Source organism: Yersinia fenwicki (genome assembly GCF_043099325.1).
Classification (GTDB): Bacteria; Pseudomonadota; Gammaproteobacteria; order Enterobacterales; family Enterobacteriaceae; genus Yersinia.
This window is the reverse complement of the sequence record NZ_CP170755.1, coordinates 1960545-2189302: the sequence shown is the minus strand read 5'-3', so window position 1 is coordinate 2189302 and position 228758 is coordinate 1960545. Positions and strand designations below refer to the sequence as shown.

The following is a 228758-nucleotide window of genomic DNA, read 5'->3' as shown; positions in this document are numbered from 1 at the left end:
CATGGACTGGGGCCTCATGGTATACCGGCAAATTGATTGAACAGCGTATGGGCGAATTGGTTAATAACGCCAATGAGCAGATCAGAACCTTGCTGCCGAAAGCCGGTGTGAAGTTCGCTTATAAAGATTACCAACGTGGCCTTTTCAGCAGCCAGGTTCGCTATGTGTTGCAAGCCGATAGCAGCGTTGCGGGTGAAAAAGCCTTGAAAGATGGCGATGAGGTTGCCTTCATCGAGACTATTGATCACGGTCCTTTCCCATTAGCGCAGTTGAAAAAATTCAATCTGATCCCAAGCATGGCGTCGGTACATACTGAACTTGCTAATACCCCAGCATTGAAAAAACTGTTTGAAGTCACTAAAGGCCAATCACCGTTTACTGCGGATTCACGCATTTCATACAGCGGTGATACCTCCTCTGCCATTACATTCATTCCTATTGATTATCAGCAGAACACCACCAGCATGAAATTCTCTGGTGCAAAAATTGATGCTGATGTCTCCCGCGACCTGCGTGATGTGAAAATGAGTGGCTCGAGTGATAGCCTGATTTTCGCCAGCAAAAATCAGTGGGATCAAGTTGAGAAATTTAGTCTGCAAGGTTTGGTTATTAAAAGTGATACCAATATCGGCAAATTTGATCTCAGCATTGGCTCCCAACTCCTGGGGATCAAGCAAATTGGCCTCAGCATTGATGGTAAAGATACCGCGACATTAGTGGGCTTTAACCTGAATACGCAATTGGGCGAAACCGATAAAGACTTGAACGGCAAGCTGACTTACACCCTGGACGCATTAAAAATTCAGGATAATGACTTCGGCTCCGGTAAATTAGCCTTCGCTTTCGACAAACTTGACGGTCAAAGCTTGAAGCAGTTTACCAATGCCTATAATCAGCAAGTGCTGAAAGCCGTTCAGGCGGGTGAAAACCTCGATCCCGTTGCTTATCAAGAGCAAATGACCGAGATACTGATTGCTAACCTTCCGGCTTTACTGAAAGGTAACCCAACCATAAGCATTGCACCACTGAGCTGGAAAAATGCCAAAGGCGAAAGTACCTTCACTCTGAATATCGCACTGACTGATCCTGCACAAACCAAAGCCGGCAGTGAGCCGATGCTGGCGCAATCAGTGAAAAAAGTCGACGCAACATTGACCATCCCAATGGCTATGGCAACGGAGCTGACAACCCAGGCCGCTCGACTGCAAGGCTATAATCCAGAAGAAGCACAAAAACTGGCGCAGCAGCAAGTCCAAGGTATTGCGGCCATGGGTCAGATGTTTAAACTGACTACCACTAAAGATGATGTGATTAGCAGCAGCTTCCACTTTGCTGATAATCAAGTCGATTTGAATGGTCAGAAGATGTCATTGCAAGAATTCGTTGGCCTGTTTGGCATGTTCGGTGGTGTACCTGCAGAAGAAGGTACCGGTACTGAATCTGAAGATGCGCCCGTCGCACCAGCAGCACCAGCACCAGCAGCACCAGCACCAGCACCAGCACCAGCACAATAAATATAAGATGTTTAAATCATAAGAAACGGGGCCTGATGGCTCCGTTTTTTTATTCAAAGAGGTCTAGATTATGGAAGATAAACCAACATTAGGGCCAGATCCTCAGTGTAAGCACCCGATGACGGGGTTTCCTCAAGTATGCTTTATCAAAAACACCACACAGAATCCGAATATTATTATTGGTGATTATACCTACTATGACGATCCGCAAGATTCTGAAAACTTTGAACGTAACGTACTTTATCACTACCCCTTTATTGGCGATAAACTGATTATCGGCAAATTCTGTGCATTAGCTCATGGTGTGAAGTTCATTATGAATGGTGCCAACCACAAAATTTCTGGGTTATCGACTTATCCATTCAATATTTTTGGTAACGGCTGGGAAAGAGTCGCGCCGTCCAGGGAGGAGCTACCTTATAAAGGCGATACTCATATCGGAAACGATGTGTGGATTGGCTATGACGTATTGATTATGCCGGGTGTCACCATTGGCAATGGGGCGATTATTTCATCACGCTCAGTGGTCACGCGCGATGTCCCAGCTTATAGTGTGGTCGGCGGTAATCCTGCAACACTGATTAAAAATCGCTTTTCAGCCGAGGTTATCTGCAAGCTACAAACCATTGCCTGGTGGGATTGGCCAATAGACGCGATCACTCGCAATCTACACTTGATTACTGCCGGTGATATTGAGGCATTAGCACGAGCAGCCAGCAAAATTGATCACGCCTAATCAGGCTGATCCTCGGCGGATCAACACCGGCGGTAATATGACGCTTTGTAGTTGTAAATCTACCCCGGCCATACGCTGAAGTAACCGCTGCCCGGCACTGTAGCCAATCTCCCGGGCAGAACTGGTGATAAAGGTCAATGGTGGCTCAGTAAGCTCTGCTGCTGGCACATCACCAAAACCGATTAACGCAACCTGCTGATCCAGGTAAGTATCTACCCCCGCACTGCCAATCGTCCTGCCCGTGCGTAAAATACCAAAATAGGCGCCTAATGCGATGGACGCCTGATGACAGACAATAGCGCTGACATTCGGGTGATGCCGCAACAGCTCTTCTGCTGCATCTGCCGCAGCTTGTTGCTGACCATCACATTCGACCACCCATTCCGAACGAAACGGTAGCCCATATTGCACTAAAGTGGCACAAAAGCCCCCGAGCCGTTCAGCTCGCGTCAGCGAGTGTGAATGTCCACCAAGATAGGCAATTTGCCGATGGCCACGACTAATCAGAAACTCGGTTGCCATTTTAGCGGCTTGCATATTATCAGGACGCACCACATCGACGCCGTCCAGCACATTGGAACGGGCAGCACAAATCAGTGGAATATCATGCTCAGCAGCCTTTTCTCGTAGCCCCATTTCCCGCTTGGCTCCGCCGCCCAACACCAAGCCATCGACACCTTGATCGATAAGCGTGTCGAAACAACGCAATAATCCTTTGCCGTCTCGGCCACTTTGCGTCAAGAACAACAATTTGCCTTCAGCCTCAATGGCCTCACTTAAGCCGGCCGTCATTTCCGCATAAAAAGGATCGCTAATATCACGCACAATCAAGCCAATGACACCTGACTCCCCGCCACGTAACTGTGCCGCCTGGCGATTACGTACATAACCTAATTGTTCTATTGCCTGATTGACCCGATCTGCTGTCGCCAGAGAGATACGCCCTTTGCCACTGATCGCTAACGAAACTGTCGCCACAGAGACGCCAGCAAATTTAGCGACATCAGTGATTGTCGTTTTTTTAATTGTCATGCCAAAAAATAAGCCAAGTTAAACGTTTAATCCATGATGACCCAGTATACCCAAATATTTGGAGTTACAGGTAGGCGGCCAGCAAGCGAATCCCGATGTGCTTACATAAGTAAGTGATTCGGATGAGTGCACGCAGCTAACAACCCTGCGGCTTCAAATGTGAGGGTATACAAAAGTAGGATCAGTAATTGTGACTTATCACTCATATTATCTGGGTTAAACGTTTTATCTTATTTTACCTCCAGACAGGGAGGCGAAATAGTCGCCATTGTCCATCAATCGTTTAACATCAGGTGTATCAGTCCAGGAGTCACTATGTCAGCGGCAAAAAAACAAAAAATTACGCTGTGGGAGTTTTTCCAGAGTTTAGGGAAAACCTTCATGCTACCGGTCGCCTTGCTCTCCTTCTGCGGGATCATGCTGGGTATCGGCAGTTCGCTTAGCAGTAAAGATGTCATCACCTTATTACCCTTTATTGGTCATCCGGCCTTCCAGCTATTGTTTACCTGGATGAGTAAGATTGGCTCATTTGCCTTTAGCTTCTTACCGATCATGTTCGCCATCGCGATCCCCCTGGGTATGGCGCGTGAAAATAAAGGCGTAGCAGCATTCTCCGGTTTCGTTGGTTTCGCCGTACTGAATCTGGCAACTAATTTTTACCTGACCACCAGCGGCGTGTTACCGACAACTGACCCCCTGGTGCTGAAAACACATAACATTCAGAATATATTAGGCATCCAGTCTATCGATACCGGTATTTTGGGTGCGGTGATTGTCGGGATCATTGTTTATTTACTACATGAACGCTTCAATACCATTCGCTTACCTGATGCATTAGCCTTCTTTGGTGGTACCCGTTTCGTGCCGATTGTCACTACCGTGGTACTCGGGTTAGTCGGTTTGTTGATCCCGCTGATCTGGCCTTGGTTTGCGGCGGGCATCAATGGCTTAGGCCGTTTGATTAATGGCGCAGGTCTGTTCGGGCCGATGATTTTCGGTAGCGGCGAGCGCTTATTACTGCCATTCGGCCTGCATCATATCTTAGTGGCATTAATCCGCTTCACCGAAGCTGGCGGCACTATGGATGTGTGCGGTCATAGTGTTAGCGGCGCTTTAACTATTTTCCAGGCGCAATTATCTTGCCCTACTACCACCGGTTTCTCTGAAAGTGCCACTCGCTTCCTGTCGCAAGGTAAAATGCCCGCGTTCCTCGGCGGCCTGCCAGGTGCAGCGCTGGCAATGTATCATTGTGCTAAGCCAGAAAATCGCCATAAAATTAAAGGGTTGTTGATTTCAGGTGTCGTTGCTTGTGTTATCGGCGGCACCACTGAACCCATTGAATTCCTGTTCCTGTTTGTTGCCCCGTTCCTGTATTTGATCCATGCTATCCTGACGGGGTTGGGCTTTACTGTGATGGCGTTATTAGGTGTGACCATCGGGAATACTGACGGTAATATCATTGATTTCGTGGTATTTGGTATCCTTCATGGCACCGCGACCAAATGGTACTGGGTGCCTGTCGTTGCTGGAATCTGGTTTGTGGCTTACTACTGTATTTTCCGTTTTGCTATTCAGCACTTCAATATCAAAACGCCGGGTCGTGAGAATGAAACTACCGCCAGCAGCAATGCAGAAAAAGTAGCCAGTGGCGCTGTTAGCGGTAAATCCGGCTATAACTCGCCTGCTATCTTGGCTGCTCTGGGAGGTGCCGATAATATCGTCTCATTGGATAACTGTATTACGCGCTTACGCATGTCGGTTAAAGATATGAATTTAGTGGATAAAGAGGCATTGAAAGCCAATCGTGCCATTGGTGTCATTCAACTCAATGACCATAACCTTCAAGTTGTTATCGGCCCGCAAGTGCAATCAGTGAAAGATGAATTAGACTCACTGATAGGGAACGGTCAATTAGCCATGTCATAAGATGGTAGTTCGCTAAATACCGTTGCCTGGATATGATTTACATAGAAACTCTACCCAAAGCCATTGGAGTCGCAGGTAGGCAGCCAGTAAACTCATCCCGATGAGCTTACACAAGTAAGTGATTCGGGTGAGTGCGCGCAGCTAACAACCCTGCGGTTTCAAGGACGAAGGGGAGACTTGATAAGCGAGATGCTGATGTTTGATTTTTCCACCCCCGTCGATCGTCACGGAACCTGGTGTACCCAGTGGGACTATATTGCTGACCGCTTTGGTGCCGCGGATTTGCTACCATTCACTATCTCGGATATGGATTTCCCCACCGCTCCGGTTATTTTGCAAGCACTCAATCAGCGCATCGGACACGGTGTGTTGGGGTACAGTCGCTGGCAACATGAAGATTTTCTCGGCGCAATCCGCCACTGGTATCAGCAGCGTTTTCATTGTCATATTGATACATCAATGGCGGTCTATGGCCCGTCGGTCATCTATATGGTGGCCCAACTGATTCGCTGCTGGTCTGCACCCGGTGATTTCGTCGTCACCCACACCCCCGCTTATGATGCTTTTTACAAAGTAATCCTCGGCAATCAGCGCCAATTACTCAGCTGCCCGCTGCATAAAGTCGATAACCAGTGGCAGTGCGATATGGCACATCTGGAAGCATTACTGGCGCGCCCACAAACCAAAATATTGTTACTGTGCAGTCCGCATAATCCAACCGGTAAGGTCTGGACAGCCGAAGAACTGGCCCAAATGGCCGAGTTATGTGAGCGTCATCAGGTCAAGGTCATCAGTGATGAAATTCATATGGACATGACGTGGGACAATCATATGCATACTCCGTGGAGTCAGGTGGGTCAAACATCCTGGGCCTTACTGACCTCGGGTTCCAAGACATTTAATATTCCGGCCCTTACGGGTGCTTACGGTTTTATCAGTGATACTGAAACGCGTGAAACCTATAGCCAAATGTTAAAGGGCCGTGATGGCCTCTCTTCTCCAGCGGTTTTAGCCATCGTCGCGCACATTGCGGCCTACCGCCAGGCTGAACCCTGGTTGGACGAATTACGCAGTTATCTGCAAGCCAATCTGGCTTATGTGGCTCAGCGGTTGAATGAAGCATTTCCCACCTTAAACTGGCAACCGCCGCAGGCAACGTATTTGGCGTGGATAGATTTGCGTCCGCTGAATATTGACGATAATCAATTGCAGAACGTGCTGATCGAGCAACAGAAAGTCGCCATTATGCCTGGCTTCACTTATGGTGAAGAAGGCCGAGGCTTCCTACGCCTTAATGTGGGTTGCTCGCGCAGTAAAGTTGAAGCCGGGATAGATAAGCTCATTAATGGTATCCGGTTTTTACAACGGGAATAGCGCGTTTATGTCGGTTATAACTGGTTGTTAATCTGGCGAATAAATATAAAAATGTGGCTTCCCAGTGGAATCACCACATTCATTTATTTATAGGAAACAAGGATTTGTGCCTAGAATAACAACAATGGATTTTATAACTGCGCGTTATGGCGAATTCATTTTCATCGACTGGATTTTTCAATCGACGATCATGATTTTATTATGATTTTCTCTGAAGCTGTTATGTTAGCAGGCGGAGGAACCTCAAGTTTTTCTAACGAAGATGTAGGATTTATAATTCCTGAAAATACATATGAAATAAAATTTGATCGGGTAGAGAATTTTCATAATGACAGTTACTTCGAATTACCGACAACACAATACAGCAAGCTTAACTATAAAAGTTTAATGCGACTGGGTAGTGCTTTAAATATAGTGATAATGAATCATTATCACAGTTTTAAACCTAAGCTTTATTTATCCATAGCTGTAAATACCAGATTAAAACTACTGTATGACCGTTTATTATTAACCCATCGTGGGCTTAGCATTCTCATTGAAATCAAAAAGAATATTGGTGAAGGAGGAAGAGGATATGCAATCAAAACACCTCGATTTTATGATACTGCAGCGTAAAAAAGAAGGAATGAAACGCGCCAAAGCTGCGTTTGTAGCAGCGGAGAAAAATGGAACATTACAAGTGTTGAAACCGGCTCTCTCTCCACAGTAATACGATTTACAGGCACCTTTTGAAGAATAAAAGATGCCAAAATGAGACTCTTATCACTTTTTTATGTAACGCGGTGGATATTTTCATTGGTTTGTTTTTATAATGTTCTGCACTTATCCATAATAATCCAGTGAGTGCACACATGATCGATCCCCGCCTCCCCTTGACTGACATTCATCGCCACCTTGACGGTAATATTCGTGCGCAAACTATTTTGGATCTGGGACGTCAGTTCAATCTGTCGCTGCCTGCTGATGAGTTAGAGGCTCTGCGCCCACATGTTCAAATCACTAAGACTGAACCTGATTTAGTTAGCTTTCTACAAAAGCTGGATTGGGGCGTCGCGGTTTTAGGCTCTTTGGAAGCCTGCCGCCGTGTAGCTTATGAGAACGTGGAAGATGCCGCTAATGCAGGCTTACATTATGCCGAGTTGCGTTTCTCTCCATTCTATATGGCGATGAAACATCAGTTACCCGTCGCGGGTGTGGTAGAAGCCGTCATTGATGGTATTCAATCTGGTTGTCGTGATTTTGATATTGATATTCGTCTCATCGGTATTCTTAGCCGCACTTTTGGTGAGCAAGCCTGTCTGCAAGAACTGGATGGTTTGCTGGCACATCGGGATGCTATTACTGCGCTGGATTTGGCGGGTGATGAACTGGGTTTCCCTGGTGAGCTATTCCGCAGTCATTTTAACCGCGCCCGTGATGCCGGTTTGCGGATTACCGTCCATGCCGGTGAAGCTGCTGGCCCTGAGAGTATCTGGCAGGCTATTCGCGAGTTAGGGGCCGAGCGTATCGGTCACGGTGTTAAAGCCGTAGAAGATACCAAACTGATGGATTATTTGGCAGAGCATAATATTGGTATTGAATCCTGTCTGACATCCAATATCCAAACCAGCACCGTGTCATCACTGGCTACTCACCCATTAGCCACCTTCTTGCGCCATGGCGTATTAGCCTCTATCAATACTGATGACCCTGCAGTTCAAGGAATTGAAATTGCTAATGAGTATCATATTGCAGCACCAGCAGCGGGCCTGACACCACAAGAAATTCGCCAGGCGCAAGAAAATGGCCTGACAATGGCATTTATCAGTGAGCAAGAAAAGCAGATATTGCGCGACAAAATTCACAACTAAACAGCAGGATATCAAAACAGCGCGTATCACTAAAAAGCTCTACGCGCTTCGAGTCACTAACAAAGCCAAATGAAGGGGAAACGTGCCGTTGGGGTCGTAGTGGCGTGAGCCACCGGAGCGCCCCAAGGTACGGTCGCCCCTTCGATAACTGGAGTTGGCCAGTTACAATGTCTCGTGTGTTTTCGCAGTGAGCATTTCCGCATTCTCTCTGGCGACCCGTTTGGCGTATCGCTGTGCCAATACCGCACAAACCATTAATTGAACCTGATGGAATATCATCAGCGGCAATACCATAACCCCCACTACCGAGGCAGGAAACAATACGTTAGCCATTGGGATTCCATTAGCCAGACTTTTCTTCGAACCGCAGAACACAATGGTAATTTCATCGGCAGTATTGAAGCCCAACCAACGGGCAGCCAACGTATTGACGACCAGCACTAATGTCAGCAAGACCATTGAACAAACCAATATTGCCAGCAGCGACCAGCCGTCAATTTGATGCCAAATCCCCTGCACTACCGCCTCACTGAAGGCCACATAAACCACCAACAGAATCGATGACCGGTCAGTAATATTGACCAGTTTCTTATGACGCTCAACCCATTTGGCAATCAGTGGACGTGATAAGTGACCGACAATAAATGGCACCATCAATTGCATGACGATCGAACCGATAGCATGCAAAGTATCAGTGTCGCCCCCCTGTGTTTGCATTAACATGCCCACCAGAATCGGTGATAAAAACACACCGAGAATACTGGATGCCGAGGCGCTACATATGGCAGCGGCAACATTACCCCCGGCCACCGAGGTATAGGCGATAGCGGATTGCACCGTCGCTGGCAATGCACATAGATACAAAAAACCCAGATACAGCGTTGGCGTCAACACCCCGGGAACTAACACATTCATACCCAATCCCAGTAGCGGGAACAGAGCAAACGTACTGAGGAATACCACCAAATGCAGTTTCCAATGCCCCATGCCGGAGACTATCGCTGCTCGCGACAGTTTGGCACCATGCATAAAGAACAATAATGCGATAGCTGCCGTCGTCAGGTGCTCAAACCATACTTTAACCTCCCCCTCACAAGGGAAGATCGAGGCAATAATGACGACCAGTATGAGTACCAATAAGAACTTATCTATTCGTAAGCGTTGTAACCAAGACATGCAAAAGTATTCCTTCAATATACCCTTCGCTCTGGAAGCTGCGGGGGTGTTAGCTACGCTTACTCACCCGAATCACTTACTGATGTAAGCTCATCGGGATTTGTTCGCTTGCTGCCTACCCGCAACTCCAATAGCTTTGGGTATAGTTTAAAAAAAACGCAGAGGTCTAACTCAATTTGCCGTGACAACTGGCAGCGTTTTTTTCTGTTGATCGGAGGCAATGCCCAACTCGATCAACTCCATCACCGTAATCGCTTCAGATGCTGGCACCGGATTAGCTGCCGTACCCAAAATGGCTTCACGGATCCCAGCATAGTAAGCCGGATAATTACCCGGTAATGTCAGCAAAGGTTTCTCGGTTAGCACACCGTCATGTGACAGTGTCACGACACCATCGCGCATGTCATAGCCCCAGTCAGCCTGCGGTAAACGCTCACCCGCTTTCAGTCGGTCTTCCTGTGGGTCTAAACCAAATTTAATGTAACTGCCTTGCATGCCGTGAACGATATAACGCGCAGTTTCTGCTGCGGCCAAAACGGTGCCATGCAATACCACACGTTGTTCCGGATAGCTGAGAATGGCATGGAAATAGTCAACCGACTGCGCCCCTGGACGTAGCATTGCCAAATCCACATTCAAGCTGTCTGGCAAACCAAATAGTTGCAGCGCTTGATCCAGTAAATGTGGCCCCAGATCGTACCAAATACCGCTACCAGCACCGCCTTGCTCCCGCCAGCGCTGACGGATTTCAGGGCGATAACGGTCAAAGTGAGATTCAAAATAGACGATTTTCCCCAGCGAACCTTCCGCCAGTAGTGTTTTTAATGTCAGAAAATCACTGTCCCAGCGGCGATTGTGGAATACAGATAATAGTAGCCCGGCTTCGTCAGCTTGTTTCTTCAGATCTCGCGCTTGTGACAGTGTCACGGTAAACGGTTTGTCGACCACCACATGTTTGCCCGCTGCCAGAGCCCGTTGGGCCAAAGGGAAATGGGTGTCATTAGGGGTTGGAATAACGATGAGTTTAATTGAAGGGTCATCAAATAAGGCTTGCGGGTCAGAAACGACAGTCATTGACGGCCAATCTGCATGAACTTTACTGGCATCACTACTAGAAACCCCTGCCAGTTCCAGCCCAGGCGTCCCCATTATCAGGGGAGCATGGAATGTTTTACTGGCGTAGCCATAACCCAGTAAACCCACTTTTATTTTTTCAGCCATCGCATATTTCCTCTTGCCCGGTATCACTCGATACAATCGATTTGACACTATGATGATTCCCGCGACAAGAGGTAATTTTTTGCTTCATGAGACAAACGGCATTAAACCCGCACGATGCCATCGGTATTCGCGCGCCATTCGGGATGGCGTAAACTGCGTTGTGGATAATTGGTTTCAATGCTGCGACGCCTAAAATCACTGGGACTAACCCCTACGCGCTTGCGGAATACTCGGGAAAAATAAAGTTGGTCGTCGTACCCCACCACCCGACCAATGGTCGCGATCGGTTCTTGCGTAGTTTGCAGTAATAATTTAGCGCGGATTACCCGTTGGTCTTCGCGCCAGCGCAAGATATTAATCCCCACTTGCTCACGAAACAGGTGCGCCAACCGTGACGGTGATAAACAGACATGGCGGGCAACTTCATCAATGCGCAACTCACCCGCCAAATTGCCGGTGATAAATTGGCATGCTTCAATCACCCGTGGGTCCATAATACGTTGCGGGCTGAGAGGATCTTCTTCCATTGAACGCAGCAACAGTCGCTCCAGCAAATTCATTCCTAGCTCTTCACCAAACCGCCGCCCAGATTTTTGCGTCTGTTCTATATTGGCAAACAGGCGATCGAATTCCAGCAACAAGTTATTGTTGGGTAAGGATAAACGCCCTACTTCATGGGTTTTACTGTGCCACTCCAACCAATCTGCCCAATAGGCCCGAGGACGGAAATAGACCCAGCGGTGATACCAGCAATCACTGTTAGGTGAGCGACCATAATAATGTGCCGCTTTAGGGGGAAAGAGCAGCAAATCTCCGGGATTACTGTAAAAGGTGTTTTCACCATCAAAAATCTTGCCCTGACCCTTAATGGTCAGATTCAAGATATAACCTTTCATGCCGCCGGGCCGATCGATAAAGAAATCGAGTGGCCCATCAGCCAGAATCGGGGTTAATCCAGCCACCAGATAAGCGTTAAAAGTGTAGCCTGGCAGCAAGGGATTGGGTTGCGGTTCCTGAACCATTCGATGGTACATTGAGTCTCCTTGGCGTCATTTCCTAATTGGTATTCACCTATACCCAAAATAATTCGAATTGCAGGAAGGCGGCCAGCGAGTGAATCCCGATGAGCTTACTCAAGTAAGTGATTCGGGTGATAGAGTGCAGCCAACGCACATGCAGTTTGAAGTATGACGGGTATAATTCGAGTTTATCGGGCAGATTTCAAACTGCCCGATAGTGATAACAGAATTGTGAGCCACGGTGGATTTTTATGGACTTTCCTGTCATCCGCTCGCTTATACCGTCCGTTTAGCTAGCTGTTTGTAACGGTCGAAGATAACCGCTGCCAGCAGGATCAAACCGCGCACTACGTATTGTGAGAACGGAGAAATATTCAGTAGGTTCATGGCATTTTCCACTGTCCCCAGAATCAAGATACCGGCGATAACATAGGAAATTTTACCAATCCCGCCTTTGAGAGACACCCCACCCAGCACACAAGCGGAGATGACTATCAACTCATAACCAATCGAGGTCATAGGCTGACCACTGGTCATGCGTGAAGCCAAGATGATCCCCGCAGCGGCAGATACCAGACCAGACAACACAAAGATAATGATTTTGGTACGTACCACCGGAACCCCGGCCAAACGAGCGGCATCTTCATTACCCCCGATCGCCAGTGTATTGCGACCAAATGTGGTTTTATTCAACAAGAAGCCAAACAATGCCAGGCAAGCAATTGTGATCCAAATCGGCGCGGGCAACCCTAACCAATTGGTATAGCCAAGTGCAAAGAAACGCTCATCTTCGATACCCACCGCTTTACCATCAGAAATGATGTAAGCCAGACCACGGACAATCTGCATGGTTGCCAAAGTGGTTATCAGGGCGTTTATCTTCAGCCGGGCAATGACAAAACCATTGATCAAACCGCACAATGCGCCCAGTAACAAACCTGCCCCCACCCCCAGCCATAAGCTTTCGGTCATATTGATGACTACCGCGGTGGTGACCCCCGCACAAGCAATAACTGATGCGACAGATAAGTCAAAATCACCGGATGCCAAACAAAACAGCATGCCGCACGCCACCATCCCGGACATTGAGATAGCCAGCCCCAACCCTTTCATATTGATAAAGGATCCGAAATTAGGCACAAATATGACACAGCCAATAAACACCACGGCGAATACCACCAGCATGCCGTAGCTATCCCAAATGCGAGATAGCCCCAGCCCCCTTTTCGCGGGAGCCTCTTGCGGTGGCTGCGACTGAGGGGATGCGGGAGGGGTCTTTTTATCTGAGCTCAAAGTCACGCTGGACATAGATGTATTCATTATAATCTCCTTCACAATCAGGCAACCGCTGGTGCGGTATCCGTCGCAATATTCGGGGTACGTAGCATCGCCAAACTGAGCGCTTGCTCTTCAGTGGCATCATCGTGATTTAACTCACCGGAGATGGCTCCTTCGCGCATCACCACAATTCTGTCTGCCAGCCCAAGAACCTCTGGCAAATCACTCGACGCAAACAGCACGGCAATGCCCTGTTTCGCCAGTTCATAAATCACGTTATAGATTTCATGCTTGGCCCCGACGTCAATACCGCGGGTTGGCTCATCCAGTAGGATCACTTTCATGTCCTCAGATAACCAGCGGCCCAAAATGGCTTTTTGCTGATTTCCTCCGGAGAGGTTCATAATCAACTGCTGAGGGCCTGGGGTTTTGATATTCAAGGACTGAATGCGTAATGCGGCGTTCTCTTGTTCCCAGCGATTGTTAATCAGGCAGCCAGCGGTCAGTGTTTTGCGGCGGGCACTGATATTGATATTGTCCTGCACCGAATGCACAGGAATGATACCGTCGGCTTTGCGATCTTCCGGGCAGAGCATGACGCCAGCAGTAATGGCATCAATCGGTGAGCGAATAGTAAGCAGTTTGCCATCCAGTAACACCTGACCACTGGTCAGCTTGGTGCCACCAAATAGCCCTTTAAGTAATTCGCTTCGTCCGGCACCGACCAGCCCAAACAAGCCGACAATCTCACCTTGATGTACGGTCAAGCTAATGGGAGATTTTACGCCAATGGCTTTGACGTTTTGTAATGTCAGGCGCTCAGGGCCAATGTCACGCGGCAGATAGCCATAAATATCGCCCAGATTGCGCCCGACCATGGCTTGTACCAGTGAATCATTATTCACCTGCGCCATATCATCAAAAGTACGCACGTAGCGGCCATCTTTGAACACAGTAATGGCATCACTCAGCGCAAAGATTTCTTCCATACGGTGAGAGACATACAATATGACGCGTCCTTCAGCACGTAACTCACGTATCACCCGGAACAGTTGCTCGATTTCCCGCGCAGAAAGCGAGCTGGTCGGCTCATCAAACGCAATGATTTTGGCATTACGCGCCAGTGCCTTGGCAATTTCCACCATCTGCCATTGGCCGATGGAGAGGTATTTGAGTGGCGTATCGGGGTCAATATCCAGCCCCAAATGCGCGAGTTGTAAGCTGGATTCATAACGCAGCAATTTACGATCAACCATGCCCATCTTGGTAGGCAATTGGCCCAAATAGATATTTTCTGCCACAGTCATTTCCGGAACCAAATGCAGTTCCTGATAAATGATTGCCACTCCCGCATCAAGCGCTTCGGTGGTATTGGTAAAATTAACGGCTTTCCCTTTAATGTGAATCTCACCCTGAGTCGGGGTGTAATTGCCGCTGAGAATTTTTAGCAGGGTCGATTTGCCCGCGCCATTCTCCCCCATCAGGGCATGGATTTGCCCGGCCTGACAGGTAAAACTGATATCATCCAGCGCTTGCACACCGGGGAAACTTTTTCCGATGCCACAAAAAGCCAGATACGGTGACTGTTCGGCTTCCAGCTCGGCTTGTAACGCAGAATGGAGTGCTGACATGATGGTTTCCTTATAAAGTTTGGGTTGCACCGGGGCCAAATATCAAATGAACCCGGTGCGCCATAGCGTGTAGTGGAATTACATCAAGCCTTTCTTCTCTAACTCAGTTTTGAAGTTATCGCGGGTGATCAGTACCACATCAGTCACTTCAGTAAATTTCGCTGGCTCAACATCTTTGGTGACCCAGTCATGCAGCATCTGAATGCTCTTATAACCGTGAATATCCGGGCTTGGTAACAGAGAACCGTAGAAGCCAGTCGCCTGACCTTTGGACAGTTCGCTAACTGCATCAACCCCATTGATACCAATACCTATTACATTCGGAGCCTTAAAGCCCTGACCTTCAGTGGCACGCACCCCCCCCAATACGGTGTTGTCGTTCATGCCGACAATCAGCCAGTTTTTCACTTCAGGATGCTGTACTAACATTGAGTTAGCGGCATCGAATGCCCCTGGAATATCATTGGATTTGGTGGGAACTTTGTAGATCTGTTTTTCCGGGAAGCCCGCAGCTTTCAGTGCGTCCATTGAACCAGAAGTGCGACGGCGCGCGGTATCCAACTCATCAGAAGTGATCGCCATTACGGCAGTTTCTCCTGGCTGCCAGCCCCGTTTATTCATCTCTTTCCACAGTTCCTGCCCTTGGCGCTCACCAATTTTGGTGGCCGCCATCATCACCAATGGCACGCTCTCCATTGGTTTACCTTTGGCATTGACGAACTGATCGTCAACCGCGATCACTTTCAGGTTATAACTCCGAGCCTTAGCTTCAATGGCGGGCCCTAGTTTCGGATCTGGGGTACAGATAACGAAACCCTTCGCACCACTGGCGGCGAGGCTGTCGATGGCATTTAGGGTTTTTTCACCATCGGGCACAGCAATTTTTATCACTTCAAAACCTAAATCTTTGCCCGCTTTATCGGCAAACTTCCACTCGGTCTGGAACCAAGGTTCTTCAGGCTGCTTAACTAAAAATCCTAATTTCATGCTCTCGGCAATAGCTGAATGTGATATAACTGCCGCTAACCCAACCACTGCTAGCGCTTTAGTTAATTTATGCATAGTGTTCTCCGGACTTTTTTTGTAGGAAGAGATGTTTTTTGTTTATTTAATCGACATCAACAACAATCAATCGTTTTTCAGTGGAAACGTTATCAATCGTATTTTGCAACGCTAATAAGCTTTAATCCTTTATTAAAAGCGTTCTAACCTCATCATATCCGCTAAGACGGGAACAGTTTTAACGTTAATTACGTGTCAGAATGTAGAGCGCTATCACATCCAGGGATTACAGTTTATTTATCCATGTATTCAGCAAATTTAACCTATTTATAACTTTTGACTGGCATCACAAAAACGCTATAGGAAGCAGAAAAGTGCATACTTCCAGCTATTGACTCCTCACCTTTTACTGTCACTCACTCCTATCTTTGTTAGCAATTAATAGGATTAGTCATTAATAAGTAATTGCCCATATACCCTAAATAATTCGAGTTGCAAGAGGGCGGCCAGCGAGTGAGTCCCGATGAGCTTACATCGGTAAGTGATTCGGGTGACAAATCGGTCAGGAACCGATTTGAACGCTGCTTGCAGCGGCCTCGTAGAGGCGAGGCCCATGGACGGGCCGAGTAATGAAAGCAGCCAACGCACATGCAGCTTGAAGTATGACGGGTATAAATCCTTGTTTTCAGTAATGAGTCAGGAGCAACCACCATGACAGGCGACGTTATATCGGCAGACCGCCCTTTTTTGACAAAAGAGGCTATCTCGCTCGGGTTGGATTTTGGCAGCGATTCCGTTCGGGTATTGGCGGTGAATTGTCAGAATGGCACCGAGATAGATACTGAAGTTGTTTACTACCCTCGCTGGCAGAAAGGCCTCTACAGCCACGCCGCGCAAAACCAGTTCCGCCACCATCCCCTCGACTATATCGAAGCCATGGAACAGGCTATTCGCCAAGTCGTTAGCCGCCTGTCAGTAGAACAACGCCAACACATTATTGGCATCGGCGTTGATACCACCGGTTCCACCCCCGCACCGATTGATGAACAAGGTCAGGTATTGGCGTTACGTCCTGATTTTGCTGAAAACCCTAATGCGATGTTCGTACTATGGAAAGATCACACCGCCATAGAAGAAGCTGAAGAAATCAACCGGCTATGTCGCAGTGGCGAATTTGAGGATTATTCGCGCTATATCGGTGGGGTTTACTCTTCTGAATGGTTTTGGGCGAAAATTCTGCATGTCACGCGCGCCGATAAAGCGGTTCGAGATGCGGCGGTATCATGGATTGAGCTATGCGATTGGGTTCCCGCGCTACTTTCAGGCACCACTGCCCCTCAAGATGTTCAGCGAGGTCGGTGCGCTGCGGGGCATAAAAGCTTATGGCATCCATCGTGGGGAGGATTACCACCGCGTGAATTCCTGGCCGCATTGGATAACAGTTTAGTTAACCACCTCGATTACCCGATGTTCACTGATACCTATACCGCTGAACGCCCGGTCGGTCTGATTACCGCTGAATGGGCGGAGCGTTTAGGGCTGCCTGCGACGGTGGTTATTTCAGGTGGTGCATTCGATTGTCATATGGGTGCTGTCGGTGCCGGTGCTCAACCTTATACCTTGGTTAAAGTTATCGGTACCTCTACATGCGATATTTTGATTGCCGATAAAAAGCTCGTCGGTGAGCGAGCTATCGCCGGGATTTGTGGACAAGTAGAAGGCAGTGTTGTTCCCGGCTGGATTGGTATGGAAGCGGGCCAGTCAGCATTCGGTGACATGTATGCCTGGTTCAGCCGTTTATTGAGCTGGCCACTGCATCAAGCTGCACTGGCACAACCAGAATTACAACCACAGTTAAAACAGATTGAATCTACCCTGCTGGCTTCCCTGACGGCTGAATGGGCTAAAAACCCCTCGCTTGATAATCTGCCTGTGGTATTGGATTGGTTTAATGGCCGCCGTACCCCGAATGCCAATCAGCGGCTAAAAGGCGTTATCACTGACCTCAATCTGGGAACTGATGCTCCCACGCTATTTGGCGGGTTTATCGCTGCCACCGCATTTGGTGCCCGCGCGATTATGGAATGCTTCGAACAGCAAGACATTCCGGTAGAGAACGTGCTGGCATTGGGCGGTATTGCACGCAAATCACCGGTTATCATGCAGGTTTGTGCTGATGTCATGAATCGACCAATCCAAATTGTGGCATCCGATCAATGTTGCGCTTTGGGCGCGGCGATTTTTGCCGCGGTTGCCGCCGGTGTGTTTGCAGATGTACCGACAGCACAACAACATATGGCGTGTAAGATTGAACGCACCCTGACACCCAATTCAGTACAAGTTGCCCGCTATCAACAGCTTTATCAACGCTATCAACAGTGGTGTCTATCCGCTGAGCCACACTACGCACCGGTAACCGAAGCGTGATTAACCGGCTGATTTATCACTTTATGCTGTATAAAAATTGATTAAATGGAGTATACGATGGACATATTCAAGCAATCAGAAGTGTGGTTTGTGATAGGCAGTCAAAACCTGTATGGCCCTAAAACCCTGCAACAAGTTATGGATAATGCCCATCATGTCGTCAGTAGCCTCAATAGTGAAGCGGGCTTGCCGGTCAAACTGGTGCTTAAACCGTTGGTGACCACACCAGATGAAATTACCGCATTGTGTCGTGAGGCCAACTACGATAACGCCTGTATTGGTGTCATGACCTGGCTGCATACCTTCTCACCAGCCAAAATGTGGATTGGTGGGCTAAGTATTCTGAATAAACCGTTGCTGCAATTCCATACTCAGTTTAATGCTCAGATCCCATGGGAAACCATGGATATGGACTTTATGAACTTGAACCAAACTGCCCATGGTGGCCGTGAGTTTGGTTTTATCGGCGCACGTATGCGTCAGCAACACAGTGTTATCACCGGCCATTGGCAAGATAAAGAAGCTCATCAGCGGATTGGGCAGTGGATGCGCGTTGCTGCAGCCAAACAGGAAAGTCAACAACTCAAAGTTGCCCGTTTCGGCGATAATATGCGCGAAGTGGCAGTGACCGAAGGGGATAAAGTTGCAGCACAAATCCAGTTTGGTTACTCGGTTAATGCCTATGGTATCGGTGATTTGGTGACCGTAGTGGATGCGGTCAGCAAAGGTGAGATTGATGCCTTGGTTGAAGAATATGAAGCCACTTACCGACTGACAGATGCCGTGAAACTGAATGGCAATAAGCGCGAAAATCTACTGGATGCCGCGCGTATTGAATTGGGTATGAAGCGTTTTCTGGAACAAGGTGGTTTTAAGGCTTTCACCACTAACTTTGAAAATCTATATGGATTAAAACAGTTACCGGGCTTGGCGGTTCAACGCCTAATGCAACAAGGTTACGGATTTGGTGGCGAAGGTGATTGGAAAACCGCTGCATTATTACGCATTCTGAAAGTCATGGGTACCGGCCTAAAAGGCGGCACCTCCTTTATGGAGGATTACACCTATAACTTCCAGCCAGGTAATGATCTGGTGGTGGGTTCCCATATGCTGGAAGTGTGCCCATCTATCGCCAAAGAAGAAAAACCACTGTTGGACGTGCAGCATTTAGGTATTGGCGGCAAAGCCGATCCCGCCCGGTTGATCTTCTCGACTCCGGCAGGCCCGGCACTAAATGCTAGCTTAATCGATATGGGTAATCGCTTCCGTTTGTTAGTCAATGTGGTTGATACCGTCGAGCAACCACATCCGTTACCAAAACTACCGGTAGCGCGCGCTATTTGGCAAGCTCAGCCTTCACTGGCAACCGCCGCCGAGGCATGGATTATCGCGGGTGGTGCGCACCATACCGTGTTCTCACAAGCTATTGGTGTGGATGAGTTGCGTTTGTATGCTGAAATGCACGGTATTGAATTCCTGCTTATCGATAACGACACCACATTGCCAGCATTCAAAAATGAAATTCGCTGGAATGAAGTCTATTACCACCTGAATCGCTGAGTAAGGTATATAGATAAAGGGGCTTAACCGCCCCTTTAGGTTAATGACAAAACTACGATGGTTCAGTGAGTGAAGGGTTTACCGCACCTAGGGGCACTCCGACGGCTTATGCCGTTACGACCCCAACGGCACGATTCCCCTTCAATTGACATTGTTAGTAGCGTGTAATCCCTTGATTATTTACTCTGTCTGTAATCGCCACAAACGTGCATAGGTGCCGGATTTATCCAACAGCTCTTGATGGTTACCCTGCTCTAATACTTGCCCCTCTTTTAACACCAAAATGCGATGACACCGGCGCAATGTGTTTAAACGATGTGCAATGCATATTACCGTGCGATTACGCGTAATTTCCGGTAACTGGCGCATAATCGCCGCCTCAGATTCATAATCCAGTGCACTGGTCGCTTCATCAAGAATCAGTATTTTGGGATCCGCCATCAGTGCTCTCGCCAATGCAACTCGCTGCCGCTGCCCACCCGATAACAAACTACCGCGTTCGCCAACTGGCGTTTGATAACCCTGCGCTAGTGCTACAATAAAGTCATGTGCACCGGCTAATCGGGCAATAGACTCAACATGAGCATCCTCAGCATGTGGCCGACACTGGCATATGTTGTCACGTATCGAACCAGAAAATAGTACGCTCTCCTGCAACACCACACTCATCTGACAGCGTAATGTCGCGGCATCCGTAATAGCCAAATCCTGTCCATCGACCAGAATTTGACCATGTTGTGGCGTATATAATCGTTGGAGTAGCTTGGTTAATGTAGACTTTCCACAGCCTGATGGACCGGTAATACCAACAAACTCACCACCAGCAATATCTAAATTAAGGTTTTGTATCACTTCAGCGGTATCGGGTCGATAACGGAAACGTACCTGTTTAAAAGCCAGCCCCCCAGGGCTATTCGAACTCGATAACACCCCAGCGCTACCCGGTTCGGTGGGATAATCCAAAATGGTACCAATGCGTTTTAGCGCCACCTGCGTATGCTGAAAATCTTGCCAGACTTGCGCCAAACGCAAGATAGGCTGGGTGACATAACCTGAAAATAATGTAAACGCAATAAACTCGCCGGGGCTAAGCTCTCCGTCCAATACCAACGCGACACCAACCCACAATAAAATCGCCGAAGTCACTTTATTAATTAAACTGATCCCTTGCTCAGCAATATTGGCAGCTCTGGCACAAGCAAATGAGGCGCGGACATAATTTGCCAATGAATGCCGCCAACTCCGATTAAACTGGTTTTCGGTGGCCGATGTCTTGATTGTTTCTAATCCACTAATAGCTTCGGTGAGAAATGCCGTATTCTGTGCACTGGTTTCATATTGGCGCTCCACCCGCTTGCGTAACACTCCGCCCACTGCCCACCAAAACAGCAGGTAACAAACAAGGGAGAACAAGACTATCCATGTCAGCGGCTGACTATAGCAAAACATCACTGCAATAAAGGTGCTGACAAAAACCAAATCCAGCAGCATAGTTAAAGCAGAACCGGTTAGAAAGCTGCGAATTTGCTCCATTTCTCGCACTTTAGCGATGGTTTGTCCGGTTTGCTGTGAAGCGAAGTAACTCAGTGGTAACCCCATTAAATGGCGATAAAGCCCGGTATTAAGTTCGGCCCCCACTCGGCTGGATAGATGTGAAAATAACCACCCACGTAAAAAGGTATAACAAGGTTCCACTATCGCGAGCGCAATCATGGCAATTCCCAGCACCATTAGGCTGCCTATCCCTCGGCTCACCAGGACTTTGTCGATAACTGTTTCAAATAGCATCGGCGTCACCAGTAAAATCCCTTGTAATAGCAATGAAACCAAAATGATATTACGCAGCTGATGGCGATATTTGGCGATGACCGGAATAAACCAGCTAAAGCCGAAGGGCATTTTCTGCTGCTCATGCAGCTCAGCTTTTGCCAATAATATGGCCTCGCCACACCACAAGCTGGCGAGCTCCTGCCGGCTTATCTGTTTTTGTAGATGTTGTTGCTGACTATCGGCATAGCAATAAATGCTCGCCTCTTGTTCATTAAGGGCCAACAACACGAACCACTGAGCATCACAACTGAATAGAAGCGGTAGCGTCAAATTGTCCAACCGCGAAATCGGACAGTTCACCGCCCTGGCCCGCAAGCCAATCCAATTCGCACAGCGGCATAGAGCAATATTATCAATATCTTGAGGCGCTAACCCGATCTTGTGTGCCAAGTGTGAAGATTCGACAGCCAAATCAAAACATGCAGCGGCACGGGCCAGTGCCTCTAACGGTTGATTAACCTGAGTTGTGGTTGAATTCATCATTATCAACGCTCCCTCATGGCTTCGGATTGGTACTGCTGCAACGGGCTGAGTAAGTAATCGATAACGCGGCGACGACCTGTCTTAATCTCTGCGCTGACAGACATACCTGCCGATAAACGCACCGGTTTCCCCTCGACGGTCAGTGTGTCGCTGTCGAGTCGAATGCGTGCCGGAAACACCAAGCCTTGCTGTTGATCTTCCATAGCATCGCGGGAAATATGTTTAACTTCACCAGAGAGAGTACCGAATCTTGTGTAGGGGAAACTGTCTATTTTGACTTCCACCGCCTGGCCCGGAAGTACAAAACCGATATCTTTATTGAGGATCATCACATCCAGTTCTAGCTGATGACTTTCCGGAACCAAGACCATAAGCGGTTGAGCGCTGGTGACGACACCGCCAAGAGTATGTACGGTAGATTGCTGTATCACACCGGCAACTGGTGCACGTAAGGTTTGTTGCCGCTGTTTTTCCATTAACTTAACCAACTCTTGCTTTAATTGGTTGATGACTTCGTGAGCCTTATTCAACTGCTCCTGATAACTTCGTTTCTTCTCGGCTAAATAGTGCAATCGGACTTGTGCCAGATTGTGCATTTTAGCGCGCAGAACAGTTTGCTCACTCTCTAGACGATTGGCCTCCGTGCTCGCATTTAGCCACTCCCGTTCTTGTATCAATACCTCAGCTTCAGCAATTGCCTCAGATTTCACCAGAGTTTGTAGTGCCTGCAATCTTTGACGAATATTTTTCATCAAAGCCTTGTGGTGAGTAATATTGATACTTCCGGCCTGAATATAAGCCTGATTAATGGCTCGCTCGCTGTCTTGGCGTGCCAGCTCAGCTTTAACTTCATCATATTCTTTCGCCAACAGGGATTTAGCTGTCATGACTAAATTATCAGGACTATTGTCGGGATAGATGAAATGCGCCAGAGGATCATCAGTGAGCAGCGCCGACATTCGCGCGGCCTCCAGCGAACGATGCATTAATTGTTGGTTTATATTATTAACTTCTGCATCAACGCCAATCGGGTTGAGTTCTAACAGCACCTGACCGGCAACGACCCTGTCACCATCATGAACATTGATGGCTACCACAACACCCGGCTCAAATGACTGAATAATTTTGGAATGTTCAGCAACAATCACTTTCCCATTGGCTGATGCATGAATATCTAGCCTTCCCGCAATCGACCAAACTAATACCAATAGCAATGTCAGTGTCAAAAACCAGGCCGTACAGCGTGCCAACGGTGCTACCGGACGCTCTACGATATCCAGATAGGCTGGAAGAAAGTCATATTCGTCTCGGGTTCGTTTCGCCGCGTGATGGCGTTGCCAGCGTTTTTTTACACCGTCGAAAATGGCTGATTTTACTCCAAATTGCATCAGCTTCATTTTGACTCCTTATGGCTAAAATCGGCTTGCTGTTGCCAAAGTTGGGCATAGATACCGTTCTGCGCCAACAGTTGGTCATGATTTGCCAGTTCAGCCACACAGCCTTGCTTTATGACAGCAATACGATGACAGCGCCGCACCGTCGAAAGGCGGTGAGCAATGGTAATGACTGTGCGATCGGCAATAATGCGGGCCATATTTTTCTGAACTTCAGCCTGCGACTCATCATCCAGAGCACTGGTCGCCTCATCAAAAATCAGTACACGGGGATTGGCCAATAGAGTACGGGCAATCGCAATACGCTGACGTTGTCCACCAGAAAGGGATGCCCCACCTTCAGACAGCACGGTGTCATACCCTTGCGGCAAGGCCAGAATAAAAGCGTTTGCGCCAGCCAGACAGGCCGCATCAACCACGTCACTCAGTGAGGCGGTTGGCCGAGAATAAGCAATATTTTCACGAACGGTGCGGTTAAACAGGTAGTTCTCCTGCATGACCACACCGACCTGACGACGCAGGCATTCAGGAGAGAAATGATTTATCGAGTATCCATCAATATTAATAACGCCCTGTTCAGCGATATAAAGACGCTGTAATAGTCGCGCGACCGTACTTTTACCTGAACCTGACGGGCCGACCAACCCGATATGCTCTCCCGCACGCAGTGATAATGAGAAATGACGTAATACAGGATCAAGATCGGGGCGATAACGGAAAACCACATTCTCCAGGGTGATATCACCGTTTATTGGGCGACTAGACGGTGCGGCACCCGTGGCTTGCTCGACCGGCAAACTTAAAATATCGGATATCAGCATCAATCCAACTTTCGCCCTTATACTCTGCTGCCATAAATCAACCAACTTACTCATTGGCATTAATGCTTGTACCGCCAGCATATTAAACGCGATTAACTGCCCGATACTCAGTTGCACAGACATGACTTGATATGCCCCAATAACAATCACTAGCGCACTGGCCAATTTTTGCAGTAACTGAGCACACTGGCTGCTGAAGTTTTGCAGTTTTTGCACCTGAAAATTAGCTTGGGCGTAGTCCCGTGTATGCGTTTCCCAACGCTGTTGCATTTGGGGTTCTAAGGCCAGGCTTTTAACGGTTTCAACCCCAGAGACAGTTTCGGTTAAAAATGCACCATTCTGAGCAGCACAACTGCACAACACTTCGACTTTCTTTTGTAAGGGACGGGTAGTTAATGCCGCTAGTAACAGATACAGCGGCAGCGTAGCCAAGATAATTAATGTCAGGAGCGGCGAAATACACCACATGACGATAAATAAGATGAAGGTAAAAACAACATCCACACATAAGGTCAGCGCCGTTCCGGTAATAAACTCACGAATATTATCCAATTCACAGACTCGCGCAACAATATTCCCCACATGGCGTTGCTTAAAATAACTTAGCGGTAATTTGATTAAGTGATTAAATAGTTTGCCGCCTAATAAAATATCCACACGAGTTGTGGTGTGACTAAAAACATATTCTCGCAAAAACCTCAATACAACCTCATAGACTCCCACCACCAATAATACAATAATTAATACATCAAGAGTCGTAAGTGCATTATGCACCAGGACCTTATCCATAATAACCTGAAAGAAAAGTGGGGATATCAATGCCAGAAACTGTAATAGCATTGATAACACCAGAACTTGGATCAAGGGATTGCGATGGCGTAATAAAACGGGGATAAACCACCGAATATCAAATCGTGAGTGGCTACAATAGAATACTACCCCACTCCATATTTCACTAAGCAATTGATAGCTAATTATTTGTGGCTTATTACTATCAGAGTATTGCAACAATGCCTCATTGTCATTTAATCGCGCCAATAAGATAAATCGGCCTTCTACATCACGAAATGCCAGCGGCAACTGCTTAGGTTTTATTTTATTTAATGTTTTTTTTTTACTTTAAAACGGGTCGATGTCGAACGTGATAACTGTGATAAATATTGTTGCAATGAGGCGAGCGTCCCCCTGGTCGAAAGATCAATAGCCGCATTTTTACCCAATTCCTCTACTGACTCCGCATTAACTCCGGCTAAACGAAGTAATCGTGCAGCACAGACTAAAGAAGAATGAATATGATTTCCCATAAATTAAACTACCTATAATTTTACCGTCAAAAACAATTAATTGCTTATGAAGCCATAGAATATAACCATTGGATTGTAGGGTCTCTTTTGTATACCGTACTTATAAAGTAAGAATTTAAAATTAAATCAATCTTAAAATGTCTTTAATTTCATTTAAAAAAATAAAATTCACAAAATATAAAAAGTTGAAATCGCAATATGGGTGTTATGGGTTAATCCGCGAACACCATCGCGCTATCAGCAACGGTCGTCTCACATTTATTGATTTGCATCGCCAATTTCTTAGCGCTTTGTGTGATAATTTCGCCGTGATTTATAGCCATCGTGATTGGCCGCCGCAGTTTTATCATCACTAACAGGAACTTTTGCACCATGACACCGACACTGTCTTCATCTGCCGATGCTCTCCCTTCGCTATCAAATATGAGTTCTGAAACAAATTTGCGCCCCATTCAGCAAATTGCACAACAATTAGGCCTGAGCACAGATGATTTAATCCCCTATGGGCACCATATGGCGAAAGTTGATATCCGTGCATTACGGTCCGGAGGCCCACAAGGTAAACTGATTCTGGTTTCCAGCATTACTCCGACGCCGTTAGGAGAAGGTAAAACTGTCACGACTATTGGTTTAAGTCAGGGAATCAACTGCTTAGGCTATCGCGGGGTGGCTTGCATTCGTCAACCGAGCCTAGGGCCAGTCTTTGGTGTTAAAGGGGGCGCAGCAGGTGGTGGTGCGGCGCAAGTGTTACCCATGGAGAAATTGAACCTGCATCTGACCGGTGATATCCATGCTATTAGCGCGGCACATAATCTGGCCGCGGCTGCGCTGGATGCACGCTTGTATCATGAACAGCGCTTGGGCTCGGCTTTTAGTCAACAAACCGGAATGCCACTGCTTAATATTGATGCTCAACAGATCCTATGGCCACGAGTGGTTGACCATAATGATCGGGCGCTGCGCCATATTCAGGTCGCAGTTGGCGGCGGCACTCACGGTGTTGAGCGGTACGACCATGTGGAAATTACCGCGGCATCAGAACTTATGGCCATTCTGGCGTTGTCAGAAAGCTTGCACGACATGCGCCAACGCATTGGCCGGATAATTTTGGCTCGCAGCACTAGCGGTCAAGCTATTACGGCTGATGATTTGGGGGTGGCAGGTGCCATGACGGCGCTAATGAAAGAGACCATCCACCCAACACTGATGCAAACCAGTGAACAGACACCAGTGCTTATCCACGCTGGGCCATTTGCCAACATTGCCCACGGGAATTCTTCAGTGCTGGCTGACCGTCTGGGATTGCAGTTAGCAGACTATGTGGTGACGGAAGCCGGCTTCGGTTCTGATATGGGTATGGAGAAGTTCTTTAATATCAAGTCTCGACAATCTGGTATTGCGCCATCCTGTGTGGTTCTGGTCGCCACATTACGTAGCCTGAAAGCCAATAGTGGTGTTTTTGATATCAAACCGGGCCAACCTCTACCTGCTGAAATTCTCGATACCAATATTCCTTTATTAAGCCAAGGTTGCGCCAATCTAAAATGGCATATTAATCATGCCAAAAGCTATGGCTTACCGGTGGTGGTGGCCGTCAATTGCTTCCCTGACGACAGCCCGGAAGAGCTGGCCTTTTTAGCCGACTATGCGCTATCTGCTGGCGCAGTTGCCTGTGAAATCAGTGAGGCTTTTGCCAAAGGTGGTGCGGGCACCACCGCCTTGGCTCAGCGCGTTATCGATGCTTGCGCTCATGCATCTCCCCCGGTACTGGCGTACCCTGACGATGCCTCATTGGAGCAGAAAATAGAGATTTTGGCGCAGCGCTATGGCGCCCGTGAAGTCACGTTCACCCCACAAGCACGTCAGCAGCTTGACTTCATCACTGAGGCCGGTTTTGGTCATTTACCGCTGTGTATCGCCAAAACACCGTTGTCCATCAGCGCAGATGCCAGCTTAAAGAATGTTCCACGTGACTTCGTGTTGCCTGTCACCGCCTGTGCGGTGTCAGCCGGTGCCGGATTTGTGCGCATTTATGCTGGGGATATTATGACCATGCCGGGCCTGGGAACACAGCCTGCGTATTATCATATTGATATAGATGACGAAGGGTGTATTCGCGGGTTAAGCTAGTGTGATGTAGAGAAGGGTTAACTGCATAATGGGTTATCCCTTTTGATGAATATATAAAAGGCGCACTATGTCTCAACCTAAGGAATATCAACGTATTGGCGGCTGGTTATTGGCCCCGCTGGCTTATTTGATTGTGACATTGCTCAGTGCCAGCTTAATGTTAGCACTCTATGCTATGGCAATTTTTACGCCAGAATCCAGAGAATATCTGGTGACCAACTCGCAGGCATTTACTTTGCAATGGTATTTCTCTGTGGTCACCACGCTCTTAATGTGGATTTATACCTTATGGGTCATCTGGCTGTTCTGTAGCCGCTCACAGCGTTTTCCTAAATGGTTTATTCTCTGGCTATTACTTACTGTATTATTGGCATTAAAAGCGTTTGCTTTCTCACCCATCAGTGATGATATCGCCTTACGTACCTTGGGTTGGCCCCTGCTGGCAGCGGCTGTTTTTGTGCCTTACATGAAACGTTCGCAGCGAGTGAAACATACTTTTATTGAGTATTAAGTCCATTGCACCCTTTTCCTCCTAAAATAGTGGGAAAAGAGTAATAACCCTGCACTTCATCTGTTGTCCTTAGGCCGCCAATTTTAGATAATAGGCGGCTTTACTTTTTTAGACTCTGCAATGACTTTCTAGGCTCCGTAATGACTTTTAGGTTCCACAATGACTGAATACCTGCTGCTGTTTGTCGGCACTGTTTTGGTAAACAACTTCGTTCTGGTCAAATTTCTTGGCCTGTGCCCTTTCATGGGTGTGTCCAAAAAACTGGAAACCGCCATTGGCATGGGGCTGGCAACTACTTTCGTACTGACATTGGCCTCGGTTTGCGCCTGGATGGTCAACAGCTTTATTTTGCTGCCACTTGGGTTGGTCTATTTACGGACACTGGCCTTTATTTTAGTTATCGCGGTGGTGGTGCAATTTACTGAGTTGGTGGTGCGCAAAACCAGCCCGGCACTTTATCGCTTGCTGGGGATCTTTTTGCCGCTCATCACTACAAACTGTGCGGTATTAGGTGTGGCCTTACTTAATGTCAATCAATCACACAATTTTATGCAATCGGCAGTCTATGGCTTCAGCGCCGCAGCCGGTTTCTCTTTAGTCATGGTGTTGTTTGCGGCTATCCGTGAGCGGCTAGCTGTTGCTGACGTTCCCGCTCCCTTCCGCGGCTCGTCCATTGCCCTGATAACTGCGGGGCTGATGTCATTGGCCTTTATGGGCTTTACCGGATTGGTGAAGTTCTAATGATGTCGTTATGGATTGCCATTGGTGCATTAAGTACATTGGCGCTGATTTCCGGCGCAGTGCTGGGTTTTGCTGCCCGCCGTTTCCAGGTTGATCAAGACCCGGTTGTCGAGCAAGTTGATGCTATTTTACCGCAAAGCCAATGTGGCCAATGTGGCTATCCCGGCTGCCGTCCGTATGCTGAAGCGGTATCAGCGGGGGGCGAGAAAATAAACAAATGCGCTCCCGGTGGCGAGCAAGTGATGCTCAAGCTGGCCGAGTTGCTGGCCGTAGAACCACAACCGCTAGAGGGTGACGAAGCCGCCACCCACCCACAGCGCAAAGTGGCTTTTATTGATGAAGCAAACTGTATTGGTTGCACCAAATGTATTCAGGCCTGTCCGGTTGATGCCATTGTTGGCGCGACACGTGCAATGCATACGGTTTTGCCAGACCTCTGCACTGGTTGTGATCTTTGTGTCTCGCCATGCCCGACAGACTGTATTGAGATGATCCCGGTTGCTACCACCACCGCCAACTGGAAGTGGGATTTAAGCATCATCCCAGTTAAAAACCTTCCAAGCCAATTAGCTGCCTCGCAGATGATTCCGGTGAAAATGATAGATGTGGAGCAACATGTTTAAGCTGTTTACTGTCCGCAAACACGACAACATCTGGGATTTCGATGGGGGTATCCATCTGCCAGAAATGAAGTTGCAATCAAGTCGGGTTCCGATGCGTATCGCAACTTTGCCGGAACAATTAATCGTTCCTTTGCAACAACATCTGGGGCCAGAAGGCGAACTGCGCGTCCGCACCGGTGAGCGGGTGTTAAAGGGTCAACCGCTGACTGTTGGCCGTGGCCGTACGGTGCCGGTACATGCGCCGACCTCCGGTGTGATCACGGCAATTGTGCCGCATACTACTGCCCATCCCTCAGGTCTGGCAGAGTTGTGCGTGCACATCACTCCCGATGGTGAAGACCGCTGGCGCGAGCAACAGCCGTGGGCCGATTACTCGTTACACGATAAAACCGCACTGCTGGAGAGGATCCATCAGGCAGGTATCGCTGGTTTAGGCGGCGCGGGGTTCCCTACCGCTAGCAAATTACAGGGCGGCTTGAACAGTGTAACCACTCTCATTATTAACGCTGCCGAGTGCGAGCCTTATATCACTGCCGATGATCGCCTGATGCAAGAACATGCCTCAGAAGTGGTCTTGGGGACACAGATTTTAATCTACTTGTTGCAACCGCAACAGGTACTGATTGGTATTGAAGATAATAAACCTGAAGCTATCGCTGCCCTAAAACAGGCATTACGCGGTCAGGATAAAATACAGCTGCGAGTAATACCTACTAAGTATCCGTCAGGTGGGGCCAAACAACTCACTAAGATCCTGACAGGTAAAGAAGTGCCCTTCGGTAAACACTCATCATCCATTGGCGTGTTAATGCAAAACGTCGGTACTGTAGTAGCCATCAAGCGGGCGATTATTGACGACGAGCCATTAATCGAACGCGTAGTGACACTCACCGGCGATGCATTAACAAAACCAGGTAATTTCTGGGCAAGAATTGGCACGCCCGTCCTGCATTTGTTGAAACTGGCCGGTTTTACGCCGCAAAACCAACCAATGGTAATTATGGGCGGCCCATTAATGGGCTTTACCCTACCCAGCCTGGATGTGCCGATTGTTAAGATCAGTAACTGTATATTGGCTCCCACGGAAGCCGAAATGGGGCTATCTGAGCCTGAACAGTCGTGCATTCGCTGCGGTTTGTGTGTAGATGCCTGTCCAGCGGGCTTATTACCTCAGCAACTCTATTGGTTTAGTCGCGGCGAAGAACATGAGAAAGCACGCAATCATAATTTATTTGATTGTATTGAATGCGGTGCCTGCGCCTATGTTTGCCCAAGTAATATTCCTTTGGTGCAATATTATCGCCAGGAAAAGGCCGAAATACGTACCCTTGATCAAGAAGCTGAACGTGCAGCACAAGCGAAAGCGCGTTTTGAAGCTAAGCAAAAACGCCTAGAGCGGGAAAAAATCGCACGTGAATTGCGCCATAAACAAGCTGCCGTCAAGCTGACAGATGTAGACCAACAGACGGTTGAAGCTGCTGTCGGTCGTTTAGCTCGTGAATCTAATAATGCAAATTCAACTATCAGTGTGACCCTCGGGCAAACACCCGACAACAGTGCCGCTATTGCTGCTCGTGAGGCTCGTAAAGAACAAGCTCGAGCACGTCAGGCAGAGAAAAAGCTTGCTGTCGCCGAAGCAGAAACTGATGCTATTGATCCACGTCAGGCCGCGGTTGCTGCTGCCATTGCCCGCGTGAAAGCTAAAAAGGCTGCACAAGCTCAACTTGAATCAGAACCGGCGAAAAGCGAGAGTGAAACGCCAGAGGAAGATCCGCGCAAAGCTGCCGTAGCCGCAGCCATTGCCCGTGTGAAAGCTAAAAAGGCTGCGCAAGCTCAACTTGAATCAGAACCGGCGAAAAGCGAGAGTGAAGCGCCAGAGGAAGATCCGCGCAAAGCTGCCGTAGCCGCAGCCATTGCCCGTGTGAAAGCTAAAAAGGCTGCGCAAAGCACATCAGCCGTTAATCCTGACTAGGTAAGAACTGACACGTTTTTTGCCGTCACAGTTGAGTGTCAGTTCACGGACATGAGGTAAGTGTAAGCAGCGGTAATATCACGTAATTTAGACTCGGCGTGGCAACTATCGACCTCAATGACTTCCATTTCAATACCACCACCGAACTCATCACGCAGCTTAGGCAACACTTCATTAAACAAATATATTGAAAACTTGATGCATTCTTTAGCATTGCCTTGATGGGAAATCGCCAGAAACTCACCCTTGGGAATTGAGATACTGTCTATCTCACGATTCCATTGAACTTCATGCCGTTTTTCTTTATCAATCGCCGTCGAATAATACATACTTCTCTGCCCTTGTTGATCCTTATTGGCAGAAAACAGGGAATATATCCGCTGGCAAGAGAAGTTAACTTCCTTAAAAAAATCGAGCATAATTTCATCTTTCATTGCCATGCAAGAGGAATGCTGCCCGCTGCAATGATTATGTTCATCAAAATTCAGCTGCCGGGTAAACCCGACCAGCTCTTGCGCGGGTAAAGATACCCGTTTGATTTCTGGCGTGTAATTTTCATAGAAGTTAAAACGCGGCAGCATCCCCTGCACATCCCACTGCGCCATCTGACGAAAACTATTGGGCGTGACACCAAAGCGTTTCTTAAAGGTACGAGTGAAGGTCTGTTGTGAGTCGAAGCCCAACTCATCAGAAATCTCAATGATTGGCCGACGCGAAATGCGCAGAGCAACAGCCGCACGCGTCAGTACGCGTCCACGTATATAGGACGCTAATTGTAACCCCACAATACTTTTAAATTTTCGTTGCAGATGCCATTTTGAATATCCGGAAATTTTTGCCACATCATCCAAAGTGGGACGTTTCTCTAAATTAATTTCAATCCATTCAATTAATTCATCTATAAACAATATGTCTTCGTTTATCATTTCATTGTTCTTTAAATATATAATTACATTGCATACTACATTAATCTATCATTATGCCAACGCTTTTCTCAACTCTAATTTTTAACGTTAATAAATCGTTAACTTACAATTAATTACAAATAAACCACTCAGAATAATCGCTATTATAATCGTACTATCAAGCCGCTCTTTTAAGTACTGCCGCCTAATTATCGCCACCAGTAAAACTGTATTTCTTTCTATTTGCCTATTACCATTAGGATATAAATTGCAAGTTAAACTTGAAGATTAGCGCTGTTTATTTAACACTCCTATTTACTTAATAGCATGCAGATGATGGTTAATAACCCTATGATTCAGACGTATTACACTTTGTCTGAATAGGGTAGAATGCTGCACCAATATTATCCCCCTGACGGCTGAGTGTATTGACGCCCGCAAGCATCGACTTGCCCGCGCAACGCCTGCGTTTGAGAATCCTGATAAGTGTTTGACATATGGTTGTAATTTCATGAAATTCAGGCCTGTAACATCGCCCCAGAACAAAGGGTTGCAGATAGCCAGTTCCCCTTTTACGCATAATCAACGTAGCACCCGCAGTATTATGCTGCTGGTTATTTTAGCCTGCATTCCGGGGATTATCGCCCAGACCTGGTTCTTTGGGTATGGCAGCTTGATCCAAGTTGCACTGGCTATAATTACCGCCGTGCTAGCCGAAGCCGCTGTCTTGCATTTACGTAAACAGCCGGTACTGGCACGATTACAGGATAACTCCGCCCTGCTCACTGGCTTATTGTTAGGTATCAGTCTGCCGCCACTTGCTCCATGGTGGATGATTGTTCTGGGCACTGCATTTGCCATTATTATTGCCAAACAACTATACGGCGGTTTAGGCCAGAATCCGTTTAATCCTGCAATGGTCGGCTATGTTGTTCTGCTGATTTCATTCCCAGTACAAATGACCAGTTGGCTTCCTCCTCTGCCATTACAGGGAACGCCGGTTGGATTCTATGACAGCTTATTAACCATTTTCACCGGATTCACCCAAAATGGCGCCGATATTCACCAACTGCAGATTGGCTATGACGGGATAAGTCAGGCCACACCTCTCGATAGTTTTAAAACCTCACTGCGCTCCCAACCCGTGGAACAGATTCTGCAACAACCGATTTTTACCGGGGGACTGGCGGGTATTGGTTGGCAATGGATTAACCTTGGTTTCCTGGCAGGCGGCCTGTTGCTGCTATGGCGTAAAGCCATTCACTGGCATATTCCGGTGAGTTTTCTGTTGGCGTTGGCAAGTTGTGCTGCTCTCAGTTGGATGATTGCGCCACACAGTTTCGCGCCCCCCATGTTGCATCTGTTTTCCGGTGCCACCATGCTGGGTGCGTTCTTTATTGCAACCGATCCGGTCAGCGCTTCGACAACACCTCGTGGTCGGCTGATTTTCGGTGCATTGATTGGCATTTTGGTGTGGCTGATTCGCGTTTGCGGCGGTTATCCCGATGGGGTAGCATTTGCGGTGCTGCTGGCCAACATCTGTGTTCCACTGATTGATCACTACACTCAACCTCGCGTTTATGGTCACCAGCGTGGGCAGAAATAAGGAGCCGTTATGCTCAACACTATGAAGCGTCACGGCATCACTCTGGCATTATTTGCCGCAGGTGCCACAGGGCTGACAGCAGTGGTTAATTCGTTAACCGAATCTACAATCGCCCATCAGGCTGCACTACAACAGAAAGCCTTGTTGGATCAGGTCGTTCCAGCAGAAAATTATGACAATGACATGCAAGCTGAGTGTTACGTTGTCACTGATTCAATGCTCGGCAATATGGCCCCTCACCGCCTTTATCTGGCACGCAAAGAGGGCCAACCCGTCGCTGCCGCCATCGAAACTACCGCGCCAGATGGCTATTCCGGCGCTATCCAATTATTGGTTGGAGCAGACTTTGCCGGTAACGTATGGGGTAGTCGGGTGATTGAACATCACGAAACCCCCGGCCTCGGTGATAAAATTGATATTCGTATATCTGACTGGATCAATCATTTCAGCGGTCGACATGTTGAAGGTGAGCAAGATAAGCGCTGGGCGGTGAAAAAAGACGGCGGTGACTTTGATCAGTTTACCGGCGCGACCATCACGCCAAGAGCAGTAGTTCGTGCGGTGAAAAATACGGCGCTATTTTTAGAAACTCTGCCGGCAAGACTCGATAGCTTGCCCGTCTGTGGAGAAAATCAATGAGTGAAGCAAGAGACTTATTAGCCCAAGGGCTATGGAAAAATAACTCGGCATTAGTGCAACTGCTGGGCCTGTGCCCGCTGTTAGCCGTTTCATCTACGGCAACTAATGCGCTAGGCTTGGGTCTAGCCACCACACTGGTATTGGTGTGCACCAACACCGCAGTATCGGCGCTGCGGCGCTGGGTACCTAATGAAATCCGCATCCCTATTTATGTGATGATCATTGCTTCAGTGGTCAGTACTGTGCAAATGCTGATTAACGCCTATGCATTTGGCTTATATCAGTCTCTTGGGATATTTATCCCGCTGATTGTTACCAACTGCATTGTCATTGGTCGGGCAGAAGCATACGCCGCCAGGAACCCTGTGGGTTTATCGGCTCTGGATGGCTTAGCTATGGGGCTGGGAGCAACATGCGCATTATTTGTCTTGGGCTCACTGCGTGAAATTTTGGGTAATGGTACTCTGTTTGATGGTGCCGATATGTTACTTGGTGGCTGGGCAAAAGTACTGCGCATTGAAGTCTTGCATCTGGACAGCCCTTTCCTATTAGCCATGTTGCCACCGGGCGCGTTTATCGGCCTGGGTTTGCTGCTAGCCGGGAAATATGTCATTGATGAGAAAATGAAAGCGCGCAAAGCCGCAACCTTGGCTACTGCACCGCAACTTCAGGATGGGGTGGCAGAGAAAGCCTTATGAATCAAGAGAAACGTGTCGCTATTTTGACCCGCCTGCGGGATAACGATCCACACCCAACGACAGAGTTGGTCTACAGCACGCCCTTTGAGTTGTTGATTTCGGTGCTTTTGTCGGCACAGGCAACCGATGTCAGTGTCAATAAAGCGACTGCTAAGCTCTATCCCGTGGCTAATACTCCACAGGCCATATTGGATCTGGGTGTTGATAACCTCAAGTCATACATCAAAACTATCGGTTTGTTTAACACCAAAGCTGAGAACGTGATTAAAACCTGCCGGATGTTGTTGGAAAAACATCACGGCGAAGTACCAGAAGATCGTGCAGCACTGGAAGCGCTACCGGGTGTTGGCCGTAAGACCGCCAATGTGGTGCTGAATACCGCTTTTGGTTGGCCGACGATTGCCGTTGATACGCATATATTTCGTGTATGTAATCGCACAGGGTTCGCCCCTGGCAGCAATGTTGATCAGGTTGAAGCCAAGTTACTCAAAGTGGTTCCCGCTGAGTTTAAACTGGACTGCCACCATTGGCTGATTTTACATGGCCGCTACACCTGTGTTGCCCGCAAACCTCGCTGCGGTTCGTGCATTATTGAAGATTTGTGTGAATTTAAAGAAAAAGTTTATCCCGAACATTAATGATTGAATCTGAATGAATCACATCGCAGGCGTGTTAGTGATCACCAGCGAAATGTCTAACGCAGCTAATCGTTTCTTGCAAGGAACTGCAATATTGTTCTGTTATCTTTCCTATAAATTATTATAGGAGCAGCATTTAATGACGATAGCCAAAATTAGTTCGGGACTACAACAGAGAATCTCTCTTTATCAAAAATCGGCACAAAACGGTCATGATAAACAGAAAATGGGTATTGAGGGATTCTCCCAAAAATTTGTCAGGATTACTCAATCACCTGTAGAACGTAAATTATCTCGCTTGCAGGGACAACACTCCCCAGTTGAGAAACATTCCTCAATCTCCTCACATATTCCAGTGTCTCAGAATATAGTGTTAAAACAGCAGAATACTTCAAATAAACCGACAGGTTCCCTGGCTAATATATCGCCTAAAGATCTGATCCAGGAACTGAAAGAAAAACTGAGCGCGGTTAAAAATAATACCGGTAATGTGACCCATGGCGGCCCCCATAAGGGGCTATCTGTTATTCAGCAGGAGATAGTTCAGGCGAAAGAAAAAGACAGACTTGAGGAGCCTAACCGAGTAGCAGCGGAAGCAAAAGCGGATGCCAGAATTGCCAAGGCGCTAGCAAATGAGTTGGCACAGCAGGCGGGAAATAAAACCAACGCTCAGACTGAGCCGGCTCAAGTTAAACTTCAATTTGATGCAAACGGCATTCCGACTTCCGCGCCTCCTATGCCAGCGCCTTCATTTTTGACGCCATCGCGGAGTATTGAATTGAAGCCGCAGGATAAAAGCAAGCAGCAGACTGGTACTTCGACGGATAAACTTGTTAAAGACTTGATCCAGGAACTGACAGCAAAACTTGCCAAGGCTCCAAATCAGAGCGGTGATGTCACCAATGTCAGTCCCCAAAAGCAGCTATCTGCTGTTCAACAGGAGATAGCTCGGGCGAGAGCAGAATACAAAATTGAGGAACCTAACCGAGTAGCAGCGGAAGCGAAAGCGGATGCCAGAATTGCCGAGGCGCTAGCAAATGAGTTAGCGCAGCAGGCGGGATATAAAACCCCTACTGAGGCTGAACAGTGTAAAGTTGATCTCAAATTTGATGCGAACGGCGTTCCGACTTCCACGCCCCCTCTTCCATCATTTTAAAACCCGCTTTGGTGACGTTGGAAGTGTGAAAAATTATGTGTCATTCCAGTAAATTACGTTCAAAAGGGAATGACGCACCGCCAAACTCTTCTATTTCGGCAAAGCACAGAGCGCACGCCATCGAGGTCAGGTAATACAGTTTGTTCCACATCATTCCAATTTAAGGCATGATTATGAATTCCATCCAATAATGATTTAATGTCTTTCGGTTCAAGACCAGGGACATCTATTTTTTATTCCCAAGATAAGCCTCCACTTCATCTTGCCTGGTTGGTAAAGAAAGCCCCTTTCTGATGTGTGCTCCCCGGTGATAAAATCAATAATAACTTTAGGTAACTCATTAAGTTATATTGTACTTTCAGCACTAGCCAGATTATTTCCAATAGCCAACTGTGTTTGTGTCATTTTATTATTCTCATCAAGATGATGATGGATGTAGCCCGGTAAAGGTAGGAAAAGAGCTGCCTTAATATATCTCAGCCATGCCGCTAAACATGACTAATGTTATTGCTTTTATTTAATGGTTATTTTTCATTATTTATATTGCTACTCATATTTAACGCATTAAGGTTCCGGCCATTAAAAAATAGCGAAACTAAGTCAGTTGGCCATTATTTAAACCAGATAAAAATCAACCTCAAGCAGGTGAATGATATTATTTCATCAATACAAGATACAGCCATTAACTCACCAGATGTATATCAACGGATTTGATCCGCAGTACGTGGGTGATAAACCTGCTCTATGCCGCGATTGCGGTATTCGATTAGACGCTAGTGCCCCGCCCCACTAGACTTGTGACAAAACAGAATCAAACAGTTAATCATTTTATTACCTGTTTGAAACATAAAAAACACCTGCGGCGTATGATATGAAATTTAAATCAGCCATAAAACCCTACACCGGCGCTGCTGGTGGCTGGGGATCCCTTGAAGCCACCACGCGCTTTGTGTTGGACAGCAAGCAAGCATTAAAGAATATTCGCAACTTGTTGCGCGTCAACCAAGTCAAAGGTTTTGACTGCCCGGGCTGCGCCTGGGGAGATGACAACCACAGCACTTTCAGTTTTTGTGAAAATGGGGCCAAAGCGGTGAGTTGGGAAGCCACTCGCAAGGCGGTGGAGCCGGAGTTTTTTACGGTACACAGCCTGACCACCCTGCGCCAACAGAGTGATTACTTTCTTGAATATCAAGGGAGGATCACCCATCCCATGCGCTATAACCCCGAGACTGACCGTTATCAACCTATCAGTTGGGAAAGTGCTCTTGAGTTAATCGCCAAGCATATTAATGGGTTGGATAACCCAAATCAGTTGGAGCTATATACTTCAGGCCGAGCCAGTAATGAAGCCTCCTATCTTTATCAGCTTTTCGGCCGCATGTTGGGAACAAATAATTTCCCGGATTGTTCAAATATGTGCCATGAAGCCAGTGGTACCGGCCTGAAACAGAGTATTGGGGTCGGTAAAGGTACCATTCGTATGCAGGATTTCGAGCTGGCTGATGCTATTTTTATCTTCGGGCAGAACCCAGGCACCAACCATCCGAGAATGTTACACAGCTTACGTCATGCCAAAGATCGCGGCGCACGGATTGTCAGCTTCAATACCTTGCGTGAACGCGGGCTGGAACGCTTTGCTGACCCACAAAACCCGATTGAAATGTTGACGCCTAAATCATCCCCCATCAGCTCTGCCTATTTTCAACCCAATCTTGGCGGTGATATGGCAGCCGTTCGCGGTATGGTGAAAGCTTTGCTGGAAACTCATCGCCAGCAACTGGCACAAGGGCTACCCGGTTTATTGGATGAAACGTTTATTGCAGCACACACTCAAGGAATAGATGAATATCTGGCGGCGGTTGATAATACGTCATGGTCGCAGATTACCCAGCAATCAGGCTTAACCGAGGCGCAAATACGCCATGCAGCAGATATTTATCAGCATGCAGAGCGCGTTATCCTGACATGGGCAATGGGCATCACGCAGCATAAACATTCAGTGATAACAGTTAGGGAGCTGACTAACCTGCAACTGTTATTTGGCCAGTTAGGCAAGCCTGGGGCGGGTTTATGCCCGGTTCGAGGTCACAGTAATGTGCAAGGTAACCGCACTATGGGGATTGATGAGAAACCCTCTGCAGCCATGTTAACGCGCTTAGGCAAGCATTTTGGTTTTACCCCACCTCAAACCGCCGGACATAATACCGTGGAAGCGCTTGAAGCCATGCTGCGCGGCGAAGTCAGAGTATTGATTGCCCTGGGTGGCAATCTGGCAGCAGCAGCTCCTGACACCGAGCGTACCGCGCAAGCACTGCGCCGCTGTGATCTGACAGTGCACATCAGCACCAAACTCAATCGTAGCCATCTGATAACCGGTGCTGATGCCTTGATTCTTCCGACACTGGGCCGTACTGAACGTGATATGCAAGCTACTGGCTCACAATTTATTACCGTTGAAGATTCATTTAGCATGGTACATGCCTCTGAAGGTGTGGGAAAACCGCTGGCAGAGACTCAACACTCAGAAACAGCCATTGTTTGCGGAATCGCCAATGCTGTTTTTGCTCAGCAGCCTGCTGAGGGGAAAGCGCTGGATTGGTTGGCATTGGCCGATGATTACAACTTGATTCGTGACCATATTGGCGCAACCACTCCAGGTTTTGATGACTTTAACGCCCGCTGCGAGCAGCCCGGTGGTTTTTATCTGGGCAGTGCTGCTGCCGAAATGCAATTTGCCACCCCCAGTGGAAAAGCCGAGTTTTGTGCATCAATGCTCCCTGATAGCTTATTTCCGCAGATTGCCGGTGAGCAGGCTCCTTTTGTGCTGCAAACGTTACGTTCACACGACCAATATAACACCACTATTTATGGCCTCGATGACCGCTATCGCGGGGTGTATGGTCAACGGGAAGTGCTGTTTATTAACCCGCAAGATTTGGCTGAACTGGCATTAAAAGAGGGTGATTTAGTTGAAATTGAAACGCTGTGGAATGATGGAGTTACGCGAAAAGTCAGTGGTTTCAAGCTGGTGAGCTACGATATTCCTCGCGGAAATCTGGCTGCTTATTACCCTGAAACTAACCCTCTGGTACCGTTGTCCAGCTTTGGTGATGAAACCCACACGCCAACCTCAAAATCCGTGCCGGTGACGGTGCGGCGCTGGCAGCAACCGCAAACCTTGCGCATTGCTTGAATACCGTCATGAAACTGGCCCTGATTCGTCGGGGCCAATTATTATGGAGCACGGCTGACAAAAGGCACCAGACATACCCCTGCTTTTAATAGGGAATTCCTCTGCAAAATGATATGCCGCTTGCCCGATGGGGCTGATTCGCGTAAAACTGTCAGCCGGATTAATCCCACTCACTACACCATTCACTGGACGATATGTTTCAAGATAACCCGCTGCTGGCGCAGCTAAAACAGCAACTTCACACTCAGACGCCACGCGTCGAAGGCGTGGTTAAAGGTACTGAGAAAGGCTTTGGCTTTCTTGAGGTAGACGGGCAGAAAAGTTACTTTATTCCGCCGCCACAGATGAAAAAAGTCATGCATGGCGATCGTATTATTGCCACTCTTCACACCGATAAAGATCGTGAAATTGCTGAGCCGGAAACCCTGGTTGAGCCATTTTTATCCCGCTTTGTTGGCCGTGTGCAACGAAAAGATGACCGCCTGTCTATTGTTCCTGACCATCCTCTGCTGCGTGATGCCATTCAATGTCGTCCAGTGCGTGAACTGACTCACGATTTCCAGACCGGTGATTGGGCAGTGGCCGAGATGCGCCGCCATCCATTAAAAGGCGATCGTGGCTTTAATGCCGATCTGACTGCTTTTATTACTGATGGTGAAGATCACTTTGTCCCCTGGTGGGTCACCTTGGCGCGCCATAATCTGGAACGTGAAGCGCCCGTAATGGTTGAATCTGCTCTGCATGATGCCAATCTGCAACGTGAAGATTTGACTGCGCTTAATTTTGTCACTATCGACAGCGCCAGCACGGAAGATATGGACGATGCTTTGCATGTGCAAGACAATGGTGACGGCTCGCTGTTGTTGACCATTGCTATTGCCGATCCTACTGCTTATGTTGATGAAAACAGTGAGTTGGACTTAATTGCCCGTAAACGTGCATTTACCAACTATCTGCCGGGCTTTAACATCCCGATGCTGCCACGTGACCTATCCGATAATCTTTGCTCACTGCGACCGAATGAACGCCGCCCGGTATTGGTGTGCCGCGTCACTATCGCTGCTGATGGCACGCTCGGTGATGACATTCACTTCTCAGCCGCTTGGGTTGAGTCGAAAGCCAAACTGGTTTATGACGAAGTTTCTGATTGGTTAGAAGGCAGTGGTAATTGGCAGCCACAAAATACTGATATCGCTGAACAAATCACATTATTAAAACGTGTTTGCGAAGCGCGCAGCCATTGGCGTGAAACACATGCATTGGTGTTTAAAGACCGGCCTGACTACCGCTTCTTGTTGGGCGAAAAAGGCGAAGTGCTGGATATCATTGTTGAACACCGCCGCATTGCTAACCGTATTGTGGAAGAGTGCATGATTGCCGCCAACGTCTGTGCGGCTATTGCGCTGCGTGATAATCTTGGTTTTGGCATATATAACGTGCATACCGGTTTTGATCCCGCACTGGTTGAGCAAGCCGCTAATGTGTTGCAGGCCAATGGGGTGGAAGCCGATCCGCAAGCGCTGCTGACCTTACCTGGTTTCTGTGAATTGCGCCGTCATCTTGATGCCTTACCGACCCAGTTCCTCGACAGCCGCATCCGCCGTTTCCAGACATTCGCTGAAATCAGCACGGTTCCCGGCCCCCACTTTGGTTTAGGGCTTGAAGCATACGCCACCTGGACCTCGCCAATTCGTAAATACGGCGATATGGTCAACCATCGTCTGCTGAAAGCTATTATTACGGGTCAGCAAGCGGAAAAACCACAGGACGAGATCACGGTTCAATTGGCCGAACGCCGCCGTTTGAATCGCATGGCTGAACGTGATGTCGGTGATTGGTTGTATGCCCGTTACCTACAACCGATGGCAGGCACAGATACGCGCTTCCCTGCGGAAATTATTGATGTCACTCGCGGCGGCCTACGGGTGCGCTTACTGGATAATGGCGCCGTCGCCTTTATTCCCGCGCCCTTTATTCATGCGGTGCGTGATGAAATGGTGTGCAGCCAGGAAACCGGCACCATACAAATCAAAGGCGAAACGGTTTACAGCCAGAGCGACAAAATTGAAGTGCGCATTGCCGAAGTACGGATGGAAACGCGCAACGTTGTGGCGCGCCCCGTGGTTTGATGTTTAGAATCAATACATTAATTAATTATAACCTAAATAATTCGAGTTGCAGGAAGGCGGCAACAGAATGAACCCAAGGAGTTGAGATAACTCGATGACTTGGGTAAGTGATGGCAACCAACACACATGCAGCTTGAAATATGACGGGAAAAGCCGTGGTGATGTACATCATTACGGCTTTTTTATGTTCGCTATTATCCGCTCAGGCATTCTCACTTCGTACTCGTACTGCCGGGTAGTCATCACAATATGTAAGAAAATGATTCTAATGGTGAGCAAAAAACATTTACCTCATCACAGTTCTCACTTTCGCTACTTTTCTTTCACATTAAAGCTCCTATGTTAACTAACGGTTGCATCTTTTTTCCCAAACGGGTGCTGATTACCGTTAAATTTTCCCCATAACAAGGAGTCGTTACCCATGAAAAACGTCAAGACTGTCGTCATCTGGCTGACCGTCGCGTTAATAGGTGCATTCGCGTTTGCCATGCTGGCATTGAGCCGAGGCGAACATGTCAATGCCATCTGGCTGGTGATTGCATCGGTAGCCTGTTACAGCATCGCCTACCGCTTTTATAGTCTGTTTATTGCCAAGAATGTCTTCGAGCTGGATGACCGCCGTTTAACCCCGGCAGAGCGACGTAATGATGGTCTGGATTATGTTCCGACCAATAAATGGGTACTGTTCGGCCACCACTTTGCGGCTATTGCCGGCGCCGGGCCGCTAGTTGGGCCTATTTTGGCCGCCCAAATGGGCTTCTTACCCGGTACTATCTGGATTTTGGTCGGTGTAATGATGGCAGGTGCGGTACAGGACTTCCTTATCCTGTTCATCTCAACCCGCCGTGATGGCCGTTCATTAGGGGAAATGGCAAAGCAAGAATTAGGGGCTTTTGCGGGCATTATCACCATGTTGGGTGCCTTAGGGGTGATGATCATCATCTTGTCTGCACTGGCATTAGTCGTGGTTAAAGCACTGGCCGACAGCCCGTGGGGCCTGTTTACCATTGCTGCTACTATCCCGATCGCACTATTTATGGGCGTGTACATGCGCTTCCTGCGCCCAGGCAAAATCGCCGAAGTATCACTAATTGGTTTTGTATTAATGATGGCGGCAATTATTTACGGCGGGAATATTGCCGCACACCCTTACTGGGGGCCATTCTTTACCTTGCACGGTACCACTTTAACCTGGGTGTTGGTCATTTATGGTTTTATCGCCTCCGTTCTGCCGGTATGGCTGCTGTTGGCACCACGTGACTATTTATCGACCTTCCTTAAAATTGGCGTCATTATCGGTTTGGCGATTGGTATTGTGTTTGCCATGCCAGAAATGAAAATGCCTGCCGTGTCGCGCTTTATTGATGGCAGCGGGCCGGTCTTCTCCGGGAGCTTGTTCCCATTCCTGTTTATCACTATCGCTTGTGGTGCTATTTCGGGCTTCCATGCGCTGGTCGCCAGTGGTACCACGCCGAAATTGGTGGAACGCGAAAGCCATACCCGCTTTATCGGATACGGTGCGATGCTGATGGAGTCATTTGTCGCCATTATGGCGCTGATTTGTGCATCGGTTATCGATCCGGGCGTTTACTTTGCCATGAACTCACCGGCGGCACTGATTGGCACCACGGTAGAAAGTGCCGCTCTGGCCATCAATAGCTGGGGATTTGTCGTCACACCTGAAACCCTCACCATGATCGCTAAAGATGTCGGCGAAAACTCGATCTTATCGCGCGCCGGTGGTGCACCAACCTTCGCGGTTGGGATGGCGCATATTATCAGCGAAGTCTTTAATAGCCGCAATATGATGGCGTTCTGGTATCACTTTGCCATTCTGTTTGAAGCGATGTTTATTTTGACAGCTGTTGATGCCGGTACCCGTGCTTGCCGCTTTATGGTGCAGGATTTGGTCGGTGTGGTGGTGCCAAGTTTGGCGAATAACCGTTCATGGTTTGGCAACTTATCCGGCACTACCGTTGCCGTCGCCTGTTGGGGCTTCTTTGTCTATCAAGGGGTAGTCGACCCGCTGGGTGGCATTAATACCTTATGGCCTCTATTCGGTATCGGTAACCAGATGCTGGCATCAATGGCGCTGATTTTAGGGACTGTGGTCCTGTTTAAAATGAAGAAGCAGCGCTATGCTTGGGTAACCATCCTGCCAACAATCTGGCTATTTATTACCTCAATGACGGCAGGCTGGCAGAAAATTTTCCACGAAAAACCGAGCATTGGTTTCCTGGCTCAGGCGAAGAAATTCTCGGCGGGTGTCGAGCAAGGGGTATTGATTGCCCCAGCCAAGAGTATTAAGGATATGGAAACCATTGTGTTTAACAACCAGATCAATGCCGCTTTGTGTGCCTTCTTTATGCTGGTGGCAGTGACCATGTTGATTTCATCTTTCTTCGTGATTCGGCGCGCACTGAAATCCAGCAAACCGACTACGCATGAGACAGAAATTGTATTCCGTGAGGAGACTGTTCGTGGCTAATGCAGGTATCCCATTACGCAGGCAACAAAGCCATCTGTTGCACCGGCCATGTCCATCAGGCCCACGTCAGATTACGCGCTGCATACCGCTGGTTCCCGTCGTCGCTCACCCGACCACGTTATGGGCTTGGGTTCGTTTGATTGCGCACCGAGTGGCTCAGAGTTTCCGGCTGATGGTGGGAGTGCAGGATTATGGCAATTATGTGAATCATATGCGCCGTCATCACCCCGCTACGCCGCCGATGACCGAACGTGAGTTCCATCGTTATTGTCTGGAGGCTCGCTTCCCCAGCAAAGGGGGCAAGTTGGGGAAATGCCCTTGCTAGGATAAAATCAGCCCCTTGACCAAGTGATTCGCGGGGAAATGTGCCGAATGGGTCGTAGCAGCGTAAGCTGCCGGAGCGCCCATAGGTGCAGTCGCCCCGCCAGCCACCGAGCGATAAATAGCTTTGTCAGCAACACAAAATTTCATTATATGACTTGCCATTAAGTGACACCGTCACGCCCGTTTAATGTCTAAGCGGGCGTTTTTTTATGATTTCATGTATGAATGAAACTCTAGCTTAAGATTGCTGAGCCAAATGCGCCCTGCCAGTCATGCTCAAACTGTTCTACTGCCGCTTTAACCGCTGGGGTGCTGATAAACTGCTCTGCAACATCCACAGGAATCGTCACGGACTGACAACCCGCCAGTAGGCAATCCAGTACCTGACGAGGTGTCCGGAAACTGGCTGCCAACACTTTAGCGCCCGGTGCATGTAAGGTCAGCAATTGCTGTAATTCGCGTACCATCGCGATGCCATCACCCCCCTGCGCATCAAGCCGGTTGACATAAGGAGCGACATACTCAGCTCCGGCTAATACCGACAATAGCCCTTGCCCGGCACCGTACACCGCAGTACCCAATGTCGGGATTGACATAGTTTTCAATTTCTTAATTGCAGCTAAACCTTCAGCAGTTGCTGGCACTTTGATAACTAAACCGGGAACCCGCTGGGACAGTAATACGGCCTCTGACACCATTAGTTCACTGTCGCTGGCCAACACTTGGGCGAAAAGTTTACCGGTTCCCCCCAAAGCATCGCGCAGCGCAGGAAGCACTTCCCAAATGGGTTTGCCCGCTTTTGCCAGAATACTGGGATTGGTCGTCACTCCCTGCAAAGTCAGAACACGTGCCAGTCGTTTAACTGCGGCCACATCTGCAGTATCGAGATAAAGCTCCATAACAACCTCCGGTTTGAATGAGTGAAACAGCCAGGCTGATTAAACATATAACCAGCAAAGCAAAAGAATTATTAGCCGCAATCATAGATCAACCCTTAATCAATAACGTGACCTTGATCAAATCCATTTCATTCGAAAGTAAATTATACTTCAAACGAAAGTTTATTACTCTGGCAGACTGATCATGAACCAAAGACAACAAACGATTTTGCAAAGAGTAAATGACAACAAACGAGTCAGTGTCAGCGAATTAGCCCAAGTAACCCATGTATCAGAAGTCACTATTCGGCAAGATCTCAATCTGCTGGAAAAACGGGGTTTACTCAAGCGCGTGCATGGCTTTGCTGTCGCCCTTGAAAGTGATGATATTGATGTTCGCATGATGCGCCATTTTTCCGTGAAGCAAAAACTGGCTAATCATGCCGCCTCGCTGGTCAACGACGGTGAGACAATATTTATTGAAAGTGGCAGCAGTAACGCTCTCCTGGCCCATCAACTGGCAAAACGCCCCGGCATCACATTAGTGACAGTGAGCGGCTATATTGCACGACAATTAAAAGACTCAGCTTGTGAAGTTATTCTATTGGGCGGGATTTATCAGAAGAAAAGTGACAGTATGGTTGGCCCACTGACACTACTGTGCTTACGTCATGTGAATTTCAGTAAGGCATTTATCGGTATCGACGGTTACCAGATGGGTACCGGATTTACTGGGCGTGACGTGCTGCGGGCCGAGGTTATTAATAGCGTATTAGCCAAAGGTGCAGAAAACATCATACTGGCGGATGCATCAAAATTTGGTCAGGTGCATCAAAATCTGTTGACCCCGATATCTACCGTCAACAGAGTCATCACGGATAATCGCCTACCCACAGCTTACCGACAGCAGTTGATGACTCAGGGAATTCAGGTCGACATCCTAAGCGAATAAAACACATATACTCTAAATAATTCGAGTTGCAGGAAGGCGGCAACAGAATGAACCCAAGGAGTTGAGATAACTCAATCACTTGGGTAAGTGATGGCAGCCAACGCACATGCAGCTTGAAGTATGACGAGTTAACGGAGCAGCAATGGCAGAAATCACTTTCACCCGCGAACAAACTCAGCGCATGACATACAAGCTTCAACGTTATTTGGAACAAGAGCACAATATTGAGTTAGAAGATTTTGACGCCGAATTCTTACTGCAATTTATCAGTCGAGAATTGGGTGCACATTTTTACAATCAGGGTATCAATGATGCAATCGCACAAGTCGAAGCAAAAATACTGGATATTAGCGACTCGATATTATGGTTGGAAAAACCCGTGCAAGACTAAACACGGGCGGCGGCTAAACGCAGTTTTTATTGCCCATAATAGGCATTTTTCCCGTGCTTGCGCAGGTAGTGTTTATCCAGCAATTGGGGCTGCATATCCTGCAGTTGCGGGTTTAACTGGCGTGAGAAGATCCCCATATAAGCCAGCTCTTCTAGCACAACTGCATTGTGTACCGCATTATCAGCATCGGTTCCCCAGGCAAATGGCCCGTGTGAATTCACCAGAACGGCGGGCACATCTTCGGGTTTAATACCTCTATCAACGAATGTCTCGACAATGACATTACCTGTCTCCCATTCATAACGGCCAGCAATCTCTTCTGGTGTCATCAGGCGGGTACAGGGGATTGCGCCATAGAAATAATCCGCATGCGTGGTGCCCCAAGCAGGTAAATCTAAACCAGCCTGCGCCCATATAGTGGCGTGGCGTGAATGCGTATGTACGATACCGCCGATTTGAGGGAAATTAAGGTAAAGCACCCGATGTGTGTCGGTGTCCGATGAAGGCTTCTTGCTGCCCTCCACCACTTTGCCGGTTTCCAACTCCACGACCACCATATCATCCACCGTCATCACGTCATACTCAACGCCAGAAGGCTTAATCACCAAGAGGCCTTTTTGACGATCGACAGCACTGACATTTCCCCAGGTGAAAGTGACCAGATTATGGCGTGGCAGTGCCAGATTAGCAGCAAGCACCTGCTGCTTCAGTTCGTTGAGCATTATAGTATCCTGAATAACTGAATTTGTTTCATTTTCAGCGCCACAGGGGGGAACAGGTATGGGAGAAATAGCTATAAACTGCGTGCGGATTGGCTGGAAAGTGAAGTCTGAGAGATGGGCTGCCCATGTAATCTGATTTTGTTGAGTACAGACAATGAGTTAATTGTGCCAGTGGCTTCAGATAATCCTTAATTAAACCTTTAACCGAGTTAAATTAGGACTATTTACCTACTAAATGAATTACAGGCGTTTATACTTAATTCTATTGATGAAGAAACGCGTTCTCAATATTAATTCCAAATTCAAATCAAAATAGCGTTTTTATTCTAAGTACAAATGGAATGTGCTGACGCTTAATATTAATATAATACCTATACTGATTAAGGTAAGTTTAATTCAGTATGGATTTGTACTAAGCCAACGTGAGGATAATAATTATGATGATCAATAAGAAATTTGCGACTGCCGCATTGGCACTAACGCTGGCCCTATCACTATCTGCATGTTCCAACATGTCCAAACGTGACCGTAATACCGCAATTGGTGCTGGTGCTGGTGCAGTAGGTGGTGCCGTATTGACAGGCAGTACCTTAGGGACGCTAGGCGGTGCTGCTGTTGGTGGGGTTATTGGCCATCAGGTCGGCAAATAAACTTATCCTTCGTTCTTGAAACTGTAGCGTTGTTGGCGGCTCTCATGCACCCGAATTACTGACATAAGTCAGCTCATCGGGATTTATTCGTTTGCCGCCTAGCTACAGTCTCAATTGCTTTGGATATTTTGTTTTATTCTTGAAACCTTAGCGATAACAAAGTTGACTGACGGGGAAATGTGCCGAATGGGTCGTAGCAGCGTAAGCTGCTGGAGCGCCCATCGGGGCAGTCACCCCGTCAAACTCCACTCAATAAAGCAAAGTGTTATAATTTCTCTCACCCACCCGCCAGCTTAACTTTCATCCCTTTGGCTTCGAGCAGTTGCTTAAGCAGATCGCGTTTATCTCCCTGAATCTCAATGACTCCATCTTTAATCGAGCCACCGCAACCGCACTTCTTCTTCAATTCTGCTGCCAGTTTTTCCAGCATTTCATCACTGCCATCAATACCGGTAATCAAACACACGCCCTTGCCTTTACGGCCGCTGGTTTGACGCTGGATGCGAACAATACCATCGCCTTTAGGCCGCTGCGGTTTGACCTCAGGCTCAGTGATACGCCCGGTATCAGTTGAATAGACCAAACGGCTATTATCATGACTCATTTTGCCCCCTTACCCAAAGAGGCCAGAATGTCGGTTAATGTTTTTTCCGGGTCGGGGGATTGGGTGATCGGACGCCCTATCACCATATAATCCACACCCGCCGCAACAGCTTGTTCTGGCGTCATAATACGGCGCTGATCGCCAGCATCACTGCCCTCCGGGCGGATCCCAGGCGTCACCAGTTTGAAATCCTCACCACACACCTGCTTTAAGCGCACAGCTTCGTGGGCAGAACACACTACGCCATCTAAACCACAATCCCACGTTAATTTCGCCAACCGCTCCGCATGTTCAGCTGGGGTGATATTAATACCAATATCACGTAAATCTTCGCCATCCATGCTGGTTAGCACGGTCACGGCAATAAGTAGTGGTGCTTGTTGGCCAAAGGGCAATAGCGCTTCTTTTGCTGCAGTCATCATACGCATCCCCCCAGTGGCATGGACATTGACCATCCACACCCCCAGTTCCGCCGCCGCCGCAACCGCACGGGCGGTAGTGTTAGGAATATCGTGGAATTTCAAATCCAGAAAGACCTCAAAGCCGCGCTGATGAAGGTCTCGAACAAATTGGGGGCCATATAAAGTAAACATCTCTTTGCCTACTTTTAATCGGCAATCTCGTGGGTTAACACGATCAGCAAAAGCTAACGCCGCGTCTTTATTGGCATAATCCAGTGCAACAACGATCGGGGAAGATATTGAGCCACTGCTATTAGTTTTAGTTGCAGACGTCATTTTCAAGCCTTTTTCAGTCAATTAATCATGATAACAGTGACATTCTACAGGGTGTGCCACTGAAATTACAGCCGTCGGGAAGTGTGAGTTTGACCGCTCTTTGTCAGGCTTTATTTGGTTACGTAGGTTTATGCAAAGCAGGCATATTCCTTATACCCGTAGTTAAGTAAAAAAGTTTCAAGAAAGGTAAAGTCTAATTCAAAAAATTTGATGATAAAAATCAATTTTTTGTGATTTTATTTAAATAACCGTGCGCTATCATGTACCCCATCGCAAGACATTGATTGTCTATATCATGATTTAAATAACAATTTGTTATTTAAATGGTTAATATGTAACTGGAGTTTTACATGAAAAATATTAAATATATTATCCCTGCATTGGCTCTTTCTTTCGCATCCTTTGCCAGTGTTGCTGCCACACAAATCCAGCATGCCCCAGCAACAGGCTTAAGTGAGATTGGCACCGTGACCGCCAGCAATGCCGGTACATTAACAGAATTAGAAAACGCACTGTCGAAAAAAGCAGATGAAGCCGGCGCAACCTCATACCTGATAACCTCAGCAACCGGCAATAACAAATTGCACGGTACGGCAGTTATTTACCGCTAAGTGACAAAGGGGAAAAGTGGTTTCAGCACTTTTCCCCTATAGTTGTAGCGGCTCGCAATCAGCGCAATCTCAGGCTCAGATTAAGTGACAATGAAAAATGTCATATCGCGAGCCCCACAGCAAGCATCCTGTCCCGCAGCTCTGCCGTTCTGGCCGGGTCGAATTAATGGTTGAACATGGCCCTGATTCCTGCCGGTTTGGCATCAAAATGCGCCACCCTGTCTTTCAGTCGATAACTTCACCAGCGGTGTGGCCAGAGCATGGATACGATCTGCTTTACCGCGCCTGAACGTCCGGTAACGGTGTAGCGGCGCTGGCCCAGCGGATTACCATACCCAGGTGGCAGTGAGACTTAATAAAATCGCCTTTTGGGATCTGATTGTGGATACGTTGGAAGGATTGGTAAAGTTGAGGTTTGAGGCACAGTTGTGAGTAAAGTGTCGTACAAACGCCCGACACTTCATTCAAGCTGGCATTATGCGTAGTATATTGAAAGTATTCTTTGTTATCGGATGTCTCTCATGGCTTACTCTATCGGCGAATTTGCCCGGCTTTGCGGAATAAACGCAACCACATTACGCGCCTGGCAGCGTCGTTACGGCCTGCTTAAACCGATGCGCACCGATGGTGGGCATCGCCAGTACAGTGATGATGATGTCCAGCAGGCGCTCAAAATTCTCGACTGGGTAAAAAAAGGGGTAACCATCAGCCAGGTAAAACCCCTGCTCGCGCGCCCGGCAGAAGGTCCGACAAACAACTGGCTTACTCTGCAAGAAAAGATGTTGCAGTTGCTCAAAGAGGGAAAAATCGAATCGCTGCGCCAGCAGATTTACGTTTCTGGCCGCGAATATCCTCGCCCTGAGTTGGTCACGGAAGTGCTGCGTCCGCTGCGCAGTAAAGTCTCTGCCAATATTCCAGCGATGATGACCCTGCGCGAAATCCTGGATGGCATCATCATATCCTATACCTCATTTTGCCTCGAAAGGGACAAAAAAACCGTAGGGGATAAATATCTGATCACCGGCTGGTACCTATCAGACCCGTGCGAAATCTGGCTGGAAGCGCTCAGGCGTACTGGTCAAGGGCAGCACATTGATGTCCTTCCCGTTCCGCCTGCCAGTCTGGCTCCTGAGCTGTTTCCTGAAAGAAAATGGCTGCTTGTCATGACAGGGAAACTTACCCCCGCCCGCAAACAACAGATTGAACAGTGGCAACAACAGGTGATGTCTCTTGAGGTCATTACACTTTGACGTTGTTCTTGCGTTAATTATCACCAAAGTTTGAATATTTATTTTTCACAGGGATGCTATCTTTTCCCTGTGTGTTTAACCCTTACAGGAAATCATGATGATAAAAGCTACCGGTATTATTCTGCTAACCTCTCTGGCAATGGCTCCTGTCGCATTCAGTGCCCCAACAGGCACGCTGAGCGTCCATATTCTGAACCAACAGACAGGTATTCCTTCGCCGAATGTCACCGTCTCGCTTGAAAAAGAGCAGCAAAATAGCTGGGTCACGCTGGCTAGCGGTAAAACGGACGAAGATGGGCGAATTAAATCTCTATATCCACAGGACCAGGATATGCTGCCGGGAATTTATAAAGTGACCTTCAAAACCGGTGACTATTTCCACCAACAGAAGCAAACGTCGTTCTTCCCAGAGATCCCTGTGATGTTTACCGTCACTAAGACCAATGAAAAACTGCACATCCCACTGCTGTTAAGCCAGTATGGATACTCTACCTACAAAGGAAGTTGAAGATAAAGCATGCTCATGTTGCGCAGTCAACAGTATGAGCATGCAAGCTTAATACGTTGAAGCTACTGAGAAAATAATTATCACCCTTCCAAAGTTGGACAAACCACAGTAATTGTGTAATTTTTAACTGTGCAGTAACGCTACGTTGTTCACTCTCAGGTGAGACTCATGAGCTCTATGTCATCCATCATCAACCGGTTTGTTGATTACTACAGCAAGCTGGATAACCAGCCGCCATCCGCGTTGGCGGAGATCTATCATGCTGATGCCAGGCTGAGCGACCCGTTTGGCGAGCATCAGGGTCTTTTGGCGATCCAGCGTTACTTCATTCATCTATTGGCCAATGTTAAGCATTGCCGCTTTACAATCGATCCCCCCCTCTGCGAAGGTCATCGTTTTGCCGTAACCTGGGCAATGCATTGGTCTCACCCACGCATTTCAGGGGGAGAAACGCTAGTCCTCACAGGATGCTCACTCGTCGATGCGCAGGACAACCTGATTATTCGCCAGCGTGATTACTACGATGCTGGGGAGATGATCTACGAACATCTTCCCCTTCTTGGCTGGGCGGTGCGAAGTGTCAAAAGGAGAATGCGCTCATGATGACTGTCCTCATCACCGGCGCAAGCTCCGGTATTGGTGCCGGGCTCGCGAAGTCCTGGGCCGATGACGGCTGCCAAGTTATTGCCTGCGGGCGAGACAAGGCCAGGCTGGAAGCACTTCAGCAGTACAACCCGAATATCACATTACGCGTGTTCGATATGACAGACAGGGAGGCCTGCCGTCTAGCACTTGCAGATTGCACTGCCGATCTGACCGTCCTTTGTGCGGGAACCTGCGAATACCTGGATCAGGGTGTGGTGGATGCCGCTCTGGTGGAACGTGTGATGAGTACCAACTTCCAGGGGCCAGTGAACTGTCTGGCCGCACTTCAGACCCAGCTCCTTCCAGGAAGTCGTGTGGCGCTGGTCAGCTCAATGGCGCACTGGCTGCCGTTCCCACGAGCAGAGGCGTATGGCGCGTCAAAAGCCGCCCTCACCTGGTTTGCCAATAGCCTGCGCCTTGACTGGGAACCCAAAGGCATTGCCGTCACGGTTGTTTCACCTGGCTTTGTAGATACGCCGCTTACCCGTAAAAATGATTTTGCCATGCCCGGCCAGGTGAGCGTCGACGATGCCGTGAAGGCTATCCGTCGCGGGCTGGCGAAAGGGAAAAAGCACATCGCCTTTCCCACCGGATTCAGCCTGGCCATGAAGCTGCTTTCAGGGCTCCCCAATTTCCTTCAGCGCAGACTGTTACGCAGGATGGTTCGCTCATGAAAATCGCCATTATCGGCAGCGGTATTGCAGGGCTCACCTGTGCCTGGCGGCTGGCTGGGCATCATCAGGTTACGCTTTTCGAAGCGGAACCCACGCTGGGTGGACATACCGCTACGGTGGATGTCAGCACGCCGCAGGGCACGTATGCCATTGATACCGGCTTTATCGTCTACAACGACCGTACCTATCCGCGCTTTATGGGCCTGCTCAGCGAGCTGGGCATCAGCGGGCAAAAAACGCAGATGAGCTTCTCCGTACATAATCCGCAAAGCGGGCTTGAGTATAACGGTCACACCCTCACCTCGCTGTTTGCACAGCGCCGTAACCTGGTTAATCCGGCGTTTTGGGGGCTGCTGCGAGATATCGTGCGCTTCAACCGCTTGGCAAAAGAGGCGTTGGCGGGCGACGTTAACGAAAATGCCACGCTGCAGACTTTTCTCGAACAGCACCGATTCAGCACGTTTTTCGCGCGTCATTATATCCTGCCAATGGGGGCTGCCATCTGGTCCTCGTCGCTGCAGGAGATGCGCCGCTTCCCACTTCCGCTGTTTTTGCGCTTCTTTGAGCATCACGGTCTGCTAGACGTTACCCACCGTCCACAGTGGTATGTGGTGCCGGGCGGTTCTCGCGAGTACGTCTGCGCTATTTTGACCCAGTTGGGTGACCGCCTGACTCTGCACCTCAACGCTCCGGTGCAGCAGGTCGTCCGCCACACCGACGGTGTTGAAATCCACCTTGCGCAGTCGAAACACTCGTTCGACCAGGTGATCTTCGCCTGTCATTCGGCACAGGCGCTGGCGATGCTTGCTCATCCAACTCCTGCAGAAAGCGAGGTTCTGGGCGATATTGACTGGCAACATAACGAGGTGGTTTTGCACAGAGATCCACGATGGCTGCCGGTGCGCGAGCGTGCCTGGGCAAGCTGGAACTATCGCCTGAGCGAACGGGATCAAGCCAGCGCCTGCGTCACCTACAACATGAATATCTTGCAAGGGTTACCTGAGGGTAGCCCCCTGTTCTGCGTCACCCTGAACCCGGAAACGCCGGTAGACGAGCGCTACGTCTGGAAACGCTTTGTCTACGAGCATCCGCTGTTTAACCCGCAAAGCTGGCGCGCTCAGTTGCGCCGTAGCGAGATTAACGGCCACCAACGGAGCTGGTTCTGTGGCGCTTACTGGTACAACGGCTTTCACGAGGATGGAGTGCGCAGCGCGTTGGACGTGGTGAAAGGGATCGCTGCTGGAGAGGACCTGTAAGATGAACAGCTGTCTTTACCAGGGTGTGTTACGCCATCGTCGCTTCCAGCCGAAATCACACCATTTTCGCTATAACGTGTTTATGGCCTGGATCGATCTGGACGAGCTGGATGTGCTGCCGTCGGTGGGGATCCGGCGTAATCGATTTGCCGCAGCCGCCTTCCATGATGCGGATTACCCACTCGGCATACCGCTTAAAGAGAACGCTCTTGACCGGCTGCAAGTCCTAACAGGGGAACGTCCTGATGGCCGCGTCATGCTCCTGACCCAGCTTCGTTATTTCGGCTTCCATTTTAATCCGATCAATCTCTACTACTGCTATGACAGTACGGGCATCCTGCGCTGGATATTGGCCGAAGTGCGCAACACCCCGTGGAACGAGCGCCATTACTATGCGGTGGATGGCCAGGCGGCTCGCCCGCAGCCGAAAACCTTTCATGTTTCCCCATTTAATCCGATGGATATGGTCTATCACTGGCGCTTCAATGCTCCCGGTAAAACGCTGCATATGCATATCGAAAATCATCAGGAATCAAAGGTGTTCGACGCCACGCTCGCGCTTCGCCGTGAGCACCTAACGCGCGCGACCCTAAGATCGATATTGCTGCGCATACCGCTGATGACCCTGAAAACCGTCCTGGCAATTTACTGGCAAGCGTTACGGCTGTGGCTTAAACGCGTGCCATTGTACAACCATCCCGTCAGAAGGAGTTAGCGCTCATGACCGATCCTGCCTTTGCGCTTGAATCCGATATCCCTCGTAACGCCCGTATCGCGCGCTGGCTACTCTTTCGTTTGCTGAGCGGTATCCGCGAGGGTTCACTCACCGTGCGTGAAGGACAGCAGACCCTCCATTTTGGCGATGAGTCCTCCACGCTGCGTGCTGAAGTGCAAATCCTCGCGCCGGGTGTTTACTGGCGTCTGCTCACCGGCGGCAGCCTCGCCGCGGCAGAATCTTGGATGGAGGGTGAGTGGGAGACGCATCAGTTAACCCCGCTTTTGCAGATCTTGGCCCTCAACGGCAAGGTGCTGGGAAGGCTGGAAAGTGGCTTTCGCCTGCTGGGCAATCCCTTGGAGCGGCTTCGTCACTGGACGCGGCGTAACTACCGCAAACAGGCGCGAGAAAACATCTCCGCTCATTACGACCTGGGTAACGAATTCTATGCGCACTTTCTCGATGAAGATCTGCTCTACTCCAGCGCACTGTTCACGGCCGACGATCAGGCTCTTTCCCAAGCCCAGCAGGCAAAAATGGCGCGCCTGTGCGAACAACTGACGTTGACCGCAAGCGATCACCTGCTGGAAATCGGCACCGGCTGGGGGGCAATGGCGGAATACGCCGCCCGTCACTACGGCTGCCGCATCACTACCACGACGCTGTCGCAGGAGCAATACATCTGGGCTACAGAGCGGATTGCCCGCGCAGGATTGCAGGACAGAGTTCAGGTTCTGCTGTGCGACTACCGTGACCTGACCGGGAAATTCGACAAACTGGTATCGGTTGAGATGATTGAAGCCGTGGGTAAACGCTACCTGCCGGATTTCTTCCGCACCTGTCAGGCCCGCCTGCGCCCGGGCGGCAAAATGGTGATTCAGGCCATCACCATTCAGGATCAGCGCTACCGCGACTACAGTAAAAGCGTCGATTTTATCCAGCGCTACATCTTCCCCGGCGGGTTCCTACCGAGCATCACGGCAATGAGTGAACTGATGACGCGTCACACCGATTTTGTCGTCCGTAATCTGTTCGATATGGGGCCAGACTACGCCCGCACGCTGGCGCACTGGAGGCAGCGTTTTCTGCACGCCTGGCAGGATATTGAAAAGCTCGGTTTTGATGAAAGGTTCCGCCGTATGTGGCTCTACTACTTTGGCTACTGCGAAGCCGGTTTTAACGCGCGCACCATCAGCGTGGTGCAGCTGACCGCAGAGCGCGTATGAACCGCTCTGTGCAGGTCGTGCTGATGACTCTAGCGTTCGATCTCTACTGGACGCTGGTAGTGTTGTTTCGCGAACGTGGCCTGTTTCTGTGGCTCGCCCTGGCGATCCTGGCCTGTCTGATGCTGTCGCCTGCACACCGTGTTTACGCCCTGCTGCTGGCCGCGGTGGGCAGCGGTCTCGATGCCCTCTGGGTGCTGACGGGGCTGATCGGCTTTAACAGCGACGCGCTGTTGCCCCTGTGGATGATGGCGCTATGGTTGATGTTCGCCACCGTCTGGACCCACTTGACCCTCACGACCACACTGCCGGGGTGGATACTGACTGTGCTGGCTACCGCTGGCGGTCCCGCAGCGTATGTGATTGGCGGACATCTGGGGGCCATTACTTTCCGGGAGCCGACCTTTATCGTCGTCAGTTGGATGGCTCTGGGTTGGCTGGTTCTGATGCTGTTGTTCTATATTCTGACGAGGAGGCGGCAATGAGAACCTCTTTACTGATGCTGCTGTGGTTGGCGGCCGTCGCGCCCGTCGCCCATGCGGCCGACTGGTTAAGCTGGCGCAAAGTGGGTGATGCCAGCCTGACATGGGGGCCGTTTACCGTTTATACCTCCCAACTGAGTACCCCGGATGGTCGCTATCACGGGCCAGAGCAGGATCAGGCGCTGATTATTACCTACAAACGCGACATCGATCGTGAACAGTTGGTCGAAGCCACCCGTGACCAGTGGCGGGCGCAGGGGATTCTGGAGCGCGAACCACAGAGCGCAGCATGGCTGCACATGCTGCAGTCACTCTGGCCGGACGTCACGTCGGGCTCGCAGCTTACCTTTGTTCTTAAGGATAAGCTGGGGCAGTTCTGGTATCGCGCCTCAGGGGCAGAACAAAGCTTTACCCCGCTCGGCCCCAGTCAGTCTGCGGCCTTCAGTATAAACTTTCTGGCCATCTGGCTCGATCCCCATACGCAATATTCCGAACTACGTCAGCAGTTGATCGGAGGTGAAAAATGAAACGCATTCTGACACTTGGCCTGACGCTGATGCTGCTTCTGGTGGGGTGTAGCACAGACATCAGCGACTACCGGCATCAACAACCGCCGCTCGATATCTTCCACTACTTCCAGGGGAAAACAGAGGCATGGGGCATGGTACAGGACCGCAGCGGAAAACAGCTGCGCCGCTTCCACGTGGAAATCAGCGGCAATGTCATCGGCGACACGCTGACGTTAAATGAACACTTTGTCTATGACGATGGCGAGAAGCAGCAACGGGTGTGGCATATCCGGCGTGTCGGCACCAATCGTTACGAAGGCACCGCAGGTGATATTGAAGGTGTTGCCAGTGGCGTGGCAGAAGGCAACGCCTTTAACTGGCGTTACAGCATGAACGTGAAAGCCAATGGCAGTACCTGGCTGCTTCACTTTGATGACTGGATGTACCTGCAGGATGACACGCATCTTTTTAATAAAACAGAGATGAAGAAATTCGGCATCACTGTCGGTCAGGTCACGCTTTTCTTCACCCGAAAAGAACAGTAAGAGGATCTCGATATGAATAATCAACCCATCATTGGGATCAGCGGATGCTTAACCGGCGCGACCGTACGGTTTGACGGTGGACATAAACGCATGAGCTTTGTCATGGACGGGCTGGCGCAGTGGGTGACTTTCAAACCCGTCTGCCCGGAGATGTCCATCGGTCTGCCCTCTCCCCGTCCGGCACTTCGCCTGGTTCAGACCGCCGATGGGGATTTCCGGCTGCACTTCAGCCAAGCGCCACACGACGATGTGACTGAGAAAATGGCCGAATTCACGGATTCCTATCTCTCACGTTTGGGCGAACTGTCGGGCTTTATCGTCTGTGCCAAATCGCCGAGCTGCGGTATGGAACGCGTGCGGTTGTACGATGAAAAAGGCAATCGCGGGCGTAAAGAAGGCATAGGCATCTTTACCAAGGCGCTGCTAGAGAAATACTCGTGGTTACCCGTCGAAGAAGATGGCCGCCTGCACGACCCGGTGCGGAGGGAAAACTTTGTCGCGCGCATCTTCGCCCTGCACGAATTGAATACCCTGAAAGCCAACGGCCTGACCCGCCGTGCGCTGCTCGACTATCACAGCCGGTACAAACTCCAGTTGCTGGCGCACCATCAGGTGGGTTATCGAGAAATTGGACCGTTTGTCGCCTCGTTGCACGAGTGGGAAGACCTGGACGCATTCTTCGTGGCTTATCGCGAAAAACTGATGACGATCTTGAGAAAACCCGCCTCGCGCAAGAATCACACCAACGTGCTGATGCATATTCAGGGGTATTTTCGTAACCAGCTGAACTCGCGTCAGCGCGGCGAGCTGAATAATGTGATCCTCCACTATCGCGAGGGGTTGCTGCCAATACTCGCGCCGTTAACACTGCTTAAGCATTATTTGGGCGAATACCCAGACAGCTACCTGCTGACGCAAAAATACTTTGACCCCTATCCGCATAATTTGGCTTTACGGCTGACGGTTAATTAAGGGGGCATGAGGGGTGTAGCACCAATACGATAATGTCCCCTTTTAGCCGTTTAGAAATATCACTTTTTGCGCATAAAGGATAAAACCTATGCTGCAACAAGGACATCCTGATGCTGGTGACGATGTCAGATGAAGAATTAAATCGAGTTAACGTCATTCAGGCGGTATGTGAAAAACGGCTCAGGCGGCGTGATACAGCTGCTCAGAAGGAACTGACTGAACGGCAGGATTCCGGGTCAATCACCCGAACGATGCACTGACGGGGACAATGCAGTTCGAATGGGTACCTCATGATATTGGTGTTAACCTCATCTGCGCCAAGTGTCCCCAGGCGAAAGGCCGGGTTGAATGGGCTAGACAGGCTTCGTCTCGACGGCATCAGCAGCAATTGGAGTAGGATAAAATGGATGAGCTGGAGCGTCAGGATAAACACAGCCGGAGTAAATCGATGCCAAGACGCCGGGCACAGGCCAGAATTCAGGAACAACTGCGAGCCGTCAATCCAGTACGGATCAATTCCTATGAGTTTAAAGCAAACCTGAAAAAGTAGAATATTTAGGCTTGCTCTACGGGATTTTCACTGCACAACTCAAGCAACGTTACTGGTGTCAGTTGCACATACTCTTAATCTGTGACCATCAGGATCTGTTGCAACAAATGTATAGCCAAATTCAAGGTCTGTTGGCTCGAGTTCGAATTCAATACCAAGAGTTTTCCATTCCTGATATATCAAATCGACATCGTTACGGGAAACATCAGATTGACAAATTTCAAACCCACCAAAATGAGGCTGGGGTTTGGGGTCAATTCCCGCCTTGGACTGGATGCCTAAAATAAAGTCTGTGCTGAGAGCGAAAACAGAGAACTCCTCATAGGTTTCCAAAGGCTCAGACTTCAATATTTTTCTGTAGAATTCAGTACTTAGAGATACATCATCAACATAGATAATTAAGCTATTTGGTCTAAACATGCCACGTCCTTATATCAGGTTTTAATTGCACATATTATACGCCTACTCATCTTGAAAAGTGACATTTCTACTTTTCGGGATTGGGTGACATTTTAAACTTGCAATAACAATAGGAGATACTGATCAGGGGGTTGCTGTTGCCACTGCATACAACACCAGCAGGTCAGCCATTCAGCACTTTAACCTTCATTGAGCTTTAGTACTGCATCCATGCAGTGACTATATTGAATAGCAATGGTACGAGGAACTCACATTGAGGAGGCGCTTGGAAAATATCCCACGTTAAGACTGTTTTCTAATTCTAAGCAGGCAACCACGTTAGCGCATCGCCTACAAAAACCACGCCACTCTCCTTTCATTCCACAGGTATACATCAAAACAGTCCAGCATCATGGCCACCCGCTTTGCTATAAAACCGCCATACCAGTAATACGCGGTGCGGGGTATGTTCAGCCAGCGGCTCTTCGCAATATGACCTGTAGCGGCTGCATGCTGTACCTCGATAATGGCTGGTGGCAAAAAGCCATGTATTCCAGAATGAAATGCAGGCACTGCATATTGACTGGCAGACGCATATGTCAGGAGGTTTCCCAGAATAGAAACAAACTCAACGGTTCCGAGTGTCGTGTTCCGTTTTGCGCGCAGGGAGGTTGAGGATCAGATGTGCGAATATGCCCCCGACCAGCCCCCAGAATGCGGAGCCGACCCCAAACAACGTCACGCCAGAAGCCGTTATCAAAAACGTGATAATCGCTGCGTCACGCTGACGCTCATTTTCCAACGCACGATACAAACTGCCCGCAATGGTGCCAAGTAAGGCCAGACCAGCAATAGTATGGATTAGCGCTACCGGCAGTGCAGTAAACACCATACCGATTGAGCCACCAAACACACCGGCGATCAGATAGAACACCCCAGCAGCGACCGCCGCCATATAACGTTTTTTCGGATCAGGATGGATATCTTGTCCCATGCAGATCGCCGCCGTAATCGCTGCGATACAGACGGTAAACCCGCCGAACGGTGCTAAAACCAGCGCGGTGAGTGCTGTCCATGAAATCAGGGGGGAAACAGGTAGATTGTAACCATGCGCTTTCAGCGTAGCGATGCCCGGTGCATTTTGTGAGGCCATTGTCACCACGAAAAACGGAACTCCGATACCGAGAAGAGTTGAGATCGTAAAATGCGGCATGACAAATACAGGGGTAGCAAAGGTCAACGTCTGGCCATGCAGTGCAATATTGCCCTGTAATCCGGCCACAATCAGCCCGGCAACCAGTGCCAGAACAATCGCATAACGCGAAAACGTTCGTTTTGCCAGCAGATACACCAGACACATAGCGCCAGCTAGCGCGAAATTACTTTGCAACGAGGTAAAAGCATCCAGCCCAAACCGCAACAAAATCCCGCCCAACATCGCCGCCGACAGTGCCTGAGGAATATAACGCATCAGTCTGGCGAATAACCCGGTCACACCACACAGCAGAATAAGCCCAGTAGCAAACACAAACACCCCAATAGCTTCATTGACCGATGTACCAGGCAAGCTGGTCACCAGCAACGCAGCACCAGGCGTTGACCAGGCAGTGACCACTGGCGTGCGGTAATAGAGCGATAACCCTATGCTAGTCACCCCCATTCCCAGCCCTAGCATACTCAGCCAACCACCAATTTGTGCCACACTGGCACCGGCCGCTTCCGCTGCTTGAAAAATTATTGCCGCAGAGCTGGTATAGCCGACCAAAACAGCCACAAAACCGGCGATTACTGCAGAAAAAGTTAAATCTTGCAAACGGAAACGCGATGCCATCGGGGAAAATCCTTCTGATTATCGAACGCAAGCGGTATGCTGTCGTGCGTTATAACGTATATTTATCGTGCTCACCATATCACTGTACGTTATAACGCACAATTGTATTCGATGAAGAATTGCATTCAATAAAAAGTACCGCCACAGGAGTCAAGATGAAAGAACTCGCCCACCATATTGGCAACCAACTGAAAAATGTTCGCCGCGAACGAGGCTGGAGTTTGAGCCAGACGGCGGAGCGAACCGGCGTCAGTAAAGCGATGCTGGGGCAAATTGAACGCGGCGAATCCAGCCCAACAGTGGCGACGCTGTGGAAAATCGCCAGTGGTCTCAACGTCTCTTTTTCACAATTTCTTGAAACACCGCCGGCGCAGTCTGCTGCGTTACACCGTCACGGCTTACTCACCACGTTCAATAGCGAAACGTCAGGGATGCGTGTCGTACCGCTGTTTCCTTATGACGCTACACTGCGCATGGATATGTTTGTTATCGACCTTGAACCAGGTGGATGCAGTGAGTCAACACCACACGAAGCTGGCGTGATTGAGCATGTGATTGTCATTGAAGGGGAGCTGATACTCACCGTCGATGGCGTGACCCGAAGGCTGACTACCGGTGAGGCACTGCGGTTTGCGGCTGATTGCCCGCACACCTATCGCAATGAAAGCGACCATTCTGTGCGTTTCCACGACCTGATACATTATCCGCACACTCGCCCGTAAGCTTCATTCATCTTCAGCGTAACGGGTCCTGGCATCGGTTACGCCAAACTATAATCTTTCATCACTTCAGGTCACCTAACCTTCTGCCATTGTATATGTCTGAAAAGGCTCAATGTGAATTTTTTGTGACAATTGTGTTATCCCCTAGACAGTTTCGCTTCCCTCGCTTAGCTTGGTATTTTCCCCTAAGTTGAAGGTTATATGATGAGCGAAATATCTACCTTAACCATTAAAATCCCGCTGGAATTAAAAGAGAAAATTAAAGCTGCTGCCCTAGAAAAACAGTTTTCTCTCAGCACCGAAGTCTGCGAAAGATTAGAAAAAAGTTTTGAGGTTGATGTTAAAAACGGTAAGGGCAGCCGCAAAGACGCCAAACTACATCACAACGAGATTGATAACCAAGGCGTGGAAGAGATTTCAGAACAGCCGTTGAGCCAGAAAGAATTGAAGAAACTGCGCCAATTGCTAAAAGCGCCGCAGAAGAAAAAATAGATCATAAATCACTGTCGGGTGATTCAATTCACCCGATATCCCTGAATAACCGACAACTTATTGACCATCCAACCCTCTAATAGGTTTAACAGACGCCCAGGCACGACAAGACGGGCAATGCCAATAGAGTGAGTGCGCGGTGAAACCACACTTATGGCAGCGATAACGCGGTTTGGTACGAATTTGCTCGCCAACCATATCGCGCAACAGCAGTAAACTCTCTTTCGCGCGCCCTTCTTCGGCATCAGCCAGGTGATAGTCCATCAACCGATAGAACACGCGCATGGTTGGATGGCGTTGCAATTGGCGATTAATATAGTTTTGCGCTACATCTCGGCCTTCATGCTGTTCAAGGATTTCCGCCAACATTAACTCAGCCGTCGCGCCAGTATTATCTTCAACACAGCGTTTCAGGAAATTAGCCCAGGCTTCAGGTTGTTGTAGGTGTTGATAGCATTCACTCAGCATCGGCAATGCTTCGCTGACCACCTCTTTATCTTGCTCCAGCACGCGCTCCAGCGCTTCCACGCCCTTCGCATACTCACCCTTGGCCAGGTACACCCGACCTTGCATGATGGACACTCTGGCACACTGTTTGTCTGCTGAGGCCGCTTTCTTCAACAGACTCATTGCTTTATCGAGATCATCACTGCCCATCGCTTGCAGCGCCAATTCACAATAAAAATGAGCAATTTCCAGTCGCTGATTATCTTTACCCATCTTGACCAGTTTTTCTGCCACTTCGATGGCATTGTTCCAATCACTGGTCGCCTGATGGATAACTAATAACTGCTGTAATGCGCCAAGCCGGAAATCTTGTTCCTCAACCAATTGGTTGAACATATCCTCCGCCCTGTCATATAACCCCGCAGCCATGTAATCGCGACCCAACTGCTGGACGGCCAGCAATCGTTGTTCAAAGGTCAGAGAGGCACTCTCCATCAAGGCTTGATGGATGCGGATAGCTCGGTCAACCTCACCACGAGAGCGGAACAGATTACCTAACGTCAGATGTGCTTCAACTGTTGAACTATCTTCTTTCAGCATTTCAAGAAACAGATCAACCGCTTTGTCTTGCTGGTTTGAGAGGAGGAAGTTAACCCCGGCCACATATTCACGAGACAGGCGGTTAGCATCCTGCTGCTTATCCTGCTGAGCACTTCTACGCCCCATATACCAACCATAGGCAGCAGCGACCGGTAACAGCAGAAACAGCATTTCTAACATAGAAAATTATTCCTTGCCGACAGCAGGTGTGGATGCAGTCGCACTGGGTTCAATCGGTAGCTCTTGCTGCGATTCAAGGCGTTTAATTTTCCGCTCTGCACGACCCAATAAAATTCGAATCCGCAGATAAAAAAGTCCACAAATAATCCATCCCATAACCAAACCTGCGGCAAACAGCGTCGCCAACAAGGTAGATACCCGATATTCGCCCTGAGCCAATAAATAATTGAAAGTAACAACCTGATCGTTATTTGCTCCGAGCGTGACTGATATCACAAAAATGACGAGCACTAACAAAAAAATCAGCAAATATTTCACGTTTTTTCCTAAAGGCCGAATCAACCTGATGAATTATGCCAAAAATGTGGCGTCCTTACTTAACAAATTAGCACTTCCTTACCCCGCAAAGAAACCCTGCACCAAGATAAAGCGCCGAACTGATGCTCAATAGAGATTATTTTAAGCAACTTAATTGCGAATAGTTAATTAAGAATAAGAATCAATTAACTATTTTGAGTCATTATCGCGCGTTTCAATCTCTTGCAGTTCTTGCGGTGGAATATTCAACGGGCCGAACCACCGTTGCACCAAACTGCATACCATCGCGACTAATAAACCGCTAATTATCGTAGCCGCCATTAAATCGACTGGCCAATGCATACCTAACACCAGACGGCTCATCATGACACCCTGCGCCCAGAGCATCAGTAAAATAACCGTTTTGTAATGTCGACGGGGCCAGAGTAATCCGACGGCCAATAACGCCCAACTGGCGGCAAAAACCGTGTGGCCGGAAGGAAAGGCAAAACCCGTTTCAAACTGCCAGTGACTGCTCAACCACGAAGGGATCGCAGATTGATTCTGTAATTGTTGCTCAATCAACTTGCTACGTTCAACACGCGGTAAAGAATAGAAAAAATGGTTATCGATATGATGCTCAGCTTCGAGCCACACCACAAATGGCCGTGGCTCTTGTACCTGTTCCTTAATCAGCGATTTCACTCCCTGCCCGACAACAATAACCACGCTGAGTATAACCAACAGCCCGATAGCCGGTTTGAGGCGAAAACGCAGACACCACAAAAACCAGCCACTGAGTAATACGCTAGTTACTATGCCCCACGGCGCGGTCACCGTCTCTGTTACCCAAAACAGCCCTTTTAACCAGCGTTCACCGCCCCCCGGCTGCCACTGCCAACCCGAGAGCCAAATGACAAAGGTTGGCAGCAGTAAAATAAGTGATCCCAGAGTAATGCGTTTTGTTATATTCCACATTTGCTGCCCTTTCTTTCTGGCAATATCCACTACATATTACCCTCGGTAATAGTACGATTTATATAAGCGCTATATCTATATAATATAAGTATCGCTAACTATTGATAACATACACAAATTTTTGTCATTATTAAAATAAGTCTTAAATAGACATTCTCACTGACCTTATTGCTGCTTTGTTGAACAGCAGCATGTCAAAAGTTATGGCAATATAGTTAATAATGATCACATAAAATTTTTTATTTAACCTTATGCCCTAAAACAAAAGGGTGTATCAGGCATTCACGGTAGGATATGCGATAACCTATCTAAGGGTATAAAGTTATAATATGAACAGTAAGATGCAGCTAAAACGTGTAGCAGAAGCCAAATTACCGACCCCATGGGGTGACTTCCTAATGGTCGGTTTCGAAGAATTAGCCACCGGTCATGACCATTTGGCATTGATTTTTGGTGATATTAGCACCGATGAGCCCGTACTCTCCCGTGTTCACTCTGAGTGTCTGACGGGCGATGCCCTGTTTAGCCTGCGTTGCGATTGTGGTTTCCAGTTAGAAGCGGCACTGGCACATATTGCCGAAGAAGGCCGTGGTGTACTAATTTATCATCGTCAGGAAGGCCGTAATATTGGTTTACTGAATAAGATCCGCGCTTATGCTTTGCAAGACTTAGGCGCCGACACCGTTGAAGCAAATCACCAACTCGGTTTCGCTGCCGACGAACGCGATTTCACCCTGTGTTCTGATATGTATAAGTTATTGGGTGTTAAGGCCGTGCGCTTGCTGACCAATAACCCTAAGAAGGTCGAAATTCTCTCTGAAGCCGGGATCAATATCGTCGAACGCGTTCCGCTGATTGTAGGACAAAATCCTAAGAACGAGCACTATATGGCGACCAAAGCTGCCAAGATGGGCCATTTATTGACCAAGTAATAACCTGCCGTTCAGCTTGAAGACAACGTCAAATGAAAGAGAATCGTGCCGTTGGGGCCATAACGACGTGCCCCAACGGCGCGGTAAACCTTTCAGTCACTTCACCAAATCGTGACACTGTCACGAAACTATCAGTTTATTACAACATTTTGCGGATCACATAATGCAGGATGCCGCCATTTTCGAAATAGACCAATTCATTACCTGTATCAATACGGCAACGAGTATCAACTTTTTGTTGCCGCCCATCTCCATAAGTAATGGTCACAGAGACAGTTTGCCCCGGAGCCAAACTCTGTAACCCACTGACACTAATAGATTCATCACCGGTCAGGCCCAATGTTTTACGATTGACACCTGGCGGAAACTCCAACGGCAGAATTCCCATTCCGATTAAGTTAGAGCGGTGAATACGTTCGAATGATTCGGCGATAACAACGCGTACTCCCAGCAACCTCGGCCCCTTAGCTGCCCAGTCACGGCTAGAGCCTGAGCCATATTCCTTTCCGGCAATCACTGCCAGCGGCACATTCTCTTGCTGATAACGCATCGCAGCATCATAGATAGCCATTTGATTTTGAGATGGAATATGGCGAGTGATCCCCCCCTCGACACCGGGCACCATTTCATTACGAATACGAATATTGGCAAAGGTTCCGCGCATCATCACTTCATGATTACCGCGACGAGAGCCGTAGGAGTTAAACTCTTTAATCTCCACGCCGCGATCACGCAAATAGCGGCCTGCCGGGCTGTCCAGCTTGATATTCCCCGCAGGAGAAATGTGATCGGTAGTGACGGAATCGGCCAAAATAGCCAGAATACGGGCGTGATGGATATCCTGCACCGGTTCGGGCAATGCTTTCATATCACTGAAGAAAGGGGGCAAACGGATATAGGTGGAATCACTCTGCCAATCATAAGTGGGGGTGCTATCGACTTGAATGCTCTGCCACTCTTCATCACCATCAAACACCGCAGAATACTCTTTGCGGAACATGTCTGTTTTCACTTCTTCAACCGCTTTGGCGATTTCAAGGCCGGTCGGCCAGATATCTTTCAGATAGACCGGATGACCCTGAGGATCGTTGCCCAACGAATCTTGCGTCAAATTGACATTCATGTTCCCCGCCAAGGCATAAGCAACCACCAGTGGTGGCGAGGCCAGCCAGTTGGTTTTGACCAAAGGATGAATACGCCCTTCAAAGTTGCGATTGCCGGAGAGCACAGCACCCACCGTTAAATCACCCTCTTTGATGGCTTTTTCTATTGGTTCTGGCAATGGGCCGGAGTTACCTATGCATGTCGTACAACCGTAGCCCACTAGATTAAAGCCCAAATTATCCAGATAAGCGGTTAAACCGGCTGACTTAAGATATTCAGTGACGACTTTCGAACCTGGAGCTAACGACGTTTTCACCCATGGCTTGGTTTTAAGCCCTTTCTCTGCAGCTTTTTTGGCCAGTAAACCGGCCGCCATCAATACGCTGGGATTAGAGGTATTAGTACAGGAGGTAATGGCTGCGATGACCACTGCGCCATGTTCTAACTCGTGGGTTTTTCCTTCCAGAGTGAAGGACACATGACTCACTTTGTCTTTTTTGCTATTAACTTCCAGTTCTTCAAAAGCATTAAACGCCAAAGGTACTTTAGGCAAAGCAACTCTGTCTTGCGGTCGTTTTGGCCCCGCCAGACTGGATTCTACCGTACTCAGATCAAGTGATAGCTGGCTGGTAAACACCGGCTCATCCCCCGGATGACGCCATAATCCTTGAGCTTTGCTATATGTTTCCACCAACGCTATCTGTTCATCACTACGGCCACTTAAACGCATATAGCCCAAAGTGACATCATCAACCGGGAAGAAGCCGCAGGTGGCACCATATTCCGGTGCCATATTGGCAATAGTGGCACGATCCGCCAGGGGTAAATCCGCCAGACCATCACCGTAAAACTCGACAAACTTCCCCACCACGCCATGTTTTCTCAGCATCTGCGTCACTGTCAGCACTAAATCAGTAGCCGTGATCCCTTCCCGCATCTTGCCGGTCATTTTGAAACCGACAACATCAGGGATAAGCATGGATACAGGCTGACCCAACATTGCAGCTTCTGCTTCAATACCACCCACGCCCCAGCCCAGAATCCCCAGTCCATTAATCATGGTGGTGTGAGAGTCGGTTCCTACCAGGGTATCTGGATAAGCTATCTCCTTACCTCCCTGCTGTTCATGCCAGACGGTTTGCCCCAGATACTCCAAATTCACCTGATGGCAAATCCCGGTACCCGGCGGCACGACGCGAAAACGGCTAAACGCTTTTTGCCCCCAGCGCAGGAAGATATAACGCTCATGATTACGTTCCATTTCTAATCGGACGTTTTCACCAAATGCCGCTTTATCACCAAACTCATCGACAGTCACCGAGTGGTCGATCACCAAGTCAACCGGAGATAACGGGTTAACCTGCGCTACATCACCGCCAAGACGTTGCACCGCTTCGCGCATCGCGGCCAAATCTACTACTGCCGGAACACCGGTAAAATCTTGCATTAAGACGCGGGCGGGCCGATAAGCAATTTCTTTTTCAGCATGGCCTGTCTGTTGCCACGCTACAATGGCTTTAAGGTCATCCTCCTGAACCTGCTCACCGTCCAGATGACGTAGCAAGTTTTCTAACAACACTTTCAGTGATTTAGGTAATCGGTCGATATCCCCCAGTACTGCCGCCAATTGCGGCAGGCTGTAATAGTGATATTCATGATTGAGGGCGACCAACCTGGCCATACTCGTTTTTCGCAAATCCAACGACATAGCGCCTCCATTATTTCTTATCGTGTTCTAAGCCACATTCATCATCACAAGGCTATTCCCTTGAAATTATGAGGTCTAGATTAAATATAACACAAAGAAACATTAACATTTTGGCAACAATGGCGATTGCTTGTAGCGATAGGTGGAACCGATGTTAATGGCGGTACGATAAAATTTAGTGAACCATCACGGTACTTACTACCCCTATTTCAGATATTGATTTATTTATATTCATCCTTATCAACCACTGATAAATAAGAATATATTCATGCTTCAGGCGAAAGCATGAATATATTTTGAAAAGATAGCACTGTATTGTCAGTCGAATAAAGTTAGCCAATGAATATTGACCAGAGTTAAAATAACATTATTTATTATAATATCTTACCCATCAATGATTTCAATTTCTTTTTAATTTCCACCAAAAACTCATCTATTTAAATAATCCTCATGAATTAATTATTTTAAATATTTTTAATGATATTTAATTTGAGCGTCACACTGTTTATTCGTACAGTTAATAAGCTTTTGTTATTAATATATTTAAACACGAAATCAAATATCCTTGTCAATTAATTGAGATTAAATAATGTCAAAAAACACCAAGAAAACATCAGCTTCAGTAGCTTCATTGGCGGCACAAATCCTGAAAGACCCTAATGCTTCTGCTATCGAAAAAAGTCTGGCGGGTTCAGCCCTCTCTCAGACGAACACGGATAATCAAACTGGCGCACATATGGAAGATGTGGCAGCTCAAGTATTGGCAGAACCTAAATCCAGTAAGCTCGCAAAAACATTGGCAGGTTCAGTCCTCGCCCAAGCAAATAAGCAGCGCTAATTATGCAAAATAAACGGTACCGGGGCTTCATACTGCTGACAAAGTCAGATGAGGAAAAATATTGCTGTTATAGGTAACCTAAATCAGTTTGTATCTCAGCAGACCTCTCTCTTGAAATGATGAGGTCTGCATTATTCAACTCAGTCCATATTAGTACAAAACTCTTTCTGTACCCAAAGACTCACACTGCCCCCGTTAACAGGAAATGCGGCCTCGCCGTGATCATCAGTGGTGATAATGGCTGGATGGTTACCGAGGAAATCAGCAAACTCTTTGTTGGCTAAATCCTCCCCTAGATGAATTGTTTTTTCATTTTCCGCACCATTAGAAAGGATAACCACACAACCGGGGTCTTCCTCTGTGCCCGAGCGAACAAAGGCTATACAGTTTTTATCATCAAAGAAGTCAATTTGTGCACCATGCGCGAAACGTTTCCTGGCCTGAATTAATTTTTCCAACTCAGCAATAACGGGCATTTCTATCTGATAAATCCCCCCGTCATCACCGGTATCTTCATAGCTGACACCAAACAAATCAGGATAAAACACGCATGGGATGCCCTGCTCGCGAATTAATATCAATGCATATGCTAGTGGTTTAAACCAAGGCTCAACAGGTGCCTCCAGCGATTGTAGTGGTTGAGTGTCATGGTTTGCGACTAGGGTAATTGTATGCATTGGATCAACTTCAATTAATGTCCCACTGAATATTTGCGTGAGGTCAAAATCCTCACCTTGATTTGAGGCTTCGTGAAACTTGTGATGTAACGCTACATCAAACAACATCGCTAAACCATCAACCCGCTCTAAATATTGTTGTAATTTTTCAATATTCGGAGACCAGTACTCTGCAATTATTAATAAATCATTATTTGCTTTATTTTGTACATGCTGGATCCATTGTTTGAAAAACCATGCTGGAATATGTTTTACGGCATCCAAGCGAAAACCATTAATTGGTAATGTATCTAATAACCATTCCCCCCAATACATTAACTCACCCATAACCGCGGGGTTACGAAAATCAATATCGGCCCCCATCAGATAGTCAAAGTTTCCTAACTCGTCATCAACCTCGGTGTTCCAACCTTCATCACTATAATCATTTATAATCTTGAAAATACCTTCATCTGTTGGGTCTTCGATATGGTCAACACCACTGAAGCACTGCTTATCCCAGATAAAAGATGAATAAGTTTCATTACGCCCCGGAAAAGTGAATCGAGTATAGGCCTGCGCATCGATAATTGATTCATCAATTTCAGTACGGTTTTCAGGATTAACTTTATGGACACTTATCGACTCTTTTTCATCAGCCCCCATTTTATGATTAAGGACAATATCAAATAGGACTTTGATATCCATTTCCTTCAATCGATTAATCGCGTTCAGTAACTCTTCTTTACCTCCGTATTTCGTCGCCCGGGTTCCCTTCTGATCAAATTCACCTAAATCAAATAAATCATAAGTATCATATCCCACGGAATAGCCTCCCGAAGCACCTTTATACGCTGGAGGTAACCAAACATAATTAATCCCGAGATGGCTAATATGTTCTGCTCGCTCAGCAACCTCCTGCCATAATTTACCTCCGTCAGGGTAATACCAATGGAAAAACTGAAAAATTGTGGCGTTTTTCATAGGCTTGATAACTCCATTCTATTGTTTCTCTCATAGTATGGCCCACTTTATAAAATTTGGACTGGCAATAAAGTAATAGACTGTGTATTTCTTTTACTGATGAGCCAATGTGGGTCTCATTTATCTGTCTATTAGGGAGCTTAAATGAATATAGGGGATATCCCATTCGGTATCACTGACTGGTCTACAGTGGACAAAATCGAGCATAAAGGAGATCGAGGCGTTGCATACTGGAGAACGCAGAACTTTAGCAACATCCGGGTTCGGATGGTTGAATACAGTGCGGGATACATAGCGGACCATTGGTGTTCCAAAGGGCATATTTTACTATGTCTAGAGGGCGAATTGAGTACTGAACTGGTTGATGGTCGTATTTTTGTATTAAAAGCCGGTATGAGTTATCAGGTTGCAGACCACGCAGAAGCTCATCGCTCTTCAACAATATCCGGTGCCAAGCTTTTTATTGTTGATTGACTTAAGGCACATTAAGAATCTTATCGCATTATCATATCAGCTAGCAGTCAGTCCTCGACTGTTAGCTGATAGAACACTTTCTTATTGCCCTTTAGGTAACAAATCAACCGGGTTATCCGGAGATAAAGCTCGGATACGGCATCGGGAAATCTCAACCTGGAATAAGGCCATGACTGCAATCATAATCAGGATTTCACCAAATCCACCTTGCTCAGTTGGTTGATTATAAAGGTACTGCAGTATGCCAATAATCCATTTAGACTCAACAAGCACAAAGAATAAAGTAATGGCTAGTGGTGTTCCTTTGCAAAATTAATGGTAATTGTCCGTTTAACTCTTTGTTACTCTCAAAACAGCATTCACGTATCTCTGACATTAAGTATTCGAAAAAATAGCATTCACAGATCTTACAGTCTTATTTAATATCATCGTATTAGTGATAAGCTAGTGATGCTTTTTATGAACCAAGTGGATCAATAATTAATGAGGACGATGCATGACTCAAAATATTTATGATAATCAGGATTTTTTTTCAGGTTACGCCAAACTTAGCCGTTCAGTCGATGGATTGGACGGCGCACCAGAGTGGCCAGCCATTTGTAAGATTCTACCGCCACTATCAGGGCGTAAAGTCGTTGACTTAGGTTGTGGCTATGGTTGGTTTTGTCGCTACGCTCGTTTACAAGGTGCAACTGAGGTTTTAGGGTTGGATGTTTCAGAGAAAATGTTAAATCGGGCTAAAGAAATGACATCTGATGACAACATTATTTATCGCAGGGAAGATTTGGAACATATTCAATTACCGCAACAAATGTACCATTTAGCATATAGCTCTCTAACATTACACTATATAAAAGCCCTCCCGGCCCTACTAACTGCTATTTATGATGCTTTACTTCCTGGTGGTAGTTTCATTTTTTCCGCCGAACATCCTATCTACACTGCACCAAAGCAGCCGGGTTGGCTGGTTGCAGATGATGGACAAAAATCATGGCCGATAAATAGCTATCAAGCGGAAGGAACACGAGTAACAAATTGGTTAGCTGAAGGTGTTGTCAAGCAACATAGAACATTAGGAACTTATATTAATCTTTTGATAAAACATGGATTTGTTATCACACATTTAGAAGAGTGGGGCCCGACAGCACAACAAATTATAGATTGTCCATCACTGGATGAAGAAAAAGAGCGCCCAATGATATTTTTACTCTCCGCACATAAACCCGCATAAGGTTAACTTTACTATTCATCGGTCATTCCACATTAATTTCCATGATTGGGGAGGCTAACTCCCCGACGATTCTGGATCAAAGCATACATAAGCTAACATGAACCAAGATGGTGCTAACTCCCCAATTTAGTGCATTCCTTTACTCAATGAGATTTAAAATAACATATTTATCAATTAGTTATCTATGGCGCAGAAATTGCTTATTAACTGTAAGTTAACCAAAGGGGGGGCTTATGAAAACAATGTCAGCATACTACTTACAATACACTGCATTTTTACTAGTGACTGTAGGCGTTATCCATTTTATTTTTCAGTGATTATATAAAGAGCCTCACAAGTGTGAGTCTCTTTATTATCGTTACAGATGGTTATTTATACAAAACTCAAAATTAAAAATAATTATTCACATTTTATTAATGCACGTAGATTATGCACTCTATTATTTAAATTTTGAATTTATCTGTAAAATAAGAAAATAAGAAAATCCAATTTAAATAATAATATAATTGCCGTAATGCAGCTTAACTAAAGATGAGGGAGTAAATAGCCGAATATTAAAATTCAATGGCACGCGAATACAATCAAAATATATTTAGATACAAAAGATGATAAATGTTGATACACGATCAAAACCTTTAGTAGTCTCACATTTGTCAGACCTGATCCATCCTTCGATGTGGCCCACACCGATTGTCAGAATGCCGCGACAATCTTTATAGCCGACGATTTTTTCACCCTATTCGACTTTAAGTTTGTTTATTCCGTTATTACTGAATAGCCCGACCACCGTAAGCCATTCAGACTCTGAGTTTATTTGAGGGTGATTGGCGCTGGCAGCGAGCTGATTTTTGGTTATAAAAAAGGCCCACCGAAGTGAGCCTTAAAACTGATTTGCCGTACATGACCAACATGCAGGTATTAACGATTGACTACGGCTAGTGGTTGTGGACTTTGAATTGGTATATGGTGTCACGCTGCCGAACCGATATCAATAAGTTAGCGTTCAGTACTAATATCCAATCACCACATTATGACGTTAGATACCAAAGGCAAAGTTCATCGTAAGAGAGCCATCAACTTTGGTATCTTCGGTTACTGGACCATTCATCGTATCAGTACTCGCTAAAAAAGGTTTTACTGTGAAGTCAGCACTGAACACCTTACCCGATTTCAGTACGTTATCAGCTGATGCCCATCCCTGACGATAACCTTTCTCACCATTATACAACGCCGTTTCGCTCCTTGCGGTGAATGTTGGTGATGTGGTGTAAAACAATGAAAAGGGGTTACCATCAACTAGTGCATTAGACATAAGAACGGTGTAATGACCTATTTTCCCCGAGCCATTTATCATACCCAAACCATAATGCCCATCCCCCCCTGTGGATGAGCTTGAGCCTATACGATTATCAATCGACTTTACCGTCAAAAAGGTTACAGAGTCACAGCTTATTGTCCAACTTTTAGTTATTTCTGGGAGCGCTGTACGTGTTGTACCTGATTGAATCTTGGTTGAACTTATATTACCAATGTCATAGACACCGCTGTCTGGTGCATTAATATTACACGTTGGAACGCCTATCTTTCCTTTTACTTTTAATTCAGCTGTTGGTACTTCTGCGTGGGCCGAAATTATACCCAAAACCAGAGGGGCCAATAAAGCCAAGCCAGTCAGTTGCTTTTTCATTTTATGTTCCAGTGGACTTCAACCACATAAATTCAATAGATATCGGACTTTTATAAAAATGCACAATCATGACTTAAATCAATATTTACATTTTATATTCATTCGCCATTATTGAATTTTTAGCAATTATTGAATATCGGAAGCAAAGCCAACTTGCGTGGGAATTTTCTTACAAGACTAAACAACATTGCGGACAAAAAAAGAAAAATCAGCTCGACGGCAGGCGTTATTGGGTGGTTAACCACTTCAACGGATACAATGACTACCGTTAGAGATGAATCTAGTTCATTCTTCGGAAAGTGAAAGACTTTGTTTTTATAATGCCGCCATCCGTGACAATAATGCTCATATCGTACTTTATCGAGTGACTTCTGCAAGCATTGAATCAGCCATGCCCTCCTCTATTAAGCATTTCGTTACGCGAGCATTTCTATTTCGGATTCGAAGCGAATTAAAGAATCACTTGGGACTGAAGACAAGCGGCAGGCTCAGGAACTGCACGACAAGTTAAAGTCTGACTATTGGCGCGTGTACCGGTTAGGAGAAATGCCAGAAATAGTGTTCGGAGAGGCTGACTGGCGTTGGATTGAAGAGATAGCAAGTCAAGCAGGGCTATTGGCATATCCCTGAATGATACAGCTGCAAAAGTGCTTAGGGAATAGATTGGAAAGCATAACAAATATGTGTCTGTTCATACTCATGCATCAAATAGGTCTGGTGGTTCATTAATACCTGAAATAAGGAAATTGCGTGTTGATAATAATAAAGCATGGTATTCGGGATTAAAGAGAGCTGAAATAGATAAATTTCGATTCCATGATTTAAGACATACGTGGGCAAGTTGGTTAGTTCAATCTGGGGTTACATTATCCGCATTACAAGAAATGGGTGGATGGGAAAGTATTGAAATGGTGAGAAGGTATGCACATCTTTCACCAATTCATTTAACTCAACATGCGAAACAAATAGACGGAATATTAAATATTAATGGCACGAATATGGCACGCGAATATAATCAAGATATATTTAATGTAGTCTAAGTAATTAATTCTGTTGGTGGGTCGTGCAGGGTTCGAACCTGCGACCAATTGATTAAGAGTCAACTGCTCTACCAACTGAGCTAACGACCCAACGGAGATAATTATTCTCCTGTTGGCCTTAGCTGTCAAACACTTCATCGGATTTTTCTCTTTATACTGGGCGATATTCATCGCTGTGGATTAATTATGCATCTGGTACTTGAGATTATTGTTAGTTATGTAACTTCATGTTGTAATTCCATGCGCTGTGATGAACTTAACAAAATTCAGTGTGTGAAATATAAACACTGGAAAACGAGGCGTATTGTGTAATTATTGTTGCGAAGATATTAAATAATTCAAAAATTGTATTTAAAACATACAAAAAAACGAAAGACAGACAGGGTAAGACCAAAGAGCCAACATAGAGCTCAACAACTTCACAAATAAATACAGGAAGAGGGAATGGGAAAGATGGTAGACCAATCCAAGATAGTGGCAGAGCCTTTGCCGGAACCTGAAGAGCACCTTCAACGAAGTCTCTCCAACCGCCATATTCAGTTGATTGCCATTGGCGGTGCCATAGGTACTGGCTTGTTTATGGGATCGGGTAAAACCATCAGCCTGGCTGGGCCGTCGATCATCTTCGTTTATATGATAATCGGCTTTATGTTGTTCTTCGTGATGCGCGCAATGGGTGAGTTGCTGCTCTCGAATCTGAAGTACAAATCGTTCAGTGACTTTGCCGCTGACTTACTTGGCCCTTGGGCGGGTTTTTTCACTGGCTGGACTTACTGGTTTTGTTGGGTCATTACCGGTATCGCCGATGTCGTCGCCATCACAGCCTATGCACAATTCTGGTTCCCCGGCTTTTCGCAATGGGTCGCCTCATTGTTAGTGGTTTTACTGCTGTTATCTCTGAATCTGGCAACAGTAAAAATGTTCGGTGAGATGGAATTTTGGTTCGCCATGATTAAAATTGTGGCCATCGTAGCGTTGATCTTTGCCGGTCTGACTATGGTGTTAATAAGCTATCAGTCCCCATCAGGTACGACGGCCTCATTTACTCATTTGTGGAATGATGGAGGCATGTTCCCCAAAGGAATTAGCGGCTTCTTTGCTGGTTTCCAGATTGCGGTTTTTGCCTTCGTAGGTATTGAATTGGTTGGGACTACCGCCGCGGAAACCAAAGATCCTGAGGTAGTATTACCGCGCGCAATCAACTCCATTCCGATCCGCATCATCATGTTCTATGTCTTCTCATTGATTATGATTATGTCTGTGACTCCCTGGAGCTCAGTAGTTGCGGATAAAAGCCCATTTGTTGAGTTATTCGTTCTCGTCGGTTTACCTGCCGCTGCCAGTGTGATCAACTTTGTGGTGTTGACCTCCGCCGCCTCCTCCGCCAACAGCGGCGTTTTCTCCACCAGCCGCATGCTATTCGGTTTGGCAAAAGAAGGTGATGCACCAAAGCAGTTTGGTAAGTTATCACGCCGTTCGGTTCCCGCATCCGGCCTGACATTCTCTTGTATTTGCCTGTTGGGCGGCGTGGTGCTGATTTACCTTATCCCGAATGTCATGACCGTCTTTACGCTGGTCACCACCGTATCGGCGATTCTGTTTATGTTTGTCTGGACGATTATCCTTTGCTCTTATCTGGTGTATCGCAAAAGACGGCCCGCGCTACATAAAAAGTCGATTTACAAAATGCCAGCCGGGATTTTCATGTCTTGGGTGTGTATGGCGTTCTTCGCCTTTGTATTGGTTCTGTTGACGTTGGAAAGTGATACCCGCCAGGCACTGATGGTGACGCCATTGTGGTTTGTCATTTTGACCATCGGTTACATTATCTTGAAAAAACGCAGAACGCGCCTGTACGAAAACAATAAACTGTAGTTATAAATTGGCGTCAGAGATGCTCTGGCGCCGGTTTTAGCTGAGCTACAGGTTTGGTTATTGCTTCGCGCAAACGGCTGGGTGTTAAGCCAAAATGCTGTTGAAAACGCGAGGTAAAACGAGACGCCGATATATAGCCGTGTTGTGCGGCGATTTCGCCTATCGACAATAACGTGGTTTGTAACGCATGCAACGCGCCCCCCATCCGCACCTCTTCCAGAATGACGCGAAACTGTCGTTCCTCTTGCATTAATTTACGTCGCAAAGTGGAATCTCCGATGTGCAGAGATTGCGCAACGTCACTGACACTCCAATTACGAGCGGGGTCGAGCAGAATAATCTGCTGAACCTGTTCAGCCAGCTTATCCCGTCTATCTATTAATAACGATCCTGCATGTCCTGCCAGATGAAGAGCCAATAAAACGCCCATAGCAGAGTGTTGCGATAACGTATCTGGCGCATGGTTTTTCAGGTTGAGCAATAAGCTCTCCCAAGCCCGACGAGTATTCGTATCCAGAGGAACACATAACGATGTGGCAGCGGTGGGTGCAGCCGCTAGAGCACCGTACCATTGCCGGAACTGGCGCAACAAGTTTGGCGGCAGATAAACCATATCAGAGCAGTAATGACCTCGGTCTGGCGTATTGGCAATACTGACTTCGATGCCCGCAGGGAACAAAATCATAGTCGATTGCCCAGCACTGGCTGCTTGTGAGCCCCATTGCACCAATTTGCTGCCCTGTCGCACATGGCAAAGCGCAGGGGCAAACACCCTCACCCGATGCAGTGTATGTGCGCGACGGGCAACTATTTCAGCGCTCGTAATGGCCATTTGACTGTGGTTTATCTGCTGCATGCTTTCTGCTCTGAGTTAAGGGTTAACGTCCATAAGTCGCTACCAATTCTGCTTTCGCAATAACATTACTGTTAAGCATAAAACCGACCAATGCACCGCTGGCATTGCCATCTAACGGTAATTTATCTGTCTTCAATGCCCAAACAGTGAACTGATAGCGGTGCGGTTTATCTCCTACCGGTGGGCAGGCACCGCCAAACCCGGCATAACCGAAATCATTCCGCCCTTGAATGGCTCCTTTCGGCAGCGCGCTTTGGGTGGTAGTGGTGATGTCGGTGCGCTGCCCTGCATTGGTTGCCAATTGATGGGTACCAGCGGGAATATTCACCACAGTCCAATGCCACCAACCGCTGCCTGTTGGGGCATCAGGATCATAGGCCGTGATTGCAAAGCTTTGTGTGTCGGCCGGAGCCCCCTGCCATGAAAGCTGTGGCGATTGATTCCCACCTTCGCAGCCAAAACCGTTAAAAACCTGTTGAACTTGCAAGGGTTTACCTTCAGGCATATTGGTACTTGTTACGCTGAAAGTCTGCGCCTGTGCAGATAATGAAACCGCGATAATCGCCAGAGACAGTGCCGTTTTTTCATATTATTTCTCCTGTGAGGTGAGTGTGTAGCTTACGCAAACAGGAGGGTTAGCATTGTGCCATAACGCTCTAATATTATGCCTAAAAGCTCAATACAGAGCGTTATCATCTCAATCTATTTATTCAAGATATAGCTTGCCACCTTGCCAGGAGAGCTGAGTCACTGCTGAGGTTGCAACACCGCCACTTGTTTCACCTCCCAGCAAAATCACTTTATCTTTATCTTGAATGGATACGCCGTAAGCCAGCGGCTGAGGTAATTCCCCCACAACCTGCCATTGATTATCTACCAGCGCATAAATGGGCTGTTGCCACTGTTTTTTTAGCCCTTTATGGGCATATAACTGACCGGCATTGAATTGTTGCCATGAACCAGGGAAATTGGCCCCGCCGCCTACCAGCACCACATCATGGCTAACACCAGAAAACGCCCCCGCCAGCCCTTCTTGCACTGCGCCTTTTTCAGCACCGACCAAATCTGGTCGCTGTTGCCATTTCAGCCCTGCGCCCTGCGTTTTGCCCTGCCATACCGCTGCCGTACGTAATCCGGGTTTAATTTCACCATTTATTAATATCAAATCACCCTTTTTAGCGGTCATAGCTGACCCAGCTGTACCTAAAAATGGCACTTGTCCGCCACTTTTCCACTGATTCTTGGCTGGGTCATACATCAGCACGTCGCGGTTATAGAAATAGTCCGCAGGAGCCTGGTCAAAATACGCATTAACAACTGCATTTTTCTGGGTTTCATTGCCGCCCGCAGAGGCCAGATCCGTAAAGTAACCGTCGAAAATAGCTTTATTGACGCCCCCCAGCAGCAGCGCCTGAGTGTCATTCAATGTGGTTGCGGCGGTTCCCACCAATCCGCGCGGTGCTCGCGTTACCAGGTGTTGCCACTGATTAGTTTGTGGATCATATTGATACACATCATCCAGCGCACGTACCTGCGTGTCACTGGCGCTATTTTTACCCACGCCCCCAAAAACATACAGCTTACCGCTTAATGCCACTGTGGCAGCCTGTTCCCGAGGCTGCCCAGGGAAGTCAGCTATTTTCTGCCAACCGCCGCTGGCTTTATCCGTATCGAGGCGATACCACAATTGACCGGCGCTACCTAAGCCGACATATAAATTGTTATCAATCCGAGCGCCCGTCCCATACTTAAAGGCAACTGGCACATCCGGATAGCGTTCTGCATTGGCGTAAGATAGCGAGAACGTGATGCCAAGTATCAGCGCGCTCAATAGGATGACTTTTATACTCAATTTTTTCTTATATTGGTGGTATATCTGAGCCATTAAGATATTCCTCATTAATTAATCGCTATATTGGGTCAATCGTAATAATCATAAAACTCCATTTAATTATTTAAAATGGAGCTTAACTAACATTGAAGATATTAATCGAGCGATGCGTTGTCAATGTAGATAACAAGCCGTTGTGACAAATACCGCAGGGATGAATAAAGACTTCAGTTAAATCGGCGGGACTATTCCCTGACAAACAGGCTGAATCAAGGCCACCTGCCAGTGTCGGGAAGATGTCATGTCATTGTCTGGTGACTGTCGTGGTAGTGTTGGGCGCTGGCATATAGGTTTGTAGATATCTCTTCAAACCCAGGAGTATTCATTATGAACCTTTATCGTATTCGTGAATTACGCCAGGCACGGGCCTGGTCACAAGAGTAATTAGCCGAACTTTGCAGCCTTAACGTGCGCACTATTCAGCGCATAGAGAATGGTGAGCAAGCTAGCCTTGAAACGTTGAGTGCCATTGCCGCAGTGATGGAATTGAAAGTGAGTGAACTCTACTCTCCCCATTCCAGTCAACCACCAGAAGCTTCTGGCGAAGCGGTTGACCAGCGCGTAGTAGATGCGCGCGAGGCCGTTGAAAATGAAATATCTTTTTTGCGCCAATTACTGCGGGCGGTGATCTTGTGCTCAATATTGTTCGTGATTAACTGGTTTACCTCCCCCAGCTATATGTGGGCTTGGTGGGTCGTTTTGGGGTTAGGTATCCCATTAGGGTTACGAGCGATAAACCTATTCTTGCTCGGTAATTGGATGGAGCGCTGGCAGCAAAAGCGCCTACAAAAGAAGTTACGTAATCTGTAATTAGGCTGTGCAAATCAAAGTCACCAGATTGGGATATCTCATTATGGTGACTTTTTGTCTAGCTAATATTGCAGCTTGAGCGTATTGGCGTATGGTTAATAAATGTCATAAGCAGCGACTATGATGACATCATCAACGTTATTCAATAAATATGATTGGAGAGAAGCGAGATGGCGAAAATTCTAGTGCTTTATTATTCCATGTATGGACATATCGAGACACTTGCCAGCGCAATTGCCGAAGGTGCCCAAAAGGTTGACGGCGTTGAAGTGACCATTAAGCGCGTACCGGAAACCATGCCAGCGGATGTTTTTGCCAAAGCCGGCGGTAAAACTGACCAGAAAGCGCCAGTAGCAACACTACAAGAGTTGGCCGATTACGATGGCATCATTTTCGGTACCCCAACCCGCTTTGGTAATATGGCCGGGCAGATGCGTACATTCCTTGACCAAACTGGCGGGCTGTGGGCATCGGGTGCACTGTACGGCAAAGTCGCCAGTGTATTTGCTTCTACCGGTACGGGCGGCGGGCAAGAACATACCATCACCTCAACCTGGACCACATTAGCCCACCACGGTTTTATTATTGTGCCTATCGGCTATGGCGCGACAGAATTGTTCGATGTTTCGCATACCCGTGGTGGTACGCCCTACGGCGCGACCACTATTGCAGGTGGTGATGGTTCCCGCCAGCCAAGCGCTGAGGAGCTCGCCATCGCCCGCTTCCAAGGTGAACACGTGGCGAAAATCACGGCTAAATTAGCCAGTTAAATTGTCATGAAAAGCACCGCTTAAGTGGTGCTTTGTTTCAATATTAAGCTTCTAATAGCCCTTGCGCTAAATAGTGCTTAGCATCAGTCACTCCCGGCAAGGTGAAAAAATAGCCTCCACCAATGGGTTTCACATACTCTTCCAGCGCTTCCCCATTCAGCCGTTTTTGCACAGTCAGAAAGGCTTTTTCCAAATCAGACTGGTAGCAGACAAATAATAGCCCCATATCCAATTGCCCCGAATTTGATACCCCCAGCGAATAGCTGTAGCCACGGCGGAGCATCAAGTTATTCTGAGTTTCAGCAGTGCGTGGATTTGCCAGACGAATATGTGCATCCATCTTAATCATTTTGCCATCAGGGTCTTTGGTGTAATCCGGTTCATCATGTTCATGTACCCTACCCAAAGGCGCACCACTGTGCTTATCGCGACCAAAAATGGTTTGCTGCTCTTGCAAGGGAGTCCGATCCCAGAATTCCACTTTGAAGCGGATAATCCGAGCCGCCTGATAACTACCACCAACCGCCCAGGCAGGTTCTCCGGCGTTCTCTTGGACCCACACCACTTGGTTGATCAGCGGCTTATCACTGGTTTTCGGATTCGCAGTTCCGTCTTTAAAACCCAATAAATTGATTGGCGTTTCTTTACCTTTGCTGCGGGCAGCATGGGCAGAAATGAACCCTTCACGTTTCCAACGCACACTGAGAAGATCCGGCGAATGTTTGATGATATCGCGCAGAGCATGAATCACGGTTTCATTGGTATTCGCGCAAATTTGCAGCAACACATCACCGTGGCACAATCCGGCATCCAGTGAGTCATTGGGGAAACGAGTCATTCTTTGCAGCCGCAGGGGTTTTTGCCCTTGCAAGCCAAAACGCTCGTCAAACAGTGAGTCACCGACGGAAACCGTGATCGTCAGATTATCAGGGTAAATTTCTGGCCCCATAATGCCCGAATCCAGTGGCGGCAATTTCGCGTTAACTGACGGCGCATGTCCGCCAGTGGTCAGAAAAGCAATTCGCTCAGTTAATAACGTGAATAACCGGATTAATGCTGCTTTATCTGTTGCCAACACATCAAATGCCACCAGCATCATTGCCGCTTGCTGTGGGGTTAATACACCAGCTTGGTGCTGCCCATAGAAAGGCTGTTTCTGCCAGCGTTCATCTTGCGCGGGTGCCGCTTCGGGTGCAGGGCAATCCGCCGCGCGGGCTATTTTTGCCCCGCCGAGCGCCAATGCCCCGCTCATCATGCCCATACCGAGGAGCAAACGCCGACGGGAAGGCAATTCCGCCCCGTTATCTTGCTGATACGGCCCGTATTTCGGGCCGGTTTTCTGACTCATTTTAATCCTCAATCCAGACCCAATACGCCACGCAGTTGAGCAAGGTCTTCCGCCAGTGCCGTAATCGGCCCTTTCATCGCATTGCGATCAGCATCGGTTAACTTCTCATAAGATTCGTAGCCATCTTTGGTGCGGTATTTTGCTAAAACGCTATCAACCGTTTTGAAGTTGGCATCAATTTTATCCAACAACGGCTTATCCGCTTTTTCTAACAACGGCCGCAGCAGATTAACAATCTTCTGTGCGCCATCAACGTTCGCCTGGAAGTCCCACAAGTCAGTGCGGCTGTAACGATCTTCTTCACCGCTGATTTTACTGGCTGCCACTTCTTCAATGAGACCTGCCGCCCCGCCTACCACTTTGTTTGGCGCGAATGTCAGGCTTGCTATCCGTTTTTGCAGTTCCAACGTATCTTGATACAGTTGGTTAGCGAATTTATCCGCCCCTTTGGTAGTATTGTCACCAAATAGGATTTTCTCTAAACGGTGGAAACCGGTGAATTTCGGATCTGTCGCTTTCTGTTCAAAATCGTCTTCACGAGCATCAATGCTGCCATCTAAATCAGAGAATAACTCAGCGATTGGCTCGATACGTTCATAATGCTGACGAGTCGGTGCATAAAGCTTGCGCGCTAATGCCAAATCACCTTTTTTCACTGCATCGGTGAAGGCTTTGGTTTGGGTCACTAACTGAGCAACTTCTTGTGTTACATAGACTTTATACTCAGCGATTGGCCCAACCAGTGCCATGGCATCCGGTTTGGTCGCCGTGTCAGTACCCGCTGCAGCAGTCACTGTCAGCTTGCCTTTCGGGTTACTCAGTAAACCGCAGGTCATATCGTATTCACCCGATTCCAGATTAGCTGTCATCTTCTGGGTAAAACCTGGCGCGATGTTCTCACGTTCTTCAACCACCATGACCCCTTTCAGGATCTCCCACTCCAGCCCTTTTTGGCTGGCATTGTGCACAATAAACTGTGTTTTCCCGGCGGGAATAGACAGTGTCATTGGCTCACACTGCTTATCATTAACCGTAATTTTAATTTGAGGAATATCAGCAGCCTGTGCGCTAATAGCGAAAACTGGCAATGCCAATAAAGCGGCATGTAGAGCTGTGCGACGGAAGAACCGGTTAGACATGTGATAAATCCCTGAATTATGGGTTAGTTTTCCGCGCAGCCGCTACGGTTGAAGCCGCCGTGGCGCGTGGTGGAAGGAAAAAGAAAATTAATGCCGGAATCAAATAGATAATGTAGACCGCGACTTCACTGACAGTAGGGGCTTCCTGATAACCGAACATGCCCTCAAGGAAGGTGCCCAACAAGGAGTGCGTAGAAAGCACATTGGTCAGGTCAAATGCGATATCCTGGAAGTGGTTCCACAATCCAGCTTCATGGAAGGCTCTTATTGCCCCTGCGGCAAGCCCGGCAGCAACAAACAGAATAAACAGGCTGGTCCATTTGAAGAATTTAGCCAGATGTAACTTAACGCCGCCCCAGTAGATAGCCATACCCACCAAAATAGCGCAGCTCAAACCCAATATTGCGCCGATGGGTGCGCCAATACCGACATCCTGCTGAAAAGCCGCTAATAAAAAGAAAACTGACTCCAGACCTTCGCGCGCCACAGCAAAAAACACCATTGCGACTAATGCCCATCCCTGACCACGGCCTTTTTTACCCTCAACATTTAGGGCGTTATCAATGGCCCCTTCTAAATGAACTTTGACTGACTTGGATACCTTGCGCATCCAAAAAACCATATAGGTTAATATGCAAACTGCCACCACCGCGATAATCCCTTCGAACAGCTCTTGCTGCTTTTGCGGGAACTCACCGGTGGTTTCATTAATAAAAATGCCAATAGCCAGGCAAAGTGCTGCGGCAGTGATAACCCCCACCCATACTGCCCCCATCCATTGACCGCGCTGAGTACGTTTAAGATAACTGGCGATCAGGCTAACAATCAGCGCTGCCTCCAGCCCTTCACGAAACATAATAAGAAATGGGACAAACATGCTAAACACCCCTGCGGTGGGCAGTAGAAAATGCGAATAAGAATAGTGTCAATTTACGTAAGGAAAAGTAAAACGATAGTGATTATCATTCTGGCAAAAAGAAATTCAAGGGGTTGAATAAGAATATTGTTAAGCAAACTGTGGCAAGTTGTTTCTATCGAGTTAAATAGTAAATAAATTCATCATGATACGTATTAATACGTTTATTAAGAACTGGCCGTTTTTTTGATAAAAAAAGCCCCCTGTTTTGCAGGAGGCTATATGTATTAAAGGTAAACGTTATTTTTAGACGGTTTTGAACTCCGCTTCCGCCTGGCGGAAACGTTCAGTGATAGCGTTACTCGGTGCCGTGCCCAGTAGACTCACCACTACAATCGCGATACTGGCAAATACAAAACCAGGGATAATTTCGTATAAATCTAACCAGGCGTATTGCTTCCAGACAATCACGGTAATCGTGCCGATCAGCATCCCCGCGAGCGCACCGTTGCGGGTCATCCGTGGCCACATTACTGAAATCAGAACCACTGGCCCAAATGCTGCACCGAAGCCTGCCCAAGCATAACTCACCAAACCAAGCACCCGATTATCTGGGTCTGCTGCTAACGCGATGGCGATTAACGCCACCAGCAGCACCATAGCACGGCCCACCCAGACCAGTTCTTTCTGGCTGGCTTTTTTACGTAAGAACGCTTTGTACAAATCTTCAGTTAATGCACTGGAGCACACCAGTAACTGGCAGCTTAACGTACTCATTACCGCGGCTAGAATGGCCGACAGTAAAATACCCGCCATCCACGGATTGAACAGCAGCTTGGCTAATTCAATAAATACGCGTTCCCCATTTTGCGTCACACTCCCTGCATATTGTGGATTGTTCTCAAAATAGGCAATCCCAAAGAACCCGACAGCAATAGTCCCCGCCAGACACAGGATCATCCAGGTCATACTAATGCGGCGAGCGCTGCGAATAGTGCGATGGGAGTCTGCCGCCATAAAACGCGCCAGAATATGTGGCTGGCCAAAATAGCCCAAGCCCCAGCCGAGCAGAGAAAGGATGGCAACCAGATTCAGCCCTTTGAACATATCAATATTGGCAGGGTTTTTCGCCGCAATAACCATAATTGAGGTATCTATACCACCAACGGCTAGAATCACGATAATTGGCGTCAGGATCAGGGCAAAGATCATCAGTGTTGCTTGTACGGTGTCGGTCCAACTCACCGCCAGGAAACCACCAATAAAGGTATACGCAATGGTAGCTGCTGCACCGGCCCACAAGGCCGTGCCATAACTCATCTCAAAGGTACTTTCGAATAACCGCGCACCTGCAACAATCCCGGAAGCACAATAAATCGTAAAGAAGACTAAAATCACGACAGCGGATATGACTCGCAAAAGTTTACTTTTATCTTCAAAACGGCTGGTGAAATAGTCTGGCAATGTCAGAGCATTATTATTAGCTTCGGTATGAACCCGTAAGCGGCCAGCCACTAGTTTCCAGTTAAAATAAGCGCCGATCGTTAAACCGATAGCTATCCAACTCTCAGATATGCCAGACAGGAAAATCGCTCCCGGTAAACCCATTAATAACCAGCCACTCATATCGGAAGCGCCGGCTGACAACGCTGTCACCACACTCCCTAAACTGCGGCCACCCAGAATATAGTCATCAAAACTCTTGGTTGCACGATAGGCCACCAGCCCAATAAGTATCATCCCAAAAATATAAACTAAAAAAGTCACCAGCATTGGCGTGTTCATGGTCATGCAACATCTCCATAGTGCATATTATCGTTTTAATATATCTCGCTTTTCCATGCTTACCGCGCAATGCGGCATCATGCTTTATCTCTGGCTGGTCGGAACGTGACACTGAGTTGCACCGGAGATGAACGCTAAAATCTGAAATTGACTACCCGCACAACTATTCGCTAGCCAATCACTAGCTCGCGGTTGCTATCCTAGAGGAGTCCTTTCTTGCCCCACAAGAATTTAAACAATTTTTTTACAAAAAATTCACCCCACATCACATTAAGTACTGTCGACAGTTACACCAAACACGAGAAAATGAGTTGCACCTGAGGGAAACCCCCTAAAAACCTATCATTATTAACGTTAAGCGCTATGTACCATCTTTTTTGAATATTGTTTATCTTTTGAAATTGTTAAAAACAAGACTAAATTCACACTTCGATTAGATACATGATTTAACACGGTTGCACAAAGTTGCAACATACTTGATATTGTCTGAAATAAAATCATATACCCTAAATCATTTGAGTTGCAGGAAGGCGGCAAGTACGAGAACCCTGATGGGCTTACATAAGTAAGTGATTCAGGTTATTAAACGTAGCCAACGCACCTAGAGCTTGAAGAATGTCGGGTATAACTCCCCTAATTCAGGAGCCAGACAGTATGGGTAGCACCACAATGGGCGTGAAACTCGATGAAGCGACACGTGACCGCATTAAGGCCGCCGCACAGCGTATTGACCGAACACCGCACTGGCTGATCAAACAGGCCATTTTTAACTATCTGGAGCGGCTGGAAAATAGCAGTGAATTACCGGAGCTTCCAACTGCACAGATATCCCTATCGTCTGAAACGGACGACATTATGCCGCAAGTCATTGAAAGTGTGCACCAACCTTTCTTAGATTTCGCCGAACAAGTATTGCCACAATCGGTGAGTCGCGCAGCCATTACCGCGGCCTATCGCCGCCCGGAAACCGAAGCTGTTCCGATGTTATTGGAGCAAGCACGCTTACCCGAAGATTTGGCGCTGGCGACACATAAGCTCGCCTATTCCATTGCCGAAAAATTGCGTAATCAAAAAAGTGCCAATGGCAGAGCCGGTATCGTACAAGGCTTGTTGCAAGAGTTTTCTCTCTCTTCTCAAGAGGGTGTAGCATTGATGTGCCTGGCAGAAGCTCTGTTGCGTATCCCTGATAAACCGACCCGCGACGCGCTGATCCGCGATAAAATTAGCAATGGTAACTGGCACTCCCATTTGGGGCGCAGCCCATCCATGTTCGTCAACGCAGCGACCTGGGGTTTATTGTTTACCGGTCATCTGGTTTCTACCCACAATGAAGCCAAGCTTTCCAGCTCATTGAACCGCATTATCGGCAAAGGGGGCGAACCGCTGATCCGCAAAGGTGTGGATATGGCGATGCGCTTGATGGGCGAGCAATTTGTCACCGGCGAAACTATTGCAGAAGCCTTAGCCAATGCGCGCAAGTTAGAAGATAAAGGGTTCCGTTACTCTTACGATATGCTAGGTGAGGCTGCATTGACGGAAGCAGATGCTCAAGCCTACTTACTCTCTTATCAGCAGGCTATTCATGCTATCGGCAAGGCGTCAAATGGCCGCGGTATTTATGAAGGGCCGGGAATTTCAATCAAACTCTCGGCTCTGCATCCGCGCTATAGCCGCGCTCAATATGAACGCGTAATGGATGAGCTTTATCCACGGTTGCTATCGCTGACTTTGCAAGCGCGTCAGTATGATATTGGAATTAACATTGATGCAGAAGAAGCCGATCGTCTGGAAATTTCACTCGACCTGCTGGAAAAACTCTGCTTTGAGCCAAAATTAGCCGGTTGGAATGGTATCGGCTTTGTTATACAGGCATACCAGAAACGCTGCCCATTCACTATTGATGCCGTGATTGATATGGCACAGCGCAGCCGCCGTCGCTTGATGATTCGTTTAGTCAAAGGCGCCTATTGGGACAGCGAGATTAAACGCGCTCAAGTTGACGGTTTAGAAGGCTACCCGGTTTATACCCGTAAGGTTTATACCGATGTTTCTTATCTGGCCTGCGCGCGCAAATTACTGGCGGTTCCTAACCTGATTTACCCACAATTTGCGACACATAACGCACACACCCTTTCGGCGATTTATCATCTTGCTGGGCAGAACTACTATCCCGGTCAGTATGAGTTCCAATGCTTGCATGGTATGGGAGAACCGCTGTATGAGCAGGTAGTTGGCAAAGTCGCTGATGGTAAGCTCAATCGCCCATGTCGTATCTATGCACCTGTCGGTACCCATGAAACCTTACTGGCTTATCTGGTACGCCGCCTACTGGAAAATGGCGCTAACACTTCATTTGTCAACAGAATTGCCGATGCCACTTTGCCGCTTGATGAGTTAGTGGCGGATCCGGTCAGTGCGGTAGAGGCTATCGCCGCCAGCGAAGGCCAACTCGGTTTACCGCATCCCCGCATTCCATTACCGCGTGAGTTATATGGCAAGGAACGCGCCAATTCCAGCGGTTTGGATTTGTCAAACGAGCACCGCTTGGCTTCACTTTCCAGTGCATTACTGACCAGTGCCAGCCAAGTTTGGCGAGCAGCCCCCCTGATTGATGCTGAGCTTGATAGTGGTACAGAGCCAGGTAATCGCATGGAACATCCTATTATCAACCCAGCAGAACCGGCTGATATTGTTGGTTATGTTCGTGAAGCAACAGATGCCGAAGTTAGCCGCGCATTGGATGCCGCCGCCAGTGCTGGTGCAATTTGGTTTGCAACCCCGCCTGTTGAACGAGCCGCAATTTTAGTGCGCGCTGCTGAATTGATGGAAAACCAGATGCAAACATTGATGGGGATACTGGTACGTGAAGCCGGTAAAACCTTCAGTAATGCTATTGCGGAAGTGCGTGAAGCCGTTGATTTTCTGAATTATTACGCAGGAATGGTACGAAATGGCTTTTCCAATGACAGCCATCGTCCACTCGGGCCTGTGGTTTGTATCAGCCCGTGGAACTTCCCGTTGGCCATATTCACCGGCCAGATTGCTGCGGCATTAGCTGCTGGTAATAGTGTGTTAGCAAAACCAGCTGAGCAAACTCCGCTGATTGCGGCACAAGCCGTGCGGATATTACTGGAGGCGGGTATCCCGCAAGGTGTGCTGCAACTGCTTCCTGGCCAAGGTGATAGTGTCGGTGCTGCCTTAGTGAATGATACCCGCGTGCGCGGCGTGATGTTTACCGGTTCCACCGAAGTTGCGGCTATTTTACAACGCAGCATCGCCGGCAGACTTGACCCACAAGGCCGCCCAACCCCGCTGGTTGCAGAAACCGGTGGCTTGAATGCCATGATAGTTGACTCATCTGCACTCACCGAACAGGTGGTGACTGATGTCGTGGCATCGGCCTTTGATAGCGCCGGTCAGCGTTGCTCGGCTTTACGCATTCTCTGCATTCAGGATGATGTAGCTGAACACACGTTACAGATGCTGCGTGGGGCCATGGCTGAATGCCGTATGGGTAACCCAGAGCGCCTGTCTACGGATATCGGGCCAGTAATCGATGCTGACGCCAAAGCCGGTATTGAGCGGCATATTCAAGCCATGCGCGCCAAAGGACGCATGGTGTATCAAGCCGCCCAAGCCAATAATCTGGACGAAAAAGAGTGGCAGCGCGGTACCTTTATTAAGCCGACATTAATAGAGCTGGATAGCTTCGATGAACTGCAAAAAGAGATCTTCGGCCCGGTTCTGCATGTGGTGCGCTTCCAGCGGCAGAATCTCGCTGCGTTGGTTGATCAAATAAATGCCTCTGGTTATGGCCTAACTTTAGGTATTCATACCCGTATTGATGAAACCATTGCTCAGGTCACTGAAAAAGCCAAAGTGGGTAATCTCTACGTTAACCGCAACATGGTCGGCGCAGTGGTTGGTGTACAACCTTTTGGCGGCGAAGGCCTATCTGGTACCGGTCCTAAAGCCGGTGGCCCGCTGTATTTGTATCGCCTTCTATGTAGCCGCCCGGAAGATGCTGTGATAAACACCCTCGCCCATCATGATAGCGGGCAGTTACAGATTGTCTCAGGCCGTGATGCACTGCAAACGGCCCATGATGCCCTGACCAAATGGGCAGATGAACAGCAACAACCCGTCTTGGCTCAGTTGGCGCGGCGTTATGGCGAGCTCGCACAAGGTGGAACCGTTCGAGTGTTACCGGGGCCAACCGGCGAGCGTAACACCTACGCGCTGTTACCGCGTGAGCGTATCCTGTGTCTGGCGGATACCGAGGCAGATGCGCTGGCACAACTAGCGGCAGCACTGGCTGTTGGCAGTGAAGTTCTCTGGCCGGAAAACACGGTACAAAGTGACTTATTCCGTACATTACCAGCCGTTGTTAAATCACGTATTACGCTCACGAAAGATTGGCAAACGGCTAATATCGCCTTTGATGGTGTTATCTATCATGGTGATGCCGATCAACTCCGTATTTTGTGTGAACAGATAGCACAAATTGATGGGCCAATTATCTCGGTACAAGGCTTTGCCCGTGGCGAGACGAATATTCTGCTGGAACGATTACTCATTGAGCACTCACTGAGTGTCAATACTGCAGCAGCCGGGGGGAATGCCAGTCTGATGACTATTGGCTAGTCTTTCCGCTACATGAGTATCTAGCTTTCTGATACTTAACAGTTTTCAATCAGCCTGCTGCGTGCAGGCTTTTTGTTTGACTCAGGATGTCTTCTAGACAAGAAAAAGGCCGCTTGCGCGGCCTTTTGTTTCGGAAAGAATTCACTCTTTTGGAGTGGCACTCTCTACCCGGCTTTTTAGCTTTTGTCCTGGACGGAAAGTCACCACACGGCGCGCCGTAATAGGAATGTCCTCACCCGTCTTCGGATTACGGCCCGGACGTTGGTTCTTGTCTCGCAGATCAAAATTGCCAAAGCCAGACAGTTTGACCTGTTCGCCATTCTCAAGAGCACGACGAACCTCTTCAAAGAATAACTCAACTAGATCTTTTGCATCTCTTTTGCTAAGCCCAAGCTTTTCAAAGAGATGTTCTGACATTTCAGCTTTAGTAAGCGCCATAGGTTCAATCCCTCAAGGATGCTTGGAATCGCTGTTTTAACGCCTCTACACATCTTGCGACGGTCGCGGCGATCTCCTCTTCTTCCAGTGTACGGGCGGTATCCTGCAACACCAGACTAATAGCCAGACTCTTATAACCTTCTGCTACGCCCTTGCCACGGTACACATCAAACAAGTTTACGCCAACTACCTGATTTGCGCCAACTTTCTTACACTCCGCCAAAATATCTTCTGCGGGAACGTTTTCAGCTACCACAACAGCAACATCACGACGGTTTGCCGGGAAGCGCGAAATTTCGCTCGCTTGAGGCACGGCGCGGTCTGCAAGCTTGTTCCACTGCACTTCAAACACCACAGTGCGACCATTTAGGTCCAGCTTACGTTCCAGTTCAGGATGAACTACACCAATGAAACCAATGTGTTCGCCTGATAAATAAATTGCAGCACTCTGTCCAGGATGCAGTGCAGGATGAGCTTCTGCACGGAACTGAACCTCAGAGAGTTTACCGGTAAGTTCCAGAATAGCTTCCAAATCGCCCTTCAAATCATAGAAGTCGATTGGCTGGCGCGCCAGATCCCAATGTTCATCATAACGATGACCAGTAATGACAGCAGCTAGCATGACATCCTGTCTAACACCCAAATCAGCTTTACTATCAGGTACAAAGCGCAAGCCACTTTCAAATAGGCGTAAACGAGATTGTTGGCGATTCTGGTTATAAACCACGGCTGACAGTAAACCTGTCAATAATGACAGCCGCATGGCAGACATCTCAACAGAGATTGGGCTTGGCAGAATGAGCGCATCTTGTTGTAGATGCAGCAATGCCTGCACTTTAGGGTCAACAAAACTGTAAGTAATTGCTTCTTGATAACCGCGATCGACTAAAGCAGTTTTAACGCGCTTGAGTGACAAGTTTGCTTCGCGGTGTTTGGTCATCACCAAATTGGCCTTAATAGGCACGTTTGGAATGTTGTCATAGCCGTAAATGCGCGCAACTTCTTCTACTAAATCCTCTTCGATTTCCATATCGAAACGCCAGCTTGGGGCAACAGCTTGCCAATCAGAACCCTGTTCTGTCACCTGGCAGCCGAGACGGCGTAGAATGTTGCTAACCTGCTCAGAAGGCACAGGATGACCAATCAAGCGATCCAGTTTCTCGCGATGTAATGTGATTGTGGCGCGTTGTGGGAGATTCTCCGCAGAAGTGACATCAATAACCGGGCCAGCTTCACCGCCGCAGATATCAATCAACAAACGCGTCGCACGTTCAATCGCTTTATATTGCAGTTCAGGATCAACCCCACGCTCATAGCGGTGGGAAGCATCGGTGTGCAAACCATAACGACGTGCGCGGCCAGTAATTGAAAGTGGGTTGAAGAAAGCAGATTCCAACAGCACGTTGCGCGTTTCTTCATTAACCCCTGAATGCTCTCCGCCAAAAATACCCGCCATCGCCAACGGCTTCTGTTGATCAGCAATAACCAGAGTGTCTGTACTCAATTTAACTTTCGTACCATCCAGCAGGGTTAGAGCTTCACCATCAGTCGCCTGGCGAACAATAATCCCTCCGTCTATGCGGTCTAAGTCAAATGCATGCATCGGTTGGCCCAACTCCAATAAGACGAAGTTAGTAATATCAACCACCGGGTCAATGGAACGAATACCGCAACGGCGCAGTTTCTCACGCATCCACAATGGGGTTGCGGTCTTAACATTAATACCCTTTACCACGCGGCCCAGATAACGCGGACAAGCTTGTGGGGCATCAACGCGGATCGGAAAACTGTCCTTGAGAGACGGCGCCACTGGGGTCATTTCTGGTTCAGTGAGTGGCAGCTGATTTAACACTGCCACATCACGGGCTACACCGATAATACCCAAGCAATCTGCACGATTTGGTGTGACACTAATCTCGATGGTTTTATCGTTTAGATTAAGATAATCACGCAGGTTAACACCAATCGGCGCATCAGCTGGCAGTTCAATAATACCGTCGTGGTCTTCGGAAATACCCAATTCTGAGAAAGAACACAACATGCCCTCAGATGGCTCGCCGCGTAATTTAGCCGCTTTAATCTTAAAGTCACCCGGCAATACAGCGCCCACAGTAGCAACCGCAACTTTCAAGCCCTGACGGCAGTTAGGCGCACCACAAACGATATCTAATAGGCGATCACCGCCAACGTTGACTTTTGTCACACGTAATTTATCGGCATTTGGATGCTGGCCGCACTCCACCACTTCACCCACGACCACACCATTAAACTCACCGGCGACCGCGTCTACGCCATCAACTTCCAAGCCGGCCATGGTAATTTGATGCGCTAAATCATCACTGCTAATGGCTGGGTTTACCCATTCGCGTAACCAAAGTTCACTGAATTTCATGAGATATTCCCGCCTTACTTAAACTGTTTGAGGAAACGCAGATCGTTTTCGAAGAATGCACGCAGATCGGTGACACCGTAACGCAGCATAGTTAAGCGCTCCATTCCCATGCCGAATGCAAAACCTGAATAAACCTCAGGGTCAATGCCTACGTTTCGTAATACATTTGGGTGCACCATGCCGCAACCCAGCACTTCCAGCCACTTACCGTTCTTACCCATGACATCAACTTCAGCAGATGGCTCGGTAAACGGAAAATAAGATGGGCGGAAGCGGATTTGTAAATCTTCTTCAAAGAAATTACGTAGGAAATCGTGCAAGGTCCCTTTCAAATTGGTAAAGCTGATATCTTTGTCAACAATCAGCCCTTCCATTTGATGGAACATCGGTGTGTGAGTTTGGTCGTAATCATTACGATAAACACGCCCCGGCACGATAATTCGAATTGGCGGCTGCTGGGCTTTCATGGTGCGAATCTGCACACCGGATGTCTGGGTACGTAACAGACGGGTGGTATCAAACCAGAACGTATCATGATCAGCACGAGCGGGATGATGGGCCGGAATATTCAATGCATCGAAGTTATGATAGTCATCTTCGATTTCTGGACCGGATTCTACTGAAAAACCCAATTCACCAAAGAAAGTTTCAATGCGATCAATAGTACGAGTGACCGGATGCAACCCACCATTCTCCATTCGACGCCCCGGTAAAGAGACATCAATAGTTTCGGCTGCCAATCGGGCATTCAACACCGCTGATTCCAGCTTTTCCTTGCGAGCATTAAGTGCTTCCTGGACTTCCTGTTTAGCCTGATTAATGACAGCGCCTGCTGCCGGACGTTCTTCAGCTGGTAGTTCACGCAGCGATGTCATTTGAAGGGTCAAATGGCCTTTTTTGCCTAGATATTCGACGCGTACCAAATCCAACGCGGCAACATCCTGGGCATCTTCTACGGCTGCTTTAGCTTTGGCAACCAGCTCTGCGAGATGTGGCATTGTTTTATCTTCCTCTGGCCAATGTGGCCCGCTTATAGTTATATCCGTCATACTTCAAGCTGCATATGCGTTGGCTGCTTTCGTTCGCCCCAGTCACTTACTTGAGTCAGCTCCAGGGGATTCGCTCAATTGCCGCCTTCCTGCAACTCGAACTATTTAGGATACATGTAATTAGTTAAAATCCGATAAGTAAACTAAATTTTTCACACAAAATCAATAAGGTACCACATCCGCGACACCCTTACTCTAGTCATCATAAATGCCGTAGAGCAAAAACAAAAAAGCCTCCACAATGGGAGGCTTAGGCGCTATTTTTCGTTTCTATTCTTACGCGCAAGCCTCCTCAAATCAGGCGCTAAAGTAAAAAAAGAAGCGAAAAGTAACTACATGCATCATAACGATGACCTTTCTACTAATAAACTAAAGATTAAAAGAGGGAGACAAGCTCCCTCTTCAATTCTGACTTACGCCAGAGCTGCTTTCGCTTTTTCGACCAGTGCAGAGAATGCCACTTTGTCAAATACTGCGATGTCAGCCAAGATCTTACGGTCAATTTCAATAGAAGCCTTTTTCAGACCATTAATGAATTTGCTGTAAGACATGTCATTCTGACGAGCTGCTGCGTTGATACGTGCAATCCACAATTGGCGGAATTGACGCTTCCGTTGACGGCGGTCACGGTAGGCGTATTGGCCTGCCTTGATCACTGCCTGGAAAGCAACACGATAAACGCGCGAACGGGCACCATAGTAACCTTTCGCTTGCTTTAAGATTTTTTTGTGACGTGCACGAGCTACCACACCACGTTTTACGCGAGCCATTTACTTCTCCTATCGTCTTAATTCAAACCAAAATTACTTATGCGTATGGCAGACATGCTACGACCAAACCTAGATCGTTCTTAGATACCATGCCTTTTGGACGTAAATGACGTTTACGCTTAGTAGCTTTTTTGGTCAAAATATGACGCAGGTTGGCATGCTTACGCTTAAAACCACCGGCACCGGTTTTTTTGAAGCGCTTAGCGGCGCCGCGTACTGTCTTAATTTTTGGCATTGAATATATCCACTTCGCATTGTTAATTACAACGAGCTAGCTAGGCGAATAGACCTCCTACTTTGCAAGCAAAGAGAGGCCTATTACTTGAATGCCTTACTGTCTCTTCTTAGGTGCGAGCACCATGATCATCTGACGACCTTCGATACGAGTCGGGAATGACTCCACGACAGCCAAATCAGAATCCTCAGTCAGATCTTTTTTGACACGGTTAAGAACTTCCATGCCGATCTGTTGGTGCGCCATCTCACGTCCACGGAATCGTAGAGTGATTTTGGCTTTATCGCCATCTTCCAGAAAGCGAATCAGGTTGCGTAGTTTGACCTGATAGTCGCCATCATCGGTACCAGGACGGAATTTGATTTCCTTGACCTGAATAACTTTTTGCTTCTTCTTCTGTTCTTTTGTCGACTTGCTCTTCTCATAGAGGAATTTGCCGTAATCCATAATACGGCAAACCGGCGGTTCGGCATTCGGACTGATTTCTACTAAATCAACACCAGCTTCCTCAGCTTTTTCAAGAGCTTCATTCAGACTGACAATGCCAATCTGCTCACCATCGACGCCTGTTAAGCGAACTTCTGTGGCGCGAATCTCTTTGTTGATGCGATTAGGACGCGCCGGTTGAACTCGTTTTCCGCCTTTAATACTTTATTCCTCCAGTTGATGAAGACTACGGCTGCGAATTTCTGCTAGCAGCTGGTCTACGACCACGTTGACGTCCAAGCTTCCTAAGTCTTTACCGCGGCGGGTACGAACGGCAATCTTGCCTGATTCGACCTCTTTATCGCCACAGACCAACATATATGGAACCCGACGCAACGTATGTTCACGAATTTTAAAGCCAATCTTCTCATTTCTCAAGTCCGCTTTTGCCCTAATTCCTGCATCTTGCAGTTTTTTGGTCACTTGTTGGACATAATCAGACTGACTATCGGTGATATTCATCACCACGACTTGTACCGGAGCTAACCAAGTTGGGAAGAAGCCTGCATATTCTTCGGTGAGAATACCGATGAAGCGCTCCATTGACCCCAAAATAGCCCGGTGGATCATTACTGGCACCTGGCGATCGTTATTTTCGCCGATGTAAGACGCACTTAAGCGGCCCGGTAATGAGAAATCGAGCTGTACGGTACCACACTGCCACGCACGATCCAAACAATCATGCAAGGTAAATTCAATTTTCGGGCCGTAGAAGGCACCTTCACCCGGCTGATAATCAAATGGAATGCCATTTTCAGTCAGCGCAGCAGCTAAATCGTCTTCAGCACGAGTCCATAGGTCATCGCTACCGATACGTTTTTCAGGGCGAGTGGACAGCTTGACCACAATCTTCTCGAAGCCAAAGGTGCTGTACATGTCGTACACCATCTTGATGCAGCTGTTCACTTCATCGCGAACTTGCTCTTCAGTACAGAAGATATGTGCGTCATCCTGAGTAAAGCCACGCACGCGCATTAAGCCGTGCAGCGCGCCTGATGGCTCATTACGATGGCAACTACCGAACTCAGCCATACGCAGTGGCAGGTCACGGTATGATTTCAACCCCTGGTTGAAGATCTGCACATGTCCTGGGCAGTTCATTGGCTTAATGCAGTACTCGCGGTTTTCCGACGACGTGGTAAACATATGCTCAGCATAGTTTTCCCAATGCCCGGTTTTTTCCCACAGTACACGGTCCATCATGAACGGCCCTTTGACTTCCTGATACTGGTACTCTTTGAGCTTCATGCGCACAAAAGTTTCCAGCTCACGGAAAATAGTCCAGCCATCATTATGCCAGAACACCATACCGGGTGCTTCTTCTTGCATGTGGTAAAGGTCCAGTTGCTTACCAATCTTACGATGGTCGCGTTTGGCCGCTTCTTCCAGACGTTGCAGATAAGCATTCAGTTGCTTCTTATCACTCCAAGCCGTGCCGTAAATACGTTGCAGCATTTTATTTTTGCTGTCGCCACGCCAATAGGCCCCAGATGTTTTCTGCAATTTAAAGTGATGGCAGAAACGCATATTAGGCACATGCGGGCCACGGCACATATCAACATATTCTTCATGGTGATATAAACCAGGATGATCATCGCGGCTGATATTCTCATCAAGAATAGCCACTTTATAATCTTCACCACGAGCAGCAAAAGTATCACGGGCTTCTTGCCAACTGACCTTTTTCTTGATTACGTCATAATCTTTATCGGCAAGCTCATGCATCCGCTTTTCCAGCAGATCCAGATCTTCCTGCGTCAGAGTACGGTCGATATCAACATCGTAATAGAAACCGTTATCGATAACTGGGCCGATCGCCATTTTGGTATCTGGCCAAAGTTGTTTGATAGCGTGCCCCAATAAGTGTGCACAAGAATGGCGCAGAATCTCCAGACCTTCAGCATCTTTCGCGGTGATGATAGCCAGTTGTGCATCAGATTCGATAAGATCACTGGCATCGACCAGTTCGCCATTTACTCGGCCAGCAATACAGGCTTTTGCCAAACCGGGGCCGATGTCTAAAGCAACATCAAGGACAGAAACGGCGTGATCATATTGGCGCTGACTGCCGTCAGGAAGGGTAATAACAGGCATTCTAATTCCTTATCTACAGTGGTGACCCACACGACAGATCACATGCAAGACGTAATTATTGTTTAACTTCAAAAAGTTGCGACATCAATTTAACCCACGTTTGTTATATTGGTACGCAACTGTGTACAGAGTTTACTTTGTGACCCAGACCATGCCATAAAGTGGTAGTCATATTATCATCACTTAAAGCAATGACAATAATACCTGGCGAATAATCTATTAATGCTACAACCAAACAGTGATAATGATCGTCGACAAAGTTATCATACTTAAACTGCTCTACGATCAGCATAATATCAACACCGTATAACTGAGGGTCAACTATTGCAGCGACAACCTGTTACATCCTCCAGAATTTTGTCGATTGGTTATGATCCTGAAAATCGCATGCTGGAGATACAATTCCGTGAACAAGGGATTTATCAGTATCTAGGTGTCCCAGAGCGGGTTCATCAGAATTTTATGTCTGTTGTTTCGAAAGGTCGTTTTTTTGATGGCGTAATAAAAGGCAAATTTTTGTGCCGAAAAATTGGCTAGACAGAAAATAATCAAATAAAAACATATCATTGCACCATGCTGAAACGGTTGCTTCTATGACTAGCATTGGCAAAGAAGTCTACCGTTTTAGGAAGTTAATCGCTTATCCCCAAAAATTCTTATGTCATAAAATGGCGCCATAAATAAGAAATTGGCACGACAAACAATAATGCCGGTAGAAAATTCACCACTGCAAATATTTTAATTTGTGCAATTCGCAATCCTACTGCAATCATAATAATCCCACCACAGGCAGAAAAATCGGCAAAGGCGATATCATCCATATAGGGCATAATCAGCTTTGCCAGGAAAACTAATGCAATTTGAATAAGCAATTGAGGAATGGCAATTGCCACCAACGCAATACCTAGCGAAATGGAAAATATCAGCGCAGTGAAAAAGTCCATCAGAGCTTTGACGAATAGCAGCTGAAAATCACCAGTAATACCTTCAGTTAAAGAACCCACAACCCCCAATCCACTGGCACAAAACAAGACAATCATGGCGGTGAAACTTTGTGCAAACTCCTGGGGCGGCAAGGTACTGCGAGAAGGAATGATACGTTCTAACAGCGCGCGGGTTTTATTGGCCCCCCACTTAACACCCTGTTCCAGTGATAGTAATTCCCCCACCGCTGTCCCAATAATCAATGCCAAAATAACAGCAGGCATATAGTGCACTTTTACTACCATCACAATACCAATGGATATGGATGCCAGGGCAAATGTTGCCGGTAATCCCTCTTGTAACCGTTTGGGGACATGGCGGGCGAGTAAGACACCGACGATACCACCAAGTATTATCCCCGCACTGTTAATAAACGGGCCAACCATAGCATGCTCCCAATCGCTAAAATGCGCTCTGATGAGTTAAAATGTGTCTGTTTTAGAATTAGGTATTTCCGATAATAACTAAAGACAAACGATTGAATCGCCTGAGCAATTTATTGAAATGTTACGTTTGGCGAAGGGAACCTATTTTATCACACATGCAAGAAGCATCAGTTATGTAAAGATGTTTATTCTCACCAACAATGATTTACATTATGATCTATTGCTTTTGAGTAGCACTGGGTGTATTGCTATTTCTACAGGAAGTGCCCATAATAAATTTCCGTTTCCGTGTAGCAATGGTTACTGGAACGCCGCCCCGACACCGAAAGCAATACGCTTTCGCAGTATATTCCTACCACATCGCCCAGCTACGGATTTTCACCTCTAAATACTGAACAATAAAATAGATTCCATCCGTTTTTCTTCCGTATTTTGTTGCCTATGATTTGCTCACTGGTCGTTAAAAAGGAGAAATAGGATGAAACAGATTGATGACGTTCTGTCAGGTCTCGAACTTTACTTTCGGCGAACGGATCAACCGTGCACAGAGAAGACACCTTGGCTTACGCGTTGGTTATATATTCCGATAGAGGAAAGGATGCAAATATTGGATGACTTGTTGATGCCATACCCCACGGCCAGGCAAAAAACGAAATAAGCTGCGCGTGTTGGGTGTTTGAATAACAGGGTACAAGGCAGATAATGGCCGGGATACACTCACTATAATGAATGCATTTTGGCCAGATCAATCGCAGCTTGAATTGCTGAACGCGCTTGTGGGCTATTTTTCCAACAGGTAGACCCCATCATAGCTGCAGCACTGCTCACAATTTCATTCATATCGGCCTGGCCCAATTGCGCCAGCGAAGTAAAACCAAGTTGTTCCAGTCGCGTAACAACTGTCGGCCCTACCCCCTTGACGGCCAACAGCGCGCGACGTTCATTATCAGTAAAACCCATGCCTGCCTCCGATTGAAATCAGTAACTCGTCCAGAAAAAACGCATTATTTAAAGTAAAACCATGCAGTCATAATCAATCCATCATTGACCTCAAAAACAGCCATGCTCTCTATGGGGTCATCACTTAACCCATGAATTCTTTCGAAATCGAACACCTTATTACCCAGCACACTGCGTGAAATCAATTCAGCTCTTAAAGCCGGAATATTAAAACGCTGGGTTTGATAGAAGTCGGTTAGTTGCTGTTTCCCCACCAAAGAAGGTGTGGTAGACGGCATTCGATAAGCAATAAACGCATCACTGAAATTTGCTACAAATGCAGTTAAATCATGCTGATTGTAATCATAAAACTGTTTTTCTACCGGCAACAGCGGATTTGACATAAATCACTCGAGTAAATTTAAATTCACAAAAAATGAAAATAAATTCACTTGAGTAAGTTGTCAAACAAAACCCTCAGATAGCAACGTTCAAAGCCGCTTCCGGGCAGCATTTTCCGCACTGAAAAACCACAACTCTGGTAAACGGTGAGGATAAAAACGAATTTCGTAAGTATCTTTGAGTGGTGTCAGACGCCAGCGTGGGCGGGCTTCACGTTTAGGTTTTAAGAAGCGTAAACGTCCTCGGGCTCGCGCAGCTTGGGTATCTAATACCCAGGCAACAGAAGCCGATAATGGCTGACGAATAAATTCATCTTCGACGCTGATATCACAAATGCACAAATTCCTATTCCTTGCAAAAATTGATACTGGCATGATTATACTTTAAATAATTCGAGTTGCAGGAAGGCGCAAGCGAATAACAAATCGGTTCGGATGCGAGAGAACAGCCGACACATGCAGCTTGAAGTATGACGAGTATATTCTGGATCTGTGGTATTGAACCAACTGTTGCCCGCCAGAGATTGATCTGCATCACATATCCTCTTTGTAGTCCAACCCTTGTAATACCAACGATGAGGTACCGACAGCGATAACTTGGCGAAAAAAAAGCGATATAGCCTTTTACCTAATGTATCGCGTAGAGTGACAAGGTCAGTAATTAATAATGGCGTGTGCGGGTATATTTGCCCAATATACGGCTTATTACCTGATATGTTTTACTTTCATCGGGTCGGTTTGATGTCATTTTCGGAGCAAGATTGATGCACAGTATTCTCGAATTATTTAAAGCCATTGGCTTGGGCTTAGTCCTCCTGCTGCCATTAGCAAACCCATTAACGACAGTGGCTCTATTACTCGGCTTATCCGGAAATATGACCAGCGAAGAGCGGAATCATCAGTCGAAGATGGCGTCAATCTACGTATTCTTTATTATGACGATTGCATTTTACGCCGGTCAGGTGGTGATGAATACCTTCGGTATTTCTATTCCGGGCTTGCGTATCGCAGGCGGTCTGATTGTGGCATTTATTGGTTTTCGTATGCTTTTCCCGCAGCAATCAGCGGAGGACACTCAATTAGAAGCAAAATCACAGGATTTAAAGCAGCGCAAATCAATCAATATTGCCTTTGTACCTTTAGCCATGCCCAGTACTGCCGGGCCAGGTACCATCGCCATGATAATCAGTTCCGCTGCCTCGGTAAAAGGTCATGCCATGTTCAGCCCATGGGTCATCACAGTGGCTCCAGTGCTAATTTTCCTCAGCGTCTCGCTGATTTTATGGGGCTCATTATTGAGTTCAGGCGCAATTATGCGTTGGGTCGGTAAGAGTGGTATTGAAGCGATTTCGCGTTTGATGGGTTTTTTGCTAGTGTGCATGGGCGTGCAATTTATTATTAATGGCGTGCTGGATATTATTGCCAACTACCACCCTGTTGTTGCCTAGTGCGATAACAGCTTAAAGGAAACGCTAGCCGATGTTTATACTAATACAACATCCATAAACTACATCGGTTAGCGTTTTAATATTACTCTGACATCGCCCGATAAGCGGTATCGACTTTCCACAAATAACGTGGTGCTTGCGCGGCCGGATGTTTCTTCTGTATATGCTGATAAAACTCATTGGGGCTAAGACTATTAATTTTATTCACTGCCAGGCGTTTATCTGAAGAGAACGTCCGCAGCATCGCCCCCGCACCATTGGCATAAGAAACGATAGTTGCATAGCGCAATGTTTGCGGATCACTAATTCCCGCTAACTGCTGATTTTGCAAAATATTGATATAAGCCGTCCCAATATCAATATTCTTCACCGGATCTTTTAATTCACCAGAACTTGGTTGACCATTGCGGCCTTTCATGCGGTACGCATCACGACCTGCAGTAGACGCTTTTATTTGCATCAACCCCACGGCATTTGAGGTACTCACTACATCAGGATTATAACCAGACTCCACTTGGATAATGGCTTTAATCAAAGTTTCATCAACACCATAATGGCTGGCTGCTTGTTTAATTACATCGCTATACGCAACTGTACTTGAACCTGCGCTGCTTTTCGGTGCATTAAGGAAACCACCTTCAGGTGCTTTTTTTAGCCACCCGTTATTTGCTTGCGGTGGAGGAGATTGTTTCGCACACCCCGCCAGCAATAAAACTGCTATTAAGCAACCGACTTTTGGATTCACAATATTCCCCGTGCTGATAAGCCGTTGGGTAGCATATACAAGTTGTCACCTCGTCCAAATAGATTTTTTGGCCTAGTTTGACCATTATCAACATAATTATCAGGCTATATTCGGTAACTATCGGTAAGTTTTAGTTTATTGTATGGCGAGGCTTGACTTCACTCTCAATGATATTGATAATCATTTTCATTTAAAGAAAGGGAACATCGCCATGTTTATTAAGCAAAAAATACCCTACCTGCAGTCTATTAGCACCTTGACGCCTCGTTTTTTACATACCATAACCTTGTTTACAGTCGTTGCAATTTTATTGCTGATGAACACCTCTGCATGGGCAGAAAACCAGCCAAACGATTCAAATAAAAAATTCAAAATTGTGACGACATTCACAATTATTCAGGATATCGCGCAAAATGTCGCCGGTGATGCAGCCATTGTTGAATCAATCACTAAACCCGGCGCTGAAATTCATGACTATCAGCCGACCCCACGCGACATCGTGAAAGCACAATCAGCAGACCTGATCTTATGGAATGGCATGAATCTGGAACGCTGGTTTGAGCGTTTCTTTGAAAATATTAAAGATGTTCCTTCGGCGGTGGTAACTGATGGCATCACGCCACTCCCCATTCGTGAAGGGCCTTATAAAGGCATCCCTAACCCTCACGCCTGGATGTCACCATCAAACGCATTGATCTATATTGAAAATATTCGCAAGGCACTGGTCGAGCACGATCCTGCTCATGCTGAGACTTACAATCGCAATGCCAAAGCCTACGCAGAAAAAATTGCTGCGTTGGATGCCCCGCTGCGCGAGCGTTTATCCCGAATTCCGCAAGAACAGCGCTGGCTGGTCACTAGTGAAGGCGCTTTTAGCTATCTGGCAAAAGATTATGGCTTCAAAGAGGTTTATTTATGGCCAATCAATGCTGAAGAGCAAGGCTCTCCGCAGCAGGTGCGTCGTGTCATTGATACCATGCGCGCCAATAAAATCCCGGTAATATTTAGTGAAAGCACTATTTCTGATAAACCCGCCAAGCAGGTCAGTAAAGAAACCGGTGCGCAATACGGTGGGGTGTTATATGTTGATTCTTTATCGAATGAAAAAGGACCCGTTCCTACTTATATCGATTTGATTAACACCACCGTGCAAACTATCGCGAAAGGATTTGGTCAATGAACACTGCTGTTTTTGTCCGCCCCGAGTTGATAGTAGATAACGTTACTGTCACCTATAACAATGGGCATACTGCTATTTACGACGCCAGTTTCTCACTAATGGGTGGGACTATCTGCGCACTGGTCGGCGTCAATGGGAGCGGTAAATCTACCCTGTTTAAAAGCATCATGGGGCAAGTGAAGCCCAGTGTGGGCAAAGTAGAGCTGAGCAATAAGCCGATTAGCCATGCATTAAAGCAAAACACTATTGCCTACGTTCCGCAGACGGAAGATGTAGACTGGAATTTCCCGGTATTAGTCGAAGACGTCGTCATGATGGGGCGCTACGGGAAAATGAATTTTTTGCGGATTCCGAGTCGTGAAGATAAAACTATTGTCGATAAGGCCATTGAACGGGTCGGATTAACCGCCTTGCGTTCACGTCAGATAGGCGAACTTTCTGGCGGGCAGAAAAAACGTGTCTTTCTGGCCCGAGCGTTGGCCCAGCAAGGCACTGTATTGCTGCTAGATGAGCCGTTTACCGGTGTTGATGTCAAAACGGAAAATGCCATCATAGACCTGTTGCGAGCATTGCGTGATGAAGGTCATCTGATTTTGGTTTCTACCCATAACCTCGGCAGCGTGCCAGAGTTTTGTGATCATGTGATTCTGATTAATCAAACGGTACTGGCCGCAGGTCCAACAGAAACCACCTTTACTCAAAAGAACCTGGAAATGACCTTTGGTGGCGTACTGCGCCATATCAACCTGTCGGGGAACACGCTACACGACGATAATGATCCTCGCACCGTGACTGTCATCACCGATGACGAACGGCCAGCGGTATTTTATGGTCATACCAAAAATGATCCACCGGCACAAAGCCAGTCGAAGGAGAGCAATCCCTGATGCTGGAAATCTTACTGCAACCTTTTAACTACAATTATATGGTCAAGGCCATTTGGGTCAGCGCGATTGTCGGTGCCGTCTGCGCTTTCTTATCCGCTTATTTGATGCTGAAAGGCTGGTCGCTGATGGGAGATGCGCTCTCTCACTCCGTGGTACCTGGCGTCGCTGGCGCGTATGCCCTCGGCTTGCCCTATGCCGCAGGGGCATTCTTTACCGGGATGCTCGCCGCGTTAGCAATGACCTTAGTACGCCATATCACTCGCCTGCGTGAAGATGCCATTATCGGTTTTATCTTCTCCACCTTCTTTGCCGTCGGACTGCTCATTGTTTCGCTCAATCCCACCTCGGTCAATGTGCAGTCAATCATTTTCGGCAATATTTTGGGCATTGCTGATGAAGATGTACTGCAAGTCGAAATCATTATTTTGATCTCTTTTGTCATTTTGTGTCTGATTTGGAAGGATTTACTGGCGGTGTTTTTCGATGAAAGTCATGCCATGTCAATTGGCTTGTCACCGCTGCGCTTAAAGATTTTATTCTTCACCTTATTGAGTGCTTGTACGGTGGCGGCGTTGCAAACTGTCGGGGCAATTCTGGTGATTGCGATGGTCGTGACACCGGGTGCCACCGCCTACTTGCTGACAGACCGTTTCAGCCGTTTGCTGGTCATAGCGATTGCCATCGGCGCATTTACCAGCGCCTTTGGTGCCTATCTCAGTTTCTATCTTGATGGCGCAACAGGTGGAGTTATCGTCACCTTACAAACCGTCGTGTTCCTTCTGGCCTTTTTCTTCGCCCCCAAACACGGTTTATTGGCGACGCGGTATCAATCGCGTCAGAAGCGCCGTCACCCTGCAGCCCCTCACCCGGAGGATAATGCATGAACACATTCTTCAGTCTGGTGAGCGAACCTTTCGCCTATCCTTTTATGCAACGGGCGATAGTCGCCGCGATTATCACCGGTGTGGTGTGCGCGGTGTTATCTTGCTACCTGGTATTAAAAGGTTGGTCATTAATGGGAGATGCCATCTCTCACGCCGTGTTACCGGGTATAGTGTTGGCCTTTTGGCTCGGTATCCCATTGGTTATTGGTGCTTTTGTCTCGGGGATATTTTGTGCAGTCGCCACAGGCTACTTAAAAGAGAACAGTCGGGTTAAAGAAGATACTGTTATGGGGATTGTCTTCTCTGGCATGTTCGCTTTCGGCTTGGTGCTGTTTTCTCGCATGGATACCGATCAGCATCTGAGCCATATTTTATTCGGTAATATGCTGGGTATTTCGCTGGCAGAGCTGAAACAAACGCTCTGGATCGCCGGCTTCACATTGTTAGTTGTACTATTAAAACGTAAAGACTTTATGCTGTACTGTTTTGATCCCAACCATGCCCGCGTTATTGGGCTACCGGTTAAGTTACTGCACTATGGCCTACTCTGTTTGCTGGCATTAACTATCGTGGCTTCATTACAGGCGGTTGGGGTTATTTTAGTTATCGCCATGTTGATAGCACCCGGCATTATCGCCTTTATGGTTTGTCGCAGTTTTGATCAGATGTTAGTTGTTGCTACTGTCGTTTCGGTGGTCGCGTGCGTATTAGGTACTTTAATAAGTTTCCATATTGATGGCGCTACTGGGCCCTGCATCGTCATTATTCAGGCACTGTTCTTTGTTATTGCGCTTATTTACAACCTCATAAAACCGACCAAAGGCCATCCAATAGCCTTGGCGGTTAAAAATGAACCTACTCAAAACGCGCCAAAAGGTAACCTGCTATAATGAATTGAGCTTTACTCTATATTCTAAATAATGAGCACAATCCGTCTTTTATTTGATCCGGCATGGGTATCCCTGTGCATAGACTCTTGTTCTATGCACTATAAAAAAGCTAACCTAATACTCTGTATTCAGAGGTATTGGATTACAGGTCAGCAGCAAGCGAACCACTCTTTAATAAGATGCAGGGTATAACTGGCAGCTAATAGGGGGTACATCATGTGGCAAGCAGTGAATCGTCTGTTAAGTGAATATCTTGGGCCGGCTGAAATTCGAGAAAGAACCGAACTGCCCGGCGGAGATATTCATCAAGCCTGGCGCCTCAGCTATGGCGAAACTGAGGTTTTTGTCAAATGTGATACCCGTGAAATGCTGCCGATATTTACCGCCGAGGCAGATCAACTCTCTTTATTATCCCGCAGTAAAACGGTCAGGGTGCCAGAAGTCTATGGTGTGGGCAGTGATCGTGAATACAGTTTCTTGCTACTCGAATATCTTCCGCTTAAACCATTAGATGCTCACAGTGCGTATTGTTTGGGGCAACAATTAGCCCATTTACATCAATGGAGTGAACAACTTCAATTTGGGCTGGATTTTGATAATGATTTAGCCACCACGCCACAACCTAACAGTTGGCAACGCCGCTGGGCGCAATTTTTCGCTGAACAGCGTATCGGCTGGCAATTGCAATTAGCCGCCGAGAAAGGCATGTCATTTGGCGATATTGATCATATAACCCAACGGGTGCAAGAGCGTTTACAGGGCCACCAGCCGCAGCCTTCATTATTACATGGTGATTTATGGCCAGCGAACTGCGCCGCCAGTATAAATGGCCCGGTTATTTTTGATCCCGCCTGCTATTGGGGTGACCGCGAATGTGACCTTGCCATGTTGCCGCTCTACCCTGCACTTCCGGCACAGATTTATGATGGCTATCAGAGTATCTGGTCGCTCCCTGTTGGCTTTATTGAACGACAGCCTATTTATCAACTTTATTATCTACTGAACCGCAGTAACTTATTCGGTGGCCAACATTGGATTAATGCGCAGAAAGCTGTGGAGCAACTGCTGCATCCCGAAAAATTTTAGTTTGTCAGTTGTCCGTCACTAGCACCCGGTGAATTGATATCCAACTCACCGGGTGCTTTTTTATACCCCCACATTCTGCAATAAATTACTTTTTCTAAAAAAGTATGAACCAAACCACATATTAGATGCATTCCTGACGTCTAATAATGACCGTAAACCCTGTTCTTTTTTGCCAGCGACAATTCCCGTTAAAAAGCGCTTACTTAAATAAAATCAAGAGCCTTCATTAAGGAAATACAACTCTCCTTAATAGGACTCTATTGCCAATAATTGGGAGCCATACAATGGGTGATATCCGCGAATGGGAAAACCTTGCTAATAAAGAACTCAACCGACGAGGAAAAAAAGTCGAAGACTTAGTCACTAAAACAGCGGAAGGTATTGCAGTCAAACCGCTGTATACCGCCAGCGACCTGGATGGGTTAGAAGTCACGGGCTCCCTTCCCGGCATGGCACCTTATGTCAGAGGGCCAAGAGCCACAATGTATGCAGCGCAACCCTGGACTATTCGCCAATATGCAGGGTTTTCAACCGCTAAAGAGTCAAATGCCTTTTATCGCAGAAATCTGGCTGCGGGGCAAAAAGGGCTTTCAGTTGCCTTTGACCTGGCCACACACCGCGGTTACGACTCCGACAACCCACGCGTTTCTGGTGATGTTGGGAAAGCGGGGGTGGCAATTGATAGCGTCGAAGATATGAAAGTCTTATTCGACCAAATCCCACTGGATAAAATGTCAGTCTCAATGACCATGAATGGCGCCGTGCTGCCCATTATGGCGTTTTACATTGTCGCCGCTGAAGAACAAGGTGTGGCTCCGGCGCTACTGACCGGTACTATTCAAAACGATATTCTAAAAGAATATTTGTGCCGCAATACCTATATTTATCCGCCAAAACCCTCCATGCGCATTATTTCAGACATTATTGCGTGGAGTTCACAAAATATGCCGCGCTTTAACACCATTAGTATCAGTGGCTACCACATGGGGGAAGCCGGGGCTAACTGTGTACAACAAGTAGCCTTTACTATCGCCGATGGCATTGAATACATCAAAGCCGCGTTGAAAGCCGGTTTAAATATCGATGACTTTGCCCCGCGCCTCTCCTTCTTCTTCGGCATTGGCATGGATTTGTTTATGAATATCGCCATGTTACGTGCTGCGCGCTATCTCTGGAGTGAAGCGGTAAGCCAATTTGGTGCCACTGATCCTAAATCTTTGGCGCTACGCACCCATTGCCAAACATCAGGCTGGAGTCTGACCGAGCAAGACCCTTATAACAATATCATTCGCACCACCATTGAAGCGCTGGGAGCAACCCTCGGCGGCACCCAATCTTTGCATACCAATGCTTTTGATGAAGCCCTCGGCTTACCCACTGATTTCTCAGCACGTATTGCGCGTAACACGCAAATCATCATTCAAGAAGAGTCAGAAATTTGCCGCACCATTGACCCATTAGCAGGCTCATATTTTGTCGAGTCACTGACCGATCAAATGGTCAAACAAGCACGCAAAATCATTCAACAAATTGATGATGTGGGCGGAATGGCCAAAGCGATTGAGGTCGGGCTGCCCAAACGCATGATTGAAGAAGCCTCTGCGGGTGAACAATCACTTATTGATCAAGGCAAGCGCGTTATTGTCGGAGTGAATAAATACAAACTAGAGCAGGAAGCGGAAACGCCAGTGTTGGAAATCGACAACGTCAAAGTGCGCAATGAACAAATTGCCCAGTTGAAAGATATCCGCGCCCGTCGTGACAATACGGCAGTGCAACAGGCATTAACACGGTTGCGCCATGCCGCCGGACACAATGAAAACCTGTTGGAAGCAGCAGTTCAAGCTGCACGATTACGGGCAACATTAGGGGAGATTTCAGATGCCATGGAGACCGAGTTTGACCGCTATCTGGTACCAAGCGAGTGCGTGACCGGGGTCATTGCCCACAGCTATCATCAAAATGAAAACGACGCACAAGAATTTGACCAAATTCTCGCACAAACTCAGCACTTCCTCGACCAAAATGGCCGCCACCCAAGAATACTGATTGCCAAGATGGGCCAGGATGGCCACGACCGTGGCGCGAAAGTGATTGCCAGTGCCTATTCTGATCTTGGCTTTGATGTCGATCTTAGCCCCATGTTCTCGACACCGGAAGAAATCGCCCGACTGGCTGTTGAGAATGATGTCCATGTCATTGGTGCGTCATCATTGGCAGCCGGCCATAAAACCTTGATTCCTGAATTGGTCGAGGCATTACGCCAATATAACCGCCAGGATATCTGCGTGATAGCAGGCGGTGTCATTCCTCCACAAGACTACGCCTTCTTACGTGAGCGCGGTGTTGCCGCTATTTATGGGCCAGGTACCCCGATGTTAGCCAGCGTGCGTGATGTCTTAAAACTGATCAGTACCCGTCATGATTAATGCCGACAATCTGGATGATTACATCCAGCGTTTACGCCGAGGAGAGCGGGCTGCACTGGCGCAAGCCATGACACTGGCTGAAAGCACCCTGCCCCGACATCAAGAATTAAGTGCCCGGCTACTGGACAGCATCATGCCCTACACCGGGCAAGCCAAACGACTTGGCGTCACCGGTACCCCGGGGGCAGGAAAAAGCACTTTTCTTGAAGCGCTGGGAGAGGAGTTGTTGGCACAAGGCCACAAAGTGGCGGTGATAGCCGTCGATCCCAGCAGCCCGGTCAGCGGCGGCAGCATTTTGGGCGATAAAACCCGCATGCTGAATTTATCGCGTGCTGAGCATGCGTTTGTCCGCCCCGTCCCCTCCAGAGGGCACCTTGGCGGTATCAGTCAGAGTACCCGCGAACTGATTTTACTTTGTGAAGCCGCGGGTTATGACATCGTTATTGTTGAAACCGTCGGGGTTGGGCAATCGGAGACGGAAGTCGCCGCGATGGTGGACTGCTTTCTCTCACTGCAAATTGCCGGAGGAGGAGATGATCTGCAAGGTATTAAGAAAGGCATTATGGAAATGGCTGATTTTATCGTCATCAATAAAGATGATGGCGAGAATCATATCAATGTCGATATTGCCCGCCACATGTATCACAGCGCACTGAATATCATCCGCCGAAAATATCCGGCATGGCAACCCCGCGTACTGAGCTGTAGCGCCCTGGAAAAACGGGGAATTCGCGAGGTTTGGCAGGCAATACAGACCTTTTGGCCGGTGATGACCCAAAGCGGGCAGTTGGCAACCTTACGTCAGCAACAGAATGTAGATTGGGTTCGCCACCAAATCGAGGTCAACGCACTGGCAGCCCTGTTTTCCCGCCCCGACATCCACCAGCACTATCAGCAAATGGAAGTCCTGCTGCAACAAAATCAAATTTCGCCGCGGGCCGGCATTAGCGCTGTCACTCATTTTATTACGCAAAAAATTTTTAATTAAAGGGATAACCATTATGTCTTATCAGTATGTCAAAGTGTTGATTGCCAATCGGGTTGGCATTATTGAGTTCAACCACGCCCGCAAGTTGAACGCATTAAGTAAAGTGTTTATGGATGATTTGATGTTAGCGCTGCATGACCTCAATAAAACCGATATCCGTTGCATTATTTTGCGCGCCGCCGAAGGCTCAAAAGTGTTCTCTGCCGGCCATGATATCCACGAACTTCCCACCGGCCGACGTGATCCCCTTTCCTATGACGACCCGCTACGCCAAATCACCCGCGTTATCCAAAAATATCCTAAACCGATCATCTCAATGGTTGAAGGCAGTGTCTGGGGCGGCGCATTCGAGATGATCATGAGTTCAGATATTATTATTGCTTGTAATAACTCGACCTTTTCCATGACTCCCGTGAATTTGGGTGTGCCATATAACCTGGTGGGTATCCACAACCTTATCCGGGATGCGGGTTTTCACATTGTCAAAGAACTGATTTTTACTGCCGCACCTATCACTGCCGAGCGCGCCTTATCCGTGGGCATTCTCAATCATGTGGTTGAGCCCAGCGAACTGGAAGATTTTACCCTGAAACTGGCGCACGTTATTTCTGAAAAAGCGCCGCTGGCGATTGCCGTGATCAAAGAAGAACTGCGTGTTTTAGGGGAAGCCCATACCATGAATTCCGATGAATTTGAACGCATTCAAGGCATGCGCCGCGCGGTTTACGACAGCAATGACTACCAAGAGGGCATGAGCGCCTTTATGGAGAAACGTAAACCTAACTTTCTTGGACGTTAACCCTCGCAGCTAAGGATTTCTCTATGAAACGGTCATATTGCAGATTGACGGCTGATGAGGCCGCCGAGTGTATCGAGCATGGGAATATGGTGGTGTTCAGTGGTTTTACCCCGGCGGGATCACCCAAAGTGCTGCCCGCGGCCATTGCCAAACGCGCTATAGCGCACCACCAACAGCAGAAAGAGTTTCAAATCCGCTTGCTGACTGGCGCATCAATCAGTGCTCAGGCTGATGATGAATTAGCCGCCGCCGAGGCTGTAGTCTGGCGTGCGCCTTATCAAACCGCCTCACTATTGCGGGAAAAAATTAATCAGGGCTCGGTCAGCTTTGTTGATTTGCACCTGAGTGAAGTGGCGCAAATGGTTAACTACGGTTTCTTTGGTGATATTGACGTGGCGGTGATTGAGGCCTCAGCCATCACCGCCGATGGGAAAGTTTATCTCACCAGTGGCATTGGTAACTCACCGGTCTTTTTGCATAAAGCCAAGAAAATCATCATCGAATTAAATCATTATCACAGCCCTAGGGTCGCAGAATTGGCCGATATTGTTATGCTGGGTGCGCCTCCTCGACGCAATACTCTGCCGATATTCCATACTCTGGATAAGGTGGGCCAACCTTATGTACAGGTTGATCCAGCCAAGATTGTCGGCATTGTCGAAACTGAGCTACCGGATGCCAGTAATAGCCTTGATCGCGAAAATCCATTGTGCGAGAAAATTGCCGATAATGTGGTGAGTTTCTTGCTGAATGAACTGAAATTAGGCCGTATTCCGCCCGAGTTTCTTCCGCTGCAAAGCGGAGTCGGTAATATCAATAATGCGGTGATGAAACGCCTTGGGGAAAATCCCGACATTCCGCCGTTTATGATGTACTCAGAGGTTTTACAGGAATCGGTGGTGCAGTTGCTAGAGACCGAAAAAGTACTGGGTGTCAGTGCCTCGAGCTTAACCATTTCACCTGCCACACTGAAAAAAATCTATGACAATATGGACTTTTTCTCCAGCCGAATCGTTTTGCGTCCACAAGAGATTTCTAACAACCCGGAAATCATTCGCCGGTTAGGCGTTATTGCCCTCAATGTGGGATTGGAGTTTGATATTTATGGTCATGCCAATTCCACCCATGTAGCGGGCACCGAATTGGTTAATGGTATTGGCGGCAGTGGCGATTTTGAGCGCAATGCCTATCTATCTATCTTTATGGCTCCCTCCATCGTCAAAGGAGGAAAAGTCTCCACCATTGTGCCAATGTGTACTCATGTTGACCACAGTGAACACAGTGTCAAAGTTATTGTTACCGAACAAGGCGTTGCGGATTTACGCGGCTTGTCGCCGATGCAACGCGCAGTGACGATTATCAATCACTGCGCCCATCCGATGTATCGCGACTATTTGCATCAATACCTGGCACAGGCCAAAGGGGGGCATTTACATCACGACCTGACCCAGGCATTTCGGCTACATCAAAACTTATTTGAATATGGTTCCATGCTGGCGCCTTAATCGCCATCACGATCCGAATGGATATAGCCCATGACTTGTTCTATATGGTGATTATTCTTGATTGAATAGAGATACTCGCGCATATACATGGGCTGATTTGGCGCATCGAAATATTTAAGTTTTGCTGGATTCACTAACCGATAAGCAAACTGTGGGACGACGGTCAGAAATTGCCCCTGCTCAACCGCACTGATTTTTGCCATAAAACTGTAAGGGCGATAAATAATAGTCGGGTTAATCCCATTGGAACGGAAATGCGCATCTAATAAGGATTCAAAATTAGCCCGATTCTGAAACCGCATTTGCAACCACGGCAGCGTATTCAGAAGTTCCAACGATTGGCAATTTTCAAAACGACGCGAAACTAAAAAGCCGAGTCGCAGTAATGGCAGCTCCGTGGTTTGTAAACTATCAATATGCGTCACCCGGGGGGAAGCCTGTTGCGGTGAAATAATGAAATCCACCCGCCTGTCGAGTAAATCATCTATCACACTGTTTTCACTGAACTCGAAAGGCTGAGCCGTCACCCCATCATACTTATCACTGAGGCTGAATAACTGATCAAAAATGATGGTGGGATAGGTGTTATCAATGCCAATAACGATATTTTTCTGCCGCTGAGACAGTGAGACAATGGTATTATCAATCGCCGATAGCCGTTGATAAATAGGGAATAATTCTTGATAAAGTTCCTGACCTGCTTTGTTTAAACTGATGCTCTTTTCATTTCGAGTAAACAGCGCATATCCCACCAATTCTTCCAGGGCCGCAATACTCTTACCAAAAGGTGAAGCGGTCATATGTAATTTTTCTGCCGCTTTCGCCATGCTGTTGGTTTGGGCCAAAATAATAAAATTACGCATTTTTTTTGAAATAAAAACGTTCATGACTTGACTGATGTAAGAGAGGGAATAGGGCTACAGCATAAGGGAATCAACACAGCAATATTGTGAGTGCAGGATAACTATTGCATCTCACCTGACATAAAATTCTGTCAGTAAACTCATTTTTAAATTTCAGATAGATTAATAGCAAAGGCCCAAAATTATGGGCCTTTTCATTATGGTGCAGCAAAAAAGAGGGGCCGCTAATCTTGTTACCCCTGAGCCATCAATCCTAATAGTTTAATCACAAAATAGAACACTACACCGATGACCAATGGCAGAATATATAAGGTAAAGAACTGCAAAAAGATAGTGTGATGTGGTAGAACGATTTTTTCTTCCAATTGCTCACGACTACGCCCTTCACTGCCCTTCGCCTGCTCTAAAATCATTTGGTCTTCAATACCTTCGCGTATATGCCGTACTTGCCGTGACATGCGCGCACCCGATGCCTGTAATGACAAACCCACGAAAATCAGCATATAAATAATAAAGAACATGATGTTCGATGCTGAGAACCCTTGTTCGAAATCAGGTACTGGCGAGTTGTACCAGAAGATATCCAGAAAAGTCGTGTTAAAGCGGATCATATCGGTCATTACATGGATAAAATCCAGCATAACCGCATTAATCCCTGTGCTTTTTTGACTATATTGATAGGCAAAATTGATAATTGAAATCAATGTTGACAGCAGCGCTGGAATAAATACGAGCCACCCGGCTATCCGTTTGATGATAGCGACACGCCCAGCCTGTTGATAGGTCATGACTTCTCCTTGTAAATACCACAACTTATGTAGCTTTAGTTTACCCGCTACACCCCGATCTTGTGCAGAATTTTGTGAATGTTATTACGATTCATGCAAACTCAAGCCTAGCTCATCCAGCGCAATATCATTAAGTTAATAAATTATACCGTAAGAAAGACAGAGAATTGTGTTCTGGCAGTTCAATCACCATGAACCAATGATAGAGTGTTCAATCGGTAGCTAGAAACCAAACAGGAGAAATAATAAATGGCGACCCCTCACGCAATTAAGGCCGCAATTTTCGATATGGACGGCTTGCTCATTGATTCGGAACCGTTATGGCTACAGGCTGAACTTGATATTTTCACCGAGCTGGGGCTGGATACCTCGTCGAGAGACTCCCTGCCCGATACTCTTGGATTGCGCATTGATTTAGTGGTGAAGCTTTGGTTCCAGTCCATGCCTTGGCAGGGGCCAAGTCAGGCAGAAGTTTGCAAACGTATTATTGCCCGAGCGATAGATTTAGTGGAAGAGACCAAACCGGTTTTGCCCGGCGTGCAATATGCACTGGAGCTGTGCCGCGCCCAAGGGCTAAAAATTGGTCTGGCATCAGCTTCGCCGCTGCATATGCAAAAACGTGTCCTGGCGATGTTAAATATTGAAAAATACTTCGACCGTCTGGTATCAGCAGAATACCTGCCGCACAGCAAACCACATCCTGAAGTATATTTGAATGCTGCATCTGAGCTGGGTGTCGATCCCCTAGAATGTGTCACGCTGGAAGATTCAGTCAATGGGATGATTGCCACCAAAGCGGCACGTATGCGCTCTATTGTCATCCCTTCAGTTGAATACCGAGCCGACCCTCGTTGGGTATTAGCGGATATACAGTTGGAGTCATTAGAACAATTACGTAAAGAAGATATTTCGTAACTGTCGATTAAGTCACAATAGATTGTGGTGACGAAGATATGACTTCCTGCGGGTGACTGTTGTATTAATAAAGGCGGTTGGCGTTGATACCCAGCCGCCTGAATATGTTTTACAGGAAATCATCCCGTTTGGGATTGAAGGTGTCGATCAAAATACTATTGTCTTCCAGTGATACGGCTCCATGCATCTCGTTCTTAACCGCACGATAAGCATCACCCGCTTTCAAAATACGTTTCTGTCCTTCAATTTCCACTTCAAAACTACCTGCCGCAACATAAGCAATCTGGTCGTGAATATCATGCTTATGCGCAACACCAATTGCGCCCTTATCAAAGTGAACGCAGACCATCATCAGATCATCGCTCCAGGTCATGACCTTGCGTTTAATACCATTACCTAACTCTTCCCAAGGCGTTTCATCATTAATAAAGAACATCTTCATTGTTTCTCCTCATTATTATGCAAAATGGTTCTGGTGTAACCTAGTCACAGTTTTACGCTGAATTCGGCCCATTCTACGGCCAAAATCCACAGTTTGAACATTATTAATCCAAAAATCATGACACCCCTCAAAAAATAATAAAACATCATTTCATTTTTATTGAATTAACTTCCCGCAAATACTATCATCACCACATCAAAAGAAACACCGGTCCGAACCGAAAGAGAGGCACCGACATGCAAACTCGTCAAAGCATTCATAGCGACCACGCCAGGCAACTCGATACTGCAGGTCTGCGTCGTGAATTTCTGATTGAAAATATTTTTGTTTCAGATGAATACACAATGACCTATAGCCACATCGACCGAATCATTGTGGGCGGTATTTTGCCGGTCGAGAAAACAGTCAGCATTGGTGATGAAGTGGGCAAGCAGTTAGGTGTGAGTTACTTTCTGGAGCGCCGGGAACTGGGTGTTATCAATATTGGCGGGCCGGGCCTTATCACTGTTGATGGACTGGTTTATGAAATCGGTAATGAAGAAGCACTGTATGTAGGAAAAGGCGCTATAGAAGTCACCTTTAGTAGCCTTGAAAGCAGCAAACCGGCCAAGTTTTACTACAACAGCGCGCCGGCGCATACCCCTTATCCCAATAAGAAAATCACACTGGCAGAGGCTGCACCGCAAACATTGGGTGATGACGCGACCAGTAATCGTCGCACTATCAATAAATACATCGTGCCCGATGTGTTGCCAACCTGCCAACTGACCATGGGGTTGACCAAGCTGGCGCCCGGCAATCTCTGGAACACGATGCCCTGTCATACCCATGACCGCCGCATGGAAGTGTATTTCTACTTTGATATGGACGAAGAAACAGCCGTCTTCCACATGATGGGCCAGGCGCAGGAAACTCGCCATTTGCTGGTTCATAACGAGCAGGCAGTTATTTCACCAAGTTGGTCTATCCATTCAGGTGTAGGCACTAAACGTTACACCTTCATCTGGGGCATGGTCGGTGAAAACCAGGTCTTCGGTGATATGGACCACATTGCCGTTAGCGAACTGCGCTAAATGTTTGTCAACGGCGTTAAGCATCACCCTACCAAAGCCGTCCTTTGGGCGGTTTTCTCCCCAATATTATAATCGCGGTACTCTTTGGCCGCCTTGAGAGAGATGTTAGCTATGATCTTAGATTCCTTTGAGTTAAAGGGTAAAATTGCTCTGGTTACCGGCTGTGATACGGGTTTGGGCCAAGGCATGGCGATTGGTTTAGCCGAAGCGGGTTGTGACATTGTTGGTGTGAATATTGTTGAGCCAAAAGAAACCATCGAGAAAGTGACTGCCTTGGGTCGCCGCTTCTTAAGCCTGACGGCTGATCTGAGCAAAATCGATGGTATCCCTGCCCTGTTAGAACGCGCCATCGCTGAATTTGGCCGAATCGATATCCTGGTCAATAACGCCGGTATTATCCGCCGCGAAGATGCAATCAATTTCAGCGAAAAGGACTGGGATGATGTGATGAACGTGAATATCAAAACAGTGTTCTTTATGTCTCAGGCGGTTGCCAAGCAATTTATCAAGCAAGGCACTGGCGGCAAAATCATCAACGTAGCGTCGATGCTGTCTTACCAAGGCGGTATCCGTGTTCCTTCTTATACGGCATCGAAAAGTGCGGTAATGGGTGTGACTCGTCTGTTAGCAAACGAATGGGCTAAACACGGCATCAACGTGAACGCAGTGGCACCAGGTTACATGGCAACCAACAACACCCAACAGCTGCGCAAAGATGAAGAACGTAGCAAAGAGATTCTTGATCGCATCCCAGCAGGCCGCTGGGGCTTGCCTGATGACCTGAAAGGTCCTGTCGTCTTCCTGGCATCCAAAGCATCTGACTATATCAGTGGTTACACGATCGCTGTTGATGGCGGTTGGTTGGCTCGCTAAATCAGTAAATATCACTAATTTGAGTTAAGGATTATTTCCTACGGTTATTCGCCATATTCCAGCTCAAAACTCTATTGAGGCACAACATCAGTTGTGCCTTTTTTATTACTTATTTATCAAATAGTTAACAAACAGATCTTTACCAAGAATCTTGCCAAAACTGCAAAAATAAAAAATTCAAAACAACGTTCCGACTCCGATCACACTTTTGTCATTCGCCCAATGACTCGCCAGTAAATACAAATATAATAGATTGAAACGATGTTTCTATTTATAAGGAACTGTAAACCGGTTCCAACCTAACATTTCTATGATGGGGTTACGGTGATGGATTTTGTAGGCAACATTAAAGGCAGCGACGCGTTGATGATTAACTGGCTCAGTGCTATCAGAAGCTATGTTGATTTAGTCCAGTCTGTGAGCCACAGCAATCAGAACCCAACCCCACTGATGGCCGATGGTTTTGATGTCCTGACTCACCAACCTGTGGCCTGGAAATTCCCAGATGGTCGTAATATTCCGATATCTAACTTTGCCAGTCAACAAAACTGGCTACGGACACTGGATGCGCTCAGCCTGGTCACACAGGATCCGCAATATCATCAACAAGCGCGGGTACAAAGCCGCTATTTCATGCAACACGGTGTTCATGAGCAAAGTGGGCTGTTTTATTGGGGTGGCCATCGTTTCCTGAATCTGGACACATTGAAAACTGAAGGCCCAGAGTCGAAAGCGCAAGTGCATGAACTTAAACATCATCTGCCTTATTACGACTTACTGCTCAGTGTCGACCGGGAAAAAACACTTAATTTCCTACAGGGTTTCTGGCATGCCCATGTTGAAGACTGGCAAACGCTGGATCTCGGCCGCCACGGCAGTTACGAAAAACAACGCGACCCACATGTTTTCACTCATGCGCGCCATGATGTGGTTAAACCTGAAGCCTTGCCGCAGTTACCTGAAACCAAAGGCCTGACCTTTGTTAATGCAGGTACAGATCTCATTTACGCTGCATATAAATATACTGAGTACACCGGCGACATCGCGGCGGCTGCTTGGGGCAAACATTTATACCGTCAATACGTTTTGGCCCGTAATCCTGAAACAGGGCTGCCGGTTTACCAATTCAGTTCGCCACAACAACGCCGGCCAATACCGGAAGATGATAACCAAACCCAATCCTGGTATGGCGACCGTGCCAAGCGCCAGTTCGGCCCTGAGTTTGGTGAAATTGCCCGTGAAGCCAATGTCTTGTTCCGTGATATGCGGCCATTACTGATTGATAACCCCTTAGCAATGCTGGATATCTTGCGCCAACAGCCGGATGCAGAAGTTATACAATGGGTGATTGATGGGTTAAAAAATTACTATCGTTTCGCCTATGACGTCGAGAGTAATACATTGCGCCCGTTATGGAACGATGGACAGGATATGAGCGGCTATGTCTTACAGCGTGATGGCTATTATGGCGCTAAAGGTAAGGTTATCTCGCCATTCCCATTAGAAGTAGATTACTTGCTGCCACTGGTTCGAGCCTGGCGAGCCAGTGAAGATGACGAGCTGCTGGATTTGATTGCGGTATTACTGCACCGCTGGCAGTTAGCTGAATTAAACAAACAACAACGTAGTGCAGCACTGATGGATGGCAAAAAACCAGCCGCCTCCCCTTATCTGCTAATGGCCTTAGTTGAACTGGCTGAGCATTGCCAATGCAGCCAATTATTTGCATTAGCCTGGAAAATAGGGAATGACTTATTCCAACAACATTTCCACCGCGGCCTGTTTGTCGAATCAGCGGAACACCGTTATTTCCGTATCGACAATCCGATTGCATTAGCTTTATTAACCTTGATTGCCGCGAAACAGAATAAATTGGCAGCAATACCTCAATTTATTACCAATGGTGGTTACATCCATGGAGATTATCGGGTGAACGGAGAAAGCCGCACTCTGTATGACGTCGATTTTATTTATCCGACACTTTTGAATCAGTAGTTTTATTTATCTTTCATGTTATTAAAAATAGGTAAGCATTATGAATGAAAACAGAATGCTGGGGTTAGCCTATATATCACCTTATATAATAGGGTTGATAATATTCACGGCTTTCCCCTTTGTATCATCTTTCTTTCTCAGTTTTACTGAGTATGACCTAATGAACCCTCCCGTTTATAACGGGATCGAGAATTACCGTCATATGTTCCTGGAAGATGATTTATTCTGGAAATCCATGGGCGTCACTTTCGCTTATGTATTTCTGACTATTCCATTAAAATTAGCATTTGCTCTGGGGATCGCTTTTGTACTGAACTTTAAATTACGTGGTATTGGCTTCTTCCGTACCGCATTCTATATTCCGTCAATTCTTGGCAGCAGCGTAGCGATTGCGGTGTTATGGCGTGCCCTATTTGCCATTGATGGCCTGCTTAATGGCTTTATTGGCGTGTTAGGCTTTGACCCTGTTAACTGGCTGGGAGAGCCAGCGCTGGCACTGACATCTGTGACATTACTGCGTGTTTGGCAGTTTGGTTCTGCCATGGTTATCTTCCTGGCCGCATTGCAGAACGTCCCACAGTCACAATATGAAGCTGCCATGATTGATGGTGCCTCTAAATGGCAAATGTTTATGAAAGTGACCGTGCCACTGATTACACCGGTTATTTTCTTCAACTTTATTATGCAAACCACACAGGCCTTCCAGGAATTTACCGCGCCTTATGTCATAACCGGTGGTGGGCCAACCCATTACACCTACTTATTCTCGCTATATATATATGATACGGCGTTTAAATACTTTGATATGGGATATGGCGCTGCACTGGCCTGGATATTATTCCTGGTAGTCGCTCTCTTTGCCTCAATTGCATTTAAATCTTCTAAATATTGGGTCTTCTACTCCGCCGATAAAGGAGGAAAAAATGACTGACGTACAAAACTCCCACCAGAAGAAATTAGATCTGGCGCAGGATATTGCTGATGCGGAAATTAGCCGCACCTTGCGTAAAGCTAAAGTCAGTGCCATTTTCCGCTACGTTATTTTGATTATTGTCGGATTGATGATGCTCTACCCCTTGCTGTGGATGTTCTCAGCTGCTTTTAAACCTAATAATGAAATTTTCACTACATTAGGATTATGGCCAGAACACCCTACGCGGGATGGTTTCGTTAACGGTTGGAAAACCGGTACGGAATATAATTTCGGTCACTACATGCTTAACACCTTTAAGTTTGTTATCCCGAAAGTCATTCTGACCATTATATCTTCCACCATCGTGGCGTATGGCTTTGCACGCTTTGAAATTCCATGGAAGAAATTCTGGTTCGCAACATTAATCACCACCATGTTGCTGCCAAGCACCGTGTTATTGATTCCTCAATACATTATGTTCCGTGAAATGGGCATGCTGAATAGCTACATGCCGCTGTATCTGCCATTGGCGTTCGCTACACAAGGGTTCTTCGTCTTCATGCTTATCCAGTTCCTGCGCGGTGTTCCCCGCGATATGGAAGAGGCGGCACAAATCGACGGATGTAACTCCTTCCAAGTGTTGTGGTACGTGGTAGTGCCAATCTTGAAGCCGGCCATTATCTCCGTGGCATTGTTCCAGTTCATGTGGTCAATGAACGACTTTATCGGCCCACTGATTTACGTCTACAGCGTAGATAAGTACCCGATAGCGCTGGCTCTTAAGATGTCAATTGACGTGACCGAAGGCGCACCTTGGAACGAAATTCTGGCAATGGCAAGCATCTCCATTCTGCCGTCCATCATTGTTTTCTTCCTGGCTCAACGCTACTTCGTGCAAGGCGTAACCAGCAGCGGAATTAAAGGTTAATAGAGGATTTATCATGGCTGAAGTCATTTTCAATAAATTAGGCAAAGTTTACTCCAACGGTTTCCGCGCAGTTCATGGCATTGATCTGAAGATCCATGATGGCGAGTTTATGGTGATTGTTGGTCCATCCGGCTGTGCTAAATCCACTACCCTGCGTATGTTGGCTGGGCTGGAAACTATCAGTGATGGTGAAGTGCGAATTGGTGATCGGGTGGTCAATAATCTGGCACCAAAATCACGTGGTATCGCCATGGTGTTCCAGAACTATGCGCTGTATCCGCACATGACCGTGAAAGAGAACCTGGCTTTTGGCTTGAAGTTGAGCAAATTGCCAAAAGATCAAATTGAAACACAAGTTGCTGAAGCAGCGAAAATTTTGGAACTTGAAGACTTACTTGACCGCTTGCCGCGTCAGTTGTCTGGTGGCCAGGCACAGCGTGTGGCTGTTGGCCGCGCCATTGTTAAAAAACCCGATGTATTTTTGTTCGATGAGCCTTTATCAAATCTGGATGCCAAGCTGCGCGCCTCTATGCGTATTCGTATCTCGGATTTACATAAGCAGTTGAAGAAAAGCGGTAAAGCAGCAACCACAGTTTACGTTACCCACGACCAAACTGAAGCAATGACCATGGGTGACCGCATCTGTGTGATGAAACTGGGCCACATTATGCAAGTTGATACCCCAGATAATCTCTATCACTACCCTACCAATATGTTTGTTGCCGGTTTTATCGGCGCGCCGGAAATGAATATCAAACCGAGCACGCTGGTAGAAAAAGAGGGGAAAGTTGGCCTGACAGTCGGTCAATACACCCTGGTATTGAATGAAAGACAGCAAGCCAAAGTCGCTGCCCACGCCGGGGAAAAAGTGTTCTTTGGTGTACGTCCTGAGTTCGTCAGCATGTCTATGAATCCATTTACTGATAATCACTCACAAGGTGAATTGGTCCGTGTGGAAAACATGGGTCACGAATTCTTCATGTATATCAAAGTTGATGACTTTGAGCTGACCTGTCGTCTGCCGTCTGACGAAGCACGACCTATTATCGAAAATGGTCTGCATCGCACCGTGTACTTCCAGTTTGATATGGATAAATGCCATATCTTTGATGCAAAAACAGAAAAAAATATCTCTCTTTAACAGGAGCAGTACCCAATGAAAAAAGCGATCCTACACACGCTGATAGCATCCACTCTGGCACTATTATCACATCAAGCCTTTGCCGCGCAGGATGAAGTTAATTTACGTATGTCATGGTGGGGCGGGAATGGTCGTCACCAGGTAACGTTGAAAGCATTAGAAGAGTTCCATAAGCAACATCCGAATATTAATGTTAAAGCAGAATACACCGGTTGGGATGGTCATTTATCTCGTCTGACAACACAGATTGCCGGTGGTACTGAACCCGATGTCATGCAAACTAACTGGAACTGGTTGCCTATTTTCTCTAAAGATGGCACTGGCTTCTATAATTTGTTTAGCGTAAAAGAGCAATTAGATTTAGCACAATTTGATCCCAAAGAACTGCAACAAACTACCGTTAATGGCAAGTTGAATGGTATTCCAATTTCAGTTACTGCTCGTATTTTCTATTTCAATGATGCGACCTGGGCTAAAGCTGGTTTAGAATATCCTAAGACTTGGGATGAGTTACTTGCGGCAGGTAAAGTATTTAAAGAAAAACTGGGTGACCAATATTATCCAGTGGTATTAGAGCATCAGGATACTTTAGCGTTAATCCGTTCTTATATGACGCAAAAATACAATATTCCTACTATCGATGAAGCTAATAAGAAATTTGCTTATTCGCCAGAGCAGTGGGTTGAGTTCTTTACCATGTATAAAACCATGGTAGATAATCATGTTATGCCATCCACCAAATACTATGCTTCATTCGGCAAGAGCAATATGTATGAAATGAAGCCGTGGATTAATGGTGAGTGGGCGGGTACTTATATGTGGAATTCCACCATAACCAAGTATTCCGATAACCTGACCAAACCTGCCAAATTGGTGCTTGGTCCATACCCAATGTTGCCAGGGGCAAAAGATGCCGGTTTATTCTTTAAACCAGCACAGATGCTTTCTATTGGTAAATCAACTAAGTACCCACAAGAAAGTGCGATGCTAATCAACTTCTTACTTAACAGTAAAGAAGGGGTTGAAGCATTAGGTCTGGAGCGTGGCGTACCATTGAGTGCTACAGCGGTGACTCAATTGCGTGCCAGTGGCGTAATTAAAGATGAAGATCCTTCTGTTGCCGGTTTAAATATGGCTCTGGAATTGCCACATAAAATGACAACTTCACCATACTTTGATGACCCGCAAATTGTTTCACTATTCGGTGATGCAATTCAATATATCGATTATGGTCAGAAGACCGTACAAGAAACTGCAGAATACTTTAACAAACAAGGTGATCGTATTCTGAAACGCGCCATGCGCTAATAAATTAATTTAATTTAACTTAAGTCTTCATTAAACCCTGCCATTAACTTGGTAGGGTTCTTTTGTATACCCATCAAATAATAGACAATTAGATAGACATCACAATTTAATATCTGTTTAAAAAAATAATCATCAAGACAGATCTGGATCACACAAATATTTATTAATGTAAATAGAATATGCATTCACAATATTTGAAACATCGTTTCTTTGTTTGTGAAATTGCTTTCTGGTCGTGTGTTGATTTTTATAGATTTGTTAATAACTTTTGATTTAAATAACCATAACCCTGGGATTATATAAAAATGAAATTTAAATTACTGACTCTGGCAGTGGCATCTGTAATCAGCTTTAGTTCTGTTGCAACAACAATTGACTACCGGCATGAAATGAAAGATACAACTAAATCTGATCATAAAGATCGGTTATTAATTTCCAACCGTTTTGCTAATGGCTTTGGTTTATCATTAGAAGGTAAATGGGGCCAGCACAGCTCTGACACCACACCGAATAAACCTTTCAATGAGCAAGTGAGTAATGGCACCGAAGTGGTTGCCAGCTATGTTTATCAGTTCAATAAAACATTCCAATTGGAGCCTGGTTTCTCATTGGAATCTTCTTCTGATTCTAATAACTACCGCCCTTACCTGCGCGGTAAAGTATCCTTTACTGATGACTTCTCAACATCACTGCGTTATCGCCCATATTACAAGCGTAACCAGCCAGCTCAGACTAAAGCAACAGAGAAAGGCCACGAGTTCACAATGCTCTTTGCCTACAACTTCTTGAAAAACTATTCAGCAGAATATGAATTGAACTACAAGAAATCCGAAGACGAAATTCTGGCCAATAAAGAGAAAGAAGAATGGAGTCATGACCTGAAAGTCGCTTACAAATGGGATAAAAACTGGAAGCCATATGTTGCCATCGGCAATGTTGCTGGCAGCAAAACCACTGACGAGCGTCAAACTCGTTACCGTGTAGGTGTTCAGTACAGCTTCTAAGTTCTGACCTTACCATATAACTGTTGTCGTTCGTGAACGTGTAGTTATTAATACCCTCATCATTATTTGTTAATTATGCCCATACCCGTATTACTTTGGGGAAAAGCTGACTCCCGGTCACTTTTCCCCTTTTTTTGGTTTATCTTTTTGTAAGTGTGGTTGTAGCGCAGTCGCCTTCCAAACCCGGTCTCACTATTTCAGCCCAAAGCTCGATGTTTTCATTGCAAAGCCTCAGGTTAGCTTACTCTTTCTTATTCCACGTAAAATGAGATATTTAGTTACAGCGTAACGGCTATTCATGTCATTAAAAATCTCATATACTGGATAAATCAACAGCTACAGATTCGGAATTCAAGTATGACAGGGGAAGGACACCTTATTTTTTCTGTCGCCTGCGTTATTTTTGCCAAAAAAGTTGGCCTCACGCCTGAACTGGCACATGGCGATTGGTGGCATATTATCCCTGGCGCCCTGTTAACCTCCTTGCTGCCAGATATCGATCACCCCAAATCAATCCTTGGTCAGCGGTTAAAGTGGATATCTACACCGATTGCCCGGGCATTTGGCCATCGGGGGTTCACTCATAGCCTGTTGGCCGTCATTGGCGGTATCGCTCTATTTCAAATGGATATTTCTCGCGATTGGATAATTCCCGCAGATGCGTTCCACGCGATGATTGTTGGCTATTTCAGTCATCTGTTAGCCGATATGATTACGCCTGCGGGTGTCCCGCTCTTATGGCCGTGCCGTTGGCGTTTTACTATTCCGCTATTGCGTCCACAAAAAGGTAATCAATTAGAACGCGTATTATGTGTTCTATTAGTTTGTTTTTCCGTCTATTGGCAAACTGACACCACATTCTCCCTGCAATCCTATATGGAACAATTGAAAAATTTTAGACTGTGATCACACTTTAATGGGTAAACAATCATCAGATTGTATATATTCCATACAAATCATAGCAAAAATTTATATAACATTCTTTTTGGATATAAGTAGCCTTTCTTAGTAGCTGCTAACATACGCAGCTAATTGCGCAGTTGACTGTGCTTGGCTCTATTCTGGGCAAAAATAGAATTAGAATATGCAGCTAGTATTTAAAATAATAATTTGGAGATTTGGGGATGAACCTACCGCTTGTGATTAATGTGCTGTTATTCGTGGCACTGCTATTACTATTGGCACAAACTCGGCATAAACAATGGAGTCTGTCCAAGAAAGTCTTGGTGGGTCTGGGACTGGGTGTGCTCTTTGGTCTGGGCCTGCAATGGGTCTATGGCGCAGACAATCCAGTGCTGAAAGAGTCTATTACTTGGTTTAATATCGTGGGTAATGGCTATGTGCAATTACTGCAAATGATTGTTATGCCATTGGTATTTGCCTCAATCTTGAGCGCCGTGGCCAAACTGCATAATGCCTCATCTCTGGGTAAAATCAGTGTATTGACCATTGGTACATTACTATTCACCACTTTAATCGCGGCACTGGTGGGCGTGTTGGTCACCAACTTGTTTGGCTTAACGGCCGATGGTTTGGTACAAGGAACACAAGAGTCAGCACGTTTGAGTGCTATCGAAAGCAATTATCTCGGAAAAGTGACTGACCTGACCGTTCCTCAGTTAGTGTTGTCCTTTATTCCGAAAAATCCGTTTGCCGATTTGACCGGCGCTAGCCCAACCTCAATCATCAGTGTAGTTATTTTTGCCACATTCCTGGGAATAGCTTCCCTGCAATTACTAAAAGATGATGTAGCGAAAGGCGAGCGCGTGCTGGTGGCTATCGATACGCTGCAAGCCTGGGTGATGAAACTCGTCCGTCTGGTGATGAAACTGACCCCTTACGGCGTATTGGCATTGATGACTAAAGTGGTTGCTGGTTCTAATATTCAAGACATCATTAAGCTAGGCAGCTTTGTTGTTGCCTCTTATCTTGGCTTGGCGATTATGTTTGTGGTGCATGGTGTGCTGTTGTCTTTCACCGGCATCAACCCATTGAAGTTTTTCCGTAAAGTTTGGCCGGTACTGACGTTTGCCTTTACCAGCCGTTCCAGTGCTGCCAGTATCCCACTGAATGTTGAAGCACAAACCCGCCGTTTGGGTGTACCTGAATCTATCGCCAGCTTCTCAGCTTCCTTCGGTGCGACTATCGGCCAAAATGGTTGTGCGGGGCTTTATCCTGCAATGCTCGCCGTAATGGTGGCACCCACTGTTGGGATTAACCCATTAGATCCAGTATGGATTGCGACACTGGTCGGCATTGTCACCATCAGTTCAGCCGGTGTTGCTGGCGTTGGCGGTGGCGCGACCTTCGCAGCACTTATTGTATTACCTGCTCTGGGCTTACCGGTCACTCTGGTTGCTTTACTTATCTCTGTTGAGCCATTGATTGATATGGGACGTACAGCATTGAATGTTAGCGGTTCAATGACAGCCGGTACCATTACCAGTCAATTGATGAAGCAAACAGATAAAGAAATTCTTAACAGTGACGATGATGGCGATTTAGCCCATCAATAAATATGGCTAGTGATCAAAGGGTTACCGCACCTAGGGGCACTCCGGTGGCTTACGCACTTGTATTTGAAACTAAGAGCGACCCCAACGGCACGATTCCCCTTCATTTGATTTTGTCAGCTTTTAGAGCCAGTCATCCGTGACTGGCTTTTTGTTTTTAAACCACTAGCTGGAAACTGTGCCTCACAGCTTCAAGGATGTAGGGAATCCCCAAAAGCATTGAGGTTGCAGGTAGGCAGCAAATGAACGAGTCCCGATGAGCTTACTCAAGTAAGTGATTAGGGTGAGTAAATGCAGCTAACACCCCTGCGGCTTCAAGGATGAAGGGGACGATATTTTTCGACCAATGCCAATGCAATAGCCTCCGTTTCTACATCCGGTAGACCGCTGAAATCTTGTGCTCTGAAGTGCATTTGAAAGGCTTTGATTACTTGCCGGGTTTCATCATCCAATTCGCCACTTTGTGGGATCTGATAACCGTAGCGTGCCAGCGTTTGTTGAATAATACTGACAGATGCCATGTCATGCTTATTGCGCCCACCCATGTATTTTGTGACTGTCGCGTCGTCTGGCCACGCTCCAATACCCTGTGTCGCTAAGCGTTTCCAGGGAAACAGCGGGCCAGGGTCAGACTTTCTCAGCGGTGCTATATCACTATGAGCAACGACATTAGCTGGGTCGATATTATAACGCTCAACAATGTCCTTGGTTAGCCGCTCAATTAATTCAATCTGTGATTCGTTGTAAGGGTACCATTCTCTACGTAACATCCGCTCAGTGAAGCCCATATTGACGATTTCAATACCTATAGAGGTATCATTGAGGCTATTTCGCCCCTGCCAATAGCTGACCCCGGCATGCCATGCGCGCTGCGACTCGGGAACCAGCTGTAAAACAACCGGTTTACCATCAAGACTATCGGGGTGCATTTTCACCAGATAATGAGCACTAACGTCCCCCTTAGTCAGCAATCTCAGGGATTCGGCGTCATCTGTTGCTGTATAGTGCAAAACCAAGAACCTAACCCGCTCATTCTTAGCAACAGAGGGGTAACTGGTATCAACTTTATACTCACCGCGGTCGATCAATTTATGCGAACTGTCATGCTGGAGACTACTACAACCGGCCAACAGCAGTAATGACACCGTGCTTAATAACTTCCTCATTCCCTTTCTCCCTATAATTATACTTAAGCACAGTTATAGTGAACCTATAGAATTAAATGAGCCATCAACAGTATATTTAAATAATAACTAATATCATCGGATAATACTCAAACTCCGAGATCTACTCATATGAACGTTAAACGACTTATCTATCAATAAAAAACGGCTCCTGTAAGAGGAGCCGTTTGGGATGGGAAGGAATAAATAGTTATAATTAACAGCTGATTAAAAACATAAAATAATTATACTGTATTTACTCTAATAGAAAGATCCCTCAGAAAGGATAATCGCGATAACCCATCTGCTCTGAAATATTGCGCGCTGCACGATGCAAAGATTTCACAATGTCGCTTTTGCTGTCTTCAGAGAAACGTAATGTCGGATATGAAATACTCAAGCCCGCAATCACCACACCAAAACGATCGAAAACAGGGACAGCGATACAACGTAAACCTTCTTCTTGTTCTTCAACATCTTCGCCGAAGCCTTGCTCACGTACCTGGTCTAACACCGGCAACAGTGCTGCCGCGCTATCCAGAGTATGTTTGGTGCTACGGGTAAATTCGATATGAGACAAGATCTCTTCTACTTCACCACGGTCACGCCATGCCAGTAACACTTTACCAATGGCAGTACTGTGCAATGGATTACGACGACCAATACGGGAATGCATCCGTAGGTTATACATGGAATCGATTTTATGGATATAAACGATGCTGTCTTCATCCAACGCGCCCAAGTGAATAGTTTCACGAGTTTCATTGGATAATTCACGCATTTGTATATCTGCACTACGGATCAAATCGACATTTTGTAGTGCTTTCGCCCCTAACTCAAATAACTTCAGGGTCAGGGAGTATTTCTCTGATTCGCCTTCCTGTGCAACATAGCCCAAGGATTTCATGGTCTGTAGGAAGCGGTACACTGTACTCTTAGGCATCATTACACGTTGAGAAAGCTCGGTAATACCTATTTCCCGTTCTTCACCCAATGCTTGTAAGATGCCAAAAACTTTCAGAACCGACGAAACAGAGTCGGGCTGTTTATCTAAATCTGCAATAGCCATTTTTTGGTTACCCTACTCAGTTTTCTGTGTTTCATAAAACAATTTGTTTTAAAAAAAATAGAACAGTGGTTTTATTATAAAGGGAAGTCGCGAGACTGTGCAATAAACCAATGTGAATAATCGGATAAAAGCCTTGCAGACAGCAAATTAGCCTCTTTCCAAGAAAGAGGCTAGTGCAAAATTCAATTATTTCCAGACTGATTCAGGCAATGTGGCTAAATAGAGTGCTGGTTTACCGTGAACATCAGAGGTAAAGAGGATTTGCTTATCATCGGGTGTAAAGGATGGATGTGGATGTGTTACCTGGCGGTCGCCTTCAAACACCTTCCATGAGGTGTCGTGGCGAGCAACGCGATGTTGGGTGCCATTTTTCATATTGAAAACATACAGGAAAGGATCGTTTTCAATCTTATAACCGCTATCGTCTTGTACATCTACCGGCGCATCAGAACCATCACCCACCATCAACGAACCATCATAGTTGCTCATCAGATGTGAACACGCCGGCATTGAGGTCAGTTGACGATTTTCTAACGTCTCTGGATCAGCACTATAAATGAAGCGATCTGGGCTGCCTTTCAGGTAAGAAACATACACCAGTTCTGAACCATCTGGCACCCAGAATTCATGAGTACAGCTTTCGCCTTCAGCATGGGTTTTCACCTTGCGCATATTCGTACCATCTTCATTGATTAGCCACATCCGGGCATCAACCAAGTCGTGTGGTCCTTCATGGCAAAATGCCACGGTGTTGTCATCATAAGGACGGTAAATTGGGTGACCGAGCCATTGATTCTCTTGCAAAATAACAGTGGATTCGCCGGTTTTAAGATCAACACGCATCAAGCGACAGCAAGGTTTAGTGAAATAAAACTCATGGAATTTCTTCCAATCCGTCAACGGCACCCAATCTTCGCGTTTGATTTCAATACCGACCAGTTTGGTGCAATCGGAATTTGCCACCCAAGTGCCGTAACCGACCCACTCGTCCGGTACCTGATAAACCACATTTTCTTCCAATGTGGCGAGCTCAACACGCATCAAATTGCGGCCATCTTTAACATAGAACAGCGCATCGTCATCCGGTGATAAGAAACCACCAAAGGTATTGTCGCCGCGCCCTTCTGTCAGTTGTGTCGCCACCTGAGTGTTAAGATCCAGCAAGTAGTAGTTCCACGGACCATCAAAAGCGCCGCCGAACAACAACTTACTACCATCACGAGTGAAACACTTTTGATAGAAATAGTTACGGTGGCAAGTCACATCAGGAGGCGTCAGCCGTGTAACTTGTGCACCGGTAGAGGCATCCTGATAAGTATGAAATGTCAGGGGGATTTGTTTACCTTTAGCCATCCGGAAAGTCCTTAGAATCATCAGAGAATTAAAATTTGCCAGCAGGAGAACCTGTTCGGCTAATACCACCTCACATTATAGAAACGATGTTTCATTTTTCCGTGATCGCGGTTCTATTTTTACTGATTTTAATAAATTACGGTCATTATCAGCTTGTTAATCAAGATTGGCAGGGCGTTTTTCGACCAAGACTTTCTATTGAGGACACACCGAGTCGTAAAAATGACCTTTTACAAATAACCCTGCCCCTAGGGATGCATTCAAGCACAATAGTCGTTAGCATAGAATGATTCACCTACCTTATTATTTCTAAAGATAAAATCTATGACCCCATCCGCAACCGATGGAATGCCGGTTCCACAGCGCTATGCCGCCGTAGTCGTTATTGCTTTAGGTATTATGATAGCGGTGCTTGACGGCACTATCGCGAATGTCGCATTGCCGACCATTGCCCGTGACCTCAATGCCAGCCCAGCGACTTCCATTTGGGTGGTCAATGCCTATCAGTTAGCTATTACCGTATCTTTGCTTTCGATGGCCTCACTGGGCGATATCATTGGTTATCGCCGAGTTTATCAGGCTGGTTTGCTGGTATTCAGTGTGACATCGCTGTTTTGCGCCCTGTCCGATTCCTTATGGACGCTGACTTTTGCGCGAGTACTACAAGGGTTAGGTGCCGCCGCCTTGATGAGTGTGAATACCGCCCTGATTCGAATTATTTATCCCAAAGCACAGTTAGGTCGCGGTATCGGTATTAATGCATTGATTGTGGCAGTCTCTGCCGCCGCCGGACCAACCATTGCAGCAGCAGTATTGTCAGTTGCATCCTGGCAGTGGCTATTTGCCATTAACGTACCGATAGGCCTGATTGCCTGGGGGCTGGGTATGAAATTCTTGCCAGCCAATAATATGAAAAGCAACGGTAACCGTTTTGATGTCATCAGTAGCATTATGAATGCACTGACATTTGGTTTACTGATAACCGCCATCAGTGGTTTTGCTCAAGAGCAAAGCCCGACACTGATTGCCGCTGAGGTGATAGCATTGCTGGTCATCGGCTTTTTCTTTGTACGCCGCCAACTCAGCCAGCCCTTCCCATTATTACCGGTCGATTTACTGCGCATTCCTATTTTTGCTTTGTCGATCGGAACATCAGTTTGCTCCTTTGCCGCTGTAGCGCGTCGCGTAAATTGAGAAATTGAGCCACGTAAATTGATAATTGCATCAGGCATCTGATTTTATCATTTCATATGGCTCAAATGACGGTTTATGCCGGGATTGCAGGCCAGTCGATATTGGGTGCTTTTGTTACATCAACGCGATTTAGCAACACACGATAAACTTTCCACTCTTTCAAGTCCGCCACTTCATGATCTGTCGCCATACCCAAACTAACAGCATCCTCCAGTGTGGCTATCTTGTCAGCGGCCTCGCGTTGACGCTGCGACAACTCATCACGAGCAGCACTCACTGCTACTGCTGATACCGCCTCCTCGTCTGTGATCCAATTTTTGCCGTTCCATTTATCGAAGGGGGTTGCCGGAGCCTCAGGGGTGAGACCCTGCCCTAATTTTCCAATCTGGATCACTGTTTCCGGCTGTCCAGTATTAGTGCTATAAACCGTCTGCCCGCGATAGTCCGGTAACTTTTCCCATGCAGTCCCATCTACCGAGCGTACAATAGCCAAACCAGTCGCTGACTCTGGAGGGGGATCAGCAAAACAGAAGGCGGGCAAACCCACACCTTCTGGCAAGTATTCCGATGATGTCTGCTGATATTCTCGCTGTACTGGATCGATGTTGTAGACCGTGAACCACCCCGCAGCAACAGCCAGTCCCGTATCATCTAACTCTGTAATCGGTAAGTTGTTATTATCGACATTCATTATGCTGCTCTCACGATGAAATTAAAGGCGATGTTACGCGGACGAATATACCAACGGGTACGCGGGCCATTACTGGCATTGCCCGTCATATTGGCCACCCCGCCGAGAACTCCCGAATTAAACTCACTTTCACCACTGCCTAATACAATGCCGGTAGACACCGTATTATTTTCAACGTTGGGCTGTATCCACGTTGCGGCCTGAGCCGTCAGCAATCCGCGTCCGCTATCCACTCCACGGCCATCATCCCAACCTCGTATAAACTCACCACGCAGGTCGGGCAACACGCCCGAAGGATAGGCAACGGCCAGTTGCGGGTATTGTGTTTTGCTAAAGGCTGCACCGTTACATTTTAACCAACCTTGCGGCGCTGTCGCTGTAGGCCAGGGAAGTGGTACACCTACGGGAACCACGTTAGCGCTATCGGCGATGATTTTTTTGATTGCCGTGGACAATTGGGTTCGGTCAGCCTTGTTCGGGGCTATCGCAGCGTCTACCAGGACGTTTAAAAGCTCGGCCTGGATCTGATTAAACCAGTCTTGTCCTGGATAACTCGGTGACTGATTTGTACCGCCTTCAGTAAACCAGAGCGGTGTGGGGCTGGTCTTGGGAGCGATAGCAGGCATTACGCTGACACCGCTGTTATTGTCCAATCCGTACATGGTCAATCCTCGTAAATAAAGATAAATTCAGTTTCTGCTGGGGCATAGCGCTCCAGCAAACACTCCAGGTCTACCGCATCGGCCATCCGTAAACGTTGCCTGCAATTGTCCAGTACCGTCGCGTAATGCGTCAGTGTTGAGGCTACATAGACAAAGACACGAAACCAGTTAGTTTCAGGATGAAGGAGATAATTACAGTCCCGCAGACAATGGTGTGGGTAGCGCTCAACCAGCGTAATGCTGTAACCGCGCGATGCCGCCAGTTGTTCATAGAATGGGATGCACAAACTCCCGGCCATCGTCAGCTTGGTTTTGAGCGCACTGCGGCGGCTCTCAATCGTTGCTTCCCTGTCGATGCTGCAATCCGGCAGACCGGCAAAGTCTTCCCATGGTTCCAGTAACATAAATACACGGTCAGGGTGCATCTCATTGAGTAGTGCATCGTTAACGCTATCAATCCGCGCCAACTCTTCACCGGTAGCCAGCATCAGTTGTGCCAGAGAACTGCTTGGCGTTTTCGTCCAGGCTTTGCCGTTCGGCAATAGATGCAATCCTGACTGCTGATAGTCTTGCGCGGTCATCGCCATTCGATATCCCCCAAAACAAACAATTCATTCTCAGCCGCATACAGGTCTGTGGTAGGGAATATCAGGGTGTTATCCGTTTCGCCTGGCGCGTTTGATATGGTGGCCCGCAGTTGGGATAGTAACGCTGTGCCACCACGCGGGAGGGTAGCAAGATAGGAGTTCAAGCTGTCACTGACCGCTGCCCTGACGTCCTCGGTGCTAGGCGACACACGAATGACAGGGTTTAGGGGTAAGGGGTTAGGGCTTTCAACAATCAATTCCGCCCCGACAGTCTTGCCCTCAACCTGGTTGGTCACCGGGTTAATGTGCGCGGTCAGGTAGTCTTTTACGCGGGCAATATCGTTGGGTGTGGGGAAAATATTGACCTCTTCATCCAGCACAAACATCACGCCCACGGTGCCATGCCCCCGATAGCGGGGAATACACCAGGCGCGAGTCACACCGGCACATTCCAGCGCCCAGCGGACATAATCAAACGGGTTACCGCCAGACGGGGGATATTGCACCCGAAACAGCAAGCGCACGCACAACGAGTCGATGCTTTCCACTTCCGAACCGCCACTGAGCGTCGTCTGACTGACCAGCGCTTTGCTCTGGACAAAATCAATCGGTGAGATGAGTTCTAACGCCACATTTTCGGCGGTGTTGCTGTTCTTGCCTGCCTCAATGGCCACAACTGATACAGGGACGCGACCCGCACCGGTTCTCACTTCTGCCACCGACTCAAACACCACCCCGTCAGGACGTTGCCAGCGGGTGCCCTCAGGGATAACCGCTTCGCGGGTTGTCGTCACGAGTACGTCACCACCGGCATGGGCGGCAGGTTTGCGCCAGACGCCCCAAAACTCGCAATGTTCTAACAGTTTATCGTCATCCGCCAGGTGCGGAACTATCTGGCGCGATGTCCAGGCTAAATGGTCATGTAACCCTGCGGCGTTCCCAGCATTGGCAAACGCCACGGCTCCGGCGGTGCTGAAGCGGGGCCGGGCAAACGTGCCAGGTAACCGACTTTCAATATCGGCCTGACCACGGGCCAGCAACAGAGATAATGTTGGGGGAATGTAAGCCATTTAAATACCGTTTAAAGTGGTGTTAAACGACAGAGGGACGGTGCTGCCGTTCGGGAGTGTCAGCGTGACGGCCAGATGCAGCATCCCTTGCCGGGGAGCTGTTGCCGTAACCTGCACCTGTTTAACGTGTCGCTCATCAATCAGCCAGGCCAGCGCCTCGTCGGCGTAGGTCTTGGCCCGTATTAATACCGATGTCATTTGCTTCTCACGGGACAGTAACCACAGACGGCTCCCCATCGGGCGGGATTGAAATACATCCCCCCACCACCCACGCTTGTCCGTATTCGGCCCGGCGGGCAACTCATCAGAGTCCAGCGCCCTCCGGTCAGTAAACAGGGAAATAATGACGGCGGTACTCAGTGAGTCATCGAGCAGAATATCCGCATTCCCCACCGCAATATCCGCGCCATCGGTTTGCCAAATCAATGCAATATCAGTCATGTGTTTGGCCCTCCGGTGGTGTAGCCATCATGTTCTGGGTGGGTGTGACCAGTGCCACTAATCCCGCTGGATTGGTGGTCGTTAGCTTTACTGATACCCAGAATATCAACATCACCGCTAAAGCGGGTTTGGGGTGAGTCAAACAGGATTTCGTCTTCGGCGACCACCTCAAGACGCTTGCACACAATCTGGATAACCCCGTCTTTGGTGAGCACAATCTTGTGACCTTCGAGGTGATAGACGGCGCTGTCACCGGGTTCAAGGTTGCCCAGTCGTGAGTTTTTATCATCCACGGCGATGGCCACCAGATGCTGGCGAATACCACCCACGGATAAAATAATGGCTTCACTGCCTGCGGGGGGCACACTGCTGTGACCGTAGTTCTGGAAGCGCTCAACATCATCCGCTGTCTCATCGGCCATCATTGACACCTGAAGGTTCTGCGTCTTCAGGCTGTCATTGGTCATGTTGACCACGCCACGGGTGATGAGCAGGCGCAGGCGGCGCTGAAAACTGGCCGTAATCTTATTTATCTGTCTTATCATCGCCATATCCCATCATTAAATTTCGCGTCAGGCTGTGCCGGTTCTTCGAAGCCTTCACGGGGCATCAGTTCCAGTTCGGTGACGGTGCCGCCGTCTTGCGTTAAATCAAAGGTGACAGTCGTGATTAACAAATCCCGCTCGGATAATCCCGCCGCCGTCGCCTTGACGGTCACCAGTTGGTTAGGTGACCAAAGCTGGCCCTGCTGATTAAACCAGTCCTGTACTGTGGCAGTGGCTGTAGTGGCATGGGCCATTGACCGCTTCTGCTCCCAGCTCCCGCGTGCGTTGCCTTTGGCTTTGGTGAAGTTGTCATCGGCGATAATAATCGTCGGACGATAACGGGTGATATCCGGGTCTGTCACATCAACATGCACCGATGTTGCCTGGCTGGCCGTTTGGGTTTCACCCCACAACCCACCACCACTGCACCCGCCTTTGACGCGAAACAGACTGAATCGCTCGGCCCATGACAGGTGGGTTTTAACGGATAACATGCGGGTGCCTGGCGCGTTTTTATCGCTGTCGTCAGTCCCTAGAATCAACGTACCTGCCCGGTTTTTACTGGCGGTGGTAAAGACCAGGTCACCCTGGGCATTGCTGGTGATCAACACGCCGCGATGGCGTGCTGCCCGTGACAACATATCAAAGACAGTTTCCCCTGGCTCAATCTGCCAGACCTTGAACTTTGCGGCGGCTGCGGCCAGTTGAACCTGCCAAATAACCGCCACCCCAAAAGGCTGACAGACGTCTTTGGCGAGGGTGGCCAGCGAGACATTGCGCCACTGGCCCTTGCCGTGTATCGCTGCACAATCCACCAGGTCACCGGTTTTATCGCGCCCGGTTACGGTGGTGGTTCGGTTTGTTCCCTCGACGTCTGTCTCAACCGTATCCACGTAACCGGTAATAATGCGCTGGCCGTTAATCTCCAGCTTGCAGGCTGTCCCGGCTTTTAATACCAACGGCGAATCGCCGCTGTTCACCGTGACACCCAACGTGAACTGTCCGGCGATTTCTTCGAGACTGCGGGTGATACTCAATTCTTTCCAGCCACTGTAAATCCGGTTACCCAAATACAACTCAATGCGATGCGTCATTGATTATCTCCACATCAACGCCACCCGTGACAAAGGCAGGATGACGAATACCGTTACGGCGGATAAAACGCTCAAGGTGGCGAACATCACCGGTATGGCGGTACAGCGCCACCAAAGCCGGTTCGGTTCCGGTGAGCTGCACCGCTCTGGCCGCAGGCAGGTTTTGTGCGGTGGCCATCATGTGTTGGATAAAGGTCAAACGGTAGGTTCGCACCTGACTGGATGTCTGATACCAGCCTAAATCACCGGTCTCTATCAGTGCCTCCAGCAAGGTATTGCCCAACTCGGTCACCGCTTTATGACTGTCTTCCAGCGTTTCAATCGCTGACGCTCCGGTCTCTGGCACCGCAGATGAGGTCAATGACAAGCCATCGTTACCCCCCGTTAACGTTGGGCCGCTGGGCGTTACCTGAGCGCCTTCTTTGGCAGCGGATAGCGTGACGCCTGCCAGTTCGGCGGCAATATAGGTCGTTACAGCGGTATTCATGACCTGCTGAACGCGGGCCACTGCCGGGTCATTTGAGGTGAATTGCGACTGTACGCCGACCAGCGTTTTCTGTAAGGCAAGACTGGACACCGCTGAAGTGCCGGTTTGTGCTATCCCCTTGACGAGACCAAACATGTCGCCAAAGAGTTGGCCGGGGGTATTCATCAAGTTCTTGATTGACCCTTTTAACGCCAGTGCCGCCGCCAACAATGACCCGCCACCCGAACTGGAGGTTAACCCGCGCACACCGTTGGTCAGGGTATTAACGGTTTTTTCCACTTCGTTCATCGCCGCCGTGGCATCCGCCATCTTTTCGGTGGCAATGGCCCAGCCTGCCTGGACGTCACTGAGTAAACTGTCGGCCAGGCTGTCGCTGTTAAGCTGCGTATCCTCGGCCTCAATTGGGGCCGTATCATCCGCCGCTGGCGAGAAGGTAATGGAAAAAATCGCAGTGCCCTGTGCCCCGCAGGACTCGCGCACCGTATAGGTCTCAATCTGGACGTTTAAGGTGCCCCAGTTCGGGTGGACAAGTTCGGCCACACCCTCAGCCTCAAGAGCCTCAATCAGTGAGTCGCGTAGGTCGAAATAGTTATCGCCGTACACCACCGCCGTAAAGGCATACTGGCGCAGGGCTTGTCCCATGTCTTCGGTCTGGCCATCATCACGCAACGGGTACTCATGGCGCACAATGCGACGGCCACCGGTTAGGGTCGCATCTTCAGTCATCCAGAACGGCACACCCCGGAAAGAGCCTTTGCCATCAGCAAGACGGCCGCGCCATGAGGTATCCTCAAACAAGGTTGCATAGTCCATTACATCCCCCCGCCGTAGGTGTAGCCAGTGTTGACCCGCAAATCGACGCCTTTAGATTTCACTTCGGTGGTTTTAACCTGTAAGCCACTGTCTTTTGAAGAAAGCTCCACGGTAATTTTTCCTTCTGGCGGCGTGATAGTCTGACGAAAATCACGGGCTTCAGTCGGGGCGTTGGCTTGCGACTGATTCCATTGTTCGCCCAGGGTTCCACCCCGTACATAAGGGGATGCTGTCGGGCCTTGCTCGGTGAGCTGCTTATCTCTGTCTTGCAGCCAGTTATCAATCGGAGCAGGAAGCCAGGCATGTTTAGCCTTGCGACCATCAGGATATTGCTCCTCATTTAACTGTTTCATTCGCTGCTTTAGCTCATCCTCCGTAGGCATAAAGCTCATTATCTCCTGCGCAGTCTTGATGGCTGTCCCCATCAATCCTCCGTTATTAGATTTACTATCGCTGCCAGGTACTGAGTCTTTATTACCGTTACCATCTTCCCAGTTAGTGACAAATACCGGCACCACCGAACCATCAGCACCCAATTCTCCGCCACCACCACCGCCTTTTTTACCTGGCCCCATGAGCAAGTCTTTACCCCATTTACCGGCCCTATAGGTATAACGGGCAGCAACGGCCGCGCCGATGGCATAGGTAGCCTTTTCCAAAATACCGGTATATTTATCGAGTTCTTCAGGGGACAGGTCATTAATGGCATCAGCCAGGTCTTGCACCGGCTTGGCCAGTTTAAGTTGGGCGAATTTCTCACCGGCATTAGTGAGCGACGTTATTGCACTGTTTAACGTCTGAATATTCTTTGATGCCTTCTCATCGGTAAAGCCTTCTTTAACATTGGTCGGATTCATTAACCCTTTGAGTTGTTGCTGCTTATCTTTATTGGCTAATCCCATCATCATTTGCAGGGCGTTACCGTTAAAAATATCCTTAAAATTATGTTCTTTCTGTTTTGCTGCTTTACCTATTTCCAGCGCTAAATCAGCAGGAGATTTATAGATGCCTTGTTTTTTATCTTTATAAACTTCGACTCCATTTCGACGCAGGATTTTTTGATTATCTTTGTTTTTAATGGAGTCAAAAAAGTCATTGGTCGCACTGGCCGCTTGAGAGGGATCATTGAACTGTGAGTTGGCCAATCGCTGCATACCAACAATTTGCGCGATATCTTCCGGCTTTTTCCATGAGGTATTCTTGATGATACCCGGTACAGACTGCACCTGGTCTGACAGATTGCCGGTGCCAATCAGAGAAACAGAGGAAAGCCCGTCAAGGGCTTTGGTCATCGCCTTGAGGTCTTTGGTGCCAGACGTCCAGAATGCACTGACCAAATCCCCGGCATCTTGCGCATTCAACCCGATCCCTTTCATCGCTAGCGCGATGTTATCCATCTGCTGGATGGAGCCATCAACATCGTTCGTCCGCTCCAAAAACTTTTCAGTCGCGGTAATGAGGTCGGTATAGGGGGTCTTACGATTGCCTGCGGTTTGCCATATCGCCTCATTAAAACTGTTGACCTGATCAGCGGTGAGGTTATAGCGCGTGCCCAGCTCGGTGAGCAGTTGGCTCTGCTCCCCGACTCGTTTGCCTGCCATGACCAAACCGCCACCCGTGGCAAAGCCAACCAGCTTATTATCAAACTTGTCCAGAATGCTATTAGCACCACTGACCGAGCGGGACAACAGGCGCATGGACATACTGCCATCAGCGCCTAACTGGCGAATGCTGTGGCCAAAATTACGGGCACGCTGAGACACGTTACCCACCAGGTCAATAATGAATTTCGCGCGATTCTCAGTGGCCATTTATTTCTTCTTCGTCCAGTGCTGGTAAAGGATAAGTTTTGACAGCGGGAGGCCCAACGCCCAGACCGGGCCGCCCTTCAAAACAATGCCGATTTGTAAGGCAGTACGTTCGATGCTCTTGACGTACCGCAGACTATCGCCCCTCGTCTATCACCTGTTTAACCGTGGCGATGGCCGTATCGCTTTGCACGTTGGTGGCTGTCAGTAACAGTTCCAAATCGTCCTGATGCAAGGTTTTCAGCAAGGCCATAGAGAGTGGCCCCTGGATAATACCGATGCGGGCAATGCTACGGCGCATCATCTCGTAACCCATTGTCGCCGGACTGGCGAGCAGAGCTGGCCCTTTGGGTGTCATGACCATGCGTTCGCTGGCCTGCTCTGCCTCAATCAGGTCACCGGCATTCAGCTCCCGCAGCTCAACATCAAACTGTTTGACCTCTTCGGCACCTTTGCCGTAAGACAATCCATGTGTTAACTGGATATTCATCACTTAAATCTCCTTGGATTCACGGGCATCAAACGCGGTGGCAATGTCACCGGAATCGGTCAGGGTGGATTCGCCGGTGTTCCAGGCATTGGCCATCATGAACCGCTCACCGGTATCACTTTCAAACTCCAGCGTCACATCATCCAGACCGTTAATATAAAACAGGGAAATCCCCGCCCCTTGCGGGATAGTGCAACTGAGCTTGGCTTCCTTGGGCTTGCCCTGCCAGCCGTAAACACGGGCACCGACCACCGGCTGACGGCTGATGCCACCCGGCGTAAAGGTGGCCCCCTCTTTGGTGGGATACTCTTTACCGTTCACCCGGACATACGCCACGCCGGTGTATTGATATGGACTGGTCATTCATTCACCTTTATAAAATAAATTGGATAGCGTGCGCGTAAATACGGAACTGATTCACCAGGTCAGGATTATCGCGAACGTTCAAGCGGTTACGGTCATTGGCGTCACGCTCAACCAACAGTGTGTTTTTATACTCCTCAAACCCTTCAACCAGCCCGGCCCACTCGTGTTCGGTAAATAACGCCAGCAACTCGGTTTTGACCACAGCCGGAGTGACGATGGCTTGCCCCGGACTGACCCGGATGCCGTCACTGGCCAGCTTATGACGCGGGAACTTTTGCGTAATGCGGGTACGGGTGGAATAGCGCAGATAGGACAAGGTGGCGATGGTTTCCACATCCAGATAGCTGGGGTCTGGGTCACCAAAACTGTTTTCACGGTACATGGTGATCAACCGCTCAATCTGCACCACATTGCCCGCCGCCACGCTGTAGGTTGAAATCCCGTCATATAGCAGCAGGTTGCGCTCATTCAACGCCCAGCGCTCCCCCATTGAGGGTGGCAATAATCCCGGAAGCTCAAGGGTTTGCAAAGGCCGTGCAGGGTCGATACTTAGCGAGGCAACCGCCACGCCTGCGGCAGTCGCTGCCCAGAGATACGGTGGCTGTGGTGCGATGCCGGTGCCAATGGTGGAGAACAGATAGTCATTACGCTGCGTGCCAAAGGTGCTGGTCACCGCATGGGTGCCACGAAACCCCATAAAGCACTGGCCATCAATTTGACGCAGTGGCCCCCAACGGTTCACCAGTTCCAGTTTGAGCAGGTCGAGGTTAGCGGTATCGGTGAATGGGTTAACCAGGTAATTCCACCAGGTATCACCAAAGGCCGTGATAGCGTCAGCCAGGTCAGGATTACCTACACCGTTTGTCATGGCGCTACAGGCACAGCCCACACCGGATGGCAGCATTTCGCCGTCGTAATAATTCACCCGGATATCAATATCATTACCGGTGGCCCCGCTCCAGTTGGCAGTCAGCTTCACGACACCCTCGGCGGATTTCGCCGTCACCGGCAAGGTTTTACGGGCATTGATAGCCGTCGTGATTTTGGTGGCCATCGCAGCGACAGTGTCACTGGCCAACACCGTCACGCGCACCGGTGTGCCTGCAATCATCAGCGCGATTTGCCCCGGTGTTGCACAGGTGCCAGACAAGGTAACAGTGCCAGTGGCTTTGACACCCTCTTCATCGTCATCAATGGCAATCGCCCACAGGTCGCTGTAGGCATTGGCCTGAATAAAGGCGCTGGCCATCGTGGACAACATAGAGCCACGACCAAAAGCGTCTTCGGCGGCACTGGCGGAGGTGATGCGAAACGGCTGACCCGCCGGAACACTACCGGCAGCAAGACGCAACCCCAACAGCAAGGTTTTATGTAATACCTGCGGGGTGCCCTTGACCGCAGCACTGTTATCAAACTCGATATAACAGAGCGGCACACGGATATTGTCCGGGATGTCTTTAAATGAAATGGTCATTATTTATCGGCTCCTTTCTTGGGTGCAGCGGCGTCAACAACGGCAGTGACGGTCACGACGTCACCGTCTTTGAGTCTGCGCAACCAAAAGCCGGTGCGCGGTTTCTTTTCACCCTTGGCGGCTAACGGCTCGTAAGAATCAGGGTCACGAACCGTCAGCCCTGGGGCCGGTTTGATATGTAACTCAGTCATGTGGTTTATCCTGGATAGGAAGGGAAATAAGTGCCTCTTGTTCCGGCGTGCCGGCAGGCTCTGCCCATTGTTGATAGTGGGTGGCGTAGTCACCGATATCATCATCATTGAGGTCTATCGCATCCGGCAACTGCTGCGGTGCCTCAAAATACAGACCGTAGACCGCCACACCGCCTGCACTCTGGATATCGCTCCACAGATTGCCCGCCTGTGTCAGCACAAAGCGACCCGCAGGGGAAAGACGTCGCCCGTGCAACCAGGCAGTCAGACGTTCGACGATTTGATAGATGCCCGGTTGGTCACTGGTACGGCCATTCAACACCTGAGCACTGATAAAAATCCCCCAGGTACTGACCATCGTTTGGCGGATGGTGCCCGGACGGCCCCCCAACCACGCCACATAAACAGCGGGGGCCGTGTTGATAATGGTTTTGACGGCGCTGTCACTCCACTGGCCCGGATGGGTATCCACCTTACGCAACGTTTTTCCGAACAACTGGCGGATACCGGCAAGCAGTGCGTCAGAGATTTCAGTGGTCACAGAAGACGGGGCCGCCATATCAGATAAACCCTCTGGATTTGTCGCGACTGAAGACACTGCCCGCACTGCTCATCATGGCCACATCGCCACCGTCAGGGCGTTCAGCCTCTTTACTGAGACCCAGACTGACATCACCGGCAGCGACTTTTTCCAGCAACCGCAACGCATCTTCACTGTCTTTGGTGGCTTTATCTGTCGCAGCACCGTCTTCGAGCGCAAAACGGGCCAGCACACACTCCAGCCTGACCAATACCTGTGGCACGGTTTTTAACGGCAGCGTGGCCCGACTGTCGATATAACCATCAATGGTGGCGGCGGCATCATCCAATGCAATCTGGATCAAACGCCCCCGCTCAATAGCCAGTTCCGCTTCGTCCAGGTCGCCCCAGTGTTCAATTTTGGTATCGACCAGGGTATGCAGGGAACCTGCGCTGTAACGGCTGTAAATATCGGTCAGGCTGGCGTAACTCATGCTTGTGCGCCTCCCGCCAGTGCCAGAGAGATTTCCTCGGCGGTCAGGTCATCGCCGACCAGAGAACGCCATTTATCCATGCGCGGCGTGCCACTTTTGGTAGAGAAAACCAGAGGGTCGGTTTCCAGCTCGGCACACATCACCGCACCCAACAACAGTTCGGCGCGGGTGGGTTGTACGCCTACCACGTCAGGTAGCACGGAATTGGCCACCCCCCGCGACGGCAAATCATCCGTAGCTGCCGCGATAACCGACACAGACAGACGTGGGTCTGCCTCCAATGCATGCCACTGCTGCGCAGTGACCGGTGGCAAAACATTGTCGCCCAGGGCGAGAACAAACCCCGCCCGGCGATAGCCGCTATGTGCCGTATTGACCACGCTAACGCCGACCATATCGACGCACTCCACATTCGTTTCATTTGGGTTTGGCATGACATCCAGCTTCCTTAGATAAGGTTTAAACAGGGTTTTCACCCTGTTTAAAAGGGCATTAAAACGGGGTTGTCTCGGCTTACAGATAGTCACCGACGATCAACTCCAGACGGCCTTTCATTTCATTACTGACGGTTCCACCCTCACTGTCGACGGTCAGTTCACGCTCAAGAAGCTGCGTAGCCTGTTTTTCCATGGACGGTGGAACCACCAGATGAGTAGGACGAATGGCCAGTGGACGGCCCCCATCAGCACGCACCGAACGCATGGACTGAATGACCTGCCACACGTTATTGCTATTGAGCGGCGCTTTCGCGGCATAGGCCAACTGCCAGAAGGAATAACCGGCTTCGCAACGGGTATCGACCCCGTAGCGGATCAGTTTGCGCATGAAGTTATCTTCATCATCGACCTTATCCATCGCCACCAATTCTGGTGATTTGCGGTTCTGGAAAATGATCGGCTTGATGGCGCGTGAGCAGTCCAGCACAAACCACGGCTGACCGGTGTAATCTTCCTCCAGCAAAATATTGCTGATGCTTTGTGCCGTGCCGGAGCCGTCCACTTTTGGATAGACCGGATGGTCGGTATCAAAGAAGTTCTGGCGGTCATAACACAGGGTGTCAAAGCCCTGCGACAATGCGCCGAACGTCAGTTCGTCAGGCTGGACACCGGCGGCGCGGCCCATTTCGGTAAACAGTGGGGAGTAAATACCCACGTTGTCATCGTCGATATCATCACGATTCACGCCGACAGTGCTCTCGAATGGACGGTTAACCAGTTGATAGCCGTGTGCCTGCATATCTTTAATGACACGATCGCCAATCCATTCACGCATACCAGGGAACTGACCCAGCCAGCCGTAGGTATTGGATTTCGTGGTGCTCGGTACGATGGTGGCGATTTGTTCATACTGGCTGGCTGCACCATCCAGACCGTTCTGGAAGTCACCATTCCAGCCAGTAAACAGCGCTTTAATCAGTGCGGGGGTTACGAGTGCCATTATTTAGCGGCTCCTTTCTTGCGTTTCAGATATTCCGCTTCAGTTAATCCCTGAAGGCGGGCAGCGTCTTTTTCCACAGCGGAGAGAACCGCCATACGGGCAGGTGGCTTACCAAGGCCGCTGGTCTGACGCGCTCTTAAGGCGACGACAGGCTTGCGGCCACCAATGGCTGCGGTTAACTCAGCCACACCGTGTTGCTTACCCAGTGCACGCAGATAAGGCACTTCTGCTGCCGTCACACGCCCAGAACGGCGGGCATTCTGGATAACCGTTTCTACATTGCCGCCTCGTGAACGGGCCGACAATACAGCGGCCCGACGCGCCAGCAACTGATAGGCTTTCGCCGGGACAAATTTGGTCAAATCCACGCCGTTCAGCGCGGCGTCCTCCAGAATTTGTTCGGCTTCGACGATATCCGCCGCTGCACCGTCAACCACGTCCAACACATCACTGAGGGCATCTTCAGGGTTAGCCGCGTCGTCAAGGGCTGACGATGCATCAACCGCCACTTCAGCCGCCGCCAGAATGGTATCCAGCGCACTGAGCGCTTGTTGTAACAGTTCGTCCAACCCGTCTTCAGTGAGTGAGTCCAGGTCTTCGGGGAGTTCAATGCCAAGCCGTTCTAACAGTTGGCGAATGGTGTCATTCATTTCAGTTACCTTTTCGGGGGAGATATCTATCAGAGATTGCGCCGCGAGGGCGGCAAGTGAGGCCATACCGGTCAGACCGGGGTCGTTGGTTAATGCACCCATCCGCAGGAACAGCGGATAGCCTTGTTCGTCATAGGGGAAAACAGCAGAGAGGTAGGCCCATTCGCTCGCATCAATCGCCGCCTGTGCTGCTGGGGTAAATGCCAGGCGTACAAACAAGCCCTGACCTTCACGCCATTGCATATTTTCACGCGGATTTTTCAGCCAGGCAGCGGCAATGGCTTCGCGGGCGGCGGTGGCATCGTCGTCTTGTTTGAGGGTGATGTGGTTATAGTCGAACAGTACCGGCTGATTGACGGCTACCGTGGCCTGAATAAAAGCTTCAGCAATCGTGGCATCCATAAACCAGGAGCCACTTGCCACGTCATCAGGGCGACCATCGCGGGCGCTGAAATGACCAGCGGGCAGCAATTGATACCAGCCGTCATTCGAACCGGATAACGTCGAATTGAGGATGGCTAAACGTGAGTGAGTCGGCTTTTTTGTTTTCATTCCGCCATTGTCGGCGGGTCTGATAATCAGGTGGGTTTGTGGTAGATCACACCATCGGCGAGAGGCTGATGAGGATAAAAACGGGAAATAACGGATGAGGTGGCACTATACCCCCTTTAAACCCCGTTTAAAAATGCCGTGGCACGTTTAACACTTTTTAAAGGTAAACCTGCATCGATTACGCCTTTAATGCCTTAGCGTGCTGCTCATTGATAATGGCAAGGATATCTGCCCCCCCTTGCGGCGATACCCCCATATACTCACGCGCCGGAACCGCTGCCGGGCCACGGGGCATATGCGGCAAACCTCCCCATTGGTGCAGTGGGCCATACACTTTATTGGTGCCAATGGCCGCACTGACCGCATCATATTCGGTAGACAGTGACATGGCCAGCCCACCCTGGCTGCGCTGGAGCATACTGCCGGTCTTGCCTTTCTTCGCCAGTCGGGCTTTATAGTCATCGCTCAAGGGTGCCCATTTTTTTCCGGTGGTCGGGTCACTTTCACTGGCGAAAGCGTCCTCGCTCTCGCTGGCCAGCACGGCAGCGATGGCACGGGTGATGGGAGTGGTATCTTGCCCCAGTTTTTCCAGGCGCTTAAACGCCTTGACGATACTGCTGTCATCGAATTTGTAATCAATCTGCATTTACAGTGCCCCCTGTAACAGTTCGTATTGGCCACTGTCCATGCCTTTTTTCAGGGCAGACAAAGGGACGCGCTGCGGTGTGACCACCACATCCAGTGTATCAATGCGGCCCGTTTGCCACGGTGCATTGACTACAGTTTTGAGCGTACTGTCCGCCTCCCCGCTGATGTACATCAGGCGCTGGGTCTGCGTATCCCACAGTACAGCCGACGGATTGGCCACTACGCGAGGCAGTGTCTGGTACTCGGCCAACGTCAGGGACAGCCCTTTCTTTTGGCGTTTCACGTTGTCGGCTTGCACCAACTCTGTTTCACTGATGGCCAGCAGCCGCGCCGCCGGTTTGCCGGTGCGGGCTTCCACGGCCGTGGCGATATCCTCCGCCATAAACCCCAGCGGTTGCACGCTGCTGCCGGGGCTGCGGGTGGTCAGCACCTTGCCTACCCACTGCGAAAAAGCGTCTTGTCGTGCTGGGGCATTATTCAGCGACTGGATAACCTGCTGACGTAACTGCCGGTTTTGCAGTTCAACCAGCTTACGGGCCATATTGACGTCAGCCCCCATGGCCAACTGCCCGGCGTTGTTCGCCCAACCGGCACCCGTGGTCATGCGTTGCTTACCCCGCGTAAAGGTGGTGACGTCAGATTCATACACTTCACCGGTGCGCTTATCAACGCCCGATTCTACTGTTTGGGTGGTAATGGCCCCAACGCTGGACTCCACCGTGAGGCCCATCCGCTTGACCTGCTCGGCGGTCAGTGCCCGTACACGGCAACGACATCCCCAGTCGTTCGGCGGATACAAGGTATCCCAGATTGGATCATCGAAACGGAAGACCCGCCCGTGCATGGCCGCATGACTTTTGCGGGTGTTGCCATCCATGATGGCGATATATTGCCAATAAGGATGGGTCTCGGTGCTGCCAAGCTGCTGCTGATAGCGCCCCGCTTGATAGGACGTGGCCAGATTGGTGCGGTAGATGGTCGCAAGCCGGGCCGGACTGCCAAGCTGAACCTCTTCAATCCCTCCGGCACTGTCAACAATCATTTGCTTCCCCCACCATCCCTGCGCTTGCAAGCGTGGGGTGAGGGTCTTGATAAACTCGCGTTCGGTGGTGCCATCACTCAATGCCCTGTCAACCTCACTGTTAATCGAGGTCAGCACATCCATGCGCACCGCTTTGGCCACAGTAAAGGCCTGTGCATGAGTGGCGGCCTTCGTCTCCTGCCAATTCCAGCTAATGACGTAGCCCTTCGAGCGGAAGTAATCGACGGCAAGTTTAGGCTCTAACGTCGCCGCATAACCCAAATCAACCGGCTGTGGCATTCAGTCGCCCCCAGGTCTCGGCCACAAACATGGCCCGGTGCAGGATATCTGTGATTTGGGTGTCATCCATCCCCACATACAACTCATCGGCTTTGGCCCTGGCCGCTGCATAACCGCCACTATTCAGCGCTTCAATAATCGGCGTCAACAGCGGGTCGATGGCGGTTTGCCACTGCTCACCACTCACCGCATCTGGCATCACATCCGTTGGCTGTGGCGCGGCTGTCAGGGCTGCGACACCAGGGCGAACAGCATGAGCACTGAGCAATGCCTGGGAAAAGTCGGGAGCCGGTGCAATGGCTGTGAGGCAATCCTCGTCCTTGGCCGCAATCGGGATTTGCAGCTTATCGTGTGCCCACTGAACGGGGATTTTCATGCCCATGCCGACCAGCCCCGGCAAGGCGGTAGCATAGGCAGTGACGTCTTCCGGTTCGGAGAGGTCAAACTCAAAACGCGGATGGCGGCGCTGATTGTTATACGACTGGCAATTAAACACATACAGCGGGAATAACAAGTCACGGGTCAGGGTGGCCGATAACTGGGTGGCATCGCTGGAGCGCACTTCAAAGCGCACTTCATTGTGGACATTGCCCAGCGCATTGGTGCTGCTGGCTCCATCGGCCTGACTGGTCAGAGTGCCGCCTAAAATGGCTTTAGACATGCTGAGTTCTGCCCAGGACATCATCGCCAAGAATGGGTCTGCCGTGCCGTCAGCGGCGGCTTTAAAATCAATCAGCATTGAGCGGGGAATAATCCCCCCGGCATTATGTCCAATCGACATCACCGCGTTTAGCAGAGTCTGTTTCTCTTTGTCGGTGGCTCCGGCGGGGTATTGACCGACCCGGATAGGCAAACCGTAAATTTCCAGAAATTCAGCCAGGTCACGGACAGAGTAGTTTTTAAAGATAAACGGCCAGACCAAAGTACGAATTAAGCCGGTGCGGGCCAGATAGCCGGATTTCGATTTCGCATAATGCTGTATCCAGCCGAACGGTTGGAGTTCGGCACCGTGATAGCTGCCATCGCGCAACCGCAGATTATTACGGTCATCGGGGTGCGTCTGGAACCAGGCAGGGTCACGCCACTCAATCTCGCGCGGTATCAATAACCCTTCAACATTCTCCCACTCGATTTCCTGACAGGAGAAGCCTTTCAAAATGGCGTCGGTGGCATCAAAGATACAATCAGGCAAATATGACGCATCCAGCAGAATTTCGGTCAACAGCTCGGCGTCTCTGATTTCTTCGCGGCTGGCGTTCGGGGGCGGCTTGATTGTCCACTTAAGGGACTGAATAGCCCGGCGACGCTTACCCAGCTCAGACTGAAGGTGAGAGTCTTTCTCTTCCATATCCTCGGCCAAATCGCACTGTTCGAGCAACAGCCCCCGTTCGGCATCCACCAGAATTTCAGCCGCACGGGCAGGCGTCAGGCCACTGACGGGGTGGTCACTGTAATGGCGGCGCAACTGGCTCACCCGTGAATCGTCAGACTCAGTTTGCGGCTCACTCTGGAACCAAAAACGACGCCCAAAGGCGTCAACCAATCGACTGAGCATTTTCACCAGCATCCCCTTTCATTAGCAGGTAAATCATCATCTTCGCTGGGAGCACTGTGTTTCCCAGGCAAAGGGGTAAATTCAATAATCTGACCGTCCATGTAGCTGGCCCTGACGGCCATCATGTAGGACACGCAACTGTCACCGTGTCGCTTGTTCCCGTCTGCGCCGGTGCTGCGGTTCTTGTCAATCTTGGGGACACCCCGTATCACCTGAAGGTGACGTTGGTCGGTAATGATGTCTTCATCTTTCGGGATTTCGATATAACCGGATTCAAACAGTGCCTTGTACTTCGGTGCCCATTCCCGATACCAGCTTTCACTTAACTGGATAGCGGCCACCATATCCTCACCCCAGTGCAGCAATACGGCTTCAGCCAGATAGCCGCCATTGCCCCCGGCATCCAGTGCTACCCCCACCAGTCGTGGTGTACCGTGCAAAATAAAGAAGATGATTTCCCGCTGCTGGTTGTAGGGAACACTGCGTAGCTCCACCGTCAGACGCAGACGGCGGCGGGTGTCTTGCTCGATACTGGACACGCTGAAGATAGACAGGTCGGCGATACGGGCAAAGTCCCCGCCAACACTGTGCCGGATATCGGGGTCAAGCAGCGTCAACAGCGGGGCCAATTCCTCTTCGCACCAGGTGGCCACCGTTTGGTGCCGTTCCTCTTCTGTCCACTCCATATGGCCATCGGGCATGGTGAAGCGCAGAACGGGATGTTCTTCACGGGTGGCCCGGTCAATCAGTACGCGGGGGATGTAGGCACCGGAACCTTGCTTCGGTACGCAATAATATTCCTCCAGCGCATCTTCTTCCGTGGCGGTGTCTTTGAGCAGATTGGCTTTCCACTCATCCTCTTTCGCCTGTGACCAGACCTGTTTTGATACCTGGCAGATACGCCGATATAGCCCGTCATGACAGGCGTCATCGAGCGTAATAGTATGGATGGAATAGCGTTTACGCCCGGCGCGGGAGTCCTGGATCAACTCATTGAACAGGTTTTCATTGCCATTGTGGGTGGAGATAATGCGGACTTTTGCCCCCCACATGGTCAGCGCCAGCGCCGATTTAAGCACCTCGGCCAGTCGCTCATGGTGACCGGCTTCATCAATGGTCACATTGCCCTGCATACCGCGCAGGTTCTTGGGATTACTGGACAGCGCCTGCACTTTATAGCCACTGGCAAAATAGATGATAAAGGTCAGGATGTCTTTGTCTTCATCCTCAAAGACTTCTTCACCCACTTCCCCCGCCGCCAGCCCGTAGGCTTTGGCCCACATGGCGGCAGCGTCAATAAACTCCCGCGCCATCTCTTTGTTAGAGCCAATATAGAAATGGTTCGTCCCGCCAGCTTCACGGGACTTGGCGGCGGTTAACGAGGCGTCAGCCGCTTCCGCCCAGGTCAGCCCGGTACGGCGAGATTTTTCGGCAATTTTTAACGGCGAATCGTCGGCAATCCACTTTTTTTGGTAGCCCAGCAGGACATCGCTGTAATCATCGCTAAATGCCTGCGCGGTGGAGATAACAAACTGTGCGGCGGGTGTGAGTTCGGTGGTCAGCATCAGACGATCCCCAAAATTAGACGGCGAATATCCGCAGCGGCATCGGCTGTCAGCCCCGCCTGTTTGACTATTTTTTCTGTTTTGTCAGCCGCTTCCGCCGCGAACGCGGCGCGGATCTCTTTCTCACGCTTAAGGCTGGTCATGGCCGCTTGCTCAACCCGTTGGATAGCCAGAGCCAACTGACTGATCGCTTTAGGTTCAACAGTTTCCCCGTCCTCACTCATCTTCATGGAGGTTTCGAACGCCAGCGTTCTGACCACTTCTTGCAGCAACTTACCAACATCAGAGGTCGGGGCGTCACCCAGTTTGGCGCACCACACTTCAGCCACTTCACGCGACTGGCGGATTTTTGAGCCAATTTCTTCCATCCGGCTGGCATAGCGATTTAAGCCGGTGCGGCTGAGTTTCATGTCATCGCCCAGACCATGACCGTCAATCAACTCATTGACTGCGGCCCGGATATCTTCTTGTGTGTGACGCTTATCCCGTAACAAGCCGTGCAACTGATCACGAATGGCGGAGGGCAGGAGATCGATTTTAGACGGACGGCCACGGGTGCGTTTATCACTCATGGGGGCCTGCCTTGGCTTTGGCCTTCGCTTTTGCCAGTTGGTCTTTCCGAACGGCCACGATTTCTTTTTGCAGTTGTTTCCAGACGCGATTATGGTCTGGGTTTGTCGCCATAAAATGATTAACAAAACTGTCTTTTGCCAGTATGTCGTAGGGTTTGCCGCTCGTTTTTTCCATTTGAGGTTTAATCACATGGGTTTCAATTTCCTGGCAAACATAGATATTGGCCATCATCCGCACGATATTTTTTTGCCCGGAGGTTAACGGTTTAAGTTTCATCTCATCCCCTTGGGCGTGGGCGTTTTACGCCGGGGACGGAACTGCGCCCCTCAGCCACATCAGTACCACGGCCCGATAATGTCGCCACCAGGCAACCGGAAACATCTTTCACCGATAACAACCCTTGCTCGGCTAACCAATGGCAATGCGTCCGCACCCGGTCACGGCTGACACGGTGCCCGTAGGCATCAAGGCAGGTCTGCAACACCGATTCGTTCGCATCCCCGCCGCACTCAACCAGCGTGCGCAATACCACCAGTCGCTGGTCTTCGTTCAAGATTTCCTGCATGTTCAGTCCTTATTCTTCAATTCGTTTTGCAACAGTAAATCGCTCATGTGCCGTAACTGCCGCAACTCCGGCACCGCCGCTTTTAGGTCACCGCGTAACTCCGCGATGTCCAGTTGCAGGGCGTGCAGATCCTTTTGATTGGGCAGCGTGGAAAAGGAGGTCTCAAGCCCGTTTAGGCGGGTTTTGAGGGTTTCAACCTCATCCCGTTTGGCGTAAGTTTTTGCCAGGGTAAACAGAATGACGTTGAAACCTACTGTTCCCAGCGCCCACAAGATGGCCCAATGCTCTCTAATAATGTCTAACAACGTGGGCCTCTCTTTTTTCTGTTGATGCCTGGCAGGTAATACAACGGGTAAACGTTGGGTCAATCGCTAACCGCTTTGGCTCAATATCGCCACCGCAATGGGTACAAATGCCATTGCTGCGTAGCCGGTTACGGGTGGTGTGTGCCGTGATAATCCGGTCACGCACCTGTTGCTCTAGTTCACTCGCATAATCTGCGTCGTCAGCCATGACTCTATTCCTGGTTAATTGCCTGCCAGTGCTGGATGGCTATCAGCCTGCTTTCCAGATTCTGGCTCCATTCCCCGTAGCGGCTGGCGTGCGTCAGGAGTGCTTCGGGACTCCCCGACGTCGGCGGTGCGGGTTTGAGGGGGATTTGTGTCATGGCGTTCGGTAGCCGGGGACACACGGTTATCACTGGGGGCGGCTCTATAGCCAAGCGCGGCGGTGTAGACCCGCAAGCTGTCAGGGCCAATACCGGTATAAGTCTTGCCATCTTTGCCAATTGCATCGGGAATACTCCGGTCATGCTGTTGTTTTGCCTGGGCCAGCGCGGTGGTGGTGACATACAAATCGGTGGTCAGTTGCTCATTGGTCGCATTCAGTGTCTGCTGTTTGGCGGCGGCTTTACGTAGCGCCTGATTATTGAGGTCAGCGGCATTCTTCTGTGCCTGGACAAAGGCAAATTGAGCCTCACTCAATGCGCGTTCTGCCGCCGTAATCTGAGGGGCTAATTTTGCTGTAGTGAAGGTCTGTCCAAATGAAAACCCAAGTGACAGACAGACAATGCAAAAGAGCAGCGGCCAGCCATATTGGCGTAACAAGTTAATCATTGGGGGTTACCTCTCGGTCACGTTTGATAGAAGCCTGCTTAGACGCCTGAGTATTAAAGACCCAGGCAGTGAGATAGCCGATATAAAGCCACTCATCCATGCGGCCCAGCCAGGCATACCAGAGTAATACTGTTGTGCTGGCAATGAAGGCACCGCACAGCATGGTGTCTGAGGTCGAAAGGTGACCATTAGGGTTACTGATAAGCTGCTTGAGATTAGTGAGCATGTGGCTCCCGAAAGAGTTTTTCGATTTTTTGCCGCGCCACTTCAGCGCTCATTCCCACGGTTTTAGCCAGGCGAATATCTTGCTCGGTCACGCTCTGCCAGCCCTGACGATAAAAGGACTGATAGGTCGCGTTATGGCTGTAGAGTGGCACCTCGTCAATCGCTTCCCCCGCCAGCGCACGGCACAGGCAACAGTCTCTTGCCTCCAAATAGGTGCGGCGATAGCGTGGATTACGCAATTCGGGGATCAACTTTTGCAGCAGGCAAATAGAGGTGGCAGGCAAAGTCATTACAGCACCTCCAGCACGGCCGTGGTCAGCTTATCCAGACGGTTAAACCATCCGTTCATGAAGCGGATTTGCGCCGGTGAGTTGGCAATAAGGCGGGTATACGTCTGTGAACGCTGATTCATCAGCCGCACAAACAGCAATAACGGAGTAATAGACTCTGCCGCAGCCAGTGTCTTAGCACCGATGACACCATCATCAGCCACCCGTAAAGCTCGTTGTAGTTGTTGGCTAGCCACTTTGTAACCGTGTTGGACAGCACCGTCGAACACCGCCAGGGAGATACCAGGGGGCAAACTCTCGCAATGGGTTTTTAACCAATAATCACGAAAGTAAATTTCGGTAGCCTGTTCTTGGGTCAGTGCGGCGATATTGAGGTTAGGATAGCTGCGCTTACTGATGCCGTATTTTGTTTCCCCGCCCTTATCGGTGGGGTCATTAACATAGCCGCCTTCTGCCGCGAGCATGTAATCAATGGCATGAATAAAGGTCACGCTGTAAGGGGTCATAATAGCTACCTGTTGATAATCGGTAGCTCATCATTACGTATGGGGGGAGTTGGGTGGGTTTGTGACGGGTCAAACAAAACCCGCCGAAGCGGGTTGGTATCAGTCGAATAACTCTGGCTGGTAGCGCTTGCGATGTAAAGCGAGTTGCTGCCGCAAAATAGCATAAACCGTCGAGTTAGTAAGGGCATATTTTCGAGCAAGACCGTCAATGTTTCCCTTTGAACTGCTCCACTCGTTAAACAGTTTATTATCACGCAAAGCGGCTTTAAGTGCCTCTCCAGTGGGAAGATAGACAGCACGCCCCCCAAAGTAATGTGCCAATGCTCCAGCCAGTTTACTGGCAGTCAAACGGGATGCTATTTCATCGTAGCCCTGACGCTGTAACTCAACACCAAAGAGGTCGATTAGGTCAGCCAGCAGTTGAGGCCAACGCGCGTGTAGTTCACCTAGTGGGATGTCATCCATTCGGTCTAGCAATGCACCTAAATTGGCATGGTCGTGGTCGAAAAGCTCAAGGTTCATGCTTACCTCTTACCGAAAGCCGGTTCAATTACACATGATATTTCGACTGGTTTTTTGATGATTGATATCTTCCAACCATCAATAATAGTCTCTTTATCTTCATACTCTTCTGACCAAATTTTATCAGTCCAAAGTGTATCTATCGCTTTAGTATTAGCATTGGTATTTTCATCCCAATACGCGGCGTCGGGAACCAGTTGACTGTAAATGGTTGCACATCCCGAAAGATGCATATCACTTATAGGAGTAGGAAATTTTGAATAAACCGCAACTTTGTCTCCAGTTATTGCCACTTTTAAATATTCACTTTTTTCTGTTGACTCGGTTATCCATGTATCACCTTTTTTATACCAATCAGCGGCATCAATCCGGTACGCCGCATGTATTCTCAAATAATCCATAACAATATCTTTTGTACTTGCATTGGATACAAATGACAAGAACAGGGAAAACAGTAGTATAACTCTCATGCTAACTCTCCTATCTTTGACTCTCCAACCACGCCAGACCGTTGAGAATATTACCAAGCCCAGCGTTCATTTGCTGTCTTTGCTTAACAAAAGAATAGGCTGACGTCATAGGCTGGCCTCGTATGCATTAGCAATAACGGGGTAATCACGCGACTCATCACCGGTCATAGGGTTAATCGGTAGAGCCTTACGGCGGGTTACCATAGATTTGAGCATTAGCCGGATGTGCCATTGTTTGATGCACTCCAGCACCCGGAACGCCAGCCAACCATCAAGCCAACCCACCTCATCAACCCCTACGCCTTTATTGAGCTTTGAGGTCATGCGCTTAACATAGGCATTCAGTGCCAACTCATCATCGCTACTCACAAAACCATGCAGGAACATGGTGTTCCAAATGGCACGAACTTTGGGTATTTCCTCCACTCTTGAACGGCCTTTTGAGTCCGGTTTAACTCGTGTTACAGGCTTCTTAAAGCGGCGTTTAAATCCCCGTTGTTGGAATTCGGAATATACATCTTGCAGCTCTTGATGAGACATCGCAGAGCAGCTTGTTTTGCCGTTGGCGGCATTGACCAACAAGAGACGATAGGTCTCGTCATCGAGTTTTAACTGGCTTTTGGCTATATGGATCAGCCGTATTAATTGAGGCTTATTCATAGTCTTCCCTCGATTTAGGCGTAAGCCAGCCCTGACGGGTTTACGCCATATTTAAAGTGATTTAATTAAAGTGTTAAATTAGCCTGCGGGTGTTAATGCCGTAATATTGGCAAACCAAGGTTCAAGGTTTATTTCAACAATAACTCCCTGATTAAAGTCACCCGCTAGCGCAACCGTTCTGACTGCTTTACCGCCCCGTAATATCTTATTCGGCTGATAAATAAAGCTGCTGCCAACAGGATGTTTTTTATTAAACTCTTTAGCGTTCATATTTACACCGCCGCAATATCAATAGGAATGTTGACCAACTTGCCGTCTGCGTCTTTCCTACGAAAGTTGATATAGGTTTTTGAGACAGCTACCTGTAAAGATTCTGATATGGCTTCCATTGCCTGATGCCAGCGCGGGTCATCAATTTTTATACGGCGCAACGACAATATGCGGCTCTTGCTGAGTTGCCCCTCCTTATCCACGGCAAAGGCATCCAGAATAATGGCTCGTAAGTTTTCATTGGCACCTACAGACCATTCGCTAATGCATTCATCTATCAGTTCTTTGGCTATCTGTAACTCAGGGCCAAAGGTGAGTGAGTCCTGCACGGCAATACGGATTTGTTCGCTGCCATCATAGCTGGCAAAAGTGACATTACCCTTCAGGCCACCACGAGTCTTACCGTACTTCTCCGCCACCAAGTCCAGCCAGGCGTAACACTCATCAAATGATTTTGACTTGAATGCTCTGATACGGGCGCTTTCTTCAATGGCTTCGGCAACCTGTGCACGGACAAAGGCATCCATTTCAAGATCAAAATCAGACACCTGACTAATGGGAACCAGACGCGATTTGCGGTCTAGCATATAACCTTCAGGTAGTATTTTTTTATTTTCCATAATGATGGCCTCAATGAACAATTGCGGGTTCTTGGTTAGGATGAAGACTAACTTCGGTAACGTTTTTATCTGCCATCGCATCAATAACCTTATCCAGTGCCTGTGGATGGAACTTGCTGAACTCATCCACATAGGTATTAATAAAGTCGCTTGCTGCCTGCTCTCCCTGACATTTAATTTCTGACCTTGCACCGGCCTCACTCATAAAGATTTCAACCGTGAGTGTCATGACCTTAATTGGTTGTTTAATGGACATAATGAACCTCCGCACGCCAATGAATAATGCATCCCTGTACCATCGCGGTATACGCTTTACGTACATGGCCATTACTGGTTTCAATAATTTCTTTAGAACGGCGAACTAAGTCTGGACACGGGGCGACAATCTCCAGCATGGGTCTGGCCCGTTCAGCGTTGACCCGCTTGATTTCAACATTGCGGCGTTCGAGCCAACCCACCGCATTGACTAACTGCGTTGCTTTACGTTTCATGCATGTACCCCTTCTAGGTCTTTGACGGCCGCACGGATGTGCTTTTCAGTCAGGGTTTCGTTACTGCCTTTGGCAAACATCGCTGCCAGGCGGAGCGTATGGGAGACGGTACGCAATGCGCCGGGGCGCTCGGATAAGGTCAGGATTAACGCGCGTTCGGCTTTACCCGTCAGGCCCCAGGCATCGGAAATAGCAGTGATGTCATCCCGTTTGGTTTTCAGGATGGCAACTTTCTTGGCGATACGGCTAAACAGACGGGCAAAATCCACGCTGCGTGAACTACCGCCAGTTAGCTTGGCATACACCTGATGGTTGCCGACCAGTGCCAGGCCGATGCCGGTTTCTTCCTGCAAAATGCGCAACTCCTCCAACACGGGATAATCAAGATGGTCGGCCTCATCGATAATTAGCAGGCCATTAGTCCCGCGTAATTTTCTGCGAACTGCGCGGCCCAGTTGGCCAGCCCGGCGTGGAGCATCACCGACACCCAGCTCTAAGGCTAACTCATAGAGCGCTTCGCTAAGACTGGCGCGGGAGGGGGAAACAGTGATTAACCACACATTCGGGCGCTCGGAAACAAACTGCTGCAATGCGCGCGTTTTACCCACACCGGGACTGCCGTAGATAACGGCGATGCATTGTGCCAACTGCGCATATTGCAGCGCACTCCATATCTGCCGTGCCGTTTTGGTTTGCACAAAATCAGGGGCTTCCGGCATTTCATTCGCGCGGCGGCTGCGATTTTCCAGCCAGATAGAGAGTTGTCCGGCGATTTTACTGTTGTCACCCCGGTAACTTTCACTCATAAACTGCGACAGCGCTGTGCCTGAAATGGCACTTTCACGGGCGATAGTGCTATAGGTCACATCATCGCGCTCAACTATCCCGCGTATCTCGGCGCGAACGTCAGCCATTGCGGTTTGGGCATGGGCTAAATCCATTACGTTACTCATGATAATTATTCTCCTACAGGCTGTTTTTCTGTGATTGCTCATGTAATTGAGCAACCGCATTTTCAAAGGCATAGTCATAGTCCGTCTCAGACTGTTCCTCGACCAGTTCACGCCGCACGGTATTACCCGCAGGGCGATAGATTTCAACCACTCGGCTTTCAGGCGGTTCCGGTGGCAAGGTATCTGGCATCAGTTCCGCAACTTCCAGCGCGGTCATGCGGCTCTGCGCTGCTGTTGCCTCTTTAGTACGTTTAACAAATCGAGTTCTATTTCTGTGATGCTCACGGGCGGCTTGCGTGTCACCGAACCCGGCCTTCTGAATACAAGTGGCCTCACAGATGAAGCGCCCATCAAGGGTGTAACACAGCACACTGGCGTGTAATTGTGCCGGGTCAAACCGCACCACAATCTTATTGGGCTTGATACCCAGTAACTGTTCGTTGTAGTAGCGATTCTCACGGCCCTGCAACTTCCCGCCAGCCTTCAACACAAAGGTGCCATCATTAACCGTGACCGCCTCAGATGGCAGCAGTAACAAGTGCCGTTGCTCTGCGGTAGCTTTGCGCACGGTGCTTTCCTGATAGCTTTGCTCAAAGGCGGCATCAAAGGAGAGGATACCCCGACATACCTCGGTATCGCGCTTAGGACGGCGATTCCAGAAGGCGATCCCTTCGGCCAGCGCTTTTAAAAAGACTTCGGCATCCACCACCCGTTCACCGTAATTATCCGGCTTGGCCATAGGGTTGGCACCGGTATACGCGCCCTCAAGTAAGGGGTGTTTATCAACCACTTCCCCCAACCCACCATGTGAGAATGCGCGTTCAATCGGCTTAGCCTGACCGTGCCCCTGACCGAATAGCACACTTGTCCAGTGCAGTTTGATACCCAACAAAGGAATAATGCCCTTCGGGTCATCCTCTTTAACTTTGAAGCGGTAACGGTTTGGCACACCACCGGTCATCCACTTGTTGGCTGCTGCGCGGGTGTTATCGATGGTGATATGTTTGGGTATGCCGTATTGCTCAACCACATCGGCCAACGCCAGACGAATAGAATCACTGTTTTCTGACACATCGGTGCGGTAGCCCAAAATCTTACGGGTACGAATATCCTGCCAGACCCACGTTTTAGGCCGGATAACTTCCCCGTTAAACCAACGAACGAACACGTTATGCTGGTAACCATCACCGTTGATCCACTCCATCGCATCAAGTTCCAACACGCTGCGTTCCTGAGCGGGATAAAGGTTCATCAGGGCATGTTCCCCCTCGCGTAACAAAACGACTTGCTCGGTAGGAACTTCACGTTCCAGCTTGCGTCGCAACGAGGACAGACTCGGTATTGTCCAGTTATGGGCGGTGGCAGCTTCTTCCAGCCGGGCGTAACAGGTGCGTAATGCCGGTTGCGCCGGACGCAGGAAATCGGCAAGAAAGAAATCCCAAGCCTTAGGGGAACATTCAGCCTCTTTCATTTTACGGGCGGTCAAGTTCTGACCGTGTTTGCTCACCAGAGCCGCCAGCCAGTCAGTGCGATCAAATGGTTTGGCGAGGTAATACCAACGGCGAACATTGGCCGGGGACACTTTTAAGGCTTCGCCCACCGAGTCAAATGCCGTCAACGTATCAATACTGGAATCAATCAATCCGGCTACAGCCATGACGGCCTCGCATTTCTCTTTTGCTTTTTCACGCTGTTTATTGCTGGCGTTATTCCAGTGTTGCCACAATGACTCGCGGCAATAGGCATCGGACGGGCGTTTGATAATGTCAAAATATTGGTTGTTGATTTCAACCGTACCCTGGGTTTTCAAGACCGAGGCGCGGGCGACGGGGGGCAGGCAATTAATGTGAAACTCATAGGCTTTAGTGCCTTCACGCTTGCGCATGGTTTCTACCGTTGCATTTTTTTTCAACCGGTTAGATATGTTAAATGGGGCGGTTGGCATGTTCGGCAACCCTATGCACTCTTGTGCTGTAACCCAAATATCCATTATTCACACTCCAAAAATAAGGCTGTTCTGTTGATTTATTCAAGCAGTGTTAAATGGTTTGGATATCAGCCACTTCTTTCAATTTCATATAGCGACTAGGCCAAATGGTTTCAGGATTGACACCAATTGCGTGAGCAATCAGACGCTCACCTTTTGGCCAAGGGCGTACAAGGGCATTACGTAAAGTATCTTTGGACAGACCTGCCGCAACAGAGAGGGTTCGTAGGTTAGTACCACTCTTTTCTAATGCAGCGCGGATATCTGCGCGATGCCAGTCTTGTCTGTTTGTCTGCATTGTGTGATCCTTATGGGTTTATCTGTGCCGATAATCTCTAGCGCTTATCGGTATGCATATAAATATATCGCATAAAAACACGAAGTCAATATATATGCGTGTTTTTATGCGAATGCATATTTCAAATAATGAGGCACCTATGACTGGGGAACACAAAGAAAAGCATGATACTTCTGAGAAAAACATGCCTCGTGTTTTTACACGCAATGGAATAGCTCATTTTAAAGATAGATTGAGGGAGGCAATGGGAAAGGAGTCAGGTAATAGTCTTGCTAAAAGATGTGGTATGTCAGAGGCAGTCATACGGGCCTATTTATCAGGAAAGACATATCCATCATTAGACAGACTGGCCACCCTTGCTGAAAAATGCGAAGTATCTATTGAATGGTTAGCAAATGGTGGAGATACAACCGACAATAGTATGCCTTCACAGCTCAACGAATGCCCCCTGGATGAGTCACAAACAGTAACTGAGGCCCAGCAGCAAGCATGGCTAGCGTTTCTCAGTAGAATGACACCCAATGAGCGAGAGGCTATAATTGATAAGGTTTACAGGCAAGGTATTGGTGTATTACTAGCATCGATTCAATCTACCGGTAAGCCAGTGTCGTCACAATTTCCTTGGCCTGATGACCTTCCTGAGAAAACCGGCATATCTCACAATGCTATGGTGATGGCTCTGAGGTACGACTCAATGACAGACCAAGAACGCCTTGAACTTTTAGCCGACATAGAGAGGGCACACTCGTCAGCATCTGGTCACAAGCCAAGTGACAAGCAAGCGGGTTGAGGGGCTTCATTGCCCCGTTGTGTAAAGGCTATTTAAAAATGATTTAAACGGTGGTTAGCGCGTTCCCTCGCTTTATCAAAGTACGTGGTTCAAAAGCCAATGCAGGAAGTTTTTTCTCATTTCGAGTATTTACGATTTATCGAGGTATGGTGGAAATTTTAGAATCCACGATTTCCCGAATTCGTTCTAATACCCCCACCTTCCTATACTCAATTTCGCCTAACTCTTTGTATAAGTTGGCAAGATTCATGTCATAGTCAGGCGCATCATTGATAGCGGAATGCAAGGTGAAGGAACCAGCGGTTCCCTCATAACCATCCCGCCTCTTAAGTTCACCGGAGTACCGCGCCATTGCTGAGCGAGAAACGGCATAGCCTAGCGATTTCAGCCAATCGACCATATCATCATGTTCGCCGTATCTGGCGTTTCTGATGCGCGTATGCAGTGCAAAAATATGCTCGTCAGTTAAGTTAGTAATGAATGACTTTCGGCCTGCCATTTGTCGAACTCCTTATCTCTCTAATTCCCGAGTAATCCCATAACTAACTATCCAAATCAAGACCAATTTGTTCCCGTTTGTTTTCGGAAATTCCCTAGTTTCCGTTTCTCATTCTTACTGACTCATAACAGCCGCCCAGATGCTGGCAATGGTTTCACTGCCCTTTTTCCTTCAAACCGTTTTGGGTCGTGATGAAGTAGCCACCGGCTTGCTATTAACCCCGTGGCCTCTTGCTACCATGGTGGTCGCTCCCATCGCGGGCAGATTGGTTGAACGCTACCATGCAGGGTTACTCGGAGGGATTGGTTTAGCGGTGTTTGCGAGTGGGTTATTCCTGTTAGCCATATTACCTGCCAACCCCACTGATTTAGATATTATCTGGCGTATGGTGCTGTGTGGTGCCGGTTTCGGCCTATTTCAAGCGCCCAATAACCACACCATTATCTCTGCCGCGCCCCAACATCGCAGCGGCGGGGCCAGTGGCATGTTGGGCACCGCGCGCCTGTTGGGGCAGACATCAGGCGCGGCATTGGTTGCCTTGATGTTCAATCTGTTTGCCACCAATGGAACGCATGCATCACTGATACTTGCGGGATGTTTCGCCAGCATCGCGGCGCTGGTCAGTTTACTGCGGGTAAGCCAAAAACGCGGTTAGGTTATCTAAAGAAGACCTAGCACAAAGCAAAACCCCGCCATTTAGCGGGGTTTTTTATTTTATATCAATACCGATTACTTCAGGTATTCACCAGAACGCAAAGCTTCAATACGCTTGTCCAGCGGCGGGTGAGACATAAACAGCTCGCTGAATGATTTAGATTTACCGTTAATGCAGAAAGCCATCATGCTACCGGCTTCCTGGGGTTCATAGCTGGTTTTCAGCCGCTGCAATGCAGCAATCATCTTCTCACGCCCAACTAATCTTGCTGAACCGGCGTCGGCATGGAATTCACGATGACGCGAGAACCACATGTTAATAATGCTCGCGAGAATACCGAACACCAGCTCCAATACCATTGAAACCGCAAAGTAAACCATTGGGTTACCTGAACTGCTCCCTTCATTATCACGATCACCCGACAAGAAGCCAGCGGCAACCTGCGCAATCAAACGTGAAATGAAGATAACGAAGGTATTCACGATACCTTGAATCAAAGTCATGGTAACCATATCACCATTCGCCACATGGCTAATTTCATGGGCAATAACGGCCTCAGCTTCATCACGGCTCATGTTCTGCAACAAACCGGTACTAACAGCGACCAATGAAGCATCGCGACGGGCACCGGTCGCGAAAGCGTTTATATCCGGAGCCTGATAAATAGCCACTTGCGGCATGGCAATGCCTGCCTGCTGAGACTGACGACGTACTGTTTCCAATAACCAGCGCTCAGTTTCATTACGGGGTTGTTCAATAACTTCGCCGCCCACAGAACGAAGAGCCATCCATTTGGACATCAGCAACGAAACAAATGCGCCGCCAAAACCAAACAGACCGGCCATAATCATCAGCCCCTGCACACTGCTGGACTGAATACCTGTCAGGCTAAGCACCAACCCGAACACCAACATGACAGCCAGGTTGGTGAGTAGGAATAGAGCGATACGCATCATAAAAATTTATTTCCTTATTCTGTTAATTGACGACCGTATTAAATCGACACCGTATTAAGCCAAAATTGACATGATGACCTAGCCAAATAACTACCGAGATATGCTGATCGTATGGGCATCTGATAAATTTTCAAGGCTTGTTAAGTTCTAAGAGAGGAAATCAACATAACTTTACAAATTTGGATACTTTTTATTACATATTGAGCTATTTTTTCGTCAATTCATCTGAAGTGGCACAGAAAAAAAGTAAAAAAAATCCGGGCTCTAAGAACCCGGATTATGTATAGGTCCGCAGATTATTTTGCGGCTGTTGCTGTCGCAGCAGTCGCTGCTGGTTGAGATTCAACCTGTGGTTGCGCTTTTTCTTTATGAGCTAAATCCAATGCAATATGCACGGTTTCATCCAGATAAGGGTCCGGCTCTTGATAGTCTTTTGGCAAATCTTCTAATGACTTCAGTGGCTTCTTACCTTCACGTTTAAAACGCTCATTTAAGCGATTCAAACGTGTAGCATCATCATCATGGTTCTCTTTTTCACGCTGAGCGTAATTAAGAGAGACAATGTTCTTCTTATCTTTCAGCGCCTTATAACGATCAATATCTTGCTGAATATGTTGGAATTCAGGATCAGCGGCGATACGAGCGTCATGTGTTTTGCGTAACTCAGGCTCCAGCGGTTTCAAATCGCCCACTTTGGCATAACTGGCAGCATTGATGCTGTCCCAAGGCAAGGCGTTATCTTCAAAACTTTCACCGGTTTCTGCCGGATCGACACCAGTCGGCATCACAATATCTGGAGTAACCCCTTTACGCTGAGTACTGCCACCATCTACCCGATAGAATTTCTGGATAGTGTATTGCAGTGAACCCAATGCCGGCCATTCAGGGCGCAACATCTGATCATAGATACGATTCAAAGAACGGTACTGCTGTACAGTCCCTTTACCGAAGGTAGGCTCACCGACAATTAAGGCTCGGCTATAATCTTGCATCGCCGCAGCAAAAATCTCGGATGCAGAGGCACTGTAGCGGTCAACTAATACCACCAGCGGGCCTTTGTAATACACCACACCGTCTGTATCACTGTCTTCGCGTACTTTACCGTTATTATCCCGCACCTGAACCACTGGGCCACTTGGAATAAACAAACCAGATAAAGAAACAGCTTCAGTCAGCGCCCCACCACCATTGCTACGTAAGTCAATGATAATACTGCTGACATTCTGTTTTTCCAGTTTCTGCAACTGTACCTTGACGTCTTCTGTCAGGCCAACGTAGAAGCCAGGAACATCCAGCACACCGACACGTTCTTTGCCGATGGTTTTCACCGACATTTTCACCGCGCGATCTTCCAGACGAATACGCTCACGCGTCAACGTCACGGTGCGAGGTTTCGTCCCTTTACCGGCTGGTAAAATTTCTAAGCGCACTTTACTGCCCTTCGGCCCTTTAATCAGCGCGACCACATCGTCAAGACGCCAGCCGATAACATCCACCATCGGTTTGCCGGTTTGACCAACGCCGATCACCCGATCACCCACCGCGATAGTTTTACTTTTCGCTGCTGGGCCACCCGGAACCATGGAGTTGATTAATGTGTAATCATCATCCATTTGCAGAACGGCACCGATACCTTCCAGAGACAAACTCATTTCGGTATTGAACTGCTCGGTATTACGTGGGGACAGGTAGTTAGTATGGGGGTCAATTTCGTGAGCAAACGCATTCATAATCAGCTGGAAGACGTCTTCGCTATTACTTTGCGTCAAACGCTTGATTGCAGCCTGATAGCGCTTCGTCAGCGTCTCTTTGATTTCTTTGTCCGTTTTACCGGTTAACTTCAAATTGAGCTGATCGTATTTAACTTTTGCGTCCCAAAGCTTGTTCAGCTCTGCTTCGCTAGTCGGCCAAGGCGCTTTGCTGCGATCAATGTCAATGGTGTCATTACCGGTGAAATCCATTGGCCGGTCCAACACTGACAGCGCATATTGATAGCGCTCAAAACGGCGTTTCTGCGCCAAATTGAATAACGCATACGGCGTATCTAATTGGCCGGATTTTAATTCATCGTCCAGCGAATGTTTTTTATCCGCGAACTTTGCCACATCTGATGCCAACAACACGTTATGGCTGTAATCCAGCATGTTGAGATAGCGATCAAATATTTTGGCGGAAAACTGATCATCCAATGCAAATTGGCGATAGTGAGAGCGAGTGAAGCGCGATGTTACGCGCTCACTCACGGTTGCGTGCTCTGGTTCCTGGTGTAATTGAGGAAGTTGACCGATGCGATACGTTGTATCAGCCGCGTAACTTGCCCCCGCCAGTAACAAGCCTGCGATTGCTGTTAGTCTGACAAATTTGTTCATGCCTAGGTTGGCCTCCGTATCAGAACTGCAAGTGTTCTGCGCGCACAATCATCGCCAGACCGGAAGATAGCTGCACCCGTACGCCATCTTTAGCGATTTCTAATACGGTTGCGTCCATCGCGCTCTTGCCTGCTCTGACTTTGATTTCTTGACCAATTTGCAGTTTAGAGATATCTGTGACCGGCACAGGGCGTGGCTGGTTTTCCTCGGCCTGTGGACGAGGTGGCCGAGATTGTTTTTGATTAGCCTGCTGAGGGCGAGGTGACTGACGAGGCTTGCGGTTTTCCACAGCAGCACCCGCTTCACGACGCGGCGCAGGTTTTTTACCTGCCGGACGTGGGCGACGTGGCTCTGGGGTTTCACCCGCAGCAATGGCAGCTTCGCGCTTTTTAGCTTGTTGTTCAGCACGTTGTGCTTGAACACGGGCTTTCGCCTCTTCCAGCTGTTTACGGGCATGTTCTACATGTTGCTCTTCCAGCACACCACAAGGGTTGCCGTCCAAATCAACACGCTCAGCACCGACTTTGACCCCATAAAGATAACGCCAGCTTGAGGTGTAGAGACGCAGCGCAGAACGCAATTGCGTTTTGCTTAAATTCTCTTCCCCTTGAACACGTTCGACCAGATCTTGAAAAATTCCGATCTTCAGTGGACGTGCTTCGCCTTCGGCGGTGAAACAAAGCGGGAACCGCTCAGCCAAAAAGGCTATGACTTCTTTACTACTGTTCAACTTAGGTTGATTTTCCATGAAATTTCCTGATTACAACGGGTTTGCCAACCAGCGCAGGCATGAACAGGCGTCATTATAATGACGCCATCAGCAATTGCCACGTTATCCGTATATCAACTTGCAGCTTGTGTGACATATTTTGCGCTATCACAAAGTTCAAGATGCTCGCAAAGCCCCGCCAAGACTGAGTTTAAGCCTAATTCGTCGTCTTTATCAAAGCGATCATAAACAATGCTGTCGATATCCAAAACGCCGATAACTTTTCCCTGAACTGTGATTGGCAGCACAATTTCAGCATTACTGGCGGCATCACAAGCGATATGACCGGGGAATGCATGAACATCACCGACCCGCTGAACGCGATTTTCTGCCACCGCAGTTCCACATACCCCTTTCCCGACAGGAATACGCACACAGGCGATTTTTCCCTGGAAAGGCCCTAACACCAATTGATTGCCATCGAGCAAATAAAAACCCGCCCAATTTAAACCGTCAAGGCGCTCATAAATTAAAGCGCTGGCGTTAGCCAATGTGGCGATGAAATTAGTTTCACCTGCAATCAGGGCACTCAAGTCACGTTTTAATTCCGCGTAGAATTCTACTTTTTTCATGTAATGACCGTTAGAAACCTAAGAATAGCCAGAGGCAATTATTGCGCGTAGCTTATATAAAATAATCATTAATTGCGCGTTGCTACAAGGTTATTCGACGCTTACCCACAAAAGAGTTGCCGACATCGTGGGTTTGACCCTTTTTGCCCCTTGTTTTGAGTGATTGCTCTGCTACCATCCGCACTATTATTTACTGTTTACTATTTACAGGCCGACATCGGTATCAGGGTGCTCAATAGATGAAAATACATGCCATTCAGCGCCCACTGTCCACCTCCCGGATTCAGCGATGCTGTGAATGTGATGCGCTGTTTACTTTGCCTCCACTCAATGGCACGCAAACCGCCTATTGCCCGCGTTGCAGCGCAAAAATTGCCAGTGGGCGAGATTGGTCACTGACCCGTCTGACCGCCATTGCTGTCGCTATGCTATTACTGATGCCATTTGCGTTTACCGAACCGCTGATTACCATCCGTCTGCTCGGCACCCGAATTGATGCCAGTTTGCTGGAAGGGATCTGGCAAATGAGCCGTCAGGGCCACCCTATCACCGCCAGTATGGTGGCATTTTGTATTTTGGGTGCGCCGATTACCCTGACAGTGTCAATACTCTATCTACGAATTGGCAGCAGAATTGGTATGAATCTGCGGCCAATCTTATTGATGCTTGAGCGACTGAAAGAATGGGTGATGCTGGATATCTATCTTATCGGCATGGCGGTGGCCTGTATTAAAGTCAAAGAATACGCTGATGTAATGGCCGGAACCGGATTAATAGCCTATCTGACGTTGACATTACTCAGTATTCTGGCGCTGGTGCATCTAAATCTGGAACAACTGTGGGAGCGTTTTTACCCGCAAGAGCAGCCCCCCGGCCCCAGAGAAACGCTGCGCGTCTGTTTATCCTGTCATTATACCGGGCACCCTGATGCCCTTGGCCGCTGCCCACGTTGTCACATCCCTTTACGCCATCGCCGCCGTCACAGCATCCAAAAAACTTGGGCGGCGTTAATTGCTTCTATCGTGTTGCTGCTGCCCGCCAATCTATTGCCGATATCAATTGTTTATGCCAACGGCACGCGTATGGAGGATACTATTTTCTCCGGTGTGGTTTCTCTTGCTTCATCTGGTAATCTGCCGATAGCCGCCGTGGTGTTTATCGCCAGTGTGCTGGTGCCTTTTACCAAAATTATTGTCTTAATAACATTACTGATGAGTATTCATCTAAAGACACAGCACAGCTTGAAAACTCGAATGCGGTTGCTGCGCCTAATGACCTGGATTGGCCGCTGGTCAATGTTAGATCTCTTTGTTATTGCACTAATGATGTCGCTGATTAATCGCGATCAGCTCCTTTCCTTTACTATGGGGCCAGCAGCCTTCTATTTTGGGTCTGCGGTCATTTTGACTATCCTTGCTGTTGAATGGCTTGATAGCCGATTGATTTGGGATGCACATGCAACAGGAAACGCCGAGTACACCGACTGAGGCACAGATTAAACATAAACGCCGGATATCACCTTTCTGGTTGCTGCCTTTTATTGCCCTGCTGATTGCGGGATGGCTGGTTTATAACAACTGGCAAGAACGTGGCACGGAAGTCACTATCGATTTCCAGTCTGCGGCAGGGATTGTCGCGGGGCGTACGCCTATTCGCTACCAAGGTGTCGAAGTCGGAATGGTGCAATCCATCAGCCTGGATGATGATCTGCGTAATATTAAAGTTACCGCCAGCATCAAAAATGACATGGAAGACTCGTTGCGTGAAGGAACTCAATTTTGGTTGGTGACGCCTAAAGCATCATTGGCCGGGGTTTCTGGACTGGATGCCTTGGTCGGCGGTAACTATATCGGCATGATGCCCGGTGAAGGGAAACCGCAAAGCCACTTCACCGCGCTGGATACCCAACCTAAATTTCGCCTCAATACCGGTGAACTGATGGTGCATCTCCATGCGCCTGACCTGGGTTCGCTAAATAACGGCTCACTGGTGTATTACCGTAAGATTCCGGTAGGAAAAGTCTACGATTACAATATTGCACCTGATAATAACGGTGTAGTCATTGATGTGCTGATTGACCGGCGCTTTGCCAAGTTGGTCAAAAATGACACTCGTTTCTGGAACGTATCGGGTTTTAAAGGTGATTTCAGTCTCAATGGCGCGTCCGTACAAATGGAAAGTCTGGCCGCGTTGGTCAATGGAGCCATCGCTTTTGACTCCCCGCCCAATAGCCAGAACGCCAAGCCCGACCAGCCTTTCCAGCTTTATCCTGATTTGGCACACAGCCAGCGTGGTGTCGCCATCACTCTGGATTTACCTAGCGGCAATAGCTTGAGTGAGGGGCGTACCCCACTGATTTATCAGGGGTTACAAGTTGGTACCCTGACTAAAATGACACTCCAGCCAGAGGGGAAAGTAACCGGCGAACTGACTATTGATCCGTCCGTAGTCGATTTAATGCGGACTGGTACGCGCATTGAAATGAACAGTCCGCGCATCAGCCTCAGTGATACCAAACTGAGTGAGCTTTTAACTGGAAATACATTAGAACTCATTCCTGGCGAGGGTGAACCGCAACAGCGTTTTACCGTGCTGCCCAGCAGTAAAAGCTTGTTGCAGCAACCTAATGTTCTCGAATTGCAATTAACTGCGCCGGAAAGCTACGGCATTGACGTGGGCCAGCCCATTTCATTACATGGCATTAAAATTGGTCAGATATTAACGCGCGAACTGTCAGCCAATGGCGTCAGTTTTACCGCAGCAATTGAAGCCAAATATCGTGATTTAGTACATAAAGATAGCAAGTTTGTGGTCAACAGCCGTATTGATGTAAAACTCGGTATCGATGGCATCGATGTCCAAGGTGCCAGTGCTCAGGAATGGATTGATGGCGGTATTCTGATTCTGCCGGGCAGTAAAGGTGATCCACTCGGTAAGTATCCACTGTACAGTAGCGTAGATAAAGCGATCGACGGCATTTTAGGTAATAGTCCAGCCACTACCCTCACCTTAACTGCCACCAGCCTGCCTGATGTGCAGACCGGTTCAGTGGTGTTGTATCGCAAATTCCAGGTGGGTGAAATTACTCAGGTCCGGCCGAAAGCTAACGAGTTCGAAGTGGATGTTTATATTCAGTCGGAATATCGCAAGCTACTCACTGATAAGAGTATCTTCTGGGCCGAAGGTGGGGCAAAAGTACAATTGAACGGGAGCGGCCTGACTGTGCAAGCCTCTCCGCTGAATCGCGCATTAAAAGGCGCAATCAGCTTCGATAATCTTGAGGGCGTTACGCTGGATAAAGGCGTAAAACGTACACTTTATGCTAACGAAACTGCGGCGCGCGCGGTCGGCAGCCAGATTATCTTGCGGACCTTTGATGCCAGTAAACTTGCCGCCGGCATGCCAATTCGTTATCTGGGTATCAATATCGGTCAGGTTGAATCGCTGAAACTGGCCCCAGAGCGCAATGAAGTGCTCGCCAAAGCAGTGCTTTACCCCGAATATGTACAGAGTTTTGCTCGCGCTGGTACCCGTTTCTCGATTGTTTCGCCGGAAATCTCTGCCGCCGGGGTTAATAATCTGGATACCCTATTCCAGCCTTACATTAATGTAGAGCCAGGTAAAGGTGGCACATTACGCACTTTTGAGCTGCAAACCGCCACCATTACGGATTCTCGCTATCTGGATGGTCTGAGCATTATCCTCGATACCGCTGAGGCTGGCTCATTGCAGGTGGGGACACCGGTTCTATTCCGTGGGCTGGAAGTGGGGACTGTGACTGGATTTAATCTAGGAGCGATGTCTGATCGGGTACAGGTTTCCCTGCGCATCAGTCAGAAATACCAGCAATTAGTACGGCAAAATAGCGTTTTCTGGCTGGCATCAGGCTATAACCTTGAATTTGGCCTGACCGGCGGAGTGGTGAAAAGTGGTACCTTCCAGCAGTTTATTCGCGGTGGCATTGCTTTCGCCACCCCACCAACTACACCACTGGCGCCGAAAGCCAGTGTGAATCAACACTTCCTGCTTAACCCGCAAGAGCCTAAAGACTGGCGCAACTGGGGAACGGCGATACCACACTTCTAGTTTTGGGGCCCTTGGCGTGGGAACCAATACCCGCCCCGCCCTAACCAATAAAGGATCACCGGTGGTTTGGCGTAATCTCGCCAGCGCACGGCTCATTGCCGATGGACTTAGCCCCAATCGCTGGGCGGCTCGCACCACACTGCCTTCTGCCAGCAGAACATTGAGTGTGAGGAGTAAATTGAGATCAGGTTTTGTCATTCTGTGACTCTAGCACAATCCGTGATGACATAGCGTTGAATGCAGCAATTAACTGCACTCAGTGCGTCTTCCGCCTGGTCATGTAATGGAATAGCCTCTGACTAAGTCTTATTTGGAGCTATCCCCACATGAAAGCCAATACCCGCAACATAAATTCACTCAGCGTCGAAGATACCAACCTGCGAAAAACAGTGCTCAGCCTCTCCCTGCCGATGCTGCTTTCGTCATTAGCCACCAGCATTGCCAATGTAGGGTTACCCACATTAACGCAGGCTTTAAATGCTTCATTTCAGGATGCGCAATGGATGGTATTAGCCTATTTGTTGGCGATAACCACATCAGCCATCAGTATTGGGCGCATGGGCGATATCATTGACAAGCGCCTGTTGCTAAAAGTTGGGATTGGATTATTCACCGTCGCATCGGTGGGCTGTACTTTGGCACCGACGATCGGGACACTGATTGCTGCCCGAGTCTTACAAGGGTTAGGTGCCGCCGCCATGATGACACTAACATTGGCCTTAGTAGGTGAAACGGTTAGTCGAGAGAAAACCGGGCGCGTTATGGGTATGCTCGGCACAGTCTCTGCCATCGGTACCGCACTTGGCCCCTCCCTCGGCGGCATGCTCATTGCCGGGTTTGGCTGGCCTGCCATATTTTTAATTAATATCCCTTTGGGACTCTTGGCCCTACTCCTGATATCGCGTTACTTGCCTTGTAATCAGACTTCATTCACTAAATCACAATCTGGTTTTGACCCGATCGGAATGCTGCTGTTAGGACTAACTCTTGCACTGTATGCGCTATCGATGACATGGGGACATGGCAGATTCGATGCACGTAATTTAGCGTTATTAGCAGGAGCAGCCATCGGTGTCGTGCTATTTAGTCGGGCAGAAAAAAGAGCGAAATACCCCTTAATTCAAACCGCCATGTTACGCCATTCAGTACTGCGCGGAAGTTTAATCATGAGCATATTGGTCACTACCATCATGATGACGACATTGATTGTGGGGCCATTTTATCTTTCACGTGCGCTGGGTTTGTCAGCACCATGGGTTGGCTTAGCGATGTCTGCTGGCCCGATAGTCGCGGCGCTAGGGGGTATTCCGGCGGGCTATGCCGTGGATAAGCTAGGTGCTGAAATAATGGTCACTAGCGGATTGGCAGGTCTTACTTTCGGGGCCACGATATTGGCGATAATCCCCACAGCTTGGGGTGTGCCTGGCTATGTCGCCCCAGTTTGTCTGATTACTGCAGGTTATGCCATTTTCCAGACGGCTAACAATACACTAATGATTCAATCTGTGAGTGCCGATCAACGGGGTGTCGTTTCCGGCATGCTTAACCTATCACGCAATCTTGGCCTTATCACTGGCGCATCGGTTATGGGGGCTATTTTTGCCTTCGCATCGACCGCTCAAAATATTCAATTGGCAGCCACGACGGATATTATCCACGGAATGCAATTAACTTACGGCGTTGCAGCACTATTAGCCACGATAGCGTTAGGAATTTCTGTAATCCACTTGAGAAACAAATCTAATAAATAAATATTTCCCCCTCCCTATAACATGGAGAGTTTATGACTCTGCTGAAAGGATTCACATTAAGAATTAGAACTAAAAACATCAATTCATCTTGAATGTAGGGATTAAACGAGCTCTGTCATTTTTCAAGAAAAAAACGCAATAAATGATAGATATGAGATGGATGAGTAATTTTTTGATTAATGTTGAACACTTTCCGCATCTTGATGCTATTAATTAATTATCTAGATTTTTTAATGATTAGTATCGAAAACATCAGTTTCGCTACGTTATTAGCGCAACTCGATTCTAGATTGTCTGGCTGCAAATTTTATGATTAAGGAAGAAATAATGAAGCAACCCTTACTTATTCTAGGTGCAATGGTTTTATTACAATCCGCCCCGCCAATTGCAAGTGCAGGTTCAGTAGCCGGAACGCTCGGCGCGACATTAACCATTATTACAGGATGTTATATCAACGACGGGACGAACGCCGGTGGGATAACCAATTTAGGCACCATAAGCTTCGGTACCGTCTCGACCTTAAATACCCGAATCAGGCAGGCGTACAGTAGTACTGCCAATGGTGCACTGAGTTTATATTGCAGCAAGGATACTGTTTACAGTATCGGAATAGATAATGGAGCACATGCTTCGCTTGCCCAGCGCCGCCTGGCGGGAGGGACGACAGAATTTGTAAATTATAATTTATATAAAGACAGCAGCTATTCCCAGGCTTGGGGATCGACAGGCTCTGATCAGCTTACTGGCACGGCGGCCGCGATTAGTACCGCTATCCCGCTCACTATTTATGGTGAAGTTCCTACGCAGGCAACACCCAGTGTTAGTACCTATTCCGATACCGTCAACGTGACGGTCAGTTGGTAACAGGTATGATTCTGGATGATACGTCATATAACTCACGGATAAATATCGATAAAACAGCGCTGTTATGGTTCATTTTCTCACTGTTATTACTGCGAACTTATCCGGTTTATGCCGTTTCAAAAACCGCCAATATCACGATTAATGCGACGTTATTACCTACCTGTATTGCAGGTACGGCGGCGGCGGGGGCGACCACCTTTGGTACCTTGAATTTTGGCTCAGTCACTGTGCTGAGCCGCCCGATAAGCGTTATCGGCCAAGCCAATAGTGGGGCAATTTCCGTGCAATGCAGCAAAAACACCAGCTTTACCGTATTACTCAGTGCCGGGCAAAGCGGGAGTGTCAGCAGTCGCTATTTAGTCGGAGGGCCGACAAATCAGCATGTCAATTACAACCTATATACAGACTCCGCGCATAGCCATATTTGGGACAATACCGTCGGGATTTCTCAAGTTGCCAGTGGACAGCCCGTAATCCTCCCTGTCTATGGGCTGATTCCGATACAAAGCACACCCTCGGTAGGCGTTTATACCGATACTATTCAAGTCACGGTCAATTGGTAGGGGAAGTAAGATGACGCCTAACGGTTTCTATCCCACCTTGATTACATTACTGGTCTTTAGCCTGCTGGGCTTGCCCATGGCAAGCAGTTATGGGGAAACGCTAAATCGCGCCTTTACCGTTAATGCAACCATATTGCCGGGCTGCATTTTAGGCAGTGGGAATACCGATAGCAGCAGCTTTGGCGCGCTGAATTTTGGTAATGTCTCTTCGCTATCAACAGCCATCAATATCGTCTCCAGTCAAAACGCCGGTTCGATCATTATTCAATGCAGTGGTACGCCAGGCATCACTCTGGCGTTAAATGGTGGCGTAAATACCACTGGGAATATTGCCTCCGGCAGGCGATTACTCAATAGCGCAACCGGTGAATATCTGTTTTATCAAATATTTCAAGATAGCGCTCGCAGTGTTATTTGGGGTAATGGCAGTAACGGCGGTTCTGCGCAGACCATTACGGCGAATAGCACGTTACAACAGATCGTTTTATATGCGCAATTGTTTGCCAGTAGCTCATTCCCTACTGCGGGGAATTACACCGATACGCTATTAGTGACCGTCACTTATTAAATTATTCTTTATTTTTGTGTGTATTTTACCGACAAGGAGTTCGCCATGATTAAATTAAAATCACTTGCTTCGTTGGTTTTATTTGCTACGGCATTTGCCAGCAGCCCACTTTATGCCGCCTCCTCGGTACTTATTTGGCCCATCGATCCGGTAATAAATAGTCATGAGAAAGCCACTGCACTGTGGCTGGAAAATAAAGACAGTCAGCCCGTTTATATGCAAATTCGGGTTTTAGGATGGCAGCAAAAATCCGGGCAGGAAGATTACAGCAATCAATCTGTGGTCATCGCCAGCCCGCCAGTTGCCACTATTTTACCGGGCAAACGTCAGTTGATTCGGCTGATTAAAAATACGCAAGTGCCAGCAGGTCAGGAACAAGCATTCAGAGTGTTGATTGACGAGATCCCGCGTAAAGATCCCAATGAAGATGCCCCCACTCCTTCTTTAAATATGGGACTGAAGTTTCAGATGCGCTATTCCGTCCCATTATTCATCTATGGTGATGGATTGAAATCTGAAGATGCCAATAATCCAGCCACATTCTTCCCGCTAAGTCTCAGCTACAAACTGGTGCAGGATAGCGGCAAAACATGGCTGGCTATTCGGAATCAAGGGAAAACCCATGCCCGAATCTCTCGAGTCAACTTACAGAATACAAGTCTCAATAGTGGGTTGATGGGCTATGTTCTGCCGGGTAATGAAATGCGCTTTCAAGTTCCTGTATCTACTAATAGCGGACAATTAACGGCATTGGTCAATAGTCATACAAAACCAATCGTTATTCCCCATCAATAGACGATTCATATGAAGAGTCTTTATTGATTGATGCGCCGCTATGGCATTGATAAACGGGATAACGGTTAATACGTTAGGGTTTGGGATGATTATCAAATTCAGGCTGTCGCCATTTTTGACATTGATGTATGCATCAATGATATCTCCTGTATTCATACCACTAACGGTAAGGGGGGATGATTTGCCACCTCCGCCATCTGCTGCGGTGATGCCTGACACCACCTTATACCTTGAACTGGTGGTTAATGGCCGTAACTTTGGCGAAGCCGTACCGGTAATTTATCGCGATGGCCACTATTATTTGGCACCTGAACAGTTAAAAGCTGTTGGTTTCCCCACGCCTGCACTAAACGCACCCGAAGTAGCTATTGATATCATGGATAAAGTTCATGTCACCTATCAAGGTGACAACCAGCGATTACTCATTGACGTTCCGAGCGAATGGCTACCTCAGCAGCGAGTGAATACTGCGGCAACAGAGGATTATAATCTGGCGCAAAGCAGTCTCGGTCTACTGTTTAACTACGATATCTATGCCAGTCAGGGAAATAGCAGCGGCCAACCCAGCAATGCTTCAGCTTGGACAGAACAGCGCCTGTTTGACCATTTTGGCGTGATCAGTAACACCGGAATTTATCGCACTAACCTGACGGACACCGATAACATTACGGTAGAAAAAGGGTATGTCCGCTACGATACTCAGTGGCGATTAAATGATGAGAATCACTTACTGAGCTACAGTGCGGGCGACCTGATAACCGGCTCTTTGGCATGGAGTAGCTCAGTGCGGGTGGGCGGCCTTCAAGTATCACGTAACTTTGCTATTCGTCCGGACTTAGTGACTTACCCACTGCCGCAGTTTGCTGGTCAGGCGGCCATTCCCAGTACAGTTGATCTTTATATTGATAACTTTAGAACGCAATCGGCATCCGTTAACCCCGGCCCTTTTGTGATTGATAATGGGCCGAGAATCAATGGCGCAGGGCAAGCCACTGTTGTCACCACCGATGCATTAGGCCGTCAGGTCAGCACCTCAATCCCCTTCTATGTAGCCAGCGATTTGCTCAAACCCGGCTTATGGGATTTTAGCGTTTCAAGTGGTATGTTGCGCCAAAACTATGGCATTCGATCCGCTGACTATGGTGAGCCTATTGCTAGCGGAGTGCTACGTTATGGCACCACCCCCTGGCTGACACTGGAAGGACGAGCCGATATCGCCAAACAGCTGAATGTGGTGGGAAGTGGGGTCAGTTTGCGGGTCGGAAATTATGGTGTTCTGAACAGTTCTTACACTCTCAGTAACGCCAGTGACGACGTTTTAGGCAGTGGTATAGCGCCCACCGAAACAGATATCAGCACTCCAGCATCCTCATCGTCGCTGCGCTATGGCGGGCGTGGCAATCAATATTCACTTGGCTACAGCTATAGTAACGCTTTTTTCAGCTTGAACGCGCAACGGATTAACCGCAGCCCAAACTATGGCGACCTGGCAAATTATAAGAGTGAATACCGGCCCAGCCGGCGTACTGACCAAATTACCGGCAGCTTGGGGTTAGGTGCGTATGGTTCAATCGGTTCAGGCTACTTTGACGTCCGTGATGCACTAGGTGAGCGAACTCGTCTGATTAATATCAGCTACACCACCACCCTATTGCACAATACCAGTGTTTACTTTTCACTCAACCGTGAATTAGGCAGCAAGGGTTATAATGCACAGATGGTGTTAAGCATTCCTCTGGGGGAATGGGGTGCGGGCAGTATCAGTAGCGTGCGCGATACCAATAATAACTGGAGCCAACGCGTAAATTACAGTCGAGCGACCCCAACTAACGGCGGGTTTGGCTGGAATCTAGCTTATGCCAATAGTACAGGTGAAAATAGCAGCTATCAGCAGGCGGACCTTATCTGGCGGACGCGCGCACTGGAGAGCCGGGTTGGCGTGTATGGCAGTCAGGGGGATTATCAAAGCTGGGGTGAAGTTAGCGGATCACTGGTGGTAATGAATAACGGTGTCTATGCCAGTAACACCATTAATGATGCGTTCGCACTGATATCAACTCATGGGTTTGGTCAGATCCCTGTCAGTTATGAAAATCAGCTGATAGGCACAACCAACGATGACGGTTATTTATTAGTTCCTAATGTCACATCTTATTATCAGGCAAAATTTCAGATTGACCCAATGAGCTTACCGGCAGATGTTTCCACGCCTGAAGTTGAACGGCGCTTGGCTATTAGCGAGCGTAGTGGTTATTTAATCGACTTCCCATTAGAACAAATCACCTCCGCAACACTCCGTATCACCGATGAATCAGGTAAAGATTTGCCTAAGGGCAGCCCAGTATTTACCTCTGAGGCAAAACCGGTCAGTTATGTCGGCTGGGACGGTATTACTTATATTGAACAAGCTAAACCACAAAATAAGCTGAAAATAATTCGGGCTGACAATGGGGCTCGTTGCTATCTGCAATTTACCCTCAAGGCCAGCACCGGTATCCAGGATGTTGGCACAATAATCTGCAAGTAAGCCAATAATAGCGGAAATAAGGGAGAAGATATGCCCCCAAAAAACATTATAAGCAGCTCTGTAGCTAGCCACTTGGGTATTATTACTTTGCTGATATTACTGATAGGGCTTATTACTCCTCCCGCGCGAGCTGATTCCTGCACCTTTTCGCCTGGCGCAGTCACCCTACCGCCAGGCTCATCGGTGGCCGCTGGTAGCTCCGTCGTTAATACTCAGGGCAATACGCCGATGTCGTGTCTTGGTGTCGGCGTCAGTTTATTGTCTTCCTATTCTTTGTCAGCCAAAATAGCCAGCACGACAAATAATCTTAATCTAAAGAACGCGGCTGGTGACCTGATTCCTTACGCTATTTACCGCAATGGTTCTTTTAGCCCCACACTGGGCATAAATAGTGTACTGGACTACAGCAACGCTAATCTACTGGTCGTAGGCCTGGCCGGGATAACGGCCAATCTACCGCTATATATTCGTACCGGGAACAATGGTGCAATTAACGTCAATATCAGTGCTGGTACTTATACTGATGTCATCAATCTGGCTTGGACTTACAATATATGCAAAGTCGCTGCGTTAGGCGCATGCGTAGGAGGATATTGGAGTGGCAGCGGTATCGGCACAGATATTTCGTCAGTGACTGTCACTTTGGTGGTTAGTAAGGATTGCGCCATTAATAGCGCCCCAGATGTCAATTTCGGCAGTTTTGCATTAGTCGGACAATTCAACCCAATTAGCCAAAATATCACCCTCACCTGTACCAAAGGTTCTACCTTTAATACTTATGTCACACCGGGGGATAACCCAGTGACGAATTGGCGACAAATGAAATTGAGTTCATCAACCGCCACTGACTATTTACAATATCAGTTGTATCAGGGCGCCTCCGGTACCACACTGTGGGATGCAAGCTCAATGCAACCCGGCGCAGGTACTGGCTCCGCGCAGCTTGTTCCTTTTCACGCTGTGATTAACCCTAATCAGAATCAAAGAACGCCGGGCGACTATCGGGATAATGTTAGCCTGGTTCTGGTATATTAAGTGTTAATTTTATTTGGGTGGCCCATTTTTCAATATCCTCAAATAGACAATTGTCAGTTTTCTTTTATTTCTCAGTGTGATAATCATAATAAAATAATTTGTAGATAAGAATATTCCGATTGAGCTGTACTAAATCTGTCCCTGTTATACAATCTGCGGGCTTAAATAATAGCCGACAGACTTCTATCTAAGGAAAGCCGCGATTAAACAGGAGTGGACATCATGACTGATTATGATAATCGGGAAAAATCAGCTGACATTGCTCTGTTAAAAGAAATGAACAGCTTACGGGATATCATCGAAAATAATTCAGACTGGATCTGGGAAGTTGATGTTGCCGGCCGTTATACGTTTTCATCTGCAAAATCTATCGAGCTGCTAGGCCGCCTTCCCCATGAAGTGATCGGCAAAACCCCATTTGATTTTATGCCCAAAGATGAAGCTAATCGGGTAGCAAAGCTATTCGCCGAAATTACAGCTGAGCGCATTCCTTTCGCAGGATTACAAAATCGTAATATCCGCGCAGATGGCAGCGAAATCTTGATAGAAAGTAGTGGAATTCCGCTTTTTGACGACAAGGGTGAATTCAAAGGTTATCGCGGCATAGACCGTAATCTTAGCAACTTACCATACAACGCCAGTCAACGCCTCTTCGAGCTAGAATCCATTTATTCCAGTGCTCCTGCCGGCCTGTGCTTTATTGATACAGCTTTGTACTACCTGACGGTAAATGACTATCTGGCAGAATTATTAGGTAAAAAAACAGTTGAAGTGAATGGTCATAAAGTCGCAGATTTCTTGCCTGGGATCATCCCCATACTGCAAAGCGCCCTGCTAAAAGCCTATTGTAACGAGAGCATTCCTGATGCCGAATTTCAGATGCCGGATAAGCAACGGGTATTTTTCATGCGCATCAATGCCGCCAGATATCCTAGTGGTCAGGTTAGCGGCCTGTCTGTCGCCATGATTGATATCTCTGCATTGAAAAAGATGGAAGAGAAGTTGCGTAGTAGTAAGCAACATTATCGCAATATGGTAGAACTGAACCCACAGGTCCCCTGGACGGCTTCCCCAGACGGCATGATCACCAATGTCAGCTCCCGTTTTGAGAAAATCACTGGACTCACCCGCGAAGAAGCGTTGGCAGACAGATGGTTACGAACCATTCATGCTGATGACCGTCATCCCACATTAATAAGTTGGGAACATTCGCTCCAAACACATGACCCACTTGATGTTGAAATACGTTTTTGCCATGTGGAAAAAGGTTGGAACTGGATGCGTATTCGCGCCGTACCCAGTGTAGATGACCACGGCAATGTGGAGTGCTGGTACGGAACAGCCGAAGATATCCACGAACGTAAGCTTCTGGAACTTAAACTGATTAAGGCTAATCGGCGTCTAGAAATTCAAGCCAGAACCGACTCATTGACTAAATTACCTAATCGTCGAGAGTTCAAGAAAGTGCTCGCCCATGAATTTATGCGAGCCAGGCGCTCAGCTTCACCATTGGCAGTTTTAATGATTGATATCGACTACTTTAAGAATTTCAATGATTGTTACGGCCATATCTCTGGTGATGCATGTCTGCGACTGGTCGCCAGAGCATTGCGTAAGTCATTGAAACGCAGTACCGATATTGTAGCTCGTTATGGCGGCGAGGAATTTGCAGCTATCTTGCCGGATACAGATCAAAAAGGGGCCAGTCTGGTTGCTGAGCACATTTTGCAATCTATCCGCGCGATGGGTATCAAGCATAGTGAAAGTAAGTTTCGTAAAGTCACCATCAGCCTGGGTGTCACTGTCTATCAATCCCATCTGCACAGCAGCATTACTGATCAGTCTGATTTAATGCTCGCTGCTGACCAGGCGCTTTATTATTCTAAAAAGAATGGGCGTAATCAGTTTAATTTAGCCGAACTTCCTGGCTAGGCGCGCTGCATTATTTTGCGACAACTTCTGGCACTTTTTTTAAGCTCGGCTATTCTCAATAAAGCGGCCAGTCTGGTCACACCTCATACCATCAGGTTAGGAAGGAGTCTTTATGGGAAATACTGTGGTAAAAATCAGAGATTTCGAAGTTGACGATGCAGTGCTGTCCGCACCAATAGGTAAAGGTGAAAACACGGTCAGTATCCCGTGTAAATCGGATCCTGAATTGTGTATGCAGCTAGATGGGTGGGATGAAAGTACCAGTATTCCCGCAACATTAGATGGCCAAGATAAGCTGCTCTACAAAAAACACTATGACCGACATCAAGATGCCTGGGTAATGAGGGTGACTTGATGGTTCAAAGATCCGTCACCCATAGCTAAAATTTATGAGTGGCGGTTTCTTCTTTCATATTCGATAAAACCAACTGAACAAAAAACGAATCCGTTTTCTTGCTGGACGAATTGGCTATTAAAATATTTCCAGCACTTTGAATTGCATACAAATCAGCATCATATCTGGGGAAAAAAGTTCGTATTCCTCAAAAAAACGTTGTTGCGTTTTACGCCAGTAAGCTAATGTGCGATCACCCTCACCTTCAGCCAATGCGTGCGCTTCATCAACCTGATCAAAGGTTTTCAACTCAACATCCGTCAGCTCAACTGCGCATACCGGCTCATTGCGACCATTGACTACAACAAATACATCACCCGCCTGCGGGACACCTTCCTCGTCTAATGCCGCACAAGTTGCTGTTTTAGTGCCATTGAGAACCAGTGCCAATAAATCATCTGCGACTTGTTCAGTATCACCAAAAGCCCAGCGTTCGGTATTTTCATATTTTTGTGGAATTGCAGCCATAGTTTCATTATTCCTAATCGTAATATTATTGATGCAGCGCATATTATACCTCAACGCCACGAACTCGCTCTCGCATCAACATAAATTTTCGCTACTATACCTAAGTAGCGATGGACATATAAATCCTGCAAAATAACTTCAAGCCAAATAAATCTATCGAGGTAAAAATAAAGGCCTATGGGAACCAAACGCTTGCATACAAAACACTGGAAGATGTTTGTGGTGTTACTTTGCATCTGCGGCGCATTAATGCTGTTGCGGTGGGCATCAATGATCTTTGGTTAATGTCACCCGCCGCTAATGTTTATCTTTAGGTAAAAATAAGCAACCGCACTTAGGGCAGACTAACGCCGTATTTTTATGCACTTTTTCCGTGCTTTGCTCTGACGTCGCACCACAATCTGGGCACTTTATTTTCACTTTGACGCTGCTAACCAGTTTTCTGATGCTATCAAGAAATGACATATTCCCGCCTCTCAGTTGTACAACCTCATTAGATTACGATAACCGACGCCACTAAACCGTGGGGTGGTTAGCGTTACTCAGATTATCTTTTCCGGGTCAAATTTCACTCAGTGTAAAGAACCGGTTTTGCAGGAGACAATGGAAAGAAACAAGCAGAAAATGGAAAGGTACGGGGAGGAACATTCACCACGCAGCATGGCTGGCATGCTTGGCGTAGTGAAGTGGTAGGCTGGTTATTGGAAACCCTTGGTTGGAGATCAGTGATTCCATAATTCTTGGATCAATCCTCTGACCCGAACCTTGGAAGCACCAGCAACCAGGCTAATAATACGGTTCGCACTCAACGTAGAAACATCAGTATTCCATTCATCAAATGAATGATCGGCATAACTTTCGTTGAAAGTCTTTTTTATCGAGGATTCAGCTTCGGACATCTCACTGAAACTCTTAGCGTTTATTAAGCACTGAGCAATGATTGAGACTTTTTTCATGTTTTATCCTTGATTATCGGTCGCATAGTGTAGCACAATTGCACCCTCTCTGCTCGTATGCTGCTTAAATTGTTTTCAATCGAAGCTAACCCATTGATAAAACAACAGATTCAATAAATTTCATTTCTCGTGTTATCTCGCTGGCTTATATCACTTTACATCTTCTAAAACGCTAGAAAATCCGCCCCATAAACCGCTATGTTGATAAAAAAGCCACCTGCATCACAGGTTGGCAACAATAAATTCATGAGTTATTCATTCTCTGTACGCTTTTTATTCAATTTGCATGCTATATTGTAATTGCTTTGACATGACAAAAAGTTTTACCCGTGTAGGTAACCCGAGGTGTCAAATGATCAGCAACTTCTTTCTCTATTCACTTTTCATTATCTATATCACTGCTGCGGTTGTTGATGGCTCACTGCCTCTGCTTAATTTGATGTAGCTATCGTCGTACAGCCTTACTGAATCGAAAATTCCAACACCATTAATCATCAGCTAAAAACGGACTATCTGCTCTGCCATTGTTGGGATGACATGTAATACCAGCAATGTTCGCTAAGCGGGCTGTCAGGGCTGACATTTGGATGGGGAAAACTCTTCGCTGCTCGCACCATGCCTATTCGCTCCATCACAGCTTGTGAGCGCAGATTAATTAATGCAGTGAATGAAACAATTTTAGCCAACTTCAATCTCTCGAAACCTATCTGCAAAGCCGCCAAAGCAGCCTCTGTTGCTAACCCTTGCCCCCAGAATGGATAAGCAAAGCGCCAACCTATTTCGATGCAGGGTGAAAAAGGGAGTTTGGCGGCGGGAATATGCAACCCCAAAGCCCCCACAAATTGCTCAGTGGCTTTAAGCTCAACGGCCCACAACCCCCAACCATGCTGTTCAATCAATCGCTGACAACGATCAGCCATTGCATCACTTTCCTCACGAGTCAAGAGCGCTGGGAAATACTCCATCACCCGCTTATCGGCATTAAGTGCTGCAAAAGGAGCTTTGTCTGAAGGTATCCATTGCCGTAGCCGTAGCCGCGTTGTTTCAACTTCAATCACGCTCTTCATTTTGCGCCAATCTTTTTACACACTTTCTGTATCCTTGTGCTTTAAGAGTCATAACCGGCTCTATTTTTGCGACAATGCACGCCACTGCTGCACAGAAGGCCGCTGCCATTGATAACTTGCATACTTACGCAAGTATTCTGGCAGAGGGTCGCCATTAAGCATTAATCGATTAAGCATCAACGCAAGGTCAGTATCAGCAATACACCATTCGCTGAATAAATACTTTCGACCACCTGAAAGTAAACGCTCCACCCCTGAAACGAGCTTGTTGGCTGCATGCAGGCCACTATCAGACAATGGTGGCATTTTCACTCCGGCGAAGATAACTTCAGTAGGACGCTCAACCCTAATTGGCATAAAGTCACTGCGTAACCAGGCTTGCATTTCACGCGCTCTGGCTCGCTCTTGTTTGTCTTGTGGGAAGATTCGCGTATATTCAGGCGAAGGAAAACGCTCTTCTAAATACTCGGAAATAGCTGAAGATTCCGATAATTGAAAATCGCCGATGACCAAAGTTGGCACCCGTCGTGTTACCGATAGTGTGCCAAATGCTTCGCGTAAATTCTCGCCAGTAGACAGGTCAATGGGGCTGAGAGTAAAAGGAAGCGCTTTTTCTGCTAATGATACAAAGGCAGACATGACATAAGGGCTGAAAAAATCCGCGTCGCTGTACAGCGTAATGTTTTGCTGACTCATTGAGACTCCGGCTAACTATCACTAAAAGATTACGTTAATCGGTTTGAGGCCGGCTGAAAAGCACCTGCTAAAAAAATTATTCGCGCTAAAACTCCATATATTCTGATTAAGAAGCTGCGCATAACTGCTATATCGCGGCTACAACAGCCGAAAATCAAACTACAAACTGTCACTCATCAGCGGGTGTATCATCCAAAATCGTCAGCAAAATATCCGCATCCGGAGTTGTTATATGTTTTCCCTCAAGGAACCCGGCGAGTTTGGCTTTAGCATTATATTCGAACACTTCATAACCATTAATTCGATAACCAGGAACCCCATCCTGACCACGAATATATTCATCACCATCAATATAGTACTCAACAATGCCGCTGGCATCCTCAATCTCGTAACGTTTATCAAATGGGAACTGTTTCATCACTCATCCTAAAAAAACAATGCATGTCGATATAATGCCAAACCCGTCAATCCAAAGTAAACTGATACGTTTAAATAAGTCGATGGAATGAGCACAGAAATATTTCTTGCTGTGTTGGGCGGTACTATTACATGTTTGGCTAATATCTGCCCCCCCCCCAGAAAGCACCTATTACTTTGATAAAAAACCAGTGTTCTCCCGCTCCAGCAAACAGGCTATACTCATATAAATCCTATAAATAAGGAGAATATATGCTCATAGGATTTGTTTTACTGGTTAGCACCTGCGGAATGGATGCCTGCGAGGCTCTGCCCGTAACTGACGATGTCTATGCCACACGCCATGAATGCATGGCAGTAGCGGTTCGCATTCACCAAAGAAGGCCTGATGTGGTCTTAATTTGTGGTGAGGTTTACCGTAATTCCGATAGCGAGGAGCATGAATGACATCTGTAAAGGTTTTCTGCACAGCATTAACTCTCACCACCAGAATAAACCAGCCTATAGCACGGATTATCCCTCCGATATCGGCGTCTTCACACAATATCCCGCTAAAAGTAACGTAAATATTGTGGCAATCACAATCTAAAAGCTCTTCTTATTGGCCGAAGGCACGTTTCATTATTTATAGTATAAACAATATATTACATAAGAAATTTATTACAGTGAAAGTCTTGAAATAGAGAGTCGGACTACGCTTTAATTAAATAACAATACTAGTATTGGGTATTAGATCATGATTATACCATTACATATCGAATATATATCATAATAATATGCATAAACTCCCACTTTTGCTTGGAGCTATACAATCAATTATCCTGTAGATGGCCTACAAATATGCGCAAGGAACACCAAGAATAACAGAGTGTTACTTTTACATATTATATGATTCCAATATGTTCCAATTCGATACTTATGGCACGCTCGTCGCGGCAAGTGTGGCTCTATGACCAGAAAGGTAATGCGTTAAATATCCCTTTATTACAAAAATATACTATCCCTGAGCCTATAGCAGTTGGCCTATTGGTCGCGTTGGCGTTCTTGCTTATTCACCAAATTTCAGCAACTTTAGGCTTGATACTGTGAGGATTAGTTGACGGACCAGTTGCACTTTATCTGATTAAGCATTAACGATCCCCAATAGACCGCCAATGGATAGCTATTTTACCGCTCTCCTGTAATAAGAAGAGCGGTAAGTCCACTAATCATGCGGGTTTGCAAATTAGCAATCTCACTATCCATTTGAGAAAAGATGAAAATTACCGCCCTTTCTTCTTACGCCCTGGCTGCGCAAAACGTTTACGGGAAGCGGAATTACCATCAACTTTTTCTACCTTTTTAGGACTGCTAATCACCGTTTTTTTAGCAGTGGTACTCCTAGTCTGTGTTTTTTTTACCGGTTTTTCATCAGATGATGAATGTTCAATCAGCTTAAATAATGTCATCAGTTCATCATCAAGTAAATCTCGCCACTCACCTTGTGGCAGGCCTTTTAAGTTAATATTCATAATCCGTGTGCGTTCAAGCTTGGTGACTTCATAGCCAAAGTACTTGCACATACGACGAATCTGACGATTAAGCCCTTGTACCAAAGTGATACTAAATACAAAGGGGGCCTCTTTCTTCACTTTACACTTTTTGGTCACGGTACCTAGCATGGGTACACCAGCCCCCAAACCGAGAATAAACTCATCAGTCACCGGCTTATTTACCGTTACCACATATTCTTTTTCGTGATCATTGCCGGCACGCAGGATTTTATTAACTAAATCGCCGTGATTGGTCAGGAAAATTAGCCCTTGCGAATCTTTATCTAAGCGGCCGATCGGAAAAACGCGTTTACTATGGTTGACAAAATCAACGATATTATCGCCTTCACCCTCTTCCGTGGTGCAGATGATGCCAACTGGCTTATTTAGCGCAATCAGCACCAGATCATTTTGATCGCGTGGTTCGATAAGTTGCCCGTTAACTTTCACTACATCCCCGGCATACACCTGCTCACCCACCGTGGCCCGCTTGCCGTTAATAAAAACATTTCCCTGTTCTATGTAACGGTCTGCATCGCGACGCGAGCATATTCCGCTTTCGCTAATGTATTTGTTAAGGCGTATGGATGAGTTGGTCAGCATAATTTTCCGTAAAAATTGCACTATAACACGTTAGCTTGTGAATTCTGTAAGACTGCTTAATAGAGATCTGGGATCGGTGTTTTGTCCACTGAACAGTGACTCTCATTATATATTTAACTATCAGAAATAATACAACTCTGGCGACATGACTGATTAAAATCTCGCCTTGAAGTGAACACCCTGCTGCCAGCGCGAAGTCCAATGAACTCTGTATTGCTGAGTAATTGTAGGGAGAAAGATAAAACGTGAGAAATTGTGGCGAAAATAACATCGCTTTGCGCACCAAAGAATCTGGGACAGGCCCCTGATGCACTGTATTTTCTCAATACAAGCTTAATAATGATTTTTATGTCTAATTACAGCCGTCACAAGCTGGGTTGCAACAAACCTCACAGCACCAATAGTCAGGATGTTCTTCACCAATTGATGGAGATGCTACATCACAAAACTTATGGACTACCGCAATAATTAGCGGCGCTGACGATATATCATTAGAAAAATCCCCCCCCACATCCTGGCTAAAGGTAAAAAATGAATACATCATTAACACAAGGAAAAAAATCACCTTTTTCATAAGGCCTCCGCAGCTCCGTGGGAGCATACTCGCTATATAGTAGCTAAATTTTAAGATGAGACTGTTAACTCTCAAAATTGAAAGATCAAATAGTTAGACTATTTTGGGGCCTGTCCCAGATTCTATGTATATCACTGTATGCAAATGCTTCTTCGCGTTGAAGATACCCTTCCCGCTTACGTTAATAAAATATTAGTCTATATTTCCTCTTCTGGTGAAATTATTTTCAATCGTTATCATTTTGTATTTTTACACATGAAATTTAATTTTTATTTTATCCATGAATATTAAAGAAAATATTAAAAAAAACGCTAAAAAATAGACTTCCCCACAAAAAATACAAATATTATTTATTGTATTTGGAGTATCAATATATTTCACTAATCTTAATTAATGTATTAATTATCTGATGATTATTTTTATTTATCGCATTATTCATCTCCCTCTTATCTGGTTGGAAGAGGGGATATTATTTAAAGATCTTTTGATTTTAACAGTTCAACTTGGTTTACAGATAGTTGAACCGTGTCTATGCCACTACTGACCATACCCGCGTTCGGATTAATCGCATCCACATGGTCTAACGATAATCCGAACGGATAACTTTCCCCTCACCTCCCCAGATTTCAGGTAACCCTTGAGGATATTGGGTATTAAACTTAACCACATTCTCGATCGTGAGTGCATCAATTGGCTCCATAAAATCCTGAGGCAGGAATGGCTTATCACTTAATAGAGAAACAAATACACCAAATGCAGACATGATAGTATTAACAATATGTTCCGGAAGACTATCAGGCATCAGCGCTAAACGAACTAAATCGGCAATTTCCGCCCCGTGGTTAACCCCATTAACTGAGGTCACAGATGCTATAAGTTCAGGATGCGTTGCAGCAACATAACGACATACTAAAGGCCCTGATTTGAATTATCTTGTGGAAAGACAGGCTCTTTCGGCGATAATGGGCCGATAACATGGAAAAAGGAAAGTTACACCGTGAATACCGGACTTATGTTGCTTTATATTTACCTGATTGGCGTTATTGTCGCTATTTTCATCATATTCCCATTAACGCGCGATCAGAGCTTGGTGGTAAGAGGATTATCATCCCTACTTATTGCTATAACTTGGCCCTTGAGTCTCCCAGTTGCATTACTGCTCTCAATGTTCTGATTATCTGCAATTATTAGATTTGCTCTACCTGAATAGCCATAATAGATGAGGTATTGACTGGATGTCTAAGGGTTAAAACGAAAAAGGCCACCATAAAGGTAGCCTTGAATTGGGTGATAGCATTAGTTTGGCGGAATCAACATAAACAGATGTTGTCGTTCTCGGACAACAGTACCGGGCTATCAGAGATAAAAGAATAATTATGGCTGCATAGATATTTTTGATGGCTCTGCTGTGCTATTTTCGAAATAAAGCGAACGGCTGGGGAAAGCAAAGTCTGCACCATTATTATGAATTATATCGATAAACTTCAAATAACAGCGCTGCTGAATCGCTAACCATTCAGCCCATACCTTGGTCTTAGTAAAGCAATAAACCATAATATTAAGAGAAGAATCACCAAATCCATTGAAATAGACTAACAAGGTCTGTTGCTGATCGATATCATCATTGTTAGCTAAGAAATTATGCATCTCATCCACAATAGCGCCAATCTTATCGGCATCAGCATAACGCAGCCCTATCGTGGTTTTAATCCTACGGTTTGTCATGCGGCCCGGATTTTCAACACTAACATCCGTAAACATAGAGTTGGGGACATACAATGGGCGATTTTCGAACGTCATTATTTTTGTCAGTCGCCAACCTATTTCGATAACAACTCCCTCAATGTGGCGATCGGGTAAACGTATCCAATCCCCGATATTAAAAGGACGATCAAAATAAAGCATCACACCAGAAAAGAAATTACTCAAAATATCTTTTCCTGCCAGGCCGACGGCAAGACCACCAATACCACCAAAGGTCACCAACCCAGAAAAACTCATACCCAAATGCTCGCCATAGAGTAGCACCACCACGACTACGAGTGTGATTTTTAGCATACGTGATATGATTTTAGCGCTAGTGATATCACTCCCTTTTGCTACCTGCCGCTTTTCCAGCACATCAAATAATGCAAACATTTTACGTATTAACATCAACAAGATGACTGACATACAGACGAAGTCAACCGTCCTGGGAGTGACAAAGTTTATCTTTATATCAGCTAGCGCATTATTGATGATATTTCCCGTCACAATCACCATGACAGACCACAACAGGAAACTGATAAACTGTAATATGAAACTGTACCTAGAATGATGCCGCCTCATTCCCCACATCGATACAATTAATAAAGCAATGACGCAACTGATAACCAAAATCAGTCCGACAATATTTTCCATAGTAAACTGAGCAACCATATGCTTTATGTCCTCAAACATATCTCATCACATTTGTCACTCTGTCGATTCTATAACAATTAAGAAGTAGGACATAGAATTCGACATTTTTATTGCCGTAAAGTAAATTTTACTTTCCAGACCAACCTTGCATTTCCTTTACGCTCGCCCGAGGCTATAAGAACACTCCTCGTTATATTCGGTACTACAGTATCGGTTGAAATACATATTTTAGAGCGGACTAAGAATAAAATGACTATTTTGTGGGCGTAGTTTAAGCGTTTTTACAGGGTGTGCTAAAATCGAATTCTGAAAACATTAGGTGAATAATCATGGTCTTTGTCATTCTTTGGTTTGTTATTGCAGGGCTAAGTGAATATTTAGTGTGGGGGCATCCCCTGCTGGGGGTGTTATTAGCGCTGTTTTTTGTAGTGTTTGGCGGGTATTGGATTTATCGAGTCAGAAAAATTCAGGTAAGCGACGAGCCTTCTGACGAGGTCAGATCAAAGTCTATCAATAATGTAAACCTTATTTTCTCTGTAGTAATGCTGGCTATTCATGCCTTTATTTTGCTGCTATTACGTTGATTAGACCATACTTTATGGCATGGTCTATCGCTAACTGTGCCATTGACTCCATGCCGATATAAGTATCCAGGCTGCGATAATCCAACATGTTATGGCTGCAGTTAGGGCAATAGGTAAGCGCCAGTGTTCAATGAAAAAATAAAGTGATATCAAATAGATAAAATATGGAATAATCGCCCATAACCCAAAGATGATTGTTATGCGTAGTGCCTGGATGCTACGTTCACTACCGACAATATAATGAGCAATAAGTGCAAACGTTGGAAACAAAGGGATTAAACCAGCGATATAGTAGTTTCGTGTTTTCGCTAATATCCCAATCAGTACTACAACTCCGGCACCAATTGATGCTTTAAGTAGCAGGCTCATCATTGTCTCGAACGATCATAAAACAAACTGCCAATAGAGAGAATTTAACTGAAAAAACTTTCTAAGTGGCAGCATGAATATATAGGAGTGTGACTCGTTGTTACCGGTGGCTATTGACGATAGCCGCTTTTAATTTGAGCAAGGGTATTGGCGAACACTTCAGCTTGAGCAGTGTCTTCAATATCTGCGATAGAACGTTCGATATTTAAAATTACTTTCCCCGCATCGGCTTGGCCGATCGCTTTGAGCAGTAGGGTCACAGTCGCTTTTAAACATGCGACTTCATTTGCTAACGTTTCTGGGTCAGCAGAAGTGGTGAAATCTGGATTACTCATCTTTTTTCCTGAAGTAGTGGCTTGCTGTGGACAAGGTGATGTGAGTAACTCCGCACCACAATGCACATAGGTGGCATTATTAAACATTTAATACATTATATCATAAACTGATGATTAGCTTTGATAACCTGTGCGCATTCTGCCACAAATGGTACAAACCAAGGATGCGCTGCTGTTAGGGGATACCACAACTGCCCCTTGTTTTACCCCGACAGAATGCATCAACTTAATTAAGAAAGATTTGTTCATAAAAAACATATCATTTCCTTGCTAATTAATTAGTGTCAAAAGCACTCATTTCTAAGATGAATAGAGTATTTGTAATAAATAAAAAATAAGAATAACTCCTACTATTAAGAATAGCGCAAAATTATCTGGTTTTTAGTTGTATCAAACTGTTGTGTTTCATTGCATAAGCCTTAACTTTTTTGGAGGATCCATTATTTTTGCCAGCGTGTATGCATAATGACAAGAAAAATCTCAAAAATTTTTCTTTTTTATCATGGCATTAATCGAGATACCTGCGATTTTATGTACATAGTGGGAATGATGATAAAAATAATATCTGTCAAACGATATAGATATGAATTTGCAATTATTCTGTATTCATTATTTGCGCGAAAACAAGTAATATCATTGTCGTTAGTAAAGCGTGATTAGGTTACTCCCTTATTTTTGGAGATTTTTCTTTGATTAGCGTTCTTCTTGTTGATGACCACGAACTGGTGCGCGCAGGGATACGACGCATTCTTGAAGACATCAAGGGTATCAAAGTAGCGGATGAGATGCAGTGTGGAGAAGATGCGGTAAAATGGTGCCGTAACCATATTGTTGATATCGTTTTGATGGATATGAATATGCCCGGCATCGGCGGGTTGGAGGCAACTCGTAAAATTTTACGCTTTTCCCCTGATACCAAAGTTATCATGTTAACTATCCATACAGAAAATCCGTTACCTGCGAAAGTTATGCAGGCTGGTGCTAGTGGATATCTGAGTAAAGGTGCGGCACCTCAAGACGTGATTACTGCCATCCGAGCTGTCCATTCGGGGCAACGTTACATTGCTTCTGACATCGCACAGCAAATGGCTTTAGGGCAGTTAGAGCCGCCGACGGAAACACCTTTTAGTTGTTTGTCAGAGCGTGAGTTACAAATTATGCTGATGATAACGAAAGGCCAAAAGGTGAATGAGATATCGGAGCAACTTCATCTGAGCCCAAAAACTGTGAACAGCTACCGCTATCGGATGTTTAGCAAGCTGAATATTAGTGGCGACGTTGAATTGACCCATTTGGCTATTCGCCACGGTTTGTTTAACGCGGAGACGTTATCTAATAGTGACTGATTGTTTTGATTCTAAAGAGTTTTTAAAAACTGTCACCAGCCAACCTGGTGTTTACCGTATGTATGATAAAGCGGGGACAGTTATTTATGTTGGCAAAGCAAAAGACCTTAAAAAGCGTCTGACGAGCTATTTCCGTGCTCATGTTGCGAGCCGAAAAACGGAAACTTTGGTTAAAAATATTGCGCAAATTGACGTCACTGTCACGCATACAGAGACTGAAGCGCTGCTCCTTGAGCATAATTACATCAAGCTTTATCAACCTCGTTATAATGTATTATTGCGGGATGATAAATCGTATCCACTCATTTTTCTCAGCGCGGACAAACATCCGCGTCTAGCCATTCATCGCGGTGCCAAGCATGAGAAAGGGGAGTATTTCGGGCCATTTCCGAATTCCTATGCAGTGCGCGAAACTTTAGCATTGCTGCAAAAGCTATTTCCTGTAAGGCAATGCGAAAACAGTGTCTATCGCAACCGGTCGCGACCTTGCCTACAATATCAAATTGGCCGTTGTTCTGGACCATGCGTATCAGGGTTAGTGAGTGAAGAAGAGTATCAGCGTCAGGTCGATTATGTTCGTCTGTTCCTATTAGGCAAAGACCAGCAAGTATTGACGCAACTGATTTCTCGCATGGAAGAAGCGAGCCGATTACTTCACTTTGAAGATGCGGCACGTATCCGTGATCAAATACAGGCTGTACGGAGAGTTACGGAACAGCAGTTTGTTTCTGGCGATAGCGAAGATCTCGATGTAATCGGTGTGGCATTTGATGCTGGGTTAGCCTGTGTCCATGTGCTATTTATTCGGCAGGGAAAGGTTCTGGGAAGTCGTAGTTATTTTCCCAAAGTTCCTGCAGGAACGGAATTGAGTGAGGTTGTTCAAACATTCGTCGGGCAGTTTTACCTACAAGGAAGCCAGGTACGTACGCTTCCAGGTGAAATTTTGCTGGATTTCACGCTCGCTGAAAAAGACCTATTGGCATCTTCTCTTTCTGAATTGGCTGGAAGAAAAATCCAGATACAAAGCCGCCCTCGTGGCGATAGGGCTCGTTATCTCAAACTTGCGCGAACCAATGCGTCAACGGCTCTGGTTACTCGTTTGTCCCAGCAATCAACTATCCATCAACGAATGAAAGAGTTAGCCAAGATTCTTAACCTTGATGAGATAAATCGTATGGAATGTTTTGATATCAGCCATACGATGGGAGAGCAAACTGTTGCGTCTTGTGTAGTATTTGATGCAAATGGCCCTGTACGTTCGGAATATAGGCGCTACAATATTAGTGGTATCACTCCGGGTGATGATTATGCAGCTATGTCTCAGGTGCTTAAACGCCGCTATGGAAAGGCATTAGATGATAAAAAGATCCCAGATGTTATTTTTATCGATGGCGGAAAAGGCCAACTGTCACAAGCTTTTGATGTTTTTGCGTCACTCAATGTTCCTTGGGATAAACAAAAACCTTTATTAGTTGGTGTTGCCAAAGGAAGTGACCGAAAAGCAGGACTGGAAACATTGTTTCTGGCTGCTGAGGGGGAGGGCTTTTCATTGCCACCAGACTCATCGGCATTACATCTGATTCAACATATTCGTGACGATTCTCATAATCATGCCATCACGGGACATAGACAGCGTCGTTCAAAAGTAAAAAATACTAGCGCATTAGAACTAATAGAGGGAGTGGGCCCTAAACGGCGGCAAATATTGCTGAAGTATATGGGGGGACTGCAACCTTTACTTAACGCTAGCGTCGAGGAAATTGCAAAAGTGCCGAGTATTTCACAAGCATTGGCAGAAAAAATCTACAATGCATTGAAACACTGAAGCTAATGTTGCACCATACTCATAATATCCACACCAGCCAGATAGTTATCGTAGCATTATGCAATTGAATATACCGACTTGGCTTACCCTGTTTCGCGTAGTACTCATCCCATTCTTCGTTCTGGCGTTCTATCTGCCATTCGTTTGGGCTCCGATGGTTTGCGCCATCATATTTGTGTTTGCAGCTGCAACCGATTGGTTCGATGGATTTTTAGCTCGGCGCTGGAAACAGACAACCCGCTTTGGGGCTTTTCTTGACCCGGTTGCGGATAAAGTGATGGTGGCCATTGCTTTGGTTTTGGTCGCTGAACATTACCACGTTTGGTGGATTACTTTGCCGGCAGCAACAATGATTGCTCGTGAGATTATCATTTCTTCCCTCCGTGAATGGATGGCCGAAATTGGTAAGCGCAGCAGTGTTGCTGTCTCATGGATTGGCAAAGTCAAAACAACCGCTCAAATGGGTTCATTAGTTGGCCTACTTTGGCGGCCAGATCATAATATTGAACTGGCGAGTTTTGTTCTCCTCTACATTGCAGCGGTCCTGACATTTTGGTCAATGTTTCAATATTTAAACGCTGCCTGGAAAGATTTGCTCGAACCTTGATCGAAGCGCCGGAAAAAGCAGCAAACGAACGAATTAGTCTGATAATTTTATTGACTCATCGCGTCAGGTAAGTAGAATGCATCGCATCAGACGGCAGCAACGAAATGCCGAAAGATAGCAAAAGAATCAGTAAGTTCTGATGTTGCGGGAATAGCTCAGTTGGTAGAGCACGACCTTGCCAAGGTCGGGGTCGCGAGTTCGAGTCTCGTTTCCCGCTCCAAATTAGTAGGTTGGCTTGAAGCGAACCTCAGTAGTAAGGCAAAGAAAAAAGGCGCGTTGGCAGAGTGGCCATGCTACGGATTGCAAATCCGTCTACCTCGGTTCGACTCCGGGACGCGCCTCCAGTTTTCCAGAGCCCGGGTGGTGAAATCGGTAGACACAAGGGATTTAAAATCCCTCGGCTTATGGCTGTGCGGGTTCAAGTCCCGCCCCGGGCACCATGGAAACAAATCTAAGTAAAACAAAGTAGTATGAGTATGTCGTTAACCGCCGAGAGGCGGTTTTTTTGTGCCTGAAATTTGAAAATGGCGGCAGAGTGACTACAAAATGACTACATTGTGTCTACCGCCCTTTTCTCCCCCCAAAGCTGCATCTAGTGGCAAAGGCGATAAACGGTCTGTTATCCCCAACAAGATATTAATTACACAGAATTTTGATATAAAAAAACCTGCAATTTGCAGGCTTCTCTAATTACATCCACAACACGCCTTGATTCCCTTTAGGATGAGGTGGGACAGCATTAATTATTCCTGGCTCCATTATCGTCTCAACAATTGTTTCGTGCGTCTTAAAGGTTTTGCCACAATTTATATTCGTGCACTGGTGATAGCGTTCTTTCGTTTCGTCACTCAGATAACGACTGGATCTCGCGTGTGCTGCAAATTTACAGCGTGGGCAATGCATCATATTTACCTCCGAAACTGCATATTCAGTAATTATGCTGATCTTATCACCAGCATTCGCATTTGTGAAATTAATATCAATTAGTTGAACATAGCTACTCTAAGGCCTCATAGGTAACATCTGACAACAATACTTCGAGAGATAATTGGGTGGTGTAGCCGCTGTTACTCAGGCTGTGCGTTACCTTGCTGATTATCCAACTCTGTTGGTCTATCACCGATTTAAAGCCATTGACCGCAACAGGGGTTTCAGGAAATAAATCAGCGCGCCCCATGGCTAAGGTGATCGAGAACTCAGCAACACCGCGCTGTAACTTCTCCCATTTAGATTGAGCCGCGCGCATAGCGGCTTTTTGCGTGGCATAAACCGTGGTGATAGCAAAAACGTTATCTTCTGACCCCACCAGATAATCCCCTTGTTTTTCCTCCACCGGCTTTTTCACTGTGGCTGCTTTAGCGCGGGTCGGTTTGGCTTTGGGATGTTCCAGTGCGCGGAGCTGCTTAAACTTTGGCTTTCGCTGCAACTTAACCTTTTTCGGCTTGGCCGGTTTCGGGTCTTTAGTGTGCAACCAACTGGCACTCACGCCGGTATACGCGCCCCGGTCAGCAATACTAAAGCTGTGCTGGTCGCCATCTTGCCGGGTGATGGTCATTTGTGGAATGGGTTTCCCGCTGGCCGTGACACCGCTGCCCGGCTTGATAAATAACAAGCGCCCGGCTTTTACGGCCGCTACCGCACCATTCAGCGAGGCTAAGCGGGTGATAAATTTGGCATCAGTCTCTTGGGTCTGGTCGATATGAGAAACAGCGATATCCGCCAGCCCGTCAGCCAACATGGCTTTCAGGTTGTTACGCTCGGCCACCTGCCCCACTACCTTACCCAGCGTAGTTTCATGATAAGAGACTTCACGCCGGGTATTGAGCGAACCGCGAAAATCCGCACTACGCGCGCGAATAGTCAGCGTATCCGGTGCGCCATGATGTTCGACCTCATCCACAGTAAAGTCCCCCTTACCTATCAGCGCCGACCCTTTCCAGCCCAAGAACACCGACAGCACAGCGCCCCGTTCCGGCATGGCAAGCTGGCCGTCGGCGTCATCCAGCTCAATATCGAGCTGGTCAGCCTCAAAACCTCGGTTATCGGTGAGACTCAGAGACAGCAGCCGATCACGAATATTTTGGGTGATATCTTTGGCGTTAATATTCAGCATAAAGTCGGGGGCCATATCTGCCCCTGCCGGTAGAGCAATGCCGGTCATCATGAGAATAACCCTCCGATTGCCGACTGCGCTTTATCGGTTATGGCTGTCGCTTTACCCAGCAATTCGTCAGCCTGTTGTTGCAGGTCGCCAAACATCGCTGTTAGCGACTCATCAACCCGTAACAGATTGAGGGTGAATTCAATACGCCGGGCGCTGCCGTCAGCAAAAAATAACGCGCCGGTCTGGCTCAGGCTCTCAATGACAAACATGCCGTAAATCATGCCGCTACCCTCAACCAGCGGCCATGCCTTGCCTTGGTCAGCCATCACCTCAAGAGCCAGCAATGACAGACGGCCGCCGGTCAACTCCGGCAGCAACACCCCGGACAAGGTGATTTTTTCACTATCGACGCCAAGAAACTGCGCGGATGGCCGCAAGCCCACCCGGCTATTCGTCGGCCAGCGGCTCAACCACACGGCGTAATGCGCTAATGGTGCCTTTGTGTTTGTGGACATACTGCGAGGACTTCACCACTGAGCGCTTAGTGGCTTCTGGCCATTTCTCATCCCAGCGATCCACTGACCACGCCCACGCCAGATAAGGCAGTAGCGGCAACGGGCAAGTCTCGGCATTCCACAGCTGGCGAATCGGGACAGGGGTGTTTTCCAGTTCAGCACAGGCGCGCGCGGCGGCCACTTCCAGCACCGACGAACCCACAGGGAGTAAGCGGTCAGTCATCGGTACCCCCGACAGTGATAGTGCTGCCGGTGCACCATGCGGCCTGAGTTTTATCCAGCACCACATCGGCCAATGGGGCATTAATCACCGCCCGCTGTACCCCCTCAACATGCAGTGCGGCATAGAGTGCTGACAGGCGAATATCGCGACCGAGGCGGCGCTGGGCGGTGACAAAGGAGGTCAGTTTTTTCTCGGCGGCTACGCGCACCGGCTCCGCCTCCGGCCCCGGATGCAGATAGAGCACCGCGTCAATTTCATAATCTTCTATACGAGCAGATTGCACCGTCACACGGTCAGCCACCGGTCGCGTGTTCTCATCATTTAGCGCGGCTTCCACCACCGCCAGCAGTTCGCTTGATGCTTCGCTGTTCCCCTCACGCGATAGCACCGTGACCGTGACGCAGGCGGGTGTCGGACTGATTGCCGAGGCATCAGCCACGCGGCCGTCGGAACTTTTGGCGTGATACTCATATGTACCGGTTGGCCCGGCGACGCTCAAGCCCTCAAAGGCTTGCGGAATACGCACCCGGAAATCACTGTCAGATTCCATCACCGCCTCAATCGGAGGAATGGCGGCGGGGTCTGCCGGGGTAAGCACTAACCGCTCAACATTGTTATTTGCGCCGAGCTGGTCTAGGTCGCTGCCGACTGCATAAGCCACCATCACCGTCCGCGCCGCATCATTAACGCGCTGGCGCAATATCACCTCGCGATAAGCGTTTTCCTGCAACAGCTTGACCAGCGGCTCCGACTCCAGAGACAACGTGCGGGCCACGGCTGCGCGCTGTTCTTCCGGGTAAAGAGATATCAGCATGGCTTTGCGCTCGGCCAGCAGGGTTTCATAATCCAGTTCCTCCACCACAAACGGCGGCGGTAACAGGCTCAGGTCAATGGTTGCCATAGACTCAGCTCACAGCAATGGTTAAAGAGAGTGGAACCGCGCTATCGCTGCGGGTACCGGTGATATCAACCACCATTTTTCCATCTATGGTGGTTTCAAAAGTGATGCCGGTCAGCTTGACCCTCGGCTCCCAGCGCAAAATGGCACTGTAACTGGCGGCCATAATTTGCAGGCGTAGGGCCGGATTTTGTGGCTGGTCAATCAGCTCCGATAGCAGCGAACCATAAGCACGGCGCATCACCCGCGAACCAACAGGGGTGATAAGAATGTCAGCAATTGATTGGCTGATATGGTCAGCATCGGTGATGCTTTGCCCGGCGTTGCGGCTCATGCCGAGATAGGTGGCAGTGGTCATTTAATCCCCTCCGTATAATCCCCACCGCGCAAGACGCCGCCGTGGTCATGGTCATCAACCACCACACCATTGGATGAAAACTTGCCGCCGGAATGGTCAATATTGCCGCTCATCGTGCCGCCTTTCTTAACGTTCAACGTGCCGGTAGTCAGGTTGTTGGTGCATTCCACTTCGGGTGTGTCCAGCAGGATTTTGACCAAGGCGGCACAGGTGATAGTGGGGGCAGTGGCATTTATCGATTCACTGGCATTGATAACCGCCGTTGTGATGCCATCAGCCAGCAACTCGCCGCTATCAGGCTCATAGTGCAGCGTTGCACCGTCAGGAAAGGCGATATACAGACCATTCGCTGAGGCAGACGGTGGCGGGAAGTCATCAGAGAAAATGCCCGGCAACACAAAGCCGGTATCCAGTTCACCGCCGAGGGACAATATCAACACCTGCTCGCCCTCGGACGGTGCCCACCATGATCGCGATTGACCGGCGCGCAGCGTCAGCCAGTTAAGCCAGCCGGTGGTATTGTCTCCCGTCGCCACTCGGCACACGGCTTGGTCGAGATCGACCTCGGCTACCGTACCAATGCGGATAAGGTTGCGCAGCAGGCGCAGAATTTCAGTGATTTGGGTTTGAATGTTCATGAGGGAAGCATGCATCTGTTTGATACATGCTTCTATCTATTGAGGTTGTTTGGTTTCTGACACAACAAAGTACAGATTTAGAGATAATTGCTTAAGTCAATTAGGAGATGTTGCCCATTAGCAGATATTCAAACGTATAAAGAAACGCCAAAGTAAATAGAACGCCAACAATACACTTAATATATTTAAAGGTTTATTTTTGAATTTAAAACTCTTCAAATAAACAAAGCAAGGAATAAGAGCCAGTATAGCCAGTGTAACGGTGAAATCTCTGATATCATCGACAACTAAGGCTCTATGGGCGATACAAGCATTCTTTATTTCCACGCCATCAATGAACGATTCTTCCTTAAAAGAGGAAAGAAGGTATATTGCAATAAAACAAAGCGTGTAATATCCATACATGATTATGCTTTTCATTATTCAATACCCAATATTTTGTATATAGTTGATTTCTTTTCAATAATTCTCCGTCCGTATGAGCTGTATTCTCGAACACTACTGCCCACAGGAGCTGCAATAGATTTTACGAAATCATCTTTATGCCTTTCGATACCACGATTGTATCTGGAGCCCGCCAAGATAATTTGCTCATCGGTTAAGTTACTAGTATTTATAATTTTTGGGTTATCAAATAGAATTAATGACTTAAGATGCTTAGCAACAACCTTTATATTAAAAGAATCGGAAAGCAGACAATCGGCTAGTTTGTGTTGTTGTAACATTGTTAATGTTGATGGGTCTAATCCAATGGTTTCAGCCACTACTCTGATTTGCATAGCAATCAATCCGACAGAGGTGCTATTTGATGAAGTATTATCTTGATTTATTGTATCAATTATAAATTGCCGAAATTGCAAAACCCCAGCAGATTTAAGTCTGTCTGGCATTCCACCGACTTCAGATACAGCGACACCAGCTAATAATAAAACAGGAATATTCTCTTCTTTGGCAACATTGATTATAAGATTTTTATGATACATTAAATAAGATGCTTTGTAGGCCCATAAATAATACTCGCCTGTGACAAAATGCATGTTTTTTGGCAGTAGTTTATATCTCAGGAGATCAACTCCGGTAAATTTTGGAAAACCTAAACTATCAACTTTGCAAAACTCATTTCTAACCATAATATAGCCTTTTTTGTACAAACCCAAGTGGCTTGGATAATATTACAAATATATGGCTCTATATGTTAGAGAACTCAAGATATTTATCCATATTTTTCATCATTTAGGATTAGCGCCCGATATAAACAAGGCTTATTGAGAGTTTTCTTGATTAACCTACTTAATATTGATGTTTTAAATGATGCTTCTTTCAATATATTGTATTTCAATTTGGCTGAAACCCAGTAACGGCCTTTCATCATACTGCACATCTTTGCTATGCACGTTCGGGCGGTCACGCAGACCAAAATGATGCACGGCCGCCATTCGTTCCACACGCCCGGCAAATTCTACTATCGCCGCATCAGGGCTGCTGCTGGCTTTCATATAGCGCGCGGTGCGTAACTTGGCGAACATTTCCCGCTTAATGCGGTCTTTGGGTTTACGCAGCGGTTGAGATTTACGCGCAGCATACGGGCTGCCGTCCGGCGCTTGCTGGCGTTTAATGCGTTGCTGTTGACTGGCGCGCAGGCGCTTGGCAATAGTGACCGCCAGTGCCTTGCGCGCTTTGGGTGTTAGACTGGCAATCAGCCCGGCCAATGCATCATCAAAGGGTTTCAGCTCATTCATTGGATCACTTCGCCGTTAAAGTAAATTGCTGTTGGCCGTGTTGCTGCTCCCGGCCACGCCGGTTCCAGCGCATGGTTAACATGCAGTGCACCGTCTACCTCTTTCACAATCGCCCGCTCAGTCAGTTGCAGGTCGATACGGATATCACTCAGCACATCGCTTATAACATCAACTTTATGAATAAAGCCGGTGCGGCGCTTTTCTTCTGTCGCCATGATGTCCGGTTGATACTCCCGCAGCCATGCCAGTATTGGCACAAAGAGATAATCAACATCACTGGGGAAATCCTCAATAAACAGGGAGAGCTGATATTGATTTTCAAAAGAGAGCGACGGGGCCAACGTTGAGACAATGCGCCCGCCATCAACAAACATTTTCAGCCGCTCCGGGTTAGTCTGGAACAGCGGCAGGCTGTCGGTTAAGGCTTGGCGTAGCAGTTTGGGTTTTAACATGATGCTGTTCCTGACACTGTTTAATGGCTTCCACTTGTAGCCCACAGGCCACCAATGCGGTTTCTAACTGGCGCCTATCCGTTCTGGTCTGGTGAGCTGTTCAATAAAGGCCGCCGCAATAAATCCGACCATATCCAACTGGATTTAAGCCACAGCCATTTAGCCCGTGGCGCGCTGTGTGCTGATGGTCAGTGGCGGCAGATTGTCACGGTGGAAGATGCACTGGCGGGCGGTTGTAACCTGTTTGACCTTAACCAGCTCTCGCTGGAATACGGCCCGTCAGAATATCAAAACCTGCTGATGTGCGAGTTTGTGGACGATCAAGCGTCAGTCTTCCCGTTCGCCGAGTTGCAGGCTTGCATGGTCGACAGTCTGGAAGAGTGGGAAGACTACAACCCGTATTCGTTGCGGCCATTCGGGTATCGCCCGGTGTGGATTGGTTATGACTCGTCCGAGGCCAACGGCGGCGACAGTGCCGGGTGTGCGGTGATTGCGCCGCCAATGGTGCCGGGCGGCAAGTTCCGCGTATTGGAGCGCCACCAGTGGAAAGGGATGGATTTTGAAGCGCAGGCCAAGCATATCGAAGAGTTAACGCAGAAATATTGTGTTGAATATATCGGTATCGATGCGACTACCGTCGGGCAAGGCGTTTTCCAGTTGGTGCGCCAGTTCTTCCCGGCCGCAAGGGAAATCAAATATACCCCTGAAATCAAAACCGCCATGGTGCTGAAAGCCAAGCACACCATCAATAACGGCCGTCTGGAATATGACACCGGCCACACCGACATCACCCAGTCATTTATGGCCATTCGCAAGACCATGACCGCCAGCGGCAAGAGTTCGACTTATGTTGCCAGCCGCAGCGAAGAAGCCAGCCACGCCGATGTGGCGTGGGCGATTATGCACGCCCTGTTAAATGAACCTCTTACCGCGACATATGGCGGTCACAGCCCTAATTTCTTGGAGTTTTACGGATGAGTAAGCGCAAGGGCCGCAAGGCATTAAGCCAACCTGTCACCAATCACACCGCCAGCCAACAGCAGCCGGTGGAGGCGTTCACCTTTGGCGAACCCTCCGCCGTGCTCGACAAGCGGGAAATACTGGATTACATCGAATGCACCAGTAACGGTAAATGGTATGACCCGCCTATCAGCTTTGACGGGCTGGCGCGCAGCTTCCGGGCGGCGGTGCATCACAGCTCACCGCTGTATGTGAAACGCAACATACTGGCAAGCACATTTATCCCTCACACAATGCTCAGTCAGCAGGCATTTAGCCGCTATGCGCTGGATTATCTGGTGTTCGGCAATGCGTTTTTAGAGGTGCGCCGCAATCAACTCGGCGCACCACTGCGCCTTGACCCCAGCCCGGCCAAGTACACCCGCCGTGGATTAGAAAAAGATTGCTATTGGTTTGTGCAGAACTGGAAAGATGAACACTTGTTCGAAGCCGGGAGCGTTTTTCACCTGATAGAACCGGATATCAATCAGGAGCTTTACGGCCTGCCGGAATATCTCAGCGGTTTAAATTCGGCTTGGCTCAATGAAGCCGCCACGCTATTTCGTCGCAAGTATTACCAGAACGGCGCTCACGCAGGATACATCCTGTATATGACTGATGCGGCGCAAAGTAGCAGCGATATTGAGGCAATGCGTAAAGCGATGCGCGACACCAAAGGGCTAGGTAATTTCCGCAACCTGTTTATGTATGCACCTAATGGCAAAAAAGACGGTATCCAGATTTTGCCGTTGAGCGAAGTCGCCACCAAAGATGACTTTTTCAATATCAAGAACGCCACCCGCGACGACCTGCTTAGTGTGCACCGGGTGCCGCCGCAGATGATGGGGATTATCCCCAACAATACCGGCGGTTTCGGTGACGTGGCGAAAGCCTCACAAGTGTTTGTCCGTAATGAGTTAACGCCGTTGCAAGAACGATTGAAAGAGGTGAATGACTGGATAGGGGAAGAGGTGATCCGATTCAAACCTTATGAGCTGATAAGCGAGGAATGATATGGGACGTAAAGCGCCAGCGCCACCATATTAAGGGGGATGATTCGTTATGTATGTTTAATTGAGCAAACAGGAACTCGTAATTCAGGCACATTCCATTGTTGATAATTACAAAAGGATTATCGTGGGAGCAGATAAGCTATGATCTCTTGATCAGATATCCCTCGAATTAAATTAACTCATGCTCTCATTGAGTTTTTTCCTAAATTGAATTGACTCAAAAGGATGTGATAAATTCGATCCAACCTACACCGGATTTGTAGGAGCAATATAGTAACGTCCTCAACGCTGATGGATGGGAAAACTTAAATTTAGGGAATAATGATGGAAGTTCGCTATCCAATACGGAAAGCAGATGGGCAGGAATATAAGCACTACGACGAACTAATGACCGACATGCAAAAGATGGCTCATGGTTTGTGGTTGGTCGGTGTCAATCGCTACTGGCATGGTGGTGTTCATGTGGGCGATACGTCATCACCGGCGTCTGTACTAAGTCAGGAAACGCCGGAAAAGTCGGTACCGCTCCAGTGCATGATTGATGGCGAGGTAGTCGCATGGCGGGTTTGTCGTGATTACACACAGGCATTGCTGTATGAAAACCACGCTGAAAAAATGGAGCTGCGCCATTCATCGACCTTTTTGCTGGTGAAATCGGTGCATAAACCGGATGAGCAAGACACGGCGAGCTGGCTAACGCTTTACCATCTGTACATGCAGATGGCGCCGTTGTCAGAATACCCGAAAAGAAAACTGTATCGAGTGACAGAAAAAGGCCACGGCGTCCGGCTTCGGCAGCACAACAACGGCGATGATGACCGGGAGCTTGCCCCAGACGTGATGACAGATAAACGCGGCTTGGCGCAAACTCTGAGTCGGGGCAATGTGCTGGCGATGCTGCGTGAATCGTCCTTCATGCTGAAGGGCAACTCGGAGCCGTTCGGGCTGATGCAAAAGGTTACCGACGGCATTCCAGCAGGGCCGCTGTTCTGGGTATCAATGCGGCCGGAGTTTATGGCGCCGGACGGGGAATGTCATGTTTGTTTGCCGGTGTGGATGCACCATGCTCTGAATCACGGGGTATTTGATGAGGTAGTGCTTCCTCCTGCCCCGCTGAAAGTGGCGATAAAAGCCGGTGACTCCGTCGGTTTTCTGGGCGCGCAGGACATCAGTGAGAATGGATATACCCGTGAGTCCCGGACGGAATATAAAGCTCACATTGAACTGCTGAGTACAGATGCGCATGTACCGGACGTGCTGGCGAATATAAAGGGCATAAAAAGTGGCGCGCAATATGTGAAGCTAAAACTGAAAAGGCCTTTTTATCTGCGTAACGGTGACGGTGATGACGCCACTTTCAGCCCGATGAGTACCCTCACGCGAAAAGATGGCGACATGATCCTCCGCCGCGAAACGACACACCCGTTCACGGACAAAGCCGGTGTGGTTTGGTTTCAAATCCGCCCACATACCTGGATGCATCAGGACGATGTGGAGCAACTGAGCCAGCATGATTTAACCCAACTGAATTTCACCGCGATAGTGGCAGAGCCGACGACCGACTTTTCGCGTCCACTAGATGAAAGCTGGGCGGCGAAAGCAGTGAAGAGTTTGGCGTCAAATTTTGATGCTGAAAAAGGGCCGGACAGCGCACAAGCGAAGACATTTTTTGACGGGTTGCTGGGTCAGTTGCGGGCCAGAAATGCAGGCGGGATGACCGAGTGGGACAGCAGTGAACTGAACAAACGGCTGTTCACCACCCTGCACTCGTCGCAGATGAATATGCCGGAGCTGACACGGCGTCTGGTGGTGAAGCATGACAGTGACTGGCATGGTGGCAGTGAAAACTCCCGCTGGAGCCGGTTGTTCGGGGATGGTTGGGAGCGGATGAACGGAGTGAATAAGCTTTTCTTGCAGAAGCACGAGTGGATGAACAAGGTGCCGCCGTTTATGGAGGGAAAGCCAGTCTGGCATTTTCACCCGTTGGAGTTTTTGGAAATGTTAAAAAATAGCAATTTCCCTAAAACTCCTATCAATGAAGATCTAATTCCTTTGGAATTTATAAATTTCTATAATGGCGATAAAATCGAAGAATCAGATTATATAGAGGCTGCAAGTAAATTAGGCTGTGAAGTTGCAGCAATTAAAGCTGTAGCGAAAACAGAAACTGGTTCTTATGGGGCTTACTTTAAATTCCGACTAGATGATGATTATGTTCCTACTATATTATTTGAAAGGCATCACTTTCATAAATATACAGATGGAAAATATGATCAGCATGACGACATATCAAATTCTGTCGCAAGCGGATATGGTGCGATATCTGTGCAATATTCAAAACTAGTAAGAGCGTATGCTCTAGATAAAAGTGCGGCACTTAAATCCGCATCATGGGGGAAATTTCAGATTCTGGCATCTAACCATGCAGCTGCAGGTTATGCGAGCCCTGAGGATTTTGTTCTCGCCATCAGTAAATCTGAAAAAAATCAATTAAAAGCGTTCGTTAGTTTTATCGAATCCGATGGTGTCTTACTCCGCTCTATCCGCTCTAAAGATTGGTTGTCATTCGCTAAACGATATAATGGGCCAAGGCAAAAAGGTTATGATTTAAAAATGGAGAAAAATTATAATGCTTCATTATAAAACACTGACGTTTATTACAATGTTTATATGCTTTTCATCGTTTGCAAATGAAGAATATTTTTCATGTGACATTGGAAAAGGTGTTGTCAAGTTAAAGGAAAATAACGGTGTACTGCGGTACAGCTTAACAAAAAATAATAAAGATGAATTTATTTTTGAATCAAAAGGCGATGATTTCATAGGATTTAATTACAATCATTACTCTCGATTTCAAACGGACTATTTAAATGTTTCCTTTATAAATCTGGGGTATAAATACACAATATTTAGTCACTACGAAAATGGGGATCAGAGTCGTGGTGTCAGTGTAATGAACTTAAAGAGTAAGAAGGAATCCATTTACAACTGTAAATATGCTGGTATTGACCATCTTAGTGATTTATCAGAAAAGCTGACGTGTGATAAGGCTTCAGCTCTTGGGTGTGATTAGATTTAAGCAGGGGGCATCTATTAGCCTCCTGAATCTTGGACAAATCGATGAACTCGTATCAGCCATGCACTGAACGGGTATAATTACAAACACCTGCTTGAATTGATTGATAGCAATCACGAGCAGTTAAAACTTCATTTAAGTCTATCACCAGCGAATGGGATTAGGCGGACATCAACAGCATAGCTGTGGTGTGGGTATTGCGGTTTCAAATAGTTAACTGATAATTTTGAATATCATAGCCGCCGAACCGGGCGGCTTTTTCATGCCTGAAAAGTGGCGATTCCAACCCCACACGCCAGACGTCACCAGACGCCCGTCACGCCCCAACACCCCATGAACACGCATTGACTCCCGACGCAACCGAGCACAGCACCACGGCCCGCTCAAGATCGATAAACAATGGTATCAAAACCCTATGCGCGCAATGCTATCCCCGCCACGCCTGCGCGCTTTGCAGGTCGCTTTTCATGCACTTGCATGATCCATTGAGATCCGCGTCGGGACTGGAGCTAGCTGGGAAAATGGAGGGCGGGATCAACATGCGGAATCATGCACTATATGCATGCATGGCCCACATTCAGCGAACAGGCCACACACGCAATATATTATGGGGGATTTATCAGTGCGATTTTTTACCGTCAGCGTTATAGAAAATCTCATCATAATCTTGGTTCGCGACTATCTGGCTGGTCAGGTCTGATATCAACGACATGGCGACTAGAAACTCACTATTACTGCACTGTGCGACTTGCGAAACTTCAGCAATAAATTTAATTCTTGATAGTATTAGTTCTTTTTTATCAACGAGTTCCATGCAGGCTCCTTATTGTACTGTATTTATGTACAGTATTAATTAAAATATTATATTGGTCAATACTGTATGCAGTTATTTAGCCTAATCAGATTATTGTGACGCGATATATTCAGTAAAAAAAAACCTATGTGACGCGTCACAATGGTTTAATTGCGCTAATTAATAAGCTATTGATACCTTTGGTCTGCCAACAAGCCCCCTCCCCCCGCAAACAACATCCATTTGGATCACCCGGTAAGATATCGCCACATTTGGCACAGCGTTGTTTACTCAGCTCGGCTTGTTGCTCTTTTAGCCGTTGGTTATCTTGCCGAATCAGCAGCGCGATATATTCCGGTAAATCGTAGGCTGGCCGGAACAGACGCCGGGCAGCCATGCCCTCGGTCAACATGGCGTATTCTTCTGGCTCCAGTCTGGCGCGTATCTCATTGATACCGGATGATTTATCACGCTGGCGCTGTGCCTGTTTGCGGGTAGTTGCAGCGGTTTTAGTCATGGTTTCTCTCTCAGGTAGATTAATCATCGAATTCCGGCCAGTCGGACAGTGCCGGGTAATGGATCACCTCATCACCAACAGCCATTTTTGCCCCACGCGCTAACGATTCCAGTTCCCAACGTTGGGCGCTGATATCTTTCAACAATAAATCGTTGCGGATTTGCGGGATGCGCTGGCGTTCTTCGCGGGTTAAACGGGCGGACGGCGCAATAAGTCGGCGCTTGGTGGGGTCATAACTGCGTTGTATCTTGCTTATCGTTGGCTGACTCTCTTTAACGCGGGCCACAATCGCCCTCACGGCGGCAGTGTCCGACCAATCAATAACGGCGTCCGGTGGGTATTCCATCGCCATCACAGGCGTTTCAGCCTGCCCGTTGGGGTCATTTGGCGCTTGGGTATTTCCCCCTAACCCACAGTTATTGACAGGACTCCGAGGCGCGCCAGAGGCGCTTTTCAAAGTCAAAAGCTCAACATCAACGGCACCAGCAACGATGCGCCATTGAGTTGTGCGGGTTTCATGAATATGGTCAGCGCCCAAATGCGGCGCGTAAATACCGACGACTTTCTGTACTTCTTCATCGTAGGCGTTGAGTTCATCGGCGACGCGCTTAGCTAACCGGACGGTCTGGTTGCCGCAATTGGTGCCACCTTGCGCGGCGATGTAGGCAGCAAAATCACCCTCGTCAGCCGCATGGCGCACGGCTTCCACGGTTTCGTCAAACGTCTCGGCCAGACTAATAGAGCGGATACGGCGACACTCGCGATAGACTCCCATGGAGGGAAGCCCAATCGGGCGAAATTGAGGGATGCGCCACGTTGCCGCCCACGCTGTTACCGCCGCAGCGGAGTCAGTCAGCAGCTCACCGGTTTCATGGTCACGTTCACCCTCAAGCGCATAGCCGTCGATATTCTTGGCAATGTATTTAGCGATGTAGCCAGCGGCCCCGCCTTTGTTCATGTGCTTGCACTCAAAGCGGTATTTAGCGGCTCCGCGCTCGTCACCATCTTCTTTCAACGCATAGCGGCGCATGATGTCGATTACCTGCTGGCGCTGGCGGCGTTGGCAAAACAGCATCATGTGCCAGTGCGGGGTGCCGTCATGGTGTGGCTCAACCACGCGCATTCCGTAGACGCTTAATTCGTTGTCTTTAAAGCCGGTGCGCATTTTGCTCCAAATCTTGCAGAGATAGCGCTGGCCGTCTTTGGGTGAATAGGCTTCATCATTCCACTTATGATTAAGCTGTACTTTCTCGTTATCGCCTTTCCCAACAACGCGAGTCGGGTGATATTTTGACGGGGTGGTGATGGTCAGGAACATGCCGACGTGCTTCTGCTCGGCCGCATATTTTTCCGTGAAAGCGATGGTGTTCATTAACTCCATGCGGCGAATTTCTGGATTAGAAATACTCGCCATCACCTTATCAATCAGGTCGATGCGCTCACCGGTTTCAATATTTTCTAACTGGCAGCTTTTGAGGTATTCCAGATTAGACTGGCGACGGGCGAACACCTCACGGATAGCCTGCTTACTGGCATATGAAGATGCCGATATATCCCGGCTAACATTACCGACAGCAATCAATAATGCTTCCCGCCAGCGGGTGCGCTGTGCTTTGAGTTTGCGCTCCCACCATTCGGGATTAACCAGCCGTGACAGGCTGGCAATAGCAGACGTGATATCTAACCGGCCTTTTAGATATTTGCGCCAGTGCATCGGGGTGATATTAAAAGCGCGCGCCATTCTGGCAAGATCGCCGAATATCCGTACCTGTGTATCGGCCTGCAATAAAACGGCCCTGTCACCCTGATTAGCCTTAATGCATTCATCACAATGATGGTTGTACGCCACCATTAGCTCATCACCGATTTTGCGGGCAAAGCGGCGCAGCTCTTTATCATGCATACCCGCTAGGCTGGCATAGGTTGGGGCATCAGTGGAAAAGCTCATTGATGCACTGAGGCGCATAACATTTTTGCTATTGACCACCTGAATACGCGGCCAGATACGCTGATCAAAGACAAACACCAGCCATTTGTTAGCGTCGTTTAGCCCTTTATTGGCTAACAGGTATTGATAGCGAGAAATGAACTGGCTACGCAGGAAGTCAGGTAGATTATGGATATTGGCTAAAACAGCTTGCCCCTGAATCAGTTGTTCACGGGTAAGCGGTCTTTGAATGCCGGGCAAGGTTTCGCGCGGTTTGCTGCCGGGATAGGCATAAGCAGGAACAGCAGCGCCGCTGCCCGGATAAGGCAACGGCGGAGTTGGGGTAATACGGCCACGCATATTATTAATGCTGGTCATAAGACTGAGTGATTATGTGCTCAGCGATTTGGTTAAGCAGTTCAGCAGCTTCTACGCCATTTAGTTCACGATTCAAAATTTGATTTGCGATTTCTTCCAAACGAGATGAGACAAGTGCCGCCTGATTTTTTCGTTCATCAATCCGAGCCTCATTTAGCAATAACTCCAGTGAGTTCATAGCTACAGGCGAACGTTCATATCTTATTAATTCCGCTTGTTGCTTTATATTCTTCATCGGTAATTCCTGTTTTTAGGCAATACGAAACCCGGCGAGTAGAACGCCATGTATTGTGGTGATGATTAATTAATAATATTCAACGTGCAGTCATCATTACTGATAAATGACGGCAACGAACGAGTAAACTCAATTAAGTAATTCAACGTTTCAACAACAGATTCTCTTTCTACTGGAGTTAATTCTGAAAACTGCATATTCACATGACGACTTTTTAACCCAGCATGAAAACAAATTGTTTTACGCAAATGTGCAGGCGATTTATCAAAAGCCTCTTGAGCAACATTTTTTCTATGGCGTAAATACTTTTCTTTAAATTCAGTAATTCGGGCAATACCCGTCATTCTAAATTTTTCAGCTTCCGTTAATTGCAGCATATAACCCCCAATCAACGCCCAAACAGACGACGTAATATTGGCGTCTTCTTTGCAGAGGACAATTCTTGTAAAAGCGCCTTTTGATTACTTCCCGGCTTCCAGCGCTGGCCGTTCTTCAACTCCAGCACACCGTTACCGAAATGGCGCAGGTTTACCGGGCTTTGCTGTTTCAACAATGGAGCAATAGAAATAATCATAAAGACACCTCAACTCAAACCAGCGACAGCACTCAAGCCGCTAATAACATCAACGGTTGAAGCTAACGCGGGGGTTGACTGAATGCGCGCCTGCACTGTCAGGCCAATCAGTGACAGGTGGCGAATCGCAGTATTGACACTATCCAGCAGAGCAGATTTGCTGAATGCCGTTTTGTGATTGCCTTGCACCGCAGCGGCAGCAATAGAACCTACGGCGGCCGTAGCATGTAGTGCATACGTTGGGATATTGCCGGGGCAGGCTTCATTGACGGGCACCGATGGCATGCAATTGATTTGTGACAACAGGCCGTCTAATAACGTTGGGTCTTCGGTCAGGTCGGTGATGCGTAACAGTTCGTCTACAGTCAAACGGTGTGGCTGGTCGGGGTTCAATTTATTGCGCAGAACCTGCGCCGCAATCCCTGCGTTTGCCGCCAGCTCGACTAAGTTGTGCTTTAACGCAAACTGGCGGCAGGCGTTATCAAAGTGCGGATGTTTGGACACTGAAAAATCAAACATGGCTTACTTCCTCACATATGCCGACAATTAGTTGGCAAATTTGAATGTCGAACATTACTGGTTTGCCGCTTCTTTAGTGAGAGCGATCATATTTACGAGAACCTTTTCCATTTTGCGAACTTTCTGGCGGATAGGTAGACGACCATCTTTCACCATGCCACGGCAGGTTTCATAAGGGATTCCGCTCAATTTTGAGAACTCAGTTAGGGACAGATAGGGAGACGTAACTGTTATTGCAAGGTTCTGATTCATAGGGCATCCTGTTTGATGGTGGTTAATATAGGTATTGGTGGGTATTTGCCATCAATTCACGAATTAAACTATGCATATGCGAGCATATAAAGAGGTTTTTGCGAACGTGGATGATAAAAAACTAAGCGGCGGGATTGCAGCTGTAGAAAGAATGATGCAAGCCTATGGTTTTAAAGTACAAAGAGAATTAGCGGCTTATCTAGGTGCAGGAACGGGAACAATCAGCACTTGGATCAAACGTGATTACTTTCCGGGCAAAGAGATTGTGCTCTGTGCTTTAGAAACTGGTGTTTCATTACATTGGCTTGCAACTGGTGAGGGTGAACCTCAGGAACCGGTTAAACCTGCCGCACATGAAACCGCAAAATCTATTGCTCATAAAAGCCTTGAAGATGGCTTGCTGATAGATGCATCCCCTGTATTGCTTGATTCAGAATTATTGCCTGTTCAGATTGTTGAACCTGAATTAATTTCGTTCCCTAATGAGAAACGCTATTTTCTGGTCGAACGCCAATTTAAAAATGTTGCTGACGGCCTTTGGTTGATTGAAAAAGCAGGTGTGACCTCGATTAGCAATATTGCTCGTTTACCGGGTGATGTATGGCGTATCAATGATGTCAATTGGCCGGTTAGTGAAGTCAGCATATTAGCAAAAGTTGTTGGTGAAATTACGGGCTATTAATTTTACTGCGGATTTTTAAGGAAGAATCATGAAACTTCATAAACTAACTGTTAGTAAGTTATTTGACAGATTGGACTATAGTTTATCATTTGAACAAGACATTATTACTATAATAACAGGGCCAAATGGTTATGGAAAAACAATACTATTAAAAATAATAAATAATTTTATGACAAAGAATTTAAAATTTTTCTTTGAAATAAAATTTGATTTTATAGAACTAGATTTTGCTGACTTCAATATTCGACTTGAAGTTGCAAATAATGTTTTATTTGTGGAAAAAAAAGATTTAATAAATAATGAAATAGAAAAACATAGATTTATTAACGATAGTATAAATGAACGAGATCTTGTTGAAGCATTTGAAGCCTCTAATGGAAATTTGGTAAAGAAAAAATTCATAAAAATAAATATAAAAAATAATACTTTCCTTGAAGAATTAAATGATAGTTTCGAGTTAGATCATACTAATGACCTCAAGTGGTTAGATGGGATTATTGGAGAAACTGAAACTACTTTTATTAAAGCTCAAAGGCTCGAAACATCAAGCAATAGTCAAGATATGGGAAAAGGAACTGAGCTAACTATAAAAAGTTTTTCTAAAGATTTAACAAAAAGAATAAGGATAGCGTCAGTAACATCTTCAAATATTGCTCAGAAGCTAGACTCTACATTTCCGAGGAGACTTTTTGAATTTGCTCAAGAATATAGAACACCAAGTTCAATTGAAGATCGTTTGTTAGGGTTGCAGCGAACAAGGAACAACTTTATAAGTCATGGACTACTTGAGTCGGATAAAGAAAATGATGCTCAGATACCTAACCATGGAGGTATGGATAAAGCGTATACAAGTGTATTAAGCCTTTATATTGAGGATGCTTTAGAAAAACTAAGGCCATATAATGAATTGTATAATAAAGTTGATTTGTTCGTTTCATTGCTAAATGAAAAAATGCTAGCCTTCAAGAGCGTGAAGATTGGTCATAATAGAGGTTTTTATTTTATTAGTGATGCTGGTGATGAAATAGAACTCGAAAATTTATCATCAGGTGAACAAAACCAAATTGTTTTATTTTATGATCTAATTTTCAATACTAAAGAGAACTCTATCGTTCTTATTGATGAACCAGAAATATCTTTGCATGTTGCTTGGCAAAAAGAATTTCTTGATGGCTTAGGTAAAATACTCAAGGTTAACCATATAGATAAAGTCATTCTTGCAACTCATTCGCCACAAGTCATTAATGGCAAATGGAATTTAACCATTGATCTATTCAAAGAAATTAGTGGTGAACGATAATGAATTCATTACAAGATAATTTATCTACAGAGGACTGGGTTGATACAACAATTTTGTTGTTCCAGCACCCTAAGTATTATAATAAAGCATTTTTCATAGTAGAGGGGGAAAGTGATGTTGGTTTTTTTAAAGGAATGTTTTTGGGTAAGGAGTTACATTTTGATTCACCTTGTTGTGGCAAGCCTGAAGTAATTAAGGCTGTATATAAATTAAGAGGATATAATCATGATAATGTATATGGAATTTGTGACTCCGATTTTGACTTCATAAGCGGAAAAATAAAAGAATACGAAAATAAAGGACTAATTTTTACTGATTATCATGATGTTGAAATGATGTTAGTTAATTCTAATTCGTTTGATAAGTTCTATCATGAATTCACTAAGCTTGAAGTGTTTAGACACCATGAAATCAGTAGTGATGATGTGAAGAATAATATTTTTGATGCTGCTTATAAAATTGGTTTACTAAAATGGATTAACTATGATTTTGGACTTTCACTTAATTTTAAAGGTATGAGGTATTCAGATTTTATAGAAGTCGAAAGTTTCAACGTTTCATTTAATTTCAACGATCTACTCCATTCGGTTATAGGTAGGAGTAAAAATTTTACAAGTTCGTTAAGCATTGAGGAAATTAAAATAAAATATTATGAATATGAAGGGAGAAATGCTGAGAAACTCCATATTTGTAACGGGCATGATTTTTCTAATATTCTAGCTTTAGTATATAAACAAGAATTATCTAAAGATAGGAATATGAATCAAGACAGAGTTGAGTCTCATTTGAGAATGGGTTACCCCAAAGAAATATTTTATAACACAGACTTATATAATAACATGAAAGCAATATTTACCTCATACGGAGTCGATGCGTAGTCACTTGTAATTTAATGGGCAGGTTATACGATTGTGTTTGATGAAAGTAAAATCAAACATTGACTACTGTTTTTATATACATTAAATAGGCCCAAGGGATTATTCTTGAGGACTTATTTATGGCAGTACGGAAGTTACCCAACGGGAAGTGGGTCTGTGATTTTTACTCAGATGGTCGTGACAGTAAGCGGGTTAGGAAAACCTTTGTTACTCGCGGCGAGGCGTTGCGCTTTGAACGTGAGCAGTTAGCGCAACGTGGTGATCTGGATATTGACTACACACCGGCAGAGACTGCCGCGCAGAGGTTAAAAACATTGGTCGGTCAGTGGTATGAACTCCACGGACGCTCTTTGAGTGACGGCAAAGCAAGATTAGATAAACTCAATATCCTGTGTGATAACTTGGGCGACCCTGCTGTTGCCGATTTTGACCGGGAAGTGTTCGCCAAGTACCGCAAGCAGCGTTTAGCCGGTGAGTTTAGTCGTAAGCCAAAACACGGAATCGTTAAACCGCCAAAAGAGGCAACGGTCAACCGTGAACATGCCTACCTACGAGCCGTGTTTAATGAATTAAAAAGGCTAGGACATTGGAATCATGCGAATCCACTGGATGGCATTAGGCTATTTCGTGAAAGTGAAAACGAGTTAACTTTTCTTTATGAGGACGACATTAAACGTCTGCTGTATGAGTGTGACAACTCCAGTAATAAAGATCTCGGTATTATCGTTCGTATCTGCCTGGCTACCGGCGCGCGTTGGAGTGAAGCGGAGCAGCTAAGACAAGCTCAAGTAATGCCAAATAAAATTACTTATATCAACACCAAGAGTAAAAAGAACCGCACAGTCCCTATTTCTGCGGAACTGCATAAACTTATTCCAAAGATTAAAGGGCGCTTATTCAACAATGCTTATGACGCATTCGGCCAAGCCATTGACCGGGCTAAACTGGTGCTACCTACAGGCCAGTTAACCCACGTTCTACGCCATACTTTCGCCAGTCATTTTATGATGAACGGCGGTAACATATTAGTACTGCAACAAATCCTCGGGCACTCCACTATCCAAATGACCATGCGCTATAGTCACTTTGCACCGGACCATTTAGAAGCGGCAGTGAGTTTGAATCCATATGATATGTTATATAAGAGGCATAGCTGTCATGCACATAAAAGTTAAACAACATGATAAATACGAAATAAGGGAGGTCCTCGAAGACAATGGGACGAACTTTAATATATATAAATACAAAGGAAAGGTTCTCCCCAGAATATTGCTTACTGGTATTTTAGTGGAGCAATACAAAGCTTATGTTTTTCTTGAGAAAGATCTAAGAAGTGTAATCTTTTGGATTGAAAGAATCAAAGAGTTCTCAGATGGAATTAATTTTGAAGGTCCTGTTTTTCGGGGGGAAAACAGAAATGAAATGAATGTGATAAAGGGATTGTATATTGCAGTTTTAACGACCTATGGTAGATGTTTTACTAGTAGTAAAGGTAGGTCTTTTACTTTACAGAGGGGGCATGTGCCTGAGGATTGTAGAGATATTCATGACAATATAATGCATGCAAGACATAATTTTGCAGCACATAAAGGAGAATTTAGCTTCGAGAGTTGTAAAATTGCATTGGTTATTAATAAACAGAAAAAAAAGCATGAACTTGAGTTATTTAGTGAGTTGAATCAACCTGATATATACTTCGAATCTGGTGATGATAAAGACTGGGTAATATTACACATGGTTAATGTATTGCGCGACTTGATGTTAGATAAAATATTAGTGATACGGGAAAAGATTATTAAGGAGTGTATTTACCCAAAGGGTGCGAATTTTTGGTTAGATTTAAATAATAAAACAGTAAAGATCTGATTAATGAAGTTTACCATTTTAAAAAAAACTATATTTTACTGACATGTTAAAATTGGTCTGGGAAAATATAAGTGAAATAATATTTATTGCCAGCATTAATTAGAGTTTTTAAGTGAAACTGACAATGAGGAATACAAATAAACAATGACTACCATCCCCACAACAACCCAAACTAACCCGCCATCGTGTTTGGTAACTTACTGATTTTACGTAAGTGATTGATTTGCAGATTGTCCTAAGAGTTTTTAAAATCCCTCGGCTTATGGCTGTGCGGGTTCAAGTCCCGCCCCGGGCACCATGGAAACAAATCTAAGTAAAACAAAGTAGTATGAGTATGTCGTTAACCGCCGAGAGGCGGTTTTTTTGTGCCTGAAATTTGAGAATAGCGGCAAAATGGCAGCATCGTTTTTTTGATGCCATAAAAAAACCCGCAAAAGCGGGATGAGTGCAAGGCAGATAAATTTATTTCCAGCCGTCAAAACATTCCCCCTGCCCTCCAGTTTGTGGATGAGGCATTACAGGGTTAATATCACCTGGCTTTGATATTGAGCGCATAAACTTTCCATTGTCACAAATTCACATTGATGCACTGGTGCTAGCGTTCAATTTGGCTACTATTGCGGGTATGGGCTGTGCTGAGGCATAAAGGGAAATTGAACATGATCCGGACTTCGGTATCATCTCGACTAAGGTCGGTGTTAATGAGAATTATGCGCGATTATCGACTAAAAATCATCATTCCATATCCAAATCATCTATTTTCACCTCTAATTCCAGCGCGGTAGTAAAACCGCTGTCACTCACTGAATGGGTCACAGTCACCAACGTCCAATCAGCCTCATCAATCTGCTTTTTGAACCCGGTCACTTTAACCGGCACTTCGGGATAGAGATCCGCGCGCCCTTTCGCCAGTTGGATAGAGAATTTCGCCGCGCCACGTTGCAGCCGTTCCCAATTCAATTTAGCCGCCCGCTGTGCATTGTGTTTACTGGCGTAATTGCAACGCACTGCCGGAAACCGAGGCCAACCCGCATCTAATTCATTCGGAACTATCAATACCAAGAGCGAGATTCGTCTACGCTAGTGATAGCATTTCCCGCTTCACCTGCCATTCTTTCTGTATATTCTACCCGGCCCCCTTACCTGATTGATTAATATCGTCCAGAACAGCTATCAGTGATGCACTGTTAGCCTCTGACTGATTATCATCAAACACCACCCATTGGCTGTAAAAGCTCCCCCAGTATGACTCCGCCTTTTTGATAGCGATAGCCATCCCCCCTATCGCCTAAAGACATCCCAATGTCTGCAGCGATAATATCTAGTAAGTACTGGATGGGTATACTTACATCTCACTAAAATCATCTTTATTAAGAGAACCGCACCGTTCCCCTATCAAAAGATATGTATCAAGGCTGGCGGCGCGTAAAGGAGTTGTATAGTTAACAGCTAATTCGGGACTATTCGTAAAAAATTTCGATACGTTTAATGCGTTCGGGTTATGTTGTATAACAAGGTATGATTAAGCGTGACTGTCTGTAATGAGCATAAAGCAAAAATATGGGCCGTTTCAGAAGTTCAACATTTTCAATCTATCACTCTATTGCATAAAGTTATAGCTAACTAAAATCTTGTGTAGTATTCAATACGTATGGATATCAATCTTCTAGGATTTATGCCTGCATTATTACCTGTTGCACTCTCTCCGGGTGCAAGCTTCACTCTTGTCATGAGCAGCGCTCTGGCAGGCGGACGTAAAGGACTTTTCAGAACACTGGCAGGAACAGCGTTGGGTATTTACACCCACGCACTTCTAATCGGATTAGGTGTCACCGCAGTTATTGTCTCATCACCAGCAGTTTATGGTGTCCTGAAAATTGCTGGAATAGTTTATCTTCTTTGGTTGGGAGGAATACTCATCCTAACTGGTTGGAATGCAAAACGTCATCAAACCCAAAGTAGCCAGGTTTCTATTACATTGAGAGAAGCATGGTTGGCTAATATATTGAATCCTAAGGCGGTGATTTTTTACCTGACGGTTGTTACCCAGTTTGCTGGGTCGTCTGGTGGCGTAGGTAATTACTTAACGTTAGCTTCGGTTCACGTAGCGGTCATGAGTATATGGCTTATCTTCATCAGCCATATACTTGTTTTCTCTGCTCAAAACGTTAATCCACTAATACTTAAAAAATACGTGAATATTGCCGGAGGGGTACTGCTAATTATGTTTTCACTGCTTACCCTTATTCGCTAAGTTTTGACCGTAAACAGCCGTCTTTTACTAAGACAAATGGATCCCTTCACAACGTGATAAACTGTATGCCAATGTCCGTTCATTACACAAAGCGAATATTTGAACTTTGCACTAACCCGGACATATGAATTTAGGTTTGGCAGCGTTTACAACAACTATATAAAACAAGTTACTCGCTCCAGAATCTCATTTTCTTTTTCAATTCTTCAACTAGAAGTACTTTACTACCACGATGAACCATCGCGTGACAATTCGGGCATAAGGGAAGCATGTCGGTTACTGGATCGACAACGTAGTTTTCGCCAATAGTATGCAGTGGCTTAATGTGGTGTACATGAATGAAGCCTCTCCCATGTTCGCCATAGACCTTCTCAAAGTCGAAGCCACAGCATGTGCATGTAGTGCCGTGATACTGGATGCAAGCATGTCGAGCCTTGGGATCTCGCTCGTAGTGGTGTACGCTGAATATGCAGCATGAGCTTGTGACCTATTCTCTGTTAATGAACACAGACTGATCTTAACAACATCAGTTCTTGGCACCAAGCGGACAGCCTCGGTGAGCATGATGTCAACCCTGAGCGAAAAGCGGGCGTTTTGCTCATGGCTTTTGAGTATGTCCATTACATCGAACATACCATCCTGGCCACAAAATCTATCTCTAACGTTCCTGGTCATTCAGCGCTAATCGTAGATGTTGCTCTATAAAGTTCGCTTTGAGCGCGCTATAGCGATGAACATCGTTTTTACTGAGTAATGCTGCCGAGTGTTTTATCTCAGCATACTCCCCAGCAATGTCTTTGTTTTGTCTCAAATAGTCACGGAAAGCAAGATGTCTTAATACCTGCATATTTCCAACAGCAAACGCATGCACTTGATGACTACGATAATCACCGCCCTTAATGAAATATCTTCGCCCCGAAATCCCGTTCTCACCGCGAGCAACATACCCGGCGCGGGTCATTGCATAGTTGTATGAATCCAGTTCATTGATGTCGGAGACTTCCAGGAGAATGTCAATTACGGGCTTTGCTGAGAGACCAGACACAGATGTACTGCCAATATGATGGATACTTTTAGCCACTCCACCGAGCAATGTCTTTATCAGTAAACTTTCAGCTTCAAACATCTCAGGCCATTTATCATCGTATGGCACAACAATAATCGTCCGCATATACACCTCTTCCTTAGTTCTGAGTATTTAACATTCGATTTCGTTTACGAATCACACCTCTTACCACACATATGTTATGTTTAAAATCCTTCCAGAACATGAGGGTAGAAACATGATTGTAAGGACATGGCACGGATGCGTACCAGTCAAGCATGCAGAAGGCTTTGCAAACCATTTGCAAAAAACGGGTGTTGAACATTCAGAAAGCACACCGGGAAATCTGGGGGCATATGTACGAAGAGAGACGCAGGGTGAATGGGAGCATTTCTTCTTTGCAACTTACTGGAAAGATCTTGAGGCAGTGAAAGTATTCGCAGGCGAACAGTACCAGATTGCAGTTACCTATCCGGATGACGAGCAATTTCAGCTGCTATCCGATCCTTACGTCTTCCAGCATAACGTCCAAACCGTCTCCCCTTTGTAGTAATTTGATGGCTGATGACATGAGACGGCCTCTTCCCCTTCGGGTGTGCTCAGTACTCACATTTTACATAACAGTGTGGATGCCTACAATTGATGTGAATGTCCTCTGCTGGCACTTAGCCGATAGTCTGAACTAATTACATCCCACGCGAGACTACTATCGAATCGGCAAGCCAAACCATCTATAACCACGACAAAATCACGTTACCCAAAAGCTAATAAATCAGGGAGTCCTTCTAAACTCCCTTTCAATTCACTTATTAAAATACGGATTGACCCGCTCCACCGCTTGCTGTACCAGTTTATTTCTAATTGCCATCAGTCGGTCAATTTTTTCTCTTTTCTGATCCTCCGTGAGAATCCGGTCGCGCCTCATCATCTCAAACTGGGCATTTAGTGCTTTCACTTGTTTCTGCGTCGCGGTTAGCCCTTTGACCTCGCCATTTTCTGCTTCACGGTAGTAGGGCAAGTACCAGGTATCCTCCCAGTGGGCGCGGCTTTCTGGGTCAATCAATCTCATCGATGGTGTCAGTTTGCTGGCTGCATGGCGTATCTACCGTGGTTTTTCGCAATATGAAATAGCAGAACTGCTTGGCACCACCCAATCCGCTGTATCTCAATGGGAAGCCGTGGATTCTCGCCCACAGAAGAAAACCAGAGAGAAATTAGCAGCAATTTATAAATGCCGGGCGACATAGATGATTCTGTGAGACAGAAAGTAAAAACGTCTCTATATAATATTATTAATACCGAAAATTAGCGGTAGGTATGTCTACTGGATAAATATAGAATTTCTGTTAGAAGAAGTAGACAACAAAATAGAGTCAAATATTTAAAGTCAGCCGTCAAAACGGTTACCACTGTCATTGGCTAATTTTAGTTTTTTACATATCATATGGAAAATACTTCTCTGCAATCAGGGATATAAGGATAAGTTGCTTAATTTCTGCTGCATGAAATCAATGAGCGCTCTTGTTTTCGCGGGCAAGTAACGCCGACCTGAATAAAGTGCGAACATTTGCAATGGGGCTGGCGATTGTTCAAACTCAACCTCAATTAACCTTCCATCGTTAATGTAAGGCTGACAGGCTTGTTTCGATAAAATTGCAAAACCGACACCTGATACCGCAGCTCGACCAGCCATCTCTCCGCTGTTGACCCGATAATGACCTTTAACCTTAATTGTCTCGAATCCCTCCTTTATATTGACAAATTGCCAAGGAGCACCCTTCAGTGCACTTACTGTTGTAATACAGGGTAATTCTTCAAATTGCTGTATACGAGAAGGAGTGCCATAACGCTGAATGACGGAGGGGGCAGCAACTATGGTGCAAGGGATAGTCACCAGATGACGAGCGATGTAGTCACTGTCATCCATCTGACCACGGCTAACAATGATAGCTAAATCCAGATCATCTCGCAGAGATTCGAAACCTGATAAATTTGTGACACAGCTGATCTCCAGGTCCGGGTACTGACAGGCGAAATCGGCAATAACAGAACCCAGCAATGCAGGACCAATCTCATTGGGAATACAGATACGTAATGGGCCCTTGAGTTGCATTTGCCGTAACGTTAATTCTGTCTCAGTTTGCTCAAGCGCCTCCAGTAATGGCTTCGCTCGGGTATAGAGCAGGTGCCCCGCTTGGGTGAGTTTCATATGTCGGGTACTGCGCTCAATGAGCTGAAGATTCAGTTTTTCTTCTAACTGCGAAATACAACGACTTACATTGGATGTCGGCATTTCAAGGACTTTCGATGCCCCAACAAAACTTTCTCTTTCGACCACGGCAATGAACACTTTCAGGGTATTAAAATCAAGAGCCGAACGCATCAATTATCCCATATATGATAATAGTAAGTGTCATTTTTACCATCTAATGAACATCATTGATAGCGGTTAAACTCGGATATCTTTCATCCAAAGGTTGCTTGCTATGCCACTGATCACACAAACGTTTAATCATAAAGCCCTTATGCGAATAGCGGTTGTAATGGCTTTTATCCAGTTCACTAATGCGCTGGAATACATGATGTTCAACCCTATTTTTGCTTTTATGGCAGCAGATTTCGCCGTTCCCGTATCCTTCTCAGGCTATGTATCCGGTATGTACACATCTGGTGCAGTCCTTTCGGGCGTTATCGCCTTTTACTGGATTGGTCATTTCAATAAGAAACGTTTTTTAATCGCCAATATGGCGCTATTAGGCCTACTGACACTTTTGACTACATTCACCTCCAGTTTTAGTCTTCTGCTTGCACTGCGATTCTGCGCAGGATTGGTTGGAGGTACGACAATGGGTGTGGGTACAAGTATATTGATAAATAATGCACCGGCTAACTTGCGCGGAAAAATGTTGGCGACGGTGATTGCGTCATTTTCGATGGTAAGCATTGTAGGTATGCCAACGATATTATTTTTGTGTACACATTATGGTTGGCATGCCGCTTTGTGGTTAATAAGTACACTTTGTTTGTTGGCATTGCCACTGATTGTATCCATCATTCCCCAAGACCCTGCCACTTTCCCCACACGCCACACACAGCCTCTCAGTGTGGATACTTTACTGTTCGCTTCCAGTAATGCGTTTGTACAGTTTAGTCCAATGCTGATCATCCCTATTCTGGTACCTTTAATGACACAGCAGTTGGGCGCTTCGCAAAACCTCTTGCCTTGGCTGTTCTTCGCCGGAGGTGTTACAGGTTATCTGTCTACAAAAATGACAGGCGTGTTAACCTCCCGTTTTTCTGCTTTGATTCTGGCTACAGGTTCAACAATAGTCTTTATACTGAGTTTGCTAATACCAATCCTGGGTTATCAGCATGCGGCGTTATTTATCACTTTATTTCTCGGTGCATCTTACAGTCGTCTGGTTTCATCTTCGGCGGTTACGATTCAGTTTCCGGATGACAGACAACGAGCTGGATTTTCTTCATTACAGACGTCAATAATGTATCTGATTACGACCGTCGCATTTTTCCTATCTGCTTTTTTATTACCCGATCATGGCATGGCACAACAAAATGTGAACACGTTGCTGGTGGTGTGTGCAATTTCCGCATCAGGGTTCCCAATTATCGTTATCATTCTGCAAAAGAAACTGGCTAAACGGATTATACAGCCGGACCAACTCATTATTGATTAGCCTCACGTCCTCTGCTGGCACGAAGGCGCCTATAGGTGAGATCTCAGTCAGCCATGAGTGAGCAGCAGACATGATTCATGTACGCGCACCGCTACCTTTGATTAAGTTGTTAATTGAAATTAGAGGGCTTTTCGAACAAACCATCGTCCTAGCTAGAGATTTAGACCATCGATGGTCTATACTTCAGCCTAAAAAAGTAATGACAGCCCTCAGATGATAACTGATAATTGTTTAATATTATGTAACATCAAAGTGAAAAATGGCAATGAATCATAACAATAAAGATGAAATTCATAAGAAAATAGGGATTATATCTATATGACATTTTATGGAATAAATTATCTTCAAGCTCAGTCTAATATAAATGATTTTTTAAAATATATAATTATATTCAGCACTTTATTTATCCTGATCGTCGTTTTTAGTCTATATATGCGTCATCGTTTGCAGACTAAGTATCGGGATTTAACAATTATCGCCTTTTTGTTTCTACTCTTCATTTCTGGAGTTCAATATGCAGATTATACAGATAGTCAAAATATACACTCAAAGTCATCACAAATGGTTAATTTTGTGAGGTTGTTATCAAA

Annotated in this window: 229 protein-coding genes, 4 tRNA genes, 15 pseudogenes and 1 other annotated feature (2 of these 249 cut by a window edge); of the genes and pseudogenes, 109 read left to right on the top strand and 139 right to left on the bottom strand. The window is 47.4% G+C overall.

Translation table 11 applies throughout. The features are described from left to right. Both ACF3VQ_RS10085 and vat(F) read left to right on the top strand, forming a co-directional pair. A protein-coding gene (locus tag ACF3VQ_RS10085) for a YdgA family protein (protein WP_392435156.1) crosses the window boundary here: on the top strand, positions 1 to 1514 show its 3' portion. 49 nt of this gene lie to the left of the window's left edge; 1514 of the gene's 1563 nt are visible here — the last part of the coding sequence; the start codon falls outside the window, past its left edge; it ends in the stop codon at positions 1512 to 1514. A gap of 70 nt (positions 1515 to 1584) precedes the next feature. Further along, a complete protein-coding gene (gene vat(F) / locus ACF3VQ_RS10080) occupies positions 1585 to 2250 on the top strand; it encodes a streptogramin A O-acetyltransferase Vat(F) (protein WP_392435154.1) in 666 nt (221 codons plus the stop codon). Here the strand turns inward: vat(F) and malI are convergent, their stop codons facing one another. Further along, positions 2251 to 3282, bottom strand: coding sequence for a Mal regulon transcriptional regulator MalI (gene malI, locus ACF3VQ_RS10075; protein WP_392435152.1), 1032 nt, complete (start codon positions 3280 to 3282; stop codon positions 2251 to 2253). Positions 3283 to 3597: 315 nt separating this feature from the next. Between malI and malX the strand changes: the two genes are divergently transcribed. The 4 genes from malX (at position 3598) to add (ending at position 8432) form a co-directional block, all read left to right on the top strand. Continuing rightward, positions 3598 to 5208, top strand: coding sequence for a maltose/glucose-specific PTS transporter subunit IIBC (malX, locus tag ACF3VQ_RS10070; RefSeq protein WP_392435150.1), 1611 nt, complete (start codon positions 3598 to 3600; stop codon positions 5206 to 5208). A 195-nt stretch (positions 5209 to 5403) separates the two neighbouring features. Further along, positions 5404 to 6582 carry a MalY/PatB family protein gene (locus tag ACF3VQ_RS10065; protein WP_392435148.1) on the top strand — a complete coding sequence of 393 codons (1179 nt, stop codon included), beginning with the start codon at positions 5404 to 5406 and terminating at the stop codon, positions 6580 to 6582. 201 nt (positions 6583 to 6783) lie between these two features. Then, positions 6784 to 7197, top strand: a complete 414-nt coding sequence (locus ACF3VQ_RS10060) for a hypothetical protein (protein WP_392435146.1) — start codon at positions 6784 to 6786, stop codon at positions 7195 to 7197. A gap of 236 nt (positions 7198 to 7433) precedes the next feature. Next, positions 7434 to 8432 carry an adenosine deaminase gene (add, locus tag ACF3VQ_RS10055; RefSeq protein WP_392435145.1) on the top strand — a complete coding sequence of 333 codons (999 nt, stop codon included), beginning with the start codon at positions 7434 to 7436 and terminating at the stop codon, positions 8430 to 8432. 162 nt (positions 8433 to 8594) lie between these two features. On the opposite strand, the gene ACF3VQ_RS10050 is transcribed toward add, so the two are convergent. The 6 genes from ACF3VQ_RS10050 to ACF3VQ_RS10025 all read right to left on the bottom strand — a co-directional run bounded on the left by ACF3VQ_RS10050 (position 8595) and on the right by ACF3VQ_RS10025 (position 15819). Next, a complete protein-coding gene (locus tag ACF3VQ_RS10050) occupies positions 8595 to 9608 on the bottom strand; it encodes a bile acid:sodium symporter family protein (RefSeq protein ID WP_392435143.1) in 1014 nt (337 codons plus the stop codon). A 171-nt stretch (positions 9609 to 9779) separates the two neighbouring features. Continuing rightward, entirely contained in the window at positions 9780 to 10829 is a 1050-nt protein-coding gene (locus ACF3VQ_RS10045) for an oxidoreductase (RefSeq protein ID WP_392435141.1), read from the bottom strand. 101 nt (positions 10830 to 10930) lie between these two features. Then, entirely contained in the window at positions 10931 to 11863 is a 933-nt protein-coding gene (araC, locus tag ACF3VQ_RS10040) for an arabinose operon transcriptional regulator AraC (RefSeq protein ID WP_392435139.1), read from the bottom strand. Positions 11864 to 12124: 261 nt separating this feature from the next. Further along, positions 12125 to 13156: an L-arabinose ABC transporter permease AraH gene (araH, locus tag ACF3VQ_RS10035; RefSeq protein ID WP_392435522.1), complete on the bottom strand. Its 1032-nt coding sequence runs from the start codon at positions 13154 to 13156 to the stop codon at positions 12125 to 12127. Between the two features lie 29 nt (positions 13157 to 13185). Further along, the gene (gene araG / locus ACF3VQ_RS10030) at positions 13186 to 14757 is read right to left on the bottom strand and encodes an L-arabinose ABC transporter ATP-binding protein AraG (protein WP_392435137.1); all 1572 of its coding nucleotides are present in this window, start codon (positions 14755 to 14757) and stop codon (positions 13186 to 13188) included. A 78-nt stretch (positions 14758 to 14835) separates the two neighbouring features. Then, complete coding sequence (locus ACF3VQ_RS10025; RefSeq protein ID WP_392435136.1) at positions 14836 to 15819, bottom strand: arabinose ABC transporter substrate-binding protein; 984 nt, start codon at positions 15817 to 15819, stop codon at positions 14836 to 14838. Between the two features lie 651 nt (positions 15820 to 16470). Here ACF3VQ_RS10025 and ACF3VQ_RS10020 point away from each other — a divergent pair. Then, positions 16471 to 18186, top strand: coding sequence for a ribulokinase (locus ACF3VQ_RS10020; RefSeq protein ID WP_392435134.1), 1716 nt, complete (start codon positions 16471 to 16473; stop codon positions 18184 to 18186). A gap of 57 nt (positions 18187 to 18243) precedes the next feature. Beyond that, on the top strand, positions 18244 to 19746 hold the full coding sequence (gene araA / locus ACF3VQ_RS10015; RefSeq protein WP_392435132.1) for an L-arabinose isomerase: 1503 nt from the start codon (positions 18244 to 18246) through the stop codon (positions 19744 to 19746). A gap of 180 nt (positions 19747 to 19926) precedes the next feature. On the opposite strand, the gene ACF3VQ_RS10010 is transcribed toward araA, so the two are convergent. The 4 genes and pseudogenes from ACF3VQ_RS10010 to ACF3VQ_RS09995 all read right to left on the bottom strand — a co-directional run bounded on the left by ACF3VQ_RS10010 (position 19927) and on the right by ACF3VQ_RS09995 (position 26030). Continuing rightward, complete coding sequence (locus ACF3VQ_RS10010; RefSeq protein WP_392435130.1) at positions 19927 to 22059, bottom strand: type I secretion system permease/ATPase; 2133 nt, start codon at positions 22057 to 22059, stop codon at positions 19927 to 19929. A gap of 2 nt (positions 22060 to 22061) precedes the next feature. Next, a complete protein-coding gene (locus ACF3VQ_RS10005; protein ID WP_392435128.1) occupies positions 22062 to 23456 on the bottom strand; it encodes an HlyD family type I secretion periplasmic adaptor subunit in 1395 nt (464 codons plus the stop codon). Continuing rightward, positions 23453 to 25578 (bottom strand): annotated as a pseudogene (locus ACF3VQ_RS10000) (peptidase domain-containing ABC transporter). The gene ACF3VQ_RS10005 and the pseudogene ACF3VQ_RS10000 overlap by 4 nt, the downstream one beginning before the upstream one ends. A 212-nt stretch (positions 25579 to 25790) precedes the next feature. Further along, positions 25791 to 26030 (bottom strand): hypothetical protein, encoded by a 240-nt coding sequence (locus tag ACF3VQ_RS09995; protein ID WP_392435782.1) that lies wholly within the window; start codon positions 26028 to 26030, stop codon positions 25791 to 25793. Here ACF3VQ_RS09995 and ACF3VQ_RS09990 point away from each other — a divergent pair. The 5 genes from ACF3VQ_RS09990 (at position 25951) to rsxC (ending at position 31555) form a co-directional block, all read left to right on the top strand. Next, a complete protein-coding gene (locus ACF3VQ_RS09990) occupies positions 25951 to 27708 on the top strand; it encodes a formate--tetrahydrofolate ligase (RefSeq protein ID WP_392435127.1) in 1758 nt (585 codons plus the stop codon). The genes ACF3VQ_RS09995 and ACF3VQ_RS09990 overlap by 80 nt on opposite strands. Positions 27709 to 27775: 67 nt before the next feature. Further along, on the top strand, positions 27776 to 28219 hold the full coding sequence (locus ACF3VQ_RS09985; protein ID WP_011816280.1) for a DUF2569 domain-containing protein: 444 nt from the start codon (positions 27776 to 27778) through the stop codon (positions 28217 to 28219). Between the two features lie 159 nt (positions 28220 to 28378). Continuing rightward, entirely contained in the window at positions 28379 to 28960 is a 582-nt protein-coding gene (gene rsxA / locus ACF3VQ_RS09980) for an electron transport complex subunit RsxA (RefSeq protein WP_013649928.1), read from the top strand. Next, complete coding sequence (gene rsxB / locus ACF3VQ_RS09975; protein WP_392435124.1) at positions 28960 to 29583, top strand: electron transport complex subunit RsxB; 624 nt, start codon at positions 28960 to 28962, stop codon at positions 29581 to 29583. Before rsxA ends, rsxB begins: the two co-directional genes overlap by 1 nt. Next, positions 29576 to 31555 carry an electron transport complex subunit RsxC gene (gene rsxC, locus ACF3VQ_RS09970; protein WP_392435122.1) on the top strand — a complete coding sequence of 660 codons (1980 nt, stop codon included), beginning with the start codon at positions 29576 to 29578 and terminating at the stop codon, positions 31553 to 31555. Before rsxB ends, rsxC begins: the two co-directional genes overlap by 8 nt. A 38-nt stretch (positions 31556 to 31593) precedes the next feature. Here the strand turns inward: rsxC and ACF3VQ_RS09965 are convergent, their stop codons facing one another. Continuing rightward, positions 31594 to 32481 (bottom strand): helix-turn-helix domain-containing protein, encoded by an 888-nt coding sequence (locus ACF3VQ_RS09965; RefSeq protein ID WP_392435120.1) that lies wholly within the window; start codon positions 32479 to 32481, stop codon positions 31594 to 31596. Positions 32482 to 32971: 490 nt separating this feature from the next. Here ACF3VQ_RS09965 and rsxD point away from each other — a divergent pair, with 490 nt between their 5' ends. The 9 genes from rsxD to ACF3VQ_RS09920 all read left to right on the top strand — a co-directional run bounded on the left by rsxD (position 32972) and on the right by ACF3VQ_RS09920 (position 45332). Further along, complete coding sequence (gene rsxD, locus ACF3VQ_RS09960; protein ID WP_392435118.1) at positions 32972 to 34066, top strand: electron transport complex subunit RsxD; 1095 nt, start codon at positions 32972 to 32974, stop codon at positions 34064 to 34066. Positions 34067 to 34075: 9 nt separating this feature from the next. Then, positions 34076 to 34705: an electron transport complex subunit RsxG gene (rsxG, locus tag ACF3VQ_RS09955; protein ID WP_392435116.1), complete on the top strand. Its 630-nt coding sequence runs from the start codon at positions 34076 to 34078 to the stop codon at positions 34703 to 34705. Then, positions 34702 to 35403 carry an electron transport complex subunit E gene (locus ACF3VQ_RS09950; protein ID WP_392435114.1) on the top strand — a complete coding sequence of 234 codons (702 nt, stop codon included), beginning with the start codon at positions 34702 to 34704 and terminating at the stop codon, positions 35401 to 35403. The genes rsxG and ACF3VQ_RS09950 overlap by 4 nt, the downstream gene beginning before the upstream one ends. Next, a complete protein-coding gene (gene nth, locus ACF3VQ_RS09945) occupies positions 35400 to 36041 on the top strand; it encodes an endonuclease III (RefSeq protein ID WP_392435112.1) in 642 nt (213 codons plus the stop codon). The genes ACF3VQ_RS09950 and nth overlap by 4 nt, the downstream gene beginning before the upstream one ends. A 139-nt stretch (positions 36042 to 36180) precedes the next feature. Further along, positions 36181 to 37197, top strand: coding sequence for a hypothetical protein (locus tag ACF3VQ_RS09940; RefSeq protein WP_392435110.1), 1017 nt, complete (start codon positions 36181 to 36183; stop codon positions 37195 to 37197). A gap of 871 nt (positions 37198 to 38068) precedes the next feature. Next, the gene (locus ACF3VQ_RS09935) at positions 38069 to 40390 is read left to right on the top strand and encodes an FdhF/YdeP family oxidoreductase (RefSeq protein ID WP_392435108.1); all 2322 of its coding nucleotides are present in this window, start codon (positions 38069 to 38071) and stop codon (positions 40388 to 40390) included. Between the two features lie 194 nt (positions 40391 to 40584). Continuing rightward, a complete protein-coding gene (locus ACF3VQ_RS09930) occupies positions 40585 to 42519 on the top strand; it encodes an exoribonuclease II (RefSeq protein WP_392435106.1) in 1935 nt (644 codons plus the stop codon). A 421-nt stretch (positions 42520 to 42940) separates the two neighbouring features. Further along, positions 42941 to 45007 carry a carbon starvation CstA family protein gene (locus ACF3VQ_RS09925; protein WP_077293851.1) on the top strand — a complete coding sequence of 689 codons (2067 nt, stop codon included), beginning with the start codon at positions 42941 to 42943 and terminating at the stop codon, positions 45005 to 45007. Further along, positions 45000 to 45332 carry a YbdD/YjiX family protein gene (locus ACF3VQ_RS09920; RefSeq protein WP_392435104.1) on the top strand — a complete coding sequence of 111 codons (333 nt, stop codon included), beginning with the start codon at positions 45000 to 45002 and terminating at the stop codon, positions 45330 to 45332. The genes ACF3VQ_RS09925 and ACF3VQ_RS09920 overlap by 8 nt, the downstream gene beginning before the upstream one ends. Here ACF3VQ_RS09920 and ACF3VQ_RS09915 read toward each other — a convergent pair. Further along, entirely contained in the window at positions 45329 to 45493 is a 165-nt protein-coding gene (locus ACF3VQ_RS09915; RefSeq protein ID WP_392435102.1) for a hypothetical protein, read from the bottom strand. The two genes, ACF3VQ_RS09920 and ACF3VQ_RS09915, sit on opposite strands and share 4 nt — an antisense overlap. Before the next feature lie 71 nt (positions 45494 to 45564). After that, positions 45565 to 46230 (bottom strand): fructose-6-phosphate aldolase, encoded by a 666-nt coding sequence (gene fsa / locus ACF3VQ_RS09910; protein WP_392435101.1) that lies wholly within the window; start codon positions 46228 to 46230, stop codon positions 45565 to 45567. A 184-nt stretch (positions 46231 to 46414) separates the two neighbouring features. Between fsa and ACF3VQ_RS09905 the strand changes: the two genes are divergently transcribed. Beyond that, entirely contained in the window at positions 46415 to 47161 is a 747-nt protein-coding gene (locus tag ACF3VQ_RS09905) for a DNA-binding transcriptional regulator YciT (RefSeq protein WP_392435099.1), read from the top strand. 142 nt (positions 47162 to 47303) lie between these two features. Next, the gene (locus tag ACF3VQ_RS09900) at positions 47304 to 47552 is read left to right on the top strand and encodes a DUF2164 domain-containing protein (RefSeq protein ID WP_050298177.1); all 249 of its coding nucleotides are present in this window, start codon (positions 47304 to 47306) and stop codon (positions 47550 to 47552) included. Positions 47553 to 47578: 26 nt separating this feature from the next. Here ACF3VQ_RS09900 and araD read toward each other — a convergent pair whose 3' ends face one another. Then, positions 47579 to 48274 carry an L-ribulose-5-phosphate 4-epimerase gene (gene araD / locus ACF3VQ_RS09895; protein WP_392435097.1) on the bottom strand — a complete coding sequence of 232 codons (696 nt, stop codon included), beginning with the start codon at positions 48272 to 48274 and terminating at the stop codon, positions 47579 to 47581. 434 nt (positions 48275 to 48708) lie between these two features. Between araD and osmB the strand changes: the two genes are divergently transcribed. Beyond that, positions 48709 to 48924 (top strand): osmotically-inducible lipoprotein OsmB, encoded by a 216-nt coding sequence (gene osmB, locus ACF3VQ_RS09890; protein WP_392435521.1) that lies wholly within the window; start codon positions 48709 to 48711, stop codon positions 48922 to 48924. 277 nt (positions 48925 to 49201) lie between these two features. Here osmB and yciH read toward each other — a convergent pair whose 3' ends face one another. Beyond that, positions 49202 to 49528 carry a stress response translation initiation inhibitor YciH gene (gene yciH / locus ACF3VQ_RS09885; RefSeq protein WP_392435095.1) on the bottom strand — a complete coding sequence of 109 codons (327 nt, stop codon included), beginning with the start codon at positions 49526 to 49528 and terminating at the stop codon, positions 49202 to 49204. Beyond that, entirely contained in the window at positions 49525 to 50265 is a 741-nt protein-coding gene (gene pyrF, locus ACF3VQ_RS09880; protein ID WP_392435093.1) for an orotidine-5'-phosphate decarboxylase, read from the bottom strand. Before pyrF ends, yciH begins: the two co-directional genes overlap by 4 nt. 350 nt (positions 50266 to 50615) lie before the next feature. Here pyrF and ACF3VQ_RS09875 point away from each other — a divergent pair, with 350 nt between their 5' ends. Continuing rightward, positions 50616 to 50876: a YdgH/BhsA/McbA-like domain containing protein gene (locus tag ACF3VQ_RS09875; protein ID WP_392435091.1), complete on the top strand. Its 261-nt coding sequence runs from the start codon at positions 50616 to 50618 to the stop codon at positions 50874 to 50876. Between the two features lie 100 nt (positions 50877 to 50976). On the opposite strand, the pseudogene ACF3VQ_RS09870 reads toward ACF3VQ_RS09875, so the two are convergent. Beyond that, positions 50977 to 51111, bottom strand: a pseudogene (locus ACF3VQ_RS09870) (hypothetical protein); the annotation flags it as partial. A 7-nt stretch (positions 51112 to 51118) separates the two neighbouring features. Next, positions 51119 to 51199, bottom strand: a pseudogene (locus ACF3VQ_RS09865) (hypothetical protein); the annotation flags it as partial. Between the two features lie 198 nt (positions 51200 to 51397). On the opposite strand from ACF3VQ_RS09865, the gene ACF3VQ_RS09860 reads away from it, so the two are divergent. From ACF3VQ_RS09860 to ACF3VQ_RS09805, 12 genes and pseudogenes are all read left to right on the top strand, one after another. Beyond that, positions 51398 to 52126, top strand: a complete 729-nt coding sequence (locus ACF3VQ_RS09860; protein WP_392435089.1) for a MerR family transcriptional regulator — start codon at positions 51398 to 51400, stop codon at positions 52124 to 52126. A gap of 94 nt (positions 52127 to 52220) precedes the next feature. Next, a complete protein-coding gene (gene uraH / locus ACF3VQ_RS09855) occupies positions 52221 to 52634 on the top strand; it encodes a hydroxyisourate hydrolase (protein ID WP_392435088.1) in 414 nt (137 codons plus the stop codon). Positions 52635 to 52802: 168 nt separating this feature from the next. Continuing rightward, on the top strand, positions 52803 to 53237 hold the full coding sequence (locus tag ACF3VQ_RS09850) for a nuclear transport factor 2 family protein (RefSeq protein WP_392435086.1): 435 nt from the start codon (positions 52803 to 52805) through the stop codon (positions 53235 to 53237). Beyond that, positions 53234 to 53953: an SDR family NAD(P)-dependent oxidoreductase gene (locus tag ACF3VQ_RS09845; protein WP_392435085.1), complete on the top strand. Its 720-nt coding sequence runs from the start codon at positions 53234 to 53236 to the stop codon at positions 53951 to 53953. The genes ACF3VQ_RS09850 and ACF3VQ_RS09845 overlap by 4 nt, the downstream gene beginning before the upstream one ends. Further along, positions 53950 to 55209: an NAD(P)/FAD-dependent oxidoreductase gene (locus ACF3VQ_RS09840; protein ID WP_392435083.1), complete on the top strand. Its 1260-nt coding sequence runs from the start codon at positions 53950 to 53952 to the stop codon at positions 55207 to 55209. The genes ACF3VQ_RS09845 and ACF3VQ_RS09840 overlap by 4 nt, the downstream gene beginning before the upstream one ends. A 1-nt stretch (position 55210) precedes the next feature. Next, positions 55211 to 55924, top strand: a complete 714-nt coding sequence (locus ACF3VQ_RS09835) for a DUF1365 domain-containing protein (protein WP_392435081.1) — start codon at positions 55211 to 55213, stop codon at positions 55922 to 55924. 5 nt (positions 55925 to 55929) lie between these two features. After that, positions 55930 to 57150: a class I SAM-dependent methyltransferase gene (locus tag ACF3VQ_RS09830; RefSeq protein ID WP_392435079.1), complete on the top strand. Its 1221-nt coding sequence runs from the start codon at positions 55930 to 55932 to the stop codon at positions 57148 to 57150. Further along, a complete protein-coding gene (locus ACF3VQ_RS09825) occupies positions 57147 to 57632 on the top strand; it encodes a DUF2878 domain-containing protein (RefSeq protein ID WP_392435077.1) in 486 nt (161 codons plus the stop codon). The genes ACF3VQ_RS09830 and ACF3VQ_RS09825 overlap by 4 nt, the downstream gene beginning before the upstream one ends. Then, positions 57629 to 58156: a hypothetical protein gene (locus tag ACF3VQ_RS09820; protein ID WP_392435075.1), complete on the top strand. Its 528-nt coding sequence runs from the start codon at positions 57629 to 57631 to the stop codon at positions 58154 to 58156. The genes ACF3VQ_RS09825 and ACF3VQ_RS09820 overlap by 4 nt, the downstream gene beginning before the upstream one ends. Continuing rightward, positions 58153 to 58683 (top strand): DUF3833 domain-containing protein, encoded by a 531-nt coding sequence (locus ACF3VQ_RS09815; RefSeq protein ID WP_392435073.1) that lies wholly within the window; start codon positions 58153 to 58155, stop codon positions 58681 to 58683. The genes ACF3VQ_RS09820 and ACF3VQ_RS09815 overlap by 4 nt, the downstream gene beginning before the upstream one ends. Before the next feature lie 12 nt (positions 58684 to 58695). Next, positions 58696 to 59655, top strand: coding sequence for a YbgA family protein (locus ACF3VQ_RS09810; protein WP_392435071.1), 960 nt, complete (start codon positions 58696 to 58698; stop codon positions 59653 to 59655). A 400-nt stretch (positions 59656 to 60055) separates the two neighbouring features. After that, positions 60056 to 60205, top strand: a pseudogene (locus tag ACF3VQ_RS09805) (ISNCY family transposase); the annotation flags it as partial. 39 nt (positions 60206 to 60244) lie between these two features. On the opposite strand, the gene ACF3VQ_RS09800 reads toward ACF3VQ_RS09805, so the two are convergent. Both ACF3VQ_RS09800 and ACF3VQ_RS09795 read right to left on the bottom strand, forming a co-directional pair. Next, the gene (locus tag ACF3VQ_RS09800) at positions 60245 to 60625 is read right to left on the bottom strand and encodes a VOC family protein (RefSeq protein WP_392435069.1); all 381 of its coding nucleotides are present in this window, start codon (positions 60623 to 60625) and stop codon (positions 60245 to 60247) included. Positions 60626 to 61232: 607 nt separating this feature from the next. Beyond that, complete coding sequence (locus tag ACF3VQ_RS09795) at positions 61233 to 62435, bottom strand: benzoate/H(+) symporter BenE family transporter (protein ID WP_392435067.1); 1203 nt, start codon at positions 62433 to 62435, stop codon at positions 61233 to 61235. A 155-nt stretch (positions 62436 to 62590) separates the two neighbouring features. Between ACF3VQ_RS09795 and ACF3VQ_RS09790 the strand changes: the two genes are divergently transcribed. Beyond that, a complete protein-coding gene (locus ACF3VQ_RS09790; RefSeq protein ID WP_392435065.1) occupies positions 62591 to 63157 on the top strand; it encodes a helix-turn-helix domain-containing protein in 567 nt (188 codons plus the stop codon). 204 nt (positions 63158 to 63361) lie between these two features. Next, the gene (locus tag ACF3VQ_RS09785; protein WP_392435519.1) at positions 63362 to 63649 is read left to right on the top strand and encodes a hypothetical protein; all 288 of its coding nucleotides are present in this window, start codon (positions 63362 to 63364) and stop codon (positions 63647 to 63649) included. A gap of 57 nt (positions 63650 to 63706) precedes the next feature. Here ACF3VQ_RS09785 and lapB read toward each other — a convergent pair whose 3' ends face one another. From lapB to pgpB, 3 genes are all read right to left on the bottom strand, one after another. Then, positions 63707 to 64876 (bottom strand): lipopolysaccharide assembly protein LapB, encoded by a 1170-nt coding sequence (gene lapB / locus ACF3VQ_RS09780; protein WP_392435064.1) that lies wholly within the window; start codon positions 64874 to 64876, stop codon positions 63707 to 63709. 6 nt (positions 64877 to 64882) lie between these two features. Then, a complete protein-coding gene (locus ACF3VQ_RS09775) occupies positions 64883 to 65194 on the bottom strand; it encodes a LapA family protein (protein WP_392435062.1) in 312 nt (103 codons plus the stop codon). Between the two features lie 189 nt (positions 65195 to 65383). Continuing rightward, entirely contained in the window at positions 65384 to 66151 is a 768-nt protein-coding gene (gene pgpB / locus ACF3VQ_RS09770; protein WP_392435517.1) for a phosphatidylglycerophosphatase B, read from the bottom strand. A gap of 341 nt (positions 66152 to 66492) precedes the next feature. Here pgpB and ribA point away from each other — a divergent pair, with 341 nt between their 5' ends. Next, positions 66493 to 67083, top strand: coding sequence for a GTP cyclohydrolase II (ribA, locus tag ACF3VQ_RS09765; protein ID WP_050075620.1), 591 nt, complete (start codon positions 66493 to 66495; stop codon positions 67081 to 67083). Between the two features lie 139 nt (positions 67084 to 67222). Here ribA and acnA read toward each other — a convergent pair whose 3' ends face one another. Continuing rightward, entirely contained in the window at positions 67223 to 69895 is a 2673-nt protein-coding gene (gene acnA / locus ACF3VQ_RS09760) for an aconitate hydratase AcnA (protein ID WP_392435060.1), read from the bottom strand. A 589-nt stretch (positions 69896 to 70484) separates the two neighbouring features. Between acnA and ACF3VQ_RS09755 the strand changes: the two genes are divergently transcribed. Then, on the top strand, positions 70485 to 70733 hold the full coding sequence (locus tag ACF3VQ_RS09755; RefSeq protein ID WP_392435058.1) for a hypothetical protein: 249 nt from the start codon (positions 70485 to 70487) through the stop codon (positions 70731 to 70733). Between the two features lie 140 nt (positions 70734 to 70873). Here ACF3VQ_RS09755 and amyA read toward each other — a convergent pair whose 3' ends face one another. Beyond that, positions 70874 to 72373 (bottom strand): alpha-amylase, encoded by a 1500-nt coding sequence (gene amyA, locus ACF3VQ_RS09750; RefSeq protein ID WP_392435056.1) that lies wholly within the window; start codon positions 72371 to 72373, stop codon positions 70874 to 70876. Between the two features lie 144 nt (positions 72374 to 72517). Here amyA and ACF3VQ_RS09745 point away from each other — a divergent pair, with 144 nt between their 5' ends. Then, positions 72518 to 72847 carry a DHCW motif cupin fold protein gene (locus ACF3VQ_RS09745; RefSeq protein WP_392435055.1) on the top strand — a complete coding sequence of 110 codons (330 nt, stop codon included), beginning with the start codon at positions 72518 to 72520 and terminating at the stop codon, positions 72845 to 72847. 496 nt (positions 72848 to 73343) lie between these two features. After that, complete coding sequence (locus ACF3VQ_RS09740; protein WP_392435053.1) at positions 73344 to 74078, top strand: class I SAM-dependent methyltransferase; 735 nt, start codon at positions 73344 to 73346, stop codon at positions 74076 to 74078. Positions 74079 to 75114: 1036 nt separating this feature from the next. Here the strand turns inward: ACF3VQ_RS09740 and ACF3VQ_RS09735 are convergent. After that, complete coding sequence (locus ACF3VQ_RS09735; protein WP_392435051.1) at positions 75115 to 75765, bottom strand: fimbrial assembly protein; 651 nt, start codon at positions 75763 to 75765, stop codon at positions 75115 to 75117. Between the two features lie 593 nt (positions 75766 to 76358). On the opposite strand from ACF3VQ_RS09735, the pseudogene ACF3VQ_RS09730 reads away from it, so the two are divergent. Continuing rightward, positions 76359 to 76805, top strand: a pseudogene (locus tag ACF3VQ_RS09730) (site-specific integrase); the annotation flags it as partial. Between the two features lie 14 nt (positions 76806 to 76819). Here ACF3VQ_RS09730 and ACF3VQ_RS09725 read toward each other — a convergent pair. Beyond that, positions 76820 to 76895 (bottom strand) — tRNA-Lys (locus ACF3VQ_RS09725). Between the two features lie 363 nt (positions 76896 to 77258). On the opposite strand from ACF3VQ_RS09725, the gene cycA reads away from it, so the two are divergent. Further along, positions 77259 to 78680: a D-serine/D-alanine/glycine transporter gene (gene cycA, locus ACF3VQ_RS09720; RefSeq protein WP_392435515.1), complete on the top strand. Its 1422-nt coding sequence runs from the start codon at positions 77259 to 77261 to the stop codon at positions 78678 to 78680. A 13-nt stretch (positions 78681 to 78693) separates the two neighbouring features. On the opposite strand, the gene ACF3VQ_RS09715 is transcribed toward cycA, so the two are convergent. The 3 genes from ACF3VQ_RS09715 to ACF3VQ_RS09705 all read right to left on the bottom strand — a co-directional run bounded on the left by ACF3VQ_RS09715 (position 78694) and on the right by ACF3VQ_RS09705 (position 81421). Beyond that, complete coding sequence (locus ACF3VQ_RS09715) at positions 78694 to 79536, bottom strand: helix-turn-helix transcriptional regulator (protein WP_392435050.1); 843 nt, start codon at positions 79534 to 79536, stop codon at positions 78694 to 78696. 22 nt (positions 79537 to 79558) lie between these two features. Continuing rightward, complete coding sequence (locus tag ACF3VQ_RS09710) at positions 79559 to 80110, bottom strand: kinase inhibitor (protein ID WP_392435513.1); 552 nt, start codon at positions 80108 to 80110, stop codon at positions 79559 to 79561. A gap of 132 nt (positions 80111 to 80242) precedes the next feature. Further along, a complete protein-coding gene (locus ACF3VQ_RS09705; protein WP_392435048.1) occupies positions 80243 to 81421 on the bottom strand; it encodes an N-acetylneuraminate epimerase in 1179 nt (392 codons plus the stop codon). A gap of 333 nt (positions 81422 to 81754) precedes the next feature. Here ACF3VQ_RS09705 and ACF3VQ_RS09700 point away from each other — a divergent pair. Together ACF3VQ_RS09700 and wrbA are read left to right on the top strand one after the other, a co-directional pair. Then, a pseudogene (locus ACF3VQ_RS09700) lies at positions 81755 to 82237 on the top strand (helix-turn-helix domain-containing protein). A gap of 170 nt (positions 82238 to 82407) precedes the next feature. Further along, positions 82408 to 83007: an NAD(P)H:quinone oxidoreductase gene (wrbA, locus tag ACF3VQ_RS09695; protein ID WP_392435046.1), complete on the top strand. Its 600-nt coding sequence runs from the start codon at positions 82408 to 82410 to the stop codon at positions 83005 to 83007. A gap of 43 nt (positions 83008 to 83050) precedes the next feature. Here the strand turns inward: wrbA and efeB are convergent, their stop codons facing one another. From efeB to putP, 4 genes are all read right to left on the bottom strand, one after another. After that, on the bottom strand, positions 83051 to 84355 hold the full coding sequence (gene efeB, locus ACF3VQ_RS09690) for an iron uptake transporter deferrochelatase/peroxidase subunit (RefSeq protein WP_392435044.1): 1305 nt from the start codon (positions 84353 to 84355) through the stop codon (positions 83051 to 83053). A gap of 8 nt (positions 84356 to 84363) precedes the next feature. After that, positions 84364 to 85494 (bottom strand): iron uptake system protein EfeO, encoded by a 1131-nt coding sequence (gene efeO / locus ACF3VQ_RS09685; RefSeq protein WP_392435042.1) that lies wholly within the window; start codon positions 85492 to 85494, stop codon positions 84364 to 84366. Between the two features lie 16 nt (positions 85495 to 85510). Further along, positions 85511 to 86371: an iron uptake transporter permease EfeU gene (gene efeU, locus ACF3VQ_RS09680; RefSeq protein ID WP_392435040.1), complete on the bottom strand. Its 861-nt coding sequence runs from the start codon at positions 86369 to 86371 to the stop codon at positions 85511 to 85513. Positions 86372 to 86656: 285 nt separating this feature from the next. Continuing rightward, positions 86657 to 88141: a sodium/proline symporter PutP gene (gene putP / locus ACF3VQ_RS09675; protein ID WP_392435038.1), complete on the bottom strand. Its 1485-nt coding sequence runs from the start codon at positions 88139 to 88141 to the stop codon at positions 86657 to 86659. Positions 88142 to 88789: 648 nt separating this feature from the next. Here putP and putA point away from each other — a divergent pair. After that, positions 88790 to 92779 (top strand): trifunctional transcriptional regulator/proline dehydrogenase/L-glutamate gamma-semialdehyde dehydrogenase, encoded by a 3990-nt coding sequence (putA, locus tag ACF3VQ_RS09670; RefSeq protein WP_392435036.1) that lies wholly within the window; start codon positions 88790 to 88792, stop codon positions 92777 to 92779. 141 nt (positions 92780 to 92920) lie between these two features. Here the strand turns inward: putA and ihfA are convergent, their stop codons facing one another. The 8 genes from ihfA to thrS all read right to left on the bottom strand — a co-directional run bounded on the left by ihfA (position 92921) and on the right by thrS (position 100243). Further along, complete coding sequence (ihfA, locus tag ACF3VQ_RS09665) at positions 92921 to 93217, bottom strand: integration host factor subunit alpha (protein WP_002211830.1); 297 nt, start codon at positions 93215 to 93217, stop codon at positions 92921 to 92923. Positions 93218 to 93221: 4 nt separating this feature from the next. Next, positions 93222 to 95609, bottom strand: a complete 2388-nt coding sequence (pheT, locus tag ACF3VQ_RS09660) for a phenylalanine--tRNA ligase subunit beta (protein ID WP_392435033.1) — start codon at positions 95607 to 95609, stop codon at positions 93222 to 93224. A gap of 14 nt (positions 95610 to 95623) precedes the next feature. Then, entirely contained in the window at positions 95624 to 96607 is a 984-nt protein-coding gene (pheS, locus tag ACF3VQ_RS09655; protein WP_392435031.1) for a phenylalanine--tRNA ligase subunit alpha, read from the bottom strand. Between the two features lie 274 nt (positions 96608 to 96881). Next, positions 96882 to 97004, bottom strand: a sequence feature (Phe leader region). Further along, positions 96956 to 97000, bottom strand: a complete 45-nt coding sequence (gene pheM / locus ACF3VQ_RS09650; protein ID WP_226722699.1) for a pheST operon leader peptide PheM — start codon at positions 96998 to 97000, stop codon at positions 96956 to 96958. (Overlaps the previous feature by 45 nt.) 67 nt (positions 97005 to 97071) lie before the next feature. Continuing rightward, positions 97072 to 97428, bottom strand: a complete 357-nt coding sequence (gene rplT, locus ACF3VQ_RS09645; RefSeq protein ID WP_004393357.1) for a 50S ribosomal protein L20 — start codon at positions 97426 to 97428, stop codon at positions 97072 to 97074. 37 nt (positions 97429 to 97465) lie between these two features. Next, the gene (rpmI, locus tag ACF3VQ_RS09640; RefSeq protein ID WP_004713020.1) at positions 97466 to 97663 is read right to left on the bottom strand and encodes a 50S ribosomal protein L35; all 198 of its coding nucleotides are present in this window, start codon (positions 97661 to 97663) and stop codon (positions 97466 to 97468) included. Positions 97664 to 97759: 96 nt separating this feature from the next. Beyond that, complete coding sequence (infC, locus tag ACF3VQ_RS09635; protein WP_011816226.1) at positions 97760 to 98311, bottom strand: translation initiation factor IF-3; 552 nt, start codon at positions 98309 to 98311, stop codon at positions 97760 to 97762. A 3-nt stretch (positions 98312 to 98314) separates the two neighbouring features. Then, a complete protein-coding gene (thrS, locus tag ACF3VQ_RS09630) occupies positions 98315 to 100243 on the bottom strand; it encodes a threonine--tRNA ligase (RefSeq protein WP_005170086.1) in 1929 nt (642 codons plus the stop codon). A 324-nt stretch (positions 100244 to 100567) separates the two neighbouring features. Here thrS and ACF3VQ_RS09625 point away from each other — a divergent pair, with 324 nt between their 5' ends. Continuing rightward, positions 100568 to 100780 carry a KTSC domain-containing protein gene (locus ACF3VQ_RS09625; protein ID WP_005161573.1) on the top strand — a complete coding sequence of 71 codons (213 nt, stop codon included), beginning with the start codon at positions 100568 to 100570 and terminating at the stop codon, positions 100778 to 100780. 119 nt (positions 100781 to 100899) lie between these two features. Here ACF3VQ_RS09625 and ACF3VQ_RS09620 read toward each other — a convergent pair whose 3' ends face one another. From ACF3VQ_RS09620 to ACF3VQ_RS09605, 4 genes are all read right to left on the bottom strand, one after another. Continuing rightward, on the bottom strand, positions 100900 to 101613 hold the full coding sequence (locus ACF3VQ_RS09620; protein WP_392435027.1) for a DUF554 domain-containing protein: 714 nt from the start codon (positions 101611 to 101613) through the stop codon (positions 100900 to 100902). Between the two features lie 720 nt (positions 101614 to 102333). After that, positions 102334 to 102573: a helix-hairpin-helix domain-containing protein gene (locus ACF3VQ_RS09615; RefSeq protein WP_392435025.1), complete on the bottom strand. Its 240-nt coding sequence runs from the start codon at positions 102571 to 102573 to the stop codon at positions 102334 to 102336. A gap of 44 nt (positions 102574 to 102617) precedes the next feature. Continuing rightward, complete coding sequence (locus ACF3VQ_RS09610; RefSeq protein ID WP_392435023.1) at positions 102618 to 102956, bottom strand: nuclear transport factor 2 family protein; 339 nt, start codon at positions 102954 to 102956, stop codon at positions 102618 to 102620. Positions 102957 to 103043: 87 nt separating this feature from the next. Then, positions 103044 to 103295 carry a hypothetical protein gene (locus ACF3VQ_RS09605; protein WP_392435021.1) on the bottom strand — a complete coding sequence of 84 codons (252 nt, stop codon included), beginning with the start codon at positions 103293 to 103295 and terminating at the stop codon, positions 103044 to 103046. Between the two features lie 422 nt (positions 103296 to 103717). On the opposite strand from ACF3VQ_RS09605, the gene ACF3VQ_RS09600 reads away from it, so the two are divergent. Then, positions 103718 to 104401 (top strand): MarC family NAAT transporter, encoded by a 684-nt coding sequence (locus tag ACF3VQ_RS09600; protein ID WP_392435018.1) that lies wholly within the window; start codon positions 103718 to 103720, stop codon positions 104399 to 104401. Between the two features lie 82 nt (positions 104402 to 104483). Here the strand turns inward: ACF3VQ_RS09600 and ACF3VQ_RS09595 are convergent, their stop codons facing one another. Beyond that, positions 104484 to 105146, bottom strand: coding sequence for a transglycosylase SLT domain-containing protein (locus ACF3VQ_RS09595; protein ID WP_392435016.1), 663 nt, complete (start codon positions 105144 to 105146; stop codon positions 104484 to 104486). 211 nt (positions 105147 to 105357) lie between these two features. Between ACF3VQ_RS09595 and yfeA the strand changes: the two genes are divergently transcribed. From yfeA to ACF3VQ_RS09550, 9 genes are all read left to right on the top strand, one after another. After that, positions 105358 to 106326: an iron/manganese ABC transporter substrate-binding protein YfeA gene (yfeA, locus tag ACF3VQ_RS09590; protein WP_392435014.1), complete on the top strand. Its 969-nt coding sequence runs from the start codon at positions 105358 to 105360 to the stop codon at positions 106324 to 106326. Next, positions 106323 to 107213, top strand: a complete 891-nt coding sequence (gene yfeB, locus ACF3VQ_RS09585) for an iron/manganese ABC transporter ATP-binding protein YfeB (protein WP_392435012.1) — start codon at positions 106323 to 106325, stop codon at positions 107211 to 107213. The genes yfeA and yfeB overlap by 4 nt, the downstream gene beginning before the upstream one ends. Beyond that, positions 107213 to 108097 (top strand): iron/manganese ABC transporter permease subunit YfeC, encoded by an 885-nt coding sequence (yfeC, locus tag ACF3VQ_RS09580; RefSeq protein ID WP_392435010.1) that lies wholly within the window; start codon positions 107213 to 107215, stop codon positions 108095 to 108097. The genes yfeB and yfeC overlap by 1 nt, the downstream gene beginning before the upstream one ends. Continuing rightward, entirely contained in the window at positions 108094 to 108987 is an 894-nt protein-coding gene (gene yfeD / locus ACF3VQ_RS09575) for an iron/manganese ABC transporter permease subunit YfeD (protein ID WP_392435008.1), read from the top strand. The genes yfeC and yfeD overlap by 4 nt, the downstream gene beginning before the upstream one ends. A gap of 216 nt (positions 108988 to 109203) precedes the next feature. Beyond that, entirely contained in the window at positions 109204 to 110073 is an 870-nt protein-coding gene (locus tag ACF3VQ_RS09570; RefSeq protein WP_392435006.1) for a fructosamine kinase family protein, read from the top strand. Positions 110074 to 110357: 284 nt separating this feature from the next. Next, entirely contained in the window at positions 110358 to 112502 is a 2145-nt protein-coding gene (gene scpA / locus ACF3VQ_RS09565; RefSeq protein ID WP_392435004.1) for a methylmalonyl-CoA mutase, read from the top strand. After that, entirely contained in the window at positions 112495 to 113490 is a 996-nt protein-coding gene (gene meaB, locus ACF3VQ_RS09560; protein WP_392435003.1) for a methylmalonyl Co-A mutase-associated GTPase MeaB, read from the top strand. Before scpA ends, meaB begins: the two co-directional genes overlap by 8 nt. A 13-nt stretch (positions 113491 to 113503) precedes the next feature. Next, positions 113504 to 114289 carry a methylmalonyl-CoA decarboxylase gene (scpB, locus tag ACF3VQ_RS09555; protein WP_392435001.1) on the top strand — a complete coding sequence of 262 codons (786 nt, stop codon included), beginning with the start codon at positions 113504 to 113506 and terminating at the stop codon, positions 114287 to 114289. A 23-nt stretch (positions 114290 to 114312) separates the two neighbouring features. Beyond that, complete coding sequence (locus ACF3VQ_RS09550; RefSeq protein WP_392434999.1) at positions 114313 to 115794, top strand: succinate CoA transferase; 1482 nt, start codon at positions 114313 to 114315, stop codon at positions 115792 to 115794. On the opposite strand, the gene ACF3VQ_RS09545 is transcribed toward ACF3VQ_RS09550, so the two are convergent. Together ACF3VQ_RS09545 and ACF3VQ_RS09540 are read right to left on the bottom strand one after the other, a co-directional pair. Next, positions 115791 to 116681: a LysR family transcriptional regulator gene (locus ACF3VQ_RS09545; protein WP_392434997.1), complete on the bottom strand. Its 891-nt coding sequence runs from the start codon at positions 116679 to 116681 to the stop codon at positions 115791 to 115793. The two genes, ACF3VQ_RS09550 and ACF3VQ_RS09545, sit on opposite strands and share 4 nt — an antisense overlap. A 209-nt stretch (positions 116682 to 116890) precedes the next feature. Then, complete coding sequence (locus ACF3VQ_RS09540) at positions 116891 to 117445, bottom strand: YniB family protein (protein WP_392434995.1); 555 nt, start codon at positions 117443 to 117445, stop codon at positions 116891 to 116893. Positions 117446 to 117694: 249 nt separating this feature from the next. Here ACF3VQ_RS09540 and hxpB point away from each other — a divergent pair, with 249 nt between their 5' ends. After that, complete coding sequence (gene hxpB / locus ACF3VQ_RS09535) at positions 117695 to 118360, top strand: hexitol phosphatase HxpB (RefSeq protein ID WP_392434993.1); 666 nt, start codon at positions 117695 to 117697, stop codon at positions 118358 to 118360. Between the two features lie 109 nt (positions 118361 to 118469). On the opposite strand, the gene ACF3VQ_RS09530 is transcribed toward hxpB, so the two are convergent. Further along, the gene (locus ACF3VQ_RS09530) at positions 118470 to 118802 is read right to left on the bottom strand and encodes a cupin domain-containing protein (RefSeq protein ID WP_005170147.1); all 333 of its coding nucleotides are present in this window, start codon (positions 118800 to 118802) and stop codon (positions 118470 to 118472) included. A 236-nt stretch (positions 118803 to 119038) separates the two neighbouring features. Here ACF3VQ_RS09530 and kduI point away from each other — a divergent pair, with 236 nt between their 5' ends. The 10 genes from kduI to ACF3VQ_RS09480 all read left to right on the top strand — a co-directional run bounded on the left by kduI (position 119039) and on the right by ACF3VQ_RS09480 (position 130553). Then, positions 119039 to 119875 (top strand): 5-dehydro-4-deoxy-D-glucuronate isomerase, encoded by an 837-nt coding sequence (gene kduI / locus ACF3VQ_RS09525; RefSeq protein WP_392434992.1) that lies wholly within the window; start codon positions 119039 to 119041, stop codon positions 119873 to 119875. 111 nt (positions 119876 to 119986) lie between these two features. Continuing rightward, positions 119987 to 120748, top strand: a complete 762-nt coding sequence (gene kduD / locus ACF3VQ_RS09520) for a 2-dehydro-3-deoxy-D-gluconate 5-dehydrogenase KduD (RefSeq protein ID WP_392434990.1) — start codon at positions 119987 to 119989, stop codon at positions 120746 to 120748. A 327-nt stretch (positions 120749 to 121075) separates the two neighbouring features. Continuing rightward, a complete protein-coding gene (locus tag ACF3VQ_RS09515; RefSeq protein ID WP_392435511.1) occupies positions 121076 to 122743 on the top strand; it encodes a pectate lyase in 1668 nt (555 codons plus the stop codon). 40 nt (positions 122744 to 122783) lie between these two features. Next, positions 122784 to 123674, top strand: coding sequence for a carbohydrate ABC transporter permease (locus ACF3VQ_RS09510; protein ID WP_005161668.1), 891 nt, complete (start codon positions 122784 to 122786; stop codon positions 123672 to 123674). Continuing rightward, the gene (locus ACF3VQ_RS09505; RefSeq protein WP_005161693.1) at positions 123667 to 124584 is read left to right on the top strand and encodes a carbohydrate ABC transporter permease; all 918 of its coding nucleotides are present in this window, start codon (positions 123667 to 123669) and stop codon (positions 124582 to 124584) included. Before ACF3VQ_RS09510 ends, ACF3VQ_RS09505 begins: the two co-directional genes overlap by 8 nt. 13 nt (positions 124585 to 124597) lie before the next feature. Next, positions 124598 to 125725, top strand: a complete 1128-nt coding sequence (locus ACF3VQ_RS09500) for an ABC transporter ATP-binding protein (protein ID WP_005161697.1) — start codon at positions 124598 to 124600, stop codon at positions 125723 to 125725. 15 nt (positions 125726 to 125740) lie between these two features. After that, on the top strand, positions 125741 to 127033 hold the full coding sequence (locus tag ACF3VQ_RS09495) for an ABC transporter substrate-binding protein (RefSeq protein ID WP_019079274.1): 1293 nt from the start codon (positions 125741 to 125743) through the stop codon (positions 127031 to 127033). 305 nt (positions 127034 to 127338) lie between these two features. Beyond that, positions 127339 to 128037, top strand: coding sequence for an oligogalacturonate-specific porin KdgM family protein (locus ACF3VQ_RS09490; protein ID WP_392434987.1), 699 nt, complete (start codon positions 127339 to 127341; stop codon positions 128035 to 128037). 357 nt (positions 128038 to 128394) lie between these two features. Then, entirely contained in the window at positions 128395 to 128943 is a 549-nt protein-coding gene (locus ACF3VQ_RS09485; protein ID WP_392434985.1) for a metal-dependent hydrolase, read from the top strand. A gap of 218 nt (positions 128944 to 129161) precedes the next feature. Further along, positions 129162 to 130553: an L-cystine transporter gene (locus ACF3VQ_RS09480; RefSeq protein WP_392434983.1), complete on the top strand. Its 1392-nt coding sequence runs from the start codon at positions 129162 to 129164 to the stop codon at positions 130551 to 130553. Positions 130554 to 130864: 311 nt separating this feature from the next. Here the strand turns inward: ACF3VQ_RS09480 and ACF3VQ_RS09475 are convergent, their stop codons facing one another. The 3 genes from ACF3VQ_RS09475 to ogl all read right to left on the bottom strand — a co-directional run bounded on the left by ACF3VQ_RS09475 (position 130865) and on the right by ogl (position 134135). Beyond that, positions 130865 to 131716, bottom strand: coding sequence for an N-acetylmuramoyl-L-alanine amidase (locus ACF3VQ_RS09475; protein WP_392434981.1), 852 nt, complete (start codon positions 131714 to 131716; stop codon positions 130865 to 130867). 274 nt (positions 131717 to 131990) lie between these two features. Continuing rightward, the gene (kdgR, locus tag ACF3VQ_RS09470) at positions 131991 to 132782 is read right to left on the bottom strand and encodes a DNA-binding transcriptional regulator KdgR (protein WP_005164952.1); all 792 of its coding nucleotides are present in this window, start codon (positions 132780 to 132782) and stop codon (positions 131991 to 131993) included. A gap of 186 nt (positions 132783 to 132968) precedes the next feature. Then, on the bottom strand, positions 132969 to 134135 hold the full coding sequence (gene ogl / locus ACF3VQ_RS09465; RefSeq protein ID WP_392434979.1) for an oligogalacturonate lyase: 1167 nt from the start codon (positions 134133 to 134135) through the stop codon (positions 132969 to 132971). A 324-nt stretch (positions 134136 to 134459) separates the two neighbouring features. On the opposite strand from ogl, the pseudogene ACF3VQ_RS09460 reads away from it, so the two are divergent. Then, a pseudogene (locus ACF3VQ_RS09460) lies at positions 134460 to 135308 on the top strand (MFS transporter); the annotation flags it as partial. 94 nt (positions 135309 to 135402) lie between these two features. Here ACF3VQ_RS09460 and ACF3VQ_RS09455 read toward each other — a convergent pair. The 41 genes from ACF3VQ_RS09455 to ACF3VQ_RS09255 all read right to left on the bottom strand — a co-directional run bounded on the left by ACF3VQ_RS09455 (position 135403) and on the right by ACF3VQ_RS09255 (position 164334). Further along, the gene (locus ACF3VQ_RS09455) at positions 135403 to 136020 is read right to left on the bottom strand and encodes a tail fiber assembly protein (RefSeq protein ID WP_392434977.1); all 618 of its coding nucleotides are present in this window, start codon (positions 136018 to 136020) and stop codon (positions 135403 to 135405) included. After that, complete coding sequence (locus ACF3VQ_RS09450; protein ID WP_392435509.1) at positions 136020 to 136646, bottom strand: phage tail protein; 627 nt, start codon at positions 136644 to 136646, stop codon at positions 136020 to 136022. The genes ACF3VQ_RS09455 and ACF3VQ_RS09450 overlap by 1 nt, the downstream gene beginning before the upstream one ends. 38 nt (positions 136647 to 136684) lie before the next feature. Beyond that, the gene (locus ACF3VQ_RS09445) at positions 136685 to 137269 is read right to left on the bottom strand and encodes a YmfQ family protein (RefSeq protein ID WP_392434975.1); all 585 of its coding nucleotides are present in this window, start codon (positions 137267 to 137269) and stop codon (positions 136685 to 136687) included. Further along, a complete protein-coding gene (locus ACF3VQ_RS09440) occupies positions 137260 to 138339 on the bottom strand; it encodes a baseplate J/gp47 family protein (protein WP_392434974.1) in 1080 nt (359 codons plus the stop codon). The genes ACF3VQ_RS09445 and ACF3VQ_RS09440 overlap by 10 nt, the downstream gene beginning before the upstream one ends. Then, positions 138340 to 138780, bottom strand: a complete 441-nt coding sequence (locus ACF3VQ_RS09435) for a phage GP46 family protein (RefSeq protein WP_392434972.1) — start codon at positions 138778 to 138780, stop codon at positions 138340 to 138342. It lies immediately after the preceding gene. Next, a complete protein-coding gene (locus ACF3VQ_RS09430) occupies positions 138777 to 139331 on the bottom strand; it encodes a phage baseplate assembly protein V (RefSeq protein WP_392434970.1) in 555 nt (184 codons plus the stop codon). The genes ACF3VQ_RS09435 and ACF3VQ_RS09430 overlap by 4 nt, the downstream gene beginning before the upstream one ends. Next, a complete protein-coding gene (locus ACF3VQ_RS09425) occupies positions 139322 to 140419 on the bottom strand; it encodes a phage baseplate assembly protein (protein WP_392434968.1) in 1098 nt (365 codons plus the stop codon). Before ACF3VQ_RS09425 ends, ACF3VQ_RS09430 begins: the two co-directional genes overlap by 10 nt. Further along, the gene (locus ACF3VQ_RS09420) at positions 140403 to 141719 is read right to left on the bottom strand and encodes a DNA circularization protein (protein ID WP_392434966.1); all 1317 of its coding nucleotides are present in this window, start codon (positions 141717 to 141719) and stop codon (positions 140403 to 140405) included. The genes ACF3VQ_RS09425 and ACF3VQ_RS09420 overlap by 17 nt, the downstream gene beginning before the upstream one ends. Then, on the bottom strand, positions 141719 to 143530 hold the full coding sequence (locus ACF3VQ_RS09415) for a hypothetical protein (RefSeq protein ID WP_392434964.1): 1812 nt from the start codon (positions 143528 to 143530) through the stop codon (positions 141719 to 141721). The genes ACF3VQ_RS09420 and ACF3VQ_RS09415 overlap by 1 nt, the downstream gene beginning before the upstream one ends. 133 nt (positions 143531 to 143663) lie before the next feature. After that, complete coding sequence (locus ACF3VQ_RS09410) at positions 143664 to 144017, bottom strand: hypothetical protein (protein ID WP_392434963.1); 354 nt, start codon at positions 144015 to 144017, stop codon at positions 143664 to 143666. Between the two features lie 3 nt (positions 144018 to 144020). Beyond that, on the bottom strand, positions 144021 to 144380 hold the full coding sequence (locus tag ACF3VQ_RS09405) for a phage tail tube protein (protein WP_392434961.1): 360 nt from the start codon (positions 144378 to 144380) through the stop codon (positions 144021 to 144023). A gap of 10 nt (positions 144381 to 144390) precedes the next feature. After that, entirely contained in the window at positions 144391 to 145857 is a 1467-nt protein-coding gene (locus tag ACF3VQ_RS09400; protein ID WP_392434959.1) for a phage tail sheath subtilisin-like domain-containing protein, read from the bottom strand. Further along, a complete protein-coding gene (locus ACF3VQ_RS09395) occupies positions 145857 to 146048 on the bottom strand; it encodes a DUF2635 domain-containing protein (protein ID WP_392434957.1) in 192 nt (63 codons plus the stop codon). Before ACF3VQ_RS09395 ends, ACF3VQ_RS09400 begins: the two co-directional genes overlap by 1 nt. Next, positions 146041 to 146607: a DUF1834 family protein gene (locus ACF3VQ_RS09390; protein WP_392434956.1), complete on the bottom strand. Its 567-nt coding sequence runs from the start codon at positions 146605 to 146607 to the stop codon at positions 146041 to 146043. The genes ACF3VQ_RS09395 and ACF3VQ_RS09390 overlap by 8 nt, the downstream gene beginning before the upstream one ends. 1 nt (position 146608) lies before the next feature. After that, entirely contained in the window at positions 146609 to 147061 is a 453-nt protein-coding gene (locus ACF3VQ_RS09385; RefSeq protein ID WP_392434954.1) for a gp436 family protein, read from the bottom strand. Next, a complete protein-coding gene (locus ACF3VQ_RS09380; RefSeq protein WP_392434952.1) occupies positions 147058 to 147495 on the bottom strand; it encodes an HI1506-related protein in 438 nt (145 codons plus the stop codon). Before ACF3VQ_RS09380 ends, ACF3VQ_RS09385 begins: the two co-directional genes overlap by 4 nt. 79 nt (positions 147496 to 147574) lie before the next feature. After that, on the bottom strand, positions 147575 to 148498 hold the full coding sequence (locus tag ACF3VQ_RS09375; RefSeq protein WP_392434951.1) for a Mu-like prophage major head subunit gpT family protein: 924 nt from the start codon (positions 148496 to 148498) through the stop codon (positions 147575 to 147577). Beyond that, positions 148498 to 149700: a phage protease gene (locus tag ACF3VQ_RS09370; protein WP_392434949.1), complete on the bottom strand. Its 1203-nt coding sequence runs from the start codon at positions 149698 to 149700 to the stop codon at positions 148498 to 148500. Before ACF3VQ_RS09370 ends, ACF3VQ_RS09375 begins: the two co-directional genes overlap by 1 nt. A gap of 178 nt (positions 149701 to 149878) precedes the next feature. Further along, a complete protein-coding gene (locus ACF3VQ_RS09365) occupies positions 149879 to 150346 on the bottom strand; it encodes a phage virion morphogenesis protein (protein WP_392434948.1) in 468 nt (155 codons plus the stop codon). Further along, a complete protein-coding gene (locus tag ACF3VQ_RS09360) occupies positions 150347 to 151669 on the bottom strand; it encodes a phage minor head protein (RefSeq protein ID WP_392434946.1) in 1323 nt (440 codons plus the stop codon). Then, complete coding sequence (locus ACF3VQ_RS09355; RefSeq protein ID WP_392434945.1) at positions 151653 to 153236, bottom strand: DUF935 domain-containing protein; 1584 nt, start codon at positions 153234 to 153236, stop codon at positions 151653 to 151655. The genes ACF3VQ_RS09360 and ACF3VQ_RS09355 overlap by 17 nt, the downstream gene beginning before the upstream one ends. After that, positions 153227 to 154789, bottom strand: a complete 1563-nt coding sequence (locus ACF3VQ_RS09350) for a hypothetical protein (protein WP_392434944.1) — start codon at positions 154787 to 154789, stop codon at positions 153227 to 153229. Before ACF3VQ_RS09350 ends, ACF3VQ_RS09355 begins: the two co-directional genes overlap by 10 nt. Beyond that, complete coding sequence (locus ACF3VQ_RS09345) at positions 154789 to 155361, bottom strand: DUF3486 family protein (protein ID WP_392434943.1); 573 nt, start codon at positions 155359 to 155361, stop codon at positions 154789 to 154791. Before ACF3VQ_RS09345 ends, ACF3VQ_RS09350 begins: the two co-directional genes overlap by 1 nt. Further along, positions 155354 to 155638 carry a hypothetical protein gene (locus ACF3VQ_RS09340; protein ID WP_392434941.1) on the bottom strand — a complete coding sequence of 95 codons (285 nt, stop codon included), beginning with the start codon at positions 155636 to 155638 and terminating at the stop codon, positions 155354 to 155356. Before ACF3VQ_RS09340 ends, ACF3VQ_RS09345 begins: the two co-directional genes overlap by 8 nt. Before the next feature lies 1 nt (position 155639). Then, a complete protein-coding gene (locus ACF3VQ_RS09335; RefSeq protein WP_392434939.1) occupies positions 155640 to 155927 on the bottom strand; it encodes an ArsR family transcriptional regulator in 288 nt (95 codons plus the stop codon). A gap of 2 nt (positions 155928 to 155929) precedes the next feature. Then, positions 155930 to 156232: a DUF2730 family protein gene (locus ACF3VQ_RS09330; RefSeq protein WP_392434937.1), complete on the bottom strand. Its 303-nt coding sequence runs from the start codon at positions 156230 to 156232 to the stop codon at positions 155930 to 155932. Next, entirely contained in the window at positions 156216 to 156440 is a 225-nt protein-coding gene (locus ACF3VQ_RS09325) for a TraR/DksA C4-type zinc finger protein (protein WP_392434935.1), read from the bottom strand. Before ACF3VQ_RS09325 ends, ACF3VQ_RS09330 begins: the two co-directional genes overlap by 17 nt. Positions 156441 to 156454: 14 nt before the next feature. After that, entirely contained in the window at positions 156455 to 157042 is a 588-nt protein-coding gene (locus tag ACF3VQ_RS09320) for a hypothetical protein (RefSeq protein WP_392434933.1), read from the bottom strand. Continuing rightward, positions 157035 to 157268, bottom strand: a complete 234-nt coding sequence (locus tag ACF3VQ_RS09315; protein ID WP_392434931.1) for a hypothetical protein — start codon at positions 157266 to 157268, stop codon at positions 157035 to 157037. Before ACF3VQ_RS09315 ends, ACF3VQ_RS09320 begins: the two co-directional genes overlap by 8 nt. After that, the gene (locus ACF3VQ_RS09310; protein ID WP_392434929.1) at positions 157258 to 157557 is read right to left on the bottom strand and encodes a hypothetical protein; all 300 of its coding nucleotides are present in this window, start codon (positions 157555 to 157557) and stop codon (positions 157258 to 157260) included. The genes ACF3VQ_RS09315 and ACF3VQ_RS09310 overlap by 11 nt, the downstream gene beginning before the upstream one ends. Next, positions 157557 to 158063 carry a glycoside hydrolase family 108 protein gene (locus ACF3VQ_RS09305; RefSeq protein WP_392434927.1) on the bottom strand — a complete coding sequence of 169 codons (507 nt, stop codon included), beginning with the start codon at positions 158061 to 158063 and terminating at the stop codon, positions 157557 to 157559. The genes ACF3VQ_RS09310 and ACF3VQ_RS09305 overlap by 1 nt, the downstream gene beginning before the upstream one ends. A gap of 99 nt (positions 158064 to 158162) precedes the next feature. Further along, the gene (locus ACF3VQ_RS09300) at positions 158163 to 158585 is read right to left on the bottom strand and encodes a Mor transcription activator family protein (RefSeq protein ID WP_392434925.1); all 423 of its coding nucleotides are present in this window, start codon (positions 158583 to 158585) and stop codon (positions 158163 to 158165) included. 2 nt (positions 158586 to 158587) lie between these two features. Next, positions 158588 to 159055 carry a hypothetical protein gene (locus tag ACF3VQ_RS09295; protein WP_392434923.1) on the bottom strand — a complete coding sequence of 156 codons (468 nt, stop codon included), beginning with the start codon at positions 159053 to 159055 and terminating at the stop codon, positions 158588 to 158590. Between the two features lie 105 nt (positions 159056 to 159160). Beyond that, complete coding sequence (locus ACF3VQ_RS09290) at positions 159161 to 159715, bottom strand: gp16 family protein (RefSeq protein WP_392434921.1); 555 nt, start codon at positions 159713 to 159715, stop codon at positions 159161 to 159163. A gap of 78 nt (positions 159716 to 159793) precedes the next feature. Further along, on the bottom strand, positions 159794 to 159985 hold the full coding sequence (locus ACF3VQ_RS09285) for a hypothetical protein (protein ID WP_392434919.1): 192 nt from the start codon (positions 159983 to 159985) through the stop codon (positions 159794 to 159796). A gap of 2 nt (positions 159986 to 159987) precedes the next feature. Next, positions 159988 to 160605, bottom strand: a complete 618-nt coding sequence (locus ACF3VQ_RS09280) for a DUF3164 family protein (RefSeq protein ID WP_392434917.1) — start codon at positions 160603 to 160605, stop codon at positions 159988 to 159990. A gap of 10 nt (positions 160606 to 160615) precedes the next feature. Then, positions 160616 to 160861, bottom strand: coding sequence for a hypothetical protein (locus ACF3VQ_RS09275; RefSeq protein WP_392434915.1), 246 nt, complete (start codon positions 160859 to 160861; stop codon positions 160616 to 160618). Continuing rightward, entirely contained in the window at positions 160851 to 161096 is a 246-nt protein-coding gene (locus ACF3VQ_RS09270; protein WP_128823396.1) for a hypothetical protein, read from the bottom strand. Before ACF3VQ_RS09270 ends, ACF3VQ_RS09275 begins: the two co-directional genes overlap by 11 nt. Continuing rightward, positions 161093 to 162049 carry an AAA family ATPase gene (locus ACF3VQ_RS09265; protein WP_392434913.1) on the bottom strand — a complete coding sequence of 319 codons (957 nt, stop codon included), beginning with the start codon at positions 162047 to 162049 and terminating at the stop codon, positions 161093 to 161095. Before ACF3VQ_RS09265 ends, ACF3VQ_RS09270 begins: the two co-directional genes overlap by 4 nt. A gap of 13 nt (positions 162050 to 162062) precedes the next feature. Continuing rightward, positions 162063 to 164039, bottom strand: a complete 1977-nt coding sequence (locus ACF3VQ_RS09260; protein WP_392434911.1) for a transposase domain-containing protein — start codon at positions 164037 to 164039, stop codon at positions 162063 to 162065. Positions 164040 to 164088: 49 nt separating this feature from the next. Continuing rightward, positions 164089 to 164334 (bottom strand): transcriptional regulator, encoded by a 246-nt coding sequence (locus ACF3VQ_RS09255; protein WP_392434909.1) that lies wholly within the window; start codon positions 164332 to 164334, stop codon positions 164089 to 164091. Between the two features lie 139 nt (positions 164335 to 164473). On the opposite strand from ACF3VQ_RS09255, the gene ACF3VQ_RS09250 reads away from it, so the two are divergent. Beyond that, positions 164474 to 165124: a helix-turn-helix domain-containing protein gene (locus tag ACF3VQ_RS09250; protein WP_392434907.1), complete on the top strand. Its 651-nt coding sequence runs from the start codon at positions 164474 to 164476 to the stop codon at positions 165122 to 165124. A gap of 136 nt (positions 165125 to 165260) precedes the next feature. Here ACF3VQ_RS09250 and ACF3VQ_RS09245 read toward each other — a convergent pair whose 3' ends face one another. Then, positions 165261 to 165623: a hypothetical protein gene (locus ACF3VQ_RS09245; protein ID WP_392434905.1), complete on the bottom strand. Its 363-nt coding sequence runs from the start codon at positions 165621 to 165623 to the stop codon at positions 165261 to 165263. A gap of 130 nt (positions 165624 to 165753) precedes the next feature. On the opposite strand from ACF3VQ_RS09245, the pseudogene ACF3VQ_RS09240 reads away from it, so the two are divergent. Beyond that, positions 165754 to 166278: pseudogene (locus tag ACF3VQ_RS09240) on the top strand (MFS transporter); the annotation flags it as partial. Positions 166279 to 166352: 74 nt separating this feature from the next. Here ACF3VQ_RS09240 and htpX read toward each other — a convergent pair. The 4 genes from htpX to ACF3VQ_RS09220 form a co-directional block, all read right to left on the bottom strand. Continuing rightward, entirely contained in the window at positions 166353 to 167234 is an 882-nt protein-coding gene (gene htpX / locus ACF3VQ_RS09235) for a protease HtpX (protein WP_392434903.1), read from the bottom strand. A 296-nt stretch (positions 167235 to 167530) separates the two neighbouring features. Beyond that, positions 167531 to 169603 (bottom strand): carboxy terminal-processing peptidase, encoded by a 2073-nt coding sequence (gene prc, locus ACF3VQ_RS09230; RefSeq protein ID WP_392434901.1) that lies wholly within the window; start codon positions 169601 to 169603, stop codon positions 167531 to 167533. A gap of 19 nt (positions 169604 to 169622) precedes the next feature. Further along, positions 169623 to 170351 (bottom strand): RNA chaperone ProQ, encoded by a 729-nt coding sequence (gene proQ / locus ACF3VQ_RS09225; RefSeq protein WP_392434900.1) that lies wholly within the window; start codon positions 170349 to 170351, stop codon positions 169623 to 169625. Between the two features lie 95 nt (positions 170352 to 170446). After that, the gene (locus ACF3VQ_RS09220; RefSeq protein ID WP_392434898.1) at positions 170447 to 170944 is read right to left on the bottom strand and encodes a GAF domain-containing protein; all 498 of its coding nucleotides are present in this window, start codon (positions 170942 to 170944) and stop codon (positions 170447 to 170449) included. Between the two features lie 239 nt (positions 170945 to 171183). On the opposite strand from ACF3VQ_RS09220, the gene yebS reads away from it, so the two are divergent. Next, complete coding sequence (gene yebS / locus ACF3VQ_RS09215; protein ID WP_392434896.1) at positions 171184 to 172431, top strand: membrane integrity lipid transport subunit YebS; 1248 nt, start codon at positions 171184 to 171186, stop codon at positions 172429 to 172431. Continuing rightward, complete coding sequence (locus ACF3VQ_RS09210) at positions 172400 to 175030, top strand: MlaD family protein (RefSeq protein WP_392434894.1); 2631 nt, start codon at positions 172400 to 172402, stop codon at positions 175028 to 175030. Before yebS ends, ACF3VQ_RS09210 begins: the two co-directional genes overlap by 32 nt. Here ACF3VQ_RS09210 and ACF3VQ_RS09205 read toward each other — a convergent pair. Further along, positions 175028 to 175228: pseudogene (locus tag ACF3VQ_RS09205) on the bottom strand (LysR family transcriptional regulator); the annotation flags it as partial. The gene ACF3VQ_RS09210 and the pseudogene ACF3VQ_RS09205 overlap by 3 nt on opposite strands. A 128-nt stretch (positions 175229 to 175356) precedes the next feature. Here ACF3VQ_RS09205 and ACF3VQ_RS09200 point away from each other — a divergent pair. The 9 genes from ACF3VQ_RS09200 to ACF3VQ_RS09160 all read left to right on the top strand — a co-directional run bounded on the left by ACF3VQ_RS09200 (position 175357) and on the right by ACF3VQ_RS09160 (position 185420). After that, positions 175357 to 176781, top strand: coding sequence for an MFS transporter (locus ACF3VQ_RS09200; protein WP_392434892.1), 1425 nt, complete (start codon positions 175357 to 175359; stop codon positions 176779 to 176781). Between the two features lie 327 nt (positions 176782 to 177108). After that, positions 177109 to 177645 carry a spore coat U domain-containing protein gene (locus ACF3VQ_RS09195; RefSeq protein ID WP_392434891.1) on the top strand — a complete coding sequence of 179 codons (537 nt, stop codon included), beginning with the start codon at positions 177109 to 177111 and terminating at the stop codon, positions 177643 to 177645. A 5-nt stretch (positions 177646 to 177650) separates the two neighbouring features. Further along, positions 177651 to 178208 (top strand): spore coat U domain-containing protein, encoded by a 558-nt coding sequence (locus ACF3VQ_RS09190; protein ID WP_392434889.1) that lies wholly within the window; start codon positions 177651 to 177653, stop codon positions 178206 to 178208. A 10-nt stretch (positions 178209 to 178218) separates the two neighbouring features. Further along, entirely contained in the window at positions 178219 to 178776 is a 558-nt protein-coding gene (locus ACF3VQ_RS09185) for a spore coat U domain-containing protein (RefSeq protein WP_392434887.1), read from the top strand. Between the two features lie 45 nt (positions 178777 to 178821). Further along, positions 178822 to 179571, top strand: coding sequence for a molecular chaperone (locus tag ACF3VQ_RS09180; protein ID WP_392434886.1), 750 nt, complete (start codon positions 178822 to 178824; stop codon positions 179569 to 179571). An 85-nt stretch (positions 179572 to 179656) separates the two neighbouring features. After that, positions 179657 to 182098 (top strand): fimbria/pilus outer membrane usher protein, encoded by a 2442-nt coding sequence (locus ACF3VQ_RS09175; RefSeq protein WP_392435507.1) that lies wholly within the window; start codon positions 179657 to 179659, stop codon positions 182096 to 182098. 30 nt (positions 182099 to 182128) lie between these two features. Continuing rightward, positions 182129 to 183133: a spore coat U domain-containing protein gene (locus ACF3VQ_RS09170; RefSeq protein WP_392434884.1), complete on the top strand. Its 1005-nt coding sequence runs from the start codon at positions 182129 to 182131 to the stop codon at positions 183131 to 183133. Between the two features lie 222 nt (positions 183134 to 183355). After that, positions 183356 to 185065, top strand: coding sequence for a diguanylate cyclase (locus ACF3VQ_RS09165; protein ID WP_392434882.1), 1710 nt, complete (start codon positions 183356 to 183358; stop codon positions 185063 to 185065). A gap of 112 nt (positions 185066 to 185177) precedes the next feature. Continuing rightward, positions 185178 to 185420, top strand: coding sequence for a DUF1480 family protein (locus ACF3VQ_RS09160; protein ID WP_392434880.1), 243 nt, complete (start codon positions 185178 to 185180; stop codon positions 185418 to 185420). A gap of 117 nt (positions 185421 to 185537) precedes the next feature. Here ACF3VQ_RS09160 and ACF3VQ_RS09155 read toward each other — a convergent pair whose 3' ends face one another. Continuing rightward, the gene (locus tag ACF3VQ_RS09155) at positions 185538 to 185927 is read right to left on the bottom strand and encodes an ASCH domain-containing protein (protein ID WP_392434878.1); all 390 of its coding nucleotides are present in this window, start codon (positions 185925 to 185927) and stop codon (positions 185538 to 185540) included. Between the two features lie 177 nt (positions 185928 to 186104). Here ACF3VQ_RS09155 and yniD point away from each other — a divergent pair, with 177 nt between their 5' ends. Then, positions 186105 to 186212, top strand: a complete 108-nt coding sequence (gene yniD, locus ACF3VQ_RS09150) for a small membrane protein YniD (RefSeq protein WP_085903066.1) — start codon at positions 186105 to 186107, stop codon at positions 186210 to 186212. Between the two features lie 12 nt (positions 186213 to 186224). Here the strand turns inward: yniD and ACF3VQ_RS09145 are convergent, their stop codons facing one another. The 5 genes from ACF3VQ_RS09145 to ACF3VQ_RS09125 form a co-directional block, all read right to left on the bottom strand. After that, positions 186225 to 186392, bottom strand: a complete 168-nt coding sequence (locus ACF3VQ_RS09145) for a YnfU family zinc-binding protein (protein WP_392434876.1) — start codon at positions 186390 to 186392, stop codon at positions 186225 to 186227. A 257-nt stretch (positions 186393 to 186649) separates the two neighbouring features. Beyond that, entirely contained in the window at positions 186650 to 186883 is a 234-nt protein-coding gene (locus ACF3VQ_RS09140; protein ID WP_019079249.1) for a hypothetical protein, read from the bottom strand. A 509-nt stretch (positions 186884 to 187392) separates the two neighbouring features. Next, a complete protein-coding gene (locus ACF3VQ_RS09135) occupies positions 187393 to 187950 on the bottom strand; it encodes a GNAT family N-acetyltransferase (RefSeq protein WP_392434875.1) in 558 nt (185 codons plus the stop codon). A 60-nt stretch (positions 187951 to 188010) separates the two neighbouring features. Beyond that, complete coding sequence (gene yfcF, locus ACF3VQ_RS09130; protein WP_392434874.1) at positions 188011 to 188646, bottom strand: glutathione transferase; 636 nt, start codon at positions 188644 to 188646, stop codon at positions 188011 to 188013. 169 nt (positions 188647 to 188815) lie between these two features. After that, positions 188816 to 189064 (bottom strand): hypothetical protein, encoded by a 249-nt coding sequence (locus ACF3VQ_RS09125; protein WP_392434873.1) that lies wholly within the window; start codon positions 189062 to 189064, stop codon positions 188816 to 188818. Positions 189065 to 189315: 251 nt separating this feature from the next. Here ACF3VQ_RS09125 and ACF3VQ_RS09120 point away from each other — a divergent pair, with 251 nt between their 5' ends. Next, positions 189316 to 189510: a hypothetical protein gene (locus ACF3VQ_RS09120; RefSeq protein ID WP_392434871.1), complete on the top strand. Its 195-nt coding sequence runs from the start codon at positions 189316 to 189318 to the stop codon at positions 189508 to 189510. A gap of 815 nt (positions 189511 to 190325) precedes the next feature. Here ACF3VQ_RS09120 and rluF read toward each other — a convergent pair. From rluF to ACF3VQ_RS09105, 3 genes and pseudogenes are all read right to left on the bottom strand, one after another. Further along, the gene (gene rluF, locus ACF3VQ_RS09115; protein ID WP_392434869.1) at positions 190326 to 191198 is read right to left on the bottom strand and encodes a 23S rRNA pseudouridine(2604) synthase RluF; all 873 of its coding nucleotides are present in this window, start codon (positions 191196 to 191198) and stop codon (positions 190326 to 190328) included. A gap of 352 nt (positions 191199 to 191550) precedes the next feature. After that, a complete protein-coding gene (locus tag ACF3VQ_RS09110) occupies positions 191551 to 191772 on the bottom strand; it encodes an ST-I family heat-stable enterotoxin (RefSeq protein ID WP_392434867.1) in 222 nt (73 codons plus the stop codon). A gap of 473 nt (positions 191773 to 192245) precedes the next feature. Next, positions 192246 to 192691: pseudogene (locus ACF3VQ_RS09105) on the bottom strand (triacylglycerol lipase); the annotation flags it as partial. Positions 192692 to 192784: 93 nt separating this feature from the next. Here ACF3VQ_RS09105 and ACF3VQ_RS09100 point away from each other — a divergent pair. Then, positions 192785 to 192946 (top strand): GhoT/OrtT family toxin, encoded by a 162-nt coding sequence (locus tag ACF3VQ_RS09100; protein WP_392435506.1) that lies wholly within the window; start codon positions 192785 to 192787, stop codon positions 192944 to 192946. Between the two features lie 200 nt (positions 192947 to 193146). Here ACF3VQ_RS09100 and ACF3VQ_RS09095 read toward each other — a convergent pair whose 3' ends face one another. Beyond that, positions 193147 to 194190, bottom strand: a complete 1044-nt coding sequence (locus ACF3VQ_RS09095; protein WP_392434865.1) for a mechanosensitive ion channel family protein — start codon at positions 194188 to 194190, stop codon at positions 193147 to 193149. Positions 194191 to 194501: 311 nt separating this feature from the next. Here ACF3VQ_RS09095 and ACF3VQ_RS09090 point away from each other — a divergent pair, with 311 nt between their 5' ends. Next, entirely contained in the window at positions 194502 to 194756 is a 255-nt protein-coding gene (locus tag ACF3VQ_RS09090) for a hypothetical protein (RefSeq protein ID WP_392434863.1), read from the top strand. 30 nt (positions 194757 to 194786) lie between these two features. On the opposite strand, the gene ACF3VQ_RS09085 is transcribed toward ACF3VQ_RS09090, so the two are convergent. Next, entirely contained in the window at positions 194787 to 195125 is a 339-nt protein-coding gene (locus ACF3VQ_RS09085) for a GlpM family protein (RefSeq protein ID WP_392435504.1), read from the bottom strand. Between the two features lie 110 nt (positions 195126 to 195235). Continuing rightward, the gene (locus tag ACF3VQ_RS09080; protein ID WP_038633636.1) at positions 195236 to 195460 is read right to left on the bottom strand and encodes a DUF2594 family protein; all 225 of its coding nucleotides are present in this window, start codon (positions 195458 to 195460) and stop codon (positions 195236 to 195238) included. Positions 195461 to 196149: 689 nt separating this feature from the next. Between ACF3VQ_RS09080 and uvrY the strand changes: the two genes are divergently transcribed. The 6 genes from uvrY (at position 196150) to ACF3VQ_RS09050 (ending at position 199678) form a co-directional block, all read left to right on the top strand. Next, positions 196150 to 196806 carry a UvrY/SirA/GacA family response regulator transcription factor gene (uvrY, locus tag ACF3VQ_RS09075; RefSeq protein ID WP_392434861.1) on the top strand — a complete coding sequence of 219 codons (657 nt, stop codon included), beginning with the start codon at positions 196150 to 196152 and terminating at the stop codon, positions 196804 to 196806. Further along, the gene (gene uvrC, locus ACF3VQ_RS09070; RefSeq protein WP_392434859.1) at positions 196799 to 198631 is read left to right on the top strand and encodes an excinuclease ABC subunit UvrC; all 1833 of its coding nucleotides are present in this window, start codon (positions 196799 to 196801) and stop codon (positions 198629 to 198631) included. Before uvrY ends, uvrC begins: the two co-directional genes overlap by 8 nt. Positions 198632 to 198689: 58 nt before the next feature. Beyond that, the gene (gene pgsA / locus ACF3VQ_RS09065) at positions 198690 to 199238 is read left to right on the top strand and encodes a CDP-diacylglycerol--glycerol-3-phosphate 3-phosphatidyltransferase (RefSeq protein WP_005170287.1); all 549 of its coding nucleotides are present in this window, start codon (positions 198690 to 198692) and stop codon (positions 199236 to 199238) included. A gap of 144 nt (positions 199239 to 199382) precedes the next feature. Then, positions 199383 to 199458, top strand: a tRNA-Gly gene (locus ACF3VQ_RS09060). Between the two features lie 50 nt (positions 199459 to 199508). After that, positions 199509 to 199582, top strand: a tRNA-Cys gene (locus ACF3VQ_RS09055). A 10-nt stretch (positions 199583 to 199592) separates the two neighbouring features. Next, positions 199593 to 199678: transfer RNA gene (locus ACF3VQ_RS09050), tRNA-Leu, on the top strand. A gap of 250 nt (positions 199679 to 199928) precedes the next feature. Here the strand turns inward: ACF3VQ_RS09050 and ACF3VQ_RS09045 are convergent. The 12 genes and pseudogenes from ACF3VQ_RS09045 to lysC form a co-directional block, all read right to left on the bottom strand. Beyond that, positions 199929 to 200144 carry a DNA-binding transcriptional regulator gene (locus ACF3VQ_RS09045; RefSeq protein WP_014609037.1) on the bottom strand — a complete coding sequence of 72 codons (216 nt, stop codon included), beginning with the start codon at positions 200142 to 200144 and terminating at the stop codon, positions 199929 to 199931. A gap of 91 nt (positions 200145 to 200235) precedes the next feature. Next, positions 200236 to 201402: a phage late control D family protein gene (locus ACF3VQ_RS09040; protein ID WP_392434856.1), complete on the bottom strand. Its 1167-nt coding sequence runs from the start codon at positions 201400 to 201402 to the stop codon at positions 200236 to 200238. After that, a complete protein-coding gene (locus ACF3VQ_RS09035) occupies positions 201399 to 201857 on the bottom strand; it encodes a phage tail protein (protein WP_392434854.1) in 459 nt (152 codons plus the stop codon). Before ACF3VQ_RS09035 ends, ACF3VQ_RS09040 begins: the two co-directional genes overlap by 4 nt. After that, a pseudogene (locus ACF3VQ_RS09030) lies at positions 201802 to 202080 on the bottom strand (phage tail protein I); the annotation flags it as partial. The gene ACF3VQ_RS09035 and the pseudogene ACF3VQ_RS09030, both read right to left, overlap by 56 nt. After that, the gene (locus ACF3VQ_RS09025) at positions 202073 to 202981 is read right to left on the bottom strand and encodes a baseplate assembly protein (protein WP_392434852.1); all 909 of its coding nucleotides are present in this window, start codon (positions 202979 to 202981) and stop codon (positions 202073 to 202075) included. The gene ACF3VQ_RS09025 and the pseudogene ACF3VQ_RS09030, both read right to left, overlap by 8 nt. Before the next feature lie 4 nt (positions 202982 to 202985). Continuing rightward, positions 202986 to 203336, bottom strand: a complete 351-nt coding sequence (locus ACF3VQ_RS09020; protein ID WP_392434851.1) for a GPW/gp25 family protein — start codon at positions 203334 to 203336, stop codon at positions 202986 to 202988. Beyond that, a complete protein-coding gene (locus ACF3VQ_RS09015; protein WP_392434849.1) occupies positions 203333 to 203974 on the bottom strand; it encodes a phage baseplate assembly protein V in 642 nt (213 codons plus the stop codon). Before ACF3VQ_RS09015 ends, ACF3VQ_RS09020 begins: the two co-directional genes overlap by 4 nt. A 117-nt stretch (positions 203975 to 204091) precedes the next feature. Further along, the gene (locus tag ACF3VQ_RS09010; protein WP_392435502.1) at positions 204092 to 204379 is read right to left on the bottom strand and encodes a YjeO family protein; all 288 of its coding nucleotides are present in this window, start codon (positions 204377 to 204379) and stop codon (positions 204092 to 204094) included. A gap of 14 nt (positions 204380 to 204393) precedes the next feature. Further along, positions 204394 to 205104: a hypothetical protein gene (locus ACF3VQ_RS09005; protein ID WP_392434848.1), complete on the bottom strand. Its 711-nt coding sequence runs from the start codon at positions 205102 to 205104 to the stop codon at positions 204394 to 204396. A gap of 174 nt (positions 205105 to 205278) precedes the next feature. After that, complete coding sequence (locus tag ACF3VQ_RS09000; RefSeq protein ID WP_392434846.1) at positions 205279 to 205713, bottom strand: phage virion morphogenesis protein; 435 nt, start codon at positions 205711 to 205713, stop codon at positions 205279 to 205281. Further along, positions 205710 to 206165: a phage tail protein gene (locus tag ACF3VQ_RS08995; RefSeq protein WP_392434844.1), complete on the bottom strand. Its 456-nt coding sequence runs from the start codon at positions 206163 to 206165 to the stop codon at positions 205710 to 205712. The genes ACF3VQ_RS09000 and ACF3VQ_RS08995 overlap by 4 nt, the downstream gene beginning before the upstream one ends. Next, positions 206104 to 206244, bottom strand: a pseudogene (gene lysC / locus ACF3VQ_RS08990) (Rz1-like lysis system protein LysC); the annotation flags it as partial. The pseudogene lysC and the gene ACF3VQ_RS08995, both read right to left, overlap by 62 nt. Between lysC and ACF3VQ_RS08985 the strand changes: the two are divergent. From ACF3VQ_RS08985 to ACF3VQ_RS08970, 4 genes and pseudogenes are all read left to right on the top strand, one after another. Continuing rightward, positions 206235 to 207143: pseudogene (locus tag ACF3VQ_RS08985) on the top strand (terminase large subunit domain-containing protein); the annotation flags it as partial. The pseudogenes lysC and ACF3VQ_RS08985 sit on opposite strands and share 10 nt — an antisense overlap. Beyond that, positions 207140 to 208177: a phage portal protein gene (locus ACF3VQ_RS08980; RefSeq protein WP_392434842.1), complete on the top strand. Its 1038-nt coding sequence runs from the start codon at positions 207140 to 207142 to the stop codon at positions 208175 to 208177. The pseudogene ACF3VQ_RS08985 and the gene ACF3VQ_RS08980, both read left to right, overlap by 4 nt. Positions 208178 to 208498: 321 nt before the next feature. Continuing rightward, positions 208499 to 210820, top strand: coding sequence for an N-acetylmuramidase family protein (locus ACF3VQ_RS08975; protein ID WP_392434840.1), 2322 nt, complete (start codon positions 208499 to 208501; stop codon positions 210818 to 210820). Next, positions 210807 to 211250: a hypothetical protein gene (locus ACF3VQ_RS08970; protein ID WP_392434838.1), complete on the top strand. Its 444-nt coding sequence runs from the start codon at positions 210807 to 210809 to the stop codon at positions 211248 to 211250. The genes ACF3VQ_RS08975 and ACF3VQ_RS08970 overlap by 14 nt, the downstream gene beginning before the upstream one ends. Positions 211251 to 211872: 622 nt before the next feature. On the opposite strand, the gene ACF3VQ_RS08965 is transcribed toward ACF3VQ_RS08970, so the two are convergent. The 8 genes from ACF3VQ_RS08965 to ACF3VQ_RS08930 form a co-directional block, all read right to left on the bottom strand. Further along, positions 211873 to 212067 (bottom strand): hypothetical protein, encoded by a 195-nt coding sequence (locus ACF3VQ_RS08965; RefSeq protein WP_392434836.1) that lies wholly within the window; start codon positions 212065 to 212067, stop codon positions 211873 to 211875. A gap of 136 nt (positions 212068 to 212203) precedes the next feature. After that, complete coding sequence (locus ACF3VQ_RS08960; RefSeq protein WP_392434834.1) at positions 212204 to 212563, bottom strand: hypothetical protein; 360 nt, start codon at positions 212561 to 212563, stop codon at positions 212204 to 212206. A gap of 19 nt (positions 212564 to 212582) precedes the next feature. Continuing rightward, positions 212583 to 214868 carry a replication endonuclease gene (locus ACF3VQ_RS08955; RefSeq protein ID WP_392434832.1) on the bottom strand — a complete coding sequence of 762 codons (2286 nt, stop codon included), beginning with the start codon at positions 214866 to 214868 and terminating at the stop codon, positions 212583 to 212585. Beyond that, positions 214855 to 215046 carry a DUF2732 family protein gene (locus ACF3VQ_RS08950; RefSeq protein WP_004875927.1) on the bottom strand — a complete coding sequence of 64 codons (192 nt, stop codon included), beginning with the start codon at positions 215044 to 215046 and terminating at the stop codon, positions 214855 to 214857. Before ACF3VQ_RS08950 ends, ACF3VQ_RS08955 begins: the two co-directional genes overlap by 14 nt. Before the next feature lie 122 nt (positions 215047 to 215168). Then, a complete protein-coding gene (locus ACF3VQ_RS08945; protein WP_392434830.1) occupies positions 215169 to 215480 on the bottom strand; it encodes a hypothetical protein in 312 nt (103 codons plus the stop codon). A gap of 11 nt (positions 215481 to 215491) precedes the next feature. Then, positions 215492 to 215677: a phage filamentation protein Fil family protein gene (locus tag ACF3VQ_RS08940; protein ID WP_005163725.1), complete on the bottom strand. Its 186-nt coding sequence runs from the start codon at positions 215675 to 215677 to the stop codon at positions 215492 to 215494. Between the two features lie 9 nt (positions 215678 to 215686). Further along, complete coding sequence (locus ACF3VQ_RS08935) at positions 215687 to 216196, bottom strand: phage regulatory CII family protein (RefSeq protein ID WP_050124300.1); 510 nt, start codon at positions 216194 to 216196, stop codon at positions 215687 to 215689. Between the two features lie 54 nt (positions 216197 to 216250). After that, positions 216251 to 216448, bottom strand: a complete 198-nt coding sequence (locus tag ACF3VQ_RS08930) for a hypothetical protein (RefSeq protein WP_014609005.1) — start codon at positions 216446 to 216448, stop codon at positions 216251 to 216253. A gap of 70 nt (positions 216449 to 216518) precedes the next feature. Between ACF3VQ_RS08930 and ACF3VQ_RS08925 the strand changes: the two genes are divergently transcribed. The 5 genes from ACF3VQ_RS08925 (at position 216519) to ACF3VQ_RS08905 (ending at position 221174) form a co-directional block, all read left to right on the top strand. Next, positions 216519 to 217130 carry a phage repressor protein CI gene (locus ACF3VQ_RS08925; protein WP_392434827.1) on the top strand — a complete coding sequence of 204 codons (612 nt, stop codon included), beginning with the start codon at positions 216519 to 216521 and terminating at the stop codon, positions 217128 to 217130. Between the two features lie 28 nt (positions 217131 to 217158). Continuing rightward, a complete protein-coding gene (locus ACF3VQ_RS08920) occupies positions 217159 to 218430 on the top strand; it encodes an AAA family ATPase (RefSeq protein WP_392434825.1) in 1272 nt (423 codons plus the stop codon). Continuing rightward, entirely contained in the window at positions 218430 to 219308 is an 879-nt protein-coding gene (locus ACF3VQ_RS08915; RefSeq protein ID WP_392434823.1) for a DUF4435 domain-containing protein, read from the top strand. Before ACF3VQ_RS08920 ends, ACF3VQ_RS08915 begins: the two co-directional genes overlap by 1 nt. A gap of 119 nt (positions 219309 to 219427) precedes the next feature. Then, positions 219428 to 220483, top strand: coding sequence for a tyrosine-type recombinase/integrase (locus ACF3VQ_RS08910; RefSeq protein ID WP_392434822.1), 1056 nt, complete (start codon positions 219428 to 219430; stop codon positions 220481 to 220483). Further along, positions 220467 to 221174, top strand: coding sequence for a hypothetical protein (locus ACF3VQ_RS08905; protein WP_392434820.1), 708 nt, complete (start codon positions 220467 to 220469; stop codon positions 221172 to 221174). Before ACF3VQ_RS08910 ends, ACF3VQ_RS08905 begins: the two co-directional genes overlap by 17 nt. Positions 221175 to 221909: 735 nt before the next feature. Here the strand turns inward: ACF3VQ_RS08905 and ACF3VQ_RS08900 are convergent. Both ACF3VQ_RS08900 and ACF3VQ_RS08895 read right to left on the bottom strand, forming a co-directional pair. Beyond that, positions 221910 to 222170 (bottom strand): annotated as a pseudogene (locus ACF3VQ_RS08900) (phage late control D family protein); the annotation flags it as partial. 130 nt (positions 222171 to 222300) lie between these two features. Further along, the gene (locus ACF3VQ_RS08895) at positions 222301 to 222450 is read right to left on the bottom strand and encodes a hypothetical protein (protein WP_392434819.1); all 150 of its coding nucleotides are present in this window, start codon (positions 222448 to 222450) and stop codon (positions 222301 to 222303) included. Between the two features lie 375 nt (positions 222451 to 222825). Between ACF3VQ_RS08895 and ACF3VQ_RS08890 the strand changes: the two genes are divergently transcribed. Beyond that, positions 222826 to 223428, top strand: coding sequence for a LysE family translocator (locus ACF3VQ_RS08890; protein ID WP_392434817.1), 603 nt, complete (start codon positions 222826 to 222828; stop codon positions 223426 to 223428). Positions 223429 to 223597: 169 nt separating this feature from the next. Here ACF3VQ_RS08890 and ACF3VQ_RS08885 read toward each other — a convergent pair whose 3' ends face one another. After that, complete coding sequence (locus ACF3VQ_RS08885) at positions 223598 to 223846, bottom strand: HNH endonuclease (RefSeq protein WP_392435500.1); 249 nt, start codon at positions 223844 to 223846, stop codon at positions 223598 to 223600. Between the two features lie 240 nt (positions 223847 to 224086). Next, the gene (locus ACF3VQ_RS08880; protein WP_392434815.1) at positions 224087 to 224599 is read right to left on the bottom strand and encodes a GrpB family protein; all 513 of its coding nucleotides are present in this window, start codon (positions 224597 to 224599) and stop codon (positions 224087 to 224089) included. 112 nt (positions 224600 to 224711) lie between these two features. On the opposite strand from ACF3VQ_RS08880, the gene ACF3VQ_RS08875 reads away from it, so the two are divergent. After that, positions 224712 to 225023: a hypothetical protein gene (locus ACF3VQ_RS08875; protein ID WP_392434813.1), complete on the top strand. Its 312-nt coding sequence runs from the start codon at positions 224712 to 224714 to the stop codon at positions 225021 to 225023. Between the two features lie 252 nt (positions 225024 to 225275). Here ACF3VQ_RS08875 and ACF3VQ_RS08870 read toward each other — a convergent pair whose 3' ends face one another. Continuing rightward, positions 225276 to 225542, bottom strand: a complete 267-nt coding sequence (locus ACF3VQ_RS08870; protein ID WP_392434811.1) for a DNA repair protein — start codon at positions 225540 to 225542, stop codon at positions 225276 to 225278. Position 225543: 1 nt separating this feature from the next. Here ACF3VQ_RS08870 and ACF3VQ_RS08865 point away from each other — a divergent pair. Next, positions 225544 to 225720, top strand: a pseudogene (locus ACF3VQ_RS08865) (helix-turn-helix domain-containing protein); the annotation flags it as partial. A 218-nt stretch (positions 225721 to 225938) separates the two neighbouring features. Here ACF3VQ_RS08865 and ACF3VQ_RS08860 read toward each other — a convergent pair. Next, a complete protein-coding gene (locus tag ACF3VQ_RS08860) occupies positions 225939 to 226856 on the bottom strand; it encodes a LysR family transcriptional regulator (protein WP_392434809.1) in 918 nt (305 codons plus the stop codon). 103 nt (positions 226857 to 226959) lie between these two features. Here ACF3VQ_RS08860 and ACF3VQ_RS08855 point away from each other — a divergent pair, with 103 nt between their 5' ends. Continuing rightward, the gene (locus ACF3VQ_RS08855; protein ID WP_392434807.1) at positions 226960 to 228168 is read left to right on the top strand and encodes an MFS transporter; all 1209 of its coding nucleotides are present in this window, start codon (positions 226960 to 226962) and stop codon (positions 228166 to 228168) included. A gap of 318 nt (positions 228169 to 228486) precedes the next feature. Continuing rightward, positions 228487 to 228758 carry the 5' portion of a DUF3290 domain-containing protein gene (locus tag ACF3VQ_RS08850; protein WP_392434805.1) on the top strand. 175 nt of this gene lie beyond the right edge of the window, so 272 of the gene's 447 nt are visible here — the first part of the coding sequence; its start codon is at positions 228487 to 228489; its stop codon lies off the right edge, out of view.

Coding starts and splice junctions, on each gene's coding strand:
- ACF3VQ_RS09010 (WP_392435502.1), bottom strand. CDS start 204,379: ATGTATGGATATTACACGCTTTGTTTTATTGCAATATACCTTCTTTCC.
- pheT (WP_392435033.1), bottom strand. CDS start 95,609: ATGAAATTCAGTGAACTTTGGTTACGCGAATGGGTAAACCCAGCCATT.
- efeO (WP_392435042.1), bottom strand. CDS start 85,494: ATGTCTAACCGGTTCTTCCGTCGCACAGCTCTACATGCCGCTTTATTG.
- araC (WP_392435139.1), bottom strand. CDS start 11,863: ATGTACCATCGAATGGTTCAGGAACCGCAACCCAATCCCTTGCTGCCA.
- ACF3VQ_RS09395 (WP_392434957.1), bottom strand. CDS start 146,048: ATGACTGAGTTACATATCAAACCGGCCCCAGGGCTGACGGTTCGTGAC.
- ACF3VQ_RS09450 (WP_392435509.1), bottom strand. CDS start 136,646: ATGCCTGCTATCGCTCCCAAGACCAGCCCCACACCGCTCTGGTTTACT.
- kduI (WP_392434992.1), top strand. CDS start 119,039: ATGCAAACTCGTCAAAGCATTCATAGCGACCACGCCAGGCAACTCGAT.
- ACF3VQ_RS09170 (WP_392434884.1), top strand. CDS start 182,129: ATGCCCCCAAAAAACATTATAAGCAGCTCTGTAGCTAGCCACTTGGGT.
- ACF3VQ_RS09370 (WP_392434949.1), bottom strand. CDS start 149,700: ATGAAAACAAAAAAGCCGACTCACTCACGTTTAGCCATCCTCAATTCG.
- ACF3VQ_RS09360 (WP_392434946.1), bottom strand. CDS start 151,669: ATGCCACAGCCGGTTGATTTGGGTTATGCGGCGACGTTAGAGCCTAAA.
- ACF3VQ_RS08980 (WP_392434842.1), top strand. CDS start 207,140: ATGAGTAAGCGCAAGGGCCGCAAGGCATTAAGCCAACCTGTCACCAAT.
- rsxB (WP_392435124.1), top strand. CDS start 28,960: ATGATGTCGTTATGGATTGCCATTGGTGCATTAAGTACATTGGCGCTG.
- ACF3VQ_RS09365 (WP_392434948.1), bottom strand. CDS start 150,346: ATGCAGATTGATTACAAATTCGATGACAGCAGTATCGTCAAGGCGTTT.
- yfcF (WP_392434874.1), bottom strand. CDS start 188,646: ATGAGTCAGCAAAACATTACGCTGTACAGCGACGCGGATTTTTTCAGC.
- wrbA (WP_392435046.1), top strand. CDS start 82,408: ATGGCGAAAATTCTAGTGCTTTATTATTCCATGTATGGACATATCGAG.
- ACF3VQ_RS09735 (WP_392435051.1), bottom strand. CDS start 75,765: ATGAAAAAGCAACTGACTGGCTTGGCTTTATTGGCCCCTCTGGTTTTG.
- ACF3VQ_RS10025 (WP_392435136.1), bottom strand. CDS start 15,819: ATGCATAAATTAACTAAAGCGCTAGCAGTGGTTGGGTTAGCGGCAGTT.
- ACF3VQ_RS09135 (WP_392434875.1), bottom strand. CDS start 187,950: ATGAAGAGCGTGATTGAAGTTGAAACAACGCGGCTACGGCTACGGCAA.
- ACF3VQ_RS09570 (WP_392435006.1), top strand. CDS start 109,204: ATGTGGCAAGCAGTGAATCGTCTGTTAAGTGAATATCTTGGGCCGGCT.
- rsxC (WP_392435122.1), top strand. CDS start 29,576: ATGTTTAAGCTGTTTACTGTCCGCAAACACGACAACATCTGGGATTTC.
- ACF3VQ_RS09500 (WP_005161697.1), top strand. CDS start 124,598: ATGGCTGAAGTCATTTTCAATAAATTAGGCAAAGTTTACTCCAACGGT.
- ACF3VQ_RS09085 (WP_392435504.1), bottom strand. CDS start 195,125: ATGAGCCTGCTACTTAAAGCATCAATTGGTGCCGGAGTTGTAGTACTG.
- yniD (WP_085903066.1), top strand. CDS start 186,105: ATGGGAACCAAACGCTTGCATACAAAACACTGGAAGATGTTTGTGGTG.
- ACF3VQ_RS09325 (WP_392434935.1), bottom strand. CDS start 156,440: ATGGCTGACGACGCAGATTATGCGAGTGAACTAGAGCAACAGGTGCGT.
- ACF3VQ_RS09820 (WP_392435075.1), top strand. CDS start 57,629: ATGAGAACCTCTTTACTGATGCTGCTGTGGTTGGCGGCCGTCGCGCCC.
- araG (WP_392435137.1), bottom strand. CDS start 14,757: ATGTCAGCACTCCATTCTGCGTTACAAGCCGAGCTGGAAGCCGAACAG.
- ACF3VQ_RS09610 (WP_392435023.1), bottom strand. CDS start 102,956: ATGTCAAATCCGCTGTTGCCGGTAGAAAAACAGTTTTATGATTACAAT.
- ACF3VQ_RS09615 (WP_392435025.1), bottom strand. CDS start 102,573: ATGGGTTTTACTGATAATGAACGTCGCGCGCTGTTGGCCGTCAAGGGG.
- ACF3VQ_RS09495 (WP_019079274.1), top strand. CDS start 125,741: ATGAAAAAAGCGATCCTACACACGCTGATAGCATCCACTCTGGCACTA.
- araA (WP_392435132.1), top strand. CDS start 18,244: ATGGACATATTCAAGCAATCAGAAGTGTGGTTTGTGATAGGCAGTCAA.
- ACF3VQ_RS09165 (WP_392434882.1), top strand. CDS start 183,356: ATGACTGATTATGATAATCGGGAAAAATCAGCTGACATTGCTCTGTTA.
- malI (WP_392435152.1), bottom strand. CDS start 3,282: ATGACAATTAAAAAAACGACAATCACTGATGTCGCTAAATTTGCTGGC.
- ACF3VQ_RS09445 (WP_392434975.1), bottom strand. CDS start 137,269: ATGGCGATGACCGCGCAAGACTATCAGCAGTCAGGATTGCATCTATTG.
- ACF3VQ_RS09410 (WP_392434963.1), bottom strand. CDS start 144,017: ATGAATATCCAGTTAACACATGGATTGTCTTACGGCAAAGGTGCCGAA.
- ACF3VQ_RS10065 (WP_392435148.1), top strand. CDS start 5,404: ATGTTTGATTTTTCCACCCCCGTCGATCGTCACGGAACCTGGTGTACC.
- rpmI (WP_004713020.1), bottom strand. CDS start 97,663: ATGCCAAAAATTAAGACAGTACGCGGCGCCGCTAAGCGCTTCAAAAAA.
- ACF3VQ_RS09000 (WP_392434846.1), bottom strand. CDS start 205,713: ATGAATGAGCTGAAACCCTTTGATGATGCATTGGCCGGGCTGATTGCC.
- ACF3VQ_RS08915 (WP_392434823.1), top strand. CDS start 218,430: ATGAATTCATTACAAGATAATTTATCTACAGAGGACTGGGTTGATACA.
- pheS (WP_392435031.1), bottom strand. CDS start 96,607: ATGCCACATCTCGCAGAGCTGGTTGCCAAAGCTAAAGCAGCCGTAGAA.
- ACF3VQ_RS09915 (WP_392435102.1), bottom strand. CDS start 45,493: ATGGCAAGTCATATAATGAAATTTTGTGTTGCTGACAAAGCTATTTAT.
- add (WP_392435145.1), top strand. CDS start 7,434: ATGATCGATCCCCGCCTCCCCTTGACTGACATTCATCGCCACCTTGAC.
- rsxA (WP_013649928.1), top strand. CDS start 28,379: ATGACTGAATACCTGCTGCTGTTTGTCGGCACTGTTTTGGTAAACAAC.
- kdgR (WP_005164952.1), bottom strand. CDS start 132,782: ATGGCTATTGCAGATTTAGATAAACAGCCCGACTCTGTTTCGTCGGTT.
- ACF3VQ_RS09250 (WP_392434907.1), top strand. CDS start 164,474: ATGACTGGGGAACACAAAGAAAAGCATGATACTTCTGAGAAAAACATG.
- ACF3VQ_RS09985 (WP_011816280.1), top strand. CDS start 27,776: ATGTCTCAACCTAAGGAATATCAACGTATTGGCGGCTGGTTATTGGCC.
- ACF3VQ_RS08950 (WP_004875927.1), bottom strand. CDS start 215,046: ATGAACTCACTGGAGTTATTGCTAAATGAGGCTCGGATTGATGAACGA.
- ACF3VQ_RS10050 (WP_392435143.1), bottom strand. CDS start 9,608: ATGTCTTGGTTACAACGCTTACGAATAGATAAGTTCTTATTGGTACTC.
- ACF3VQ_RS09190 (WP_392434889.1), top strand. CDS start 177,651: ATGATTCTGGATGATACGTCATATAACTCACGGATAAATATCGATAAA.
- ACF3VQ_RS09340 (WP_392434941.1), bottom strand. CDS start 155,638: ATGAAACTTAAACCGTTAACCTCCGGGCAAAAAAATATCGTGCGGATG.
- ACF3VQ_RS09335 (WP_392434939.1), bottom strand. CDS start 155,927: ATGCAGGAAATCTTGAACGAAGACCAGCGACTGGTGGTATTGCGCACG.
- ACF3VQ_RS08910 (WP_392434822.1), top strand. CDS start 219,428: ATGGCAGTACGGAAGTTACCCAACGGGAAGTGGGTCTGTGATTTTTAC.
- ACF3VQ_RS09300 (WP_392434925.1), bottom strand. CDS start 158,585: ATGAACCTTGAGCTTTTCGACCACGACCATGCCAATTTAGGTGCATTG.
- ACF3VQ_RS09550 (WP_392434999.1), top strand. CDS start 114,313: ATGAAACGGTCATATTGCAGATTGACGGCTGATGAGGCCGCCGAGTGT.
- ACF3VQ_RS09800 (WP_392435069.1), bottom strand. CDS start 60,625: ATGTTTAGACCAAATAGCTTAATTATCTATGTTGATGATGTATCTCTA.
- ACF3VQ_RS09810 (WP_392435071.1), top strand. CDS start 58,696: ATGAATAATCAACCCATCATTGGGATCAGCGGATGCTTAACCGGCGCG.
- ogl (WP_392434979.1), bottom strand. CDS start 134,135: ATGGCTAAAGGTAAACAAATCCCCCTGACATTTCATACTTATCAGGAT.
- thrS (WP_005170086.1), bottom strand. CDS start 100,243: ATGCCTGTTATTACCCTTCCTGACGGCAGTCAGCGCCAATATGATCAC.
- ACF3VQ_RS08940 (WP_005163725.1), bottom strand. CDS start 215,677: ATGATTATTTCTATTGCTCCATTGTTGAAACAGCAAAGCCCGGTAAAC.
- hxpB (WP_392434993.1), top strand. CDS start 117,695: ATGGCGACCCCTCACGCAATTAAGGCCGCAATTTTCGATATGGACGGC.
- ACF3VQ_RS09425 (WP_392434968.1), bottom strand. CDS start 140,419: ATGACGCATCGCATTGAGTTGTATTTGGGTAACCGGATTTACAGTGGC.
- ACF3VQ_RS08930 (WP_014609005.1), bottom strand. CDS start 216,448: ATGAATCAGAACCTTGCAATAACAGTTACGTCTCCCTATCTGTCCCTA.
- ACF3VQ_RS09480 (WP_392434983.1), top strand. CDS start 129,162: ATGAACCTACCGCTTGTGATTAATGTGCTGTTATTCGTGGCACTGCTA.
- ACF3VQ_RS09840 (WP_392435083.1), top strand. CDS start 53,950: ATGAAAATCGCCATTATCGGCAGCGGTATTGCAGGGCTCACCTGTGCC.
- ACF3VQ_RS09440 (WP_392434974.1), bottom strand. CDS start 138,339: ATGGCTTACATTCCCCCAACATTATCTCTGTTGCTGGCCCGTGGTCAG.
- htpX (WP_392434903.1), bottom strand. CDS start 167,234: ATGATGCGTATCGCTCTATTCCTACTCACCAACCTGGCTGTCATGTTG.
- malX (WP_392435150.1), top strand. CDS start 3,598: ATGTCAGCGGCAAAAAAACAAAAAATTACGCTGTGGGAGTTTTTCCAG.
- yciH (WP_392435095.1), bottom strand. CDS start 49,528: ATGAGTCATGATAATAGCCGTTTGGTCTATTCAACTGATACCGGGCGT.
- putP (WP_392435038.1), bottom strand. CDS start 88,141: ATGACCATGAACACGCCAATGCTGGTGACTTTTTTAGTTTATATTTTT.
- yebS (WP_392434896.1), top strand. CDS start 171,184: ATGAAAATACATGCCATTCAGCGCCCACTGTCCACCTCCCGGATTCAG.
- meaB (WP_392435003.1), top strand. CDS start 112,495: ATGATTAATGCCGACAATCTGGATGATTACATCCAGCGTTTACGCCGA.
- ACF3VQ_RS09405 (WP_392434961.1), bottom strand. CDS start 144,380: ATGACCAGTCCATATCAATACACCGGCGTGGCGTATGTCCGGGTGAAC.
- ACF3VQ_RS09390 (WP_392434956.1), bottom strand. CDS start 146,607: ATGGCGGCCCCGTCTTCTGTGACCACTGAAATCTCTGACGCACTGCTT.
- ACF3VQ_RS09140 (WP_019079249.1), bottom strand. CDS start 186,883: ATGAAAAAAGTCTCAATCATTGCTCAGTGCTTAATAAACGCTAAGAGT.
- ACF3VQ_RS09515 (WP_392435511.1), top strand. CDS start 121,076: ATGGATTTTGTAGGCAACATTAAAGGCAGCGACGCGTTGATGATTAAC.
- yfeA (WP_392435014.1), top strand. CDS start 105,358: ATGTTTATTAAGCAAAAAATACCCTACCTGCAGTCTATTAGCACCTTG.
- ACF3VQ_RS09905 (WP_392435099.1), top strand. CDS start 46,415: ATGAACCAAAGACAACAAACGATTTTGCAAAGAGTAAATGACAACAAA.
- uraH (WP_392435088.1), top strand. CDS start 52,221: ATGATGATAAAAGCTACCGGTATTATTCTGCTAACCTCTCTGGCAATG.
- ACF3VQ_RS09350 (WP_392434944.1), bottom strand. CDS start 154,789: ATGCTGACCACCGAACTCACACCCGCCGCACAGTTTGTTATCTCCACC.
- ACF3VQ_RS09285 (WP_392434919.1), bottom strand. CDS start 159,985: ATGAACGCTAAAGAGTTTAATAAAAAACATCCTGTTGGCAGCAGCTTT.
- scpA (WP_392435004.1), top strand. CDS start 110,358: ATGGGTGATATCCGCGAATGGGAAAACCTTGCTAATAAAGAACTCAAC.
- ACF3VQ_RS08905 (WP_392434820.1), top strand. CDS start 220,467: ATGCACATAAAAGTTAAACAACATGATAAATACGAAATAAGGGAGGTC.
- ACF3VQ_RS09380 (WP_392434952.1), bottom strand. CDS start 147,495: ATGCCAAACCCAAATGAAACGAATGTGGAGTGCGTCGATATGGTCGGC.
- ACF3VQ_RS09290 (WP_392434921.1), bottom strand. CDS start 159,715: ATGAATAAGCCTCAATTAATACGGCTGATCCATATAGCCAAAAGCCAG.
- ACF3VQ_RS08860 (WP_392434809.1), bottom strand. CDS start 226,856: ATGCGTTCGGCTCTTGATTTTAATACCCTGAAAGTGTTCATTGCCGTG.
- ACF3VQ_RS08890 (WP_392434817.1), top strand. CDS start 222,826: ATGGATATCAATCTTCTAGGATTTATGCCTGCATTATTACCTGTTGCA.
- ACF3VQ_RS10005 (WP_392435128.1), bottom strand. CDS start 23,456: ATGAAGCTGATGCAATTTGGAGTAAAATCAGCCATTTTCGACGGTGTA.
- ACF3VQ_RS09180 (WP_392434886.1), top strand. CDS start 178,822: ATGATTAAATTAAAATCACTTGCTTCGTTGGTTTTATTTGCTACGGCA.
- ACF3VQ_RS10045 (WP_392435141.1), bottom strand. CDS start 10,829: ATGGCTGAAAAAATAAAAGTGGGTTTACTGGGTTATGGCTACGCCAGT.
- ACF3VQ_RS09015 (WP_392434849.1), bottom strand. CDS start 203,974: ATGAACATTCAAACCCAAATCACTGAAATTCTGCGCCTGCTGCGCAAC.
- ACF3VQ_RS08960 (WP_392434834.1), bottom strand. CDS start 212,563: ATGACTAAAACCGCTGCAACTACCCGCAAACAGGCACAGCGCCAGCGT.
- ACF3VQ_RS09320 (WP_392434933.1), bottom strand. CDS start 157,042: ATGATTAACTTGTTACGCCAATATGGCTGGCCGCTGCTCTTTTGCATT.
- ACF3VQ_RS09175 (WP_392435507.1), top strand. CDS start 179,657: ATGATTATCAAATTCAGGCTGTCGCCATTTTTGACATTGATGTATGCA.
- ACF3VQ_RS08995 (WP_392434844.1), bottom strand. CDS start 206,165: ATGTTAAAACCCAAACTGCTACGCCAAGCCTTAACCGACAGCCTGCCG.
- prc (WP_392434901.1), bottom strand. CDS start 169,603: ATGAACAAATTTGTCAGACTAACAGCAATCGCAGGCTTGTTACTGGCG.
- ACF3VQ_RS09600 (WP_392435018.1), top strand. CDS start 103,718: ATGCACAGTATTCTCGAATTATTTAAAGCCATTGGCTTGGGCTTAGTC.
- ACF3VQ_RS09950 (WP_392435114.1), top strand. CDS start 34,702: ATGAGTGAAGCAAGAGACTTATTAGCCCAAGGGCTATGGAAAAATAAC.
- ACF3VQ_RS08935 (WP_050124300.1), bottom strand. CDS start 216,196: ATGTTTGATTTTTCAGTGTCCAAACATCCGCACTTTGATAACGCCTGC.
- ACF3VQ_RS09295 (WP_392434923.1), bottom strand. CDS start 159,055: ATGAGAGTTATACTACTGTTTTCCCTGTTCTTGTCATTTGTATCCAAT.
- ACF3VQ_RS09825 (WP_392435077.1), top strand. CDS start 57,147: ATGAACCGCTCTGTGCAGGTCGTGCTGATGACTCTAGCGTTCGATCTC.
- ACF3VQ_RS09835 (WP_392435081.1), top strand. CDS start 55,211: ATGAACAGCTGTCTTTACCAGGGTGTGTTACGCCATCGTCGCTTCCAG.
- yfeD (WP_392435008.1), top strand. CDS start 108,094: ATGAACACATTCTTCAGTCTGGTGAGCGAACCTTTCGCCTATCCTTTT.
- ACF3VQ_RS09530 (WP_005170147.1), bottom strand. CDS start 118,802: ATGAAGATGTTCTTTATTAATGATGAAACGCCTTGGGAAGAGTTAGGT.
- ACF3VQ_RS09490 (WP_392434987.1), top strand. CDS start 127,339: ATGAAATTTAAATTACTGACTCTGGCAGTGGCATCTGTAATCAGCTTT.
- rsxD (WP_392435118.1), top strand. CDS start 32,972: ATGAAATTCAGGCCTGTAACATCGCCCCAGAACAAAGGGTTGCAGATA.
- ACF3VQ_RS09305 (WP_392434927.1), bottom strand. CDS start 158,063: ATGACCCCTTACAGCGTGACCTTTATTCATGCCATTGATTACATGCTC.
- ACF3VQ_RS09160 (WP_392434880.1), top strand. CDS start 185,178: ATGGGAAATACTGTGGTAAAAATCAGAGATTTCGAAGTTGACGATGCA.
- efeB (WP_392435044.1), bottom strand. CDS start 84,355: ATGAGTCAGAAAACCGGCCCGAAATACGGGCCGTATCAGCAAGATAAC.
- ACF3VQ_RS09705 (WP_392435048.1), bottom strand. CDS start 81,421: ATGGCTCAGATATACCACCAATATAAGAAAAAATTGAGTATAAAAGTC.
- ACF3VQ_RS09020 (WP_392434851.1), bottom strand. CDS start 203,336: ATGACCACTGCCACCTATCTCGGCATGAGCCGCAACGCCGGGCAAAGC.
- ACF3VQ_RS09845 (WP_392435085.1), top strand. CDS start 53,234: ATGATGACTGTCCTCATCACCGGCGCAAGCTCCGGTATTGGTGCCGGG.
- ACF3VQ_RS09995 (WP_392435782.1), bottom strand. CDS start 26,030: ATGGGGCGCAAATTTGTTTCAGAACTCATATTTGATAGCGAAGGGAGA.
- ACF3VQ_RS09795 (WP_392435067.1), bottom strand. CDS start 62,435: ATGGCATCGCGTTTCCGTTTGCAAGATTTAACTTTTTCTGCAGTAATC.
- ACF3VQ_RS09485 (WP_392434985.1), top strand. CDS start 128,395: ATGACAGGGGAAGGACACCTTATTTTTTCTGTCGCCTGCGTTATTTTT.
- ACF3VQ_RS08920 (WP_392434825.1), top strand. CDS start 217,159: ATGAAACTTCATAAACTAACTGTTAGTAAGTTATTTGACAGATTGGAC.
- ACF3VQ_RS09850 (WP_392435086.1), top strand. CDS start 52,803: ATGAGCTCTATGTCATCCATCATCAACCGGTTTGTTGATTACTACAGC.
- ACF3VQ_RS09415 (WP_392434964.1), bottom strand. CDS start 143,530: ATGGCCACTGAGAATCGCGCGAAATTCATTATTGACCTGGTGGGTAAC.
- ACF3VQ_RS08975 (WP_392434840.1), top strand. CDS start 208,499: ATGATGGAAGTTCGCTATCCAATACGGAAAGCAGATGGGCAGGAATAT.
- ACF3VQ_RS09195 (WP_392434891.1), top strand. CDS start 177,109: ATGAAGCAACCCTTACTTATTCTAGGTGCAATGGTTTTATTACAATCC.
- ACF3VQ_RS08870 (WP_392434811.1), bottom strand. CDS start 225,542: ATGAGATTGATTGACCCAGAAAGCCGCGCCCACTGGGAGGATACCTGG.
- ACF3VQ_RS09860 (WP_392435089.1), top strand. CDS start 51,398: ATGGCTTACTCTATCGGCGAATTTGCCCGGCTTTGCGGAATAAACGCA.
- ACF3VQ_RS09785 (WP_392435519.1), top strand. CDS start 63,362: ATGAGCGAAATATCTACCTTAACCATTAAAATCCCGCTGGAATTAAAA.
- ACF3VQ_RS09505 (WP_005161693.1), top strand. CDS start 123,667: ATGACTGACGTACAAAACTCCCACCAGAAGAAATTAGATCTGGCGCAG.
- ACF3VQ_RS08855 (WP_392434807.1), top strand. CDS start 226,960: ATGCCACTGATCACACAAACGTTTAATCATAAAGCCCTTATGCGAATA.
- proQ (WP_392434900.1), bottom strand. CDS start 170,351: ATGGAAAATCAACCTAAGTTGAACAGTAGTAAAGAAGTCATAGCCTTT.
- ACF3VQ_RS09345 (WP_392434943.1), bottom strand. CDS start 155,361: ATGAGTGATAAACGCACCCGTGGCCGTCCGTCTAAAATCGATCTCCTG.
- ACF3VQ_RS09155 (WP_392434878.1), bottom strand. CDS start 185,927: ATGGCTGCAATTCCACAAAAATATGAAAATACCGAACGCTGGGCTTTT.
- ihfA (WP_002211830.1), bottom strand. CDS start 93,217: ATGGCGCTTACTAAAGCTGAAATGTCAGAACATCTCTTTGAAAAGCTT.
- ACF3VQ_RS09430 (WP_392434970.1), bottom strand. CDS start 139,331: ATGGCGATGATAAGACAGATAAATAAGATTACGGCCAGTTTTCAGCGC.
- ACF3VQ_RS09005 (WP_392434848.1), bottom strand. CDS start 205,104: ATGGTTAGAAATGAGTTTTGCAAAGTTGATAGTTTAGGTTTTCCAAAA.
- ACF3VQ_RS09125 (WP_392434873.1), bottom strand. CDS start 189,064: ATGAAACAGTTCCCATTTGATAAACGTTACGAGATTGAGGATGCCAGC.
- cycA (WP_392435515.1), top strand. CDS start 77,259: ATGGTAGACCAATCCAAGATAGTGGCAGAGCCTTTGCCGGAACCTGAA.
- pgsA (WP_005170287.1), top strand. CDS start 198,690: ATGCAATTGAATATACCGACTTGGCTTACCCTGTTTCGCGTAGTACTC.
- ACF3VQ_RS08965 (WP_392434836.1), bottom strand. CDS start 212,067: ATGGAACTCGTTGATAAAAAAGAACTAATACTATCAAGAATTAAATTT.
- rsxG (WP_392435116.1), top strand. CDS start 34,076: ATGCTCAACACTATGAAGCGTCACGGCATCACTCTGGCATTATTTGCC.
- ACF3VQ_RS09755 (WP_392435058.1), top strand. CDS start 70,485: ATGTCAAAAAACACCAAGAAAACATCAGCTTCAGTAGCTTCATTGGCG.
- rluF (WP_392434869.1), bottom strand. CDS start 191,198: ATGCTGACCAACTCATCCATACGCCTTAACAAATACATTAGCGAAAGC.
- ACF3VQ_RS08875 (WP_392434813.1), top strand. CDS start 224,712: ATGATTGTAAGGACATGGCACGGATGCGTACCAGTCAAGCATGCAGAA.
- ACF3VQ_RS10060 (WP_392435146.1), top strand. CDS start 6,784: ATGATTTTCTCTGAAGCTGTTATGTTAGCAGGCGGAGGAACCTCAAGT.
- pyrF (WP_392435093.1), bottom strand. CDS start 50,265: ATGACGTCTGCAACTAAAACTAATAGCAGTGGCTCAATATCTTCCCCG.
- ACF3VQ_RS08945 (WP_392434830.1), bottom strand. CDS start 215,480: ATGCTGCAATTAACGGAAGCTGAAAAATTTAGAATGACGGGTATTGCC.
- nth (WP_392435112.1), top strand. CDS start 35,400: ATGAATCAAGAGAAACGTGTCGCTATTTTGACCCGCCTGCGGGATAAC.
- rplT (WP_004393357.1), bottom strand. CDS start 97,428: ATGGCTCGCGTAAAACGTGGTGTGGTAGCTCGTGCACGTCACAAAAAA.
- ACF3VQ_RS09315 (WP_392434931.1), bottom strand. CDS start 157,268: ATGCTCACTAATCTCAAGCAGCTTATCAGTAACCCTAATGGTCACCTT.
- ACF3VQ_RS08895 (WP_392434819.1), bottom strand. CDS start 222,450: ATGGCTATCGCTATCAAAAAGGCGGAGTCATACTGGGGGAGCTTTTAC.
- ACF3VQ_RS09935 (WP_392435108.1), top strand. CDS start 38,069: ATGAAATTTAAATCAGCCATAAAACCCTACACCGGCGCTGCTGGTGGC.
- ACF3VQ_RS09875 (WP_392435091.1), top strand. CDS start 50,616: ATGAAAAATATTAAATATATTATCCCTGCATTGGCTCTTTCTTTCGCA.
- ACF3VQ_RS09245 (WP_392434905.1), bottom strand. CDS start 165,623: ATGGCAGGCCGAAAGTCATTCATTACTAACTTAACTGACGAGCATATT.
- ACF3VQ_RS09545 (WP_392434997.1), bottom strand. CDS start 116,681: ATGAACGTTTTTATTTCAAAAAAAATGCGTAATTTTATTATTTTGGCC.
- ACF3VQ_RS09715 (WP_392435050.1), bottom strand. CDS start 79,536: ATGCAGCAGATAAACCACAGTCAAATGGCCATTACGAGCGCTGAAATA.
- ACF3VQ_RS09210 (WP_392434894.1), top strand. CDS start 172,400: ATGCAACAGGAAACGCCGAGTACACCGACTGAGGCACAGATTAAACAT.
- putA (WP_392435036.1), top strand. CDS start 88,790: ATGGGTAGCACCACAATGGGCGTGAAACTCGATGAAGCGACACGTGAC.
- ACF3VQ_RS09620 (WP_392435027.1), bottom strand. CDS start 101,613: ATGGTTGGCCCGTTTATTAACAGTGCGGGGATAATACTTGGTGGTATC.
- ACF3VQ_RS09510 (WP_005161668.1), top strand. CDS start 122,784: ATGAATGAAAACAGAATGCTGGGGTTAGCCTATATATCACCTTATATA.
- ACF3VQ_RS09110 (WP_392434867.1), bottom strand. CDS start 191,772: ATGAAAAAGGTGATTTTTTTCCTTGTGTTAATGATGTATTCATTTTTT.
- ACF3VQ_RS09475 (WP_392434981.1), bottom strand. CDS start 131,716: ATGAGGAAGTTATTAAGCACGGTGTCATTACTGCTGTTGGCCGGTTGT.
- ACF3VQ_RS09435 (WP_392434972.1), bottom strand. CDS start 138,780: ATGACTGATATTGCATTGATTTGGCAAACCGATGGCGCGGATATTGCG.
- ACF3VQ_RS09035 (WP_392434854.1), bottom strand. CDS start 201,857: ATGTCCACAAACACAAAGGCACCATTAGCGCATTACGCCGTGTGGTTG.
- ACF3VQ_RS09270 (WP_128823396.1), bottom strand. CDS start 161,096: ATGAAACGTAAAGCAACGCAGTTAGTCAATGCGGTGGGTTGGCTCGAA.
- ACF3VQ_RS09265 (WP_392434913.1), bottom strand. CDS start 162,049: ATGAGTAACGTAATGGATTTAGCCCATGCCCAAACCGCAATGGCTGAC.
- ACF3VQ_RS09900 (WP_050298177.1), top strand. CDS start 47,304: ATGGCAGAAATCACTTTCACCCGCGAACAAACTCAGCGCATGACATAC.
- ACF3VQ_RS09025 (WP_392434852.1), bottom strand. CDS start 202,981: ATGGCAACCATTGACCTGAGCCTGTTACCGCCGCCGTTTGTGGTGGAG.
- lapB (WP_392435064.1), bottom strand. CDS start 64,876: ATGTTAGAAATGCTGTTTCTGCTGTTACCGGTCGCTGCTGCCTATGGT.
- ACF3VQ_RS09255 (WP_392434909.1), bottom strand. CDS start 164,334: ATGCAGACAAACAGACAAGACTGGCATCGCGCAGATATCCGCGCTGCA.
- araD (WP_392435097.1), bottom strand. CDS start 48,274: ATGCTCAACGAACTGAAGCAGCAGGTGCTTGCTGCTAATCTGGCACTG.
- ACF3VQ_RS09310 (WP_392434929.1), bottom strand. CDS start 157,557: ATGACTTTGCCTGCCACCTCTATTTGCCTGCTGCAAAAGTTGATCCCC.
- ACF3VQ_RS10010 (WP_392435130.1), bottom strand. CDS start 22,059: ATGATGAATTCAACCACAACTCAGGTTAATCAACCGTTAGAGGCACTG.
- ACF3VQ_RS09745 (WP_392435055.1), top strand. CDS start 72,518: ATGAATATAGGGGATATCCCATTCGGTATCACTGACTGGTCTACAGTG.
- ACF3VQ_RS09120 (WP_392434871.1), top strand. CDS start 189,316: ATGCTCATAGGATTTGTTTTACTGGTTAGCACCTGCGGAATGGATGCC.
- ACF3VQ_RS09965 (WP_392435120.1), bottom strand. CDS start 32,481: ATGATAAACGAAGACATATTGTTTATAGATGAATTAATTGAATGGATT.
- ACF3VQ_RS09185 (WP_392434887.1), top strand. CDS start 178,219: ATGACGCCTAACGGTTTCTATCCCACCTTGATTACATTACTGGTCTTT.
- pgpB (WP_392435517.1), bottom strand. CDS start 66,151: ATGTGGAATATAACAAAACGCATTACTCTGGGATCACTTATTTTACTG.
- ACF3VQ_RS09815 (WP_392435073.1), top strand. CDS start 58,153: ATGAAACGCATTCTGACACTTGGCCTGACGCTGATGCTGCTTCTGGTG.
- kduD (WP_392434990.1), top strand. CDS start 119,987: ATGATCTTAGATTCCTTTGAGTTAAAGGGTAAAATTGCTCTGGTTACC.
- ACF3VQ_RS09200 (WP_392434892.1), top strand. CDS start 175,357: ATGAAAGCCAATACCCGCAACATAAATTCACTCAGCGTCGAAGATACC.
- ACF3VQ_RS08880 (WP_392434815.1), bottom strand. CDS start 224,599: ATGCGGACGATTATTGTTGTGCCATACGATGATAAATGGCCTGAGATG.
- ACF3VQ_RS09280 (WP_392434917.1), bottom strand. CDS start 160,605: ATGGAAAATAAAAAAATACTACCTGAAGGTTATATGCTAGACCGCAAA.
- ACF3VQ_RS09275 (WP_392434915.1), bottom strand. CDS start 160,861: ATGTCCATTAAACAACCAATTAAGGTCATGACACTCACGGTTGAAATC.
- efeU (WP_392435040.1), bottom strand. CDS start 86,371: ATGTTTGTCCCATTTCTTATTATGTTTCGTGAAGGGCTGGAGGCAGCG.
- ACF3VQ_RS08955 (WP_392434832.1), bottom strand. CDS start 214,868: ATGACCAGCATTAATAATATGCGTGGCCGTATTACCCCAACTCCGCCG.
- yfeB (WP_392435012.1), top strand. CDS start 106,323: ATGAACACTGCTGTTTTTGTCCGCCCCGAGTTGATAGTAGATAACGTT.
- yfeC (WP_392435010.1), top strand. CDS start 107,213: ATGCTGGAAATCTTACTGCAACCTTTTAACTACAATTATATGGTCAAG.
- ACF3VQ_RS09925 (WP_077293851.1), top strand. CDS start 42,941: ATGAAAAACGTCAAGACTGTCGTCATCTGGCTGACCGTCGCGTTAATA.
- ACF3VQ_RS09940 (WP_392435110.1), top strand. CDS start 36,181: ATGACGATAGCCAAAATTAGTTCGGGACTACAACAGAGAATCTCTCTT.
- ACF3VQ_RS09375 (WP_392434951.1), bottom strand. CDS start 148,498: ATGGCACTCGTAACCCCCGCACTGATTAAAGCGCTGTTTACTGGCTGG.
- ACF3VQ_RS09100 (WP_392435506.1), top strand. CDS start 192,785: ATGTTGCTTTATATTTACCTGATTGGCGTTATTGTCGCTATTTTCATC.
- ACF3VQ_RS09045 (WP_014609037.1), bottom strand. CDS start 200,144: ATGATGCATTGCCCACGCTGTAAATTTGCAGCACACGCGAGATCCAGT.
- scpB (WP_392435001.1), top strand. CDS start 113,504: ATGTCTTATCAGTATGTCAAAGTGTTGATTGCCAATCGGGTTGGCATT.
- ACF3VQ_RS09830 (WP_392435079.1), top strand. CDS start 55,930: ATGACCGATCCTGCCTTTGCGCTTGAATCCGATATCCCTCGTAACGCC.
- ACF3VQ_RS09930 (WP_392435106.1), top strand. CDS start 40,585: ATGTTTCAAGATAACCCGCTGCTGGCGCAGCTAAAACAGCAACTTCAC.
- ACF3VQ_RS09790 (WP_392435065.1), top strand. CDS start 62,591: ATGAAAGAACTCGCCCACCATATTGGCAACCAACTGAAAAATGTTCGC.
- araH (WP_392435522.1), bottom strand. CDS start 13,156: ATGTCCAGCGTGACTTTGAGCTCAGATAAAAAGACCCCTCCCGCATCC.
- ACF3VQ_RS09040 (WP_392434856.1), bottom strand. CDS start 201,402: ATGATGACCGGCATTGCTCTACCGGCAGGGGCAGATATGGCCCCCGAC.
- ACF3VQ_RS10020 (WP_392435134.1), top strand. CDS start 16,471: ATGACAGGCGACGTTATATCGGCAGACCGCCCTTTTTTGACAAAAGAG.
- ACF3VQ_RS09355 (WP_392434945.1), bottom strand. CDS start 153,236: ATGCTGGTGAAAATGCTCAGTCGATTGGTTGACGCCTTTGGGCGTCGT.
- ACF3VQ_RS09080 (WP_038633636.1), bottom strand. CDS start 195,460: ATGAGTAATCCAGATTTCACCACTTCTGCTGACCCAGAAACGTTAGCA.
- amyA (WP_392435056.1), bottom strand. CDS start 72,373: ATGAAAAACGCCACAATTTTTCAGTTTTTCCATTGGTATTACCCTGAC.
- ACF3VQ_RS09385 (WP_392434954.1), bottom strand. CDS start 147,061: ATGAGTTACGCCAGCCTGACCGATATTTACAGCCGTTACAGCGCAGGT.
- fsa (WP_392435101.1), bottom strand. CDS start 46,230: ATGGAGCTTTATCTCGATACTGCAGATGTGGCCGCAGTTAAACGACTG.
- ACF3VQ_RS08925 (WP_392434827.1), top strand. CDS start 216,519: ATGCATATGCGAGCATATAAAGAGGTTTTTGCGAACGTGGATGATAAA.
- ACF3VQ_RS09090 (WP_392434863.1), top strand. CDS start 194,502: ATGGTCTTTGTCATTCTTTGGTTTGTTATTGCAGGGCTAAGTGAATAT.
- ACF3VQ_RS09990 (WP_392435127.1), top strand. CDS start 25,951: ATGACACCGACACTGTCTTCATCTGCCGATGCTCTCCCTTCGCTATCA.
- ACF3VQ_RS09455 (WP_392434977.1), bottom strand. CDS start 136,020: ATGAATGTCGATAATAACAACTTACCGATTACAGAGTTAGATGATACG.
- ACF3VQ_RS09420 (WP_392434966.1), bottom strand. CDS start 141,719: ATGGACTATGCAACCTTGTTTGAGGATACCTCATGGCGCGGCCGTCTT.
- ACF3VQ_RS09400 (WP_392434959.1), bottom strand. CDS start 145,857: ATGACCATTTCATTTAAAGACATCCCGGACAATATCCGTGTGCCGCTC.
- ACF3VQ_RS09540 (WP_392434995.1), bottom strand. CDS start 117,445: ATGACCTATCAACAGGCTGGGCGTGTCGCTATCATCAAACGGATAGCC.
- ACF3VQ_RS08970 (WP_392434838.1), top strand. CDS start 210,807: ATGCTTCATTATAAAACACTGACGTTTATTACAATGTTTATATGCTTT.
- ACF3VQ_RS09260 (WP_392434911.1), bottom strand. CDS start 164,039: ATGGATATTTGGGTTACAGCACAAGAGTGCATAGGGTTGCCGAACATG.
- ribA (WP_050075620.1), top strand. CDS start 66,493: ATGCAGCTAAAACGTGTAGCAGAAGCCAAATTACCGACCCCATGGGGT.
- ACF3VQ_RS09740 (WP_392435053.1), top strand. CDS start 73,344: ATGACTCAAAATATTTATGATAATCAGGATTTTTTTTCAGGTTACGCC.
- ACF3VQ_RS09220 (WP_392434898.1), bottom strand. CDS start 170,944: ATGAAAAAAGTAGAATTCTACGCGGAATTAAAACGTGACTTGAGTGCC.
- ACF3VQ_RS09095 (WP_392434865.1), bottom strand. CDS start 194,190: ATGGTTGCTCAGTTTACTATGGAAAATATTGTCGGACTGATTTTGGTT.
- ACF3VQ_RS09145 (WP_392434876.1), bottom strand. CDS start 186,392: ATGTCATTTCTTGATAGCATCAGAAAACTGGTTAGCAGCGTCAAAGTG.
- acnA (WP_392435060.1), bottom strand. CDS start 69,895: ATGTCGTTGGATTTGCGAAAAACGAGTATGGCCAGGTTGGTCGCCCTC.